We start from the raw sequence: 230686 nt of genomic DNA, 5'->3' as shown, positions 1-230686 counted from the left end.
CGGCACAGATCGCCGCCGCCCAGAAAGAACTCGGCCAACTGTTGCCCTGGGTCGACCTCAGCACCGCGCAATGGGCCACGCTACGGGTTGACCGCGCCGAACCGCTGCAATCAGGCCTGACCCGCCCGGATAACGCCTTCCTCGCCGAGCAGGAGCGCCTGCTGGTGGGCTGGCCGACCAAACTGGCCCTGGCCCCGGACTTCGCCGATCGGGTGTTCAACGCGCTGCAACGCGATGGCATCCAACCCAGTCACCCGACCCCGCTGCCGGACCTGCCGAAGCCGCCCATGGGCGTACCCGCCTGGGAGCAACTGCTGCCATGATCCAAGCGACCCTGCATGACCTCTATCGCCCCCTCGGCCATAACGGCCCGCGGGTTTCCCCCCTGGGCCTGGGCACCGTCAAGCTGGGCCGCGACCAGGGCGTCAAATACCCCAACGGTTTTCAGATTCCCGATGACAACGAAGCGCGCATGCTGCTCAAGCTGGCGCGTGACCTGGGCATCAACCTGATCGACACCGCGCCGGCTTACGGCCGCAGTGAAGAACGCCTTGGCCCGCTGCTGCGTGGCCAACGCCAGGACTGGGTGATTGTGAGCAAGGTCGGCGAAGAATTCAGTGACGGCCAGTCGCGCCACGACTTCAGCGCCGCCCATACCCGACTCTCGGTGGAGCGCAGCCTCAAGCGCCTGGAAACCGACTATATCGACCTGATCCTGGTGCATTCCGACGGCAACGACCTGGCGATCCTCAACGACAGCGAGGTCTACCCGACGCTGGCGGCGCTCAAGCGCGAGGGCAAGATCGGCGGCTTCGGTTTTTCCGGCAAGACCGTCGACGGCGGCCTCAAAGCCTTGGAGCAAGGCGATTGCGCGATGGTCACCTACAATCTGAACGAACGAAACGAAAAGGCTGTCATTGACTACGCCAGCAAACACGGCAAAGCGATCCTGGTGAAAAAAGCCCTGGCCAGCGGCCACGTCTGCCTGAGCCCCGGGGTAGACCCGGTTCGCGCCAGTTTCGAACTGTTGTTTGAGCATCCTGGGGTCGCCAGTGCTATTGTCGGCACCATCAATCCGCTGCACCTCGCCCACAACGTCGCGACCGTCGCCACGGTCCTGCGTAAACACTGACGCCGCCCTACGCGGCCTGAAGGAAGGAGCCGACATGCCGCGTACGCTCATCAGAAAGAACCCAAGCAACTTCAAGACCCTGCCCCTGTTCGTCGAAGCGACCCCCGAAGGCCTGACTTACCAGAGTGTCGGGATGCCGCTGAATTTCGCCCAGACCTTGCAGCGCCGCCGCCCTGTCGCGGTGGCCGATGCCGAGCGTTTTTCCCTGGAGCTGGCCAACCTGGGCGTCTCGGTACGCCTGACGCTGCATTGGCAGAACCGCGATTATTGGGTGCTGGTGCGCCAGCGTCGGCAGGATCGCGGCGACGTGGTGCTCAAGCTGATTTCCGGCTATGTCCCGGCCCACGAACTGAACCTGCCGCTGCTCACCGCCATCAGCGAAATTGCCGAAGAGTGCCTGCTGGAAACCCCTGAAGGCTGGCTGGGTGGACGCTTCAACGACACCTGGCTGCCGGCCCCCTACGCTACGGCCCTGCATTACCGCGAAGCTTTGCCGTTTCGCCTGACGCCGCTGTCGGGCTCGGCCCGCCCGGTGCGCAGCGCCAACCTGCAACTGATCGAGCGGCCACGGGCCTACGTGCACCTGCCGACGGCATCGCTGCAATTGATTTATGACTTGCGCCTGGATGTGCCCAAGGAAGCCAAGTCCCTGAGCCTGTTTCACGTCGATGAACGCTTGGAAGGTGACCAACTGGTGGCCCGCCTGGACCGCAAGCGCCCGGACCTGTACCTGATGCCCCTGCAGGACGGGCAGCCCTTGCCCGAGCTGTACACCTTGAAAAAGGATCAACTGCACCCGGCCAGCACCCGTGGCCTGTACCTGGCGGAAAGTTTCGCCCGGCAGGACGGCTGGCTGGTGCGCGACGAGCGGATTCGCTGGAAGGATTGGCTGCGCCAGCAAGGGCTGACGCCACCGGGCAAGGAGTCGGGCCTGACCCGACTCAAGGGCAAGGCCCGGCAGTTGCTCAAGAAGATCGTGCCGCGCAAGGTGGCTCGTTAGAAACCACACGACTCAGAGCGCTTTTGTGGCGAGGGAGCTTGCTCCCGCTGGGTTGCGCAGCAATCCCATTTTTTATGGGCGCTTCGCACCCAAGCGGGAGCAAGCTCCCTCGCCACAAAAAGCAAGCTGGCTGCAGTACACAGGCTCAGTTATTGCGGATCTTTTCCACAATCGCCGTCGTCGAGCTGTTTTCCACCAGCCCCAACACTTTCACGGTACCGCCGTAGGCCGTGACGATGTCCGCGCCCACGACCTGATCGATCCCGTAGTCACCGCCCTTGACCAGCACATCCGGCTTGACCTGGCGCAGCAGGTTTTCCGGAGTGCCCTCGCTGAAACTGATCACCCAGTCCACCGCGCCCAGGCCAGCCAGGACCGCCATGCGCCGGTCGACGCTGTTGATCGGACGCCCGGGGCCTTTGAGACGGCTGACGGAGGCATCGTCATTGACCGCGACGATCAGGCGATCGCCCTGGGCCCGGGCCTGCTCGAGGTAGGTCACGTGGCCGGCGTGCAGGATGTCGAAGCAACCGTTGGTGAAGACAATGCTTTCGTTATGGGCGCGGGCGTCGTCCACCGCCAGCAGCAACTGCTCCAGGCCCAGCACGCCGCGCTCGGAGCCTTCCTCGCGCTGGATGGCGCGACGCAGCTCGGGGGCGCTGATGGCGGCCGTGCCAAGCTTGCCGACGACAATGCCTGCCGCCAGGTTCGCCAAGGCCACCGCGTGGGGCAATTCCTCGCCGGCAGCGATCGCCGCGGCCAGGGTAGAAATCACCGTGTCGCCAGCACCCGTCACGTCGAACACTTCACGGGCACGGGCCGGCAGGTGCAACGCCGGGTGGTCGGGGCGCAGCAAGGTCATGCCGTGTTCGCCACGGGTCACCAGCAAGGCACCGAGGTCGAGGTCTTGCATCAACTGCGCGCCTTTGCTCACCAATTCGTGTTCATCGACGCAACCGCCAACGATGGTTTCGAACTCGCTGAGGTTCGGCGTGATCAGGCTGGCGCCCCGATAGATGGAAAAATCCTTGCCCTTGGGATCGGCCAGGACCGGGATGCCACGGGCACGGGCGGCCTGGATCAGCGACTGGTGGTTTTTCAACGCGCCTTTGCCGTAGTCCGACAACACCAGGACCTTGACGCCTTCGAGCAGCTTGTCGACCTCGGCACCGAGGGCCAACGGATCGGTGGCGAACGGTTCTTCGAAATCGATACGCAGCAGTTGCTGGTGACGGCTCATGACCCGCAGCTTGACGATGGTCGGCTGGTGCGCAACGCGCTGGAATATCGCGCGTACGCCCGCCCCCTTGAGACTGTTGGTCAGGCTGTCGGCGGCCTCGTCGTCACCGGTCACGCCCACCAGGGACGCTGGCGCGCCGAGGGCAGCGATGTTCAAGGCCACGTTGGCGGCACCACCGGGGCGGTCCTCGATGTGTTCGACCTTGACCACCGGTACCGGCGCCTCAGGAGAGATCCGTGAGGTACCGCCATGCCAGTAGCGGTCGAGCATGACATCGCCGACCACCAATACAGGGGCTTGATCGAATCGCGGCATGGACAACTTCATGGAGCATCCCACATACAAAATGAACAGGGGCGCGATATTAGCACAGGGTTGAGGAAGGCTCTTGCACGGCTGCAACCGGATGCAATAGCCGCTTTCAGGGGCAACGCCGTACCAATGCCAACAAGCGCTCGCAGGCCTCGCTCAGCGCCAGGCCGTCCGTGTCGATATTGCCCTCGGGGGCCAGGGGAGCTTCATACGGGCTGTCGAGGCCAGTGAAATTCTTCAAGCGGCCGGCACGCGCTTCCCGATAAAGCCCCTTTGGATCCCGCTGGGCACAGACCTCAAAGGACGTGCTGACATAGATTTCCAGGAAGCTACCCTCGGGAAACAACTGGCGCGCCGCCTCACGGTCGGATCGAAAGGGTGAGATGGCCGCAACGATGACAATCAGCCCTGCGTCGACCATCAACCGCGCCACCTCGGCGATGCGTCGGATATTCTCATTGCGCGCTTCAGGCGTCATGCCCAGGTCGCTGCACAAACCCCGGCGCAGGTTGTCACCGTCAAGCAGGCAGGTGTGAAGCCCCTGCTCGTGCAGCCGCACTTCCAGCGCATTGGCCAGTGTCGACTTCCCCGCCCCGGAAAGCCCGGTCAGCCAGACGCATAGCGGTTGTTGACGTTTGATCGCGGCCCTGGCCTCGGGGGAAACCGTCGAGGCGTGAGGCGAATTCTGTTGATGTGTCGATACCTTTGACATCTTTTCCATGAATCAAGCATCTCCCAACTCTACCGGCTGCTCAAAAGTAAAGCACAGGCGGGCTCGGGCACGTCAACGAATCAGGAGCGGCTGGCCTGGCGATCATCCTGCAACGAGGTGTCCAAGTGCCGAACCCAGAAAAGCTCATGCCGCCGGACCGCCTTGCGGAAGAATTCGTCTTCTCCGGTGCGCGGCCAGCGGCGCCCGGCCAGCAGGCGCTGGATGGCGCGGCGCAAACGCCGCTTGAACGGAGGACGCCCCTGCAAGTCATGTTGCATGCCCAGGGCCATGGCCTTGTCCATAAGGGTGGAAGCGTCCAGTGACGGACTCCACAACCCATCGGCCGGCAAGGGTTCTATGGCCGGCGGCAGCGCAATGCCATGGCCTGCCGGCCCCATCGGCCAGCGGTCGTTGTCGTGCAGATGATTGGCATAGAGCAGCAAGGTCCGCGGCCGCCAGGCACTGAGCTCGATCGCCTCCATCAGCGCTCGGGTGCTGGCGACATGATCGCTGTGCGGGTCCAGCTCGGGATGCGGCGTCAACAACACCTCGGGCCGGTGATGTTCGAGCAGACGTGCCAGGTCGGCCACCAGGTTGCGCCACGTCGGCAAGCCATCACTGTCACCCGGCAGGCTCAAGGCATTGAACCTGCGGACCTGGCGGATATCGCTCTCGCCTGACTCCCGCGAGCCGAAGCCTTGGTCGGGTGCCTTCGCCATGGCTTCCAACTGCAGGCAGTAATAACCCAGCTGCACGCATTGCTGTTGCGCCACGCCCCCCCATAACGGCACGGCCAGGCTGTCCCAACTGCGCAAGCGCCCCTTGAGACGAGCGGCCTCGGCGGGGTCCAGGCCCATGTCGCGATAGCGCTCGGCTTCGATTTCCCCTTGGGTCAGCGTCACGATAGCCACATCGCTGGCACGGCTGTACAGCCCGAAGGCAGCCAGTTCGGCGTCATCGGCATGGGGCGCGACGATGAGCAGGCGCTGCTGGCCGAAATCCGGATTGCTCAGCACATGCAACGTAGCCTGCGGGGCAACGCTGCAAAAACGTCCGCGCAATGCCAGGGTGCCATCCGCGAGTGCCGAACCTTGTCCGGACAGGTTGAGAAAACGCTCGCCGAAAACGCCCCGTTCGAGATCCTGGCGATCATCTCCAATCCAGACTTGGGGGTCGAGGAAGCGTCCCAGCCAATGGCTTTTTACCCGTACCTGCAAGATCAGCGTCTGCCCGGCATCGAATTCACCCGTGAGTTGCAGCTTCCCCCCCATCAAACTGACGGGAAACCGAGGCGTACCTGGCGGGAAGTCATAGCGATAATCGTCCCCCGGGGCATAGAACAGATGGTCGGAGAACCAGGCTTCGTGGGCAACCCAGACCAGCAGGAGAAATACCGGCAACGACCACCACGAAACCGTAAAGCCGAGCACCAGCGCCGCCAGCAGCACGCCAGCGAGTACCAGGCGCTTGCGTTGACGATGGCGTTTGAGCAGTTGCTGCTTGCGTGCGCTCACGGTTCTCTTCTCTCTCTCATGGGCTGCGTGTGCTCCCTCAAACCTGATAGACCGGAACCCGGTTGCACCAGCGATCCTTGTATTCGCGATCGGCGCGGCCGAACGAGTAGCGCAGCGGCTTGCCCGCTGCCCGGGCGAGTTCCCACTCGGCCTGGGTGTTGACGAAGCTGAGCACGCTGCCCGGACTGAAGTCGCGGCTCTGCGGATCAACCCCGCCATTGATGTATTCCAGGCTGAACCAGCCGGGCGCCTCGACCCGATACAGAATCTGGATCGCCACCGGTTCGTCATTCAGATAAATCAGCGACCCGGTCATGAATTCGCGCATCAGGCTGAACACCTCGGCCAGATGCGTCTTGCCCGGGACTTCGAAATTCCAGCGACGCTGGAACAGGTCGGCATACACTGCGGCCTGTTCGCCGGGGGTCAGTTCGAGCATGGGCCGGATACTGCCCCCCGCGTCTTCCAGCAGCCGCTGTTCGCGGCGCTGGTTGTAGCGGAACTTCTTGCTGTAGTCCTCTGGCTCACGCGCCAGCGCCAGGCCTTCCGGTTGCTCGACGAGGCCAGTGACGTGCGGGGCATTGAGTTCGGACACATACCGCACACGGTGCCGCAGGCGAACCTGGGCGCCTTGGCTGACGGGCAGGATGACCTCGGAATTGCCCAGGTCGAGCATGCCACGCTTGCCCTCACGCTTGAGCACATCCTTGGCTAGCGCCACATGCCGCCCCCAGGTGGGCATGGCGGCGTGCAGTTGGCCATCGACGAGCCATCCCAGGTAGCGCACCGGAATACCCACCAGCCCGGCCAGGCGCTCGACCACATCGGGGTGTGTCGCCACGCTGCCGCCGAACTGATGCCAGGCTTGGGCATAAGTCGCTGCGTCTATCGGGGTCCACCCGCTTTCTCGCCAGGCCCGCCAGTAACTCAGGATCAAACGAAGGACTCCTTCGCCGGCTCGTCGGCGCCCTCGACGAAATCCTTTTCGTGCAGGCGTGCATAGAAGCCATTCAGCGCCAACAGCTCGGCGTGGGTGCCACGCTCGACGATACGCCCCTTGTCCATCAGCAGGATCAGGTCGGCTTTTTCAATCGTCGACAACCGGTGGGCAATGACGAGCGTGGTGCGTCCTTTCATCACCTGGTCCAGGGCGGCCTGGATGTGGCGCTCGGACTCCGTGTCCAGGGCCGATGTCGCCTCATCGAGGATCAACAGCGGAGCGTTCTTGAGCAACGCCCTGGCAATCGCCAGGCGCTGGCGCTGACCACCGGAAAGCAGCACGCCGTTCTCGCCCACCAGCGTGTCGTAGCCCTGCGGCATCTGCTCGATGAATTCGGCGGCATAGGCATCTTCGGCCGCCCTGCGGACATCTTCGAACGGTGCACCGGCGAGATCGCCATAGGCAATGTTGTTCGTCACGCTGTCGTTGAACAGCGTGACCTGCTGGTTCACCAAGGCAATGTGTCGACGCAGGTTGTTCAGCCGGTATTGCTCGACATCCACGCCATCGAGCAGGATCTGCCCCTTGTCGTGGTGATAGAAACGCGGGATGAGGTTGGCAAGGGTCGACTTGCCGCTGCCCGAGCGCCCTACCAGGGCGATCATCTGGCCCTCTTCGGCGGTAAAGGAGATATCGTCGAGCACGAGTTTTTCCGTGCCTGGGTACTGGAAGCTCAGGTTGCGCACTTCCAGTCGACCATTGACCCGGGCCATCTCCTGGGTACCCGTATCGACTTCAGGCTCTTCGTCGAGTTGCTCGAAAATGCTCTCCGCCGCGGCAAGCCCTTTCTGGATCGTGGCGCTGACTTCCGACAACTGGCGGATAGGCTTGGGAAGCAAGCCGGCGGCGGTGATATAGGCCACCAGCTCACCTGCCGAGGCATCGCCACGCAGGTAAAGCACCAGGTACATCAACACGGCCATGCCGATGTAGATCACCAGTTGCAGCATCGGCGTGTAGATCGACTGGGTGCGCGTCATGCCCAGGCTGCGGTTCATGTTATCGGCACTGGCCTTGTGAAAACGTTCGATCTCATAGCTTTCGCCACCGAAGCTGCGCACCACGCGGTAACCCTGGATGGTTTCCGACGCCACATGGGTCACATCGCCCATCGCCACTTGGATTTTCTTGCTTTGCTTGCGGAATTTCTTGCTCGCGCTGCTCACCAGCAGGGCAATGACCGGCAGGATCGCCAGCAACACCAGGGTCATTTTCCAGTTGCTGTAGAGCAGGTAGCCAAACAGGAACACCACGGTCAACCCCTCCCGGATGACGACCTTGATGGCATCGGTGGCGGCGCCGGTGACCATGGTCACGTTGTAGGTAATGCGGGAAATCAGGTGACCGGAGTTGTGGTTGTCGAAGTAGCGGTTAGGCAAGGTCAGCAGGTTATCGAACAACGCGCAACGCAGGTCATGGACCACACCCCGGGCGACCTTGGCCAGGTAGTAGTTGCCCAGGAAAGAACCGATACCCTGGTAGACCGCGATCAGCACGATCAGCAGCGGCACCCCCAGTACCAGCGACACACCCATGAACTGGGTGTCATTGGGCTTTTGCAGTGCGTCGAGAAAATGCTTGAGCATGTCCGCCAGCATCGGCTGGCTGGATGCGAACAACACGAAGCCAACGATACTGACGGCGAAAGCGCCCCAATACGGGAGTACGTACTTTAGCAATCGCACGTAAATCTTCATGCTCGATTGCTGGTCGGAATTGGCCATTCGGTGCGCCTCGCACGTTTGAAAAGACAGACAAGCTGCAGATTGTAACAGCGAACCAATTGCAACATTGGCCCAGCCAGGATGAAGGAGTGGGAGTGCCGTCAGGAGGGCTCCTCACGGCACGGCCGCATGGTCAGGAGGCAGGAACACTCCCATTGGAAACCTTGATGTCGGGGTTACCCCGAGCCGCCAATACTATGCTCAGCGCAATGGGCAGCCAAGTAATCAGCCAGTCCGCGTTGGGCTTGAGCCATAGGCCAATGCCATCTGTCAGTAATGACACGCCGGAGAAGACCCACAGTATCAGCAGCACCTGACCCAGCGGTTGCGCACGCGAAATCCAACCACGCCAGCCCGCAGCCAGCCATAGCAAGCCATACAACATCAGGCCAGGCACACCGAGACGTACACCGGTATCCAGGAAAAGGTTATGGGGATGCTTGAATGGTCGCCGGATTTCGGCGACAGGAATGAGATATTCATGGAAACCCAGCCCTGTTGCCCAATGCTCCAACATCAATCGAATGCCAGCGCCCCATAGCTCTGGACGATAGGACACACCACGCTGCAGAAAGATTTCCGGCGCGAATACGGCGATCAATGCGATCCCGGCAATCACCGGAGCGATCAATGCCGCGGCCAGTCGCGACGGTCGCGCCACGCCCGCCATCAACAGACCGGCCAGCAGGCCGATCCATACACCACGGGTCTGGTTGAAGCCCAAAAATACCGCGTACCCCAAGGCAGGAATGATCAGAAGCATCATCACCCAAGGGCTGAAACGTTTGGTCTGCAACATGAGTGTGCCGATGATCGCAAGGGCTCCCACCGCATGCGCGGCAGGGATGGCGGTGTCCCACAAACCGATCGCAAGTACTCGCGCGCTGAAAGGCCGGGCGCTGAACGGGTAGAAATAGACCCAAGAGGCCAACGCAAAAACACCGCCCACGATTGATGCATACAGCAACATCGACTCGAACCGCCATGCACGGTTCTGTGCCGCCAGCAATATGCCAGACAGCGTCAGTGTCACATAGATCGTGACCTTGACCTTGCCAAGGACGTTCTCTCCTCCCTCGATCCAAAGCACCAGCAATGTCCAGGCCATGAACAATGCGTAGAACACGCACTCGGGCTGCTTGAACAACAACCGGAAATCCCGACGGAACAACGCCAGCAAGGCAGGCAGCCACAGCAGGAAAATCAACAACTGGTGATAAAGCTTGTTTTCCGGCAGTACCCAAGCACCACATAGAAGAACCAGAAAGCCAATGGATGCCCATGCCACCAGGACATCCTGGTCGATAAGTCTTTTTATATTGTTCAACATTCAGGTTCTGCTCAGAATCCGATCGGCGACCCGTTGCAATTGAGCCTGATCGGCATTTTTCCAGCTGCCCTTGATGCAGTAGCTCTCGGAAAGATAATGAAGGAAGTTGCGCCTCAAGCGCTCATCGAGCGGCCATTGCGGGAATCCACGGGCCAGCGCCATGACCTGGTCGGCATTTTCGGCATGCATCACCAGCCCTTCAATATTGAAAAAGGCTTGGCCAAGCGTGAGCACGGGCTTGCCCAGCAGCAGGCTTTCCAGCCCCACGGTCGAATTGACCGTGATCACGAACTGACTGGCCTCGATCAACTGTTGCGTGGCATTGCCGTTGGCGAAGAGCAGGCGTTCATGGGTGCGCTCGTGCAGCTCGGGGTAGGTCTCGCGGCTGGACGGGTGCTCCTTGAACACCACAGTCATGCCCGTCTCCTCGGCGAGTCGCTCGCCTAAGGCAAACATATCGCGCATGTTCCTGATCCAGGGGGAAAACAGGCGGACCTGACTGTCGCGATCATCCTGGAACGGAATGAAGACGAACTGCGCGGGCAGCATGATCGGGGCCGGTCCGGCGCTGCGTGGCGCACGAGGAATCAGCACCGGCGCAGCTTGGCTTTCCGGCACTGGATGCGGGTAATCGAGGTAGAAACTTGCCTCGCGCGGAACCGCGTTCAGGTAGTTCACGCCGCGCGGATCCACCGTAGTGGTGTCGGGCAACAGGCCGTTTTCGAAGAAGAAGGTCTTGCAACCGGCCGGCGCCAGTGCCGCCAGCAACCGGCAGTAACGATGGGCGCCGTTCCAGAACGCCAACGCATCGGGGCGCTCCCGGTCAAGCAAGGCCTGGGCGCGCAGCGCCATCCACAGGAGTTCGAGGCGTAGCAACAGGCGATACAGCGTGCCATTGTTTTTTTTCTTGACCCGACGCTCCTCGCATTTCTCTTCGATCAGGCTCGGCCAATCGATGCGCGAAACAATCCTGGAGATTCGCAGAGACCTTGGCCAGGGCATGTGTTGAGGAGAAACGACTTTACCTTGCAGCTCGGTTTCGTTGAGCAAGCGATTGAAATAAAGACCCTGGTGCTTGGCCAGGGAAATGAACAGCGTTTTCGTCATGGAATATCCAGAAAGACGGCGCCAGGCGAGCCGTGAACAAGGCGAACGCCCCGGTGAAAATTGACGCGACTATACCACAGCGGTTTTTGCCGCCTGCACACTGCGCTAACATACCCGGCTGCCCCTCCCATCGGGCCAAGCCTTGGAGCCTTGATGCAAACGCTCGACCCTACTGTTTACCTCGACCTGCGCGAAGGTGCCGATGTCCTCGAAGCCGATCGCCAAGGGGATAAAGTGCTGCGCCTGGTCGATGGCTCGATACTCAAGCTGTTCCGGCGCAAGCGTCTGCTGACCTCCGCGCTATGGTCGCCGTATGCCAGGCGCTTTGCCGACAACTGCCAGGCCTTGCACGAGCGCGGCATTGAGTGTCCGCGGGTTCGCCAGGTCTTTCGCATTCCCTCCATCGAGCGTGACGCGGTCCATTACGACCCGCTGCCTGGTCGCACCCTTCGTCAATTGCTGGACGGGGATGCCCCTGCCGACCTTCAGGCACGACTCGGTGAGTTCATGGCTGGCCTCCACCAGAAGGGCATCTATTTTCGCTCCGCGCACCTGGGCAACGTCGTGCTGACACCTGAAGACACCCTGGGGCTGATCGACGTCGCCGACCTGAGGGTCTATGGCAAGCCGCTGCGCAAAGGGCTGCGCCTGCGCAACTTCAAACACATGTTGCGCTACCGCCAGGATCGCGAATGGCTGCTCAGGGACAATCGGTTCCTGGAGCACTACCTCAGCCATCAGCAGACCTGCAACGAACGGGAGCTGAGGCTCGCGCTCGGTACCTGAATCGCCAGTCAGCCGGCGGCAGGCAGCCTGGATAATTCGAAGTCCTGCGCGGGATCCCTGTCGCGCAACAAGTCATCGACCAGCTCGACGGTCTTTGCCAACCCCTTGGAGCCGTGTACCAAGTGATAATCGGCGAAGCCGCGGGCCTTGACCACGCAATCCGTATAATCGCGCTCTAGCGCCTGCAACTGCTGGGAAAAAGCCTGCTCGTCGCGCACTTGCGGCCCGAAGAACAACGCGTGGGAAAAAATATCCACATCGTTGCCAGCATTCACATGTATCACCGGCCGGCCTGCCAGCCCCGCCTCGATGCCGGCATTGGACATGATATTGACGACTACGCTGGCCTGGGCAAGTGCCTGTGCCAGCGAGCAGTCGATATCCAGCAGCTCAATGTTGGCGAATCGCGTCGCCGCGTCGATCCAGAATTGCGCCTTGCTGCGCGGGTGGCGCTTGAACAGCAGGCGATAATGCGGATTGCGCCCGGCCCAATCGCGCAGCAGCCGATAGGTATCCTCATAACCGGACTCTTTTTCTCGATCGGGCCCTACCCCCAAGACCAACAATGTCTTGATGCAGGGATCAGCGATGGGCAGGTCATAGCTTTCATCGACAAGGTAGGAACCGACCAGCACCACTGTCGACTCACCGAACCGCAGTCGACGCTCTTGCAAGGCTTCCAGCGAACTGCGCCCGAAGACGCCGTAATAATCGTAGTCGTTCATGCCCAGCCGGCGGGATGACTCCAACGTCGTGGCATGGGCCAGGTGCAGCAACCGGGCACCCCGCGCGGCCAACGCCAGGCGCAGGAACGGCGCGTGGAGGCTGCCATTGCGTTCGTTGATCAATACTTTGGGTTGATAGGTTTCCACCAGCCATTGAGCGTGGGCGGCATAGACCAGGTAACGCAGGGGTACGACCTGTGGCGGCGCCACGAGCATGCGCTGGGCGCACGCGTCGGCGGGAGCGCGCAGCGCGGCCTCCGTCAGTTGATGGCCGCGCTTGCGCAGGGCATCGATCAGCACGTTCTTGCGCTGCAGTGCCATGGACTTCGGTGCCGAATGCAACAGCAGCACTTGGCAGGGTGCCGCGCCTGTCGAACGCTTCAGGCACGCCTTGGCGCGCAGTCCAGTCGCGACATCCACCAGCACATCACGAGCCAGTCGCAACAGGCTGCCAAGGCGACCGTGACGCTCGCGCAGCACTTTCCAGCGATAGCGGTCCAGTTCACGCGCCTTTCGGGCCCAGCTTCCGTCGGCCTGGAACCTATTGTCGTCAGACCTCGAGGCGCTCACTTGAACAACAACCGGATGGCCTTGCGCGTGTAGGACCAGCGCGTGATAGACCGAAGATCGGTACGAATGGCCTGGGCATAAAAAACCTTGGCATTGGCATAGTCGCCGGCACTGTAGCAATCGCGGAACAACGACAGGCATCGCTGGGCCATGAAGGCTTGGCGCAGGTCCTGCAGTTCCTGCGGCATGCGTGCCGGGGAAAACACTTCGTCCACCATGCCCACGCCCGCCGCCAGGCTCTGCCTGAGGTCATGGCGCATGCTGTCGCCATGCTTGTGGATCAGCGCCAGCGGCTTTGGGAGTACGGTGCACGGAAAACGCGCCAGCACCTGGGCAAACACCGGGATATCTTCGACGTTGCGCAGATGCTCTGGGTAGTTGCCCGGCCCGAATACTTCGCGATGCATTGCACAGGCACCGTTGGACAGCGTCACCGTCTTGTCCAGCAGATAACCCCGAACACGCCCACGCGGTGTGGTCGGTAGTGGCTTTACTTCATGCTCGACACGACGTCCGTCCGCAAACACCGACCAGTGGCCGCCGATGACCAGGCGAGTCTCGGGATGACTGGTTATATGCTGGGTCACCGCGGCAAGGGCACCGGGTGCCATCTCATCATCGGCGTCGAGGAAGATCAGGTATTGCCCCCGAGCCTCCTCAATCCCGCGGTTGCGGACCGATGACAGACCGCCGTTGGGCTTGCGCAAGGCTCGGAAGCCCCCGGCATGTTCGGCCTGCAATTGCTCCAGGACCTGGGGCGTTGCATCGGTGGAACCATCGTCGATCACCAACAACTCAGCCTGGGCTTGGCTCAACTGCGCAATGACTGAATTCACCGCGCGAGGCAAGGTCTCGGCGTAGTTGTAGGCCGGAATGATGACACTGACCAGCACTTCAGTCATAAGCGTCCACACCGTCCTTGACCACCAGAATGTCTTCCATGATCAGGTACTGCAGGTCGGAACCGAAGAACATGTTCAGCGCGTCGGTCGGCGAGCAGATCATCGGCTCGCCACGACGGTTGAGCGAGGTGTTCAGCGACACGCCATTGCCAGTCAGGACTTCCAGGGCCTTCATCATGTCGTAGTAGCGCGGGTTGTATTCGCGCTTGAGCACCTGGGCCCGGGAGGTGCCGTCTTCATGGACGACTTCCGGCACGCGGGTTTTCCATTCCTCGGCCACTTCGAAGGTGAAGGTCATGAACGGTGCCGGATGGTCGACCTTGATCATCTGCGGTGCAACGGTGTCGAGCATCGACGGGCAGAAAGGCCTCCAGCGCTCGCGAAACTTGATCTGTTCGTTGATGCGATCGGCCACGCCACTGGCGCTTGGGCACCCGATGATCGAGCGACCGCCCAAGGCACGCGGGCCAAACTCCATGCGGCCCTGGAACCAGGCCACGGGGTTGCCGTCGACCATGATCTTGGCGATGCGCTCTGGGGTGTTGTCGATTTTGCGCCACTCAGGCTTGCTCGGATGACGGGCGCACGCGGCGATCACATCTTCGTTGCTGTAGGCGGGGCCGAGGTAGACGTGTTCCATCTTCTCCACCGGCACGCCACGGGCGTGGGACACATAAGCCGCCGCCCCCACTGCCGTGCCGGCGTCGCCGGAAGCCGGTTGCACGAACAGCTCCTTGACGTCGTCACGGGCGATGATCTTCTGGTTCAGCTTGACGTTCAGCGCACAGCCACCGGCGAAGGCCAGCTTGCCGGTTTCCTTGAGCACGTCACCCAGGTAGTGGTCGATCATTTGCAGTGCGAGCTTCTCGAACAGCGCCTGCATGCTCGCCGCATAGTGGATGTACGGTTCGTCGGCAATGTCGCCTTCACGTTTCGGACCGAGCCACTCGATCAGTTTCGGCGAGAAGTAGAAGCCCTTGCCCTTCTCTTTATAACGACGCAGGCCGATTACGTTGGCGTAGTCGGTGTTGATCACCAATTCGCCGTTTTCGAACGAGGCCAGGCGCGAGAAATCGTACTTGCTGGCATCGCCGTAGGGCGCCATGCCCATGACCTTGAATTCGCCATCGAGCATTTCAAAACCGAGGAACTCGGTAATCGCGCCGTACAGGCCACCCAGGGAGTCCGGGTCGAAGAATTCCTTGATCTTGTGGATCTTGCCGTTTTCGCCATAGCCGAAGAAGGTCGTGGCGTACTCACCCTTGCCGTCGATGCCCAGGATCGCGGTTTTTTCCTGGAAACCCGAGCAGTGGTAGGCGCTGGAAGCGTGGGCCAAGTGGTGCTCGACCGGTTCGATCTTGATCTTTTTCGGATCGAAGCCCAGTTGTTCCAGGCACCAGACAATCTTGCGGCGATAACGCTTGTAGCGACGGTTGCCCATCAGGATCGCGTCGAGGGCGCGGTCCGGGGCGTACCAGTAACGCTTGGCGTAGTGCCAGCGCGCTTCGCCGAACAGGCTGATGGGGGCGAAGGGGATCGCCACCACATCGACGTCGGAAGGCTTGATGCCGGCCTGCTCCAGGCAGAACTTCGCCGACTCGTAGGGCATGCGGTTCTTTGCATGTTTATCGCGTACGAAGCGCTCTTCCTCGGCCGCCGCGATCAGCTTGCCGTCAATGTAAAGCGCTGCGGAAGGATCATGGCTAAGGGCGCCGGACAGGCCAAGAATCGTCAATGCCACAGGGTCTAGCCTCTTATGTCTGCATACGGGCGACAAGCGCCGCAAAAAATGGATGTGCCGCGCATCAGGGGTGCGGGGCAGCTAAAGGGCGGGATTATAGCGTAAAAGCGGCCTTAAGCCTCTAGCGGTGAGTGGGGCCTGCGAGGCGTTGCCAATAGACCAATGGAAAACCTGCCCACCGGATAGGCGGCTCGCTGCGATGATGTTATTTAAAAAGCCATTTATGGGCATTCATAGTCATGGTGGCCGAGACCAGTAGTCATGACATGGATTGCTTCATAACCATCGGCGGTGGGCAATCTCACGGTCATACGCCACACATCCGCAGCCCCCACATTCCACGCATGAAGTTTTTCATTACTTTGTAAGGCTGGTACTGAGTGGTTGATGATCCGCGCAAACCGTACGACGTAAAAAACGCGAAGATGTCCGATACAGCAAAAGCACAGCTCTTAAAAAGGGAGCCATACGGCTCCCTCTTCCAAGAATACAGCGAAGAGAAAAGCTTTATGGGAAAGGCTTCTTAAATGCGCAAGCCTCGACCGATCCGTCTTCAAAAGTCACCTCGCCATACAACCTGCTAAATGTTCTATCGTCTGCTTTCAAAATAAACTTTGCAGTATCAACCGTAAACCACACGGTTGAGCCTTCTGAAGGGACATCGTAATGGAACCCAGCGTCATGTATCGCGCCGCCCCCCAATTTCGATGCGAGATTAAAGGAGTCCAATCGACCCTCCATCTTTCCTGAACCTGAGTCTGCCGAAGTGATAATCAGGTCTCGATAAACGCCCGCTATAGCCTGCTCACTATTTCGCCGGCATATAAGTGCTTGCTCCTGTGACATATGAATTTCCTCAGTAAATTCTTCACCCTGTCAATTCAATATTGACAGTCACCCAAAGATAAAAAAAACAATTAAAAATCAAACTGTCAAGACTGACAGTTTTTTATTGTTTTTTGTTATCAACCACATCACCAAAAATCATAAAGCGCTCTTTTTGCCCTCTAAACTAAGCCGCTGTGCTGCGGAACAGTGCTGCGCTAACTCGCCGGCGTCTTGTCACTTCGCAGCGCCAGAAGTCTGACCTAACACAGTAGGCTGCTCACGACAGCTGAATATATAGGTCATGGATCGCTTACGTTTGATCGACCCAAATACCGGCAGCGCAACATTATCGAATGCATGAGCGGTTGCTGAAAGAAAGCCACCGCATCGTCACACGTCTCGACAAGCTCGAGAAAAGCACGCAGCCATGGTCTCACTGGCTTGTTCCATGCGTTGTCTGGGACATCTCTTTACGTACAGAGCCTAAAAAATCACATCAATAGCGCAACTGATTATTAAAAACTGTCGTAGTTGACAGGCCCCAATGGAAGCAACGCCATCTAACATCTCATTGCAAACAGAATTTATGGATGTTTGCACTAAACAGCAAAACTTTGGAGAGAAACAACATGAGAACGTTATTGCTCACGACTGCGGCGGTTAGCTTTCTATGCTTCAACATGAGTGCGCACGCACTTAATGAAACTTGCTACTATCCTACACACAACCCTAACACTGGCCAGATGGAAGACGGGGCACAAAAACCTATCCACATCGATATCCAGCGTCCAGACAGCGGAAAAATGTCGGAATCTGCGACTTACAATGCCAGCGGGTCGAGAACTCCTAGCGGGCAAATTGGATATGAATGGAAAGAGGGAACGGGGGGATTACAATACACATCATTTTCGGATGCAATTATAACGGTCACTCCTATACCCAAAAATCCAGGCGAAGGAGGTGGCCGTAACGTTTTCACTAAACTAACAATTCATGATCCTGTTTGCGGCTTTTCCCAATCGACCGAATTCAACGTAAATTTTTATGAATAACACGAGAATATCGGTATAAAAAATAGATATATTAAAGCCTCGCCTTTTAACGTCCAACGCTTTGCGTTGGACGATATTTACAGGAAGCGGGAATACAGCCATGAAAAAAAATCCCACATAGTCAACCTTCCTTACCCAGGCTGCAAAAAACAGTTGAAAAACTCCCTTTGCCAGGTCGCTCATCACATCAGACCGAACGCTCAACCGCTTTCGGCAACCGCCCCCTCAATGACCCGATACACCGCACTGTTCTGCGGCCAGGCGCCACTGGGCCAACGTGTCTAATAGGACGCAAGATCCAAAGCAAAGCAAGAGCGGGGTAAGTAGGCCTCTATGGAGCTGAACCACCGCTAGCGCGAGCAAGCTCGCTCCCACATGGTTTTGCGGATGCTCACAATGTTTGCAGACGATACAAAAAACTGTGGGAGCGAGCTTGCTCGCAATAGCCGATAGCGGCAGTCCATTTCAAACCCGAGTCCGCCCCTTTCTCAGCCTAAAGGTGTACGCGGTCCGTGGCGAGGGAGCTTGCTCCCGCTCGGCCCTGTAGGAGCTGGCGAAGCCTGCGATCTTTTGATTTTTCGCTTGAGACTCAAGTGCCTGGGGAAAGATCGCAGCCTCGCTTCGCTCGACAACTCCTACAGGCGCAGCCCAGCGGGAGCAAGCTCCCTCGCCACGGTGCCCGGTTACAAGACAGATGGCGCGCTATCGACGCCCTTCGGCATCCGCTGATCGATCACCCGATACAACGCACTGCCCTGCGGCCAATTGCGCATGAACCGCGCCCGATCCCGGGCGTAGGCCGGGGCGAAGCTGGCCTGGCTACGGTGCTGGCACATGGAGTCGAGGTCGATGAGCGCCCAGCGATCGTCTTGCCAGAACAGGTTATGCCCTTTGAAATCACCGTGACTGATGCGCTCGCGAATAAGGTCGGCGAACAAACGATCCAGCGCCAGCAGCTCAGTCTCGGGGGCTTCGCCGCTCTCCACGTAAGGGGCGAAGCGCTCGATGATATCTGGGCCAGGCAGGTGCTCAGTGACCAGATAGGCACCACGACGCAGCCACAGGAAACGCTTTTCCAGCAGCGCCAGCGGCTTGGGCGTGGCAATGCCGAGGAAGGCCAGGCGATGGCCTTCGCGCCAGGCATGCCAGGCACGGCTCGGACGCCAGAAGCGCTTGAGCCAATGGGCGAACCCCTTGATGTTGTAGCGCTTGATGATCAGTGTGCGGCCGTTCGCAACCACTTTTCCGACACTCGCCGCGCCGCCGGTCTTGTACAGGTGGCCTTGGTCGAGCAAGGCATCGGCCTGCTCGAGCACGGGCGTCATCGCGGCCTCTTCTTCGCGGCGGATCGCCCGCAGCCCGAACGGCCCGCGCTGCACACTGAAAAGGCTGCACTCGCGCCCGACTTTTTCAAGAAAGTCCTTCAGTCGCCAGGCGTGGACCTTGTCGATCTGCTTTTGCAGCGCTTCCATGGGCAGCGCGTGTTCAGCGTTGCCCAGCAGGTAGTGCACCAGCAGTTCTTCGGTGAACGGCTCGATGGATTTGGGAAGCTGGGCAAAGAATACGCCCAGGTTTTCCAAGACTTTTTGCCGCGACAATGGCTGGCCGGGGGTTTCGACGCGAATGCCAGCGCCATCGATAAGATAAAGCTTGCCGCCGTGGCGCAACAAATTGTCCAGGTGCAGGTCTTCCTGCCACAGGCCTTTGCTGTGCAGCCGCGCAATCGCGTCCAAGGCCTCGGCCAGCACCGCCGTTTGCTCATCCGCCAGTATCGGCAGATGTTCGACCTGCTTCCAGGCGTCACCAAGACTCTCGGCATCTTCCAGAAGCTCGAACAGCAACCAGCCACCTTCGCCTTCCTTCAAGCCATCGGCCAGTAGCAACGGCGTCGTCAGCCCCTGCTCCGCCAGCAGGCGAACGCCTTGAAGCTCACGCTGGAAATGTCGGGGTGCCTTGCTGCCCACCAGCAACTTGGCCAACACCGGGCGGCCTCGCCATATGCCGGCGCCCACGTAGCGCTGTCCTGGCAAAACCCGCAGCAGCGTCAACAACTGCAACTGCGCCGGGCCGGCGGCGTCCGCCAGCTCCAGGCTCAGGGGCAGGCCAGGATTGCGACCGGCATTTTTCAGTTCGGACAAAAGCATCAACGAGCCTCCTTGTCGCTACGTCGGGCGGCCAGCCGGGTCATCCAGCTGTCGACGAGAGCGCTGTCGAGCGGCTGCTCCAGATAAACAGACAGCAATTGACGCACATCGTCGCTCTTCCAGGCGCCTGCCCGTCGCAACAGCGGCTCGAGGTCCTTGACCCGGTCACGTTGGCCGAACAACAGCGGCCGGGTTTTCTCCAGGTCAATCAGCTGTGCCTGGTAGTGACCGTCGGTGGCTTGCAGGAAAATATGCTTGGGATAGAAGCAGCCATGCATTTGATGGGCATTGTGCAGGCGACGCGCCAAGTGACCACAGGCTTGAAGGATGCCTGTACGTTGTCCGGCACTCAGCGTCGACCAGCGCTGCAGCAGTGAATCAAGGTCATCCCAGCCGTCCAGCGCACGCGTCAGCAGGACCGCCCGTGCCTCGCCGTTCACTTTGCGCTGGCCGTAGAACACCGCTTGCAGCGCGGGAATGTGCAACTGCCGATAACGGCTGATATTGCGAAACTCCCGGGAAAAGCTCGGTTCGCCAAACGGGTGGGACCAGGTCCGGGTCAGGTAATTGCTCTGGCGCTTGAGGTAATAACCCTGCCCTTCCAGCTCCAGCCGGAACACGCTGCTCCAGCCATCGCCCGAGGTGTTGGGTTCGTCCACCGCTTCCAGTTGCCGCGCCCACAACGCCTCGAAGCTGTCCAGGCCATGACGTTGCAACAACGCCCGATCTTCAGCGGCCAAAAAATCAGTCATTCACGCCCCTCGAAAAATCTCACCACGTGGCGGATGCGCTTCTTGTCGCACGCATCGAGCCGGTCGCGCTGGCGATATTGCAGGTAAAAACGCAGGCGCTGCGTGGCCGACAAATGGTATTTGGCCACTTTATCCAGGCACGCCAAGTCCTTGGTGATACGGTACTTGAGCCAGAAACCGCGCCAGAAATCGCCGTTCGGGCAGTCGATCAGAAACAGCTGCGAACGGTCGTCGATGAGCAGGTTGCGCCACTTGAGATCGTTATGGGTGAAGCGGTGGTCGTGCATCGTTCGCGTATAACCGGCCAGTTGCCGGCTGACGCTATCGACCCAGGCACGGTCCGCCAGCCTCGGATCGTGGCGCTCGGCGAGGGCCGAGAGGTCTTCGGTATGCGGCAATTCGCGGGTGATCAGCGCGCCACGGGCATAGGTCGCGCCGTTTCGCTCCAAGCCCCAGCCCACGACTTCAGCGGTGGGGATGCCCCATTTGGCGAAGCGCTTGAGGTTCTGCCATTCGGACTTGACCCGTGGCTTGCCCAGGTAGCGCCGCAAGCCTTTGCCGGCCCCGACGTAGCGCTTGACGTAATAATTCACGCCGTTGCGCTGTACCCGGATCACCTCGGACAACGGGTCGCGGGTCAAGCGCTCCCCTTGCAACGCGAACACCGCTTCGAGGCTGCCAAAATCCCCTGCCAACTCGGCATATGCCGGTTCCAGATTCCAACCCGACATCAGAGCGCGTCCCCGTACCGCTGCTTGCGGGCATAGAGCTTGTTGGCCTTGCCTTCGAGCCAGGCCAGCAGCGAAGCCTCTTCAGCGAGGATTCGACGCAGCGGCTGTTGGAAATAGCCTTTGAGAAAACGCAGTTTGTCGCGGCGGGTCAGACCGATGTCCAGTGCCGAAAAATACAGCGCCGCCAGGTCCTTGTTGCGCCAGCGAGTGGTGATGGCTGGACGGGTCTGGGCGCGGTGCAGGTCGATCACCGAGAGCTTGAAATCCCCAGGTGTCACCGGTTTGTCGGTGTGCAGGAGGAAGTGGCAGATGTAGCAGTCACGATGATTGACCCCGGCGCGGTGCATCATGCCGGTCATGCGCGCCACTTCGGCGATCAGCGCACGCTTGAGCGTCGGCTGCGGCGGCTGCTTGACCCAGTCGATGCTGAAGTCTTCGAGGCTGACGGTCGGTGCCAGCTCTTCGGTGACGATGAACGAGTGCTGGTCCGCCGGGTTGCTGCCCTTCTCGCCGTAGGCGACCGCCGTCATGGTCGGCACACCCGCTTCCTGCAAGCGCTGGATCGCCTTCCACTCCTGCCCTGCGCCGAGTACCGGCAGCTTGGCGGTGAACAGGTTCTTGAAGATCTCGCCCCAACCGATTCCGCGGTGGATCTTCACGAAAAAACCGCGACCGTCCACCTCCGTGCGCAAGGTGCGCCGGGCCTCCAGTTCGCGATAGACCTCGCCCTTGAGCGCTTCGACTTCGGCGAACGCATCGCGCCCGGCCCAAAGGCTCTTGAACGGTTCGGCCAGCATCAACTTCATTGCGCGTGCTCCGCCAATATCACATCCGCCGCGTGCTGCGGCATGCTGTAGAGGTCGGCCGTCTCGGCGAAGGCCAGACCGTTGCGGCTCCAGGCCGCCCGTGCCTGGGCGTCGTTCAACATGCGCCCCAGGTAGTCGGTGAGCTGGGCTTGTTCGAACGGCTCATCCAGCACCAGGCCACTGTCGGCCTCGGCGATGTAATGGGCGTACCCACACACCGCACTGACAAGCACCGGCAACCCCGCCACCAGTGCTTCGAGCAATACGGTGCCGGTGTTCTCGTTGTACGCCGGGTGGATCAACAGGTCGGCGCCCAGCAGGAAACGCGGGATATCGCTGCGGCCCTTGAGGAATCGCACGTTGTCGCCCAGACCCAGCGCGGCGCTTTGCAGTTGGAATACTTTGGGGTCGTCCTGGCCAATTACAAACAGCCGGGTGCGTTTTCTCAGCTCGGCTGGCAACGCGGCCAGGGCCTTGAGGCTGCGATCCACGCCCTTGGTCTTGAACCCGGAGCCGATCTGCACCAGCAGCAGGTCGTCGTCGGCCAGCTCGAATTCGGCCCGGAACGCGGCGCGAATCTCGTCGGCGTGGGCGGGCCGGCGACGGTCCTGGGCGATGCCCGGCGGCAGCAGGTGAAAACGTTCCAGCGGCGTGCCGTAGTGCTTGATGAACAACGGCTGCTGGACTTCGGAGATCATCAGGACTTCGGTCTTGGCATCCTTGGCGAACACGGCCCGCTCATACTCGGCGAAATGCCGGTAGCGGCCCCAGCGCCGGTACAGCGAATTGCGCAGGTTCTGCGCCTTGTCTTCGAAGCAGCCGTCGGCGGCGTAGTACACGTCCAGGCCGGGCATTTTGTTGAAGCCGATCAACCGGTCTACCGGGCGCTTGGCCAGGTCGGCCTCCATCCACGCAGTGAGCTTCTCGTTGCGACGATGATTGAACAGCGCCTTGACCGGCGCCACCAGCACCTCGAAGCCTGGCGGCACGTCACCCTCCCAGATCAGCGTGTAGACGCGGATCTGGTGGCCGCGTCGCTGGCACTCCAGGGCGATGCGCATGAAGTCACGCTGCAGGCCACCGAAGGGGAAATACTTGTAAAGGACAAAAGCCAATTGCATCAGCGCGACTCCTCAGCCAATAACGTGCTCAGGTGGCTGGCAACACGCTCGGGGTTCAGACGCGTGAAGCACAGGGGCTGCTCGCGTTTCAGGTCAAACCGCCGGGCATCCTCGGCGGTTGGCGGATAAGTGCAGTGTTTCTGCATGCACGGCGCGCAAGGGAAATCACTGGCGAGGTGAATCTGGCCCCTGCCATAGGCGCCGGTCAGCACCGGATTGGTCGGGCCGAGCAAGGAAATGGTCGGCACGTCCAGGGCCGCGGCCAGATGGCCGAGGCCCGTGTCCACGGCCACGCAAGCCTGGGCCCCGGCAAGCACCTTGCCCATGCCGCCGAGGTTCAGCTTCGGCAGTACCAGGGCGTTGCGCAGCCCGTTGGCGATGCGTTCGGCCCGGGCCTTCTCGGCAGGGTTGCCCCACGGCAGTTTGACGACCACGCCGAACTGGGCCATGCGCTCGGTGAGCTGGCGCCAGTAAAGCTCGGGCCAATGCTTGGATTCCCAGGTCGTGCCATGCAGGAACACCACATAAGGGTAAGGACGCGGCAATTCCACCAATCGGTCGATGTCGAGGCCATAGCTGCCTTGGGTTTTCGGTAAGTCATAGCCCAGCGCCAAGGCGAACAATTGACGCACCCGCTCGACCGCATGTTGACCACGGGCCACGGCCAGGCGACGCGAATAGAAGCGCGCCGCGAGGGGCTCACGCGCAGAATCCTTATCCAGGCCAGCCACCGGCGCCTTGACGTAGCGGGTCAGCCAGGCACTTTTCAACAGGCCTTGGGCATCGATCACCAGGTCGTACTTTTCGGCGCGCACGTTCTGCTTGAAGCGTCGCCATTCGCCACTCTTGATGGTTTGCCAAAGGTTCTTGCGCCAGCGACGGATCGCCACGGGAATGACCTTGCCCACGGCCGGGTGCCAGGTGGGGATTTCGGCAAAGCCTTCTTCCACCACCCAGTCGAACTTGATGCCGGGAATCGCCCGCGCCGCGTCGGTCAGCGCCGGCAACGTGTGGACCACATCCCCCAGCGAAGAGGTCTTGATCAGCAATACCCGCAAGTTACCGGACCTCCACGGGGGTGCCCTGCAAACGCTCCAGGGCCTCGTTCACCGACGGCGGCATGAGCTGACGCAGGCAGTTGTAATGACCAAAACGGCAGGTGCGGTCGAAACACGGGCTGCACTCGATGCCCAGGCGCACGACCTCGACCTGGTCGGCCAACGGCGGCGTGAAGCCTGGCGAGGTGGAACCGTAGACCGCCACCAATGGACGATTCAGGGCCGCGGCCACATGCATCAGGCCCGAGTCGTTGGAGACCACCGAGTCGGCGCAGGACAGCAGGTCGATGGCCTCGGCCAGGGAGGTGTCGCCACTGAGGTTCACCGACTCTTCCCGAAGACCCGGGATCAGCCGCGAGCGGATGTCCTCGCCTACCGGGTGATCTTTTTTCGAACCGAACAGCCAGACTTGCCAGCCTTCGCGAATTTTCGCCTCGGCCACCTGGGCGTAGTGCTCCGCCGGCCAGCGCTTGGATTCGCCGAACTCTGCACCTGGACACAGGGCGAGCACTGGACGATCCAGGCTCAGGCCGAACTTGGCCAGCGCCGCGTCACGGGTCACCGGGTCGATCCGCAGGCTCGGCCGCGGATACGGCTTGGGCAACTCGGAGCCAGGTTCGTAGGCCAGGGCCATGAAGCGCTCGATCATCAACGGATAACGTTCTTTGTCCAGCTTGCGCACGTCGTTGAGCAGGCCGTAGCGAAACTCGCCACGCCAGCCGGTGCGCTTGGGGATGCCGGCGAAGAACGGCACCAGCGCCGACTTCAACGAGTTGGGCAACAGGATCGCCTGGTCGTACTGACCGACCAGGGATTTGCCGATGCGCCGACGGGTCGCCAGCTCCAGCGCGCCGTGGCCGAGCGGGAAGCTCAAGGCCTTGCGCACTTCGGGCATACGTTCCAGGATCGGCCGGCTCCATTCAGGGGCCAGGACGTCGATTTCGCACTGCGGATGACGCTGTTTCAAACACTGGAACAGTGTCTGCGCCATCACCATGTCACCGACCCAACTGGGCCCAACGATCAAAATATTCATGTGCTTTCCAAAAACGATACGGGGAGGCCTACGCCTCCCCGCCTCGAGAATCACTGTGGCTTAGGTCGTTGCCTGTTGCCCTAATCTACAACACACCGCCAATCAACTGTGGGAGCGAGCTTGCTCGCGAAGAGGCCAGCCCATCCAACATCATTGTCGCCTGACACTCCGCCTTCGCGAGCAAGCTCGCTCCCACAGGGGGCCTGCATACGTTTCCAGCACCGTGCAGCACCGCCAATCAACTGTGGGAGCGAGCTTGCTCGCGATGAGGCCAGCCCATCCAACATCAATGTCGCCTGACACTCCGCCTTCGCGAGCAAGCTCGCCCCCACATTTAAAGCTTCAGCTCAGTCCCAGCTCCCGCCAGATCCGCACTACCTGCCGGCGCTCATCCACGAACTGGTCGCCTGCGATCACCCCGGCATCTTTCTGCAAGGCTTGGCGGTGAGCGGCGGAGCGGTAGGCTTTGTAGGCCTCGCGCAACAGCGTCGCGTCTTCGGCCGGCATCAACCCGACTTCCTGCAACCCGTCCAGGATGCGGATGTTATCGGTGTAGCGCACCAGCGATGGATGCTCTTCGGACCACGCCAGGGCCGCGTATTGCACCATAAATTCAATATCGACGATACCTCCGGCATCCTGCTTGAGGTCGAAGGGTGCCGCGGCCTCGAAGGCATTCGGCGCGGTCCCGGCGGCGGTGGTCTTGCTGCCAAGGTTGTCACGCATCTTGGCGCGCATCTCACTGACTTCCTGGCGCAGCGTCGGCAAGTCACGCTTGCGTCCCAACACCTGGACGCGGACCTTTTCGAACGCCTGGCCCACGTCCTGGCTGCCCACCAGCACACGGGCTCGCACCAGCGCCTGATGCTCCCAGGTCCAGGCTTCGTTCTCCTGGTAGCGGGCAAACGCCCCGAGGGAACTGACCAGCAACCCCGACGCCCCGGACGGTCGCAGGCGCATATCCACTTCATACAACTGCCCGGAGTTGGTCTGGGCGGTCAGCAGGTGAATGATCCGCTGGCCAAGCCGGGTGAAGAATTGCGCGCCGTCGATGGGTTTCGGGCCATCGGTTTCCGCCTGCGGGTCGCCATCGTGGATGAACACCAGGTCCAGGTCAGAACCATGCCCCAATTCCAGGCCGCCGACTTTCCCATAACCGACAATAATGAAGCCCGGATCACACAGGCTGCCGTCGGTGCGCAACGGCACGCCGTGCTTGGCGGCCGTCTGGCGCCAGGCCAGGGCCAGCACTTGTTCGAGAATCGCCTCGGCCAGCCAGGTCAGGTAATCGCTGACCTTCATCAACGGCAGGCTGCCGGCGATTTCCGACGCCGCCACCCGCAGACGGTGCGCCAGCTTGAAATGCCGCAACGCCTCCATTTGCTGCTCCAGATCATCCTCGGGAATGCGCGTCAGGCGCTCACGCAACTCCGCCGCCAATTCCGGCGCCAGGGGCGGCTTGAACAGCCGGCCCTCGTTGAGCAATTCATCGAGCAGCAGCGGGAAACGGGTGATTTGCTCGGCAATCCACGGGCTCGCTGCGCACAGCGTCAGCAAGCGCCGCAGGGCCCCGGGGTTTTCTGTCAACAACACAAGATAGGCCGAACGGCGGGCCACAGCTTCTACCAAGGGCAGCACCCGCTCCAACACCAGGTCCGGATCGGCATGCTCCACAGCCTGGGCCAGCAGGCGTGGAATGAATGCATCCAGGCGCTCGCGCCCCAAGCGCTGCATGGCACGCAATTGCGGGCTGCCACGCAGGACGGCCAGGGCCTTGAGGGCTTTGGGCGCATCGACGAAACCGCCCTCTTCCAACTGACGGCACGCCACTTCTTCATTCTGGCTGTCTTCCCACAACGGCAACCATTCGCCGCCGACCACCACTTCGCTTTCACCGCCCTCTTCTTCATCCGGGTCGGCGATGACCTGGCCGAAATGCCAGGCCACGCGCCCGCGCCAGTACATCAGTCGCTCATGAAAGGCCGACCAGTCGGCAAAACCCAGCATGGACGCAATGCGCGCCTGATCCTGCGGGCTGTCCGGCAGCATCTGGGTCTGGCGATCGGCAATGGCCTGGATCGCATGCTCGGTATAACGCAGGAATTCGTAGCCCTGGCGCAGCTCATCGATCACCTTGGCCGGCAGGTAACCCTGGCCCTCCAGGGTGTTCAACACCTTGAGCAGCGGCCGCTGCTGCAAGCTCAAGTCGCGTCCACCGTGGATCAGCTGGAACGCCTGGGCAATGAACTCGACCTCGCGAATGCCGCCCGAGCCCAGCTTGATGTTGTCGGCCATGCCTTTGCGCCGCACCTCCTGCTGGATCAGTTGCTTCATGGTGCGCAGCGCTTCGATGGCGGAGAAATCCAGGTAACGGCGATAGACGAACGGACGCAGCATGTCGAGCAGTTGCGCGCCGGCCACCTGGTCGCCGGCCACCACCCGCGCCTTGATCATGGCGTAGCGTTCCCAGTCGCGGCCCTGGTCCTGGTAATACTGCTCCAGGGCATTGAAGCTCAGCACCAGCGCACCGGCCGAGCCATAGGGGCGCAGGCGCATGTCGACGCGGAACACGAAACCGTCGACGGTCATCGGGTCGAGGGCCTTGATCAGGCGCTGGCCGACGCGGATGAAAAATTCCTGGTTATCCAGCGGCCGCTTGACGCCCACGGTTTCACCGCCCTCGGGGTACGCGAAGATCAGGTCGATGTCCGACGACAGGTTCAGCTCCACCGCCCCCAGCTTGCCCATGCCGAGAATGACCATCTGCTGCGGCTCGCCGCTGCGTCGTCCGGTGGGCGTGCCGAACTGCTGGATGAGGCGCTGGTACAACCATCGGTAAGCCTGGTCGATGCAGGTGTCGGCCATGTCCGAGAGGTCGCGACAGGTCTGGACCAGATCGGCCTGGCGGGTCAGGTCGCGCCAGATGATCCGTACCTGCTGGCGGGTACGTTGGCGACGCAGGACGCGGCCCAGTTCGTCTTCGGTTTCGGCGGCCTGGACGGCCGCGCCGATCTGCGTACACATTTCGCCGGGTGCCAGGCTACGGTCCAGTTCACCGCTGCGCACCAGCTCCAGGAGCATCACCGGGTCACGGACACTCTGCTCGATGACAAAGTCGCTGGCGGCGGCAATGCGGCTGAACGCCTCCCAGCGTTGCGGGGTCCAGGCCGACAGCCCATGATCGTCGTCGAGGCAGGCGACCGCCGCACGGAACGACTGCTCGGCACGACTGACCAATGACTGGAGAATCGCAGGTACTTCGACAAGCGAGGGCAGGCTCATGGTCTATCCTTGATCGGCGCGGGAAAGGCTGGATGTAGTGTTTTTTCAAAAGACACTACCTGATCGACTGTCGAACAAAGATGATAAATAGCTGAAAATCTGATTTTATTGGCAGCCGGCATCAAGTTTTTACCTGTTCGAGTTGGCTAAAGACCAACAGTAACGATTATTCTCACAACGAAACGAGGGGCCACGAGCCGCTCAGGTGTAGTTTTACTACTCGTCTATACATTCGAAAGGCTGAAACGGCCGACGATTTGTAGTAAAACTACACGCCGCCGAAACAACCTTCGGCAATCCAAGAATTTATATCGTCTGCCCACAAGGCCAGTCGCAAACTCAGGCAACCGATTCTGGTAGCCTTTCCGCCCTGGAGCAAGCCATGCAAGACCTCGATCCCGTCGAAACCCAGGAATGGCTGGACGCCCTGGAATCGGTTCTCGACAAAGAAGGCGAAGACCGTGCTCATTATCTGATGACCCGTATGGGCGAACTCGCGACCCGCAGCGGTTCGCAACTGCCCTACGCCATCACCACGCCGTACCGCAACACGATCCCCGTTACCCACGAAGCACGCATGCCTGGCGACCTGTTCATGGAACGCCGCATTCGCTCGCTGGTACGCTGGAACGCGTTGGCCATGGTCATGCGTACCAACCTGAAAGATTCTGACCTGGGCGGTCACATCTCCAGCTTCGCCTCCAGCGCGACGCTGTATGACATCGGCTTCAACTACTTCTTCCAGGCCCCGACCGACGAACACGGCGGCGACCTGATCTACTTCCAGGGTCACGCATCGCCAGGCGTCTACGCCCGTGCGTTCATGGAAGGCCGCATTACCGAAGACCAGATGAACAACTTCCGCCAGGAAGTGGACGGCAACGGCCTGTCCTCGTACCCGCACCCTTGGCTGATGCCGGACTTCTGGCAGTTCCCGACCGTTTCCATGGGCCTGGGCCCGATCCAGGCGATCTACCAGGCACGCTTCATGAAGTACCTGGAAGCCCGTGGCTTCATCCAGCCAGGCAAGCAGAAGGTCTGGTGCTTCATGGGCGACGGCGAGTGCGACGAGCCGGAATCCCTGGGCGCGATCTCCCTGGCCGGCCGCGAGAAGCTGGACAACCTGATCTTTGTCATCAACTGCAACCTGCAGCGCCTCGACGGCCCGGTTCGCGGCAACGCCAAGATCATCCAGGAACTCGAAGGCGTGTTCCGTGGCGCCCAGTGGAACGTCAACAAAGTCATCTGGGGCCGCTTCTGGGACCCACTGCTGGCCAAAGACGTCGACGGCATCCTGCAACGTCGCATGGACGAAGTCATCGACGGCGAATACCAGAACTACAAGGCCAAGGACGGCGCGTTCGTCCGCGAGCACTTCTTCAACTCGCCTGAACTCAAGGCCATGGTCGCCGACCTGTCCGACGACGAGATCTGGAAGCTCAACCGTGGCGGCCACGACCCGTACAAGGTCTACGCGGCGTACCACCAGGCGGTCAACCACAAAGAACAGCCGACCGTCATCCTGGCCAAGACCATCAAGGGTTATGGCACCGGTGCCGGCGAAGCGAAGAACACCGCGCACAACACCAAGAAAGTCGATGTCGACAGCCTGAAGTTGTTCCGCGACCGCTTCGACATTCCGGTCAAGGACAGCGAGCTGGAAAACCTGCCGTTCTTCAAGCCTGAAGAAGGCAGCGCCGAAGCCCGTTACCTGGCCGAGCGCCGTGCCGCACTGGGCGGTTTCGTGCCACAGCGTCGCGCCAAGAGCTTCAGCATCCCGACCCCGCCACTGGAAACCCTCAAGGCGATCCTGGACGGCTCGGGCGACCGTGAAATCTCCACCACCATGGCCTTCGTGCGGATCCTCGCGCAATTGGTCAAGGACAAGGAAATCGGCTCGCGCATCGTCCCGATCATCCCGGACGAAGCCCGTACCTTCGGTATGGAAGGCATGTTCCGCCAGTTGGGCATCTACTCGTCCGTCGGCCAGCTCTACGAGCCAGTCGATAAAGACCAGGTGATGTTCTACCGCGAAGACAAGAAAGGCCAGATCCTCGAGGAAGGCATCAACGAAGCGGGCGCCATGAGCTCCTTCATTGCCGCCGGTACTTCGTACTCCAGCCACAACCAGCCGATGCTGCCGTTCTACATCTTCTACTCGATGTTCGGCTTCCAGCGTATCGGCGACCTGGCCTGGGCCGCTGGCGACAGCCGTACCCGTGGCTTCCTGATCGGCGGCACCGCCGGCCGCACCACGCTCAACGGTGAAGGCCTGCAGCACGAAGACGGCCACAGCCACATGCTGGCCGGGACCATCCCGAACTGCCGCACCTATGATCCGACCTACGGCTACGAGCTGGCGGTGATCATCCAGGACGGCATGAAGAAGATGACCGAAGAGCAACAGGACGTCTTCTACTACATCACCGTGATGAACGAGTCCTACCAGCAGCCAGCCATGCCGGCCGGCGTGGAAGCAGGCATCGTCAAGGGCATGTACCTGCTCGAGGAAGACACCCGCGAAGCGGCGCATCACGTCCAGTTGATGGGCTCCGGCACCATCCTGCGCGAAGTGCGTGAAGCGGCGAAGATCCTGCGTGAAGAGTTCAACGTCGGCGCCGACGTCTGGAGCGTCACCAGCTTCAACGAACTGCGTCGCGACGGCCTGGCCGTGGAACGCAGCAACCGCCTGCATCCTGGCCAGAAGCCAAAGCTTAGCTACGTCGAAGAGTGCCTGAACGGTCGCAAAGGTCCGGTCATCGCCTCCACCGACTACATGAAGCTGTTCGCCGAGCAGATCCGCCAGTGGGTGCCTTCCAAGGAATTCAAAGTGCTGGGCACCGACGGTTTCGGCCGTAGCGACAGCCGCAAGAAGCTGCGTCACTTCTTCGAAGTCGACCGTAAGTTCGTTGTGTTGGCAGCCCTGGAAGCCCTGGCTGACCGTGGCGATATCGAACCTAAAGTGGTGGCCGAAGCCATCGCCAAGTTCGGCATCGATCCGGAAAAACGCAACCCACTGGACTGCTGAGGAGAATTTTCGTGAGCGAACTCATTCGCGTACCTGACATCGGCAGCGGTGAAGGTGAAGTAATTGAACTGTTTGTGAAGGTCGGCGACCGTATCGAAGCCGACCAGAGCATCCTGACGCTTGAATCGGACAAGGCCAGCATGGAAGTGCCTGCGCCGAAGGCCGGTGTCATCAAGAGCCTGAAAGTGAAGCTGGGCGACCGCTTGAAGGAAGGCGACGAACTGCTGGAGCTGGAAATCGAGGGCGCCGCTGCGGCGCCTGAAGCGGCCGCCCCTGCGGCTGCCCCGGCAGCGGCTGAAAAGCCTGCCGCCGCGCCGGCTGCCGAAGCGGCTCCCGCGCCCGCTGCGGCGCCTGCCGCTGCCAGCGTCCAGGACATTCATGTCCCGGACATCGGTTCGTCGGGCAAGGCCAAGATCATCGAAGTGTTGGTCAAGGCTGGCGACACCGTCGAAGCCGACCAGTCGCTGATCACCCTGGAATCCGACAAGGCCAGCATGGAAATCCCATCGCCGGCCGCCGGCGTGGTGGAAAGCGTCGAGGTCAAGCTGGACGACGAAGTCGGCACCGGTGACCTGATCCTGAAGCTGAAAGTAGCCGGCGCCTCGGCACCTGCCGCGCCTGCCCCGGCCGCTGCGCCAGCCGCCAAGGCTGAGGCCGCTCCAGCACCAGCCGCCGCGCCTGTGGCCAAGGCTGAAGCAGCCCCTGCTCCGGTCGCCACTGCGCCTAGCGGTGCCAAGGTGCATGCTGGCCCTGCAGTGCGTCAGCTGGCCCGTGAATTCGGTGTCGAGCTGTCCGCCGTAGGCCCGAGCGGCCCTCACGGTCGCGTGCTCAAGGAAGACGTGCAAGCCTACGTCAAGGCCATGATGCAAAAGGCCAAGAACGCACCGGCCGAAGGCGCCACCGGCGGCGCGGGCATCCCGCCGATTCCGGCGGTGGACTTCAGCCGCTTCGGCGAAACCGAAGAAGTGGCCATGACTCGCCTGATGCAGATCGGCGCGTCGAGCCTGCACCGCAGTTGGCTGAACATCCCCCACGTGACGCAGTTCGACCAGGCCGACATCACCGAGCTGGAAGCTTTCCGCGTCGCGCAGAAAGCCGTGGCGGAAAAGGCCGGCGTGAAGCTGACCGTGCTGCCACTGCTGCTCAAGGCTTGCGCGCACCTGCTCAAGGAACTGCCGGACTTCAACAGCTCCCTGGCCCCAAGCGGCAAGGCTGTGATCCGCAAGAAATACGTGCACATCGGCTTTGCCGTCGACACCCCGGAAGGCCTGCTGGTACCGGTCATCCGCAACGTCGACCAGAAGAGCCTGCTGCAACTGGCTGGCGAAGCCGCTGCCCTGGCCGAAAAAGCCCGGAACAAGAAGCTCACCGCTGACGACATGCAGGGCGCCTGCTTCACCATCTCCAGCCTCGGCCACATTGGCGGCACCGGCTTCACGCCGATCGTCAACGCGCCGGAAGTGGCGATCCTGGGTGTTTCCAAGGCCACCATCCAGCCAGTCTGGGACGGTAAAGCCTTCCAGCCGAAGCTGATGCTGCCACTGTCGCTGTCCTACGATCACCGTGTGATCAACGGCGCCGCCGCCGCACGCTTCACCAAGCGCCTGAGCGACTTGCTGGGCGACATCCGCACCATCCTGCTGTAACACCGGGCGGCCCTCCCTTGGGAGGGCCATTCGGAGCACCGTTTCCGAGCGCCACGCTCGTACCTCAACCCCGTCCGTTTGGCGGGGCTTTTTTTTGCCTGGAAATCAAGCCAGGTACAGGGATGCTGGATGGGCCGGCCTCATCGCGAGCAAGCTCGCTCCCACAAGGGTCTTGTGGTGCCGCACTGCACCTGAAACTGATGAGCCCCTCCTGTGGGAGCGAGCTTGCTCGCGATAGCGGTATGTCAGACAGCCCGGCAATTTTCCTACCCCGCCAGTTTTAAATGACTACGACCCCTGTAGTCATTCCCCACACCCCGCGCCCCCTTCCCTATCGATATTTATCGCCCGCCGAGCTTTAGCATCGAACCGCCAAGGCACCTTGATGGGCGCCCCACTAAAACTTCGAATGGATTCGAATATGTTCAAACCTACCGTCGGCCCGATTGTCGGGCACACGACCACGGACCATGCCCGGATATTCCTGCGCGGCGATCATGGCAACAGCCAGGTATTTGCCGGCATCCGCCACCGACGCCGAGGGGATACAAGCTGGTCGATGGGGCAATTTGTCCAACTGAAGGCCTACCGCGACATGTCCGATGTCATCGTGTTGAAAGGCCTTCAACCCGACACCGCCTACGAATACCAGGCCGGCTGGTTCAGCCCCCTGAGCCCGACCCATACCGTGGAAACTATCCAGGAGCTGCCCTTGCAATGGCCCAGGAACACCTATTGCTTGCGCACGCCGACCGATAAAACCGATGCGCCGCGGGCTTATATCGTGGGCTCGTGTCGCTACTTGCGGATCGTCGCCAACACCCCGCTGCTACCCGCCCTTGGGGATCGCACCTTCGCCGGCATCAATCGCGTCGTCGAACAAGCCGACCCGCCGATCAGCGCGGTATTGATGACCGGCGACCAGGTTTACCTCGATGACTTGAATGTCATCGGCCCGGACCGAGCCTATAAAAACATCCTCTTCAGATACCGAACGGTATTTGCGCAGCCGCAGATCAGCAAGCTGATGGCTGGCACCCCGACCTACATGATCCTCGACGACCATGAAATCGAAGACAACTGGCCCGCCAGGAGAACCGCCCAGGACGACCTCCTGTATGCCAATGCCATGAGCGCTTATCGGCTTTACCAGGCCAGCCACGGGCCCGTCCATGAACTGTCGGGCGACGGAACATTGAACAAGGCGTTGACCCGCTACTGGTACACCTTTGCCCACGGGGATATCCATTGGTTCGTTACCGACAGCCGGACGCAACGCAACCTGTCGGCGGACGACCGGCGCATCCTCGACCATGAACAGGAACAGGCCCTGCTTGAATGGCTCGTCAACAGCCCCGCCCGGGTCAAGCTCGTCGTCACCAGTGTGATGTTTTTCCCAGACAGCAAGCGCAATGACGGCGATGCCTGGCAGGCGTTTCCGGCACAACGGCTGCGACTGCTGGACAGCATCCGCCGTCAGCGGATCAAAAACGTAGTGTTCATTTCGGGTGACGTCCACGGTTCCATGACCAGCCGGCTGCGGCACAGCGAGGATCCTGATTTCGAGGTCAACACCGTCGTTTCCTCGCCGTTCTACAACAGCAAACTGCTGCCTTTTGCAAAAGCCGCGGATTTTATTTTCCACCGGCCCATGGCCCGCACGGACAGCGGTGAGTACCGCTATGAACTGACCAGCGAAGTAGTGAGCCAAGACAACTTCGCCCGCCTGCAGGTCACGGCGCAGAGCCTCCAGGTCACCTTCCACGACCGTGACGCAAGGCCCTTGCAGGCAGTCGATATCCCGCTGCGATGAACTTCCATGCCCTCTGATCGGCTGGCGACTGGAGAAATCCCGTTGTCGGCCGATAAAAGGTTTATAGCACTTGGCCTTCATCTCTCTTGTCAGCCAGTGCCGCAATGATGCAACCTTGCGCCAATCCGTAATAACGAGGGCGTCAGCCCGGCGCGATCAGCATTTTCGAAGCGAGTTTCCCCATGAAAAGCCAACCCGATGCCGCCAGCCGTATGGCGGCCGAGGTAGTGACGCAGTTACCGGTGCCCGCGCGGCTCGGTATGCTGCGTTTCGAACGGCTGAATGAAGCTAGCTGGGCGCTGTTGTTCCTCGACCCCAATTGCGAGCGACACTTCGGCCTGCCGGCGGTAGAGCTGTGCTCGCTGGTCAGTTCGCCCTACGCCAGCCTGATGGAACCCGAAGCGCGCTATCAACTGCACGACGCCATCCAGCAGCAACTGGCCCAGGCCGCGCATTACCAGATTCGCTACACGCTCCACACCGCCAAGGGACCGATGAACGTGCTGGAAACGGGCGAAGCCTATAAACAGCACAATCGCCACCTGCTGCGCGGCTACCTGCTGGTAGTGGACAATTTGCTGCAAAGCGAACCCTCCATGCCGGCCCTGGACCTGGAAACCCAGAACTCGCGCCTGCAGATCGCCCTGGAACTGAACCAGCGCGCCCAGCAAGAGCAGCTCCAGCATCTGGACCGCGTACGTGCCCAACAGGACCTGATCCTGCTACTGACCCGCCAACGCTACAGCGCCAACAATTCCCTGCTCGAAGCGGCCGAACTCATCACCCGCAGCGCCTGCGACATCTACCAGATCGATTGCGCCAGTATCTGGAACCTCGACGATGGCAAGCTGGTGCCGATTTCCGCCTATAACCGCGCGTCCCAGGAATATTTCCTGCCCGCGGTGATCGACGCCAACGAGTTTCCCGACTACATGGAGGCGCTGCAGACCTGCCGCGCCATCGACGCCCACAATGCGATGCGCGACCCGCGTACCCGGGAAATGGCCGGGAACCTGCGCGCTCGCGACGTCAACGCCATTCTCGACGCCAGCGTGCGTATCGACGGCCAAGTGGTGGGCGTGCTGTGCCTGGAACAAGTGGGCGCCACCCGCGCCTGGCAGTCGGATGAGATCGCCTTTGCCGGCGAGCTGGCGGACCAGTTCGCCCAAGTCATCAACAACCACAACCGACGCACCGCCACCAGCGCCCTGCACCTGTTCCAGCGGGCCGTGGAGCAGAGCGCCAACGCGTTCCTGCTGGTCAATTGCGACGGCGTGGTGGAGTACGTCAACCCAAGCTTCACCGCGATCACCCAGTACACCACCGAGGAAGTCCACGGCCAGCGCCTCTCGGAACTGCCGGCCCTGGAAAACCTCAGCGAACTGCTGTTCGATGCGCCCTCGGCGCTGGCCCAGAGCAATAGCTGGCAGGGCGAGTTCAAGAGCCGTCGCAAGAACCTGGAACCCTACTGGGGCCAGTTGTCGATTTCCAAGGTCTACGGCGACAACCGCGAGTTGACCCACTATATCGGCATCTACGAAGACATCACCCAGACCAAGCTGGCCCAGCAGCGCATCGAGCGCCTGGCCTACACCGACAACCTGACCAACCTGGGCAACCGCCCAGCGTTCATCCGCAACCTCGATGAACGCTTCGCCCGGGACAGTGACTCGCCCATCAGCCTGCTGCTGGTGGACATCGACAACTTCAAGCGCATCAACGACAGTCTCGGCCACCAGACCGGCGACAAACTGTTGATCAGCCTGGCCCGGCGCCTGCGCAACAGCTTGAGCCCCAGTGGCAGCCTGGCGCGCTTCGCCAGTAACGAATTCGCGGTGCTGCTGGACGACACCGATCTGGAGGCCGGGCAGCAGATCGCCAGCCAGTTGCTGATGACCCTCGACAAACCGATGTTCGTCGACAACCAGTTGATCAGCGTGACCGGCTCCGTGGGCCTCGCCTGCGCGCCGCTGCACGGTCGCGACCCGCAGACGCTGATGCGCAACGCCGGCCTCGCCCTGCACAAGGCCAAGGCCAACGGCAAGCACCAGGTCCAAGTGTTCACCGAAGCACTGAATGCCGAGGCCAGCTACAAGCTGTTCGTGGAAAACAACCTGCGACGTGCCTTGACCCAGAACGAACTGGACGTGTTCTACCAGCCCAAGCTGTGCCTGCGCAGCGGCCGCCTGCTGGGCATGGAAGCGCTGCTGCGCTGGAATCATCCGGAAAAGGGCATGATCCGCCCGGACCAGTTCATCAGCGTGGCCGAAGAAACCGGCCTGATCATCCCCATTGGCAAATGGATCGCCCGCCAGGCCTGCCGGATGAGCAAACAGCTGACCGCCGCCGGCCTGGGTAACCTGCAAGTGGCGATCAACTTGTCACCCAAGCAGTTCTCCGACCCGGACCTGGTCGCCTCCATCGCCAGCATCCTCAAGGAGGAACAACTGCCGGCGCGGCTGCTGGAACTGGAGCTGACCGAAGGCCTGCTGCTGGAAGCCACCGAAGACACCCACTTGCAGCTCGACCAGCTCAAGCGCCTGGGCCTGACCCTGGCCATGGACGACTTCGGCACCGGTTATTCGTCCCTCAGCTACCTGAAGAAATTCCCGATCGACATCATCAAGATCGATCGCAGCTTCATCCATGAGATCCCCGACAACCAGGACGACATGGAAATCACCTCGGCGGTGATCGCCATGGCCCACAACCTGAAACTCAAGGTCGTGGCCGAAGGCATCGAAACCGCCCAGCAACTGAAGTTCCTGCGGCGTCATCGTTGCGACGTCGGCCAGGGCTACCTGTTCGACCGGCCAATCCCTGGCGCGGAGCTGATCGAAAAGCTCAAGCGCTACCCGCGCGGGCCTCTGGTCTGACAGCTGCGTATAGCTTGCGGCGGCTTTTCTGAGGCACACTGACGGTCTATTTCGCTCAACTCCATCTGACTGAGAGGACTGATCATGGTCTTGCGCTCGGAAATCCTGGTGAATAAAAACGTGCTTCCTACTCCTGATCAAGCTCTGCCTGGCCGTGAAACCCCGATGACCGTGCCGGAAAAACACTTCGTCCACGACGCGCCCCTGCTGGGCCCGTTTGCCATGGACGTGGACTTCGCGATCTTCGGCCTCGGTTGCTTCTGGGGCGCAGAGCGCAAGTTCTGGCAGCGTGAAGGCGTGGTCAGTACCGCGGTGGGTTACGCCGGCGGTTTCACGCCGAACCCGACGTATGAAGAGGTCTGCTCGGGCCTTACCGGCCACAGCGAAGTGGTCCTGGTGGTCTACGAGCCAGCGAAAGTCAGCTACGAAGAGCTGCTGAAGATGTTCTGGGAACTGCACAACCCGACCCAGGGCATGCGCCAGGGGAACGACATCGGCACCCAGTACCGTTCGGTGATCTATGCCACGAACCCGGCTCAACTGGCAGCGGCCAGACACAGCGAGCAAGTCTTCCAGGCTGAGCTGACCAAGGCCGGCAAAGGCACCATCACCACCGAAATCGAAGAAGCGCCGACGTTCTACTTCGCCGAGGCCTATCACCAGCAGTACCTGGCGAAGAACCCTGAAGGCTATTGCGGGATCGGCGGCACCGGCGTGACCTGCCCGATCTGACTACAAGCTTCGCGAGCAGGCTCGCTCCCACAGGTCCAGCGGCATACCCAAAGGTTGCATGCACACCAGGGCCAATGTGGGAGCGAGCCTGCTCGCGATAGCGGTGGGTCTGGAGCGGTAATGCTGAATGTGCCGCCGCCATCGCGAGCAAGCTCGCTCCCACAGGGTTCGGGGCGAACAGAAATACTGGGCACACCTCAGAACCCGTGTGTGGGAGCGAGCTTGCTCGCGATAGCGGTGGGTCTGGAGCGGTGATGTTGAATGTGCCGCCGCCATCGCGAGCAAGCTCGTTCCCACAGGGTTCGGGGCGAGCAGAAATATTGGGCACACCTCAGAACCCGTGTGGGAGCGAGCTTGCTCGCGATGGCGTCCTTCCAGACACCATCAAACCATCAGCTCTCAGCGATCAACCAATCCATCTGCCATCCACCTTGGGTCTGCCCGAGCTTTTTCGACAGCCACGGCAGCAGCTCACGCAACTCTTCTTCCAGTCCCCACGGCGGGTTGGCAATCGCCAGGCCGGAACCGTTCAGGCTGTTGGGCGTCGCCAGCGGGTGCACCAACAGTTCCACCCGCAACAGCTTCGGTGCGCCCGTGCCAGCCAGGTCTTGGTAGAAACGACGCAACATCCGCTGGTCCTTCACCGGGTACCAGATGGCCGCCACCGTCTGGCGCATCCGGCCAATCGCCTCCTTGAGCGAGGCGGCACAGCGTTGCATTTCGTCAAGCTGTTCGAAGGGCGGATCGATCAGCATCAGCGCACGTTTTTCCGCCACCGGCAGCAACGCCCGCGGCACATGCCAGCCTTCACCCAGGTGCACCGCCACGCGACGGTCGCCTTTCATGTTGTCCTTGAGCAACACGCCGTCTTCCGGGTGTTTCTCATTAAGCAGCACACGGTCCTGCGGACGGGTCAGGCGCCGCGCCAGTTCCGGCGAGCCCGGGTAGTAGCGCAATTGCCCGTCCGGGTTCATCTCGTGCAGCACTTGCATGTAGTCGGCAGTCAACGGCGGCAGGTCGCCCTCGCCCCACAACCGCGCGATGCCTTCCAAGTACTCACCGGTACGATTGGCCTGGTCGCCCTGCAAGTCATACAGCCCGATGCCCGCGTGGGTATCGAGGTAGGCGAAGGGCTGTTCCTTGCGCGACATCAGCGCGATGAGGCGGGTCAAGGTCAGGTGTTTGAACACGTCGGCGTGATTGCCGGCGTGGAAGGCGTGGCGATAGTTCATGGCGGCTCCTGCGAAGGGCGACGAGTTTACCTTGAAGCGCGTCGAACGTCAGGGGTTGGCAGCCCGGCGGACACGCCACGATCAGCAAGCTCGCGCAGCAAGTACGCCTGCAAAGGCGCCTTGGGCGCGGCAAGCGGCTTCGATCGCTCAAGAAAGTGGGCAATCTTGCACCGCAGGATGCGCTGGTCGACCCGCTCACACAGAGACGGATGCTCTTCGCCCAGCCATGTAAGCAAGTTATCCACCAGGCAATCCATCGGCCCCTCGGCCATGGTCTCCAGCAGCGCCACCGGTACTTCCCACCAAGGAAAAATCCGGGCCGGCCGCTGGACATCTCCCACGAACTCAAGGGACTGACCGTTGATCAAGCAACGATTGATCACCGGCAAGAGCTGCCCGGCGTCCACCGCCGTCGATTGCAGGATCGGCCCCATGAAGCGCCCATCCCAAAAGCGCAGGAAAACCGCCTTGCCACCCGGCAGCAACACCTGGGTGAGCCCACGTAGATGCTCGGCAAGGTCTTCTTGGCCGGCACGCGACACCGCCAGCCACCCCCAATCGAGTGAGTCGGTGGCTGCTATCCAATCAAGGAACTCACTGTCTGCGCGAACAAGCCCCACATAAGGCATGACCGCTTCCCACCCGGCGTACGGCGTGTCGGCCCAGATCGGCGTGGGCGTCGTGGCCATCGAGCGCCGCCAGGCCGATAACGCCCCGGCGCTGCTGGCGTTGCTGAAAATGGCGAACAGTTGCTCGGACGCCTGCAACGGATGGTGCTCAAGCCATGCTCGGGGAGATGGGTCGCCGTTCATGCACGCCTCCGGCCATTGACAGGTTTATGAATAACCGGCGGCACTGCGCAGACGCCGTTTCTACAACGTTCACATTCCTCACAGAATGGCGCCGAGCCTTGGAAACTGAGGACTTGCGCCACGGAAAGCCGAGGCGCCGCCGCTGGGACCGGTTTCCCGGCGCCGCCCGGCGAACCCGCTGCCGCGTCCATCACCGCCATCGGCGCCCCACCGACCTCGATCGGCACACTGCTGAAAATCCCACCGGCACCGATGTTGATCCAATGGCCGCCAGCCTGGAGGGTCACACTAGCGCCACCGTCCAAAACCACTTGCTGGCCGGCGCTGACATGAAACTGCTGACCGGCATTCAAGACCTGGCTGGTCACACGAATATGCCGCTCGCCACTCACCACCAAGTGATCGTCCTGGCGGACTTCAGCGTGGCGCCTACCGTGGGTGACGCGCTGCTCATCGGCCTTGAGCTCGTGCCGCGCCGTGCCGGTGACAACGATGCTACGCTCGTGATCGACCTGCACGTGCTGGTCGTGCAACACATGCTGGGTCCAGTTTCGCTGGGCCCGCAGGTAGATCTCCTCGGCCCCCTTGCGGTCCTCGATGCGCAGTTCGTTATAGCCTTCGCCACCAGGGCTGCTCTGGCTGCGCCAGATACTGCGGGTCTTGTCCGCCGGCAGTTCCAGCGGCACCGGGTTGGCGCCATTGGGCAGGCAACCGACCACCAACGGCTTGTCCACGTCGCCATCGATGAACCCCACCAGCACTTCCATGCCGACCCGGGGAATCATCACCGCACCGTAGCGATCGTGGGCCCAACCCGCGGCCACTCGCAGCCAGCAACTGGAATGCTCATCGCGCTGGCCGTGACGATCCCAGACCAGTTGCACCTTGACCCGCCCAAATTCATCGCAATGGATCTCGCTGCCCTGCGGCCCGGTCACCACCGCTGATTGATAGCCGTGGGCATGGGGCTTTTCGTGCTGCAAGGACGGCCGAAAGAACACGTCCCATGGCGTGGCGAGGAAGGTATTTCTATAACCCTGGAATTCATCCGGACTGGAGGAGACTGTTTCTTCCAGCACCTGGGGTTGACGGCCATGATGGTTGATCTGGGTCAGGAGCCACAGATCGTTCCACTGTTCCCGGGGATGGTCCTTGATGCGCATGAAATGCCCACTGACGAAGGCGCTGTCATCGCTGTCGCCCTGTGCCACGCGATAATCGGCGCCGTGACGCTCAAGGGCGCGTCGGGTCAGGTGCTTGCCATCGTCACGGTCGCAGAACCCACCGGGGTAGCGATAGTCCTCAAGGACAGGACGTTGCCGATTGTAGAGCTCGGCTTGCAATGTCACGCCAGGCTTGCGGAAGTCGTAGTCGCGCAACGTCACGGCCGTGGTATGGGTCTGGATTCGCACCGCCAAGCGCTTGATGGCCGGCGCGTCGGCAGCCATGCCGCTGTCGGGAAGGTACAGCGTCGATTCGGGCAGGCAAGGAAACACGGTCTGGTCATCACCGAACACCAGCAGATGACCGTCAGGGCGATGGCGAAAATGGTAGTGGATACCGACTTCAGCGCAGATCCGCTCAATGAACGCCAGGTCGCTTTCACCGTACTGCACACAGTATTCACGCTCGGGGTATTGCCCTGCGAGGGTGAATTCGTAGGCACCCGCCAGGATCCCGTGATCCTTCAAGACCTGGGCGACGATAGCGGGCACGCTCAAGTGCTGGAAGATCCGCTGGTTGATACGATGGCGCAAGTAGGCCAGGCGTGGCACCAAGGTGACCTGGTAGCGAGTCAGGCGCTTGCCCGAGTCGCCTTGGGCGACGCTATAGAGCTGACCGTGTATGCCACCGTCCCGGTCGTCGAACCCCAGGAATGCCTGACGATGCAGAAGCTCTTCCAGTGCCAGGTCGGACCGTTCGCTGACCAGTTCCAGGTCAAAGCGATAGGGCTGGCTGATGGCTTCCGTGCCCTTGAATTCGAGCACCTTGAGCGCGCTCGGCGGGTTGTCGAGCGTCAGCGTGAATCGCGGCGGGAACATCCTATGTGCCTCTGCTGAATGGAGGCGGATGATTCTGCACGAGCACCAGGGACGTGTATTGGAGGCGCAAAAAAACAGATTTGCCCTACATCCAAGAAGCTAAAAGCTGCTAAGCGTGATGCATTTTTCCGATAGACATTCGAAGCATCACGACCAACCGCTACCGTCCTACAAACGAATCAGCAGTTTCTTGCAACGTGCTCGATCTCTGGCCAACAGTGGGCGTGATAACGTGCGCCGGTCGCAAAAAAGCAAAGGACGCAGGACATGACGACACGCTACGCAAAAATCGCAATGACCCTGGCACTCGCCGCATTCGCCTTCCTGACGGTGTTCAACAACCTCACGGACTACCGCTCCAATTTCAATTTCGTCCAGCATGTACTGAGCATGGACACCACCTTCCCCGACAATGCCGCCCGGTATCGCGCCCTCGATAAACCGTGGATGTGGCACGGCGCCTATTGGCTGATCATCTTCGGCGAGGCATTGACGGCGGGGCTGCTGGGCTACGGCGCAGTGAAACTGTGGCAGGCACGCCGGGCCGAGGCCGAGGTATTTGCCCGCGCCAAACGATGGGCAGTGGCCGGCTTGACGGTCGGTTTCTTCGTCTGGTTCTTTGGTTTCATGGTGGTCGGCGGCGAATGGTTCCTGATGTGGCAATCAGAAATCTGGAATGGCCAGGACGCTGCGTTCAGGTTCTACATGGCGATCCTGGGCGTGTTGATCTTTCTCAACCAGCCTGATGCCGAGATGAAGTGATATCCGTGGCGAGGGAGCTTGCTCCCGCTGGACTGCGTAGCAGTCCCTTTTTGTGAGCGCTTCGCACTCAAGCGGGAGCAAGCTCCCTCGCCACATTGGATCACCTGCGGGCTCAAGGCCGCGCAGAAAGTCTTACTGGTTCAGGCGGAAATCTTTCTCGGCTGCTTCGAAGCGCTGCACCATACCGGTGGTAGGCGCGCCCATCTTGCTGACGAAATAGATAGCCAGGCTGGCGAAGATGAAGCCTGGGATGATTTCGTACAGACCCAGCAGCTCGAAATGCTTCCAGACAACGACGGTGATCGCGCCGACCAGGATACCGGCCAGGGCGCCGTTGCGAGTCATGTTCTTCCAGATCACGGAGATGAGGACCACCGGACCGAAGGCGGCACCGAAGCCGGCCCAGGCGTAGCTCACCAGGCCCAGTACACGGTTTTCCGGGTTGGCGGCCAGGGCAATGGCAACCAAGGCCACCAGCAGCACCATGGCGCGACCGACCCAGACCAGTTCCAGCTGGGAAGCGCTCTTGCGCAGGAAGGTCTTGTAGAAGTCTTCGGTCAGGGCACTGGAGCACACCAGCAACTGGCAGCTCAGGGTACTCATCACCGCCGCCAGAATCGCCGACAGCAACACGCCGGCAACCCAAGGGTTGAACAGCAACTTCGCCAGCTCGATGAACACGCGCTCAGGGTTTTCGGTCACGGGACCGGCCACTTCAGGGTGCGCCGAGAAGTAGGCGATACCGAAGAAGCCGACCGCCACGGTGCCGCCCAGGCACAGGATCATCCAGGTCATGGAGATGCGACGGGCATTGGCGATCGACTTGACCGAATCCGCAGCCATGAAGCGCGCCAGGATGTGCGGTTGGCCGAAGTAACCCAGGCCCCAGCCCATCAGCGAGATGATGCCGATGAAGGTGGTGTTCTTCAGCATGTCGAAGGACGAAGGATCTTTCGCTTCGATCGCCAGGAACGTGGTGTCCACGCCACCGGTGGCCAACAGTACGATAATCGGCGTGAGGATCAGCGCGAAGATCATCAGGGTGGCTTGTACGGTGTCGGTCCAGCTCACCGCCAGGAAACCACCGACGAAGGTGTAGGCGATGGTCGCGGCAGCACCGGCCCACAGCGCGGTCTCGTAGGACATGCCGAAGGTGCTTTCGAACAGACGGGCGCCGGCCACGATGCCGGAAGCGCAGTAGATGGTGAAGAACACCAGGATCACCACCGCCGAGATGATCCGCAGCAGGCCGCTCGTGTCTTCGAAACGGCTGGAGAAGTAATCCGGCAGCGTCAGGGCGTCACCGTTGTGCTCGGTCTGCACCCGCAGGCGGCCGGCTACGAACAACCAGTTCAGGTAGGCACCGACGATCAGGCCGATGGCGATCCAGCTTTCCGACAGGCCGGACATGTAGATGGCACCCGGCAAACCCATCAACAGCCAGCCGCTCATGTCGGAGGCACCGGCGGACAACGCCGTGACCACGCTGCCGAGGCTGCGACCGCCCAGAATGTAATCGGAAAGGTTATTGGTGGAGCGGTAAGCCATCAGACCGATCAGGACCATGGCTGCGATGTAGATCACGAAAGTGATCAAGGTGGGATTACTAACACTCATGAGTTACGCCCTGGCTTTGTTTTTATGATGCGGTGGCAGTTGAAAGCGTCGACAACGCTGAAGTTGTAGCAACGATTTGCAGTCCCGCGAATTTATGACTGATGTTTCCCCAGGAAAGCCATCAGCCGATGCCCCTCGGCTTGGAACCGGTTGCACCTTGGCCGCGAATGCTATTCAACAAATCAAATAAGGTGCAACCAGTTTCGCTCGAATAAGTTGCACCTGATCGGTTTTGTTGCAAAATCGCTGTTTTTTGCTCCCTTTTAGTGCAGTAAACGGCCCTTCTCTAGAAGCCAAAGCACTAAGGCGGTGCAGGAATGGCGGGGCAGTATTTACTTCCAGATGAGCTGCCGGTCATTTCGAGAAAAAAAGGGTTGCACCCGGTTGCACCTCAATCAGCGCGCAGCTAATCTTGCCGCCAGCTGATGCCACGCCACACGTGGTAAACATGAGGATAAAAATATGGCTACCACCACCCTTGGGGTCAAACTCGACGACCCGACCCGCGAACGCCTCAAGGCGGCCGCAACCTCGATTGATCGCACGCCGCACTGGCTGATCAAGCAGGCAATTTTCAATTACCTGGAAAAACTCGAGGGTGGTGCAACCCTGACCGAGCTGAACGGTTCCCCTCGTGCCGACAGCGACGACGCTGGCGATGTACAGGTCGACCACGCTCACCAATGCTTCCTCGAGTTTGCCGAGAGCATCCTGCCGCAGTCGGTCCTGCGCGCCTCCATCACCGCCGCTTACCGCCGCCCGGAGCCGGAAGTGGTGCCGATGCTGATGGAGCAGGCCCGACTGCCGGCCGAAATGGCCGAAGCCACCAATAAGCTGGCGGCGTCGATTGCTGAAAAACTGCGTAACCAGAAGAGTGCCGGCGGCCGTGCCGGTATCGTTCAGGGCCTGCTGCAGGAATTTTCCCTGTCTTCCCAGGAAGGCGTGGCGCTGATGTGCCTGGCCGAGGCGCTGCTGCGCATCCCGGACAAAGGTACCCGCGATGCCCTGATCCGCGACAAGATCAGCACCGGCAACTGGCACCCACACCTGGGCAACAGCCCGTCGCTGTTCGTCAACGCCGCCACCTGGGGCTTGTTGCTGACCGGCAAGCTGGTCGCCACCCACAATGAAGCAGGCCTGACTTCGTCCCTGAGCCGCATCATCGGCAAGAGCGGCGAGCCGATGATCCGCAAGGGCGTCGACATGGCCATGCGCTTGATGGGCGAGCAATTCGTCACCGGCGAAACCATCGCCGAAGCCCTGGCCAACGCCAGCAAGTTCGAATCCAAGGGTTTCCGCTATTCCTACGACATGCTGGGTGAAGCCGCGCTCACCGAACATGACGCTCAGAAATACCTGGCCTCGTACGAACAAGCCATTCACTCGATCGGCAAAGCCTCCCATGGTCGTGGGATTTATGAAGGCCCGGGCATTTCCATCAAGCTCTCGGCCCTGCACCCGCGCTACAGCCGCGCCCAGTACGAGCGCGTCATGGACGAGCTGTACCCGCGCCTGCTGTCGCTGACCCTGCTGGCCAAGCAATACGACATCGGCCTGAACATCGACGCCGAAGAAGCCGACCGCCTCGAACTGTCCCTGGACCTGCTGGAGCGCCTGTGCTTCGAGCCGCAACTGACCGGCTGGAACGGCATCGGCTTCGTGATCCAGGCGTACCAGAAGCGTTGCCCATACGTGATCGACTACGTCATCGACCTGGCCCGCCGCAGCCGCCACCGCTTGATGATTCGCCTGGTAAAAGGCGCGTACTGGGACAGCGAGATCAAGCGCGCCCAGGTCGAGGGCCTGGAAGGCTATCCGGTCTATACCCGCAAGGTGTACACCGACGTGTCCTACATCGCTTGCGCGCGCAAGCTGCTGTCGGTGCCGGAAGTCATCTACCCGCAGTTCGCCACGCACAACGCCCATACCCTGTCGGCCATTTACCACATCGCCGGTCAGAACTATTACCCGGGCCAGTATGAATTCCAGTGCCTGCACGGCATGGGTGAACCGCTGTACGAACAGGTTGTAGGCAAGGTCTCCGAAGGCAAGCTGAACCGTCCGTGCCGTGTGTACGCGCCGGTCGGCACCCACGAAACACTGCTGGCCTACCTCGTACGCCGCTTGCTGGAAAACGGCGCGAACACTTCGTTCGTCAACCGCATCGCCGACCAGTCGATTTCCATCCAGGAACTGGTCGCCGATCCAGTGGCCAGCATCGAGCAGATGGCAACCCTGGAAGGCGGTTTCGGCCTGCCGCACCCGCGCATCCCACTGCCACGCGACCTGTACGGCAGCGACCGCGCCAACTCCAGCGGCATCGACCTGGCCAACGAACATCGCCTGGCATCGCTGTCTTGCGCCCTGCTGGCTACCGCCCATAACGACTGGAAAGCGGTGCCGATGCTCGGTTGCGCCGCTAGCGAAGAAAGCCCGGCAGCGGTGCTGAACCCGTCCGATCACCGCGATGTGGTTGGCCATGTGCAGGAAGCCACGGTTGCCGACGTCGACAACGCCATTCAGTGCGCCCTCAACGCCGCACCGATCTGGCAGGCCACGCCACCGGCCGAGCGCGCTGCGATCCTCGAGCGCGCCGCCGACCTGATGGAAGGCGAAATCCAGCCGCTGATGGGCCTGCTGGCCCGCGAAGCCGGCAAGACCTTCGCCAACGCGATTGCCGAAGTACGTGAAGCCGTGGACTTCCTGCGCTACTACGCAGTGCAGGCGCGCAACGATTTCACCAACGACGCCCACCGCCCATTGGGCCCAGTGGTCTGCATCAGCCCGTGGAACTTCCCGCTGGCGATTTTCAGCGGCCAGGTCGCTGCCGCTCTGGCCGCCGGCAACCCGGTTCTGGCCAAGCCCGCCGAACAGACGCCACTGGTGGCAGCCCAGGCGGTGCGCCTGATGCTCGAAGCCGGTATTCCGGAAGGCGTCCTGCAACTGCTGCCGGGTCGCGGCGAAACCGTCGGTGCCCGCCTGGTGGGTGACGAGCGCGTCAAGGGCGTGATGTTCACCGGTTCCACCGAAGTTGCCCGCCTGCTGCAACGCAACATCGCCGGTCGCCTGGACAACCAGGGCCGGCCGATCCCGCTGATCGCCGAGACCGGTGGCCAGAACGCGATGATCGTCGACTCCTCGGCCCTGACCGAACAAGTGGTTATCGATGTGGTGTCGTCGGCCTTCGACAGCGCTGGCCAGCGTTGCTCGGCCCTGCGGGTCCTGTGCTTGCAGGAAGATTCCGCCGACCGCGTCATCGAAATGCTCAAGGGTGCCATGGCCGAATCGCGCCTCGGTAATCCTGAGCGCCTGTCCGTGGACATCGGCCCGGTGATCGACGCCGAAGCCAAGGCCGGCATCGAGAAACACATCCAGGCCATGCGCGACAAGGGTCGCGCCGTGTACCAGATGGCAATCGCCGACAGTGACGAGTGCAAGCGCGGCACCTTCGTGATGCCGACCTTGATCGAACTGGAAAGCTTCGACGAGTTGCAGCGTGAAATCTTCGGCCCGGTGCTGCACGTGGTGCGTTACAAGCGCAAGGAGCTGGATCAGTTGATCAACCAGATCAACGCTTCCGGCTATGGCCTGACCCTGGGCGTGCATACCCGCATCGACGAGACCATCGCCAAGGTCATCGACAATGTGCATGCGGGCAACGTGTACGTGAACCGCAACATTGTCGGCGCCGTGGTCGGTGTCCAGCCGTTTGGTGGCGAAGGCCTGTCGGGCACCGGCCCCAAGGCCGGTGGTCCGCTGTATCTGTACCGCCTGCTGTCGATGCGTCCTACCGATGCGATCCAGCAATCCTTCGTCCGTGGCGATGCGCTGGCGGCACCGGACCTGCGTTTGCGCGAGGCCATGGGCAAACCGCTGGCGGCGCTGCAAGCCTGGGCTGACAGCCAGAAGCTCGCCGAACTGAGCGCCCTGTGCGTGCAGTTCGCGGCTCAGTCGCAAAGCGGTATTACCCGTCAGTTGACTGGCCCGACCGGTGAACGCAACAGCTACGCCATCCTGCCGCGCGAGCACGTGCTGTGCCTGGCCGACGTGGAAGGCGACCTGCTGACGCAACTGGCGGCCGTACTGGCCGTGGGCGGCTCGGCCGTGTGGCCGGAAACCGACACCAGCAAGGCTGTGTTCGCACGTTTGCCGAAGGATATTCAGGCGCGCATCCAGCGAGTGGCCGACTGGACCAAGGACGATGTGCTGTTCGACGCGGTCCTGCATCACGGCGACTCGGATCAATTGCGCGGTGTTTGCCAGCAAGTGGCCAAGCGCGCTGGCGCCATCGTCGGTGTGCACGGGTTGTCCCAGGGCGAAACCAATATTGCCTTGGAACGCTTGGTTATCGAACGTGCGCTGAGCGTCAACACCGCTGCGGCGGGTGGCAACGCCAGCCTGATGACCATCGGCTAAATGCTGTAAGCCAGGCACCTGCAATAGGTGCTTGGCAATAGCAATCCCTGTGGGAGCGAGCTTGCTCGCGATAGCGGTGCTTCAGTCAGGAATGTTGTCGACTGGAACACTGCTATCGCGAGCAAGCTCGCTCCCACACTTTTTTGATTAGCGTCACCCTCGCTCCTCCATCACCCAAATCAATCATCCTGTTCAGCCTCCATCCCCACGCCTAGACTCGGCCCATTCCAAAAAAAGGTAGGCCGCCATGTCCGAGACGTTGCTCAGTTCCCGCAATCTGGCTTTCGAGCTGTACGAAGTCCTCGATGCCGAGGGCCTGACTCAGCGCGAGCGGTTTGCCGAGCACAATCGCGAAACCTTCGACGCAGCCCTCGGCACGGCCCGCAGCATCGCCGAGAAATTTTTCGCGCCTCACAACCGCAAGAATGATGAAAACGAACCGCGCTACGAGAACGGCCAGGCGATCCTGATTCCCGAGGTGAAACCGGCGGTGGATGCCTTCCTGGAGGCCGGGTTCCTCAATGCCGCGCGCAGTTTCGAGGCCGGTGGCATGCAACTGCCGACGTTGCTGTCCCAGGCCTGTTTCGCGCACTTCCAGTCGGCCAATGCCGCATCGACCTCTTACCCGTTCCTGACCATGGGCGCGGCGAACCTGATCGAAAGCTTCGGCAGCGACGAGCAGAAGCAACGCTTCCTGCAACCGATGATCGACGGCCGCTTCTTCGGCACCATGGCCCTGACCGAGCCCCATGCCGGTTCCTCGCTGTCGGATATTCGCACACGCGCAGAGCCGGCGCCTGACGGCACCTATCGACTCAAAGGCAACAAGATCTTCATCTCCGGTGGCGATCATCCGCTGTCGGAAAACATCGTGCACATGGTCCTGGCGAAATTGCCGGATGCACCGCCGGGCGTGAAAGGCATTTCGTTGTTTATCGTGCCCAAGTTCCTGGTCAACGACGACGGCAGCCTCGGCCCGCGTAACGACGTGCTGCTGGCCGGGTTGTTCCACAAGATGGGCTGGCGCGGCACCACGTCCACGGCGCTGAACTTCGGCGACAACGGCGAATGTGTTGGTTACCTCGTCGGCAAACCGCACCACGGCCTGAGCTACATGTTCCAGATGATGAACGAGGCGCGGATCGGCGTCGGCATGGGCGCGGTGATGTTGGGTTACGCCGGCTATCTCTACTCCCTCGACTATGCCCGAGAACGCCCGCAGGGCCGCGTGCCCGACAGCAAGGACCCGACCACCGCCCCGGTGGCGATCATCCAGCACGCCGACGTGCGACGCATGCTGCTGACCCAGAAGGCCTACGTCGAGGGTTCGTTTGACCTGGGCCTTTATGCAGCCCGGCTGTTCGACGACACCACCACCCTGGACAGCGAAGCCGAGCGACGGCGTGCCCATGAATTGCTCGACCTGCTGACCCCCATCGTCAAATCCTGGCCCTCGGAGTTCTGCCTGAAAGCCAACGAGCTGGCGATCCAGATTCTCGGCGGCCACGGCTACACCCGCGAATACCCGGTGGAGCAGTACTACCGCGACAACCGCTTGAACCCGATCCATGAAGGCACCCACGGCATCCAATCCCTGGACCTGCTGGGACGCAAGCTGGCGCAGAACGGCGGTGCCGGTCTCAAGCAGTTGATTCGTCTGGTAGCCGACACCACGGAACGGGCCCAGGCGCACCCATCGCTGACGCCGCTGCGCCAGCCGCTGGAAGCGTTGGTGGCGCGCCTGCAAACCGTCACCCTCGGTTTGCTGACGGACCTGGCCCAGGGCAAGGTCAACGGCAGCCTCGCCAACTCGGCGCTGTACCTGAAGGTGTTCGGACACATGGTGATTGGCTGGCGCTGGCTGGAACAGGCGATTCGTGCCGAGGAAGGCCTGGCCAAGGGCAACGCGGCGGACAGCGACTTCTATAAAGGCAAGCTGCAAGCGGCGCGCTATTTCCTGACCTGGGAAGTGCCGGGGTGCCACCATGAGCTGGCGATTCTTGAGGCGCGGGATGATACGTGCCTGGGGATGCGGGATGAGTGGTTCTGAGCCAGATTTTGCTGCGCTGCTGAATTCATTCGCGAGCAGGCTCGCTCCACAGGGGCAGGTGTGAATACAGATTTTGTGTTCACCAATATCTACTGTGGGAGCGGGCTTGCTCGCGAAGGCGGTGGATCAGGCAAATCAATTGCAACTGACATACCGCCTTCGCGAGCAAGCCCGCTCCCACAATTAGCTCACTGCCAGCCCTTGGTCAGACCTGCTGAATCGTCTTGGCAATCACCTCGACCGTGGCGCTGACTTGCTCTTGGTAACGGTCGAGTTCCGCTTGATGCTGCTTCTGCATTTCCATCTGCTGCGAACACAGGTTCATGGCCGCCAATACCAGCAGGCGATCACCGATCAGTGTCGGGTATTTCCTTTTGGTATCGGCCAGTGCGGCCTTGAGCATCGAAGCGGCGTCCAGCAGGGCCTGTTCCTGCCCGGCCGGCGCTTTGATCGAATAGTCTTCTCCCAGGATCGAGATGACCGTCACCCCATCGGCGCCGTGCTTCATGCGCTGACAGGACCGGCGCTGGCGCGCTCGATCAGGGCCTGGATGCGGGCCGCGGTGGCGCCGTGCAGTTCTTCCTGTTCCATCAGGCTCAGTTGCAGGCTTTCGTTTTCATCCTTGGCCTTGGCAAGTTCGGCGCTCAGGGTTTCGTTCAGGCCGGTGAGTTGCAGATTCTGTTGCACCAGGTCGTTGACCAGTTGCTCCAGTTGGCTGAGGGATGCTTCCAACATATTGATTTCCAGGCTTTTCCAAGGGGCGCGTACGATAAAGAAAAGTCACCGCCGATGCCACGCTTTACGCAGTGGCGGCGCTTCGCTCGCGAGCTGTAGAGACTGCGATTCAAGCATCTGGTTCCTACCCTTCGTCGCACAGCGACTGCTGCACTGCGACAAAAGCACGCACGGCACTCAAGACTTCGGTCGCTAGACCGATAAGTCAGTGAAACCAGTCACAGCCCCGCACGGACGCGCTTCTTCACGGTAACTTCCATGTCCCTACGTAATATGAACATCGCGCCGCGGGCGTTCCTGGGGTTTGCCCTGATCGGCGCCCTGATGCTGGCCCTTGGGGTGTTTGCCCTGAGCCAGATGAGCAAGATTCGCGTATCTGGCGACAACATCGCCCAGAACAGCGTCCCCAGTATCAAGGCCCTGAACGAGTTCACCCAGCTCACCCTGCGTTTGCGCGTGTTGTCCTATCGCCTGCTGACCAACCGCGAAGCGGATACCCAGCAAAAAACCCTGGATCTGTTCGAGCAACGCAACCAGCAGGTCCGCGCCGCACAGACGGCCTATGAAAAACTCATCAGCGCGCCTGAAGAACGGGCCGCGTATGAGCAGTACGTGCAGCTGCTCAATCAGTACCGCCAGCTCGAAGAGCGGATGAAAACCCTGTCGCGCAACAATCAGGTCAACGAACTGCAAGCGCTGCTCAACACCGAGCTGATGAGCAATTCCGACGCCGTCAACGCCGTGCTGGCTCGCTTGACGGACATCAACAACCAGCAAGCGGAAGCATTCAATAAAAACGCGGCGCAACAATATTCCACCGCGTTCAACTGGGTCGTCACCCTGCTGGTCATCGCCACTGGCCTGACCGTGCTGTTCGCCTGGCTGCTGACCAACAGCATCACCAAGCCGATCGCCAACGCATTGGATGCCGCCGAGGAAATCGCCAAGGGCAACCTGACCCGGCCGATCACCGTTGACGGCAGCGACGAAGCCGGCCGCCTGCTGCGGGCGATGTCGACCATGCAGGAAAAACTGCGCGACACCCTGCAACGAATCTCCGGCTCGGCCACACAGTTGGCGTCCGCCGCTGAAGAACTCAACAGCGTCACCGACGAAAGCGCCCGTGGCCTGACCCAGCAGAACAACGAAATCGAACAGGCCGCTACGGCGGTCAACGAAATGACCAGCGCCGTGGAAGAAGTCGCCCGCAATGCGGTCAGCACGTCGGAAGCGTCCAGGAACGCCACTACGTCCGCTGGCGACGGCCGCGACCTGGTGCAGGAAACCGTCGGCGCCATTGAACGCATGAGTGCCGACGTACAAAGCACTGCCTCGTTGATCGGCAACCTGGCCAACGAGTCCCGGGATATCGGCAAGGTTCTGGATGTGATCCGCGGCCTGGCCGACCAGACCAACCTGCTGGCCCTGAACGCCGCCATCGAAGCCGCCCGCGCCGGTGAGGCCGGACGAGGCTTTGCCGTGGTCGCCGACGAAGTCCGTGCCCTGGCCCATCGCACCCAGCAGTCGACCAGCGAAATCGAACGCATGATCGGCAGCATCCAGAGCGGCACCGAACAGGCCGTGGATTCGATGCGCAACAGCACCGAACGCGCCGAATCGACGCTGAACATCGCCCGCGGCGCCGGCATGTCCCTGGACACGATCAACAGCGCCATCGTCGAGATCAACGAACGCAACCTGGTGATCGCCAGCGCCGCCGAGGAACAGGCCCAGGTGGCCCGTGAAGTGGACCGCAACCTGGTGAACATCCGCGACCTGTCGGTGCAATCGGCCACCGGCGCCAACCAGACCAGTGCCGCCAGCGCCGAACTGTCGCGCCTGGCCGTGGACCTGAACAGCATGGTTGGGCGGTTCAGCCTTTAACCGCAAACCCATTGATCGCTCACACTCCGCGAGCGATCAATGCTGTTGTGGCGAGGGAGCTTGCTCCCGCTGGGCTGCGAAGCGGCCCCAAAACCTCAAAAGCGACGACTGCTTCGCAGTCGAGCGGGAGCAAGCTCCCTCGCCACAAGGGCTGCACCCAGAACCCGATCTCCCAACCTTTTTTGACAGCATCACATTTCAACAGGTTAGAATCGCTGGCACGCAGACTGCATGGTCAGTTTGCGCCCGTCCTTCAGTTCTTCCGGAGTAACGCCTTTGACTGCAACGACCATCAACAGCCTGTTCTTGATCGGCGCGTTGCTGGTAGGTGCGAGCATCCTGGTGAGTTCTCTTTCGTCCCGCCTGGGCATCCCGATCCTGGTGATCATCCTGGCCGTGGGCATGGTGGCCGGTGTCGACGGCGCCGGTATTCTTTTCGATAACTACGCCACGGCCTATCTGGTCGGCAACCTCGCATTGGCGGTCATCCTGCTCGATGGCGGCTTGCGCACGCGGGTGTCGAGCTTTCGCGTGGCGCTGTGGCCGGCGTTGTCGCTGGCGACGGTCGGGGTGTTGATTACCACCGGACTGACCGGCCTGGCGGCGGCATGGCTGTTCAACCTCAACCTGATCCAAGGCCTGCTGATCGGCGCCATCGTCGGCTCCACCGACGCCGCGGCGGTGTTCTCGCTGCTGGGCGGCAAAGGCCTGAACGAACGGGTCAGCGCCACCCTGGAAATCGAGTCCGGCAGCAACGACCCCATGGCGGTGTTCCTCACCGTCACCTTGATCGGCATGCTGGCCAGCGGTGAAACCGGCCTGCACTGGAGCCTGTTGGGGCATCTGGTGCAAGAGTTCGGGATTGGCGCCGTGATCGGCCTGGGCGGTGGCTGGCTCATGCTGCAGATGGTCAACCGCATCAACCTGGCCAACGGGCTCTACCCGATCCTGGTCATCAGCGGCGGCCTGGCCGTGTTCGCCCTGACCAACGCCCTGCACGGCAGTGGTTTCCTGGCGGTGTACCTGTGTGGCCTGGTGCTGGGCAACCGTCCGGTGCGCAGCCGCCATGGCATCCTGCACATGCTCGATGGCATGGCGTGGCTGGCGCAGATCGGCATGTTCCTGGTGCTGGGGCTGCTGGTCACGCCCCACGACCTGTTGCCGATCGCCCTGCCGGCCCTGGGGCTGGCGTTGTGGATGATCCTGTTTGCCCGTCCGCTGTCAGTCATGGTCGGCCTGCTGCCGTTCAAGGCGTTCCATGGTCGTGAAAAAGCGTTTATCTCCTGGGTCGGGCTGCGCGGCGCGGTGCCGATCATCCTGGCCGTGTTCCCGCTGATGGCCGGCCTGCCCCAGGCGCAGCTCTATTTCAACCTGGCATTTTTTATCGTGCTGGTCTCGCTGCTGGTGCAGGGCACGAGCTTGCCGTGGGTCGCCAAGTTGTTGCATGTGACCGTCCCGCCCGAGCCACTGCCGATTTCCCGGGCCGCGCTGGAAGTGCACGTCACCAGCGAATGGGAGCTGTTCATCTATCGCCTGGGCAAGGAAAAATGGTGCATCGGTTCGCCCCTGCGGGACCTGAAAATGCCCGATGGAACCCGCATCGCGGCCCTGTTCCGTGGCCAGCAATTGCTCCATCCGTCGGGTAGTACGGTGCTGGAAGTCGATGATTTGCTGTGTGTTATCGGCCATGAACACGATTTGCCAGCCCTTGGAAAACTGTTCAGCCAGGCACCGCAACGAGGCTTGGATTTGCGCTTCTTCGGCGACTTCGTACTCGAAGGAGACGCCCAGCTGGCCGCGGTTGCCGCACTCTACGGGTTGAAGCTGGACGGCATCGATCCAGACATGACCCTGGGCCGCTTCATTGCCCAGAAAGTGGGCGGTGCGCCAGTAGTCGGCGACCAAGTGGACTGGAACAATACCCTGTGGACCGTCGCGGCCATGGACGGGAACAAGATCGGCAAAGTGGGCGTCAGATTCCCCGAAGGAAGTCGCCCGGGTCCCGGCTTGTTCCTCTAAACTGCTCCCACTCTCACTTGCTTGACCGGTCTCTATGCCTACCCTGCGCTCCTTTTTCGCCATTGCCCTGCTCGGCCTGAGTCTTTCCATCTGCACGGTGCACGCCGCCGAGCCGCCCACCAGTGCCTCGGTACAGGCCAGCCTGGACAAGATCGGCGACCGCAAACTGCCGGAGGCTGACCAGAAAGCCCTGCAGGCCGTCTTGCAGAACACGCTGACCCAGCTCAACAACAAGGCTGATTACGAACAGAAGCTGCAGGCGCTCAAACAGCAACTGGCCACGGCGCCCAAGCAGAACATCGAGAACCAGCGCGAACTGGCGCGGCTCAAGGGCACCACGGTGGTGCCAGTGGCGCAACGCTATGCCAACCTGCCGATTCCCCAGCTCGAACAAATGCTCACGGATCGCTCCACCCAGCAGAGCGACCTGCAAAAAGCCCTGGCCGATGCCAACAGCCTGGTCATCACCGCCCAGACCCGCCCCGAGCGCGCCCAGGCGGAAATCTCCACCAGCCAGACCCGCATCCAGCAGATCAACACGATTCTCAAGGCCGGTCGAGATGCCGGCAAGGCCCTCAGCGCCGAGCAGCGCGACCAGCTCAACGCCGAGTTGGCGGCACTCAATGCGCTGATCCCTCTGCGCCGCCAGGAACTGGCCGGCAACAGCCAACTGCAGGACCTGGGCAACGGCCAGCACGACCTGCTGATGGAAAAAATCGCCCGCATGGAGCAGGAAATCCAGGACCTGCAGAACCTGATCAACCAGAAGCGCCTGGCCCAATCCCAGGAGACAGTGACCCAGCAATCCATCGAAGCCCAGAAGGCCGGTGGCAGCAGCTTGCTGGCGACCGAAAGCTCAGCCAACCTGAAGCTCTCCGACTACCTGCTCAAGAGCACCGACCGCCTCAACGAGGTCACCCAGCAGAACCTGCAGACCAAGCAATTGCTGGACAGCGTGACCCAGACCGACGCCGCCCTGGACGAACAGATCAGCGTGCTCAAGGGCAGCCTGCTGCTCTCCAAGATTCTTTACAAGCAGCGCCAGACCCTGCCGCGCCTGAAGCTGGACCAGACCCTGGCCGACCAGATCGCCGACATCCGCCTGTACCAGTTCGAAGTCAGCCAACAACGTGAGCTGTTGAACAACCCCAGTGCCTATGTCGACAACCTGCTGGCCTCGCAACCCTCGGAACAAGCCACGCCGCAACTGCGCAAGACCTTGCTGGAGCTGGCACTGACCCGCGTCGACCTGCTGGAGCGCCTGAACCGGGAGTTGAGCGCGGTACTCAACGAATCCATCACCTTGCAGCTCAACCAGAAGCAACTGCTCAGCACCGCCCAGAACCTGCGGGCGACGCTTGAAGAGCAGATGTTCTGGATTCCCAGCAACAAGCCGCTGGATTTCGAATGGATGCGTGCCGTGCCGACGCGCCTGGAGAAACAGATCGACTCGCTGCCTTGGGCGTCGAGCCTCAGTGAGCTGGCCGATGGCCTGACCCAGCGGCCCTTGCTGTTCCTGCCCCTGGTGCTGCTGATCGGCGTGCTGCTGTGGCGGCGCAAGAACCTCTACGCCCGCTTGAACAAGGTTCACCAGGACGTTGGCCACTTCAAGCGCGACAGCCAGTGGCACACCCCCCAGGCGATCCTGATCAACATCCTGCTGGCAATGCCGGTCGCCCTGGCGCTGACCCTCTGCGGCTATGCCTTGCAGATCGATGCTCGCGGCCAGAACGCCAACCTCGGCGCGGCGCTGCTGCAGATCGGCCAGGCCTGGCTGGTGTTCTACACCGCCTATCGGGTGCTGGCGCCAGGCGGCGTGGCCGAGTTGCATTTCCGCTGGGAGAAACCCCAGGTCGAATTCCTCCAAGGCTGGATTCGCCGGCTCGGGCTGGTGGTACTGGCGCTGGTGGCCGTGGTGGCCGTGGCCGAGTTGCAACCTTCGACCCTGGCCGATGACGTGCTCGGCATGCCGGTAGTGCTGACCTGCTATGCGCTGATGGCGTGGCTGCTCAGTCGCCTGTTGCTGAGCAGCCCGACGCACAAGAACACTTCACTGTTCCGCAAGGCCGTCGGGGTGCTGTTCACCGCACTGCCGATCGCGCTATTCGTGGCGGTGTGCTTCGGCTACTACTACACCGCACTGAAGCTCAGCGACCGACTGATCAATACCTTGTACCTGCTGATGTTCTGGCTGGTGATCGAAGCCACCTTCGTGCGCGGCCTGTCGGTCGCGGCGCGGCGCCTGGCCTACCAGCGCGCCCTGGCCAAGCGCCAGGCGGCCAAGGAAGCCGGCGACGGCGAAGCGGTGGTCGAAGAGCCGACCCTGGATATCGAGAAGGTCAACGAGCAATCCCTGCGCCTGATCCGCCTCGCCCTGCTCGGCGGCTTCATGGCCGCGCTGTATTGGGTCTGGTCGGACCTGATCAGCGTGTTCTCGTACCTGGACAACATCACCCTCTACGAGTACACCAGCGGCACCGGCGTCAACATGAGCATGGTGCCCATCAGCATTGGTGACATGCTCGGCGCGCTGATCATCATCGGCATTACCTTTGCCCTGGCACGCAACCTGCCGGGCCTGCTGGAAGTGTTCGTGCTGTCAAAGCTCAACCTTGCCCAAGGCAGCGCTTACGCGACCACCACGCTGTTGTCCTACGTCATCGCCGGCGTCGGTTTCGTCACTACGCTCTCTACCCTGGGCGTGAGCTGGGACAAGCTGCAATGGCTGGTGGCGGCACTGTCGGTAGGCCTGGGTTTCGGCATGCAGGAGATCTTCGCCAACTTCATCTCCGGCATCATGATCCTGTTCGAACGCCCGGTGCGCATCGGCGACACCATCACCATCGGCAACCTGTCGGGCACGGTCAGCAAGATCCGCATTCGCGCGACCACCATCACCGACTTCGATCGCAAGGACATCATTGTCCCGAACAAGACCTTCATCACCGGGCAACTGATCAACTGGTCGCTGACCGACACCGTGACCCGCGTGACCCTGAAACTGGGCGTGGACTATGGTTCGGACCTGGATCGGGTGCGCGAGCTGCTGCTCAAGGCGGCCCGCGACAACCCGCGCGTGCTGAAGGAGCCAGAGCCCATCGTGTACTTTCTGAACTTCGGTGAAAGCACACTGGACCATGAACTGCGCATGCACGTACGTGACCTGGGCGACCGCAACCCGGTGCTGGACGAGATCAACCGCTTCATCAACCGGGAATTCAAGAAGGAACATATCAATATTTCGTTCCGTCAGATGGAGATCTATCTGAAGAACATGCAAGGCCAGGAATACAAACTGGTGCCTGCAGAGCCCGACAAAAAGACCATTCCGCCCGTGCCTTCGGCGGTCGCCAGCATCAAACCGGTGTCCGAACCTCCGCAGGGTAAACTCGACTGACTTGGGTTGCCTACGGGCGGTCCCGCTGGAGACGGCCATGAAATCGCTGGAAACGCTGACCTTCGATAACCGTTTCGCCCGCCTGGGCGACGGTTTCTCGGCCCACGTGCTGCCCGAGCCCATCGACAATCCCCGGTTGGTGGTCGCCAGCCCGGCGGCCATGGCGCTGCTGGACCTGGATCCTGCAGAAGCCGAGACAGCGCTGTTCGCCGAGATCTTCGGCGGCCACAAGCTCTGGGCTGAAACCGAGCCCCGGGCGATGATCTATTCAGGTCATCAGTTTGGCCACTACAACCCACAACTGGGCGATGGCCGCGGGTTGCTGCTGGGCGAGGTGTACAACGAGGCCGGCGAGCACTGGGACATGCACCTCAAGGGCGCCGGCCAGACGCCGTTCTCACGCATGGGCGACGGGCGCGCGGTGCTGCGCTCCTCGATCCGCGAATTCCTCGCCTCCGAGGCCTTGCACGCCCTCGGCATCCCCACCACCCGCGCCTTGTGCGTGATCGGCTCGGACACCCCGGTGTGGCGCGAAAAACAGGAACGCGCCGCCATGGTGCTGCGCCTGGCGCCGAGCCATGTGCGTTTCGGCCATTTCGAATATTTCTACTACACCAAGAAACCCGAACTGCACGCGACCCTCGCCGAGCACGTCTTGAACCTGCATTTTGCCGAGTGCCGTGAGCAGCCGGAGCCGTACCTGGCGATGTACCGCGAAATCGTCGAGCGCAACGCCGAGCTGATTGCCAAATGGCAGGCCTACGGTTTCTGCCACGGCGTGATGAACACCGACAACATGTCGATCCTGGGCATCACCTTCGACTTCGGGCCGTTCGCCTTCCTCGATGACTTCGACGCCAACTTCATCTGCAACCACTCCGATGACCAGGGCCGCTATTCGTTCAGCAACCAGGTGCCCATCGGCCAGTGGAACCTCAGCGCCCTGGCCCAGGCCCTGACGCCCTTCATCAGCGTCGAGGCGCTGCGTGAGACCCTCGGGCTATACTTGCCGCTGTACCAGGCTCACTACCTGGACTTGATGCGCCGCCGCCTCGGTTTGACCGTCGCCGAAGAGGATGACCAGAAACTGGTGGAGCGCCTGCTGCAACTGATGCAGAACAGCGGCGTCGACTACAGCCTGTTCTTCCGTCGACTCGGCGACCAGGCGCCCGAGCACGCCATCGCCACCCTGCGCGACGACTTCGTCGACCTCAAGGGCCTCGACGCCTGGGGCGAACTCTATATCGCCCGCGTCAACCGCGAAGGCCCCGTCGATCAAGACCAACGGCGCGCCCGCATGCACGCCGTCAACCCGCTGTACGTGCTGCGCAATTACCTGGCACAGAAAGCCATCGAAGCCGCCGAATCAGGCGACTACGACGAAGTCCGCCGCTTGCACACTGTGTTGAGCAAGCCATTCGAAGAACAATCGGGCATGGACAGCTACGCCGAGCGTCCGCCGGAGTGGGGCAAGCATCTGGAGATCAGTTGCTCGTCGTAGCGCAGGCCCTGGCTAAAACAGACCTCCCACCAAACACATAACCCGGTGGCGAGGGAGCTTGCTCCCGCTGAGCCGTAGGAGCGTGTAGGAGCTGTTTAGGAGCTGTCGAGTGCAAACGAGGCTGCGATCTTTCCCCAAACACTTGAGTCTCAAGCGAAAGGTCAAAAGATCGCAGCCTTCGGCAACTCCTACAGAACCGAGCGGGAGCAAGCTCCCTCGCCACAGTTAGTGCGCCAAGCCATCAAATAAAGGTCTCAACCGATACGCCGAAGCGCTCCGCCAGCCAGCGGATCTGCCTTAAATTGAGCTGACGCTTGCCGCTCAATATCTCCGATACCACCGACTGGGTACCGACACCCGGCAAGTCGCTCTGGCTCTTCCCATGCTCGCGCATCAGATAACGAAGCGCCTCAACGCCAGTGGCCTTGGGCATCGGCCGGTGTTGATGATCCCAGGCCTCGATCCATTCACCGATAATGTCCACCAGGCTCATCAGCGGATGGGCTTCTTCTTCGCCAACCAACTCCAACAATTCATCGAGCGCTGCGACCAACCGGTCGTAATCCTCTTCGCTCCTGGGCTTACGCAGCAAGGGAGACACAAACTCCCAATGGGCGGCGACTTGTTCGATCAGTGCACTCATCCCTTTTCCTCCTTCCACTTGCCTCTGTCGTATTCCCGATGGTCAAGCACGCATTTGATATACAGACGCTGCGCTCGGTATCGAATCACCGCAATCAGCCGCAACTTGTTTCCACCGATGTCAAACACATGCAGCGGACCGACCTTATCAGTTGCCGGAAATATGGATTTCATCGCTGCAAAATCAGCCGGGCTATTGCGCTTGATCAGCCGATACCATTGATCCAACGCATTCGCTGAATGTGGCCATTTCTCCTTGGCCTCCCAAATGCGTTTCTCGGTGATCACATGCATGCAACGTCCTTATCGCATTTTGCTATGGGAAAGTTAAACACAAATCTGGCACATCGCAAATTGCGATATAGCCAGATAGACAAATGGTTAGCTCTTGCTGGTTTCCAGCCTAGTCGCCAAGAGCTTTAGGTCTCGGTAAGAAATGTGAGCAGATATGAGTCCTGCTCACCCAACCTTATCGTTCCCCTGCTCAGGCGTCTCGATCCCCGGCTCTGCCTCTTCAACCCCCTTCTCCCTGGGTTTTGCCGGCGGCTTTTCCTCGGGATAACCGGGCATGCCGCGGGCGTCTTCCGGGGTCAATTCGTCCCGATCATGGCGACGGTCGGTGGCGTAGGCCGGGGCGGCGTTGGGGTCCTCGTCGCGGCCGGCGGTGCCGAGGACGAAGCCGTCATCGTTGGGATTGTCCACTGCCTGGGGAGTGGCTGGGTCTTGAGGATGGCTCATGGGACCTCCTGAGTCTGCAAACAGGTACGTGGTGTCTTTTTTGAGGCCGTGACAGCGTTTCAGTGCGGCGCACCTGATGAATGGCCCCCTTGATAAATGTCCTTGGAAAAGCCTGGAGTGTGAGTTCCTGTGGGAGCGGGCTTGCTCGCGAAGGCGGCGTATCAGACACATAGATGTTGACTGACACACCGTCTTCGCGAGCAAGCCCGCTCCCACAAGGAGAATCCGGTGGCATTACTGTCTCCGTCCTATGCCATATCACTGTGGCTGAATTCTTCGGCCAGAAAGTCGATCAGCGTACGCACCGACGGCAGCAACCCGCGGCGTGAGGCAAAGATCGCATGGACGATCCCGCATTTCGGCGTCCAGCCCGGCACCAGTTCCACCAGCCGGCCGGCCGCGATGTCTTCGCGCACCACCACGGTGGGCAGGTGGGCGATGCCGATGCCTGCCAGCACCGCATGACGCAGGGCCAGCAGGTCGTCGGTGACCATGCGTGGCGCGTGACGGATCAGCGCGCGGGTGCCATCCGGGCCGAACAACTCCCACTGGTATTCCCGCTGCGCCGCGCCCCAGTGCACGCTGGGCAAGCCGTTGAGGTCCGCCGGGGAGGCCGGTGAAGACAAGCGCTCAAGGAACGCCGGGCTGCCCACCAGGCACTGGGTGCTGTTGCTCAGCACCTTCATGACCATGTCGGTGTTTTCCAGCGGCGGAAAGCGCACCCGCAAGGCGATATCGAACCCTTCATGGATCAAGTCGACCCGGCGGTTGGTGCTCTCGATGAACAACTCCACCCGCGGGTACTTGAGCATGTAGCGGGTCAACATCGGCCCGACCCAACTGTTGAGCAGCGCCGTCGGGCAACTGATGCGCACCAGCCCCTGGGGTTCGGAGCGGTTGCGCTCGATCACTTCCGCCGCGCTCTCGGCCTCGACCCGCATCGCCAGGCAACGCTGGTAATAAGCCTGGCCGATCTCCGTTAGCGTGCAATGGCGGCTGGTGCGATGGAGCAAGCGCACCCCGAGCCGCTCTTCCAACTGGGCGATACGCCGGCTGAGCTTTGACTTCGGCATGTCCAGCGCCCGGCCGGCCGCGGCGAACCCACGGTGCTCGACCACCTGGGTGAAATAGTAAAGCGTGTTGAGGTCTTCGATGATCGTTCTCCAAATAGAACGCTAAGGCTGATTTCCGCAGTCTAGCGCTTCAAAGGTGCCAGTTTTAATCTACACCCATCGAAACGCAACACGGATTCAAACCGGCGCTTCGGCCAGATGAGTCACCCAATAATCGCTGCACCGAATTCAAAACCTTAACCACGCCGAAACCTTCGGCAAACAAAACTTAATGAGGGCTACGCCATGACTGCTTCCTACAACCGTCTCGACAAAGATAACGCCGCCGTTCTGCTGGTCGATCACCAAGCCGGTCTGCTGTCGCTGGTACGCGACATCGACCCGGACCGTTTCAAGAACAACGTACTGGCCCTGGCTGATCTGGCGAAGTACTTCCAGCTGCCGACCATCCTCACCACCAGCTTCGAAACCGGCCCCAACGGCCCGTTGATGCCAGAACTCAAGACGCTGTTCCCGGATGCGCCGTACATCGCTCGCCCTGGTCAGATCAACGCCTGGGACAACGAAGACTTCGTCAAGGCGATCAAGGCCACCGGCAAGAAACAACTGATCATCGCCGGCGTCGTCACCGAAGTCTGCGTAGCCTTCCCGGCCCTGTCGGCCCTGGCTGAAGGTTTCGAAGTGTTCGTGGTCACCGATGCATCCGGCACATTCAACGAACTGACCCGTCAATCGGCCTGGGACCGCATGTCTTCCTCCGGTGCGCAATTGATGACCTGGTTCGGCCTGGCCTGTGAACTGCACCGCGACTGGCGCAACGACGTGGAAGGCCTGGCGACCCTGTTCTCCAACCACATCCCGGACTACCGCAACCTGATGACCAGCTACAACACGCTGACCAACGGCAAATAACAGCCACACCGATACACCCCTGTGGGAGCGAGCTTGCTCGCGATAGCGGTCTGACAGTCAAGGCAATATTGACTGATACACCGCCATCGCGAGCAAGCTCGCTCCCACAGGTTTTTGTGGTGGTTTCTATATAGTGTTCAATCTGTGCCAATGATTCTCTGGAGACTGATCTGATGCTGATCCCCTGCCCCCATTGCAACGGGCTCAATCGCATACCCGCCGAACGCCTGGGCGACCAGCCCAAGTGCGGACGCTGCAAGGCCCAGGTGTTATTGAGCAAGCCGTTCGAACTCAAGCAAGGCGACTACGCCAGCCAGATCAAAGGCGACCTGCCGTTGCTGGTGGATGTGTGGGCCGATTGGTGTGGGCCATGCAAGTCCTTCGCGCCCGTGTTCGAACAGGCCGCCGCGCAACTGGCGGGCAAATGCCGGCTGGCCAAGCTCGACAGCGAGGCCAACCAGCAGTTGTCGGCACAGTTGGGGATCCGCTCGATTCCCAGCCTGATTCTGTTCAAGGATGGCCGGGAGGTGGCTCGCCAGAGTGGGGCGTTTCCCTTGCCTCAATTGATGAGCTGGTTGCGCAGCCAGGGGATTTGAAGCCATGAGATTAATGTGGGAGCGAGCTTGCTCGCGATAGCGGTGTACCCGTCAATACTGTATCGCCTGACAGGCAGCTATCGCGAGCAAGCTCGCTCCCACAGTGATTCTTTCACAGTGGATTCCAATCAGGCACTTTCCAGCAGGCTATGCAACTCCATGAACTGTTGGGTCAGTTTGTGCCGCGGGTCGAGGTGGATCAGCGGCAGGCTGGCCTGGTGGGATTCGCGCATGCGCACCGAGCTGCTCAGGTACACCGGCAACACCGGCAGGCCTTCGGCGATCAGTTCGTCGAGGATCTGCTGCGGCAGGCTGGCGCGGGCCTGGAACTGGTTGACCACGATACCTTCGACTTCCAGGCCTTCGTTATGGTCGTCCTTGAGCTCTTCGATTTCCGCCAGCAGGCCGTACAGGGCCTGACGGGAAAAACTGTCGCAGTCAAAAGGGATCAACACCCGATCAGCGGCGATCAGCGCCGAAACCGCATAAAAATTCAAGGCTGGCGGGGTGTCCAGGTAAATCCGGTCGTAATCCTCCTCCAGCTCTTCGAGCAATTTGCGCAGCTTGTTGATCTTGTGCTTGGCCTCGAGCTTGGGCTGCAGGTCCGTCAGCTCCGCCGTGGCGGTGATGACATGCAGGTTGTCGAAGGGCGTTTCGTAGATATCCACCTTGTTCTTTTTCGAGAAAGGCCCGGACGACAGGGTCTGCTTGAAGAAATCGGCAATGCCCATGGGGATGTCATCGCCGGTCAGGCCAGTCAGGTATTGAGTGGAGTTGGCCTGGGCATCCAGGTCTATCAATAGCGTGCGATAGCCTTCGCTGGCGCTGACCGCCGCCAGATTGCAGGCGATGCTGGACTTGCCCACGCCACCTTTCTGATTGAACACCACACGCCGCATGTCAAAACCTCCGTGTATCAAAGATTCCCGAGTGTAGTAGGGCGCGACACCGCTTAGCTACCTTCTGCGTAGAAGGACTACAGCGACGGTGGCTTTTCCAACGATTCAAGCGTCAATTAAGGCCAGTCAATGACAGGAACAACCGACAGACAAACTCGCGATGAGCGCGACAATGGTCTTGCCTGGCATTGAGCGGACCAACCCGTATATTTTGCTGGGCAAAATGTAACCAGTATTTGCTACAAGCCAACCGCACCGGGATAATGCGCGCCACTTGGGTCGCAAGGCCATGCAGGGTTGGACGCGGGTCAAACCACTGAACCGTGACAATAAAAGCCCGCAGGGGTGGGGTGAAGTTTGTGATCAATTTCAATATCGCCCAATGGCGCGCATGGGCCCCTGGGCTCGAAAGCGTGGATGATTGGCAGGCATGGAGCCGACAGCCGGTCGTATTGCCAGCCAGCGATGCCGCCCCTGACGTCTCGTTCCTGCCCGCCATGCAACGCCGGCGCCTCAGTCGCCTGGCGCGGATGGCCTTCAGCGTCGGCTGGCCACTGGCCGAGGGCCGTCCGGCCCTACCGTTGGTCTTTATTTCCCGTCACGGTGAAACCCCGCGCACTTTCGAGATTCTGAAGGACCTGGCGGCCGACCTGCCCTTGTCGCCGACACAATTCAGCCTGTCGGTCCATAACGCGGTGATCGGCCTGTGGTCGATCATGCGCGGCGAAACCAGCGAAATGACCGCCCTGGCCGCCACGGGCGATGGGTTGGAGCACGGCGTGCTGGAAGCCGCAGCGCTGTTGAACGAAGGCTCGCCGGCGGTGTTGCTGGTCATCACCGAGGAACAACCGCCGCAGGTCTACGCTCCGTGGGTCGATGACGTGCCTTTTCCCTATGCCGTGGGCCTGCTGTTGACCCCGGGCGACGATTGGCAACTGGACCTGTCCGCAGAGGCCGACCACTCGCCTGGCAGCGACTGGCCCCATGCCCTGGATCTGTTGCGTACCCTGCTGAACAACGAAACCACCTGCCAACATGTCTGGAAGAATCGTGTATGGACCTGGCAACGCAACCGGTGACCGGCAAACATCGCGACGCCTATTACTGGCGCCTGGTCGCGACCGCCGCCAGCTTCGCCCTGTTCGGGCTGGGCGGGCTGTGCCTGCGTTTGCTGGTGTTCCCGTTGCTGGCCTGGTTGCCCGGGGATGCCAAGGCCCACCGACAAAGGGCCCGTCGCACCGTCGGGCGGTTGTTCTGGTTCTTTATCCGATTCATGGCCCGCACCGGGGTGCTTACCTACCAGATCGATGGCGCCGAACGGCTCGGGCGTCCCGGGCAGATGATCATTGCCAATCACCCGTCGCTGATCGACGTGGTGTTCCTGATCGGGCTGGTGCGCGACGCCAACTGCGTGGTCAAGCAAAGCCTGTGGGCGAATCCTTTCACTCGGGGCCCATTGCGTTCTACCCAATACATCAGCAACGACGGCAGCATGGACATGCTCGATGCCGCCAGCGATGCCTTGCAAAATGGCCAGACGCTGATCGTTTTTCCCGAAGGGACGCGCACCCAGCCAGGCCAGGCGCCGGCCTTTCATCGGGGGGCCGCGGCCATTGCCCTGCGGGGTGCGAAAATCCTCACGCCCGTCACGATCAAGGTCAACCCCACGACCCTGACCAAGGCCGAACCCTGGTATCGCATCCCTCGGTGTCGCGTGCACTTCAGTTTTCACGTCGGGGCCGATATAGACCCACAGGCGTTCGCTGCGCTCGGCCCGCCACCCCAGGCTTCGCGCAGGCTCAACGATTTCTTGCATCACTATTACATCAAGGAGCTCGCCGAAGATGAGCGATCTGCACCGTGACATCAAACAGCTGATCATCGAAGCCCTTGGCCTGGAAGACATCGGCATCGACGACATCGGCGACGATCAGACCCTGTTCGGCGAAGGCCTGGGCCTGGACTCGGTGGATGCCCTGGAGCTTGGCCTGGCGATCCAGAAAAAATATGGCATCAAGATCGACGCCGACGCCAAGGACACCCGTAACCATTTCAGCAATGTGGCAAGCCTTGCGGCCTTCGTCACTGCAAAAAGCGCCTGAGACCGACCATGCAAACTCGTGACGACATTTTCAACACCCTGCGTGATGCCCTGGTCGAACTCTTCGAACTGGACCCAGCACGCGTGACGCTGGAATCGAACCTGTACCAGGACCTGGAAATCGACAGCATCGATGCGGTCGACCTGATCGATCACATCAAGCGCCAGACCGGCAAGAAAATCGCAGCCGAAGAATTCAAGTCGGTGCGCACCGTCAATGACGTGGTCGAGGCGGTCTATCGACTGGTCCAACCGGCCGCATGACCCGGCTGATTGGCCTCGGCCTGCTACTGGCAGGCCTGCTGTACCCCTTTGCGGTGTATTTCGGCATGGAGCATTTCGCCCCGTGGCAGTTCGGGCTGCTGCTGGGGAGCCTGTGGCTGGCCCGGGCGTTGCTTGGCAAGGGCGGCGCCGGCAGCCGTTGGATGGCTGTCACGGCGATCGGTTTTTGTGTGTTGCTCGCGCTGTTCGACAGCCCGCTCCTGCTGCGCTGGTACCCGGTGCTGATCAGCGGGTTCATGCTCGGGCTGTTCGCCCTGAGCCTGAAATACGGCCCGCCGATGATTGAACGCCTGGCCCGCCTGCGCGAACCGCAGCTGCCGGCCAAGGCCGTGGTGTATACCCGCCAGGTCACGGTGGCCTGGTGTGTGTTTTTCCTGTGTAACGGTTTGCTCGCCGCCGCCCTGACCCTCTGGGCGCCGCTGAGCTGGTGGATGTTGTACACCGGCCTGATTTCCTACGGATTGATGGGGCTGCTGTTTGCCATTGAATGGCTCATACGACAACGGGTAAGAGGCCGCCCATGAATTGGATAACACTTGAGCAGATGTTGCTCAGGGCTCAACCGGAACGCACCGTTACGGTCGCTCCGGCGCTGGATCACTCGCAACTGCGGGAGGCGGCGTTGTGCCTGGCGGCGGGCCTGCAAGCCCGGGGCGCGCGGCATGTGGCGGTGCACCTGGACGATGCCGCCGACCTGGCCATCGCCCTGCTCGGCGCTTGGCGTGCCGGAGCGCGGGTCCTGCTGCCCGCCGACCTGCAAGCGCAGACACGCCAGCGCTGGGCGGCGGACGTGGACCTGTGGTTGACCGACCAGCCCGGGGACACCCATCCCGGCGATGTGCGACACGCGCCGATGGATGGCGCCGAACTGAACCTCGATCACTGTTGGCTGAGCCTGTGCACCTCCGGCTCCAGCGGCGAGCCCAAGCGCATCGAGAAAACCCTGCGGCAGTTGAGTAACGAAGTCCAGGCCCTGGAACAACTGTGGGGCGCCGACCTCGGCCCGGCCTGCATGATCGGCAGCGTGGCCGCCCAGCACATCTACGGACTACTGTTCCGGATGCTTTGGCCGCTGTGCGCCGGGCGTCCATTCATGCGTCGGCAACTGGCATTTCCCGAAGACCTGCAACGGGCCAGCCGCGAACAACCGGCGTTCGCCTGGGTTGCCAGCCCGGCATTGCTCAAGCGCATGGGCGACAACCTCGATTGGCCGGCCCTGAGCAGCGTGCGCCGAGTGTTTTCCTCTGGCGGCGCCTTGCCCTCCGAGGCTGCACAAAGCTTGCAGCGACGCCTGGGACAATGGCCGACGGAAATTTTCGGCAGTTCGGAAACCGGCGGCATCGCCTGGCGCCAGGGCGGCGGATTGTGGCAACCCTTTGCCGGCGTCGAGTTGAGCCAGGACAGCGACGGCGCCTTGCTGATTGCTTCGCCCTATCTGCCGGCCGGGCATGTGGAACATACCGCTGACGCAGCGCGGATCGCCGACGACGGGCGCTTCGAGCTGCTCGGGCGATTGGACCGTATCGTCAAGCTTGAAGAAAAACGCATCTCCCTGCCGATGCTGGAACAAGCACTGGTGGCCCACGACTGGGTCAGCGAAGCGCGATTGGGCGTGGTGCAGGAGAATCGCGCCTCCCTTGGCGCGCTGGTGGTGCTGAGTGATGCCGGCCTGCATGCCTTGCGCAACCAGGGCAGACGCGCCGTTACCGAGGGCCTGCGCCGGCACCTGAGCGCCCACTGCGAACCCCTCGCCCTGCCACGGCGCTGGCGCTGGCTGCGGCAGTTGCCGCTCAACGCCCAGGGCAAGTTGTCCCAGGCCGAGGTCGAAGCGCTGCTGCTGGCGCCACGTCCAAAAGGCCCCGAAGTCCTGGAGCGAGTCGAAACCGATGGGGAATGGAGCCTGCAATTGATCGTGCCGCCAGACCTGGCGTACTTCAGCGGTCATTTTCCCACCGCGCCGGTGTTGCCGGGCGTGGTGCAGGTCGACTGGGCCTTGAGCCTCGGCCGACAACTGCTGGACCTGCCGCCCCGATTTGTCGGCATGGAAGTGCTGAAATTCCAGCAACTGGTGCGCCCCGGCGATGAAATCCAACTGCACCTGCGTTTCGACCGCGAGCGCGGCAAGCTGTACTTTGCCTTCCGCAATGACACGGCGGCGTGCTCCAGTGGGCGGATTGTGTTGGGGGAAAACAATGCCTAGGCAACTGCACAGATCACTGTGGCGAGGGAGCTTGCTCCCGCTGGGCTGCGAAGCAGCCCCTGGTTTTGCAAGAGCGAGCGCTTCGCACTCGAGCGGGAGCAAGATCCCTCGCCACAATGGATTTGTGGAGGGCAGAAAACATGCATAACCCCTGCGCCGTCATCCCGGTCTACAACCACGCAACCGCCATCTCGGCGGTGGTCACGGCGTTGCTCGCCAACGGCTTGCCCTGTGTGCTGGTGGATGACGCCAGCAGCCCGGCGTGTGCCGCGGTGCTGGAACGGCTGGCCGAAGGCGAGCAGGTGCATCTGCTCAGGCTGGCCGTCAACCAGGGCAAGGGCGGTGCAGTGATGGCCGGCCTGCGCGAAGCCTCGCGCCTGGGTTTCAGCCATGCGCTGCAGGTGGACGCCGACGGACAGCACGATCTTGGCGATGTGAAGACGTTCATCGAGCAATCCCGGGCCCACCCGGACGCGGTGATCTGCGGGTATCCGCACTACGACGCCAGCGTGCCGAAAGGCCGCCTGTATGCGCGCTACCTCACCCACGTCATGGTCTGGATCAACAGCCTGTCCCTGCAAATCCGCGACTCGATGTGCGGCTTTCGGGTCTATCCCTTGGCACCGACCCTGGCCGTGATCGACTCGGCCAACATCGGCAAGCGCATGGATTTCGACTCGGACATCCTCGTGCGCCTGGCCTGGCGCAATCAGCCGATGCACTGGCTGCACACCCGGGTCCATTACCCCCAGGATGGGGTTTCGCACTTTCGCCTGTTCCACGACAACGTGCTGATTTCCAGCATGCACACCCGGTTGTTCTTCGGCATGCTGGTGCGCTTTCCCCTGATTCTCTGGCGACGGTGGCGGGCATGAGTCTTCAGGCAGACAAACAGCATTGGGCCGACCGCCAGGAGCGCGGCAGTTACTGGCTGATGAAACTCACCGCCCTCGCCGCCAAGGTGCTCGGCCGGCGCTTGCTGACCCCGGTGCTGTACGGCATCGTCCTGTACTTCTTCATTTTCGGCCGTAGCGCCCGGCAGGCAGCCTGGCAATACCAGCAACGCCTGGCCGACTGGAGCGCACGTCCCGAATTGCGCCCGACCCGCTGGCGGGTGTTCGGGCAGTTCATGGCCTTTGCCGACTCCCTGCTCGATAAACTCGACGTCTGGAACGGCAAGCTGAGCATCGACCAGATCGAGATCGTCGACCCGGCGCTGTTGCGCAATCACCTGCGCGATGCCCGCGGACAAATGCTGGTGGGCGCGCACCTGGGCAACCTGGAGATGTGCCGGGCCCTGGCCGAGCTGGGCGAGAAAGTCACCATGAACGTGCTGGTGCACACCAAGCACGCCGAGCAGTTCAACCGCTTGCTGGGCGAGGCCGGCGCCACGCACCTGCGGCTGATCCAGGTCAGCGAACTGGACCCGGTGATCATGTTGCAGCTGAGCGAACGCCTGGAGCGCGGCGAATGGCTGGCGATTGCCGGCGACCGCGTGCCGCTGCACGGCGGGCGCAGCGTGACCGTGGATTTCATGGGCCACCCGGCGGCATTCCCGCAAGGCCCGTGGTTGCTGGCCGGCCTGCTCAAATGCCCGGTCAACCTGCTGATGTGCCTCAAGCACGAGGGGCGCTATCGCGTCACCCTCGAACCCTTCGCCGATGCCGTGACGTGGAAGCGCAACGAGCGTGAGCAAGTGATCGCCCACTGGGCCGCCCGCTACGCCGAGCGCCTGGCGCAGTACTGCCTCCAGGGCCCGCAACAGTGGTTCAACTTTTACCCTTTCTGGAAGACCGATGACGATGCCCACTCTTGAGCCGGTAACCTTCGGCGAACGCCCCATGCGCATTGAAGACGTGCTGGCCCTGGCCAACCGTCAGGCGCCGACGCAGTTGCAAGATGACCCGGCGTTCCGCCTGCGCATCGCCAAGGGTGCGCAATTCCTCGATTCCCTGCTGGACAAGGAAGGCGTGATCTACGGCGTGACCACCGGTTACGGCGACTCTTGCGTGGTGGCCGTGCCGCTGCACCACGTCGAGGCCCTGCCCCGTCACCTGTACACGTTCCACGGCTGCGGCTTGGGCAAGCTGCTCGACGCCCAGGCCACTCGCGCCGTGCTCGCGGCGCGTTTGCAGTCGCTGTGCCACGGCGTGTCGGGGGTGCGGGTGGAACTGCTGGAACGCCTCCAGGCCTTTCTCGAACACGACATCCTGCCGCTGATTCCGGAAGAGGGTTCGGTGGGCGCCAGCGGCGATTTGACGCCGCTGTCCTACGTCGCCGCCACGCTTTCCGGCGAACGGGAGGTCATGTTCCGTGGCGAGCGCCGCCTGGCCGCCGACGTGCACCGTGAACTGGGCTGGACGCCGCTGGTGCTGCGGCCCAAGGAAGCCCTGGCGCTGATGAACGGCACCGCGGTGATGACCGGCCTGGCCTGCCTGGCCTTCGCCCGCGCCGACTACCTGCTGCAATTGGCGACCCGCATCACCGCGCTGAACGTGGTCGCCCTGCAAGGCAACCCGGAACACTTCGATGAACGCCTGTTCGCCGCCAAACCACATCCGGGGCAGATGCAAGTCGCCGCGTGGCTGCGCAAGGACCTGGCAATCGACGCGCCGACCGCGCCACTGCATCGCCTGCAAGATCGCTATTCCCTGCGCTGCGCGCCCCATGTGCTCGGGGTATTGGCCGACAGCCTGGGCTGGCTGCGCGGGTTCATCGAAACCGAACTCAACAGCGCCAACGACAACCCGATCATCGACGCCGAAGCCGAGCGCGTGCTCCATGGCGGGCATTTCTACGGCGGGCATATCGCCTTCGCCATGGACAGCCTGAAGAACCTGGTGGCCAACGTCGCCGACCTGCTGGACCGGCAACTCGCGCTGCTGGTGGACGAGCGCTACAACCATGGCCTGCCCAGCAACCTTTCCGGCGCCAGTGCCGAGCGAGCGATGCTCAACCACGGTTTCAAGGCCGTGCAGATCGGCACCAGCGCCTGGACCGCCGAAGCCCTGAAAAATACGATGCCGGCCAGCGTGTTCTCGCGCTCCACCGAGTGCCACAACCAGGACAAGGTGAGCATGGGCACCATCGCAGCCCGGGACGCGATCCGCGTGCTGGAACTGACCGAACAAGTGGCCGCCGCGACCTTGCTCGCCGCCAACCAGGGCGTCTGGCTGCGCAGCCGTGCCGAAGACGCACGTCCACTGCCACCGGCCCTGGCCGCCATGCACCAGCAACTGGCCGAGGATTTCCCGCCGGTCATCGAAGACCGCGCCCTGGAAGGCGAACTGCGCCTGTGCCTGCAACGCATCGCCGAGCAACACTGGAGGCTGCATGCGTAGCCAAGGTGTTTTGCACGTCGACACGCAGATCGTGGTGCCATTTTTCGACGTCGATTCGATGAACGTGGTCTGGCACGGCCATTACGTCAAATACCTGGAAGTGGCCCGCTGTGCCCTGCTCGACCTGATCGGCCACAACTACAACGACATGCTCGAATCCGGCCATGCGTGGCCGGTGATCGACCTGCAGTTGCGCTACGTACGCGGTGCCGTGTTCGGCCAGGCCCTGACCGTGCGCGCCAGCCTGGTGGAGTGGGAAAACCGGCTGAAGATCAACTACCTGATCAGTGACGCCGCGACAGGCGAACGCTTCACCCGGGCCAGTTCAGTGCAAGTGGCCGTGGACATGGCCACTCGCGAGATGCTGCTGGCCTCGCCACGGGTCTTTGTCGAAGCCGTCGAGAGGAAACTGTCATGAAACGCCTCTTCATCTGGCTGCTGCTGTGCAGCCTGTCGCCACTGGCCCAGGCGTTCGATCTAGAGCAATTAAGTGACCAACTGGCCCGCCCGGAGGTGATCCACGGCCAGTTCATCCAGGAAAAACACCTGCGCGCCCTGCCCCAGCCCCTCACCAGCAAGGGCCGCTTCGTGCTGGCGAAAAACCAAGGGCTGCTGTGGTTGCTGCAAACCCCGCTGCAACAGGACTACCGCATCACCGCCCAGGGCATCGCCCGGCGGGACGGCAATGCCTGGCAAATGCTGCCGAACAAGAGCGCCGGCGCCGAGCAGAACCGGCTGTTCCTGGCAGTATTGCAGGGCGACAGCAGTGGCCTGCAACGGGATTTCGAGCTGAGCCTGTCGGGCGAGCCGCAGCAGTGGAAGCTCACCTTGACCCCGCGCTCGGTGCTGCTCAAGCAGGTCTTCAACCAGATCAACATTGACGGCGGCGAACTGGTGCAGCGCATCGAACTGCTGGAAACCCAGGGCGACAGCACCGTGCTGCGCATGCTGGACGCTACCCCCGCGCAACCTTTGAGCGAAGCGGAGCAACATGACTTTGCCGAGTGAACGCAGGCTCCCATGGCTGTTCCTGATCCTGCTGCTGGCGGTGCTGGTGCTCGCCGGCTGGCAATGGCGCAACGGCGCGCCGCTGTCGGCCAACCTCATGGAGCTGGTACCGGGCACATCGCCCGACGCCCTGGAGCTGATCGCCGAGCAGCGCATGCAAGAGCCGCTCAACCGCGAGGTGCTGGTGCTGGTCGGCCATACCGATCGCCAGCACGCCATCGCCCTGGCGCAAACCCTGGGCGAGCAATGGCAGGCCAGCGGCCTGTTCGACAAGGTGCAGTGGACGCTGCAGGCCGACTTGCCGGCGCTGCGCGCGCAACTGCTCAACGGCCGGCTGGCGATGCTCTCGGCGGCGGACCGGGCGCAATTGATCGAGCAGCCCCAGGCGTTCATCCAACAGCGGGTGCAAGCCCTGTTCGATCCGTTCAGCGGCTTCAGCCTGGTGCCGAACCAGGACGATTGGCTGGGCCTGACCGGGCGTATCCAGAACAGCCAGCCACAACGCGGCGCAATCAAATTCGACATCGGCAGCGGTGCATTGATCGCCGATGCCGACGGTAAAAGCTGGGTGATGCTGCGGGCTCGCGCCCAGGGTAACGCCTTCGACATGAACCTGCCGCTGCAAGTGGCCGAACTGCTGCAACTCAGCCGCGACCAGGCTAGCCAGGCCCAAGGGCAACTGCTGGCCGCCAGCGGCCTGCTGTACGCCGCCAGCGGCCAGCAACAGGCATCGCGGGAAATCACCTGGGTCGGCGGTGGTGCAACCATCGGCATCTTGCTGCTGCTGTTGCTCGCCTTCCGGCGCCTGCGTGTGTGGCTGGCGTTCGTGCCGGTGCTGGTGGGCATGCTGTTCGGCGCGGTGGCGTGCGTGGCGTTGTTCGGACGCATGCATGTGATGACGTTGGTACTGGGTTCGAGCCTGATCGGTGTCGCGGTGGATTACCCCCTGCACTACCTGTCCAAGAGCTGGAGCCTCAAGCCGTGGCGCAGTTGGCCGGCCTTGCGCCTGACGCTGCCGGGGCTGAGCCTGAGCCTGACGACCACCTGCATCGGCTACCTGGCCCTGGCCTGGACGCCGTTCCCGGCCCTGACCCAGATCGCGATATTTTCCGCCGCCGGGCTGGTGGGCGCCTACTTGACCGCGGTCTGCCTGTTGCCGGCGCTGCTCAAAGGCGCAGACCTGCGTCCGGCCCAGTGGCCGCTGCGGCTGTGCGAATGCCTGCTCCAGATCCGCCAAGCGTTATTGGCGAGAGTCCCCACGCCGGTGCTGCTGGTGCTGTTGCTGAGCTTCTGCGCGGGCGGCCTCTGGCACCTGACCACGAAAAACGACATCCGCCAATGGATCGGCACGCCCCAGCACCTCACCGACGAAGCCCGCGACATCGCGCGCATCACCGGCTTCCAGCCCACCAGCCAGTTCTTCCTGATTCGTGCCGATGATCAACCCCAACTGCTGGAGCGCCAGACCGCCCTCAACGAACGACTGGACCAGTTGATCGCCCTGGAAAAACTCCAGGGCTACCTGTCGCTGAACCAACTGGTAAGCCCGCCCGCCGACCAGCAGAAAGTGCGCGAAGCACTGGCCCGATTGCCGGACTTCTGGCAACCGCTGCTCGACCTGGGCGTGCCGCTCGCCGCACTGCAAGGGGAGCTGGCGCAATTGCAGGCCTTGCCGGTGACAGACATCAATGCCGCGCTGGCCGGCCCCCTGGCCGAGCCGTACCGCACACTCTGGCTCGGCCCCACGGGGCAAGGCGTGGCCGCCATGATCAGCCTGCAAGGCTTGAACGATGCCGCGCTGCTGCGCGTGCAAGCCTTGGACCTGCCGGGCGTGCAACTGGTGGATCGCCTGGGTGACCTGAACCGGGTCTTCGCCGCCACGCAGGTCAGCGCCGCCGAGTTGAAACTGGCCTCCTGCGTGCTGATTGTGCTGCTGCTGATCTGGCCTTTCGGGGTCAGCGCAGCCTTGCGCATCGTTGCCCTGCCGTTGCTGGCCGCGCTGTGCAGCCTGGCGAGCCTCGGCTGGCTGGGACAACCACTGACGTTGTTCAGCCTGTTCGGCCTGTTGCTGGTGACGGCCATCGGCGTCGATTACGCGATCCTGATGCGCGAACAGATCGGCGGTGCCGCCGTGAGCCTGCTGGGCACCCTGCTGGCAGCGGTCACCACCTGGCTGTCGTTCGGCCTGCTGGCATTGTCCAGCACACCGGCGGTGAGTAACTTCGGCCTGGCGGTGAGCCTGGGGCTGGCCTTCAGTTTCATGCTGGCGCCATGGGCCGGGCGCCAGGAACACCCTATACCTGCTCAAGAAGATCAACGATGACCCAGGATATTCAAGGAATCCCCATGCCTGTCACTGAAACGGAATATCGCCAGGTCGTCATCATCGGTGCCGGCCCCTCCGGTGCCATCGCCGCCGCCCTGCTCAAGCGCAAGGGCCACGATGTGCTGGTCATCGAGCGCCAGCATTTCCCACGGTTCTCCATCGGTGAGAGCCTGTTGTCCCATTGCCTGGATTTCGTTGAAGAAGCCGGCATGCTCGATGCGGTGAATGCCGCCGGGTTCCAGCGCAAGAACGGCGCCGCGTTTGCCTGGGGCGAACGCTACAGCGCCTTCGATTTTGGCGAGACCTTCAGCAACGGCAAGCCCACGACTTTCCAGGTGCAACGCGCCGACTTCGACAAGTTGCTGGCCGACCAGGCCGCCCTGCAAGGCGTGGAAATCCGTTACGGCCAAGCGATCACCAGCGCCGACTTCAGCCTCGCCAAGCCACGCCTGGGCGTGCAGCGCGAAGACGGCAGCGAGTACCTTGTCGAAGCCGACTTCGTGCTCGATGCCAGCGGCTATGGCCGCGTCCTGCCGCGCCTGCTGGACCTCGAGGCGCCGTCGAACTTCCCGGTGCGCCAGGCCGTGTTCACCCACATCGAGGATCGCATCGACGCCCCGGCGTTCGACCGGGAAAAAATCCTCATCACCACCCACCCGAGCAAACGCGACGTGTGGTTCTGGACCATTCCGTTCAGCGGCGGACGCTGCTCGGTGGGCGTGGTCGCGGCGGCGGAACATTTCGCCGGCCGCACCGACGACCTCGATGCCTGCCTGCGCGGTTTCATCGACGAAACCCCGAGCCTGGCCGGCGTGCTGCAGAACGCGGTGTGGGACACTCCGGCAAGGACCATCGGCGGCTATTCGGCCAACGTCAAGACCCTGCACGGCCCGGGCTTTGCCCTGTTGGGCAACGCCGCGGAATTCCTCGACCCGGTGTTCTCCTCCGGCGTGACCATTGCCATGCGGTCGGCGAGCATGGCCGCCGACGTGCTCCACCGTCAGCTGCAAGGTGAAAGCGTGGATTGGCAAAGCGAGTTCGCCGAGCCGCTCAAGCGCGGCGTCGATACCTTCCGCTGCTACGTCGAAGGCTGGTACGCCGGCACCTTCCAGGACGTGATTTTCTACACTGAAGGCTCTGACGACATCCGCCGCATGATCAGTTCGATCCTGGCCGGCTACGCCTGGGATCAGCGCAACCCGTTCGTCAGTGAACCCAAGCGGCGCCTGCGCATGCTCTCGGAAATCTGCGCGAGCCCGGCGCCGAGCCAGCAACCATGAGCTACCTGAGCGACAACTACGTCGAAGAAACCCGCTTCGGCTTCTGGTTCCTGCGCAGCCACACCTGGCAGCACCATGTGTTGCGCGTGGCGATCAACGATCTGCGCAGCCTGTTCAGCACCGCGCTGCCGGCCAACCCGGTACTGCTGGACGCCGGCTGCGGCCAGGGCAAATCGTTCCAGTACCTGCGCCAGGCGTTCGCACCACAACGCCTGATCGGCGTGGATGCCGACCCCCACAGCCTCGACCTGAGCCGGGAGGAAGCCGCGCGCCAGGGCATGGCCGTGGAGCTGATCGGCAGCGACTGCGCGACCTTGGCAGTGCCCGACGCCAGCGTCGACCTGCTGTTCTGCCACCAGACGTTCCATCATTTGGTGGAACAGGAAAAAGCCCTCGCCGAGTTCTACCGCGTCCTCAAGCCCGGCGGCTATTTGCTGTTCGCCGAATCCACCGAAGCCTACATCGACACCTGGGTGATCCGCTGGCTGTTCCGCCACCCGATGCACGTGCAGAAAAGTGCTGCGCAGTACCTGCAGATGATCCGCGATCAAGGGTTCCAGTTCGAAGAACGCAACGTGTCCTACCCGTACCTGTGGTGGAGCCGTGCCAAGGATTTCGGCCTGCTGGAGCGCTTCGGCCTACGCCGGCCCAAGCCGTTTGGCGAGCGTGAGGAAACCTTGGTCAACGTGGTGGCGCGCAAGCCTCGCGAAGGGGCTGCGGGATGATCCGTGGCCTGCTGATCGCCTGCGTGTTGCTGCTCAGTGCCTGCGCCAGCCAGGCACCGCTGCCCGCCCGCACGCCAACCCTGGCATTGCCGATGCAACTGCACATCGAGCGGACAATGGCCGGCCAACGTCAGGACTGGTTGCTGGTGGTCCAGCGCGAAGGCACCGGCATCCGTTGGTCGATGATGGACCCGTTGGGCATTCCCCTGGCCCGCCAGCGCCTGGTCGATGGCCAGTGGCAGGCCGACGGTCTGCTGCCCCCCAATGCCGAGGCCCGGGAGTTGTTCGCCGCGTTGTTGTTCGCGCTGACGCCTGAGGTCGAGCTGCCCGGCAACTACCCGGCGGCGCGACAACAGGCGTCGCAACGGACCCTCGAGCGTCGTTGGCAGGTGCGCTATACACAACCGCTGGATTTTGAAATGAGCCTGCCCCAAGGCCTGCGCTACCGCATCACACCGTTGACCGAGAACGCCCCATGACCGCCTATTTGAATGCCCTCGGGGTGATCTGTGCCTTGGGTCGCGACAAACACACCGTCGCGCGCAACCTGTTTGCCGGTGACTGCTCGGGCGTGCGCAGCGAGACTGGCTGGGTGGCCGAACGGGCCTTGCCGGTCGCCGCGGTGCCCGGTGAACTCGCGTCCATCCCCCCGGCCCTGGCAGCGCAACGCAGCCGCAACAATCAACTGCTGCTGGAGGCGGGGCTGCAAATCCGCGCCGAGATCGACCAGGCCATCCAGGCCTACGGTCGCGCCCGCATCGGCATCGTCCTGGGCACCAGCACGTCGGGTATCGACGAGGCCAGCCAGGGCATCGCCCATTACCTGCGCGAGCAACGCTTCCCGGACGGCTATGACTATCAGCAACAGGAGCTCAGCGCGCCGGCCAACTTTCTTTCCGACTGGCTCGGCCTCAGTGGCCCGTCCTACGTGATTTCCACGGCCTGCACCTCCAGCGCCCGCGCCTTGATGAGCGCCCGGCGCCTGCTGGACCTGGGCCTGTGCGATGCCGTGCTGTGCGGTGGCGTGGACAGCTTGTGCAAATTGACCCTCAACGGTTTTTCCGCACTGGAGGCGGTGTCGAACGAGCGCTGCAATCCGTTCTCGGTGAACCGCAGCGGCATCAACATCGGCGAAGCAGCGGTGCTGTTTCTCATGAGCAAGACGCCAGGCGAGGGAGTACCGATTGCCTTGCTCGGCGACGGCGCCAGTTCCGATGCCCACCATATTTCCGCGCCTGAACCCAGCGGTCGCGGCGCGCGCCAGGCCATGGAAAAAGCCCTGCGCTGCGCCGGCCTCGACGCCAGCCAGATCGATTACCTGAACCTGCACGGCACGGCCACCCAACACAATGACGCCATGGAAAGCCAGGCCGTGGCTGGGCTGTTTCCGGCGGGCGTGCCCTGCTCGTCCACCAAGCCCATGACCGGCCATACCCTCGGTGCGGCGGGGGCGTTGGAAGCGGCGTTCTGCTGGCTGGCCCTGAGCACCGAAAACACCGCCCAGGCCCTGCCGCCGCATGTCTGGGACGGCCAGGCCGACCCTGCCCTGCCGGCGCTGGACTGGGTCACCACCCACACCCGCCTGGACCCGGCCACCCCGCGCCGCCTGATGAGCAACTCATTTGCCTTCGGCGGCAACAACGTCAGCCTGATTATCGGAGACGCCCCATGATTGACTGGCCGCTCGCCGAACTGCTGCCCCATGCCGGTGACATGATCCTCATCGACCGGATCCTGTCGTTCGATGACGAACAGATCCACACCCACGCCACCGTCACGTCCGGCGGCTTGTTCAACCGTGACGACGGTGCGCTGCCGGCCTGGGTCGGCATCGAGTTGATGGCCCAGAGCGTCGCGGCGTTTGCCGGTTGCCACGCACGCCAACGCGGCGATGCCGTGGCGCTGGGTTTTCTGCTCGGCACCCGCAAGTTCGAATGCAACGTCGACTGTTTTCCCCTTGGCACCGAGCTGAGCATCCATGGTGTGCGCTCCCTGGAAGACGACAACGGCATGGGCGTGTTCGAATGCCACATCCACGCGCCAGGCATCCATGCCATGGCCCGGCTCAATGTCTTCCGTCCACCCCAGGCCGCCCATTACCTTCATGAACCGTCCGCAACAGGAAACCCGTCATGACTGAATCCGTACTGGTCACCGGCTCCAGCCGTGGCATCGGCCGCGCCATCGCCCTGCGCCTGGCCCAGGCCGGGCATGACATCGTGCTGCACTGCCGCAGCGGCCGCGCCGAGGCCGAAACGGTCCAGGCCCAAATCCAGGCCTTGGGCCGCAACGCCCGGGTGCTGCAATTCGACGTGGCCGACCGCGCCGCCTGCAAGGCCATTCTCGAAGCCGACGTGGAAACCCACGGCGCCTATTACGGCGTGGTGCTCAATGCCGGCCTGACCCGCGATGGCGCCTTCCCGGCCCTGAGCGAGGACGATTGGGATGTGGTGATGCGCACCAACCTCGACGGTTTCTACAACGTGCTGCATCCGGTGATGATGCCGATGATCCGTCGCCGCGCCGCCGGACGGATCGTCTGCATCACCTCGGTTTCCGGGCTGATCGGCAATCGCGGCCAGGTCAACTACAGCGCCTCGAAGGCCGGTTTGATCGGCGCGGCCAAGGCATTGGCAATCGAGTTGGGCAAGCGCAAGATCACCGTCAACTGCGTCGCGCCGGGGTTGATCGACACTGCCATGCTCGATGAAAACGTACCTGTGGAAGAACTGATGAAAATGATCCCCGCCCAGCGCATGGGCACCCCGGAAGAAGTGGCGGGCGCGGTGAACTTCCTGATGTCCGCCGAAGCCGGCTACATCACCCGGCAGGTCCTGGCCGTCAACGGAGGCTTGTGCTGATGAAGCGCGTCGTCGTCACCGGCATGGCCGGCATCACGTCCATAGGCAGCGACTGGGAGACCATCGCCGCCAACTTCGCCGCCAACCGCAGCGGCATCCGGCGCATGGATGAGTGGGACCGTTTCACCGAACTGAACACCCGCCTGGCCGGGCCCATCGACGACTTCCAGGTTCCGGCCCACTGGACCCGCAAGCAACTACGCAGCATGGGCCGGGTCTCGCGCCTGGCGGTGGGCGCGGCGGAACAGGCCCTGGCCGATGCCGGCCTGCTGGGCGACGAATCGATCAAGGACGGGCGCATGGGCGTGTCCTGCGGTTCGTCCACCGGCAGCACCGACGAGATCAAGGCGTTCGGCAACATGCTGCTCAACAGCGTGGCCGAAGGGTTGAACGCCAACTCCTACGTGCGAATGATGCCCCACACCACGGCGGCCAACATCAGCATCTTTTTCGGGCTGACCGGACGGCTGATCCCGACGTCCAGTGCCTGCACCAGCGGCAGTCACGGCATCGGCTATGCCTACGAAGCCATCAAGTTCGGCCGCTTGCCGCTGATGCTCGCCGGCGGTGCGGAAGAACTGTGCCCGACCGAAGCGATGGTCTTCGATGCCCTATACGCCACCAGCCTGAAAAACGATGCGCCGCAAACCAGCCCGCGGCCCTACGACAAGGGTCGCGATGGCCTGGTGATCGGCGAAGGCGCCGGCATGCTCGTGCTGGAAGAACTGGAGCACGCCCTGGCCCGGGGCGCACGGATTCACGCCGAGATCGTCGGCTTTGGCAGCAACGCCGACGGCCAGCACGCCACCCGCCCCGAACTGATCACCATGCGCCGGGCCATGGAACTGGCCTTGGAAGACGCCGGCCTCGAACCCTCGGCCATCGGCTACGTCAATGGCCATGGCACCGCCACCGAACAGGGCGACATTGCCGAAACCCAGGCCACCAGCAGCCTGTTTGGCGAACACATGCCCATCAGCTCGCAGAAGAGTTTCCTCGGCCACACCCTGGGCGCCTGCGGAGCGCTGGAGTCCTGGTTCAGCATCGAAATGATGAACCGCGACCTCTACGTGCACACGTTCAACCTCGATGAAGTCGACCCCCAGTGCGGCAAGCTCGATTACCTGCGCAACGAATTCCGGCCGATGAGCCATGAATACGTGATGAACAACAACTTCGCCTTTGGTGGGGTCAACACCTCGCTGATTTTCCGCCGCTGGCACTGATAACCGCTATCCCTGGTCAAGGAGACTGATGATGTCATTGAAGAAAATCGCTGTTACCGCCGCCCTGTTGCTCAGCGCCATGCCGACCCTCAGCCAGGCCCGTGATACCACGCTTTACCTGCCTTTCGACAAAGTCGTCAACGAAGCCATCCGCACCGGCAAGATCGACCGCAGCGTGAAGTTCTACCTGGCGGGCGACGAGCCACAGGGCAAAGTCAGCGTGCTCAGCGCGGGCGAGGTCACCAATAAAAAAACCAACGCCTTCAACAAATCCGACGTAGAAGCCTGCGAATGGGTGGTGCAATCGGCGCTGATCAGCCTGCACCAAGCCGCCAAGGCCGCGGGCGCCAACGCCGTCATCAACATCGTCAGCTTCTACAAGCGCAACGAACGCCGGGATGCCACCACCTATGAATGCCACGCCGGCGCGATCATGGCCGGCGTTGCGTTGAAAGGGGATCTGGCGAAGGTGCAATAAAAAAAGCACCTCGGCCATGCCCTTGCGATCTTCGCTGGAATGTAGGAGCTGTCGAGTGCAACGAGGCTGCGATCTTTCCCCAAACACTTGAGTCCCAAGTGAAAGATCAAAAAATCAAAAGATCGCAGCCTTCGGCAGCTCCTACAGGGTCCGATAGCGGTGGGTCAGCGATGGTGATGTTGGCTATGCTGCCGTCATCGCGAGCAAGCTTGCTCCCACAGGGCTTGGTGGCGTGCCCAGATACTCCGAACACCCAAAATCCACTGTGGGAGCGAGCTTGCTCGCGATAGCGGTGGGTCAGCACCGGTGATGTTGGCTATACAGCCGTCATCGCGAGCAAGCTCAGCTCCCACAGGGTTTGGGCTTGACGCCTCGGTGCTCTTCAACCTGTTTGGAGAATCCCAGCAGTCCGTGTAACAGCCATGAATCTTGCTCCCGCTGGGCTGCGCAGCAACCCCTGTTTTATTAGCCGTTCTCCTTCATCGCATTCGGGTGCAGGTAATGAACCTCCGCCAACCTGAGCGCAGGCAAAAAGTCCTCCGCCATCGGCACCCCCTCCCGCACGATGATCATGAAACGTTTCTGCAGCGTATTGATGATCTCATCGCCATTGCTCAAGCGACTGCCAACCAGCGCAATGTTGCTATTGTTTTTCCCGGCGCCGGTGATGATCCGTGCCGTGCTGCCATCGGCGTACACCACCTCATCGCCTTTCTGCGCGGCGCGTACTTTCCAGCCATTATCCAAGGTGAACGTCAACGACGACGACACCTGCTGGATCGTTCCGCCGTCACGCGTCTGGCTGCCCTCGGTGGCCACTCGGTAGATGGCGATGGGCGGATGAGCTTCGACGAAAGCTTTTTGTCGATTCATGAATGCCGCGACTTCTTCGCCGTAACCCTCCAGTTGGCGGGGCTCCAAGAACAAGTCATCCAAATGACGAAGTGATTCATGGGAGATTTCGTTGGTGTAAGGGGCATCCAAAGATGAGTGCATTTCCAAGGGCCTTATTCATGGGCTTCAGGCTGCGTTCCTTTGCGCCGGGAATGCGCACTGAGCCGGACGATTCGGAATGATGAATAAGACGTTGCAGGGCAGGTGAGTCGCAATCCCAACGGCGTGGCATCTGGGACAAATAGGAAGTGTCGTAACCGGAAATGCGCACTTTCCTACAATCTCGATGCAACGCGACCATTCCCGGGGACGGACGCTGGCCGAGCAGGCTACTTTTATCGCCGCGCAACCGCACTCACTGACATTGATAAACACCGGGCACTGGTTGCTTGAAGAGCAACCACAAGCCACCCGCGACGCGATCCTGGCGTTCCTGCGGTACAAAGAATATCCGCGATCCCTGAAACTCGTGATTCCACACTGACAACTGCACTGCCGCCCTTCCTTCGTGCGGTATCTATTTACCGCTCCTGCGTCGGTTTTCCCCAATAGCTTGTCTTTTCCGAAACTTTCCCAGGAAGAGACTATGTTGGATCACGACTTATCGGGCCAGATCAACGCCTCGCAGCAACGAATGATAAACCTGAGCAAAGCTGCGCCACGGCCTTCTGAGGTCACCCGGCAGCACCTGGACCATTGGCTCAAACGAAGCTTCCCCATCCTGCCGGTCGACATGGCAGTGGACAAGCTGTCCGTGCGCGTATCGCAAAAAACTCCGATCCCTCAATCGGGGCATGAACCCGACGGGTCGAGCTCCGGGCCAACGGATAAAAACATCACCGGCCTTGAGCTTCTTTTCTGGCGCGCCATCACCGGCCAGGTCGATATCAGCGACAGCTTGGCGGATCTGGATAACCTTGAAATAGTCCAGGAATTGGACAGTTCCAAGCGAGTGCCCACCCTTCTGAACAGTCGCCGGGCGAAAGAAAAATTCCGTCAACTGCTCAATACCACGCCAGTCGCTTATGAACAGCTGCTCATGACGTCGCTGGATAGCTTCTGGGATAGGCCCGCCGCGTTCAGCCAGGGACGAAGCATCAACGGCTGGTTGGCGGACGAACTCGCTATGCAACTCAAGGCACTGGCGGACCTTCATCTACACGACAAGACGCTGAGCCGGCAGATGCACAAGGCGATAATGGACTCGCTGTCGGCGCCGGACGCGGCGTCTCGAAACAAGCTGGCGGAACGTTACAGGCCCTGGGTGTACAGCCTGAGCGCCATCTACCTTGATTGGGGATTGTCCGTTCCGGTGACCAGCGCCGTTGCCCTGTCCCGGCACAACGCAGATACGGATTGGGGCGGAGCCGTACTGTACCGTCCCGGTAAGCCGTTGGAGATCTACGAGAATTTGCAGCAACTGAAGACCTCGTTCATAGGCGACAGCGCCGCCGATGAGGTGGAGCTCGTGCCGTTGGCGCAAAACTTCCTGACGCGTTTGGCCACGGACGTGCGTACGGCGCAAAAAGCCGCCATTCGCGATGCTTTGTCGGATGACATTGTCGAAGGGGAAAACATCTCCAGTTGGGTGCATCGGCTGGACGCCGCAGCGGACCTGGGTATTCGACTGGATCTGGCTGGCGTCCTGGACGAACGTGAGTTTCGGCTGAAACTGGCAAGCCTCGATCATTGGCTCCACGCCAACCCGCACATCATCGGCAACGATCGCCTGGCATGGTGGAAAGCGACGCAGGCCCTGCAGAACACCATCGCCGATACGCCAGCACCGCCGGACCCAGTGTCGATGGCCACTCCAGAGGCCATTCGAGACCAGGCCCGCACGCTACTCGCCGGCTACATCAAGGAAAAATACCCACCTGCCGACCCTGAAGACATCACCCTGAGCATTCGAAAAGAGGCGCTTGATCCGCACGCACCGACGGGCCATTCACCGTTCGGGTCCGGGGTCTCCATGGGCAGTGCGCAAGCGTTCCATGACGACAGGCGCTCCCTGACGGACTGGGCGATGTCCAACCTGACAGATGATGAACGCCAGGCAGCTCACCACACCGTGGTCGGCCCGTTGAGCTTCCCGCAGATTGTCGAGGTCATCGAGCGGGCAGACGTGGGTGCGCGCCTTCCGGTGGTGCTGCAACGCATGGCACGGGAGCGACAGACTCAATGGATGAGTGTGAAAGCAACGCAAATGCGGGCCGAGGTGTGGGCGGCCCACATCTCGGGAGACTTGCGACACGACAAGGACAACACCGGCTTGAAGCTGGTCTTGGCGGCGCTGGATTGCCCTGGGTCGGCGGGACGTGACAAGGTCAACGGGCACGAAGTGGTCGTCCGGCAATTGCATTGGGGCGACAGCGTGCTGAAGGACCTGCTTGCGTTCGGAGTGAAGTCATTCGCCAGCCGCCCTTCGTTGACCTTGTACACGCCAGGTGCGCCGGATGGAAAGACCTTCAGGGACGTGGATGCATCAGGCAGCGGTCGAGCGCTGCAGACGGCGTTGGCGCAGACCCTCACGGCCACACCGCAAATGACCCGCTGGCTGATCTCCCAACTTCCGCTGCTGGAGCAAGCCGCACAGCTCGCAAGCCTGTTGCCGGCAGAGGACAACCTGACCATCCCAGAGAAAATCAAGAAGGTCACGCAATCTGTTTTCACTTGGTCGAAGGACAGGACGCGAAGCGATTTCGCCTTGAAAGTCACTTCACCCGTGGTCGAGGGAGACCTGTTCAAGGCACTGCATGAAACGCAAATAACCCATGCCCTCAAAACGGTACAGGCCCTGACAGTGACCAACGCCGAACGCGACAGCGCGGCGGCTCGGGAAGGGCGTCGCAACGGTGTAGCCCTGTTGACGGGGGCTATGTCGATGGTCCCGGCAGGGCGCTTGGCTGGGATAGTGGGACGCGCGATTCTACCGACCATGGCAGGCGGTGCGGCCGTCTCGGCGATACAGGATGAAGGCGGTAGCGTCAGCCAGTGGGCAAGCGATTTCATCCGCGGACTGGGTGAGGTGCTGGCCGAGGGCGGCCAAGACTTGATCATGGCCCGCGCGACGCGGCCCAGAGGCAACGCCTACCCGGCCTTGGCATCGCTGCCTCGCATGCCGGACCCGCGGTTGGAGGCATTCCAACTGAAAGGCTTCGAGGGCAAGGGCCTGGTGCCGGAGGGGCGCAACCGCTATAGGGATTTGCACGGGCAGGGTTATCTGAAGCTAGGCAAAGATTATTTCAAGACGGCTTTCCAGGACGGCGAGCAAGTCATCTACGCGCCGAACAACCGCACGGACCAGCGCACAGTGACGTGGGAAAACGGCCAATGGACCGTTCAGGAGCGCCGGCGTTTGCTCGGCGGTGGTGTGTATTGGAGTCGACCCCAAGAACGTCCGGAAGACAAGAAACACAACGCCTTGGTGGAAGGGGTCCTGCCCAACGGGCATGACCTCCCCAGTGAGGCAGTCGATGTGATGAAACGTGTGATTCACTCAATGCCGGAAACATTGCTGGACCGCGTACTTCAAGAAAGCATGAACGATATAGGCGCCCCCAATATCGAAAGCTACCGCTTGCACTTGAAACAGATCAATCGGCAGAACGCTAAAGATTACGACCCCAAACGTAAACATCTACTTCATAAGCTTGGCATTTGGGATCTGGTCGAACAAACGAGTGGTACGCTTCAAAAAGAAAAAAACCTCTCCCTGAGCCTTCCGCAAAAATATCGACTTTATGACACGCTCATCCTGCACAAGGAGGAATTCATCCTCGAAGGACGCCTGAAGGCCAGTGCAACTATCCTGCCGGATAACGTAACCGGTGCGAAATACATTGTGATCACTCCAAGAAACGGGCGAAAAAAAGACGCCGTCGACAAAATATCGAAAGACATCAGCGACACAGTCCAAGTTGTCGAGAAACGGCTGGAATCCAAACTTGACACCTTGTTCCCTGGAGACGAACCCTCCGTGGTTGCTGCAAGAGAGGCCTATATCGAATCACCGGAATATCGAATCGACAATATTGATGAGTTTCGAAAAGAGCGACTGCGCCGACACAAGCCCGGGCTGCTCACGGAGATCAGGAACTACAAAATTCGCCATATCATCATTAACCGGGGCAAGACACAGCGAAGTGCGCTTCTCACCACCGAAAATGACATCGATACCTTCACCCGCTCCCTCAAAAACTACAGCCCATTCGATATCGAGCTGGTCACCCAAGCCGCCTCCCACAAGGTGACCGGACAAGCAGCCTCTTCGGTTCCTGCCCCTGCCGCGGCGAAGCCCTCGACGGTTATCCCTGAGTACACGGTGACAGTCAGTCCCCTGGCTGACGCGCAGATGTCATATGACAATTTCCCGGCCCCCGCCCGGGCGAAAGTCAGCGAAATCATGGATGACCTCCGAGCCGGCAGAATCACCACTAAAAAAATCAACCGCTATTACTGGTACGACATGGCACAGTTGGCTCCCGGCGGCGGACGGGGCGCATGGCGCGCCGCATTCGAACGTCAAGGCAATACCTGGATTCTCCAAGGCTTCTACGACTATCACGCCACCAGACACGCCACGTTTTGGGGGGACTAAGCCAAGCGCAAGGCCAGCCCCGGGAGTTGGGCAAACAGGCGCGGCCTGCGTCGAATGCCATCGTTAGGCACTGGATGATTGCGCTCCGTCGGTCAACAGCCCTATGAATGCTTGTGCCATCGGCGAACGCTGGTCCTTGCGCTGGACCAGCCACACCGCCGAAACCGCCGCCGGGTCGAGCAGCGGCCGATAGACCACGCCGTCGATACGCATGCGTTGGTAAGATGCCGGCAGCACCGAGACCCCGAGGCCAGCCGCCACCAGGCCGATGATGGTCATGGCCTCCCCGGCTTCCTGGGCGAAGTGCGGGCTGAAACCGGCGTCGCGGGCCAACGTTAAAAGCTGGGCGTAAAGACCGCTGCCGTAGCTTCGTGGGAAAAATACGAAAGGCTCGTGGGCCAGCGCCGACAAGTACAAGCCTTCGTCGCTGCCCTGGGCGAGCGGATGCTTGGCGCTGAGCACGGCTACCAAGGGTTCGCGGCTGAGCTCGATGGCTACCAGTGAATCCGGTAGCGGCAACGGCCGCATGATGCCCACCTCGATGGTTTCGTCCACCAACGCATCCGAGACCTGGGTGCTGCTCATTTCCCGCAGGTTAAGGTGAACGGCCGGGAAGCGTTGACGGAAGGCGAAGATGGCTTGGGGAATGGTCGAGTTGAACGGTGCCGAGGACGTGAAGCCGATCTTGAGTTCGCCTAACTCCCCCAGTTGCGCACGGCGGGCCACGTCGGCGGCCTTGTCGACCTGGGCCAATACCCGTCGCGCTTCTTCAAGGAACAACCGTCCGGCCTCGCTCAATTCGACCCGACGATTGGTACGCTCGAACAGCCGCGCGCCAATCTCCTGCTCCAGTGCCTGGATCTGCTGGCTCAACGGCGGCTGGGAGATCCCCAGGGCCAGCGCGGCGCGGCCGAAATGCAGTTCTTCGGCAACGGCGATGAAATAACGCAGGTGACGCAGTTCCATGGGCCCCCCAATAGGTCGTTTAACGTCTTAAACAGGTCGAACAATATATTGGATAGAAACATTAGCCGGCTATATGCTTTTTTCATCGCCTGCCTGATCGTGTCCTTGCGAGGTCCACCGTGAAAACTGCTGTCGCTCCACTGGCCCATGAAATCCCGCCGCGTGCGCAGGACGTCGCCGTCGAACTCAAGGACATCTATATCGAGAAAGGCACGCCGTTGTTCATGCGCACGGTGCTGGCGCTTTTCTGCGGTGGCTTTGCGACCTTCGCCCTGTTGTATTGCGTGCAACCGATGATGCCGCTGCTGTCCAAGGAGTTTTCCATAAACGCGGCGCAGAGCAGCCTGGTCTTGTCGGTGGCGACCGGCCTGCTCGCCATCGGCCTGTTGATCACCGGTCCGATTTCCGACCGCATCGGCCGCAAATCGGTGATGGTCACGGCGTTGTTCGCCGCGTCGCTGTGCACGATTGCCAGCGCGATGATGCCGACTTGGGAAGGTGTACTGCTGCTACGCGCCTTCGTCGGGCTGTCGTTGAGCGGGTTGGCGGCGGTGGCGATGACTTACCTGAGCGAGGAAATCCACCCCAAGCACATTGGCTTGGCGATGGGGCTGTACATCGCCGGCAACGCCATCGGCGGCATGTGCGGACGCCTGATCGCCGGGGTCTTGATCGACTTCGTCAGCTGGCACACCGCGATGCTGGTGGTAGGTGGCCTGGCGCTGATTGCGGCGGCGGTGTTCTGGCGGATTCTTCCCGAGTCACGCAACTTCCGTCCCCGTTCCCTGCATCCGCGCAGTCTGTTGGACGGTTTCACCCTGCACTTTCGCGATGCCGGGTTGCCGCTGTTGTTTCTCGAAGCGTTCGTGCTGATGGGCGCATTCGTGACGCTGTTCAACTACATCGGCTATCGCCTGCTGGCCGCGCCTTATCATTTGGATCAGGCCTTCGTCGGGTTGCTGTCGGTGGTGTACCTGTCGGGCATCTACAGCTCGGCAAAAGTCGGCGCACTGGCGGACCAGCTCGGTCGGCGCAAAATGCTCTGGGCGACCATCGCGCTGATGCTCGCGGGCCTCTTGCTGACCATGGCCACGCCGCTGTGGCTGGTGATCCTGGGCATGCTGGTGTTCACCTTCGGTTTCTTCGGCGCCCATTCGGTGGCCAGCAGTTGGATCGGCCGCCGCGCCCTCAAGGCCAAGGGCCAGGCCTCGTCGCTTTATCTGTTCAGCTATTACGCTGGATCCAGCGTTGCAGGGACGGCGGGCGGCGTGGCCTGGCACCTGGGCGGCTGGAACGGGATCGGTTTGTTCATTGGTGGCTTGCTGGTGATTGCGTTGTGGGTGGCGGTGAAGCTGGCGAAATTGCCGTTGTTGCCGGGGAATGTGCAGGTCTAGCCCTCACTTCCACCTCCGGGACAGCGTGGCTACTTTGTGGCGAGGGAGCTTGCTCCCGCTGGGTGGCGCAGCCGCCCCAAAAACAGAGACCGCGGTGCAACAGGTACGCCCTGCAAACCGGTCTACGGCTGCTGCGCAGCCGAGCGGGAGCAAGCTCCCTCGCCACAAAAGCTCATATTCCTGATCAACGTTGTTGTGCGTTCGGTGAGTCATTGACGCAACACCACCCGAGCACTCAGCACACCCTCTTCCACTTCCAGCGTCAGCGATCGCAGCACCGCCCCCTCCCGCTCTTGTTGATCCAACCACTGCAGCAACGCACTCGCATCGCCACTGACAGCGAGTCGCAACGAGTCGCCGTCGGCCTCCATTTCCGCCATGTCCAACCCCGCTGCCGTCGCGCTTGCATTGACGCGCACCGACAAGGGTCGGGTGGCGGCAGTCCTATGCCGGGAGGGTTCGGCGCGCTGGATCCGGGCGTTCAGTTCGGCTTGTTGGCGATGCTGTCGTTCGGCAACCTCCAGTCGTTGCCGGGTCGGTTGCCAAATCGCGGTGTAGGCCAGCGCCACCGACAACAATCCGGCAAGCCCCAGCAACAAGCCTTGCTCTCGGCGCGAGAGGTTTCCCCAGGCCTGTTTCAAGAGCCGCCATCCATCGATGTTCATCAACGGCTCTCCAGTGTGAGGATGGCCTGCACGCGGTTGTTTTGCTTGCTGGCGCTGCCCAGGGTGACGGGCAATCCGTTTTGCTGTCCGCGTTCACGCAGTTGTTCAAGCTCGACAAAACTGTTCGCCGTCAGCTGGATTTTCCAGCCTTCGCCTTCGCGGAAATCGATGCGCTGCACCTCAACGTTGCTGGCACCGATCACCTGCTCGGTCAGCCGGGTCAGACGCGCAACCTGAGTGTCCGGACCTGGCCCACGACGGCTCTGCAATGCCTGGAACTGCGCCGCCAGGTCGACGATCCGTTCCTGCTCCGGATACAACGACCTGAATCGCTGTTCGCTTTGGACGTACAGACGCCGGGTTTCACTTTCAAGAAAGCCTATGCGCGTTTCACTGAAGACCCAGGTGAGCATCAGCGCGCCGAGCGCAGCCACCGAGGTGCCCCGCCACGGCAGCGGTTGGCGGCGCCGACGGAACTCGCCCTGCAACAGGTCAATGGGATGTCCGCCCGTGCTCAACAGCCACTCATCGATGCCTTGGCGATCACGCTCCTCGTCCAGCCAGTGCATCTCCTCAGGCAAGCCAGGCTTGAGCGTTGCCAAGCCTTTTACTGACAACGACATCCGCGCCGAAAGCCCTCCACCCAACAGCCAGCGCCCGAACCAGCGCACCCCAAACGCCTGGTCATCGGCAATCAGATCAGCATCGACATGCACCGCACGGGTATCGATGCCTTGTTCGGCGAGCAGCGCCAACAGCGCCTGGAACCGGCCCCGCGCCGTCACCATCAGCGGATAGCGGTGCTGACGGTCCCGCGGGCCGATGCTGATGTGCAGCGCCTCCAGGTTTTCACTCAGTTGCTCTTCGATGGCGAATGCGAGGGCCTGGGGCCGGGGCTGGCGTCGAGACGGCCACGGATCGCTGCGCAACCAACTGCACATTTCCATTGGCAACAGCACATCGACGGGCCGGCCGTTCAACTCGCCGGCCGCCTCGTGCAACGGCAGGCGACGACGCTCGCCGGTTGGCGACCACACGCAGCATGGCCAGTTGGCGCAAGGCGCGTCCAGGCCTTCAGCGGTCAGGTAAAGCCAGGCTTTCATCAAGGAAACTCGCTGGGGCTGAAGGGTAAGAAACGACGCTGACGAACCGTCCAGCGCCCACTGACAGAATCGCGCTCGATATCCGAGGCCAGGCGCAGACGGCTGTCGCCATGGATCACGCTCACCGTGATTCGAATCCAGCGGCTGCCCACGCCCAACCCATGGCTGTTGAGGCCGACTCCGGACAGCAACGGGTCGTTGGTAAACGCCTGCACGCTGGCGTATGGCGCGTGACGACGCTGGTTGACCAATGCCTGGGTGGGCCCGGCTTTCATCCCATCGAGGGTCATCAGCACACGCTGCGAGGCGGTATTGATGTTCAGCCGCGCGTCCTTGGGCAGCAACACCACCCAGGGTTCCAGGCGCTGCAGCGTCTGGCCGTCGACGCCTGGCAGCAGACGCAGTTGACTCAACTCCTGCACCGGCCCGACCTGGGGCAACGTCAGTGGCGGCAGATCCAGCAAGGCCAGCAGGCGACTCCAGCGACCGAAGCTGACCTGATCGATTTGCCCCAGGGCCAGCAGCGTGTTGAGATTCAGGCGCCCGGACAAATCCTCGATAGCGATGCGCAGCTCGGCGCCGTCCACCTCCAACACGGGCTCGAGCCGAGCCCAATCCTGGCTCAGGTCAACGGGCCCGGACGAGGTGATCCCGCTGCCTTCCAACACCACCCGCGCCCAGTCTTCCCCCGCCAATCCCAATTGCCGCAACTGGACCTGTTGCAGTTGCTGCGCGCTGCTGTGCAACAACAGGCGATGACTGCGCAACAGGCTACCGACCAGCAGCAAGGCCAGGCTCAGCACCAGCAGCACGCTGATCAGCGCCACGCCGCGTTGGCGCCTCATGGCAGCGCCTCTGGCAACAGCAACACTCGACGGATCTGCTCGAAACGCCCCGCCGACACGATCAATTCCAGCGCCAGCGGCGCGCTGCCCCTCGCGGTTTCGCGGTGCCAGCCCTGCTGGCGGTCGAACACCCGCCAGCTCAGGCTGTGGACGTCGTCGAGCAATTTCTGCCGCTGCGCAAGCGTCGTGCCTTCACCGACTGTCTCGCGCCATAACGCGCCGCCCTGGAGCTGATAGCTCACCGCTTGCCGTTCGCTGCGCGGCTGGTCCAACGGGTTGCGCCAATGGCTGCGCTGCAAGCGCAAGTGCCCCGGCGCGAGCACGACCGAGTCGACAACCGCCTGCCACACATCCCGTTCGATCACGCCGACAGCGCGCTGCAAGGCCCGGATGTCGCGCTCATGCTGACCGGCTCCCTGTTGGGTCCGCACGACGCCATCGAACAACCGCCAACTGGCCAGGCCGAGCAAGGCAAAAATGCCGATGGCGATAACCAGCTCCAACAAGGTGAAACCCGACTGCTTATTCATGATGGCTTCGGATCCACCCGATGGTGCGGTACGCGACGGTCGCGCTGTCGCCGCGGCGAACCTGGATCTCGACCTGCAACAGCCGCCCATCACGAGCCGGGGCGATCCGCTGTTGCAAGACCCAATCGCGGCGATCAAGGTGCCGGCTCAGTCGCTGTTGTCCGGGCGGTGTGACGGCTTGCAGGCGCAGTTCGCTCAACTGATTGTCCGCCAGCCAGGCGCCGAACAGACGGTCCTCCAGGCCAGCGCTTTGCTTGAGCACGAACTGGCTGGCCGAAAGCACGGCCGCCGCCAGCGTCGCGAAAATCGCCAGGGCGATCATGACTTCCAACAGCGTGAACCCCCGGCAATCGGCGGCCTGCCCGCGCGCATTACTCATCGATCAGCAGCTCCGCCAGGCCATCGCTCGAGACCCGGGCAATCGCCTGCCCCGCGACTTTGATCAGCAGCCTGAACGGGCTGATCTCGTCACTGCTGAGCATCAGCAATTGCGGCGGGCCTTGAACGTCGTCGAGGCGCAGGACATGACCCTCCTGCTCCAGCCCGAGCGTCAGGCCCTCGGGCAATCGATGCAACGCCGATACCGCCGTCCAGTCCTGGGCTTGGAGTCGCAACGCCTGATAACCGCCAGGCTGCACACGCACACCGTATTCCTGCCCGTCCAACACCGCCCGCTCGCGCAATTGCTGCACCACCGCGACGAAGTCCCGGGCCTGCTGCCGGGCTTCACGCGCCGGGCTCGGTCCCGTGGCGAAGCGGACCATGCCCGCCAGGACGCCGATCAAGACGATGACGACCATCAGCTCCAGCAAGGTGAAACCCCGGCAACGATGCTGCATGTTCACTCGGCCCAATTGCCGATGTCGGCCGCCATCCCTTCACCGCCCAGTACGCCATCGGCGCCCAGGGAGTAGAGGTCATAGCTGCCATCGACAGATTTGTGCCCAGGGTTGAGGTACTGGTAGGGCGTGCCCCAGGGGTCGATCGGCAGGCTTTTCAGATATCCCTGGGGGTTCCAGTTCCTGGCTACGGGCGTGCCGGACGGGCGTTTGCTCAAGGCCTCCAGGCCTTGTTGGGTCGAGGGGTACTGGAGGTTGTCGAGACGGTACATTTCCAGGGCCGTGGCGATCGCCTGGAGATCGGTGCGGGCGGCCGTGACCTTGGCTTGGTCGGGTCGGCTCATGAACTGCGGCACCACGATGGCGCCCAGCACGCCAATGATGACCACCACCACCATGATTTCGATCAGGGTGAAGCCGCGTTGTGGATAACGTGCGGATCGGTTGCTTTGGAGTTTCATCGTTCAATTCACCAATTGGTTGAGACTCAGGATCGGTAGGAGGATGGCCATGACGATCAGCAGCACGACGCCGCCCATCAACACCAACATGGCCGGCTCGAATAGGCTCACCACCAGCGCGATACGCGCCGCGAGGCTGGCCTCCTGTTGTTCGGCGGCCCGGGCGAGCATGTTGTCGAGTTCGCCGGCCCGTTCACCGCTGGCGATCATGTGCAGCATCAACGGCGGAATATCGCCGCCCTGCTCCAGGCCATGCGTAAGCGTTCCGCCTTCGCGGACCGAACGGGCGACGTCGGCCATGCGGGCGCGGATCGTCAGGTTGCCGATCACCTGCGCGGCGATGTGCAAGGCATCCACCAACGGCACCGCGCTTTTGCTCAGGATCGCCAAGGTGCTGGCAAATCGCGCCGCCTCCATCGCCCGCAGCACTTCGCTCAACACCGGCAGCCGCAACAGCAAACGATGCCAGCGCAGGCGCCACGCCGGCTGGCGCAGGCTCCAGCGCCACAGCCCGAACAGCCCGGCCAGCGCACCGAGCATCAACAGGCCATAGCGGCGCAAGCCATCGCTCACGGCGATCAGCGCCTGGGTCAGCCAAGGCAACGGCTGGCCGCTGTCGATGAAAATCTTCACCACGTCCGGCACCACGTAGCCCAGCAGGAAGCCAACAATCGCGACACAGGCCAACATAAGGATCAGTGGATACACCAACGCCAGTTGAATGCGCTGGCGCGATGCCTGCCGCGCTTGGGTGTAGCTCGCCAACTGCTCCAACACTTGCCCCAGGTGCCCGGATTGCTCGCCCGCCGCGACCGTGGCGCAGAACAGCTCGGGGAGCGCCCGGGGAAAGGCCCTCAGGGCCGTCGCCAATGCGTGGCCTTCCATCACCCGGCTGCGCACCGCCGCCAGCAGGTGGGCGACGCAGCGCTTCTGGCTCTGTTGCGCCACCGCTCCCAGGGATTCTTCGAGGGGCAGGCCGGCCTGGATCAAGGTGGACAACTGCAACGTCAGCAATGCCAGATCTGCCGGGCTCAAACGCGCTCCGGCATGCCGCCCGCCCAAGGTTCGCGGTTCCTTGGCTTCAGCCAGTTCGCTGGGCAGCAAGCCGCGCTCGCGCAGCAACTGGCGAGCATGGCGCGGGCTGTCGGCTTCCACACGGCCCTTGCAGCGGCGGCCCTGGGCGTCTTCGGCCCGATAGTCGAAGGTCGGCATGGTGCTAATCCTCCTGGGTGATGCGCAGCAGCTCGTCGACGCTGGTCAGGCCTTTCAGCACCCGCTGGCGACCGTCCTGGAACAGGCTGCGGGAGGTCTTGCGCGCCTCGGCGGCCAGCGCCTGCTCGGTGGCGCCCTCGTGGATCAGTTGCGACAGGACGGCGCTGACATTCACCAGCTCATAGATCCCGAAGCGCCCGCGATAGCCTTTCTGGCATTGCTCGCAGCCCTGGGCCTTGAACAACCGGGGCGCGGCAGTGGCGTCGAGGCCCAGGCGCCGGCAGGTGGCGGCGTCAGCCACGTACGGCGTCTTGCAGGACGGGCACAGACGACGCAGTAAGCGCTGGGCGACGATGCCAGCCAGGGACGACGCCAGCAGATAGGCATCCACGCCCATGTCCACCAGCCGCGTGACCGCGCCGACGGCGGTGTTGGTGTGCAGGGTCGAGAGCACCAAGTGCCCGGTCAGCGACGCCTGGACGGCGATTTCGGCGGTCTCGCGGTCGCGTATTTCACCGACCATCACCACGTCCGGGTCCTGGCGCAAAATGGCCCGCAAACCGCGGGCGAAGGTCATGTCGACTTTCGGGTTGACCGGCATCTGGCCGATGCCCGGCAGGTGATATTCGATGGGGTCTTCGACGGTGAGAATGTTGCGGCTCTGGTCATTGATGCTGCTCAGCGCCGCGTACAGGCTGGTGGTCTTCCCCGAGCCCGTGGGCCCGGTGACCAACACGATGCCGTGGGGCTTGCCGAGCAACTGGCGCAGACTCGCCAGGGTGTCGTCGGGCAGGCCCAGGCGCTGCAGCTCCAGGCGCCCGGCCTGCTTGTCGAGCAGGCGCAACACCACCCGCTCGCCATGGGCCGAAGGCAGGGTCGAGACCCGCACATCAACCTCGTGCCCGGCCAGGCGCAAGGCCATTCGCCCATCCTGGGGCACGCGTTTTTCGGCGATGTCCAGGCGCGCCATGACCTTGATCCGCGACACCAGCAGGCTCGCCAGTTCCCGGCGCGGCCGGAGCATTTCCTGCAACTGACCGTCGATGCGCATGCGCACCGACAGGTACTGTTCGAACGTTTCCAGGTGCACGTCCGAGGCGTGCTCGCGGACGGCCTCGCTGAGCAAGGCATTGATCAGCCGGATGATCGGCGCATCGCCCTGCTGCTCCAGCAGGTCGGTGGTCTGCGGCATCTGGTCGGCCAGGCTGAGCAGGTCCAGTTCCTCGTCCAGGCCCTGGGCGACCTGTTCGGCGGCGCTCTGGCCCTGGCGATAGACGCTGGCCAGGCGCGCAGCGAACTGTGCCGGTTCCAGTATCTGGATCGGCAAGTCCCGCCCACACAGACGCCGCACTTCGGCCACGGCGGTGAGCGGTGTATCGCGGCGCATGACCAGGCTCAACGTCGGCCCCGCGCCTTCCAGCATCACGCCCAGGCGCCTGGCGAAACCAAAGGGCAATGGGGCTCGCGGGTCAGTCACAGGGCACCCGAGCGCTGTTGCGGATCGATCGCCAGTGCATCGGTCGATGACTCGAACAGCTGGTGGGCATCCCGAGGCAGCAGCAGCGAATTGTTTTTTCGCGAGCCGGGTTTGCTCAGCTCCCGGAGCGCGTCGTAGCGCTGGCGACTGACCTCGGCCAGGTCTGCGTTGCTGCGCACGATGGTCGGGCGCAGGAACACCATCAGGTTGCTCTTGGTCTGGGTGTCGCGGTTCCAGCGAAACAACGCACCCAAATACGGAATGCTGCGCAACAGCGGCACACCGCTTTGCTGGGTGCGGACACTGTCGCGGATCAGGCCGCCGATCACGATGATCTCGCCATCGTCCGCCAGGATCGTGCTCTTCAAGGCGCGCTTGTTGGTGATCAGGTCGGAGGAGTCCACGCCGGAAACAGACGGCGCGATGTCCGAAACCTCCTGCTCCACTTCCAGGCGCAAGGTCGAGCCTTCGTTGATGTAGGGCTTGACCTTGAGGCTGATGCCGACGTCCTTGCGCTCCACGGTGGTGAACGGGTTGTCCGCGCCGTTGCCACTGGTGGCGTAGGAGCCCGTCTTGAACGGGACATTCTGGCCCACGATGATTTCCGCTTCCTGGTTATCCAGGGTCAGCAGGCTGGGGGTGGACAGCAGGTTGCTGTGAGTGTTGCTCGCCAGCGCCGAGATCAGCGCACTGAAGCGGTCGCCGCCCAGCCGCAGGATCGCACCTTCCGGTCCTTTATCCAGCTCACTGAGGTTCAGGTTGCCGATGATCGGGATGTCGGTACCCGGAAAGTTGATAAACCCGGTCGCGCTGCCTCTGTCGAGGCCCCACTGCACGCCCAAGGCTTCGGTAATGTCCCCGGAAACCTCCACGATGGCTGCGTGGATAAGCACTTGGGCCCGAGGTTGATCCAGTTCACGGACGATGTTTTCGATGATACGAATCTGGGCCGGGTCGGCGATCAGCACCAGGGCATTCTGGCTTTCATCGGCCTTGATCATGAACGGGCGGGTGGCGGCAATGTCTCGCTGGCCAGCGAGTGCCGGTGTGGTTTTTTTATCCTGCCCGACGCCTTCCAGCACGTCGGCCAATTGCTTGGCATCGCTGTGGCGCAGGCGGATGACCCGGGCGTTGTCCTGGGATGCCGCAGCCGGGACATCCAGGCTCCGGGCCAGGTCGACCAGGCGCTGGCGCACCGTCGGCGGGCCGATGATCACCAGTCGATTGCTGCGGGCATCAGCGATCACCACGCCCGCCATGTCACCCTCGCGCTTGCCGACGGAGGCTTCCATCAGCGGCGCGATGTCCCCGGCCTGGGCATGCCGCAACCGCACCGCCACATGATTGCGGTTGCGCCCTGAGTCCAACTGCCGAACCACGTCGGCGAGGCGCTGGACATTGGCAGCGGTGTCGGTGACCACCAGGGCGTTGGACGATACCGAAGGGCCGACGTAACCATTGGCCGACACCAAGGGCCGGATCAACCCGGCGACGTCGGCGGCGATGCTTGATTGCAGGTCCAGGACCCGGGTGACGAACTGCGACGGCGTGGCGCTTTTTGCATCCGCGATTGCGGCGCGCGTCTTCGCATCGCTGACCGGCATGATCAGGATGCGCTCGCCCTCGTCGATCACCGTGAAGTTATGCGCATCGAGGACCGAATAGAACAACCGACGCACGCCTTCGCGGTCCAGCGCCTCGCGGGACATGACGGTAATGCGTCCTGAGACTCTGGGATCGAGCACCACGGTCTTGCCGAGGATCGCTGAGAACTCCTCGACCACGTCGCGCAGTTCCGCGTTGTTCATCGCCAATTGCCAATGAGTCTCTTCGGCTTGCAGTGCACTGGCGAACGCCAATGGACAGGACACGGCAAGACAGAACAGGACGCGCGATACACGATCCCGGATAAAGCTATTCATGATTCGATCACTCTGATTGCCCCGCCACCGGGCGTAGGTATTGCGAGGAATGCAGCGCAGCATGGCGCCCGTCTTCGAGGCCCAACCGACGCAGCAAGGGCTTGGCCGCTGGTTGCAGGGCCAACCGCTCTTCCCGGCCATTGCGCCACAACGTCACATGGCTGGCCTCGACCCGGCGCAGCACGCTGCCACCGGGCAAGCGCTCTCCGACCTGGTACACACGCGGGCCGGCGGCGTCCGCCAGCAAGGCCCGGGACAATCCCTGGTCGGCAACAAAACTGGCTTGTAAGGTAATGGGCTCGGCGCTCGGCGCCTGGGCACCTTCAGGCGCCAGGCCGAGCACGGTCGCCACCGCTTGCACGTTGGGCAAGTCACGGGCCGGCGCCACCGGCGAGTCGGCGATTACCGGCACGTTACGGTCCAATGCCTGGCGAAAACGCCACTCTTGCCCCGCCAGGAATACGCCGTAGAGCAGCGGCACCAGCACCAGTGCCAACTTCGGCAAACGGTTGCCGGCCCACAAAGACAGGCTCACCTTTGCGCTCGCTGGAACGTGCCCGCAGGCTTGGCGAAGAACATTCGCCGCACCACCCTGCGTCCGGAAAGCTCATGCCAGAGCACGGCGCACAGATGCAGCGCGACCAGCAGCGAAAGCGTCGTCAGCGACACGTTGAGTGACCCGACCCAATGCTCGATCGAAGCCGAGACCGGGTTGAACGCCACATAAAAACCGGACACCAACGCCCATAAAATAATGGCCGCCGACAACCAGTGCAGCAGCACCCGCCGCCTGGAGTAATGGATAGACATCACTGCGTCCTCATGTGAAAGCCCCAGGCAACCCGTACGGATCGGCTGGGGCCATGCTTGTCAGGACTTACAGCTTGTCCCAGGCGCTCTGCCAGGACGCACCGACACCAGGCTCAAAGCCGTTCGATGTCGGGGAGTACTGTTTGCAGTAGCCGGAATATGGGAATGGCTTGCATTCGAAGACTTCGTCAGTCTTGGGCTGCAGCACTTTCGTACCGACGGTGTAGTCGCTGATGCCTTCAGGGAACACGAAGTCGTATTCGATACCCGCGCCTTCACCGGTCAGAGTGACCGACTTGGTACCCTGGCGAGTAGTACGCCCGTCTTCGGTGGTACCCACCAGCGTCAGGGTATGAACCCCCGGGGCGCTGCGCACGTCCAGGCTCAGCCCGGTGCTGCCTTCACCCACCTTGCTCACGACACCCACTTGCTTGTTCTTCTCATCGAACAATGTGGCTTCGAGGTTCATCCGGCGGTTTGTCTGCGCGGTGAACGCCATGCTGACCCGACCCTTGTCGAGTACGTACTCCGGCTGCAGGGAGGAAATCCCCATGCTGGCGCCGGCGTCTTCCTGCATTTCCAGTTGCACTTCATAGCGGGTCACACCGCTTTCTTTCTGGGCATAGAGGCTGTTGGTGCCCTTGATCGGCGTGATATTGCCGTCTTCGTCACGAATGCCGGCACGAATGAGTGGATAGGCACTGTTAAGGGCCTCGGCCAATTTGAACGACCAGTTTTCAGCCTTGCCTTCCTCAGCGTTGTCGATGCTGATCTCCAGGCTGTACTCGGCATTTTCGCCGGTGGCGGAAAATGCCCGGGCCTTGACCTTGTCACCCACCAGGAGTTGGGTCGATGGCGCAATACTGCCCACCGGCGACCAGCCACCCGGCAACGCGGCTTCGGCGAGGATGTTCACATCCACCGGGTTGTAGAAGGCGGCATCGGTATCACCCACTGTCCAGACACCCAGGATGACGTGATGACCCGATTTACTGTCCGGAATGACGCAGTTGTGCGGGGCTCCGCTCACCGGGAGTTGATTACCGCCATCCACCGTACAGAACGGCGTGCTATCGAACGAGGCACGCTTGAGCGCTTCGTTCGGGCTCCAACCGTCGCGGGTAATGAAGTATTCATGCTTGGTCGCCGGATGCACCGCGCTATAGCGCCATTGGAAGGCAATGTTGCGGTCCTTGATTTCGGTCAGGTGCCAGCGCGAAGACGATTGCGCATCGAGTGCAGAAAAGTTGGCCTTGCCGCCGCTGGCGATTTTACCGTCGATAGGGCCCTGCAACGGCCCGCCGCCTGCACCATTCGGGAAACCCTTGAAGGTTTCGCCGGTACTCTGCGGTTCGTATTGCGCCCCGCCACAGTTCAGATTGACACCTTGCTGGCACAACAGTGCACGGGAAGGCGGTACTTCGACGAAACCATGGGCCAGTACACTTTGCGATGCAGCCATGGCCGACAACAGAACTAATGAAGACGCACACCCCGTTAATACATTGCCCTTGTTGAAGTTATTTTTCATATAAATCCCAGACTAGTCATCAAAATGAAAGACGTGTCACCGCCTGCTCGAAAGGCGCGCCAGACGGCTCAGCGCCCGCCCTTACAAGTGCCCGGAACCTTATAGAAACTTGAGGATTCTCTATGTAGGATAAATCTCTCAACATAGAAGGAATGATCTCTGATTCGATTTCCCCTACATAATTAGAGAAACATCTTACGAACAAAAATCCCCAACAAACAAAAGCAAACAAATACACCAAAAATAATCGACTGGTTATAGGTCCAACGGTTAACCGCGGACAAAAAAAAGCCTGTCCGGCGCGGGGCCGGACAGGCTGGGTGACGGGAAATCAAACGTGGTATTGCGCCGACAACTCATGCACCGCCCGCAGGAAAGCACCGGCGTGTTCCGGGTCGACTTCCGGGGTGATGCCGTGGCCGAGGTTGAACACATGGCCGCTGCCACTGCCGTAGCTGGCCAGGATCCGCCCGACTTCAGCGCGGATCGCTTCAGGCTTGGCGTAGAGCACGGTCGGGTCCATGTTGCCTTGCAGCGCAACCTTATGGCCAACGCGCTCACGAGCGTTGCCGATGTCGCAGGTCCAGTCCAGGCCCAGGGCGTCGGCGCCGCTATCGGCGATGCTTTCCAGCCACAGGCCACCGTTCTTGGTGAACAGGATCACTGGGACTTTGCGGCCTTCGTGCTCGCGGATCAGGCCGCTGACGATCTTGCGCATGTAGGCCAAGGAGAACTCCTGGTACGCCGCCGCCGACAGGTTGCCGCCCCAGGTATCGAAAATCTGCACCGCTTGCGCACCGGCCATGATCTGGCCGTTGAGGTAGGACGTGACCGACTGCGCCAGCTTGTCCAGCAACAAGTGCATGGCTTGCGGGTTGTCGTAGAGCATCGCCTTGGTCTTGCGGAAGTCCTTCGACGAGCCGCCTTCGACCATGTAGGTCGCGAGGGTCCACGGGCTGCCGGAGAAGCCGATCAGCGGCACACGGCCGTTGAGTTCACGGCGAATGGTGCTGACCGCATCCATGACATAGCCCAGGTCCTTCTGCGGATCGGGAATCGGCAGGGCTTCGATGTCGGCCAGGGTGCTGACGACTTTCTTGAAGCGCGGGCCTTCGCCGGTCTCGAAGTACAGGCCTTGGCCCATGGCATCGGGAATGGTGAGGATGTCGGAGAACAGGATCGCCGCGTCCAGTTGCGGGTAACGGTCCAGTGGCTGCATCGTGACCTCGCAGGCGAACTGCGGGTTCATGCACAGGCTCATGAAGTCGCCCGCCTTGGCGCGGCTGGCGCGGTATTCCGGCAGATAGCGACCGGCCTGGCGCATCATCCACACCGGGGTGACGTCTACGGGTTGCTTGAGCAGGGCGCGAAGGAAACGGTCGTTCTTCAGGGCAGTCATGTCGGCATCCGGAAAAAAAGTGCGGGCATTTTCTCAGAGCGCGACGCAAAAGGCACGGCAAGAGCCGTGCCTTTTATCTATCGGGGCAATTTGTCGCGGTGCCACGCAGTCTCCTAACACCACAAAACAACTGTGGGAGCGAGCTTGCTCGCGATAGCGGCTTGTCAGCCAATACATCTGGCGACTGATCTACCGCTATCGCGAGCAAGCTCGCTCCCACAGGGTTGGGTGTCGTTCGGTCAAACTTGCAGGTAATCCAGGATCCCTTCCGCCGCATTGCGGCCTTCGAAGATCGCCGTCACCACCAGGTCGGAACCCCGGACCATGTCGCCACCGGCGAAGATCTTCGGGTTGCTGGTCTGGTGTTTGTACTGGCCCTGTTCCGGAGCCACGACACGGCCTTGGCTGTCGGTCTGGATGCTGAACTGCTCGAACCACGGCGCCGGGCTTGGGCGGAAGCCGAAAGCGATGACCACGGCGTCGGCCGGGATGATCTCTTCGGAGCCCGGGATCGGCTCGGGGCTACGGCGACCACGGGCGTCCGGCTCGCCGAGACGGGTCTCGACCACCTTCACGCCTTCGACCTTGTCTTCACCGACAATGGCGATCGGCTGGCGGTTGTAGAGGAACTTCACGCCTTCTTCCTTGGCGTTCTTCACCTCTTTGCGCGAGCCGGGCATGTTCGCTTCGTCACGACGATAGGCACAGGTCACCGACTTGGCGCCCTGGCGAATCGACGTGCGATTGCAGTCCATTGCCGTGTCGCCACCGCCGAGCACCACGACCTTCTTGCCCTTCATGTCGACGAAATCTTCCGGCGACTTTTCGAAGCCCAGGTTGCGGTTGACGTTGGCGATCAGGAAGTCCAGCGCGTCGTAGACGCCCGGCAGGTCCTCACCGGCAAAGCCGCCCTTCATGTAGGTGTAGGTGCCCATGCCCATGAAGACCGCATCGTATTCTTCGAGCAGTTGCTCCATGGTCACGTCCTTGCCCACCTCGGTGTTCAGGCGGAACTCGATGCCCATGCCGGTGAAGACTTCGCGGCGATTGCTCAGCACGGTCTTTTCCAGCTTGAACTCGGGAATGCCGAAGGTCAGCAGACCGCCGATTTCCGGGTTCTTGTCGAACACCACCGGGGTCACGCCACCGCGTACCAGTACGTCGGCACAGCCCAGGCCCGCCGGGCCCGCGCCGATGATCGCCACGCGCTTGCCAGTCGGCTTGACCTTGGACATGTCCGGGCGCCAGCCCATGGCGAACGCGGTGTCGGTGATGTATTTCTCCACCGAACCGATGGTCACCGCGCCAAAACCGTCGTTGAGGGTGCAAGCACCTTCACATAGACGATCCTGGGGGCATACCCGGCCGCAGACTTCCGGCAGGGTGTTGGTCTGGTGGGACAATTCGGCGGCCTGGAGGATGTTGCCCTCGGCCACCAGTTTCAACCAGTTGGGAATGAAGTTGTGCACCGGGCACTTCCATTCGCAGTACGGGTTACCGCAACCCAGGCAGCGGTGAGCCTGGTCGGCCGACTGCTGGGGTTTGAAAGGCTCGTAGATTTCCACGAACTCTTTCTTGCGTTGACGCAACAGTTTCTTCTTCGGATCCTTGCGCCCGACATCGATGAACTGGAAGTCGTTATTCAGACGTTCAGCCATTGTTAAAACCTCATCAAACTCTTCAGGCGCATATCACTGCGGGTTGGCACGAGTGCTGGAAAGCAACGACTTCAGGTTGGCAGCCTTGGGCTTGACCAGCCAGAAACGGCGCAAGTAGTCATCGAGGTTCTCGGCGAGCTCACGACCCCACTCGCTGTCGGTTTCCGCGACGTACTCGTTCAGCACGTTTTGCAGATGGCTGCGGTAGGCCTCCATCGCCTCGCCGCTGATCCGCTGGATTTCCACCAGTTCGTGGTTGACCCGGTCAACAAAGGTGTTGTCCTGGTCAAGCACGTAGGCGAAACCGCCGGTCATGCCAGAGCCGAAGTTATAACCGGTCTTGCCCAGCACGCAGACAAAACCACCGGTCATGTACTCGCAGCAGTGATCGCCGGTGCCTTCCACCACGGTGTGGGCGCCGGAGTTACGCACGGCAAAACGCTCGCCCGCGGTGCCGGCGGCGAACAGCTTGCCGCCCGTGGCACCGTAGAGGCAGGTGTTGCCGATGATGGCACTGTCCTGGGTCTTGTAGACGCTGCCCTTGGGCGGAACGATAACCAGCTTGCCGCCGGTCATGCCCTTGCCCACGTAGTCGTTGGCATCGCCTTCCAGGTACATGTTCAGGCCACCGGCGTTCCAGACGCCGAAGCTCTGGCCCGCGGTGCCCTTGAAGCGGAAGGTCACCGGTGCCTTGGCCATGCCCTGGTTGCCGTGCTTGCGCGCGATTTCGCCGGAGATCCGCGCACCGATGGAACGGTCGCAGTTGCAGATGTCCAGTTCGAACTCGGCACCGCTCAGGTCGTTGATCGCCGCAGCGGCCATGTCGACCATTTTCTCGGCCAGCTCACCCTTGTCGAATGGCGGGTTGCGATCAACCTGGCAGAACTGAGGCTTGTCTGCCGGAATCAGATCGCTGCCCAGCAAAGGGGTCAGGTCCAGGTGCTGTTGCTTGGCGGTCTGCCCCTCGATGATGTCCAGCAGATCGGTACGGCCGATCAGCTCTTCAAGGGAGCGCACGCCCAGCTTCGCCAACCACTCGCGGGTTTCCTCGGCCACGTAGGTGAAGAAATTCACCACCATGTCGACGGTGCCGATGTAGTGGTCCTTGCGCAGCTTGTCGTTCTGGGTCGCCACGCCGGTGGCGCAGTTGTTCAGGTGGCAGATGCGCAGGTATTTGCAGCCCAGGGCGATCATCGGCGCGGTGCCGAAGCCGAAGCTCTCGGCGCCGAGGATGGCGGCCTTGATCACGTCCAGGCCAGTCTTCAGGCCACCGTCGGTCTGCACCCGGACCTTGCCGCGCAAGTCGTTGCCGCGCAGGGTCTGGTGGGTTTCGGCCAGGCCCAATTCCCACGGCGCACCGGCGTACTTGATCGAGGTCAGCGGTGATGCACCGGTGCCGCCGTCGTAGCCGGAGATGGTGATCAGGTCGGCATAGGCCTTGGCCACGCCTGCGGCGATGGTACCAACGCCCGCTTCCGCCACCAGTTTCACCGAGACCAGCGCCTTGGGGTTCACCTGCTTGAGGTCGAAGATCAGTTGCGACAAGTCTTCGATCGAGTAGATGTCGTGGTGCGGTGGTGGCGAGATCAGGGTCACGCCGGGAACCGCATAGCGCAGCTTGGCAATCAGGCCGTTGACCTTGCCACCGGGCAGTTGGCCGCCTTCGCCGGGCTTGGCACCCTGGGCGACCTTGATCTGCAGCACTTCAGCGTTGACCAGGTATTCCGGAGTCACACCGAAGCGGCCGGTGGCCACCTGCTTGATTTTCGAACTCTTGATGGTGCCGTAGCGCGCCGGGTCTTCGCCGCCTTCACCGGAGTTGGAACGCGCACCGAGGCGGTTCATGGCTTCGGCCAGGGCTTCGTGGGCTTCCGGGGACAACGCACCGAGGGAAATACCGGCCGAATCGAAGCGCTTGAGCACCGATTCCAGCGGCTCCACTTCACTGATATCCAGCGGCGTGTCGAGGGTCTTGACCTTGAGCAGATCGCGGATCATCGACACCGGACGGTTGTCCACCAGCGAGGTGTATTCCTTGAACTTGCTGTAGTCGCCCTGTTGCACGGCGGCTTGCAAGGTGTTGACCACATCCGGGTTGTAGGCGTGGTATTCGCCACCGTGAACGAACTTCAGCAGGCCGCCTTGCTGGATCGGCTTGCGCGGGCTCCAGGCTTCGGCGGCCAGGGCTTTCTGTTCGGCTTCGATGTCGACGAAGCGCGCGCCCTTGATACGGCTCGGCACGCCACGGAAGCTCAGCTCGCAGACTTCCTCGGACAGGCCGATGGCCTCGAACAGTTGCGCGCCACGGTACGAGGCGATGGTCGAGATCCCCATTTTCGACAGGATCTTGAGCAAGCCCTTGGTGATGCCCTTGCGGTAGTTCTTGAACACCTCGTAGAGGTCGCCCAGCACTTCACCGGTGCGGATCAGGTCGCCCAGCACTTCGTAGGCCAGGAACGGGTAGACCGCCGAAGCGCCGAAGCCAATCAGCACCGCGAAGTGATGCGGATCACGTGCGGTAGCCGTTTCCACCAGGATGTTGGAATCGCAGCGCAGGCCTTTTTCGGTCAGGCGATGGTGCACCGCACCCGTGGCCAGCGAGGCGTGGATCGGCAGTTTGCCCGGGGCGATGTGACGGTCGGTCAGCACGATCTGGGTACGCCCGGCGCGCGCCGCTTCTTCAGCCTGGTCCGCGACGTTGCGGATCGCCGCTTCGAGGCCGATGTTCTCGTCGTAGTTCAGATCGATGACCTGACGCTCGAAGCCGGGACGGTCAAGGTTGGTCAGCGAGCGCCACTTGGCCGGGGAAATGACCGGCGAACTGAGGATCACCCGCGAGGCGTGTTCCGGCGACTCTTGGAAAATGTTGCGCTCGGCACCGAGGCAGATTTCCAGGGACATCACGATCGCCTCACGCAGCGGGTCGATCGGTGGGTTGGTCACCTGGGCGAACTGCTGGCGGAAATAGTCGTACGGTGTGCGCACGCGTTGCGACAACACGGCCATCGGCGTGTCGTCGCCCATGGAGCCGACCGCTTCGTAGCCCTGCTCGCCCAACGGACGCAGCACCTGGTCACGCTCTTCGAACGTCACCTGGTACATCTTCATGTACTGCTTGAGCTGGTCGACGTCATAGAAAGCCGAACCGTGGTCGTTGTCTTCCATGGTCGCCTGGATGCGCAGGGCGTTCTTGCGCAGCCATTGCTTGTACGGATGACGGGACTTGAGGCGGTTGTCGATGGCATCAGTGTCGAGGATCTGGCCGGTCTCGGTGTCCACGGCAAAGATCTGGCCCGGACCTACGCGGCCCTTGGCGATGACGTCCTGGGGCTGGTAGTTCCAGACGCCGATTTCCGAGGCCAGGGTGATGAACCCGTTGGTGGTGGTGACCCAGCGCGCCGGACGCAGACCGTTACGGTCGAGCAGGCAGACGGCGTAGCGACCGTCGGTCATGACGATACCGGCCGGGCCGTCCCACGGCTCCATGTGCATGGAGTTGTATTCGTAGAAGGCGCGCAGGTCCGGGTCCATGGTCTCGACGTTCTGCCAGGCTGGCGGCACGAGCATGCGCACGCCACGGAACAGATCGATGCCACCGGTCACCATCAGCTCGAGCATGTTGTCCATGCTCGAGGAGTCCGAACCCACGCGGTTGACCAGCGGGCCGAGCTCTTCGAGGTCCGGCATCAGGTCGTTGGCGAACTTGGTGCGACGGGCCACGGCCCAGTTGCGGTTGCCGGTGATGGTGTTGATCTCGCCGTTGTGGGCGAGGAAGCGGAACGGCTGGGCCAGCGGCCATTTCGGCAGGGTGTTGGTGGAGAAGCGCTGGTGGAACACGCAGATCGCGGTTTTCAGGCGCTCATCGCTGAGGTCTGGATAGAAGGCGGTGAGGTCCGCCGGCATCATCAGGCCTTTATAAATGATGGTCTTGTGGGAAAAGCTGCAGATGTAGTGATCGGTGTCGGCGGCATTGGCCACGGACGAACGACGACGGGAGCTGAACAGTTTGATCGACATGTCCTGGTCGCTCAGGCCTTCGCCCGCGATGAACACCTGCTCAATCTGCGGCAGGCGCTCGAGCGCCAAGCGGCCGAGGACGCTGGTGTCGATCGGCACTTTGCGCCAGCCAACCAGTTGCAGGCCGGCGGCCAGGATCTCGCGATTCATGTTTTCGCGAGCCGTCTCGGCCTTCACCGGGTCCTGGTTGAAGAACACCATGCCCACGGCGTACTGCTTGGGCAGGGTTACCCCAAACGTTTCCTGGGCTACGGCACGCAGGAACTCGTCGGGTTTTTGAATCAGCAAGCCACAACCGTCACCGGTCTTGCCGTCGGCGTTGATCCCACCGCGGTGGGTCATGCAGGTCAGGGCCTCAATGGCCGTTTGCAAAAGGGTATGACTGGGCTCGCCCTGCATATGGGCTATCAGGCCAAAACCGCAGTTATCCTTGAATTCATCTGGTTGGTACAGACCTGCTTTCATAGACACTTTCTCACCAGGCTGCCTCTTATCGAGACAAATTTCTTTTCAATTCAACCAGTTGCATGCCGCGCCGAACGTACGCCAGCTTTGCGGGGGCAAAAGGGAGGTCATTGTACACACCGACACAGGGGCTCACAAATTTGACGACGAACTGTCGCAAATCCATGTCGCATTTGTGAAAGGTTTAAAGCTATATGCTGTGCTAGTCAAAACTTTTTTGGGTTCGACCGCTACGACTCAAACGCTACTGTGACGCAGACACCACAAGGCGCGCGGCCTGAAAGGCCGCCCGCCCTTGCGGAAATTTTGAGGTTGCCGGGAGAGGCGGCCTGGGTAAGGCCGCCGAATCATCAGCGAGTTGCTGCCAGTTCCTGTTGGACGCTGGCGACAGTGCGAGGCCAAGGTTTACCAGCCTGAACCTTCGCTGGCAAGGCCTTGATGGCGGAAACGGCTGCATCACGGTTGGCAAAGCTGCCGTAGGTGATGACATAGAGCGGCTTGCCATTGAGCACTTTCTTGAAATAACGGTACTCGCCGCCCTGCTCCTTGACGAAGTTCTGCGCCGCGGTTTCGGAGCTTGTGCCGAGGATCTGCACCACGTAGTTGCCCGGTGCCTGGCCGGCGTACCAACTACCGCCCGCGGCCTTGGCCGGGGCAGCGGCAGGCTTGGCCGCAGGCGCTGGAACCGGTGCAGGCTTGGCGGTGGCGACCTGAGTGGGCGCTGGGGTCGGCTTGGCGGCTGGAGTCGGTGCAGGCGTCGTCGGCGCAGGACCGGCCGGTACGCCCGCAGGCGGCGCGGTGGTGGTCACGGTAGGTGGCACGTCGCTGGTGTCTTCGACCGGAGGCGGCGCACCGTCGTCACCCTCGGTGATTCCACCTGCGGCTTCCGCGAGGGGCCCGCGCATGACCGGTTGCGAGTTGCCGACCAGCGGCAGCGGCATCGGCTGGGTATTGCCGGCGAATTCCACCGCCGGTGCACCGCCGTTGGGTTGCGGTGTACCTTGGCCAAGGGGCAGTTGCGCCTGTTTGTTGGCAGGTGCGCCGGTGGTTGGCGCCTTGCTGCGACCCGGCATCAGCCAGGCGGCGGCAACCGCAACCACGACGACGGCGGAAATTGCCAATACGTGTTTCTTCGGCATGTTGAACCCCATACTTGGACGCTTCACCGCTGAGCGGCTGGCAATCATGACTTCGATGAGAGCATCGCGGGCAACCTGGTTGATGTTGCCAGGCCAACCGTCGGAGCTTTCGTGAATCTCAGAGATCTGATCGGCAGTGAAAAGTTCGATGCCCCGCCCCGCACCTTCAAGACGCTGGGCCAGGTATTCACGCGTTTCTTCCTCGGTGTAGGGCGCCAGTTCGATGACGTGGAAGCGCTCTTCCTCGAGGTTCAACTGGTCCAGGTCGGCGATCAGCGACGACTCGCCGAACAGGAACACATGAGGGCGACCCTCCGGCGCACCGGCCGCCAGGGCCAGCAGGGCTTCGAGGGCCGACTCGTCGAGTTGCTCGGCATCGTCCACCAGCAGATAGACTTCCTGCCCGGTCAGCGCCAGTTGCACGATCTGATCGAGAATGGCACCGACTTCAGCCTGGGCGACGTTCAGCGCCTGGGCCACCTGGCGCAACACGCCGGCGGCATCGCCAGCGCCACGGGCCGATACCACCACGCTTTGCACCGACTGTTTGTTGGTGCTGGCCACCAGGGCCTGGCGCAACAAGGTCTTGCCGCTGCCCTGGGGACCGGTGACCACCAGGAGCAACTGGCTGTAGCGCGCCAGGTGATGCAACTGGCCCAGCACCGGCTTGCGCTGGGCGGGGAAGAACTTGAAGCCCGGGACCCGTGGGGCAAAAGGGTCATGACTCAATTGGAAATGGCCGAGGAAAGCCTCGTCGGCATGCAAACTAGTCATCGCAGTCTTATTAACCTTTAAGCTGAGCCAGGGCGCGGTAGTCCGCTCCCAGCGTGGCCTGTAGAACTTCTTTCGGATAATCGTCGGTCACCACCGCTTCGCCCATGTGGCGCAGCAGCACCAGGCGCAGACGACCGTCGATCACTTTTTTGTCGATTGCCATGTGTTGAAGAAAATCCGCCTCGCTCATTTCCTCGGGCGGAACCACCGGCAGCCCGGCGCGCTGGAACAGACGAATACCGCGATCGCGCTCCTGCTCGCTGATCCAACCCAGGCGCGCGGACATCTCCAGGGCCATGACCGTACCGGCCGCAACCGCTTCACCGTGCAGCCAGACACCATAGCCCATGTGGGTTTCGATGGCATGGCCAAAGGTGTGCCCCAGGTTGAGCGTGGCGCGCACCCCGGACTCACGCTCGTCGGCACCGACCACGGCGGCCTTGGCGGCGCAGGAGCGCTCGATGGCGTAGGTCAGCGCCGACTGGTCCAACGCACGCAGGCGGTCGACGTTCTCTTCGAGCCAGCCCAGGAACGGTTCGTCGCAGATCAGCCCGTACTTGATGACTTCCGCCAGCCCCGCAGACAGCTCGCGAGCCGGCAAGGTATTGAGTGTGGCGGTGTCGATCAGCACCACGTTGGGCTGATAGAACGCACCAACCATGTTCTTGCCCAGCGGATGATTGATCCCGGTCTTGCCGCCCACCGACGAGTCGACCTGCGATAGCAGCGTAGTGGGGATCTGGATGAAATCGACACCACGCTGGTAGCAGGCGGCGGCAAAACCGGCCATGTCGCCGATCACGCCGCCACCCAGGGCAACCACCGTGGTGCGGCGATCGTGACGTGCGGTCAGCAGGCCGTCGAAAATCAGTTGCAGGGTTTCCCAATTCTTGAAGGCTTCGCCGTCGGGCAATACCACGGAAATCACCGAGAAGGTCGACAGGCTGCGGGTCAGACGTTCCAGATACAGGGGCGCGACGGTTTCATTGGAAATGATCGCCACTTGCCGCCCGGCGATATGCGGCGCCAGCAGTTCGGGCTGGTCCAACAAGCCTTCGCCAATATGAATCGGGTAGCTGCGCTCGCCCAGGTCGACCTTAAGTGTCTGCATGTGTCCCCACAGTGAAGATGGAATCAGGCGTCCTGCCTGCAATTAACGAAAGTCCACGGTGCCTGCCCTGACGCCAGTTAATGGCCATACGCCACGCCCCAGACGGACCAAAACGGGACGTCGAGGATAGCGCATTTCGCCAGGCGCATTAACGGGGCGGCAGTTGCTGAAGGCGATCGAGAATGTCCAGCACCACCATCCGCGGCGGCCGCTCGTCGGTTTCCACTACCAGGTCGGCGATCTCCCGATACAGCGGATCACGCAACTCCAGCAGGTCGCGCAGGGTCTTGGCCGGGTCAGCGGTGCGCAACAGCGGCCGGTTGCGGTCCCGGGCGGTGCGGCCGACCTGCTGCTCGACAGAGGCGTGCAGATAGACCACTCGTCCGCCGGCATGCAGCGCCCGACGATTGGCTTCGCGCATTACCGCACCACCGCCGGTGGCCAACACCACGCCCTCGAACGCGCACAGCTCGGCAATCATCGCCTGCTCACGGTCGCGAAAGCCCGGCTCGCCTTCCTTATCGAAGATCCATGGGATATTGGCACCCGTGCGCAATTCAATTTCCTTGTCGGAATCTTTGAACGGCAGGCGCAGCTCTTTGGCCAGCAAACGGCCGATGGTGCTTTTTCCAGCGCCCATCGGCCCAACAAGAATCAAATTTCGCACAGAATCAACGACTCACAGCAATCGCCTGGTTATTCATGATACGCGGAGTGAGGAACACCAGCAGCTCGGATTTTTTCTCCGAAACCACATCACGCCGGAAAAGGCGGCCAAGATACGGCACATCGCCAAGAAATGGCACCTTATCTACGACCTTGCTCTGAGTATTTGAGAAAACCCCGCCAATCACAATGGTCTCGCCATCATTGACCAAGACCTTGGCGTTGACTTCGTTTTTCTTGATCGGCGGCACATCCTGCACCTTGTTCAGGTAGTCCGGCTCATCCTTGGTGACCTTGACCTCCATGATGATGCGGTTGTCCGGGGTGATTTGCGGGGTCACCTCCAGGGACAGCGAGGCCTCCTTGAACGACACCGAGGTGGCGCCGCTGGAGCTGGCTTCCTGATAAGGAATCTCCGTGCCCTTGAGGATCTTGGCCGTCTCCTTGTCGGATGTCACCACCTTGGGCTGGGAGACGATTTCCCCGTTACCGGTTTTCTCCATGGCCGTCAGTTCAAGGTCCAGCAATACGTTGTCGGTGATGAACGCAATGCCGATCCCCGAGGTATTGCCCGAGGCACCCAGGTCCACGAACGGCTGATTGGTGCCGGTACTGCCCGGCGTGCCGATGGTGGTGGAGGTGCCGGTGGTCACCCCCGAGGAGTTCCAGTTGCCCTTGTTCTGGATCGAACCGCCCCAGCGCACGCCCAGGCTTTTGTCGTAGTCGACGTTGGCCTCGACAATTCGCGCCTCGATCATCACCTGGCGTACCGGAATATCCAACTGCGCCACGATCCGGCGCAGTTCGTCGAGCCGGTCCTGGGTCTGGTAGGCAATGATGTTGTTGGTTCGCTCATCCACCGTGATCGTGCCGCGCTCGTCGGCTTTCGCCTCGGCGCTGGTTACCGATTGGAACAGCTTGGCGATGTCCGCAGCCTTCGCATAGTTGACCTGCAGCAGCTCACGCCGCAGTGGCGCCAGGTCGGCAATCTGCTTTTGCGACTCCAGCTCCTGGCGTTCCCGCGCTGCGATTTCATCGGCCGGGGCCACCAGCAGCACGTTGCCGACCTTGCGCTTGTCCAACCCCTTGGTCTTGAGCACCAAGTCCAGCGCCTGGTCCCAAGGCACATTCTGCAAGCGCAGGGTGATACCGCCCTGCACCGTGTCGCTGGCCACCAGGTTCAGGTTGGTAAAGTCGGCAATCAATTGCAGGACCGAACGCACCTCGATGTCCTGGAAGTTGAGCGAGAGTTTTTCGCCGCTGTAGGCGGCGCGGTCGGCATTGCGTTTTTGCAGGTCGTCGACGGTCATGGGCCGGACGCTGACGGTGAGCTTGTTGTCGGTCTGGTAGGTCGAGTAGTCGAAGGTGCCGCTGGGCTCGATGCTGATGGTCGCCCGGTCGCTACCGGCGCTGGCATTGACGAATTGCACCGGGGTGGCGAAGTCCTTGACGTCCAGGCGCACCCGCAGCGGCTCGGGCAATTGGGTCCTGGCGAAATTGAGAATGATCTTGCCGTCGCGCTCCTGGATGTCCGGGGCGATGGACGGATCGGACAAATCGATCACCACGTTGCCTTCGCCCTGGGTCCCGCGCTGGAAATCCACCCCACGGATCGCCTTGCCCACCGGCGCACTGCTCCTGGCAGGCGCCGCGCTGGCCACCGCCGGGCGTGGAGCCTGGGCGGTGCTGTTGCGGGCAGTGCTCTTCGGGGCGGCGCCCTTGCCGACCACCACGAACAGGTTATTGCCTTCGATCCGGGTGTCATACGGCGCCAGTTGAGTCAGGCCGATGATCAACCGGGTGCGATCCCCCGCCTCGACCACGGTGGCGCTACGCGCGTTGCCCCCTCCCAGGTCGCGGCTTCTACTGGCCAGTTGATTGGTCACACCCGGCAGGTCCAGCGCAATCCGGGCCGGTTGTTCGGTGGTGTAGCCCCGCGGTGTCGGCGGCGGTCCGTCGAAGGTAAGTTTCAACTCGACACGGTCCCCCGGCAACGCCGCCACATCCAGCGTTTTCAGGCCGGCCCCAAGAACCATCGGCGACAACAGCGCTGTCCATAGCGAAATACCGAGGGCTGAAAAAAACCTGTTCATTGTTCGACTTCCACTATGAATGCTCTTTCAAAGGAATGGTCCGGGGTCGCTCCAGCCAGGCACCCTCGCCATCGGGAACGATTTCGACCACATCGACCTGGGTGGCGCTGATGGCGACGATTCGTCCGTCGTTGCGTCCCAGATAGTCACCGACCTTGAGCCGGTGCACCCCGCCCGCGCCCCGCAGGAGCGCGAAGGAGCCAGCGGCGTTGGAGATCGTACCGACCATTTCGAACTGCTCGATGTTGAAGCCTTCCAGGTACTGCTTGACCCGGTTGGGGTCTGGCCGGACGTTGCGCGAGCCGCGCTGCCGGTCAGCCTGGTCCACACGGACCTGCCGGGAAAACGGGCTGCGCAGGTTGGCAGCGCTGTAGGTAAAGGTCTCCTGGGGCCTGAACGTCGGCGTCGGCTCGATCTTGCCGGGCGGGCGCAGGCGCACTTCGTTCATGTAGGCGTCCAGGTCGCTGAACCCGCTGTCATTGTTGCAGCCCGCCAACACGACCAGGCCCGCCAGCAGACAGAGACGGCACACCATCAGCCTCATGGCTGCGCCTCCTGCTCGTTGTAGCGGTAGGTCTTGGCCTGGATGCTCATGCGCAGTTTCGTGCCTGCCTCGGGCTCCATCGGGGCGATCTCGAAATCATGCAGCGTGACGATCCGGGGCAGCCCCGCCACCCCACTGACGAACGTCGCCAGGTCGTGGTAGCCGCCGGTCACGGTGATCTGGATCGGCAGCTCGATATAGAAAGGCTGGGTGACTTCCGGCAGCAGCTTGATTTCCTCGAACTCCAGGCCGCTGCCCAACCCGGTGCGGGTAATGTCTTCCAGCAGGCCCGGCACCTCGGTATCGCTGGGCAATTGCCGCAACAGCACACCAAAAGACGTTTCCATCTGTTTCATCTGCTCGGTGTAGCGTTCCAGGTTCGCGGCCATGTGGGCCTTGCCCGCGAATTGCGCCTTGAGCGTGTTCTCTTCCTCGCGCACCTGCTGCAATTGGTTTTCCAGGTCACTCAAGGCAAAGTTGTAGCCCAGCCCCAGCACCAGGGCCACCAGCAGGATGCCGGCCAACCACTTGATCGGTGCCGGCCAGGAGCCAATGTTGTTGGTGTCCAGGTCACTGATGTCGATCTTGCGCAGCGCGTCGAACCACTCCCCCGGCTTCATTCGGCGTCCTCCACTTCGACCGGGCGGGTCTGGCGAACCGTCAGTTGGAAAACGTTGGCCTGGTCGAGCTGGCCAGCGGTGGTCGCCTTGACCTCCGTCAAACTGGGCGCATCGAACAGGTCCGATGAGTCCAGGTTGCGCATCAGGTCCGAGACCCGGTTGTTCGATTCCGCAGCGCCCTTGATGAAGAGCGTCCGGTCTTCCATTTTCACTTCGGTGAAGTACACGCCATCCGGCAAGGTCCGCACCAACTGGTCGAAGATGCGCCCGCTGACCGGTCGATTTCCTTGCAAGTCCTGGATAATGCGCATGCGCTCCAGCAATTGCTGGCGACGGGCTTTCAATTCGCTGATCTGCTTGATGCGCTCATCGAGCACGGCGATCTGGCCGGAGAGATGGCTGTTGCGAGCGACCTGATGGTCGATGGCGTTGTCGATGTAGCGGACGGCGACCAGAATCACCCCGACCGCTCCGACGAGCGCACCCACCAAGGCCAGCAGAAAGCGTTTGCGCCGCTCTTCGCGCAGCTCTTCGCGCCAGGGAAGCAGGTTGATCCGCGCCATCAGTCGAAACTCCTGAGGGCCAGCCCGCAAGCGATCATCAGCGCCGGCGCATCACTGGCCAGGGCACCGGCATTGACCTTGCTGCTCAGGGCCATGTTGGTGAACGGGTTGGCCACCTGCGTCGGCGTGCCCAGGCGTTGCTCGATCAGCCGGTCCAGGCCAGCGACGGAAGCCGTGCCCCCGGCCAACAGAATGTGATCCACCGCGCTGTACTGGCCCGAGGCGAAGAAAAATTGCAGGGAGCGCGAAACCTGCTGCACCAGGGCCTCGCGAAAAGGTTGCAACACTTCGCCGAGATAATCGTCCGGCAGCCCACCCTGCTTCTTCGCCAGGCCCGCCTGCTCGGGTGTCAGGCCGTAGCGGCGCTGAATTTCCTCGGTCAACTGGCGGCCGCCGAACAGTTGTTCGCGGGTATAGATGATGCGCCCGTTGTGCAGCACGCTGAGGGTGGTCATGGTGGCGCCGATGTCGATGACCGCCACTGTCAGCCGCTCCTGGGACGCGGCCAGTTGCGTGGCGAGCAGGCCAAACGCCCGTTCCAGCGCATATGCCTCCACATCCACCACCCGGGCCGTCAGCCCGGCGAGCGCCAACGCCGCCTCGCGGACCTCGACGTTTTCCTTGCGACAGGCCGCCAGCAGTACTTCGACGCGTTCGGCGCTGCGGGGCGAAACGCCCATCACTTCGAAATCGATGGCCACCTCATCCAGCGGATAAGGGATGTATTGATCGGCCTCGATCTTGAGCTGGTTCTCCATCTCGTCGTCGGACAGGCCGGCGTCCATCTCGATGGTCTTGGTGATCACCGCCGAGCCCGCCACGGCCACCGCCACGCTGCGCAGGGGTGTCCTGGCCTTGGCCAGCAGCCGCGACAACGCCTGCCCCACCCCTTCGAGTTCGGCGATGTTCTTCTCGATCACGGCGTTGGCCGGCAACGGTTCGACCGCGTAGGACTCGACGCGGTATCGCTCGCCCTGGCGACTCAACTCGAGCAGCTTCACCGACGTCGAACTGATGTCGATCCCCAGAAGCGCATGGGCTTTTTTATTGAAGAGTCGTAGCACTACCAATTCCCTATGACTATCCGTGAGTTACGGACTCTCTAATATGCATTGCGTTCAATCACGGCCGTCCGACGGACGTGCGTATGGCATGCCTGACGAAAAAAAATGCTTATAATGCCCAGCGTTTTTTTCGCTTTGTTGCAAGCACGGGTCCATCCCTGCACCTGGCGCCTTTTTCATTCTTTGCCTGGATATCCAAAAGCCTTGATTCGTCTGCTGAAATTTTTCGGATGGTCCATCGTCGCCGTTTTCTGCGGACTGCTCTTGGGCCTGAGCGGTGCTTTTCTTTACCTTAGTCCGGGTTTGCCGTCCGTGGAGGCGCTGAGAAGTATTCAGTTGCAGATTCCTTTGCGGGTATACAGCAGCGACGACAAGTTGATCGCCGAATTTGGCGAAATGCGCCGCACACCGATCCGTTTCGCCGACATTCCCCCCAATTTCATCAATGCGTTACTAAGTGCTGAAGACGATAACTTCGCCAACCACTATGGCGTCGATCCTGGCAGCCTGATGCGCGCGGCCAGCCAGTTGGTCAAGAGCGGGCACATCCAGTCCGGCGGCAGCACCATCACCATGCAAGTGGCCAAGAACTTCTTCCTGACCAGCGAGCGCAGCTTTTCGCGCAAGACCACCGAGATCCTCCTGGCCCTGCAGATCGAACGGCAACTGACCAAGGATGAAATCCTCGAGCTGTACGTGAACAAGATTTACCTGGGCAACCGCGCCTACGGCATCGAGGCGGCGGCGCAGGTGTATTACGGCAAGTCGATCCGCGATGTGAGCCTGGCGCAGATGGCGATGATCGCCGGCCTGCCCAAGGCCCCGTCGCGCTTCAACCCGCTGGCCAACCCGACGCGCAGCAAGGAGCGACGCGACTGGATCCTGGGGCGTATGTACAAGCTCGGCAAAATAACCGAGGCCGACTACACCGCCGCGATCAACGAGCCGCTGAACGCCAGCTATCACGTGCCGACGCCGGAAGTGAATGCCCCGTACATTGCCGAGATGGCCCGCGCTGAGATGGTCGGGCGTTATGGCAGCGACGCCTACACTGAAGGTTTTCGCGTGACCACCACGGTGCCGAGCAACTTGCAGGAAATGGCCAACACCGCGCTGCACGAGGGCCTGATGACCTACGACCAGCGCCACGGCTACCGTGGCCCTGAATCGCGCCTGCCGGGCAAGACCAAGGAAGCCTGGGCCCTGGAACTGACCAAGCAACGCACCATCAGCAGCCTGGAGCCGGCGATCGTCACCTCGGTGGACAAGGACGGCATCAAGGTGCTGACCCGCAATGGCGAGCAGGAAGAACACGTAGCCTGGGACACCATGAAATGGGCCCGCCCATTCCTCAACACCAACAGCATGGGCGCCAACCCACGGCAACCGTCGGATGTGGCCCAGGTCGGCGACCTGATCCGCGTCCAGCGCCAGGCGGACAATACGCTCAAGTTCAGCCAGATTCCGGCCGCCCAGGGCGCGCTGGTGTCCCTCGACCCACAGAACGGCGCGATCCGCTCGCTGGTGGGTGGCTTCGCCTTCGAGCAAAGCAATTACAACCGCGCCTTGCAGGCCAAGCGCCAGCCAGGCTCGAGCTTCAAGCCGTTTGTCTACAGCGCCGCCCTGGATAACGGCTACACCGCCGCCAGCCTGGTGAACGATGCGCCGATCGTGTTCGTCGATGAGTACCTGGACAAGGTCTGGCGACCGAAGAACGACACCAATACCTTCCTCGGCCCGATTCGCCTGCGCGAGGCGCTGTACAAATCCCGCAACCTGGTCTCGATCCGCTTGCTGCAAGCGCTGGGCGTGGACCGCACCATCGACTACATCAGCAAGTTCGGCTTCAACAAGCAGGACCTGCCGCGCAACCTGTCCCTGGCCTTGGGCACCGCGACCTTGACGCCGATGGAAATCGCCATGGGCTGGAGCACGTTCGCCAACGGCGGCTACAAGATCACCCCGTACATCATCGACAAGATCGAAAGTCGCAATGGCGAGACACTGTTTGTTGCCAACCCGCCACGGGTTCCCACGGGCGAGCAGGCCAGCGATGGCGTCGCCGCACCGTCCACCGAGACGTTCACGGTCAATGCGACACCAGGTGAAGCCGCGACGGCCCCAGGCCTGCCGCAAGCGCCCGCCATCGCGGAGCGCATTGTCGATGGCCGCACCACCTACATTCTCAACAGCATGCTGCAGGACGTGATCAAGCTCGGCACCGGCCGTCGCGCCCTGGCCCTGGGCCGCACTGACCTGGCGGGCAAGACCGGCACCACCAATGAATCCAAGGACGCCTGGTTCTCCGGCTACAACGCCGACTACGTGACCACCGTCTGGACCGGTTTCGACCAGCCTGAAAGCCTGGGTCGCCGCGAGTTCGGCGGCACCGTGGCGCTGCCGATCTGGATGAACTACATGGGCGCCGCCCTCAAGGACAAACCGCCACACACCCAGCCGGAGCCGGAAGGTATCCTCAGCCTGCGGGTCGACCCGGTCAGCGGCCGCGCGGCCACGCCAGGTACCCCGGGTGCGTACTTCGAACTGTTCAAGAGCGAAGACACGCCGCCGTCGGCCAACGAGCTGGGCAACGGCGTCGCACCGGGTAGCCCGCTGCCGGCGGACGAAGCGGCGCCGATCGATCTGTTCTGACCCATCCACATCCCTGTGGGAGCCAAGCTTGCTCGCGATGGCGCCAGCCCAGGCAACCCAAAACCCGTGGCGAGGGAGCTTGCTCCCGCTGGCCTGCGCAGCAGGCCCCTGCATGCCTATAGACCGACCGCATTGCCCGGTTTGCGACTGCTGCGCAGCCGAGCGGGAGCAAGCTCCCTCGCCACAGGGTTGGATTGAGGCTCGAGCGTTGGGCTGAGAGGCCTGGGGTGAATTGAAGATCGTCATCGCGAGCAAGCTCGCTCCCACAGGGGGATTTGTGGCGGTCGCACAATCAACGTCCACCACCGAACCAATGTGTGCGAGCTAGCTCGCGATGGCGTCAGCCCAGGCAACCCAAAACCCGTGGCGAGGGAGCTTGCTCCCGCTGGCCTGCGCAGCAGGCCCCTGCATGCCTATAGACCGACCGCATTGCCCGATTTGCGACTGCTGCGCAGCCGAGCGGGAGCAAGCTCGGCTCCCACAGGGATCTGCGACGGTCGTACAAAATCGGCAGGCATTAAAAAGCCCCGACTCACAGAGCCGGGGCTTTTTGTTGAAGCGCTACAACGGCTTAGCCGTTGAACACGTCATCCACGCTTTTGAGCGGGTAGTTCTTTGGATATGGCAGGGTCGCCACGCCCGTCTCGATGGCGGCCTTGGCCACGGCATCGGAGATCAGGGTGATCAGGCGGGCGTCCATTGGTTTCGGGATGATGTACTCACGACCGAATTCCAGCTTGATGCCGCCGTAGGCGTCGCACACTTCCTGAGGCACCGGCAACTTAGCCAGTTCGCGCAGGGCGTTGGCGGCCGCGACTTTCATTTCTTCGTTGATGCGCTTGGCGCGAACGTCCAGGGCACCACGGAAGATGAACGGGAAGCCCAGTACGTTGTTGACCTGGTTCGGGTAGTCCGAACGGCCAGTGGCCATGATCACGTCGTTGCGGGTCGCGTGAGCCAGTTCCGGGGAGATTTCCGGGTCCGGGTTCGAGCAGGCGAACACGATTGGGTTCGGTGCCATGCGCAGCAGGTTTTCCGGGCTCAGCAGGTTCGGGCCCGACAGGCCGACGAACACATCGGCACCGTCCAGCGCGTCCGCCAGGGAGCGCTTGTCGGTCGCGTGGGCGAACACGGCTTTGTACTGGTTCAGGTCGTCACGGCCGGAGTGGATCACGCCGGTACGGTCGACCATGAAGATGTTTTCGATCTTGGCGCCCATGCTCACCAGCAACTTCATGCAGGAGATGGCCGCAGCGCCGGCACCCAGGCAGACGATCTTGGCTTCCGGCAGGGTCTTGCCGGCGATTTCCAGGGCGTTGATCATGCCGGCCGCGGTAACGATCGCGGTGCCGTGCTGGTCATCGTGGAATACCGGGATGTCGCACTGTTCGATCAGGGCGCGCTCGATCTCGAAGCACTCAGGTGCCTTGATGTCTTCCAGGTTGATGCCACCGAAGGTGATGGAGATGCGCTTGACGGTGTCGATGAAGGCTTGCGGGCTCTCGGAATCGACTTCGATATCGAATACGTCGATACCGGCAAAACGCTTGAACAGCACGCCCTTGCCTTCCATGACTGGCTTGGACGCCAATGGGCCGAGGTTACCCAGGCCGAGGATCGCGGTGCCATCGGAAATGACTGCAACCAGGTTGCCTTTACCGGTGTATTTGTAGGCCAGTTCAGGGTCGCGAGCGATTTCGCGGACTGGTTCGGCTACGCCGGGGCTGTAGGCCAGCGACAAGTCGCGAGCAGTAGCGGTGGCCTTGGTGAGCTCGACACTCAGCTTTCCTGGACGAGGATGAGCGTGATATTCGAGAGCGGCAGTTTTCAGATCAGACATGTGGGCATTCCGCTTTTTACTGTGTTGGACAGACGGACCGCCGAGGATACGCGCCTCGCAAAGTCCCCACAAGACTGACCAGTCACTGCTGTCAAGCGCCCTGCCCTACGACTTTGGGCCAAGAGCCGCGAAACACAAGGGCTACATGCATACAATATAGCGACGAAATGTCTACAATTTTTTCCTACAGGATTGCTTCCAGCATGGCCGGATCAGTCAACGGCAACATCCATCGCGCTTGACCGGCTTTATTTCCGCCACGCCGGGCGCGGTCGATAACCCAGCCACGCGCCTCGATTGTCCGCCCCTTGAGCCGCTCCAGGACCGAGGCATCAAAACGTCTGTGCAAATTGGGCGCAATATGCAGGACAACCGCCCCCTGCAATTCAATCCAGACACCACCGCGATTGCGTTGCACGCTTTCTACTCGTCCACGGGTCAGCACGAAGCCGGGGGCATTGATCTGCTCCGCTCGCACCACCGGGGATTTTTTCCAAATACCTGATCCGGCTTGGCGCGCATGACGCTCGGCCATTTGCTGGCAACCGACCAGGTCGACGTTCGGCGCGACTGCCACCAGAAACCCCAACCCTTCGGCAATCAGGCGCTCTTCGAGATTATCGCCCTGGGCGTTGTAGACATGGGCCAGGGTGCGACCGTAATCATCCCGGTCGTCCTTGCCAGGCAATACGCCCACTCGGCCACCGCTGGCAGCCACCAGGGCCTCGAGTCGCTGGCGCGCCGCCACGGCAAACGGCTCGTCGGCGCGGCCGCGCTTGCCCAGCTCAGGGCTGTTGAGGCCGATCATCCGAATGCGGCGGCCATCCGCCAGGTACAAGGTGTCGCCATCCACCACGCGCTGCACCGCCACTTGTGGCAGGTCGCCCGGCGAAGGGCAGGCCGCCTGGGCACCGCAGAGCCAAATCGCAGACACAAAAAAGGCGCCCGCGAGGGACGCCTTCTTTATCAGTCTGGAGCAGTCGAGACGACCATCCAAAATGATCAGCCTCAGGCTTTTGGAGTAACTTTGCCGAAAGCACCGAAACGATCGGCGAACTTCTGAACGCGGCCGCCGGTATCCAGAGTCTTTTGCTTACCGGTGTAGAACGGGTGGCATTCGTTGCAAACGTCGATCGCCAGGGCTTTGCCGTAGGTCGAACGCGTTTCGAACTTGTTGCCGCAGCTGCAGGTTACGGCAATTTCTGGGTATTCCGGATGGATATCGGTTTTCATGCTGTTTTCCTCAGGCTAGCGTGCCGCCACCCAACACTATTGTTGAATACCGCACGTAATTAGGCCGCGGATTCTACCAGACATCGTCATTCGCGCAAGCTATGCCTTGTACCAACCGTCTGCTAGGCTCCCGGCCTCATGCGCGATCCTTCTTGTGGGACTTGTGGGAGCGGGCTTGCTCGCGAAGGCGGTGTGTCAGGCACATCATTTCTGCCAGATAATCCGCCTTCGCGAGCAAGCCCGCTCCCACATCCAGCGCCAGCCTCACCCAATGTCTGTTTATTGAGATTGCCCCGCGTGCCCGACGCCATCCTGCGCCTCGCCCTGCCTTCGCCCCTGCGCCGCCTGTTCGACTACCGCGCCCCGGCCGGGGTCCTGCGCGCCCAGTTGCAGCCGGGCATGCGCCTGCGGGTGCCGTTCGGCCGCCGGGAAATGATCGGCATCCTGGTGGAAGTCACCGACCACAGCGAAGTCCCGGCCGACAAGCTCAAACCGGCCCTGGCGCTGCTCGATGCCACGCCGCCGCTGCCCGCCTCGCTGTTCAAGTTGTGCCTGTGGACGTCCCAGTATTACCAGCACAGCTTCGGCGATACCCTGAGCTGGGCGCTGCCGGTGCTACTGCGCCAGGGCGAGCTGGCCGAGGCGCGCCAGGAGCGGTTCTGGTCGGTGGCCCCGGGGGCCTCGCTGGACGATCCGCGCATCGCTCGAGCCCCGCGCCAGCGCGAAGCCTTGGCGACCCTGGCCCAACACCCCCATGGCGTGGCCCATCAACTGCTAAGCAAACTGATGCTCAGCAAGGACAGCCTGGACCTGTTGCTGGCCAAGGACCTGGTCCAGGTGGAAATCCGCCGGCACGCCCCCGGCGCCCGCCATGAACATTGGCTGGCCCAGCCGGAACTGCCGCTCAATGCCGAGCAGCGGGCCGCTTGCGAAGCGATTCGCGCAGGTTTCGACAGTTATCACGCCTTTCTGTTGGCAGGCGTCACCGGCAGCGGCAAGACCGAAGTCTACCTGCAACTGATCCGCCAGACCCTGGAGGCCGGCAAGCAGGCCCTGGTGCTGATTCCGGAAATCAACCTCGGCCCGCAAACCCTGGCGCGCTTCGAGCAACGCTTCAATGCGCGGATCGCCCTGGTGCACTCGGCAGTCAACGACCGTGAACGCCTGGAAGCCTGGCTCGCTGCCCGCGATGGCGAGGCCGACATCATCATCGGCACCCGTTCGGCCCTGTTTACGCCGATGAAGAACCCTGGCCTGATCATCATCGACGAAGAGCACGATGGCTCTTATAAACAGCAGGAAGGCCTGCGCTATCACGCCCGCGACCTGGCATTGGTGCGCGCCCGCCAGGAAAACATCCCGATCGTGCTCGGCTCGGCCACGCCCTCGCTGGAAAGCCTGCACAACGCCTACACCGGCCGCTACGGCCTGTTGCGCCTGAACGAACGGGCCGGCGGTGCCAAGCAACCGCGTTTCCTGCGCCTGGACGTGAAAAGTCGCCCGCTGGACAGCGGTATTTCCGGACCGATGCAGCAAGCCATCGGCCAAACACTGGCCGCCGGGCAACAGGTCCTGGTGTTCCTCAATCGTCGCGGTTTTGCCCCGACCCTGCTGTGCCACGACTGCGGCTGGATGTCTGGCTGCGAACGCTGCGACGCGCGGATGACCGTGCATCAACGCCATGGCGAGCTGCGTTGCCACCATTGCGGCCACGTCGAGCGCGTGCCAAGGCATTGCCCACAGTGCGGCAAAGTGGACTTGCGCCCGGTCGGCGCCGGCACCGAACGCGCCGAAGAGCGGCTGGGCATCCTGTTTCCGGACTACCCGGTGTTGCGGGTCGACCGTGACAGCACCTCGCGCAAGGACGCGATGAACCAACTGTTCGCGACGATCCAGAAGGGTCAGCCGTGCATATTGGTGGGCACGCAGATGCTCGCCAAGGGGCATCACTTCCCACGGGTCACCCTGGTGTCGATCCTCGACGCCGATGGCGGGCTATTCTCCGGCGACTTCCGCGCCAGCGAGCGCATGGCGCAGTTGATCGTCCAGGTCGCGGGCCGGGCCGGGCGGGCCGAGGAACCGGGCAAAGTGATCATCCAGACGCACCTGGCCGATCACCCGCTGCTGATCCAACTGACCGAGCAGGGCTACTTCGCCTTCGCCGAGCAAGCCTTGAGCGAACGCCGCAGCGCCGGCCTGCCGCCCTTTGCCCACCTGGCGCTGTTGCGGGCCGAAGCCCACAAGCCGGGGCAGGCCGAAGGTTTCCTCGATGAGGCTTGCAGCGAGGCGGAGCGTCTGCTGGCAGAGCAGAGCCTCACCGGCATCGAACTCCTGGGGCCGGTGCCGGCGCCGATGGAGCGGCGAGCCGGGCGCTATCGCGCGCAACTTTTATTGCAGGCCAATGCCCGGGCGCCGCTGCATCGACTGCTGAGCGCCTGGCTACTGGTACTGGAACAGATACCCAGCGGGCGGGCGGTGCGCTGGTCGCTGGATGTGGATCCGGTGGATTTGTATTGAAAGGGTCGCAAAGCCTGGCACCTGTGGGAGCGAGCTTGCTCGCGATAGCGGCCTGGCATTCAACATCACGCAAGCTGACCCGCCGCCATCGCGAGCAAGCTCGCTCCCACAGAGGATTGCGTACATCCAGGCCAGCAAGAATAGTCACCACACATCCCCAACCAACCCGCTACAGTTGGCAAGCTCGCCCGCGCCACGGATAATGCCCAGTTTTTCCACCAGCGCATCGAAGCGCCGCCGCGCCTGCGGTTGAAAGAGAAGACCATGAAAGACACCATTCGCCAGCTCATCCAGCAAGCCATCACCCAACTCGTCGCTGAAGGTGTGCTGCCAGAAGGCCTGTCGCCGGCGATTCAGGTCGAGAACACCCGCGACAAGACCCACGGCGACTTCGCCAGCAACATCGCGATGATGCTCGCCAAGCCGGCCGGCATGAAACCTCGCGACCTGGCGGAAAAAATCATCGCCGCGCTGCCCGCCGACGAGAACGTCAGCAAGGCCGACATCGCCGGCCCCGGGTTCATCAATTTCTTCCAGAATACCCAAGCCCTGGCTTCGCGCCTGGACGCAGCCCTGGCCGACGAACGCATCGGCGTGCGCAAGGCCGGCCCGTTGCAGCGCACCGTCGTCGACCTCTCGGCCCCCAACCTGGCCAAGGAAATGCACGTCGGCCACCTGCGCTCGACCATCATCGGCGACGGGGTGGCCCGGGTCCTGGAGTTTCTTGGCGACACCGTGATCCGCCAGAACCACGTCGGGGACTGGGGCACCCAGTTCGGCATGCTGATGGCCTATCTTCAGGAAAACCCGATCACCAGCGACGAGCTGTCGGACCTGGAGAACTTCTACCGCGCCGCCAAGCAACGCTTCGACGAGTCGCCGGAGTTCGCCGACCGCGCCCGTGGCCTGGTGGTCAAGTTGCAGGCCGGCGATGCCGAGTGCCTGGCACTGTGGACCAAGTTCAAAGACATCTCCCTGTCCCATTGCCAGAAAATCTACGAGCTGCTGAACGTCAAATTGACCATGGCCGACGTGATGGGCGAAAGCGCCTACAACGACGACCTGGTCAACGTGGTCAACGACCTCCGGGCCAAAGGCATGCTGGTGGAAAGCAACGGCGCCCAGTGCGTGTTCCTCGACCAGTTCAAGACCGCCGATGGCGAGCCGCTGCCGGTGATCATCGTCAAGGCCGACGGCGGCTACCTCTACGCCACCACCGACCTGGCGGCCGTGCGCTACCGCAACCGCGTGCTCAAGGCCGATCGGGTGCTGTATTTCGTCGACCAGCGCCAGGCCCTGCACTTCCAGCAAGTGTTCGAAGTGGCACGCCTGGCTGGTTTCGTGACCCATCCGATGGAGATGGAGCACATGGGCTTCGGCACCATGAATGGCGCCGACGGTCGTCCGTTCAAGACCCGCGACGGCGGCACGGTGAAGCTGATCGACCTGCTGACCGAAGCCCAGGACCGCGCCTACAGCCTGGTCAAGGGCAAGAACCCGGACCTGGCCGAAGACGAGCTGCGCAACATCGCCAAGGTCGTCGGTATCGACGCGGTGAAGTACGCCGACTTGTCGAAGCACCGCACCAGCGACTACAGCTTCAACTTCGACCTGATGCTCAACTTCGAAGGCAACACCGCGCCGTACCTGCTGTACGCCTATACCCGCGTGGCGGGCGTGTTCCGCAAACTCGGCAAAGGCTTCAATGAAATAGACGGCCAGATTGTGCTCGAAGCGCCGCAGGAGCAGGAGCTGGCGGCGAAACTGGCGCAGTTCGGCGAAGTGCTGAACAACGTCGCCGACAAAGGCACGCCGCACACGCTATGCGCCTACCTGTACGATGTCGCCGGCCTGTTCTCCAGCTTCTACGAGAACTGCCCGATCCTCAACGCGCAAACCCCGGAGCAAATGCAGAGCCGCCTGCGCCTCGCCGCACTGACCGGGCGCACGCTCAAGCAAGGCCTGGAACTGCTCGGCCTGGAAACCCTGGAGCGCATGTAAGTTGGCCGCCAAGAAAAAACCTGCACCCAAGCGCGGCGCCAGTCGTTACCAGCCTCCGGCCAAACAGCCGATTCCGGGCTGGTTGTGGATGGCCATCGGCCTGACCGTCGGCGCGTTCATTGTGTTTTTGATGAAGCTGGAGCCGGGCCAGGGCGATGACGTCAAGCGCGTCCGCCAAGAGCAGCAGAAAGCCACGCGCATCGCCGAGGCCAACAAGACCCCGCCGAGCCCGACGCAGCCGGTGAAGCCGAAGTACGACTTCTACACCCTGCTGCCGGAATCGGAAGTCATCGTGCCGCCCGATGCCGTGCCGGAGAAAACCCTGCCGACGCCGCAAGTGCCCCAGGTGCCCACCACACCGGTGACCCCGGCCGAAGCGGCGAAAATCGACACCGCCCGCGCCCAGGCGGCCCTGGCCGGCATCACGCCGCCACCAGCCCCGCCGGTGCAGAAAGCTGCGCCGGTGACGAAGTTCTTCCTGCAAGCCGGTTCGTTCCGCAAGGAAGCCGACGCCGACAAGGTCCGGGCGCAGATCATTCTGCTGGGCCAGTCGGTGTCGGTGGAGTCCGGTACGGTGAAGGACGAGACCTGGTACCGGGTACTGGTCGGCCCGTTCAGTAACCGCGAGGAACTGACCAAGGCCCAGAAACAATTGGCGGGCAGTGGTTTCAGCAACCTGTTGTTACAACAACGCCAGAGCCGCTGATTTTCGCTGAGCCCCCTGTGGCCGGGGGCTTTTGTGGCGAGGGAGCTTGCTCCCGCTGGGCTGCGTAGCAGCCCTAAAAGCTTGGGACCGCTGCGCGGTCCAGCGGGAGCAAGCCCCCTCGCCACAAAGAAGTCCTCTGCCAAAAACAGCGAGGGACCACTCATCCCCTCCGCACCCTTGCAGTTGAAAAACCCCACGCCACCCCCATATGAGTTCCATCCGGGCATTTTCGCCCCGCTGCGTGGAGACTCTTCCCTTGACCACCATCGTTTCAGTCCGCCGTCATGGCAAAGTCGTCATGGGCGGCGACGGCCAGGTTTCATTGGGCAACACCGTGATGAAAGGCAACGCGAAGAAAGTTCGTCGCCTGTATCACGGCGAGGTCATCGCCGGTTTCGCCGGGGCCACTGCCGACGCCTTCACGTTGTTCGAACGTTTCGAAGGCCAGCTTGAGAAACACCAGGGCCACTTGGTCCGCGCCGCCGTGGAGTTGGCCAAGGAATGGCGCACCGACCGCTCCCTGAGCCGCCTCGAAGCCATGCTCGCGGTCGCCAACAAGGACGCCTCGTTGATCATCACCGGCAACGGCGACGTCGTTGAGCCCGAGGATGGCCTGATCGCCATGGGTTCCGGCGGTGCCTACGCGCAGGCCGCGGCCAGCGCCCTGCTGAAAAAGACCGACCTGTCGGCCCGCGAGATCGTCGAGACTGCCTTGGGCATCGCCGGCGACATCTGTGTCTTCACCAATCACACCCAGACCATTGAGGAGCAGGACCTCGCGGAGTAAGCCCTTCCAGGCCCAGACTTCTGCTTGAGGACCGCCAAATACTATGTCCATGACTCCCCGCGAAATCGTCCACGAACTCAACCGCCACATCATCGGCCAGGACGATGCCAAGCGCGCCGTCGCCATCGCCCTGCGTAACCGCTGGCGCCGGATGCAGCTGCCCGAAGAGCTGCGCGTCGAAGTGACCCCCAAGAACATCCTGATGATTGGCCCGACCGGTGTCGGCAAGACCGAAATCGCCCGACGCCTGGCCAAGCTCGCCAACGCGCCGTTCATCAAGGTCGAAGCCACCAAGTTCACCGAAGTCGGTTATGTCGGCCGCGACGTCGAATCGATCATCCGTGACTTGGCCGACGCGGCGATCAAGTTGCTGCGCGAACAGGAAATCACCAAGGTTCGCCATCGCGCCGAAGACGCTGCCGAAGAACGCATTCTCGATGCGCTCCTGCCGCCAGCGCGCATGGGCTTCAACGCCGACTCCGCCGCGACACAGGATTCCAACACCCGCCAGTTGTTCCGCAAGCGCCTGCGCGAAGGCCAACTGGATGACAAGGAAATCGAGATCGAAGTGGCCGAAATGGCTGGCGTCGACATTTCCGCGCCACCGGGCATGGAAGAAATGACCAACCAGTTGCAGAGCCTGTTTGCCAACATGGGCAAGGGCAAGAAGAAGAGCCGCAAGCTCAAGGTTAAAGAAGCGCTGAAACTGGTGCGCGACGAAGAAGCCGGTCGCCTGGTCAACGAAGAAGAATTGAAGGCCAAGGCACTGGAAGCGGTCGAGCAGCATGGCATCGTGTTTATCGATGAAATCGACAAGGTTGCCAAGCGCGGCAATGTCGGCGGCGCCGATGTGTCCCGCGAAGGTGTGCAACGCGACCTGCTGCCGCTGATCGAAGGCTGCACGGTCAACACCAAGCTGGGCATGGTCAAGACCGACCACATCCTGTTCATTGCGTCCGGTGCGTTCCACCTGAGCAAACCGAGCGACCTGGTGCCGGAGCTGCAGGGTCGCCTGCCGATCCGTGTCGAACTCAAGGCGCTGACGCCGGAAGACTTCGAGCGCATCCTCAGCGAGCCCCATGCGTCCCTGACCGAACAGTACTGCGCGCTGCTCAAGACCGAAGGCCTGAACATCGAGTTCACGCCAGAAGGCATCAAGCGCCTGGCCCAGATCGCCTGGCAGGTCAACGAGAAGACCGAGAACATCGGCGCCCGTCGCCTGCACACGCTGCTCGAACGCTTGCTCGAGGAAGTGTCGTTCAGCGCCGGCGACCTGGCCAGCGCCCACAACGAAGCGCCGATTCTCATCGACGCCGAGTACGTCAACAGCCACCTGGGTGAACTGGCGCAGAACGAAGACCTGTCGCGGTATATCCTGTAAGCCACCGACAGGTTCCCCGGACCTGTGGGAGCGAGCTTGCTCGCGATGGCGGCATAACAGTCAGCCCATGTGTTGACTGTCAAACCGCTATCGCGAGCAAGCTCGCTCCCACATGGCCCGCGTCGTTTCGCAGATCAACGCGTCCTTCAGAGACGGATCACAGCCCATGACCAAACTCCCCACCGCCATCAACCTGCACAAAGCCTCCAAGACCCTGACGCTCAAATACGCGCCGGACGAGGAGTACCATCTGCCCGCCGAGTTCCTGCGGGTTCACTCGCCTTCCGCCGAGGTCCAGGGCCACGGCAAACCCATCCTGCAATACGGCAAGCTCAACGTTGCCCTGACCAAGGTCGAACCCGCCGGCCAGTACGCACTGAAACTGACCTTCGACGACGGCCACGACAGCGGTTTGTTCACCTGGGACTACCTCTACCAGTTGGCGGTGCGCCAGCAAGACTTGTGGAACGATTATCTTGACGAACTCAAGGCCGCCGGAAAAACCCGCGATCCGAACGAGTCCGTCGTCAAGCTGATGCTCTAACTCAAGGGCTGGCGCTTTAGGGCGAATTTTCTAGACTCATCTGCTTGAATGCCCGCGCAGCAACGTCAATGACTGGCCTGCTTGCGAAAAAAATTAAACTCGGGTAACCAATGGAGCTGGCAAGTTCCCTGCAAAGGAACCGGCGAGTTCCTGGCACACGTTTCCTCATTGCCCTCGATGCGGAATTTATGGTCACCCCGAGCAGCGTACCTGGTATTGGCCTTGCGGCTTCATGGCACGATCCCGGTACTCGTCTGAAGGACAATGGAGCGTCGTAGATGAGCAACAAGAACAACGATGAGTTGAAGTACCAAGCCTCGGAAAACACCCTGGGCTTGAATCCCGTCGTCGGCTTGCGCAGGAAAGACCTGCTGGCCTCTGCCCGGATGGTGCTGACCCAGGCCATCAAGCAACCACTGCACAGCGTCAAGCACGTCGCCCATTTCGGCGTCGAGCTCAAGAACGTCCTGTTCGGCAAGTCCGGGCTGCAACCGGCCGGCGACGATCGTCGCTTCGCCGACCCGGCGTGGAGCCAGAACCCACTCTACAAACGTTACCTGCAAACCTACCTGGCGTGGCGCAAGGAGCTGCACGCCTGGATCGACGACAGCAACCTCCCGCCCGCGGACATCAGCCGCGGGCATTTCGTGATCAACCTGATGACCGAAGCCATGGCCCCGACCAACTCGGCGGCCAACCCGGCGGCGGTCAAGCGCTTCTTCGAAACCGGCGGCAAGAGCCTGCTCGACGGGCTGTCCCACCTGGCCAAGGATATCGTGCACAACGGTGGGATGCCGAGCCAGGTGAACATGGGCGCGTTCGAGGTCGGCAAGAGCCTGGGCGTGACCGAAGGCGCCGTGGTGTTTCGCAACGACGTGCTGGAGCTGATCCAGTACCGGCCCATCACCGAGCAGGTCCACGAGCGACCGCTGCTGGTGGTGCCACCACAGATCAACAAGTTCTACGTCTTCGACCTGAGCCCGGACAAGAGCCTGGCGCGCTTCTGCCTGCGCAGCAACGTACAAACGTTCATTGTCAGCTGGCGCAACCCCACCAAGGCGCAGCGCGAGTGGGGCCTGTCGACCTACATCGAGGCGCTCAAGGAAGCGGTGGACGTGGTCACGGCCATCACCGGCAGCAAGGACGTGAACATGCTCGGCGCCTGCTCCGGCGGCATCACCTGCACCGCGCTGCTGGGCCATTACGCCGCCCTCGGCGAGAAAAAGGTCAATGCCCTGACCTTGCTGGTGAGTGTGCTCGACACCACCCTGGACACCGACGTGGCGCTGTTCGTCGATGAGCAGACCCTGGAAGCGGCCAAGCGCCACTCCTACCAGGCCGGCGTACTCGAGGGCCGCGACATGGCCAAGGTCTTTGCCTGGATGCGCCCCAACGACCTGATCTGGAACTACTGGGTCAACAATTACCTGTTGGGCAACGAACCGCCTGTGTTCGACATCCTGTTCTGGAACAACGACACCACACGGCTGCCGGCGGCGTTCCACGGCGACCTCATCGAAATGTTCAAGAACAATCCACTGATCCGCCCCAACGCATTGGAAGTGTGCGGCACGCCCATCGACCTCAAGCAGGTCACCGCCGACATCTTCTCCCTGGCCGGCACCAACGACCACATCACGCCATGGAAGTCCTGCTACAAGTCCGCGCAATTGTTCGGTGGCAAGGTGGAGTTCGTGTTGTCCAGCAGCGGTCATATCCAGAGCATTCTCAACCCGCCCGGCAACCCCAAGTCGCGCTACATGACCGGCGAGGACATGCCGGCCAAGGCCGAGGACTGGCAGGAAAACTCCACCAAGCACACCGACTCCTGGTGGCTGCACTGGCAAGCCTGGCAGGCCGAGCGCTCGGGCAAACTGAAAAAGGCCCCGACCGTGCTGGGCAACAAGGCCTACCCGGCCGGTGAAGCGGCGCCCGGCACCTATGTGCATGAGCGGTAATGGATGCAACTCGTCTGCTGGGGCGTGGGCTTGCTCACGAATGCACTCCGGCAGCCGACATGGACATGTAAGGCCCACAGCGCTGGCGAACGCAAACTCATGTTCACAGCAGATCCAATGTGGGAGCGAGCTTGCTCGCGATGACGGTGTGTCAGCACATATGGATGCTGGATGTACCGCTGCCATCGCGAGCAAGCTCGCTCCCACAGGGATCGGGGGAAAAATGAAAGACAGCGACCCAACCCACAGGGCTTGAAGCATGCCGCAACCGTACATCTTCCGTACCGTCGATCTGGATGGCCAGACCTTGCGCACCGCGGTACGTCCCGGCAAGCCTCACTTGACGCCATTGCTGATTTTCAACGGCATCGGCGCCAACCTGGAGCTGGTGTTCCCGTTCATCCAGGCCCTGGACCCGGACCTGGAAGTCATCGCCTTTGACGTGCCTGGCGTCGGCGGCTCATCGACGCCCAACCGGCCGTATCGCTTTCCGGGCCTGGCCAAACTCACCGCGCGGATGCTCGATTACCTCGATTACGGGCAGGTCAACGTGATCGGCGTGTCCTGGGGGGGCGCCCTGGCCCAGCAGTTCGCCTACGACTACCCGGAGCGCTGCAAGAAGCTGGTATTGGCGGCCACGGCGGCCGGGGCGGTGATGGTGCCGGGCAAACCGAAGGTGCTGTGGATGATGGCCAGCCCCCGGCGCTATGTTCAACCGTCCCACGTGATGCGTATCGCGCCACTGATCTATGGTGGTTCGTTCCGCCGCGACCCGAGCCTGGCGGCCAGCCACGCAGCCAAGGTGCGTTCGGCGGGCAAGCTCGGTTATTACTGGCAACTGTTCGCCGGCCTGGGCTGGACCAGCATCCACTGGCTGCACAAGATCCACCAGCCGACCCTGGTGCTGGCCGGCGATGACGACCCGCTGATTCCATTGATCAACATGCGCATGCTGGCCTGGCGCATTCCCAACGCCCAATTGCACATCATCGATGACGGTCATCTGTTCCTGATCACCCGGGCCGAGGCGGTGGCGCCGATCATCATGAAATTCCTGGAGGAAGAACGTCAGCGCGCGGTGATGCATCCGCATCCCTCGCCGCTGGGCGGTGGCTGAAACCGCCCATTAGCGCCTGGCAGGACGCCGGATTGCGCAGCAACCCGAAACAGCGACTATGTTGTCTGGTTCGGTGTGTTTGTTTTTAGCCTGATGACGAAGGAGTTGACTCATGCGCGACAAACCGGCGAAGGGTTCCATGCCCGCACCTGCCAGTTTCATCAACGCACAAAGTGCGGTCACCGGACTGCGTGGCAGGGACCTGCTGTCCACCTTGCGCAGCGTGGCCGTACACGGCTTGCGCAACCCGGTGCACAGTGCCCGGCATGCGTTGAAACTGGGCAGTCAGTTGGGCCGTGTGCTGCTGGGCGAGACCCTTCACCCCACCAACCCCAACGACCCGCGTTTCGCCGATCCCACCTGGCAGCTCAACCCCTTCTATCGCCGTAGTTTGCAGGCCTACCTGAGTTGGCAAAAACAGGTCAAGAGCTGGATCGACGAAAGCGACATGAACGAGGACGACCGCGCCCGCGCCCACTTCGCCTTTGCCCTGCTCAACGACGCCGTAGCGCCGTCCAATACCTTGCTCAACCCGCTGGCGGTCAAGGAGCTGTTCAACTCCGGTGGCTCCAGCCTGGTCCGCGGCATCAGCCACCTGGTGGACGACCTGCTGCACAACGACGGCTTGCCGCGCCAAACCACGCCCCACGCCTTTGAGGTCGGCAAGACCCTGGCGACCACACCCGGCGCGGTGGTGTTTCGCAACGAACTGCTCGAACTGATCCAGTACCGGCCCATGAGCGAAAAGCAGTACGCCAAGCCATTGCTGATCGTCCCGCCGCAGATCAACAAGTTCTACATCTTCGACCTCAGCCCCTCCAACAGCTTTGTCCAGTACGCCCTGAAAAACGGTTTGCAGGTCTTCATCATCAGTTGGCGCAACCCGGACGTACGCCACCGCGAATGGGGCCTGTCCAGCTATGTCGAGGCCACCGAAGAGGCGATGAATGTGTGCCGGGCGATCACTGGCGCTCGCGAGGTCAACCTGATGGGCGCCTGCGCCGGTGGCATGACCATCGCCGCCCTGCAAGGCCACCTGCAAGCCAAGCGCCAGCTACGCCGGGTCGCCAGCGCCACGTACCTGGTGAGCCTGCTGGACAGCCAGATCGACAGCCCGGCCACGCTGTTCATCGACGAGCAGACCCTCGAAGCCGCCAAGCGCCGCTCCTACCAGAAGGGCATCCTCGATGGTCGCGACATGGCCCGCGTGTTCGCCTGGATGCGCCCCAACGACCTGATCTGGACCTACTTCATCAACAACTACCTGCTGGGCAAGGAGCCGCCAGCCTTCGACATCCTCTACTGGAACAACGACTGCACGCGGCTGCCGGCGGCCTACCACGGCGACCTGCTGGACTTCTTCAAGCACAACCCACTGACCCATCCCGGCGGCCTGGAAGTGTGCGGCACGCCCATCGACCTGCAAAAAGTGACGGTGGACAGCTTCAGCGTGGGCGGTATCAACGACCACATCACGCCTTGGGACGCGGTGTATCGCTCGACCCTCCTGCTGGGGGGCGAAAAACGCTTCGTGCTCTCCAACAGCGGCCATGTCCAGAGCATCCTCAACCCGCCAGGCAACCCCAAGGCCAACTACATCGAAAGCGCGAAACTGAGCAGCGACCCGCGAGCCTGGTACTACGACGCCACGCACGTCGAAGGCAGCTGGTGGACGCAATGGCTGGGCTGGATCCAGGCACGCTCCGGCGCCCAGCACGAAACCCAGATGACCTTGGGCAACGTTAATTACCCGCCGCTGGACGCCGCCCCTGGAACCTATGTTCGCGTGCGCTGAAGGCCTCACGCCACGGCCAGGCGCTTGGCCGTGGCACGACTTGACCATTAAGAAGACCGGATGAAAACCCGCGACCGCATCCTTGAATGTGCCCTGCAATTATTCAACGAAAAGGGCGAGCCGAACGTATCGACCATGGAAGTTGCCAACGAAATTGGCATCAGCCCAGGCAACCTCTACTACCACTTCCATGGCAAGGAACCGCTGATCCTGGGGCTGTTCGAGCGCTTCCAGAGCGAGCTGGCGCCGCTGCTGGACCCTCCGGCGGACGCGCAATTGGCGCCGGAAGACTACTGGCTGTTCCTGCACTTGATCGTCGAGCGCCTGGCCCAGTACCGGTTTCTGTTCCAGGACCTGTCCAACCTGGCCGGACGCCTGCCAAAGCTGGCCAAGGGCATCCGCCAGTTGCTCAACGCCCTGAAGCGAACCCTCGCCTCACTGCTGGCGCAACTCAAGGCGCAGGAGCTGCTGGTCAGCGATACCCAGGCCCTGGGGCAGTTGGTGGAGCAGATCACCATGACCCTGCTGTTCTCCCTGGACTATCAGCGGATCCTGGATCGTGAGGGCGAGGTTCGATTGGTGGTCTACCAGATCATGATGCTGGTGGCCCCGCACCTGCCGCCTGCGACCAAAGTGGCGACCGAACGATTGGCGCTGCGATACCTGGAAGAGCACGACTAACCACGGGCAGGGGCAGGGGCAGGGGCAGGTCCATTGTGGGAGCGAGCTTGCTCCGGGCGGCGATCCGACGATGACTGCGGCACCTCCAACATCAATGTGGCTGACCCACCGCTATCGCGAGCAAGCTCGCTCCCACAGGTTGACCTGCGTACAAATAAAAAAGCCCGGCCTACATAGACCGGGCATTTTTGTCAGCCCTGGATATCAGGACTGGGTAGATGGCGGCGTTGGAGCCTGCGCCGGTGCTGGAGTGGCGACCGGGGTCGGAGCCGCGGCGGAGTTCGTCGTGGTCGCGGTTGCCGGTTTGGCGGCCGCGGTGGGTGCCTTGGGTGCGGCAGCTTTTGGCGCGGCCGGTTTTTTCACGGCAGGCTTTTTCGCCGCAGCTGGTTTGGCCGCCGCTTTTGCCGCAGGCTTGGCAGCGGGTTTAGCCGCTGGTTTAGCCGCAGCAGGTTTAGCTGCTGCCGTCTTGGCCGCCGGTTTGGCTGCAGGTTTTGCAGCGGGCTTGGCAGCCGCTTTCGCCGCTACCGGTTTGGCTGCCGCCTTGGCAGCGGGTTTGGCCGCTGCGGTTTTAGCCGCTGGCTTGGCCGCTGCTTTCACCGCAGGTTTGGCAGCGGGTTTTGCCGCTGCCTTGGCCAGTGGCTTGGCTGCCGTTTTAGCGGCCGGCTTGGCCGCCGCCGTCTTGGTCGCCACCGGTGCGACTTTGGCGCCGGTGAGTTTTTCGATCTGCTTGGTCAGTGTGTCGACCTTGCTGTGCAGCGCCTTGACTTCATTACGGCTCGGCACGCCCAGGCGGGAGATCGCACTGTTCAGGCGCTTGTCGAAAGCCCCCTCCAGTTCGTCCCATTTGCCCAGCGCACGATCTTTCACGCCGCCGATTCGCGACTTGGCGGACTCGGCAGAGTCCTTGGCTGCATCGACTTGTTTGCCGACCGCCGTCTTGGTGAGTTTTTCGGCCTTTTCGCCGTCCTTAACCAGAGACTCGAAGAGCTTGCTGCCGTCAGTGTCGATCTTCGAGTACACGCCTAAACCAGCCAGCCAGATTTTGCGGGAATACTTTTCAATCTTCCCGGCCCACGAGCTGCCTTCTTTTTCTGTGATTTTTTTACCAGCCATCCCGTTCTCCTTAATGTTTACGCGCGACACGTTCGAGCAATGCTGTCAGCTCATCGAGCTTAGCAGAGAGTGCCTCAACGTCATGTTTAGACGGAATGCCGATACGATTCAAGGCACTTGCAACACGGGCATCGAATACCTTCTCGACTTTATCGAGTTGTACTTCAACCCGGGCCTTGAAAGTATTGACGTCGGTCTTGGCTTCAATCAATTCGCTGTTGGCCGCTTCAAGTTTCCCGGCAATTTTCTTTTTGCCTTTGGTTTCAATAACTTCGCCAGCTTTTACCAACTCTTGAAAATACTCGCCGCCTTCCTGGCCGACCTTCGTGTAGGCGCCCAGACCCGCCAGCCAGATCTTGCGCGCGTACGTTTTCACGTCGCCGAGCGTGGAAGATTCAACGTCGGTTTTTTTCTTCAGGATAACTTTGGCCATGGTGCACCTCACTCGAAAAAGGTTTGAGGAACTGCCCGCACAGGGACGGGCTCAGGCACAAAGTAGTGACAATAATTAGAAACGGCACCCTAACAACTGACACATATTCCGAAGGCGATGACTGCCATTGTGGGAGCGAGCTTGCTCGCGATGGCGGAGTGTCAGCCAAGCTTGATGTGACTGAACCAATGCAATCGCGAGCAAGCTCGCTCCCACAGGGTTGGGTGGTGAACCTTAATTTGCATTCGCCACCCTTCGGTCAATCAAGCCAACGCCTTATCCAGCGCCTTTTCGATTTCGCCTTTGATCGTGCCGCTCATGGCCGACATCAACATGCCCAGCTCCACGTCGACGCGGATCGAATCCTCGCCCACGTGCACTTCGCCCTTGACCCCGGAACGCTTGAGTTTCAGGGTATCGCCCACCCACTGCGGCTCCAGGCCATAGCTGTCGGACAACTTCTGCGCCAGCTTGTCGGCCTTCTCTCGCGCCGCTTCCTTGCCCAGGCCATGGGCACGTTCAACCGTTATACGGGCCATCGGATGACTCCTGTTTTATCGGGACTTGCCTGAACGTTTCAAACCCTGGCTGCGTCAAAACGTCCCGGCGGTTGCCCATCTTACCTTCAGCCTTGCCAAGACAAAGCCCTCCACCGGGATTAGAATGTCCCGCATTCTTTTTTGGTGACCGCGATATGACTGATCAGCGCAAAGGCAGCGATGCCGAACCCACCACTCACTTCGGCTTCAAGAACGTGCCGGAAAGCCAGAAGGCGGAAAAAGTCGCCGAGGTTTTTCACTCCGTAGCCGCCAAGTACGACTTGATGAACGACCTGCTCTCGGGCGGCATGCACCGCCTCTGGAAGCGTTTCGCGATCGAGCTGTCGGGCGTGCGCAGCGGTAACCGCGTGCTGGACATCGCCGGCGGCACGGGCGACCTGACGAAGAAGTTCTCCCACATCGTCGGGCCGACCGGCCAGGTGGTCCTGGCCGATATCAACGAATCCATGCTCAAGGTCGGTCGCGACCGCCTGCTGGACCTGGGTGTGGCCGGCAATGTTGAATTCGTCCAGGCCGACGCTGAAAAGCTGCCGTTCCCCGACAACCATTTCGACTGCGTGACCATCGCTTTCGGCCTGCGCAACGTCACCCACAAGGAAGACGCCCTGCGTTCGATGCTGCGCGTGCTCAAGCCCGGCGGTCGCCTGCTGGTGCTGGAGTTCTCCAAGCCAACCAACGCGCTGATGTCCAAGGCCTATGACGCCTACTCGTTCGCCTTCATGCCGCTGATGGGCAAGCTGATCACCAATGACTCGGAAAGCTACCGCTACCTGGCCGAATCGATCCGCATGCACCCGAACCAGGAAACCCTGAAGTCGATGATGGTCGAGGCCGGTTTCGACCGCGTGACCTACCACAACATGACCGCAGGCATCGTCGCCCTGCATCGCGGTATCAAGCCCTGATGTTGCTCACCGGCCTGCTCGCCAGCGTCGAACTCGGCCTCAACCGGGTGCTGCGCCTGGACAGCACGGCGCTCCCGCGCCTGGCGCACTTGAGCGGCAAAGTCATCGCCGTCGACTGCCGTAGCCCGGCGTTGCGGTTGTTCATCCTGCCCAGCGACGAAGGCCTGATGCTCGCCGCCCACTGGGAAGCCGAAGTGGACTGCACGCTGCGCGCCCCGGCGTCGAGCCTGCTGAACCTGGCCCTGGGCAAGGACAAGAGCGCGGTGCTGCACAGCCCCGACGTCGAGCTCGACGGCGACAGCGGCGTACTGCTGGAACTGGCGGCGATTCTCCAGGACCTGGAGCTGGACTGGGAATACGAAGTGTCCCGTTGGATCGGCCCGGTGGCGACCCAGCTGCTCAGCGGCCATTTGAACAGCCGCCGCCGCTGGTATCGCCAGGGCTTCGCCAGCCTGGGACAGAATCTGAGTGAATACCTGGCCGAAGAATCGCGTACCCTCGTAGGCCAACGCGAGGCCCAGGCCCGTTTTGATGAACTGGACCAGGTCAAGCTTGACCTGGAACGCCTCGAGGCGCGTTTCGAGCGCCTTTCCCGATCCCTTGAAACCAAGCGATAACGCATGAAGCTGCTTGCCGTCCGCCGTTTGTTGCGCATCCAGCGCGTCGTGATCCGCTACCGCCTCGATGACCTGCTGTTCGCCTTGCCGTTGCCCTGGTTTCTCCTGGCGCTGCGCTTCGTGCTGCCGTGGCGCTGGTTTCCCCGGCGAACCCTGGACCTGACGCGCGGCGCGCGCTTGCGCCTGGCTCTGCAGGACCTGGGACCGATCTTCATCAAGTTCGGGCAGATCCTCTCGACCCGTCGCGACCTGTTGCCCGAAGACATCGCCGACGAGCTGATGTTGCTGCAAGACCGCGTGCCGCCGTTCGATTCCAAGCTGTCGGTGGCGCTGATCGAGGAACAGCTGGGCAAGAAGATCAGCGAAGTCTTCAGCCGTTTCGATGTCGAGCCCCTGGCCTCGGCTTCCGTGGCCCAGGTTCACGCCGCGCAACTCAAGAGCGGCGAAGAAGTGGTGGTCAAGGTCATTCGCCCGGGCCTCAAGCCGATCATCGCCCAGGACCTGGCGTGGCTGTTCATTCTCGCCCGTGCCGCCGAGCGGCTGTCGGCCGATGCCCGCCTGCTGCACCCGGTGGACGTGGTCCAGGATTACGAAAAAACCATCTACGACGAACTCGACCTGCTGCGCGAGGCCGCCAACGCCAGCCAGTTGCGCCGCAACTTCGAGGGCTCGCCGCTGCTCTATGTGCCGCAAGTCTATTGGGACTGGTGCCGGCCGAAAGTATTGGTGATGGAGCGCATCTACGGCATCCAGGTGACTGACCTGGCGACCTTGGCCGACCAGCGCACTGACATGAAATTGCTGGCCGAGCGCGGCGTGGAAATTTTCTTCACCCAGGTGTTTCGCGACAGTTTCTTCCACGCCGACATGCACCCGGGCAACATCTTCGTCAGCACCGTGCAGCCATGGAGCCCGCAATACATTGCCATCGACTGCGGCATCGTCGGCAGCCTGACCCCTGAGGACCAGGACTACCTGGCACGCAACCTGTTCGCCTTCTTCAAGCGTGACTACCGTCGCGTCGCCCAACTGCACATCGATTCAGGCTGGGTGCCGGCCGAGACCAAGCTCAACGAATTCGAAGCGGCGATCCGTACCGTGTGCGAACCGATCTTCGAAAAACCGTTAAAAGATATTTCCTTCGGCCAGGTACTGATGCGCCTGTTCCAGACTGCACGTCGCTTCAACATGGAGGTCCAGCCGCAGTTGGTGCTGTTGCAGAAAACCCTGCTGAACATTGAGGGTCTGGGCCGTCAGCTGTACCCGGACCTCGACCTGTGGAACACCGCCCAACCGTTCCTCGAACGCTGGATGCGCGAGCGCGTCAGCCCGCGAACCTTGCTGGGCAACGTGCAGAGCCAGTTCGAGCAGATCCCGCACCTGGCCAACATGACCCGCGACCTGCTCGAACGCATGTCCCAGCCCCACGCCCACGACCCGGCGCCCCCGTGGCACCGACGCAAGGACGACTGGCTGTTGCGCCTGCTTGGCGCGGCTCACCTGGGTGGCGGCGCGGTGCTGGCGACCGGCGGGCCGCTGAGCCAACTGGGCCACTGGCCGGCCGGTATCATGGTGGTGGTCGGTCTGTATCTGGTCGTTCGTCGATAGCCAGCACCGGTTCACGCTGGCACACTGTTTCAACGCTGGGCCCGCCGATTCCAGGTGCGCGGCCCATGGTCGGAGTCAACGATGAAAAACTGGCAGGACGAGATCAAGTGGGACGCTGACGGCCTGGTGCCGGCCATCGCCCAGGACCACAAGACCGGGCGCGTATTGATGATGGCCTGGATGAACCGCGAAGCACTGGCCCTGACCGCTGCCGAGAACCGCGCCATCTATTGGTCACGTTCCCGTGGCAAGCTGTGGCGCAAGGGAGAAGAGTCCGGCCACGTGCAGCACCTGCATGAGATGCGCCTGGACTGCGACGGCGACGTCATCATCCTGATGGTCGAACAGGTCGGCGAGATTGCCTGCCACACCGGCCGTCAAAGCTGCTTTTATCGCGTCTTCGAGAACGGCGACTGGAAAACCGTCGACCCGGTGCTCAAGGACCCGCATGCCATTTATTCAGGACATACCCATGAGTGACACCCTGACCCGCCTGGCCCAGGTGCTGGAAGAGCGCAAGGGCGCCGCGGCTGACAGTTCCTATGTCGCCAGCCTTTACCACAAGGGCTTGAACAAGATTCTGGAGAAAGTCGGCGAAGAGTCGATCGAGACTATCCTCGCCGCCAAGGACGCCGCTGTCAGCGGCGATTGCAGCGACGTGATCTACGAGACCGCCGACCTGTGGTTCCACAGCCTGGTCATGCTGGCCCAACTGGGGCAGCATCCGCAGGCCGTACTGGATGAACTGGACCGTCGTTTCGGTCTGTCCGGGCACGTCGAGAAAGCCTCGCGCCCGTCCGCCTGATCAATTTTTGAGAGGAGTAGCCACATGGGTATCTTTGACTGGAAACACTGGGTCGTCATCCTGGTCGTCGTGGTGCTGGTGTTCGGTACCAAGAAACTGAAAAACCTCGGCACCGATGTCGGCGAGTCGATCAAGGGCTTTCGCAAAGCCATGAACGATGATGAAAAACCGACCGATCCGACGACCACCCAAGCCCAGCCCGGCCAACCGGCCCAACCGGTACACCCGCAGGCCACTCAGCCTGTGAATGCACCGAATACCATCGATGTGCAGGCCCAGAAAGTCGAAGAGCCCATCCGCAAAGACTCGTGAGCACTGACTAATGTTTGGGATCAGCTTCACTGAACTGCTGCTCGTCGGCCTCGTCGCCCTGTTGGTATTGGGCCCCGAGCGCCTGCCGGGCGCTGCGCGCACTGCCGGTCTGTGGATCGGGCGCCTGAAGCGCAGCTTCAATGCGATCAAACAGGAAGTTGAACGTGAAATCGGTGCCGACGATATCCGTCGGCAACTGCACAACGAACATATTCTGTCCCTGGAGCAGGAAGCGCGGAAAATCTTCACGCCGACCCAACAGGAACCGACGCCGGTCCAGCCCGTGGTCGAGCCGACGATGGCTTCCCAAACGCCAGAAAGCGGCGTGCCGGTGGCAGAACCGGCGCCAGCGACACCGACGGTAGCGGACACAGCCTCCACCGCTGCGCCTGCGCCTAACGACCCTACTTTGCCGCCGCGAGCCCCATGAGCGATATCCCCGAAAACGACCAGCCGATGCCGCTGGTATCGCACCTCACCGAGTTGCGCACCCGCCTGCTGCGTTGCGTCGCGGCGGTTTTCATCATCTTCGCCGGGCTGTTTTCCTTCACCCAGCAGATCTACACCTTCGTCTCCACGCCGCTGCGCCAGTACTTGCCGGTAGGGGCGACGATGATCGCCACCGACGTGTCGTCGCCGTTCCTGACGCCACTGAAGCTGACGATGATGGTCTCGCTGTTCCTGGCGATCCCGGTGATCCTGCACCAGATCTGGGGCTTCATCGCACCTGGCCTGTACAAGCATGAAAAACGCATCGCCGTGCCGCTGCTGGTGTCCAGCATCCTGCTGTTCTACACCGGCATGGCCTTCGCCTATTACCTGGTGTTCCCGCTGATCTTCAAGTTCTTCGCCGCCGCCACCCCGGCGGGCGTGGAAATGATGACGGACATCAGCAGCTACCTGGATTTCGTCATGACGCTGTTCTTCGCCTTCGGCGTGGCGTTCGAAATCCCGGTGGCGGTGGTGCTGCTGGTGTGGATCGGCGTGGTCGACGTCGCCTACCTGAAGAAGATCCGCCCCTACGTGATCATCGGCTGCTTCGTGGTCGGCATGATCCTGACCCCGCCGGACATTTTCTCCCAGACCCTGTTGGCCGTGCCGATGTGGCTACTGTTCGAGATCGGCATCCTGTTCGGTGGCCTGGTGCGCAAACGTCGGAAGGAAGACCCCGAGGACCAACCGGTCGATGACCATAACGATCAGCCCCCAGCGACCCAAGCGTGAACCTGCTGCTGCTCGAAGAGGCCGACTTCATCGGGCCTGACCGCGTCATCCTGAGCGATCGCCGGTTGACCCACATGCAGGAAGTCCACCGCAGCGCGGTCGGCGACAGCCTGCGTGTCGGGCGCATTGGCGGGTTGATGGGCTCGGCCCAGGTGCTGCGCCTGGAAGCTCGGGAAGCCGAACTGCAAGTGATCCTCGACCAGCCTCCACCGGCCAAGTTGCCCTTGACCCTGGTGTTGGCGCTGCCGCGTCCGAAAATGCTCCGGCGAGTGTTCCAGACCATCGCCACCATGGGCGTGCCGAGGGTGGTGCTGGTCAACAGCTATCGCGTGGAAAAGAGCTTTTGGCAGACGCCGTTCCTGGAGCCCGAGGCAATTCGGGAGCAACTGATCCTGGGGCTGGAGCAAGCCCGGGACAGCGTCCTGCCTGAAATCATCATTGAAAAGCGCTTCAAGCCCTTCGTTGAAGACCGCCTGCCGGCCCTTGTGGACGGGACCCTCGGGCTGGTCGGCCACCCGGGCAACCACCCGCCCTGCCCCCGGGCCCTGACGGAACCCGTCACCCTGGCAATTGGCCCCGAAGGCGGCTGGATCCCCTACGAGATCGATCTGCTGGGCAAGGCCGGCTTGCAACCGGTGCAGCTTGGGGAACGGATCCTGCGGGTGGAAACTGCCGTTACGGCCCTGCTCGCACGACTGTTCTGATCCCTTTGGTTTGCCACGCTATTCCAAAGGCATCTAACTCATTGCTCCTGCTCTCCTTTTCTGAGCCGATAGCGTTTTATACAACGCAATTCCGCCCTTCAAGGGAGTACCAGCATGATCCGATGGCTAGGTAACGTAGGCGTCAATCGCAAACTTGGCTTCGGTTTCGGCCTGGTGCTGTTCTTGACCGTGATGATCGCTTTCACCGGCTGGACCGGCCTGGGTAAAGTGATTGCCCACGGCGACACGCTGGGGCTCATCGCCAGCCTGAACGACCTGACCAAGGACCTGCGCTCCGCGCGTATGGATTACGACGCGACCCGCGGCGAGAAAGGCCCAGGTGACCTCAACGATCTCCTCGGTAAATTGGAACCTGGACTACAGGCTGCTCGCCAATCGATCAAGCAATCGGCCGATGTGGCGCTCATCGACAAACAACTGGCGGTTATTGCCGAGTACAGGACTGTCGTTGCCGAATTGGTCCGCGCCACAGTCAGTCGTGAGAATGCGCGCAGCAAGCTGGGCGCCAGCGCCGATAACACCGTGGCCCGAGTCGCCAGCGTTGAAAGCGCCATACGGCAAAGCGAGAACGCGGCTCAACTCGACAGCGTGGTGAGTCTGAGCAAGGCCATCCAGCAAGCCCGCTATCAGGTTCGCGGCTACACCTACAGCGGCCAGGCCGATGCCGAGCAGCCGGCCTTGGATGCCATCGATAACGCGCTGAAAGCGCTTGGCAGCCTGCCGGCCCAACTGCCCGCTGAACACGCCGCCAGCCTGCAACAGGCCAGCGAGTCGTTCAAGGCCTATCGTGCCGCCGTCAGCCAGTTCCATGAAGCCCAGGCCGCCAGCGCTGCCGCCATCAAGCGCATGTCCGACTTGGGGGTTGTGCTACGCGGGGCCAGTAGGGACATCACGTTGTCCCAAACGGACGTGCGCGACCATGAGGCCGCCAGAGCCAACCTCTTCCTGATCTCGGCCGCTGCGTTGGCCCTGCTGTTCGGGGTGATCGCAGCCATGGTGATCACCCGGCAGATCGTCACTCCACTGGAGCAGACCCTCAAGGTCGCCGAACGCGTGGCGGCAGGCGACCTGACCCACAACCTAAGTTCCGAGCGCCGCGACGAACTGGGCCAACTGCAACGTGCCATGCAGAGCATGACCGTGGGCCTGCGGCAATTGATCGGTGGCATTTGCGACGGCGTCACGCAAATCGCCAGCGCCGCCGAACAGCTTTCGGCCGTCACCGAGCAGACCAGCGCCGGGGTCAATAGCCAGAAAGTGGAAACCGACCAGGTCGCCACCGCCATGCACGAAATGACCGCCACGGTGCAGGAAGTGGCGCGCAATGCCGAACAAGCGAGCGAAGCGACCGTCGCCGCGGACCAGCAGGCTCGCGAAGGCGAAAAGGTGGTTGGCGAAGCCATCGCCCAGATCGAGCGCCTGTCCAACGCTGTGGGCAATTCCACCGAAGCCATGGGCCACCTCAAACGCGAGAGCGACAAGATCGGCAGCGTCCTGGACGTGATCAAGTCCGTGGCCCAGCAAACCAACCTGCTGGCCCTCAACGCGGCCATCGAGGCGGCCCGGGCCGGTGAAGCCGGGCGTGGGTTCGCGGTGGTGGCCGACGAGGTACGCAGCCTGGCCCAGCGCACCCAGAAGTCCACCGAAGAGATCGAGCAACTGGTCCTAGGCCTGCAGACCGGAACCGAACAAGTCGCGTCCAGCCTGGACAACAGTCGCAACCTGACCGACAGCAGCGTCGAATTGACTCGCCGTGCCGGTAGCTCACTGGAAAACATCACCCGCACCGTTTCCGCGATCCAGTCGATGAACCAACAGATCGCCGCCGCGGCCGAGCAACAGAGCGCCGTGGCCGAGGAGATCAACCGCAGCGTCGTGAATGTTCGCGATGTCTCCGAACAGACGGCCGCTTCCAGTGAAGAAACCGCCGCTTCCAGCGCCGAACTGGCGCGGTTGGGGGCTCATTTGCAGACGCTGGTGGGGCGCTTCAAGGTCTGACCCAAGGGCAGGCACAAACCCTGTGTGGCGAGGGAGCTTGCTCCCGCTTGGCCGCGAAGCGGCCACCAACACTCTCCAGATTTACGACTGCTTCGCAGCCGAGCGGGAGCAAACTCCCTCGCCACGAAATCTTGGCAAATCCCTACAGATCCCACCGAAGCCGCCGATACAGTCCCCATAAAACCAAATCAGCGCTCCAAGGGAGTATCAGCATGTTCGGGTGGCTTGCCCAGGGTCTGGGAAATGTAAGCGTTAACCGCAAACTCGGCGCAGGCTTCGGCCTGGTGCTGCTCCTCACCTTGATGATTGCGTTCACCGGCTGGTCCGGCCTGGGCAATGTCATCAGCCGGGGCGACAAGCTGGGGTTCATTGCCAGTCTCAATGACTTGAGCAAGGACTTGAGCCTGGCCAGCATCGACTACAACACCACGCGGGGCGAGAAAGGGCCGCAACAGGTCAATGACCTGCTTGGCAAACTCGAAGCCGGGCTGAAAACCGCTCGCGAGCTGATCGAACAGCCAGCCGATGTTGCATTGATCGACCAGCAACTGGCCGCCGTCGCCGAATACAAAAGCGCCTTCGCCCAGATGACCAGCGCCACCGTCAGCCGCGAAGATGCCCGCAGCAAGCTGGGCGCCAGCGCCGACAACACCGTGGCCCGTGTCGCCGAAGTGGAAAAAGCGCTGCTGCAAGGTGGCGACATCACCCAGTTCAACAGCATCGTGACCTTGAGCAAGGCCATCCAACAAGCGCGTTATCAGGTTCGCGGCTACACCTACAGCGGTAAAAGCGAGGCCCAACAACCGGCCATCGATGCAATCACCGATGTCTTGAAACTCTTGGCACGCTTGCCAGCGCAGTTGCCCGAAGAGCACGCCGACAAGCTCCAACAGGCCAGCGACTCGATGAACATCTATCGAGCGGCGGTCAGCCAGTTCCGCGATTCCCAACTTGATAACGGCGCCGCATTGCAGCGCATGAGTCAGCAGGGCCAGGTACTGATCGATTCCAGCCAGAAGCTCACCGTCTCCCAGACCGCCGTGCGTGACCACGACACCGCCCAGGCCAAGAGCGTCCTGATCGCAGCCGCTGCACTGGCGCTGCTGTTTGGCGTGATCGCCGCCCTGCTCATTACTCGGCAAATCGTCGGCCCGCTGGATGAGACCCTGAAGGTGGCAGAACGTGTCGCCGCAGGCGACCTGACCCACAACCTTACCTCCGAACGCCGCGACGAACTCGGCCAACTGCAACGCGCCATGCAACGCATGACCGTCGGCCTGCGGCAATTGATCGGTGGCATCGGTGAAGGGGTTACCCAGATCGCCAGCGCCGCTGAACAACTCTCAAGCGTGACCGAACAGACCAGCGCCGGGGTCAACAGCCAAAAAGTGGAAACCGATCAGGTCGCCACCGCCATGCACGAAATGACCGCCACGGTGCAGGAAGTGGCGCGCAACGCCGAGGAAGCTTCCGAAGCGGCCTTCGCCGCCGACCAGCAAGCCCGTGAAGGCGACAAGGTCGTTGGCGAAGCCATCGCCCAGATCGAGCGCCTGGCCAAGGAAGTAGGCAATTCCACCGCCGCCATGGGCGATTTGAAGCGTGAGAGCGACAAGATCGGCAGCGTCCTGGACGTGATCAAGTCCGTGGCCCAGCAGACCAACCTGCTGGCCCTCAACGCGGCCATCGAGGCAGCCCGTGCCGGTGAGGCCGGACGAGGCTTCGCCGTGGTGGCCGACGAGGTCCGTAGCCTGGCCCAGCGCACCCAGAAATCCACCGAAGAGATTGAAGAACTGATCGTGGGCCTGCAGACCGGTACCGAACAGGTCGCGACCATCATGGACAACAGCCGTAGCCTGACCGACAGCAGCGTCGAATTGACCCGTCGTGCGGGGAGCTCGCTGGAGAACATCACTCGGACGGTTTCGGCGATCCAGTCGATGAATCAGCAAATTGCCGCAGCGGCCGAGCAGCAGAGTGCGGTGGCTGAGGAGATCAACCGTAGTGTGCTGAATGTGCGTGATGTGTCGGAGCAGACGGCGTCGTCCAGTGAGGAGACGGCCGCTTCAAGTGCGGAATTGGCTCGGTTGGGCGTTCACTTGCAGACGCTGGTGGGGCGGTTCAAAGTTTAGAGACATTGGGGCTTTTGTAACGAATGGCCGCTTAGCTGGTTTTCCAAACACATAGGCATGAAGCAGTGCATCAGTCCCTATTGGGGCTGAGAGCACTGCTCTACCGACAGTGATATTCGACATGCGCCGCAGCAGGTTTAATGTTTTTAAACATCCCGCCTACTTTAACTTTCAGACATAATTTATAACTGCCACATATCGTCAAATGATTGCAACCATCATAAAAATGACGAAAGCATCAGAAAAATCTATTGGACTTTTCTAGAGTTCACGACAGAATGGCACCTCCATTAACTATATGAAACATTCTTCACGGAAGAGGAATTATGGTCGCCTTTAACAAGCTTATACCTGAACTGATTGTGTCCGACATCAAGGCAAGCTCAAGTTTTTATTGCAAGCTCATTGGCTTCAGCGTTGAGTATGAAAGACCGAACGACGGTTTTATATTCATTTCCTATCACGGCAGCCAGTTAATGCTGGAGCAAGACGATCACAAAGAGTCGCCATGGCGTGTGGGCCCGCTACAAAAACCTTATGGACGCGGAATGAACCTCTCCATTGATTGTCCTGATGTCAGAGCGTTAGCGAAATCATTGATGGCTTCGGGATACAAGCTGCATAAACCGATAGAAGAATGCTGGTACAAAGAAAATGATTTGCTTCAAGGTCAAAGCAATTTTCTCATATTAGACCCAGATGGCTATTTACTTAGGTTTGCTCAAAACCTAGGCTCCAAATCCAGCCGCAACGAACTAATGTAAGCAAATGCTGGACTGGACACTCACTTTCTTGGAGAAAGTGAGTGTCCAGCCACCGGAATACCTCATATTGGGGCAATAAATCATCACGCCGCATGCGAACGTTTTAAAGCCATTCAAATGAAAGGCCATTGAACTTAACGCCCGCTGATACAATGAAGGGTTTTCACAGCCTGAAGAAAAATATTTTCAACAGTCACTTGCTCCTGTGCCGCCAGATGCGAAGTGACCATTATTTTTTTTGAGGGCAATGAGAGCAAACCATAGGGATCATCATGCTGGCCCTTGTTAGCCGCCCATTCGTTGTAGTAGCCATCGATAAAACAAAATGCATCCGCATTGCGATTGAGGTAGGTCTTGAGCGCACGCGGGCAGATAATTTTTGGATTGGACAAATTCAATATCATCAGTCCCGTTGACGCGCAGGCCAATACCGATTCATCGATAAGATTAAAGGTTTCGGCACAACCACTCAGATGAATACATAAAACGTCAACGGTGCTGACCAGATCACCGAGGGAGGTATGTTGCAGGCCCAATGACTTTTCCAGCGACTCCTTCCGTGTCCGGGACCAATAGCGCATATTTGCAGTTCCACGCATATGAAGCTGATATGCCACCTCACTTGCAATCGATCCCATGCCAACAAAGCCAACTTTAAGATTCAACAATGATCGCCTGGGCGTCTGTATCCAAGCGTTGCCCGCCTTCACACTTTCAGCGCTTTCAAAAGCCCTTGCCGAACAGAGGACAATCATTGCCAATGTAAATTCAGCCACCGCTTGCACGTTTAGGTTGGGTGTATTGGCTAATTTTATGCCTTTATCGGAAACATACTTCACGTCCACGAAGCTGGAGGTGCCTGTTCCCATTACAACGATATTCTCTAACCGAGTGGCGGCGTCAATCAGCTCCGCAGACAGGTATTCCGGTCCACCTAAAATATAGTCGTGCACATCGGGCAACACCTCTAGAATTTGCCGCTCATCAATAGGACGTCTTATATGGGTGAGTTCAATACCGTCTGAAAATACCGTTTTATCAATATCAAAATCCCCCGTTACCAGAACCTTTCTCATTCCGAAATCTTCTCTACACAATCATTGTAGTCTTTGGCCGATTCAAGCTCGAGCAGGGCTTGTCTCAAGCGCGAGAGCGAAAACTTGAATTGGTCATCAGGCTTCAAAAGCGCAATTCTTATACGGTCGTGCCCTGCGACCTCATGACTGTTCCAATAGAAATACCTCCCCGGCAACACGGCCACGTCATAAGTTGCAAGGTAGTCAGTTAATTCCAGGTCCGAGAGCCCAGTTCGTTTTATGTTAAGCCACATAACCGTCATGCCCGAATACGAATGCGGCGAATCAACGCTGACCCGTGTTCCTGCAAGCTGGGAACGTACTATTTCTGCATTCTTGGTAATAATCGAGTGCACATAAGAGAGCCCTCCTCTTTTTAGCGTCGCCTCGATAAATGCAATGATCAGTCTCAGTACAAAATTGGAACAGCAAAGATAAATTTCTTCGTAGATGGCTCTGATTTCCTGGGCCAGATTCTTGCTATATGACAGCAGGCTGGCCTTGGCATCCAATGTTGGCCATTGCTTACCGGTATCCTCCAGAATGATAAATGACGCGCCCTTTTCAACCAGGAGTGCATATTCGTCGATAGCGGTTTTGTGGCAGAACCGAAAAGAGGTATCGAGGATCAAAATTATATTGAGCCGATGGCACAGTTCCACAATATTTTTCATCATGACTGCATCGATGACGAAACCTGTCGGGTTATTGGGATTAACCATAAACAAGGCGTCAAGTTTTTTGTTTTGAACAAACCTCTCCAGCAAGCCCAAGTCTGAAAACAAGCTTTCTGGAACAGCTTCAAGCTCGACTTCCCTACGCCTAAGCAACTGGGCGAGGTTGTCAAAAGTGGGTTCGACAAGGCCTATTTTTAACTGCTTTGATCGCGCCCATGCTCCCACTATGTCTATGCTGTTTGACGCGGTAGGGCAGATCGAAAAATATTGGTGATTTTTTAACCCAGGCAGCGCAAAATAATCTGCAAAAATATCTTTGAACGCCATCTCCATTTGCGGAACAGGCGTCTCGACCGCCGAACCCCATAAGTCAGGCAACTCAGGTAACACGCTGCTAAAATGCGTTTTCGCAGAAATGTAGCTATGACCATCGGCAAGATTATATTGTGCCGACAACCCAAAAACTTCATGTTCAGTAAGGCTCTGGTTTTTGTAATCAGACATAAGGCTCATCGGGCTTCCTATCGGATAATTTGAATATCTAGTTCGACCTTGATCTAGGACTGCCTTCCTTGACGAACCGAACCTTAATAACCAAGCGCCCACATGTAAAGTTGACACACCCGCAACTAGCTATCTAAATATTTCCCGTTCTTAACAGACGGACAAAGCCGACACTGATGACGGGATTCTTTTGTAACGTAGATATTCGAATAATTATCGAGCTTTTAGGCTGAAGCATTGTTGCCGCAACTCGCCCTCTAGCGCGCCCACTCGAAAAACATCCAACAACCCAATCCACTTTTCAAAATATCTCACAGCAATAATCTGTATGCCTTTACCCAGCAGAAGATAAACCATCAAACAAGTTACAACCTGTCACCCTTCAGTGACGGCGCTTGACACTTATCCTCGTACACGCCGAGCACTCTCAAAACCTATCAGTTCTGATAGTAGACAACATTCTCATTCCGGCCGAGACTGAATGAACGGTCTGTTTCCTGGAAAAATATTGATGTCGAACACTGCTGACAGACTATTAGTCCAGTATCTATACGATGCTCTCGATCGTCTGGTTTGCTGCGTGCCTGCCGACCAACTCCGTCGTGACCGGTTCTATCTATTAGATCGGCTCGCTACAGAAATCCAAGGATCCATTCAGTATCAGGTTTTTCAGACCTTGGATGTCTTGCTGGCGGAAAACCACGGAGGGAACACCCCACGTACGTCAATCCTGCTGACCGACAAGCATCGCTCGGTGCTGCAGAGCAGCGACGGCACTTCGACCTATACGCCTTACGGTCATCGCCCCGCTCAAGGGGGCCTGAGCAGCCTTCTGGCTTTCAACGGTGAACGGAACGATACGATTACGGGTTGCTACTTGCTGGGAAACGGGCACCGTGCGTTCAATCCTGTCCTGATGCGCTTTAACAGCCCTGACAGCCTGAGTCCCTTTGGAGACGGAGGACTGAACTGTTATGCCTATTGTCAGGGAGACCCGATAAATCGCACAGATCCCACGGGACGGATTCCACACGGGCTGTTGTGGTTCGTAAATGGGCTGATGGAATTCGGCGGAAACTATGTACTTCCGTTCCTTGCTCCTAAAGTGCTGGTACGACGGCTTCCATTTGTCGCTGACGCCACGTTCGGGCGCGTTGCCAAAGTAGTGTCAAGCGGCAGCGCCTTCGTAGGGACCGTCGCCTATCTAGTCCTGAACCGAATGGAGCATCATCATCCTGAATCACCCGTCAATGACCCGCTCCTGATCGCCCTGGTGGCGCTGGGGGCGATTGGCATGGTGAGTGGTTTTGGTGTTTTGCTGCATAAACGAGCTCAACTGCCCCCGCTTCGGGACTCATTGACCCGAGAATCTCTAGTCTCCTCACCTACTTCCTGGACGTCTCCACGAAATCAAAGGTTTATCAAACGAAGGAGAATGTTTGATCTTGACGAATACACGGCGACGCTAAGTGCTTCCGCTATCCGAAGAAATACCCGCTACCCATGAACCTATGACTCACCGCGCACAAACAAAAAGCCCCGCTGGTTAGCGGGGCTCTTTGTCATGCCAGTTGAGGCTGTACGCTCACCGGCTGTAGCGGCAGCAACGGTGCATGAGGGTCCGCCTTGACCGATTCACGCCACGCCGCCAGCCACTCGGGATGCGCCTCGCTCCAGACCTGCTCATGCAAGCGGGACAGGGCCACCGGGTCGCTCAGCAGGGCCAGCCGCTCAGCGTTATTGAGACCGGCAGGGCCGACCTTCAGGGCGTGACGAACGCGTTCGACCCGCAGCCATTCAATCGGCTCGGCCTGGCCGTGACGCGAGGTCGCCAATGCATACGCCAAGGCGTTCTGTTGTGGATCGACCACCGCCCGGATGAAACCGTCGTTCAGCGCGTGCCAACGGTTCTCATGGGTGTACTGGTCCGTCGACAGCAGTTCCTGGGGCGGTGCGTATTCCTCGGGAATCAGGAATAAGCTCTCATCACGGGATTTCAAGCCCAGGCCCACGCGACTGGAGATCACCGACACCGGGATCGACAGGATCAGCGACCCGACGATCGGCACCAGCCACCAGAGGAAGCTTGGGTTCAGCCAGATCACCAGCAAGGCCCAGAAGAAGCCCAGCAAGGTTTGCGGACCGTGACGCTTGACCGCTTCGCTCCATGGCGTGGAGTCGTCGTCACGTTTCGGCGAGTTCCAGGTCGCGGCCCAGCCGAGGAACGCGGCGAGCACGAAACGGGTGTGGAAGATCATCCGCACCGGCGCCAGCAGCATGGAGAAGAGCATCTCCAGCAGCATCGACATGGTCACCTTGAACTTGCCACCGAACTCCTTGGCACCCTTGGCCCAGATCAGCACGATGCTCAGCAGTTTGGGTAGGAACAGCAGCACGATGGTGGTCGAGAACAGGGCGATGGCTTTTTCCGGATGCCATTGCGGCCACAGCGGATAAAGCTGGCGTGGTTCAAGGAAGTACTGCGGCTCCATCAGCGTGTTCACCGCCAGCAGCGCGGTGGACAGCACCAGGAAGAAGAACCACAGCGGCGCCGACAGATAAGACATCACGCCGGTCAGGAACACCGCACGGTGCACCGGGTGCATGCCCTTGACCAGGAACAGCCGGAAGTTCATCAGGTTGCCGTGGCACCAGCGACGGTCACGCTTGAGTTCGTCCAGCAGGTTTGGCGGCAGCTCTTCGTAGCTGCCCGGCAGGTCATAGGCAATCCACACGCCCCAGCCGGCACGGCGCATCAGCGCGGCTTCGACGAAGTCGTGGGACAGGATCGCGCCCGAGAACGCACCTTTACCCGGCAACGGCGCCAAGGCGCAGTGATCGATGAACGGTTTCATGCGGATGATCGCGTTGTGACCCCAGTAATGGGATTCACCCAACTGCCAGAAGTGCAGACCGGCGGTGAACAGCGGACCGTACACTCGCGTGGCGAACTGCTGCATGCGCGCATACAACGTGTCCATGCCCGAAGCCCGTGGCGCGGTCTGGATGATGCCGGCGTCCGGCGTGGCTTCCATCAGGCGCACCAGGCTGGTCAGGCATTCGCCGCTCATCACCGAGTCCGCGTCGAGCACGACCATGTACTTGTAGTCGCTGCCCCAACGACGGCAGAAGTCGTCGAGGTTGCCGCTCTTGCGTTTCACGCGACGGCGACGACGACGGTAGAAGATCTTGCCGAAGCCCCCGGCTTCACGGCAGACGTCCAGCCAGGCTTGCTGTTCGGCCACGCAGATATCAGTCTCGTTACTGTCGCTGAGCACGAAGAAGTCGAAGCGATCCAGGTCACCGGTGGCAGCCACCGACTCGAAGGTGGCGCGCAAACCGGCGAATACCCGCGGCACGTCTTCGTTGCAGATCGGCATCACCAGCGCGGTGCGGGCATCCTTGGGAATCGGCTCATTGCCGGCGCTGGCGCCAGAGATGCGGTATTTGTCGTGGCCGGTGAGCAATTCGAGAAAGCCCATCAGCGCTGTCCAGAAACCTGCCGACACCCAGCAGAACAGGATCCCGAACAGAATCAGGATGCTGGTTTGCAACGCATACGGCAGCACTTGCGTGGCCGTCTGCAACAGCGGTTGGTGCAGGACTTCTTCCAGGTCGACGAACGACCAGCCCTGGTAGGGCATGATGCCCTTCATGTACCAACCGGCGACGATGGTCTGGCCGAGCATCAGGATCAGCAGGATGTAGCGGCGGATCGAACCCACGGTACGCCAGCGTGCATGGGGCAGCACGCGCTCATCCTTGGGCGGCTTCGGCGGGTTGGTGCGACCGGTCAGGCGCCGCCAGGCGCGCACCAGGATATTGGTGCGCCACGGCTCCGGCACGACCTTGGTCCGACGGATCGGCGGCGTCGCTTTCAGGCACACCCGGCCACTGGCGTCGAGCCCCAGCATTTCCGCTTCTTCAAGCTCTTCGGCGGTGCTCAGGGTCAGCCGGCGACCCACCGAGGCTTGCACAGCCTCGGTGGGCGCGTCGAACGTCGGCGACGACAGGCGTTCGTGCAATTCGCTGAAGGACTTGCAGCCCGCCAGTTCGGCGCGCTGCTCGTCGGTCATGGGCAAATGGGCCAGGTACTCACTGAGCGTCTCTGGCTGTACTGGAGTATTACTCATCGGCTGGCAACTGATAGCTCCAGGTCTCGGTCAGGACTTGCTCAGTCGGTTCCGGTTCCTGCTGGGTTGGGGTCGGTTCGACCGCGGCGGTGTCCGCCTGGACAGCCTTGGCTTCGTCTTGCGCTTTTTCTTTCGCGAGCTCTTTTTCAGTCTGCTGGCGGGCGATCTTGTCAGCCTTGGCCAGGGTCGTGGTCGCGGAATGCGAGGCGGCCGGGGCTTCGACAGGCGTCAGCGGACGAACCAGTGCCGCACGCATCTCGGTGGCCTGTTTCGGGTCCTTGATCTTCAGTCGCAGCGTCAGGCGCCAGCCCTTGGTTTCAGGGTTGTAGCGCACGCTGTTCTCGACGATCTCGCCGTTGTCGCCAACGCTCACCTGGCTACGCACTTCGGCGTCTTCAGGCAATGCTTGCAGGGACGGCCCTTCGAAATCCACCAGGTAGGCCACGCTGCCGTCCGGTTGACGGATCAGGTTGGACTGCTTCACATCACCAGTGGAACGCAGGGTCTGCTTGACCCAGGCACTGTCTGGCGAGTGCAGGTTGGCTTCGTCGAGGGTCCAGTGCAGACGGTAGGCGAAGTCCAGCGGCTGGCCTGGTTCAGGCAGTTTCTCCGGGCTCCAGAACGCAACGATGTTGTCGTTGGTTTCGTCGGCGGTCGGGATCTCGACCAGATCGACGGTACCCTTGCCCCAATCGCCTTTCGGTTCGATCCAGGCGCTTGGGCGTTTTTCGTAACGGTCATCCAGGTCTTCATAGTGGCTGAAGTCACGACCACGTTGCAGCAGGCCGAAACCACGCGGGTTTTCTACCGAGAAGTTGCTCACGGCCAAGTGTTTCGGGTTGTTCAGCGGACGCCAGATCCACTCGCCGTTGCCGGCATGGATGGACAGGCCGCTGGAATCGTGGAGTTCACGACGGTAGTTGAGCACCTTGGACGGCTGGTTGGCGCCGAACAGGAACATGCTGGTCAACGGGGCGATACCCAGTTTGTTGACGCGATCGCGCAGGAACACGCGGGATTTCACGTCGACAACGGTGTCGGTGCCCGGACGCACGGTCAGGCGATAAGCGCCAGTGGCCCGCGGCGAATCCAGCAGGGCGAAGATCACCAGGTGCTTGTCGGTGGGTTTCGGACGCTGGATCCAGAACTCGCGAAAGCGTGGGAACTCTTCACCGGATGGCAACGCGGTGTCGATGGCCATGCCACGCGCGGACAAGCCGTAGACCTGGCCCTTGCCGATGACGCGGAAATAACTCGCGCCCAGCATGGTCATGATTTCGTCTTGCTTGTCGGCCTTGTTGATCGGGTACAACACGCGGAAACCGGCGTAGCCCAGCTGTTCGGTGGCCTTGGGATCGAACTTCACGTCGCCGAAATCGAACCGTGTCGGGTCGTACTTGATCTCGTCGACGGTGGTCGCGGTGATTTCGTTGATCTTCACCGGGGTGTCGAAATGCATGCCCTGGTGATAGAAGGACAGCCGGAACGGGGTCTTCTGGTCGGCCCACTCCGCTTTTTCGGTGCGGAAACGGATTTTCTGATAATCGGCGAACTTCATTTCGCGGAATTCGTTCGGCAAATTGCTGCGCGGGGCTTCGAATTTCTGCCCGGCCAGTTCTTGTGCCTTCGCCGATACATCATCCAGGCTGAATGCCCACAGTTGGCCCGCGCCGAACAGGCACAGCAGGGCCGAGCCCGCTACCAAGGCGCTTCTAAACCGTTTGGCAGTCATTTTTGGTGCATTACAGGGACTAACAATCACGAGCAACCCTCGCCGAAAACTGATCAAAAAACCAACGGCCAGATAAAGTATCTACACGGTAACGGCGCTGAAAAACCGTTCCTGCGGACCACTCTTGCCAAGTTGGCGAGCATTGTTCCGACTCCGACGGGGCAAAATGATTCCCCAAACGGTTCAGGACAAGTCTCTACCTAAGTCAAATGGACCAGCGAACGCTGATCCCCCGTAGCGCGCGATTATCTAGTAGCCCGCGTGACAACGCATCAGGGGTAGCAAAGTATTTATCGAGAAAACTCCCTGTTTAGCCTCGAAACAGAACGGAAAAGATGTTTCAAACGCTTTCAGGACTGTAACAGGAAGGTTACCGGGCCATCATTGACCAGATGCACCTGCATGTCGGCGCCGAATCTACCTGATGCCACTGTGCCATGCACCTGTTTCGCCTGGGCCAGCAAATAGTTGAACAACTCTTCGCCCAAGGCCGGAGGCGCGGCCGTGGAAAAACTTGGACGCAGGCCGCTTTTGGTGTCCGCCGCCAAGGTGAACTGCGACACCAGCAGCAGCCCACCACCGACATCCACCACGGACAGGTTCATCTTGCCCTCGGCGTCGCTGAACACGCGATAGTTAAGCAGCTTGTGCAGGAGTTTGTCGGCGCTGGCCCGGGTATCCCCGGGCTCGACGGCCACCAGCACCAGCAAGCCTTGGTCTACAGCCCCGATGATCTCACCGGCTACTTCGACCCGTGCGCAGCGCACACGTTGCAACAGCCCCTTCATGCTTCCTCGGGCGGCAGGTCGAGCAGGCGCCGGGCCATTTGCGCAGCGGCGCGTACCAGCGCATCGGTAATTCCCGGCTCCGAAGCGGCGTGACCGGCGTCGCGGATCACCTGCAGTTCGCTGTTGGGCCAGTTCTGATGCAGCTCCCAGGCGTTGTCCAAGGGGCAGATGACGTCGTAGCGGCCGTGCACAATGACGCCCGGCAAATGGGCGATCTTGCCCATGTCGCGAATCAGCTGGTTGGGTTCGAGGAACGCATTGTTGGTGAAGTAGTGGCATTCGATCCGGGCAATCGAAAGCGCCCGCTGCGGCTCGGAGAAGCGATCGACCACCAGCGGGTTCGGACGCAGGGTCGCGGTACGACCTTCCCAGGTGGACCAGGCCTTGGCCGCATGCATCTGGGCAATCTGGTCGTTACCGGTCAGGCGCTTGTGGAAAGCGCTGAGCAAGTCGTCGCGCTCATCCAGGGGAATCGGCGCGATGTAGTCTTGCCAATAGTCGGGAAACAGGCGACTGGCGCCAGCCTGGTAGAACCACTCGATTTCCTGCGGACGGCAGAGGAAGATCCCACGCAGGATCAGGCCATGCACCCGCTCTGGATGGGTCTGGGCGTAGGCCAGGGCCAGGGTCGAGCCCCAGGAACCGCCGAACAGCACCCATTTTTCGATGCCCAGGTGCTTGCGGATGCGCTCCAGGTCTTCGACCAGATCCCAGGTGGTGTTGTTTTCCAGGCTGGCGTGGGGGGTGGAGCGACCGCAACCGCGCTGGTCGAAGGTGACGATACGGTAAAGGTTCGGATCGAAGTAGCGACGACTCTGCGCGTCGCAGCCAGCACCCGGGCCACCGTGAATGAACACCACTGGCAGACCTTCCGGGGAACCGCTTTCATCGACATAGAGCGTGTGGGTGTCATCGACAGCCAGATCGTGCCGGGCATGGGGTTTGATCTGCGGGTACAAAGTCTGCATTGCGCGCTCCGTAAGGGGTCGAGTCATCCCTGTGGGGACGTCTATTTAATCTGCCGTCCGGCATCATAAACCCGAATCACCTGAATGAGCATGCCCCTGCGCAGTCAAAGCATGTCAGCCAGGAACGCCAGCAGCGTGCGATACAACTGATCGACCTCTGGCACCTGGCCCCGGCCACGCAGGCAACCGTGGACCAGCCCTTCGCCGATATACAGCACGGAGTCCACCCCTGCGGCTTTCAGCCGCTCGCTGTAACGGACACCATCGTCGCGCAGCGGGTCCCATTGCGCGACCGCAACCAGCGCCGGCGGCACGCCGCTCAGGTCGTCGGCGAATAGCGGCATGGCATAAGGCGTGGGTTGGGCGCCACACAGGTACAGCGCCTCATAGCGCTCCAGGTCGCGGCCACTCAAGAGCGGGGCATCTTCGCACGCTTGGCGTGAGGGCAAATCCGCCGGGCCACCAAGCGCCGGGTAGATCAACACCTGGACCCGGGGCAACGGCTGCCCGGCATCGCGCAAGGCCAAGCACAACGCAGCGGCGAGGTTGCCGCCGGCACTGTCACCGGCCACCGCCCGGCGACGCGGGTCGATGGCAAACGGGGTGTCCGCCAAGTGGTGCCACACCGCGAGGCAATCTTCGAACGCGGCCGGAAACGGATGCTCGGGGGCCAGCCGGTAATCCACCGCCACTACCAACGCGCCAAGCTCAGCCGCCAGTTCCATGCAGATGAAGTCATGAGAATCCAGGTCCCCCACCACCCAACCGCCACCGTGCAGGTAGAGAATGCACGGCCAGCCGGCGAGCGGCGGCGCAATGCGCGGGTGATAGGCCCGGATAGGCACGCCGGCCAACGGCAAATCCTCCACCACGAGCGTTGGCGGACGCGACGGGGTAAACGCCCGGCACATCTGGCTGTAAGCCTGGCGCGAACCGTCGAGGCTGTCGTCCGGGGCGGTGAAGCTCAGGGTTTTGTCGATGAAGGCGGACATTGCCTGGGAAAGTGGGTAGGCCATCTCGGGTTGCCATGCGTCGAAAGAGGATGTGGCTCAGCCGTTTTTAGCTTTTGTGGCTTCTGTGGCTTCTGTGGCTTCTGTGGCGAGGGAGCTTGCTCCCGCTCGGGTGCGCAGCGCCCGCTTTTTTTCTAGGGCTGCTTCGCAACCCAGCGGGAGCAAGCTCCCTCGCCACAGGGGTATCAGTGTCCATAAGGTTGTGTCAGTGCTTGAGGCTGGCCTGCACCGCCGCTACGCCATCCTTGCCATCGAAGCTGGTCACGCCAGCGAGCCAGCGCTGCAGATCCTCGGGATGCTCGCGCAGCCATTGCCGGGCGACGTCCTGGGGTGTCTTGCGCTCCATGATCGGCACCATCATCTGGCTTTCCTGGGCGGCGGTGAACGTGAGATTTTCCAGCAGCCGCTGAACGTTGGGGCAACGCTGGGCGTAGTCCGGCGCGGTCACCGTGGACACGGTCGCGGCGCCTTCGTTCGGACCATAGACGTCTTCGCTGCCCGTCAGGTAGGCGATGTTCATGTTGATGTTCATCGGGTGCGGGGTCCAGCCGACGAACACCACGAATTCCTTGCGATTCACCGCCCGCTGCACCGCCGCCAGCATCCCCGCCTCACCGGATTCGATCAGCTTGAAATCCTTGAGGCCAAAGTGATTGGTTTCGATCATGGTCTTGATGGTGGTGTTGGCGCCACTGCCTGGCTCAATCCCATAGATCTTGCCACCAAGCTGATCCTTGAACCGGGCGATGTCGGCAAAGGTCTTGAGCCCCGCCGCAGCCACGTAGTCCGGGACGGCCAAGGTGGCCTGGGCATCGGCCAGGCTGGGTTTATCCAGGACCTTCACCTGGTTGGCCGCCAGGAACGGGGCGATGTTCTTGTCCATTGCCGGTTTCCAATAACCCAGGAAGATATCGAGCCGCTTGTCGCGGATGCCGGCGAAGATGATCTGCTGCACGGCGCTGGTCTGCTTGCTTTCGTAGCCCAGCCCGGTGAGCAACACGTCGGCCATGCCGCTGGTAGCGATCACGTCGGTCCAGTTGACCACGCCCATGCGTACGGTCTGGCAGGATGCAGGCTCGGCGGCCATCGCGCCGGAGCTTAGTAGAACGGTACCGCAGAGGAACGACAGACAGCGCTTGGACAGTCTTTTCATCGCGAGGGGTCTCGTGCGGCAGTGGATTGTTGTAGGTCGGTGTCTAGGTGCACCGTGCCTGGAACATTACGCAGCGTCGAGGAGGTAAAGGTGAACTGTGGCGACTTGGTTTTGCACGGTGGCGACAGGGAGAGCGGCTTGAAATGCTTTTGTGGCGAGGGAGCTTGCTCCCGCTCGGTTGCGTAGCAACCAAAAAAGCGAGGGCGGCTTCGCCACCCAGCGGGAGCAAGCTTCCTCGCCACAGAACCCCATGTTCACAAGAAGTCCTTCACAAAGACTGCTTGGTCACAGATTAATGTTTGTAGGCCTTTTGCCCCCACGCCAGGAAGCCTTCCAACAACTCCCTGAGCACCACCTGGGTCGGCGCCGCCAGATCGGAGCGATAGTTGAACGGTTCGAACTCTTCCATGTAGGTGCTTTGGCACAGCTCCAGTTGCACCGCGTGGATGTCCTCGGCCGGGTTGCCGTAATACCGGGTGATGTGCCCGCCCTTGAAACGCCCGTTGAGCACATGGGTGAACTGGCCATGGCGAGCGCAGATGGCTTCGAGCTGGCTGGCCAGGGTCGGGTCGCAGCTGGCGCCGTTGAACGTGCCCAGGTTGAAGTCCGGCAGCTTGCCGTCGAACAAGTGCGGGATCACCGAACGGATCGAGTGGGCATCGAACAGCAAGGCATAGCCGAACTCGGCCTTGAGCCGCGCCAGCTCCTGCTGCAGCGCCTGGTGGTACGGCATCCAGACTTGTCGCAGATACGTCGCCCGCTCCTCGGCCGAAGGTTCCAGTCCTTCGCGAAACAACGGCACGCCATCGAACAGCGTCGCCGGGTAAAGACCGGTGGTGGCGCCGACGTACATCGGTTTGTCATCGGCGGGGCGATTCAGGTCGACGACGAACCGCGAGTATTCCGCGGCCAGGGTGCTGGCGCCCAACTCATTGGCGAACTCATAGAGCTTGGGAATGTGCCAGTCGGTGTCCGGCAGGCTCTGGGCCTCGGGGATCAACCCGGCCTGTACCGCCGGGGTCAGGCGCAGGCCGGCGTGGGGCATGCTGATCAACAGCGGCACGCGCCCTTGCTTGAAATTCAGGACCTTCTCCACAACCGTTCTCCTCAATCGATTTCCACGCCGTGACGCACGACGCGTTTTTCCAGATCGCCACCGAGCCAGTACGCCAGGTCAGCGGGGCGGTCGATGTGCCAGGCGACAAAATCCGCGACCTTGCCGGCTTCCAGCGAACCGTGGGTCTGCGCCATGCCCAAGGCTTGGGCCGCATGAATCGTCGCCCCCGCCAAGGCTTCTTCCGGGGTCATGCGGAAACAGGTGCAGGCCATGTTCAACATCAAGCGCAACGACAACGCCGGCGAAGTGCCGGGGTTGAGGTCGCTGGCCACGGCGATTTTCACGCCGTGCTTGCGCAGGGCATCCATGGGCGGCAGCTGGGTTTCGCGCAGGAAATAAAACGCCCCCGGCAGCAACACCGCCACGGTGCCGGACGCGGCCATGGCCATGGCATCGTCTTCGGTCATGAACTCCAGGTGATCGGCCGACAGCGCCTGGTAGCGTGCCGCAAGGCTGGAACCCTGCAGCGATGACAACTGTTCGGCGTGCAGCTTCACCGGCAGGCCCAATTGCTGCGCGGTGATGAACACCCGCTCGACCTGCGCCGGGGAAAAGGCCAGGTATTCGCAAAAGGCGTCCACCGCATCCACCAGCCCCTCTGCCGCCAGGGCCGGCAGCATCTCGGTGCAGATGTGCTCGATGTAATCATCAGCGCGGTCCTTGTATTCCGGCGGCAAGGCGTGGGCCGCCAGGCAGGTGCTGCGTACGCTGACCGGAAGTTCGGCAGCGAGGCGGCGAATGACCCGCAAGATCTTGCGTTCGCTGGCCAGGTCCAAGCCATAGCCGGACTTGATTTCCACCGTGGTCACGCCGTCATGCATCAGGCTTTTCAGGCGTTTGGCCGCGCTGGCGAACAGCTCGTCTTCACTGGCGGCGCGGGTGGCGCGCACGGTACTGGCGATGCCACCGCCGGCCGCGGCGATTTCGGCGTAGCTGACACCTTGCAGGCGCTGTTCGAACTCACCGCTGCGGTTGCCGCCAAACACCGTGTGGGTGTGGCAGTCGATCAGCCCCGGCGTGACCCAGGCGCCCTTGAGGTCGTTGACCGCCGGGTAATCGCCTGCTGGCAACTCGGCGCACGGGCCGATCCATTGAATGTGCTCGTCCTGGGTGACGATGGCGGCGTCTTCGATGATCGAGTAGACGCCTTGGGCCATGGTGGCGGCGTGGCAGTTTTGCCAGAGGGTTTTCATCCCGGTTTCCTCGTCTCATTCAAAATCGAATCGCGAGCAGGCTCGCTCCCACAGGGATCAGGGGTGTACCCCAAATGAAGGGCTCGACACCGATCCCCTGTGGGAGCGAGCTTGCTCGCGAAGGGGCCCTTACAGGCTCGGCAACAGCTGCGCCGTAACCAATTCGTTCAGGCACCGACTCGCCAGCAATTCACTCGCTGCATTGATGTCCGGCGCAAAGAACCGGTCCTTCTCATAGAACGGCACTTCTGCACGCAACAGGCCCCGGGCCTGTTCCAGTTTGGCGGAAGTCTTCAAGCCGCCGCGCAGGTCCAGGCCCTGGCATGCCGCAAGCCATTCCACCGCCAAAATCCCACGGGTGTTCTCGGCCATCTCCCACAGGCGCTTGCCAGCGGCCGGGGCCATGGAGACGTGGTCTTCCTGGTTGGCCGAGGTCGGCAGGCTGTCCACCGAATGGGGATGGGACAGCGCCTTGTTTTCACTGGCCAGGGCGGCCGCAGTCACTTGGGCGATCATGAAGCCGGAGTTCACCCCGCCATTGGCCACCAGGAACGGCGGCAGTTGCGACATGTGCTTGTCCATCATCAGCGAAATGCGCCGCTCACTCAGGGAGCCGATTTCGGCAATCGCCAGGGCCATGTTGTCAGCGGCCATCGCCACCGGTTCAGCGTGGAAGTTGCCACCGGAAATCACGTCGCCCTCGGCAGCGAACACCAGCGGGTTGTCCGACACCGCGTTGGCCTCGATCACCAGCACTTCGGCAGCCTGGCGGAACTGGGTCAGGCAGGCACCCATCACTTGCGGCTGGCAGCGCAGGGAGTACGGGTCCTGGACCTTGTCGCAGTTCTGGTGCGAATCGGAGACTTCGCTGCGCTCGCCCAGCAGGTCGCGGTAGGCCGCGGCGGCATCGATCTGGCCTTTCTGGCCGCGAGCCGCATGGATACGTGCATCGAATGGCGAACGCGAACCGAGCACCGCTTCCACCGTGAGGCTGCCCAGGGCCAGGGCACCGGCGAACAGGTCTTCGCCTTCGAACAGGCCGCGCAGGGCAAACGCGGTGGAGACCTGGGTGCCGTTGAGCAGCGCCAGGCCTTCCTTGGCGGCCAGGGTCAGCGGCGCGAGGCCGGCCATTTTCAGGGCGTCGACGGCCGGCAGCCATTCGCCCTTGTAGCGGGCCTTGCCTTCGCCCAGCAGCACCAGGGACATATGGGCCAGTGGCGCCAGGTCACCGGACGCACCGACCGACCCCTTGAGCGGGATGTGCGGGTAGACCTCGGCATTGATCAGCGCAATCAGCGCATCGATCACCTGCCGACGGATGCCGGAAAAACCCCGGCTCAGGCTGTTGACCTTGAGCACCATGACCAACCGCACCAGCGCATCGCTGATCGGCTCGCCCACGCCAGCGGCATGGGACAGCACCAGGGAGCGCTGCAGGTTCTCCAGGTCTTCGCTGGCGATACGGGTCGAGGCCAACAGGCCGAAGCCGGTGTTGATGCCGTAGGCGGTACGGTTCTCGGCGAGGATCTGTTCCACGCACGCAACACTGGCCTCGATCTGCGCCGACGCGCTGGCGTCCAGGCTCAGGGTCACCGGATGCTGATAGATGTCACGCAATTGAGCCAGGCTCAATTGGCCGGGAATCAGGTTTAAGGCAGTCATGTATTGCTCCTTTTGAGAGTTTTGTTTTTCACCCGCCAGTCGCTCCGGAATGTTCCGTTATCCGTCACCTTCGCTTTTTGGGCGATGCCTTGTGGGCTATAGGTGCCTTGGCACGCTGGCGCTATTTTTGATCAGTTCAAATGGGGTAGTACGTTGTGCAGCACGTTCGGATCTTTTAGCAGCCCGGCGGCGCTGGCGATGTCCGGCGCCAGCCAACGATCCTGGTCGTAGGCCGGAACACGCTCGCGCAGCAACTTCCAGGCGATGTCCGTCCCGGCGCCGAAGCGCTGCGTCTTGAGAAATTCAAAGGCCTGGGCCGCCAGCAGGTATTCGATGGCGAGGATCTGCGTGCAATTTTCCAGCGCCCGGTGCAGCTTCAGGGCGGCGTTGGTGCCCATACTCAAATGGTCTTCCTGCAACCCGGAGGTGACGAAATTGTCCAGCACCGCCGGTTGCGCCAATTGCTTGTTTTCCGCGCACAGCGATGCGGCGACGTATTGCACGATCATCATCCCCGAGTTCACGCCGGGGTTGGCCACCAGGAAGGCTGGCAGGCCGCTGACGTGCGGGTTGATCAGCCGGTCGAGGCGGCGCTCGGCGATGGAGCCGATCTCTGCCATGGCAATCGCCAGCAGGTCTGCCGCCAACGCCACCGATTGGCCGTGGGGATTGGCCTGGGACATGACCCGGAAGTTCTCCGGTGTCCCCAGCAGCAGCGGGTTATCGGTCACCGAGTTGAGTTCGGTTTCGATCTGTTGCTGGGCATGGGCCAATTGGTCGCGGGCCGCGCCGTGCACCTGGGGAATCGAACGGATACTCAAGGCGTCCTGGGTGCGAATGCCCAGGCTACCGACGATGACTTCGCTGCCGTCGAGCAATGCCCGCAGATTGACGCCGACCTGCCGCATGCCCGGATGCGGCTTCAACGCCATGACGTCGGCGTCGAACGCGGCGATCTGGCCGCGCTGGGCCTCGAAACTCATGGCGCCGATCACGTCGGCCCATTGCACCAGTCGCGTGGCATCGGCCAGGGCCAGGCAACTGAGGCCGGTCATGCATGGCGTGCCGTTGACCAGGCACAAACCGTCCTTGGCCCCCAGTTGCACCGGTTGCAAATTCTCGGCGGCCAGGGCCTGTTGCGCCGGGACGATTTGCCCGCGATAGCTGACCTGGCCAACGCCCAGCAATGCAATGCCGATGTGGGCCATGTGGGTCAGGTAACCCACCGAACCCTGGGACGGCACTTGCGGGGTGATGCCGCGATTGAGCAGGGCCAGCAGCGCCTCGACCACGCGCCGATGGATGCCGGACTTGCCCTGGCTGTAGTTGTGGATGGCCGCGCAGAGAATCGCCCGGGTCTGCTCGTCGCAGAGCGCCGGGCCGACGCCACAGGCATGGCTGAGCAGGGTATTGCGCGACAGTTGGCTGAGTTGTTCGTCCTTGAGCGAGACATTGCACAAGGCGCCCAGGCCGGTGTTGACGCCATAGGCGCGTTCGCCGCTTTCGACGATGCGCTGGACGATGGCCTGGGCATTGTCGATCCGTGCCCAGGTCTGGGTCGACAGCTCTAGCACCGCGCCGAAGCGAGCGACGGCGACCACGTCCTGCCAGCGCAACGGAGCGCCGGTGATGATGATTTTTTCAGCCTGGGACATCTTCAACCTCATGAAAAAATTATTTCAGCATCACATCTGGCTAAAAGCACAGCCTTTGTGGCGAGGGAGCTTGCTCCCGCTGGACTGCGCAGCAGGCCCAAAAGAAGCGGCCGCTACGCGCCCGAGCGGGAGCAAGCTCCCTCGCCACAAAAGCGCGCCAGCCACCACAACCTCAAACCACCGCAGCCCTGCGCTGCACAAACCGATCGACATACTCATCCGCCGGCGAGTGCAGGATCTCCCGCGGCGTGCCGACCTGGATCAGCTTGCCGTCCTTGAGAATCGCAATGCGATTGCCGATGCGCACGGCCTCGTCGAGGTCGTGGGTGATGAAGACGATGGTCTTGTGCAGGGTCTTTTGCAGTTCCAGCAACTGGTCCTGCATTTCCGCGCGGATCAGCGGGTCGAGGGCGCTGAAGGCTTCGTCCATCAGGATGATGTCCGTGTCCGCCGCCAAGGCCCGGGCCAAACCGACGCGCTGGCGCATGCCACCGGAGAGCTGGTGCGGGTATTTGTTCTCATAGCCTTTCAGGCCCACGGTGTTGATCCAGTGCAGCGCCCGCTCGGCGCACACCTGCTTGCTCTCGCCGCGCACTTTCAAGCCGTAGGCGACGTTGTCCAGCACGCTCTTGTGGGGCAGCAGGCCGAAGCTCTGGAACACCATGCTGATTTTGTGCCGGCGAAATTCGCGCAAGGCGTCCATGTCCAGTTGCAGGATGTCTTCGCCGTCCACCAGGATCGCGCCGCTAGTGGGATCGATCAGCCGGTTGAAATGGCGCACCAACGTGGATTTGCCGGAGCCGGACAGGCCCATGATCACGAAGATCTCACCGGTGCCGATGCTCAGCGACAGGTCGTTCACGCCGACCACGCAGCCGGTTTCGGCCAGCACCTGGTCCTTGGTCTTGTTCTGGCGGATCAGCTCCAGGGCTTCCTTGGAGCGGTTGCCGAAAATCTTGAAGACGTTTTTGACTTCGATCTTGCTGATGGCTGCGTTGCTCATTTGCTCACCTCATGCCGAGGACGACCATAGGCCTGGGTAATGCGGTCGATGACCACGGCGAGAATCACAATGGCCAGGCCCGCTTCCAGGCCACGCCCGACGTTGAGGGTCTGGATGCCCACCAACACGTCTTCACCCAAGCCACGGGCGCCGATCATCGAGGCGATGACGACCATCGACAGGGCCATCATGGTGGTCTGGTTGATCCCGGCCATGATGCTCGGCAGGGCCAGGGGCAGTTGCACGCCGAACAGCTGCTGCCAGCGGTTGGCGCCGAAGGCGTTGATCGCCTCCATCACTTCGCCGTCCACCTGGCGGATGCCCAGGTCAGTCAGGCGAATCAACGGCGGCGCGGCGTAGATCACCGTGGCGAAGATCGCCGGGACCTTGCCCAGGCCAAACAACATCAACACCGGAATCAGGTACACGAAGCTCGGCATGGTCTGCATGATGTCCAGCAACGGCATCAACACCGAACGCAGGCGATTGCTGCGCGCCGAGAGAATGCCCAGGGGAATGCCGATCATCACCGAGATCAGCGTCGCCACCAGCATCAGGGCGAGGGTCTGCATCAATTTGTCCCACAGGCCCACCGCACCCACCAGGAACAACAGGCCGACGATCACCGCCGTAGCGACGACCTTGCGGGTGGCGTGCCAGGCAACGCCGCCGACGATGGCCAGCATCAACCACCACGGCGCCATGCGCAGCAGGCCTTCGAGGTTGACGATGGCCCACAGCAGGGTGTCGGAGATGTGCCGGAACACATCGCCATAATTGGTCACCAAGGAATCGACCCAACCGTTGACCCAGTCGGCGATGGAGAAGGTAAAGCTTTCGGGAAACATAAGAGACTCTCGATCAGGTGGATGCGGTGAATGTCCCGGCCAGCCCCACGGTTGGCCGGGAAATATTCGACCTACAGAGCCGCGTCGATTTTCTTGGCAGCGTCTTCACTGACCCAGGCGTGCCAGACTTCAGGATGTTCCTTCAGGAAGATCTTCGCCAGTTTCGGCGACTCGATCCGCTCTTTGGCCATGCGCCCGAGGTTCTGGTTCAGGATATCGATCGGCAGGTTGACCTTTTCCAGCACCGCCACCAGTTCCGGGGCTTCGTCGTGGAAGGTCTTGGACAGGCCGACCTTGATGCTCACACTTTTATCCACGCCGGGTTTTTCTTCGAGTTTGACCAAGTCCACCTGGCCCATCAGCGGCGTTGGCGACCAGTAGTAGAACAGGATCGGCTCGCCACGCTTGTAGCTCGACAGCACCGCCGCATCCAGGGCCGGGCCGGTGCCTGGACGGAAGTTGGTGTAGGTTTTTTCCAGGCCGTAGCTCTTCAGCATTTCGCTGTTGTCCAGCTCGCAGGTCCAGCCGGCCGGGCAGTTGTAGAAGCGGCCCTTGGATGGCTCTTCCTGATCCTTGAACACGGCGGCGTACTGGCCCAGGTCGGCGATGTTCTTCAGGCCCGGGGCCTTGGCTTCGAGCTTGCGCTTGGCATCGCCTTCGATCACGTAGCGCGGCACGTACCAGCCTTCGATGGCGCCCACCACCGGGGCCCCGACGCCGACCACCTTGCCGGCCTTCTCGGCCTTGTTCCAGACTTCACTGCGGCCGACCCACTCTTCGGCAAATACCTGGATGTCGTTGCTGCTCAGGGCGTTTTCCATGGTGATGGAGTTGCCGGGCAGGCTGTCGGTCTTGCAGTCGTAGCCTTTTTCCAGCACCACTTGCAGGACGTCGGTCAGCAGCATGCCGCTTTCCCAGTTCAGGCCGGCGAATTTCACCGGTTTACCCGACTCGCACCAACCGGCCGCTTGCGTGGCGCCGGCGCTGGCCAGCAGTCCCATGGAAAGCAATGTGGTCAGCAGGGTCTTGTTCGACTTCATTATGTGACGCTCCTAATCAGTTGGATTGGCTTACGGCAGTCAAGAGGCATCCAGCCCTGTCAACGTCCCATCAGACCGCTTGGATGCGGCCCGCCCTGCTCGGTTGTGCGTCAACCGCGTCCTGCTCGACCGGCAGGATCAATTGATCGGGTACTGCGCTGTGCCACTTCCTGGCGACGACGTAATACAGCGCCGCCGGGACCACCAGGCCGATGATCCAGGAGATGTCCACACCGCCCATGGCTTTCACCAACGGACCGGTATAGAACTTGGTGGCAATGAACGGCAACTGAACCAGTACACCAAAGACGTAGACGCTGATGCCGAGGGCATTCCAGCGACCGTAGCGACCCTTCGGATCGTTCAATGCCGGCACGTCATAGCGCTCGCGCGTGATGCAGTAGTAGTCCACCAGGTTGATCGCGCTCCACGGCGTGAAGAACGCCAGCAAGAACAAGATGAAAGACTTGAACGCACCGAGGAACGAGTGCTGGCCGAGCAGCGCGATCAAGGTCGCCGCGCCGACAATGAACAGCACGAACACCAGACGCTGCACACGCGTTACGTTCAGGTGTCCCCGGAACCCGCTGATGATGGTCGCGATGCACATGAAGCTACCGTAGGAGTTCAGCGTGGAGATGGTGACCTTGCCGAACGCGATGCTGAAGTACAGCAACGCAGCCGTGGCACCGGTACCGCCCAGGCCAACGATGTAGGCCACTTCGTGACCGGCGAACTGCCCGTTGGCCGAGGCGGCGGCAAACACGCCGAGGATCATCGCCACCTGTGCGCCGATGACTGAACCGGCACCTGCGGCAAAAAAGGTTTTCACCGAAGAGGTCTTGCTCGGCAGGTAACGCGAATAGTCCGCCACGTAGGGGCCGAAGGCGATCTGCCAGGAGGCCGCGAGCGACACCGCCAGCAGGAAACTGCTCCAGCTGAAATGGCGGATTTGCAGGAGTGCGCCCACGTCGGTCTGGCTGATCAGGCGAGCAAACAGGTAAACAAAGGCAATCACACCAATCACGCTGGCGACACGGCCAATGAAGTGAATCACCCGATACCCGAGCACCGTGACCAGCACAATGACACTGGCGAAAATGAGGATGCCGACACTGTCGCTGACACCAAACAACTGGCCCAGCGCCTGGCCGGAAAGCACGGTCCCCGTCGCGGTGAAACCCAGGTACATCAGGCACACCAGCACGATCGGGATGGCCGCGCCATACACACCAAACTGCACACGACTGGAGATCATCTGCGGCAGGCCAAGCTTTGGCCCTTGGGCGGCATGCAAGGCCATGACGCCACCGCCGAGCACTTGGCCGATCAGCAAACCGATCAACGACCAGAACACATCACCGCCCAGCACCACCGCCAATGCACCGGTGACGATTGCAGTGATTTGCAGGTTGGCCCCCATCCAGAGGGTGAACTGGCTCAACAGCCGACCGTGTCGCTCCGCTTCCGGGATGTAGTCGATCGAACGTTTCTCGATCAACGGCTTGCTGCTTACGCGTGTGCTGGTGACAGCCATGGTTCAACCTCTGTGGATTGTTCTGGAATTGGTTTGCGCCGCGTCCCTGTGGGAGCGAGCTTGCTCGCGATGGCGGTCTATCAGCCAACACATGAGCTGAATGTGCCGGCCTCATCGCGAGCAAGAGGGATCCGGGATTACTTGCCGGTAATCATCGGCAGGTTCAGCCCCTGCTCCTTCGCGCAATCAATGGCGATCTGGTAACCGGCATCGGCATGGCGCATCACGCCGGTCGCCGGATCGTTGTGCAGCACGCGGGCAATCCGCTCGGCCGCTTCATCGGTACCATCGCAGACGATCACCATGCCCGAGTGCTGGGAGAAGCCCATGCCGACGCCGCCACCGTGGTGCAGCGATACCCAAGTCGCGCCACTGGCGGTGTTGAGCAAGGCATTGAGCAGCGGCCAGTCGGAAACGGCGTCGGAGCCGTCCTGCATGGATTCTGTTTCACGGTTCGGGCTGGCCACGGAACCGGAGTCGAGGTGGTCACGGCCGATGACGATCGGCGCCGACAGCTCACCGCTGCGCACCATCTCGTTGAACGCCAGGCCCAACTTGGCGCGCTGGCCCAGGCCAACCCAGCAGATCCGTGCCGGCAAGCCCTGGAAACTGATGCGCTCGCGAGCCATGTCCAACCAGTTATGCAGGTGAGCGTCGTCGGGGATCAGTTCCTTGACCTTGGCGTCGGTCTTGTAGATGTCCTGCGGGTCACCCGACAGCGCCGCCCAGCGGAACGGGCCGATGCCGCGGCAAAACAGCGGACGGATGTAGGCCGGGACGAAACCCGGGAAGTCGAAGGCATTTTCGACGCCCTCTTCCTGGGCCATCTGGCGGATGTTGTTGCCGTAATCGAAGGTCGGCACGCCCATTTTCTGGAAGGCCAGCATGGCTCTGACGTGGACGGCCATCGATTGCTTGGCGGCCTTCACCACGGCGGCGGGCTCGGTCTTGGCGCGGGCACGGTATTCGTCCCAGGTCCAGCCGGCCGGCAGATAGCCGTTGAGGGGATCGTGGGCGCTGGTCTGGTCGGTGACCATGTCCGGACGCACACCACGACGGACCATTTCCGGCAGGATTTCCGCCGCGTTCCCACACAGTGCAATGGAAATCGCCTTGCCTTCGGCGGTGTATTTCTCGATGCGCGCCAGGGCGTCGTCGAGGTCTTTGGCCTGCTCGTCGACGTAGCGGGTTTTCAGGCGGAAATCGATGCTCACCTGCTGGCACTCGATGTTCAGCGAGCATGCACCGGCCAAGGTCGCGGCCAGCGGCTGTGCGCCGCCCATGCCGCCCAGGCCGGCGGTCAGCACCCAACGGCCCTTGAGGTTGGAATCGTAATGCTGGCGACCAGCCTCGACGAAGGTTTCATAGGTGCCTTGCACGATGCCCTGGCTGCCGATGTAGATCCAGCTGCCGGCGGTCATCTGGCCGTACATGGCCAGGCCCTTGGCGTCGAGTTCGTTGAAATGTTCCCAACTGGCCCAGTGCGGCACCAGGTTGGAGTTGGCGATCAGTACGCGAGGGGCGTTGCTGTGGGTCTTGAACACGCCCACCGGCTTGCCGGATTGCACCAGCAGGGTTTCGTCGTCATTCAGGTGGGTGAGGCTTTCGACGATCTTGTCGTAGCACTCCCAGTTGCGTGCCGCGCGGCCGATGCCACCGTAGACCACCAGCTCCTTGGGGTTCTCGGCCACTTCCGGGTCGAGGTTGTTCATCAGCATGCGCAGCGGCGCTTCGGTCAGCCAGCTCTTGGCGGTCAGCGTGTTACCGCGAGGGGCGCGGATTTCAACGTCACGGTATTTTTCGGGTTTGCGGGTAGCGTCGGTCACAGCAAAAACTCCTCAGCGATCAATCCAGACCAGCCCGGGCAGTGGGCAGCGATTTCTACGAACGTTGCGTTGAATATCGGTGACTCATACGCATACGTCTTTACTTGTATGTACAAGCATATGCAATCAAGCGGCCAACTTGTTAGAGGTAGTGTTCAGAAACGGTTGGGGAATTGCTGAAAGCCTTGTGATTCAAGGGCTGCTGAGCGGCATGAAATTTTTGACGGGGGGTTTCAAAGGGAGGAATCGGGGGGACACAAAAGCGTGATATTGCGCCACGCTGGGGCATTCAGTAACAAGTTGGTGCGTGCGGAAGGAACAATAAACACGCTTTTTGTGGCGAGGGAGCTTGCTCCCGCTGGGCTGCGAAGCAGACCCCAAAAAACAGGGCCGCTGCGCGCTGGAGCGCCAGCCCGGCCCAGCGGGAGCAAGCTCCCTCGCCACAAAAGCTCTGTCGCAGGATTTCTTTAGTGGGCCGTCAGCTCGATCACGCAGCATTGGCCGTGGGTGGTGATTTCCAGCAGCCCGGTGTTGCCGCTCAGTTGCAGGCAGTCATAAAGCCCCAGCGCCTCGACAGCCTCATCCATCTTGATCCTCAGCGTCGGCGCGGCACTGAACACCAACACCGTTGCCGCCTCGCTGAAAAACCGCTGCTGGCCGCCCAACCATTGCAATCGCGCGCGGTAACGCTGCGGTGCGTAGATCAGGTTGAAGTCACGAATCGGTCCGCCCAGCAGCGTGCAATGCACATGGCTCTCGCCGCTGAACGCAAAAGCGTCCAGCGGATAAAGCGCCCGCGTAGCCTGACCATCGACATTCAACGTCATGCCATCTCCCTGCAAGACACTGATGATCCGCTCGTAACCGGCGAAGGTGGAAAAACCACCCGACTCACCGATATCGGCAATCGACAGTCTCCAGCCGAAACCTTCCAGGCCGGTGCCGGCATCGCGAGTGATTTCCTCGGTACTGCCGCCACCGTTCTTCCAAGGCATGCGCGGGTAATCCGCGGCACGTAACACTTTCAATTGGCTCATTTATGAAAACGCCCTTCCAGACTGTGACGTGAGCCCGGATGGATCAGGCGAGCGGCGGTGACCGGTTGGCGCCCGGACCAGGTGCGGCGACGGATCAACAGGCACGGCTCGCCCCTTTCGATCTGCAACAGCTTGCATTCGCTCGGCTCGGCTAGGATCGCCTCCACTACGTGCTCGCCTTCGGTCAGCGGCGCAACCTGGTTCAGGTAGGCGTAGGGGGTTTGCACGGTAAAGTCCTGCTTGAGGTATTCAGGTGCCACCAGTGCGTTGACGAAACGGTCCTCGATTTGCACGGGGATGTCGTTCTCGAAATGCACGATCAGTGAATGGAATACCTTCTGGCCTTCACGCATGTCCAAGGCCAGGGCCCGCTCGGAACCGGCCGCCTCTTCTTCCAGGGTGATGACCTTGCAGCTGTGACGATGACCACGGGAGGCGATTTCATCCGCGATGTTATGCACTTCGAACAACGCGGACTGGCTCTTGGGCTCGGCCACGAAGGTGCCGACACCCTGCATGCGCACCAACAGGCCGTCGGCGGTCATTTCCCGCAGGGCACGGTTGATGGTCATGCGGCTGAAACCCAGCTGGCTGACCAGCTCGCTTTCCGATGGCACACGGTAATGCGGCGGCCAGTTTCCACTGTCGATCTGCTGGGTAATCATTTGTTTAACGCGGGCGTACAAGGGCGCCGGACTGTCACCCATGTTTGCGGCCAGCGGCGGTTTGGCAGGCGGAGTCGGCACGGCGGTTCCCTGTTCTGCGAATAAGGTTGCTAGCTTGCCGGAGTTTACCGGCCAGGCAAACGTCTGTATATGTATATACAAATTACGCACGATGAGGTTGAACCATGTCCGCCTTCTTTGCCGAACGCGCGCTGCTGCCTAGTGGATGGGCCTATGATGTACGTCTTGAGGTGGATGCCGCAGGCGTCCTGACCCATATCCAGGCCGGCTCCCACGCAGATGGCGCCGAACGGCTGGGCGGTCCGCTGTTGCCGGGCATGCCGAACCTGCACTCCCACGCCTTCCAACGGGCGATGGCCGGGCTGGCGGAAGTGGCGGGCAATCCCAACGACAGTTTCTGGACCTGGCGCGACTTGATGTACCGCCTCGTCGGAAAAATCAGCCCCGACCAACTCGGCATCATCGCCCGCCAGCTGTACATCGAAATGCTCAAGGCCGGCTATACTTCGGTCGCTGAATTCCACTATGTCCACCATGACACCGACGGCGCGCCCTACGCCGACCCGGCGGAGCTGGCCCTGCGTATCAGCCACGCCGCCAGCGCCGCCGGCATTGGCCTGACGCTGCTGCCGGTGCTCTACAGCCATTCCGGCTTTGGCGGCCAGGCACCCAACGACGGGCAGCGCCGGTTCATCAACAGCACCGAAAACTACTTGAAACTTCAGTCGCGCTTGCAGCCGATCCTGGCCGGGCAAGCGTCCCAGGCGCTGGGCCTGTGCTTCCACTCGCTGCGCGCCGTGACGCCCGGGCAGATCCAGGACGTGCTGGCCGCCAGCGACCATGATTGCCCGGTGCACATCCATATTGCCGAGCAGCAAAAGGAAGTCGACGACTGCCTGGGCTGGAGCGGCGCGCGTCCGCTGCAATGGCTGTATGACAACACCGAGGTCGATCAGCGCTGGTGCCTGGTCCACGCCACCCACGCCAACGCCCAGGAAGTCAGCCTCATGGCCAAGAGCCGGGCGATTGCCGGCCTGTGCCTGACCACCGAAGCCAATTTGGGGGACGGGATTTTCCCGGCCGTGGATTTCCTCGCCCAGGGCGGACGCCTCGGTATTGGCTCCGACAGCCATGTGTCATTGAGCGTGGTCGAAGAATTGCGCTGGCTGGAATATGGCCAGCGCCTGCGGGATCAACGGCGCAACCGCTTGTATCGGGCGGATCAGCCGATGGTTGGCCGCACCTTGTTTGACGCGGCATTGGAAGGCGGCGCCCAGGCCCTGGGGCAGCCGATCGGCGCTCTCGAAATCGGCAAGCGCGCCGACTGGCTGGTGCTCGATGGCAACGACCCATACCTGGCCACGGCCCAGGGCGACGGGATCCTCAATCGCTGGCTGTTCGCCGGCGGCGATCGCCAGGTGCGCGATGTGATGGTCGGCGGACAGTGGGTGGTGCGTGAGGGGCGTCATGCCGGCGAAGCGGAAAGCGCCCGGGCGTTTACCCAGGTATTGCGCGAACTGCTGGGCTGACCCCAAGAATCGATGTGACAGATACCAAATGTGGGAGCGAGCTTGCTCGCGATGAGACCTTTACCTTCAAGTCCGCTATCGCGAGCAAGCTCGCTCCCACATTGGTTTTCGGGTGACTGTCAGTCCGAAGTCTTGGCCATCTGCCGGTCCGACGCGCGCCAGACCAGGCGTGTCGTGTCGTAGCCCTGCTGGCGCGCCTTGCTCAGCAGTTCTTCGCGCACGACGCTGTTGACGGTCGGTGTGCGGGACAGCAGCCACATGTAGCGACGGCTCGGGTCGCCGACGATGGCGGTCTTGTAATCATCGCTGACGTAGAGCACCCAGTATTGCCCTTTCGCCACGCCCGGCACGATCCGGGAAAACCAGTTATCGAATTCGACCCAGAGCTTGTCGGTCTTGCCCGGCACCTGCGGCGTCGCGGTGCCCCTGGCTTCTTCCCACTGCCAGTCCGAGGTCAGGCAGCGATTGAGCACGCCCACGTTGCCGTCTGGCTTGAGGGTGTAGTGAGCTTCCGATTGCGCGCAGTTGCGCTGGAAATACATGGGCAGGCGGGCCAACTCATACCAGGTCCCCTGGTAACGCTTGAGATTGACGCTGTTGACCGTCTTGGGTGCCAACGGATCTTCGCCAGAAGTGGCACAGCCAGCCAATACCAGGCCAGCCAAAAGCACAAACACTAACCGCATCATTATTTTTCTCCCGCAGGCCACTGGCCTCGGTTTACTTCAGGCCTTGGCCGGAAAACATCAACACTTTGTCACCGGCGTACTGCACGCTGATAAAGCTTTTCTGGTCGCCCCAGGTGCAGCTGGACATGCCGAGGGCGCCTGAGCAATCGGTCGGTTTCCCCAGCAACGTTTCGACTTCGGCCTTGGGCATGCCAGCCGACAGCTTCGAATAGTTTTCCTGGTTGACCTTGCTGCATGCGGTCAGCACGACGCACATAAACAGCAGAGCGATAGAACGCAGCGACATGGTGTAACTCCTGGAACGGAAGGGAGGTGGCAGGGTGCCAACCTGATCCTTAGAAGAGAAAACCCCTATCTGGTTCCCTCGCGCCGCCAGTATTTATTGGCCGTGCAGAGGTGTTTCATCGGTGAGTCACTCGGTTTGTGACGCCGTCGTACCTTTCGTCGGGATTGGACCCTGGACGCCTGATGAGCCGGGCTTCTACGCCGATAAAAAGTCACAGCGCAAAATCCTGCGTTATGGCAAATTGACAGCCCGTCCTGACCCGTCCCTCCGCGGTAGTGTTCTTAATGACCAGAAACATGAAATTCAGCCATAAAATCCTGCTGGCTGCCGCCCTCGTGGTGGCCGTTGCATTCGCCTGTTTCATCCTGTTCAACGACTACCGTCAACGCCAAAGCCTGCACGCCAGCACCGAGACTTCCATGCAGGAACTCGGCAGCCTGACCAGCCGTAACATCCAGACATGGGTCGACGGCCGTATCCAATTGCTGCAATCGCTGGCCCAACAGATCGCCGTGGACGGCAGCAGTGCCGACAGCCTCAAGCGCGCCGTGGGCCTGCCGGCCTATACCGGCAATTTCCAGCTCAGCTATTTCGGCGGCACCGACGGCCTGATGTTCTCGGTACCGGCCGGCAATCGCGCCGCCGACTACGACCCTCGCGCCCGTGGCTGGTACAAGGCTGCCAACAGCGCACAGCAAACCATCGTCACTGAACCCTACATCGCCGCCTCGTCGGGCAAGCTGGTGATCACCGTCGCCACTCCGGTACAACGCCAGAACCAGATGATCGGCGTGGCCGGTGCGGACATCGACCTGTCCAGCGTCAGCGCCATCATCAACTCGCTGAACTTCGGCGGCCACGGCCACGCGTTCATCGTCAGCGCCGACGGCAAGATCCTGATCCACCCCGACAGCAAGCGCGTGCTCAAGACCCTGGCCGAGGCCTACCCCAACGGCGCGCCGCAAATCAGCCCGGGTGTGAAGGAAGTCGACCTCGACGGCAAGTCCCAATTCATCTCCTTCACCCGGGTCAATGGTGTGCCGGGCACCGATTGGTACGTGGCGCTGGTGCTCGACAAGGACACCGCCCTGGCGATGCTCAGTGAGTTCCGCACTTCGGCACTGATCGCCATGGTCATCGCCGTGGTGTTCATCATCGCCTTGCTGGGCATGTTGATCCGCGTGTTGATGCAACCGCTGCTGACCATGGGCCGCGCCATGCATGACATCGCCGAAGGCGAAGGCGACCTGACTCGGCGCCTGGTGATCCACGGCCAGGACGAATTCGGCGCCCTGGGCACGTCGTTCAACCGTTTTGTCGAGCGCATTCACACCTCGATCCGCGAAGTGGCCTCGGCCACCGGTCAGGTCAACGAAGTCGCCCTGCGCGTGGTCAGTGCCTCCAACTCGTCGATGTTCAACTCCGACCAGCAGGCGTCGCGAACCAGCAGCGTGGCCGCGGCCATCAACCAGCTCGGCGCCGCCGCCCAGGAAATCGCCCAGAATGCCGCCCTCGCCTCGCAACATTCCAGCGAGGCCCGCAGCCTGGCCGAAGATGGCCAGCAAGTAGTGGATAAAACCATCGCGGCCATGCAGCAGTTGTCAGCCAAGATCAGCGATTCGTGCGGCAACATCGAAACCCTGAACAGCAACACGGTGAACATCGGCCAGATCCTCGAGGTGATCACCAGCATCTCCCAGCAAACCAACCTGCTCGCCCTCAACGCCGCCATCGAAGCGGCCCGGGCCGGTGAGGCCGGGCGCGGCTTCGCGGTGGTGGCCGATGAAGTGCGCAACCTGGCCCACCGCACCCAGGACTCGGCGCAGCAAGTGCAGAAGATGATCGAAGAGCTGCAAGTCGGCGCACGGGAAGCGGTACTGACCATGACCGACAGCCAGCGCCAGAGCGAAGGCAGCGTCAGCATCGCCAACCAGGCCGGCGAACGGCTGGGCAGCGTGACCCAACGCATCGGTGAAATCGACGGCATGAATCAATCCGTGGCGACCGCCACCGAAGAACAGACCGCCGTGGTGGAATCGATCAACGTCGACATCACCGAGATCAATACGCTTAACCAGGAAGGCGTGGAAAACCTGCAAGCCACCTTGCGGGCCTGTGCCGACCTCGAGCAGCAGGCGGCGCGGTTGAAGCAGTTGGTGGGCAGTTTCCGGATCTAGTGCTATCGAAGGCCCCATCGCGAGCAAGCTCGCTCCCACAGTTGACCGCACTCTACTGTGGGAGCGAGCCTGCTCGCGATGGCGATAGCGGCCACAACACAATTTAGAACCTGGACCCAGGCCTGCTCAAGAACTCCACTTCTTCAGCCGTGGACTTACGCCCCAACACCGCATTGCGATGGGGAAAGCGGCCAAACCGCGCAATGATCTTCTGATGCCGCTCGGCATAATCCAGGTTGTCCTCAAACACCGCACGCTGCGCCTCGGGCTGTTCTCGAACCAACTCGATGAACCGCGACACGGCTTCGTTCTGCACCGCGAGGTTTTCGCAGTGTTCGAGTACGAGGTAGATGAATACGCGCTGGATGGGTTTGAGTTGCTGATCGAAGCCCGCCGCCAGTCCTTGAGCCACCAGCGCTTGGGCACGCAGGTCGCCGGAAAAACCTTCGGGGGTGTTGCGATAGATCATCCGGGGAAGTTGATCTAGTAGCAGCACCAAGGCCAGCCAACCTTCCGGGCGTTGCGCCCAATCGGTCAATCCGCCGGCCAGTGCCTGCTCGACCTGATCACCGAAGCGCTCTTGCGCCTGGCGATCATGGCCTTTGCCAAACCATAGCTTGCCCTTGTCAGCCGCGATCTCATCTGGTTTTTCGGCTGTGCCAAACCACCAATCGAGCAACGGCTGCCAGGGCTCGGCCATGATTTACTCCTTGTGGTAAGCCGTGGCGCGGGCCACTTCTTCCTTCGAGCCGAGGAACACGGCCACACGCTGGTGCAGGCCTTCAGGCTTGATATCAAGGATGCGCTGGTGGCCATCGGTGGAAGCGCCACCGGCCTGCTCCACCAGGAACGACATCGGGTTGGCTTCGTACATCAGGCGCAGCTTGCCTGGCTTGGAGGGCTCGCGGCTGTCGCGCGGGTACATGAACAGGCCACCACGGGTCAGGATCCGGTGCACATCGGCAACCATCGCGGCGACCCAGCGCATGTTGTAGTTCTTCTTCAGCGGGCCTTCTTCACCGGCCAGCAACTCACTGACGTAGCGTTGTACCGGAGCTTCCCAGTGACGCTGGTTGGACATGTTGATGGCGAATTCCTGGGTGGTTTCAGGAATGGTGATGTCTTCGTGGGTCAGGACGAAGCTGCCCATCTCGCGGTCCAGGGTGAAGCCCTTGACGCCGTCGCCCAAGGTCAGCACCAGCATGGTCTGCGGACCATAGATGGCATAACCGGCGGCAACCTGCTCGGTGCCTGGCTGCAAGAAGGCCTTTTCATTCAGGGCTTCGTTCTGGCTCAGGTACTCGTTCGGGCAACGCAGTACCGAGAAGATGGTGCCGACCGGCGCGTTGATGTCGATGTTCGACGAACCGTCCAGTGGGTCGAATACCAGCAGGTAGGCACCCTTGGGGTATTTGCCCGGGATCTGGTAGGCATTGTCCATTTCCTCGGATGCCATGCCCGCCAGGTGACCGCCCCATTCGTTGGCTTCGAGCAGGATTTCGTTGGACAGCACGTCCAGCTTCTTCTGCACTTCGCCCTGCACGTTTTCGGTGCCCATGCTGCCCAGGACACCACCCAAGGCGCCTTTGGAGACGGCGTGGCTGATCTCCTTGCACGCACGCGCCACCACTTCGATCAAAAAGCGCAGATCGGCAGGGGTATTGTTGCTGCGGGTCTGCTCAATCAAATAGCGACTCAAGGTAACGCGGGACATGGACGGCTCCGAAAAATAGGGGGCGGAAAACCCGCGCAGTTTAGCGCGAGTCGGGACTTAATTCCTCCTATGAGACGGGATATGGAGGATTGAGTTCACGGCGCAGCGGTTCGCCTGGGTATTTCTGTTGAATGACAGGGCGCCATCGCGAGCAAGCTCGCTCCCACAGTTGACCGAGTTCTTCCGAGGAACACGGTCCAGTGTGGGAGCGAGCTTGCTCGCGATGAACACACCTCAGCTCTTGACCGGCGGCTTGCGCAGCAGGCTGAAAGCCATCGCCGCGAGGAACAGCACGCTCAGCAGCAGCACCGCCCACAAGCCGATTTTCTTCCAGTTGGTATCGACCGTCGCCGGCACAGCGGCAGCGGCCGTAACCGGCGTCGAAGTGGCCGAGCCGTTCACCGTCGCCGTCCCCAACGCCGCCAGGCGCGACGGTTTGTAATCGGGCACCAACGTGGTCAATGGCAAGCTGGCCGCCTTGGCTGTCGCGCTGCCCAGCGCCAGGCGGTAGGGGCCTTCGCCCCGCGCCAGGAACACCACTTGGGTCGGACGCACGGCAAAGCGCAACGCCGGGGCTTCGGTTCCCAGGCCACCGCCGCGCTCGTCCACGGTCAATTTCAGTTGCTGCACGGTCTGGCCGGACAGTTGCAGACGGTTTTGCAGCACGTCCTGGCCGTTCTGGGTCAGGCGATAAAGCAAACCAGCGCCCAGCGGCTGCCACGGATGGCTGCTTTCGCGGCGGCCAGCCAGGGTCACCGGCGCCAGGCTGTTGGCTTGGCTCAGTTCGACCTCCACCTGTTCGATGTTCAGCCCCATGGGCAGCTGCCAGGTGTATTCACCGGTCTTCGTCGTGCTGCCGGCCAACGGCTGCGACCAGGCCAGTGGCAACGGCAGGTTTTCGCGGCTGGCGCTTTGCAACTGGGCCGAGGTCAGCACCGGCGCCGAGGACGGCGAATCCCACAGCAGCCGCAGATAGCGCGCCGGCTGCCCCGGCAGATTCACTTCATGCTGTTCGACCTGCTCGTCGGCAAAGGTCAGGCGCGCCACCTGGCCTTCGCCCCATGACTGCCAGTGCTGCAAATCGTCGCTGGCTTCGATGGTGAATCGCTGGAAACCGTCGCGCTCACTGGTCCAGTCGAGGATCAACTGCTGCAGCGGTGCCTTGATCGCACTGGCATCCAACAACCAGCCACGCAACGCCTCTTCCCCGGCTTCGAGCCGGCTGGCGGGTTGGACTTCAACCAGGGTGCCGTTGGCGTTCGATTGCACCCGCACGCTGGGCGCGCGCTCGTTGTCATCGGCGGCGTTGTACAGCGGGAACCACTTCACGTCGGTGAAGGTGCGGTTTTCCCGACTCTGAGCCGACTCGCGCACCAAGGCGTAGGCCTGGGCCTGGCCGGCGGCGTTGAAGACTCGCAAGTCGCTCAGGTCGGTCTGCCGCGCTTGCAATTGAACGTCCAATGGCAATGGCAGGCGATACCACGGCCCTTCGCCGCTCAAGGCCAACGGCACCTGATGGGCGAAATCCGCCGGTTGCTCCTGGGCCGTAGCCGACAAGGCCACCCACAATCCGACCACCCCCAGCCCGATCCGATTCAACGTGCGACTCAAGATGACACTCCCTCACTGACAGGCATCGGCGGCTCGACCGGTGAGGCCGTTTCCGGGCGTTTTGGCGGCAGCGGCGCGAAGTAGCCCACCACCAGCAACAACACGCCCACGCCGATAAACGACACGATCCGCGCCAGACCGCCACGGTTACTCAATTCGACAAAGAACAGCTTCGCCACGACCACGGCGATCAACGCCGCGCCCACCAGCCACACTTCTCGACGATGGCGCAGGTGACCACCGATCATCAGGCCCAGGGCGATCAGGGTCCAGACAATGGACAAGCCGGCCTGCACGAACATTGACTCGAGCAGCGCATCCAGCTCGTACGGGACCCCCATCCACTGGTGAGCCGTACGCATCACCAGGGCAGTGAAGAACGCGAACAGCGACACACCGGCGATCAACTGGGCGATGTACCCGACGCGACTCCAGCGGTTCGTCGATTGCGCCACGGCGTTGCGGGCCCACACATAGATACCGAACAAGGCGAACAGCAGGCCCAGTTCCAGGGGATTGAGCAACGGCACATAAGGCAGTGGCTCTGAGTTGCCATCGCTGAAGGTGTTGGTCAGCCAGAACCAACCGAGCATCAACAGCGCCATGGGCGCCGCCGCGTAGACCCGGTATTCGCGCGGCTGGGCCGAGACCGGCCATGGCAAGGTACGCGGCGTGGCCATCAGCACCAGGTACAAGCCCGGCAGGATCGCCCAGGCCAGCCAGCGCCAGGCATTGTACTGCTCGGACAGCAATAGCAGGCCGTAACGCAACTCCAGCATCAACACCGCCATCAGCAACCAGCAACCCAGGACGTGGGCCGTACTGCGCGCCTGCGCCGGCAGCGTCTCGGCCAGGCGCTTGAGCGAGAGGAAATGCACGGCGAATACCGCCAGCCAGGCCAGCCAGCCAACGTTCGCCGCCGGGTGGTAATGGCTGTGCCCCGTTGCCACCAGCACACAACCCGCCGCCGGGATCAACAAGGTGCACAGCAGCCCCAGCGCCGGCCATTTCAAGCGCAGCGACAACACGCTCCACACCGCCACGCTGAGCGCCGCGACCGTCAACAGCAAGCTGCCTTGCAGGTTCGCCGGGGCGAAGCGCAGCACTTCGCTGACCCACGCCAGCGCCCACCAACCGGCGCCCCAGATCAGCAACAGCTCGGACAGGCGCTGCAAGCTCAAGGCATCGAGTTCCTGCGCGGCATGCGCCCGTTGCAGGCGCCATGCCCCCACCAGCGCTGCCAGCCCCAGCACCAACGGCGTCCAGAAGCCGCTATGGGCCAGGGGCCGCAGGTCCTCGGCATTGAGCGGCCCCAACAGCGCCGGCCCCGCCGTCAGGAACGCCGCACCGCCCAGCAGTTGCAACAGCAGGCCGAAGACAAAACTCACCCGTTGTTTCAGGTACAGGCTCAGCCAGATGATCAACAGGCCGCTGGCCGCCCATACGCCGCTCGCCGTTTGCCACGGCAGGACGAACAGCACCGCGAGATTGATCAGCACCAGCCCCGCCAGCAATACCACCGACAAGCCGCGCAGCAACCGGACATCGTTGCGCACCATGTCGTCGCGCGCCGCCAGCAACATGCCGCCGATCAACGCCAGGCCGATCAGCGAGGCACTGAGCAAACCGCTCCAACCCGCGCTGAACACCGCTGAGGCATCGCCCTCGGCACCTTGCAAGCGCAACAGGAACAGCGCGCCGCCGAGCAATTGCACCGCAAACGCCGTGAACAGGAAGCTACGCGATTGCAGGCGCAGGCCGACAAACAGCGTCGCCAAACCGGCGAGGGCCCAGGCAATGGCGGTGCCGTGGGTGAGGAAGAACAGCGGTGCCAGCAGATAGAGGAAACTCAGCCCCAGCACCGCCAGCATCGGCCGGCCTTGGCGTTCCCAATGCGAACAGTGTCCGGGCTCAGCCTTGAGCAACTGGTAGAAGGTGAACAGCAAGGCGCCGCCGAGCATCAATGCTCCCAGCGGTGAACCATCGAGCAGGCTGCCGTCGCCAGTGCGCAACTCGCTGAGGAACGCCAGTGCCGAGCCCACTTGCAGCAACAAGGCAAAAGCCCGGGCCAATGGACGTTGCTGGCGCAGGCCCAGCCAGAAGATTCCCGCGCCTTCCACGGCCCACGCCGCCGCGGTCCAACGGGCATCGAGCCCCAACGGGATCGCCAGGCTGGCAAAAATCACCCCCAGGGCCAGGCAGGTTTCCGCCAACAGCAGGGCGCGCCCACCCATCAATAGCCGAGCCAGGCCCATGTAGATCATGCCCAGGGCCAGGGCGCTGAAGGCGGCGGCGAATTCCAGGTGCTGCACCAACGCGAACTGCAAGCCGAAGCCCACCAGCGGCGGGCCGAACAGCATGCTCCCGTCCACGTAATCGCCCTTGCGCGCCGACCAGCGCAGCAACGCCTCGCGGCTAGCGTCTTCGGGAGCGTCGCTCATTTCCAACAATTTGCGCCGCGTGAACAGCAAGCCAATCGCCAGGTAGATGAGGAAGAACAGGATCAGGAACGGCTCGGTGCTCCACAGCAGTTCCGGTGTGTAGGAACGCAGGCCCCAGGCGAAACCGATGCCGAAGGTGCCGACAAAACCGATCAGGTTGAGCAGGCGCCAGGCCTTGAACCAGGCGATCGCGAGGATGCCGGCATTGAGCAGGATGAAATAGCTGAACAGGGCAACGTGGTTGCCGCTGCCGGTGGAGGTCAGGATCGGGGCGGCAAACCCGCCCAGCGCCGCCGCAGCAGCCAAGCCCATGGCGTTCTGGGTAACCGCGAGGATCGCCGAGAACACCGTGACCGCCACCAGCAAACCCAGGGCCGCCTTGGCGTCGAGCAACGGATGCAGGCGCATGGCGGCGAACACCGTCAGGTACAGCACGGCGATCCCCGTCCCCTGGAGCATCAGCGCATAACTGCTGTTGCGTTGGCGCAACCACCAGCCCAGGCCCAGCAGGCCCAACGCACTGGCCGCGACACCGGCGTAACGCACTTCGATCGGCACCACCATGCCTTCGGTGGCGTAGCGCAGCAGGAACGCCAGGCCGAGGAACAACAGCAGCACACCGACTCGCAGCACGGTATTGCCGCCAAACAGCCAGTTGCGCGCGCCCGTCACGGCGCGGTCGAACAGATTCGGGCCGCGCGGGGCCGCCGGCTCCGCAGCGATCGGCTCCAGGGGCAAAGGGGCAAAGTCGCGGTTGGCACGTCGACTGGACGTCTCTGGCGCGGGTTTCCAAATGTTCTCGGGCAACGGCTGGCTGGCCTGGCTGGCCATCGCGGAAACGGGTTCGAGGTCTGGCGGCAACTCCCAGACGAGCTGCGGCTCGCTACGCGTCGCGGGCTGCGCGGCCTGGGGCACGGCAACCTCGGGCGCTGGCGTCGGATCAGGTGGCTCGGCCACCTTGCCGCGTTCGAGAACCGCCAGGCGGGCTTCCAGCGTGAGCACGCTCTGCTGGGCTTCCTGCAACAAGATCTGTTGCTTGGCGGCCTGGACTCCCAGGCGCCCCAGTCGAAACGCCTGGGCGATGCCAAGCCCCACCAGTGCGCCTATCAGCGCATCGGCGAACGACTCGTCCACCACCCAGCCGAGTGCCAGGCCCAACAACGTCAAGATCCATTGCATGGTCGATATCCCTAAGCGGCCCGTTGCGGGCGTAACCGGGGTGATGCGGTGCCTGGATCAGTCTAGTGGAAAACCCCCAAGCCCTGTGGGAGCGAGCTTGCTCGCGATGCGGTGTGTCAGGTGACATTAATGTTGCCTGACAGGCTGCTATCGCGAGCAAGCTCGCTCCCACATTGGATGGTTGGCATTTCCAGTACCGAGTCCGGCTGCACAGCCCGGCGAAACTGGCGCCTAGTATATCGACGAAGCCCAACCGCCGTTGGGCTTCGCTCACATTTCTTGCAGTAAAGGCTACTCCAGGGCTTTCCAGATGTCGGTGGCGTATTCCCGAATGGTCCGGTCCGAGGAGAACCAGCCCATGCGCGCGGTGTTGAGCACCGCAGAACGCCACCATTGCTTGGAATCGTGCCACTTCTCTTCGACCTTGGCCTGGGCGTTCCAGTAGGCGTCGAAATCGGCGCAAACCAAGAAGCGGTCGTAATCCACCAACGAGTCCACCAGCCCGGTGTAGCGCATCGGATCGTCCGGCGAGAACACCCCGCCACGAATCGCCTGCAGCACATCGTTGAGCCGATGGGACGCAGCGATGTCCGGCGCGGCGCTGAATTCGCCGTTGCGCTTGCGCGCCTCGACCTGCTCGGCGGTCAGGCCGAAGATGAACATGTGCTCGCCACCGACGCGGTCATGCATTTCCACGTTGGCGCCGTCCATGGTGCCGATGGTCAGCGCACCGTTGAGGCCGAACTTCATGTTGCTGGTGCCCGAAGCTTCGAAACCGGCGGTAGAAATCTGCTCCGACAAATCCGCCGCCGGGATGATGCTTTCGGCCAGGCTGACGTTGTAGTTGGGCAGGAACACCACCTTGAGCAAGCCGCGCACGGTCGGGTCGTTGTTCACCACCCGGGCGATGTCGTTGGTCAGCTTGATGATCAGCTTGGCCTGGTGATAACTGGCGGCGGCCTTGCCGGCGAAGATCTTCACCCGCGGCACCCAGTCCACTTCCGGCTCGGCACGAATCGCCTGGTACAGCGCCACGGTGTGCATCAGGTTGAGCAACTGGCGCTTGTACTCGTGGATCCGCTTGACCTGCACGTCGAACATCGCCGCCGGGTTGACGGCGATGCCCAGTCGCTCGTGAATCAGGTACGCCAGGGCCTTCTTGCTGTGCAGGCGCTGCTCGGCGAACTGCTTGCGAAACGCCGGCTTGTCGGCAAACGGTTCCAGTTCGATCAAGCGCTCCTCGGGGTTGTCGAGCACGCTCGGGCCGAGGGCGTCGACCATCATCGAAGTCAATTCAGCGTTGGCCTGGAACAGCCAGCGGCGGAAGGTGATGCCGTTGGTCTTGTTGTTGATCCGCTCCGGATAGAGTTTGTGCAGCTCGGAGAACACCGTGCTGCGCATCAACTGGGTATGCAGCCCGGACACGCCATTGACGCTGTGGGAACCGAGGAACGCCAGGTTGCCCATGCGCACCCGGCGACCGTTGTCCTCCTCGATCAGCGACACCGCGCGCAGCACGTCGAAATCGTGCACACCCTTGGCCCGCAGCGAATCGATGTGCTGGGCGTTGATCAGGTAGATGATCTGCATGTGCCGGGGCAACATGCGCTCCATCAGCCCCACCGGCCAGGTTTCCAGGGCTTCGGGCAACAGCGTGTGATTGGTATAGGACAGCGTGTCCTGGGTGACCTGCCAGGCCGCGTCCCAGGCCACGTCGTAGACGTCCACCAACTGCCGCATCAACTCGGCCACGGCAATGGACGGGTGCGTGTCGTTGAGCTGGATGGCCGCGTGATCGCCCAGGGTCAGCACCGAGGTGTGCATGTTGCGATGGCGGCGCAGCAAGTCCTGCAACGAGGCGGCGACGAAGAAATATTCCTGGCGCAGGCGCAGTTCCTGCCCGGCTTCGGTGCTGTCGGCTGGGTACAGCACGCGGGAAATACTTTCGGCCCGGGCCACTTCGGCTACGGCGCCGAGGTGGTCGCCGGCATTGAAGCGTTCCAGGTGCAGGTCTTCTACCGCCCGGGCGCGCCACAGGCGCAGGGTGTTGACACTGGCGCCGCGCCAGCCCACCACTGGCGTGTCATAGGCAATGGCCCGCACGGTTTCGGCCGGGGACCAGACCTGGCGGGTCTTGCCGGTGTCATCGGTCACGGTCTCGACGCTGCCGCCAAAGCCGATGGGGTAGACCACTTCCGGACGTTCGAACTCCCACGGGTTGCCGAAATCCAGCCAGTGCTCGGTCTGCTCCTGCTGCCAACCATCGACAATCGCCTGGCGGAACAAGCCGTGTTCGTAACGAATACCGTAGCCATGGCCGGCGATACCCAGTGTGGACATGCTCTCCATGAAGCACGCCGCCAGGCGGCCAAGGCCACCGTTGCCCAACGCCGCGTCGGGCTCGAGCAGCCGGATACGCTCCAGGTCCACGCCCAACTCAGTCAAGGCCTCACGGGCGGTGTCCAGCAGGCCGAGGTTGCTCAGGCTGTCGTAGAGCAAGCGACCGATGAGAAATTCCAGGGAGAGGTAATAGACCCGCTTCTGGCCCTTGCGGTAGATCTGCCGCGTGTGGTCCATCCAGTGTTCGACCATGTGGTCGCGGGCGGCGAGGGCAATGGCTTCGAACCAATCGTGATCAAACGCATGATCGGGGTCCTTGCCGACGGCATAAGTGAGTTTGGTCAACACGGCGTCGCGAAATGCCGCAACTTCAGCTTCGCGAACAAGTGGTTCTTGAGTCATTGATAAGACCTCGAACGAGCATGGAATTGTCTGAGCCTAGACGGTCTGACAGACGGTACAGGCTCTTGGTTCGGTGGATTTCCCCGAGTGTCGGAGAATCGCCGCCATGGAATTGCCGGATGGTCGAATGAATGCAGGGGCCGTGCCGGTCCGGACAGGTTTTGCCGGGATGCAAAAAAAACCGGCAGATGGTCGTTCAAAATTTCACCAGTCCCGGTATGATCGCGCGCCCTGATGCATGCTGGTAAACCGTGATGATGAAGTCCAACCTGATCGCCGCCGCGGAGATCGACCGACTCGATACCTGGGCCAAGTACTCCGCCCCGATGTGCGGTTCCTGCGTGTCGAGCTGCTGCACGCTGCCGGTGGAGGTCAAGATCAAGGACCTGATCCGCATTGGCATCGTCGATGAGTTCGAACTGGGCGACCCACCGAAGAACATCGCCAAGCGCCTGCAGAAGGAAGGGATCGTCGAGCGCTACAACCAGAAGTCGGAAATCTTCACGCTCCAGCGCATGAGCAACAACGATTGCCTTTATCTGGACCGCAAGAGCCGGCTGTGCACCATTTACGAGAAGCGCCCGGACACCTGCCGCAACCATCCTCGGGTCGGACCACGGCCAGGCTATTGCGCCTACAAGCCCAAGGAAGTGGAGCGCGAGCGCAACCCGCGGACGTTGGATCGATTCTGATCAGCCGTTGGTTATCTAGCGCCTGAACCATCGCCATCGCGAGCAAGCTCGCTCCCACAGGGGATTCATGTCGGACACAGAATCTGTATCCGCTGAAGATCTACTGTGGGAGCGAGCTTGCTCGCGATAGCGCCCTGAAAGCCACTACTAACTTCCAGGCATAAAAAAACGCCCCCGATCTCACGACCGGGGGCGTTTTTTTTCAGCCGCTAACTAAGTCGAGACTCAGTTGCCGCTTTTCTTGGCAGCGCGGGTACGCTCGCTTTCGCCAAGGATTTTCTTACGCAGGCGAATCGACTTAGGCGTCACTTCGCACAGTTCGTCTTCCTGCACGAACTCCAGCGCTTGTTCCAGGGTGAACTTGACCGGCGGAACCAGGGCGATGGTTTCGTCCTTGCCCGAAGCACGCATGTTGTCGAGCTTCTTGCCTTTGGTCGGGTTCACGCCCAGGTCGTTGTCGCGGCTGTTCAGGCCGACGATTTGACCTTCGTAGATATCCTGGCCGTGCTCGACGAACAGCTTGCCGCGCGCTTGTAAGGTTTCCAGCGAGTAGGTCAGGGCCTTGCCGGTGGCAACCGATACCAGCACGCCGTTCTGACGGCCGGACATGTCGCCGGACTTCATCACGTCGTAACGATCGAAGATCGAGGTCAGGATGCCGCCACCGGAGGTCAGGGTCAGGAACTCGTTACGGAAACCGATCAGGCCACGGGCCGGGATGTTGTACTCAAGGCGCACACGGCCCTTGCCATCCGGAACCATGTTGGTCAGGTCGCCTTTACGCAGGCCCATTTGTTCCATGATCGCGCCCTGGGATTCTTCCGGCAGGTCGATGGTCACGTTTTCGTACGGTTCGTGCTTGACGCCATCGACCATGCGGATGATCACTTCAGGACGACCCACGCCCATTTCGAAGCCTTCGCGACGCATGGTTTCGATCAGTACCGAGAGGTGCAGCTCACCACGGCCGGAGACTTTGAACTTGTCGGCCGAGTCGCCTTCTTCAACGCGCAGGGCAACGTTGTAGAGCAGCTCTTTGTCCAGGCGTTCCTTGATGTTACGGCTAGTCACGAACTTGCCTTCGCGGCCGCAGAACGGCGAGTCGTTGACCTGGAAGGTCATCGAAACGGTAGGTTCGTCAACGGTCAGCGGCTTCATCGCTTCGACGTTCAGTGGGTCGCACAGGGTGTCGGAGATGAACAGCTGGTCGAAGCCGCTGATGCAGACGATGTCGCCGGCCGCTGCCTCTTCAACGTCGATGCGGTGCAGGCCGTGGTGACCCATCAGCTTGAGGATACGACCGTTGCGCTTCTTGCCTTCAGCGTCGATGGCAACCACCGGGGTGTTCGGCTTGATGCGACCACGGGCGATACGGCCAACACCGATCACACCCAGGAAGCTGTTGTAGTCCAGTGCCGAGATCTGCATCTGGAACGGACCGTCACGGTCGACTTTCGGTGCCGGTACGTCGTCGACGATCGACTGGTACAGCGGGGTCATGTCTTCCGCCATGGCGGTGTGGTCCAGGCCGGCAATGCCGTTCAGGGCCGAGGCGTAGACGACTTTGAAGTCCAGCTGTTCTTCGGTGGCACCCAGGTTGTCGAACAGGTCGAAGATCTGGTCCAGAACCCAGTCCGGACGCGCGCCTGGACGGTCAACCTTGTTGATGACCACGATCGGACGCAGGCCGGCTTCGAACGCCTTCTTGGTCACGAAACGGGTTTGCGGCATAGGGCCGTCTTGAGCGTCAACCAGCAGCAGTACGGAGTCGACCATCGACATCACGCGCTCTACTTCACCACCGAAGTCGGCGTGGCCCGGGGTGTCCACGATGTTGATGTGGTAGCCGTTCCAGTTGATGGCGGTGTTTTTCGCCAGGATGGTAATACCGCGCTCTTTTTCCTGGTCGTTGGAGTCCATCACGCGCTCGTCGTTGAGCTCGTTGCGCTCCAGGGTGCCGGATTGACGCAAGAGTTTGTCTACCAGGGTGGTCTTACCATGGTCAACGTGAGCAATGATGGCGATGTTGCGTAGATTTTCGATCACTTGTGTATCTCGATCAGAGGATTCGGTGTGCTGACAGGTCGTGGCAGCGATTTACGTTGAGTCCGACAGTTACAGCGTGTCGGCGGCGTCGGGGGGCCGGTGACGCAGGCCACAGGCAAACAGCCCCGGGCACTTAGCTCGGTCGATAAACGCGCACATTGGCATGCCCCTCACTGAGCAAATGGTGGGCATGCAGGCGACTCATCACGCCTTTGTCGCAATACAGCAGGTACTGGCGAGTAGGGTCCAGTTCCTTGAAACGCGCGTTCACTGCATAGAACGGCATCGTTTTTACCTCGATGCCGGCGACACTCAGCGGGTCGTCTTCAGCGTCATCCGGATGGCGGATGTCGATGATGATCTGACCGGCCAACGCTTCGCCGACTTCTTCAATTTGAACATCCTGGCCCAATTCATCGATCACCCGATCGATCGGCACCAGCCTGGCGTTTTCGAGCGCTCGCTCGAGCACCGCCATGTCGAATTCTTTCTCTTCGTGCTCTACCCGCCCGCGCTTGGCCGCCGTCTTCGGATTGACCGAGATGACGCCGCAATACTCCGGCATGTGCCGGGCAAACTCGGCGGTGCCGATTTCATTGGCCTGGTCGATGATGTCCTGCTTGTGGCTGGCGATCAGTGGACGCAGGACCAGCTTCTCGGTCACGCAGTCGATCACCGACAGGTTCGGCAACGTCTGGCTCGACACCTGGGAGATCGCCTCGCCGGTCACCAGCGCGTCGATTTGCAGGCGGTCGGCAATTCGTGAAGCGGCGCGCAACATCATACGCTTCAAAATGACGCCCATATGACTGTTATCGACTTTGCCGAGAATCTCGCCCAGGACTTCCTCGAACGGCACACTCACAAATAACACGCGTTGGGAGCTGCCGTACTTCTTCCAGATGAAGTGCGCCACTTCCATCACGCCCAATTCATGGGCGCGCCCGCCCAGGTTGAAAAAGCAGAAATGGCTCATCAACCCGCGACGCATGATCTGGTAGGCGGCTACCGTGGAGTCGAAGCCACCGGACATCAGCACCAGGGTCTGCTCCAGCGAACCCAGCGGATAACCGCCGATGCTGTTGTGCTGGCTGTGGATCACGAATAGCCGCTGGTCGCGAATTTCGATGCGGACTTCGACTTCCGGATCTTTCAACGAAATACCGGCCGCGCCGCATTGCCGGCGCAATTGGCTGCCGACGTACTTCTCCACATCCATCGAGCTGAACGCGTGCTTGCCCGCACGCTTGCAACGCACCGAAAAGATCTTGCCGGCCAGTGCGTCACCATAATGAAGCATGCACTTGGCAAGGATGTCGTCGAAATCACCCAACGGATATTCGTCGACTTGCAGAAAATGCGCGATGCCCGGCATGCAGCTCAGGCGCTCGGTCATTTCCTTCAGGACCTTGGGTTCGCTGACACGGGTTTCCAGCTCGAGGTTGTCCCACACGCCATTCACCACCACAGCCGGGTCCAGGTCTCGGAGCACAGCACGGATGTTCTTGGCCAACTGGCGGATGAAACGCATCCGTACCGGGCGGCTCTTGATGGTGATCTCGGGGAAGACTTTTACGATTAGTTTCATGAAAACAGCGCGCGAACGGCCAGCCGAAAAAGGGGGGCGCGGATTATAGCGGAAATTGCTCAAGGTTTAACCAGTTTATGTGCAGATGGTTTTACATGCACCAAAACAGGTCATTATCGATTGGCGGCGCCACATTGCAGTGCGTTATTGTCTGACAATCTGTGATTTACGCCTTTAAAAGCGTGGATTTGGTGCAAAAAACCCATGCTGGGGCACTGGCATGCAATTTGCTCCCTTGTGAGGCAGGTTGCCTTGGCAGAGTATTCGCGCCGGCATCACCCATATCTAAGGGCACTCCACTACCCGCCCGAAGCCACCCGGAGGACATATGTCGAAGTCGGTTCAACTCATCAAAGATCATGACGTCAAGTGGATTGATCTGCGCTTCACTGACACCAAAGGCACTCAACATCACGTGACCATGCCGGCCCGTGATGCGCTGGACGACGAATTCTTCGAAATCGGCAAGATGTTCGACGGTTCCTCCATCTCCGGCTGGAAAGGCATCGAAGCCTCCGACATGATCCTGATGCCGGACGACGAAACCGCCGTCCTGGACCCGTTCACCGAAGAGCCGACCCTGATCCTGGTCTGCGACATCATCGAACCTTCGACCATGCAAGGCTATGACCGCGACCCACGCGCCATCGCCCACCGTGCCGAGGAATACCTGAAGTCCACCGGTATCGGCGACACCGCTTTCTTCGGCCCTGAGCCTGAGTTCTTCATCTTCGACTCGGTCAAGTTCAAGTCCGACATCTCCGGCTCCATGTTCAAGATCTTCTCCGAACAAGGTTCGTGGATGTCCGACCAGGACGTGGAAGGCGGCAACAAAGGCCACCGTCCAGGTATCAAGGGCGGTTACTTCCCGGTTCCACCGTTCGACTTCGACCACGAAATCCGTACCTCCATGTGCAACGCACTGGAAGAAATGGGCCAGACCGTCGAAGTTCACCACCACGAAGTGGCGACTGCCGGCCAGAACGAAATCGGCGTGAAATTCAACACGCTGGTCAAGAAGGCTGACGAAGTACAGACCCTCAAGTACTGCGTACACAACGTGGCTGACGCCTTCGGCCGCACCGCGACCTTCATGCCGAAGCCTCTGTACGGCGACAACGGTTCGGGCATGCACGTTCACATGTCGATCTCCAAGGACGGCAAGAACACCTTCGCAGGCGAAGGCTATGCCGGCCTGTCGGACACCGCCCTGTACTTCATCGGCGGTATCATCAAGCACGGTAAGGCCCTGAACGGCTTCACCAACCCGTCGACCAACTCCTACAAGCGTCTGGTCCCAGGCTTCGAGGCTCCGGTCATGCTGGCCTACTCGGCTCGCAACCGTTCCGCCTCGATCCGTATTCCTTACGTGAACAGCCCTAAAGCCCGCCGTATCGAAGCACGCTTCCCGGATCCGGCTGCCAACCCGTACCTGGCCTTCGCTGCACTGATGATGGCCGGCCTGGATGGTATCCAGAACAAGATCCACCCTGGCGATGCCGCTGACAAAAACCTGTATGACCTGCCGCCTGAAGAGGCCAAGGAAATCCCACAGGTCTGTGGCAGCCTGAAAGAAGCCCTGGAAGAGCTGGACAAGGGCCGTGCGTTCCTGACCAAGGGCGGCGTATTCAGCGATGACTTCATCGACGCTTACATCGCACTGAAAAGCGAAGAAGAAATCAAGGTTCGCACCTTCGTACACCCACTGGAATATGAGCTGTACTACAGCTGCTGATCCAGTAAGCGCCGCCACGCACGGCGTGAACTAAAGAGAGGCCTCCTTCGGGAGGCCTTTTTTATGGGGGCAGGTTAAGTGCATGATGCCTCGTCGCTCCCCCACAGAAGACGAGACTGACCATGACGTTGCGCTTCAAGCTCTGCCTTGCCCTGTCTGCCGCGCTGCTGGCTACCACCGCCGAAGCCGCCTCGACCCGCGCCCCTGACGACCTCACCCCGCTGCTCAACGCCATTGGCGAACGCCTGGCCATCGCCGACCAGGTAGCGTTGAGCAAATGGGACAGTGGCAAACCTGTGGAGGACCGTCAGCGCGAGCGTGAAGTCATTGCCGCCGCCGTTGCCCAGGCGCCGGCCTACAAGTTGAGTGGCGAAACCGTGGAAGCGTTTTTCGCCGCCCAGATAGAAGCCAACAAAATGGTGCAATACATCAACTTGTCCGACTGGGCCCTGGACGGCAAGGCCCCGGACCTGCCACGCCCGGACTTGGTAGGCGAGATCCGCCCACAACTTGATCGACTACAAAAACGCCTATTGCAGCAACTGGCCGATTTCGCCCCCTACCGCACCGACCCGCACTGCCCGCAATGGCTGGCCCGAGCCACCCACCACAACAAACAGCACCCGATACACAGGCTCGCCTTGATCCGGGCAACCGGCGGACTGTGCGTTTCCCCGAAATCCTGAGCCCCCCTCCCACAGTGGTTTTGCATCGAGCCCAAGATGTGTGCTCACAACCGATCCCCTGTGGGAGCGAGCTTGCTCGCGATGAGGCCGGCACATCCAACACCCCAATGACTGACACGCCGCTATCGCGAGCAAGCTCGCTCCCACAATGGTTTTGCATCGGGCTCAAGATGTGTGCTCACAGCAAATCCCCTGTGGGAGCAACACAACAACTGGGCCAACCATCCGCCCTGGCCTATGCTGCATCCATCACTCTGGTTTTCGGTTGATTTCCCATGGGTCGCGGTTTTTTAATCATCCTGTTGTTGCTGCTGGCGCTGCCTGCCGCCGCGCATATCTACAAGTACACCGACGCCGAGGGCAACACCGCCTACAGCAACCAGCCGCCCCAAGGCGTACCGGCGCAGACAGTGGAGTTGCCACCGCTCAACAGCATCGAACGTCAATCCCCAACCAGCCCGGACACCCCACCAGCCCCCGCGAACAGCGACGAACCGCGCAATGCCTATGAGATCCTGGAACTGATCGACATCCCCACCGAGGAGGCCCTGCGTGCCAACAACGGCACCTTCACCGTGGGCGTGCGTGCCCAACCGCGCCTGCGCAGCCCCCATCTGTTCCGTTTGCTGCTGGACGGACAGCCCTACGGCCAGCCGAGCAACGTGCCGCGCCTGCAATTGATGAATATCGATCGGGGCGAACACAGCCTGGCGGTTCAGGTCATCGACGGAGAGAACCTTGTGCAGCAAAGCGAAACCGTCACGTTCACCGTGCAACGGGTGCACCGACCATGATCCGCTGGTGGCTCGCCCTTGGCCTGGCATTGGCGGCGCTGCCCGGGGTGGCGCAGGTCTACACCTACATCGATGCCCAGGGTAATCGTGTGTTCACCGATCAGCCGCGCCCTGGCAACGCAAAGAAAGTCCAAGTGTCACCCGGCAACCGGATGCCGACGCCGCCGGCGAGCACACCCTCGGCGCCTGCGGCCGAAGCCCGGCCCGAGCCGCTGTTCCATTACGAAATGCTCCGGCTGTTGATACCCGAGCCGGACGCGACAATACGCAGCACCGCAGGCGAACTGATCGTCAGCGTCACCAGCGAGCCCGGCCTTAAAAAAGGCCACCGCTACCGGCTGTTGCTCGACGGCCAGCCGACGGGCGCGCCGGGGCCGAGCCCGGTATTCGCCTTGAGTAACATCGACCGGGGCAGCCATCATCTGGCGGTGGAAATCCTTGACGAGCAGGACCGCATCGTCGAGCGCACCGCCAACCAGCCCTTCCACATGCAGCGCATGTCCCTGGCGCAAAAGCGCCGCATCAAGCCCTGCGCCACGGCCGACTACGGTCAACGGCCCGAGTGCCCTCTCGCCGAAAAACCTGAAGAAGAAAAAAGCAGCATCTTGCCGTTCTTCTAACACCACCCAGACCGACGCACTATATTGGTGCAATAGCTTGCACGATACCCAGATCCAAAACCCATTTTGGTTCGAAAGTACCCGAAAAAGCTGGCAGAACGCCACGCAACCGACCGAAAAACACCCTTTTGAGGCTCTAAACGCTTCTTTTCGGAGCCTTGGTTTGGTTTTTGCATTTTCCTCGCAACAGCGCATTAATCGCGCGCGCAATTTGGGATCGGTCCCCAGTTGCTACGCTCCAAAAGAGGTCCTGATGACCATTAGCGACGCACTACACCGCTTGCTGCTCGACAACCTCACCACCGCGACCATCCTGCTCGACGCAGAATTGCGCCTCGAGTATATGAACCCGGCGGCGGAGATGCTCCTGGCCGTCAGCGGCCAGCGCAGTCACGGGCAGTTCATCAGCGAGCTGTTCACCGAATCCGCCGAAGCGCTCAACTCCCTGCGCCAAGCGGTGGAGCAGGCCCACCCGTTCACCAAGCGTGAGGCGATGCTCACCGCCCTGACCGGCCAGACCCTGACCGTGGATTACGCAGTCACGCCGATCCTGAACAACGGTGCCACTTTGCTGCTGCTGGAAGTCCATCCCCGTGATCGGCTGCTGCGCATCACCAAGGAAGAGGCGCAATTGTCCAAGCAGGAAACCAGCAAGATGCTGGTGCGCGGCCTCGCCCATGAGATCAAGAATCCCCTCGGCGGGATACGTGGCGCGGCGCAGTTGCTCGCCCGCGAACTGCCGGAAGAAAGCCTCAAGGACTACACCAACGTCATCATCGAAGAAGCCGACCGCCTGCGGAACCTGGTGGACCGCATGCTTGGCTCGAACAAGCTGCCATCCCTGGCGATGTGCAACGTCCATGAAGTGCTGGAACGTGTCGGCAGCCTGGTGGAAGCCGAAAGCCAGGGCTGCATCACCTTGGTGCGCGACTATGACCCGAGCATTCCCGATGTCTTGATCGACCGCGAACAAATGATCCAGGCCGTACTGAACATCGTGCGCAACGCCATGCAGGCCATCAGCAGCCAGAACGAACTGCGCCTGGGCCGCATCAGCCTGCGGACCCGCGCCATGCGCCAATTCACCATCGGCCATGTGCGCCATCGCCTGGTGACCAAGATCGAAATCATCGACAACGGCCCGGGCATCCCAGCCGAGCTGCAGGAAACCATCTTTTTCCCCATGGTCAGCGGCCGTCCGGACGGTACCGGGCTGGGCCTGGCCATTACCCAGAACATCATCAGTCAGCATCAGGGCTTGATCGAATGTGAGAGCCACCCCGGCCACACCACCTTCTCGATCTTCCTGCCACTGGAACAAGGAGCCACATCGACATGAGCCGTAGTGAAACCGTGTGGATCGTCGATGACGACCGTTCTATCCGTTGGGTCCTGGAAAAAGCCTTGCAACAGGAAGGCATGACCACCCAGAGCTTCGACAGCGCCGACGGGGTGATGAGTCGCCTGGCGCGTCAGCAACCGGACGTCATCATCTCCGACATCCGCATGCCGGGCGCCAGCGGCCTGGATCTGTTGGCGCGAATTCGCGAACAGCATCCGCGCCTGCCGGTGATCATCATGACCGCCCATTCCGACCTGGACAGCGCCGTGGCGTCTTACCAGGGCGGCGCTTTTGAATACCTGCCCAAGCCATTCGACGTCGACGAAGCGGTGTCGCTAGTCAAGCGCGCCAACCAGCACGCCCAGGAGCAGCAGGGCCTGGAAGAAGTGCCGGCCCTGGCCCGCACCCCGGAAATCATCGGCGAAGCTCCGGCGATGCAGGAAGTGTTTCGCGCCATCGGGCGCTTGAGCCACTCCAACATCACCGTGCTGATCAACGGCGAGTCGGGCACCGGCAAGGAACTGGTGGCCCACGCCCTGCATCGCCACAGTCCACGGGCGGCGTCGCCGTTCATCGCGCTGAACATGGCGGCGATTCCCAAGGACTTGATGGAGTCCGAACTGTTCGGCCACGAGAAAGGCGCGTTCACCGGCGCGGCCAACCTGCGCCGTGGGCGTTTCGAGCAAGCCGACGGCGGCACGCTGTTCCTCGATGAAATCGGAGACATGCCGGCTGACACCCAGACCCGCCTGTTGCGCGTATTGGCCGATGGCGAGTTCTATCGGGTCGGCGGCCATACGCCGGTCAAGGTCGATGTGCGCATCATCGCCGCGACCCACCAGAACCTGGAAACCCTGGTGCACGCCGGCAAATTCCGTGAGGACTTGTTCCATCGCCTGAACGTGATCCGCATCCATATCCCGCGCCTGGCGGACCGTCGTGAAGACATCCCGACCCTGGCCCGGCACTTCCTCAGCCGCGCGGCCCAGGAACTGGCGGTCGAGCCCAAGCTGCTCAAGAGCGAAACCGAGGAATACCTCAAGAACCTGCCATGGCCGGGCAACGTGCGCCAGTTGGAGAACACCTGCCGCTGGATCACGGTGATGGCTTCGGGTCGCGAGGTGCACATCAGCGACCTGCCGCCGGAGCTGTTGAGCCTGCCGCAGGATTCGGCCCCGGTGACCAACTGGGAACAAGCCCTGCGCCAGTGGGCCGACCAGGCCCTGGCCCGTGGCCAGTCGAGCCTGTTGGACAGTGCCGTGCCCAGCTTCGAGCGGATCATGATCGAAACCGCCCTCAAGCACACCGCCGGCCGCCGCCGCGACGCCGCCGTGCTACTGGGCTGGGGCCGCAATACCTTGACCCGCAAGATCAAGGAATTGGGGATGAAGGTCGATGGTGGGGATGATGATGACGGGGATGAGGGCTGATCAGCCTTTGACCCTTCGCTGAATTTGGAGGCCCCATCGCGAGCAAACTCGCTCCCACAGGTTTTGTGAACGACACAGAGCTACCGTGGGAGCGAGCTTGCTCCGGGCGGCGATCCGACGATGCTTTTAAAGGCTTCATGCACCGCATCAATGCACTGCGAACCGCAATTGCACATGCACCACAAGCCAAACCCCATCGGCACAGCTCGAAAAAAAACGCACAAACAAAAGCAAAAGCCCCGGAATACGGGGCTTTTCACATCACCAGCGGTCTTTTTGTGACAAACCATTTAAAACTGGCACGCCCCCTGCAATAGCTAGATCACTACCCAGTTTAGGGGACCTTGGTACAGGCAGGCCGGGGATTCCCATTTTATACGGGCTCAGCGAGCCCACTGTTTTGGGGGCCTTGATACAGGCAGGTCAAGGTTTCCCTTCTTTACACCCAGGGCCACGCGCTCAGCGCGAGCCCTCCCGTTTTGGGGACCTTGGTACAGGCAGGCCGGGGATTCCCTCTTTTATTGCTCCTGGAGACGGATCTCCAACCGCCAGCGGTCATCGACTTCGCTGCCGGTCCACTCCCCTCGCAACGGACGCGCCGCCACCAGCGTCAGCAACAACCCCTTGTCACTCAAGCGCACCCGCCAGTTCACGTCCTTGCCGTTGACTTTCAACTGGCCCTTCTGCGGCCGGCCTTCTGCCTGGAGCAGCAGCGCCACCGAGCCGTCGACGATTTCCCCATGGAGCTTGGGTTCATTGTTGAACCAGGCCACCAGCGCCCCGTCTGTCACTTCGACCTGTTGCAACGCGCTCGGGTCGGGCGTGGTCAGGCGCCCGATCATCAGCCCCACCATCATGCCGACGATCGCCAACGACCCCATCACCCGAGGCAATAGCTTCGAACGTCGGTCGGTTTGCGGCGTAGAATGCCGCTCATCTTTATCTGCGGAGCCGTGCATGTTTCACGTCATCCTTTTTCAACCGGAAATACCGCCCAATACCGGCAACGTCATCAGGCTGTGCGCCAACAGCGGCTGCCACCTGCATTTGATCGAACCGCTGGGCTTCGACATGGACGACAAGCGCTTGCGCCGGGCCGGCCTCGACTATCACGAGTATGCCACCTTGCAGCGTCACGCCGACCTCGCCAGTTGCCTGGAGAGCCTCGGGCATCCGCGCCTGTTCGCCTTTACCACCAAGGGTTCGCGGCCGTTCCATGACGCCAGCTTCGTCGCTGGTGATGCGTTCCTGTTCGGCCCGGAAAGCCGTGGCCTGCCGGCTGACGTGCTGGACGCCCTGCCCGCCGAGCAGCGCCTGCGCCTGCCAATGCGCGAAGGCTGCCGCAGCCTGAACCTGTCCAACACCGTGGCGGTGGCGGTTTATGAGGCGTGGCGGCAGAACGGCTTCGCCTGAGCCCTGGCTGCCAGCCAGAAACACCTGTGGGAGCGAGCTTGCTCGCGATAGCATTGGGTCAGTCAGCTTTGATGTCGACTGATACACCGCCATCGCGAGCAAGCTCGCTCCCACAGGTTTTGTATTCAGGCGTTGGAGCGCCGTTTACTGAACGGTCGCGCCGCCTTCCTGTTGCATGCGCTGCAGTTCTTGCGCGTACAGGGCATCGAAGTTCACCGGAGCCAGCATCAGGGCCGGGAACGAACCGCGGGTCACCAGGCTGTCCAGGGTTTCGCGGGCGTAAGGGAACAGGATGTTCGGGCAGAACGCGCCCAGGGTGTGGCTCATCGAAGCGGCGTCCAGGTTCTTGATCAGGAAGATACCGGCCTGTTGCACTTCGGCGATGAACGCCACTTCGTCACCGTTCTTCACGGTCACCGACAGGGTCAGCACCACTTCGTGGAAGTCATCTTCCAGGGCTTTCTGACGGGTGTTCAGGTCCAGGCCTACGCTCGGCTCCCACTGCTGGCGAAAGATCGCCGGGCTTTTCGGGGCTTCAAAAGACAGGTCGCGAACGTAAATGCGCTGCAAGGAGAATTGCGGTGCGGCTTCTTCTTCAGTGGCAGCTGTGTTCTGTTGGTCAGTCATCGCAGATCCTTCTTACTTTCAGGTTCTATTAATTGGGAATTCAGGCCTTGAGCAGCGCGTCGAGCTTGCCGGCGCGCTCCAGGGCGAACAGGTCATCGCAACCGCCCACGTGGGTGTCGCCGATCCAGATCTGCGGCACGGAGGTGCGCCGGGCCTTCTGGGTCATTTCGGCGCGCAGTTGCGGCTTGCCGTCGACCTTGATCTCTTCGAAAGCCACGCCTTTGTTCTGGAGCAGGTGCTTGGCTCGGGAGCAATAAGGGCAGTAATCGCTGGAATAGACAACTACGTGGGGCATGTCACTTCACCAGGGGCAGATTGTCGGCTTTCCAGCTCGCAACGCCACCGGACAGTTTGGCGGCGGTGAAGCCGGACTTCATCAGTTCGCGGGCAAGGGTACCGGCCTGCTGGCCCTGGGCGTCCACCAGAATCAGCGTCTTGGCCTTGTGTTTTTCCAGTTCGGCCGCACGAGCGATCAGTTTGTCCTGAGGAATGTTCAGCGCGCCGACAATGTGACCGGCGGCGTAGTCCTTGCTCGGGCGGATATCGACCACGACGCCGGCGTCCTTGTTGACCAGCGCGGTCAGCTCGCCGGTGCTCAGGCTGCGTCCGCCGCCCTGCATCGTGTGGGCAACCAGCAACGCCAGCAGTACGACGAAGATACCGACGAGAATGTAGTGGTTAGTGGCAAATTCAATCAGGTGAGCAACCATCGAAGGAGGTTCCAGGGCGTTAAAATGTCGGCCAGTATACACAGCACGCAAGGCCGGCCAAACCCCGCCCGGCGGTGACGCCGTCGGAACTTACCTTTAAACTGCCCGTCCCTTTTCCATCGTCTTCTTTTAACCCGCCACGAGTGGATTCCATGACTACCACGCCTAAACCTTTGGTCCTGATGATTCTCGACGGCTTCGGTCACAGTGACAGCCACGAATCCAACGCCGTGTATTCGGCCAACAAGCCGGTGCTGGACCGTTTGTGGGCCACCGTACCCAACGGCCTGATCTCCGGCAGCGGCATGGATGTCGGCCTGCCGGACGGGCAGATGGGCAACTCCGAAGTCGGCCACATGAACCTCGGCGCAGGCCGTGTGGTGTACCAGGACTTCACCCGCGTGACCAAATCGATCCGCGACGGCGAATTTTTCGAAAACCCGACCATCTGCGCCGCCGTGGATAAAGCCGTGGCCGCCGGCAAGGCCGTACACTTCATGGGCCTGTTGTCCGACGGCGGCGTGCACAGCCACCAGGACCACCTGGTCGCCATGGCCGAACTCGCTGCCAAGCGCGGTGCTGAAAATATTTATCTGCACGCCTTTCTCGATGGCCGCGATACGCCACCGAAGAGCGCCGAGTCGTCGATCAAAGTATTGGACGACGCGTTCAAGGCGCTGGGCAAAGGCCGGATCGCCAGCCTGATCGGTCGCTACTTCGCCATGGACCGGGATAACCGCTGGGACCGAGTCGCCCAGGCTTACAACCTGATCGTCGATGGCAATGCCGAGTTTCACGCCGCCACCGCGCAAGAAGGCCTGCAAGCCGCCTACGAGCGCGGCGAAAGCGACGAATTCGTCAAGGCCACCACCCTCGGCGCGCCGGTTAAAGTCGAAGACGGCGATGCCGTGGTGTTCATGAACTTCCGCGCCGACCGCGCCCGCGAACTGACCCGCGTATTTGTCGAAGACGATTTCAAGGAATTCGAACGCGCCCGCCAGCCGAAACTGGCCGGTTTCGTGATGCTGACTCAATACGCCGCCAGCATTCCCGCGCCATCGGCCTTCGCCGCCGGCAGCCTGGAAAATGTGCTCGGCGACTACCTGGCGAAAAACGGCAAGACCCAGCTGCGCATCGCCGAGACCGAAAAGTACGCCCACGTGACGTTCTTTTTCTCCGGTGGCCGTGAAGAACCTTTCCCGGGTGAGGAACGCATCCTGATCCCGTCGCCAAAAGTCGCCACCTACGACCTGCAACCGGAAATGAGCGCGCCGGAAGTGACCGACCGCATCGTCGATGCCATCGAGAACCAGCGCTACGACGTCATCGTTGTCAACTATGCCAACGGCGACATGGTGGGCCATAGCGGCGTGTTCGAGGCGGCAGTCAAGGCCGTGGAATGCCTGGACACCTGCGTGGGTCGCATCGTCGAGGCTTTGGAAAAAGTCGGCGGGGAAGCGTTGATCACGGCCGACCACGGCAACGTCGAGCAGATGTCCGACGAATCCACCGGCCAGGCCCACACCGCCCACACCACCGAGCCGGTGCCGTTCATCTATGTCGGCAAGCGTGACTTCAAGGTTCGCGACGGCGGCGTGCTGGCTGACGTAGCGCCGACCATGCTGATGTTGCTGGGCATGGAGAAGCCGGCGGAGATGACCGGGACTTCGATCCTGGTCTGACCCAACACATACCAATGTGGGAGCGACCTTGCTCGCGATAGCGGTATTACAGTCAACATCTATGTTGGATGTCATGGCCTCATCGCGAGCAAGCTCGCTCCCACAGGGTTCAAGGTGTTTTTTCGGCCAGTTATCACACAGCCCCAAATGGGCGTTTTTTTTGCAGCGTGGGGCGGGCATACTAGGCCGTCCCTTTCCCTGGTGTCGCCCGCCTCTATGCTTCGCGTCCTGATAGCCCTCGCTCTGACCTGCCTGCTTCAACCGGCCTTTGCCGACGAGCGCGCGCAAACCCAACAGCAGTTGGAAGCCACGCGCCAGGACATTGCCGAGCTGAAAAAGCTGCTGGGCAAGTTGCAGGAAGAAAAATCCAGCGTGCAGAAAGACCTGCGCGGCACCGAAACCGAGATGGGCAAGCTGGAGAAGCAGGTCGACGCCCTGCAAAAAGAGCTGAAGAAAAGCGAATCCGAGCTGCAGCGGCTCGATGGAGAGAAAAAAAAACTCCAGGGCGCGCGCACTGAGCAGCAAAAGCTGATCGCCATCCAGGCCCGGGCCGCCTACCAGAACGGTCGCCAGGAATACCTCAAGCTGCTGCTCAACCAACAGAACCCCGAGAAATTCGCCCGCACCCTCACTTATTACGACTACCTGAGCCAGGCCCGCCTGGAGCAACTCAAGAATTTCAACGAAACCCTGCGCCAACTGGCCAATGTCGAAAAAGACATCGAGCTGCAACAAGCCCAGTTGCTGGTGCAGAAAAGCAGCCTCGACACCCAGCGTGAAGAACTCGAGAAGGTTCGCAAGGAGCGCCAGGTGGCCCTGGCCAAGCTCAATGACGACGTGAAGGCCCGCGACAGCAAGCTCAAGGCTCGCGAGCAGGACCAGGCCGAACTGGCCAATGTGTTGAAAACCATCGAGGAAACCCTGGCCCGCCAGGCTCGAGAGGCAGAAGAAGCGCGTCAGAAAGCGCTGATCGCCCAGCAGGAAGCCGAAAAAAAGCGCTTACGTGAAGCCCAGGCCGACGCAGACGCCGGCGACGCCCCGCGCAAACCGGCAAAAACCAGCCCCGGCGCGCTGGTTTCCAGTGATGGCGAAACCTTCGGCGGTGCTTTTGCTTCAGCCCGAGGCAAACTTCCATGGCCGGTCAATGGTCGATTGCTTGCGCGCTTCGGTGAAACCCGCGGCGACGACACCCGCACCAAGTGGGACGGGGTCATGATCAGCGCTTCCGCCGGCAGCCAGGTGCATGCCGTGCATGGCGGGCGCGTGGTATTCGCCGACTGGTTGCGTGGCGCCGGCCTGTTGGTGATCCTCGATCACGGCAACGGTTACTTGAGCCTGTACGGCCACAACCAGACGCTGCTCAAGGCGGCGGGCGATGTGGTCAAGGCCGGTGAGTCCATCTCCACGGTCGGCAACAGTGGCGGGCAGGATACGCCAGCGCTGTATTTCGCTATTCGTCAGCAGGGTCGCCCCAGTGACCCGGCCCAATGGTGTCGTGCGCAAGGATAGCGCGCCCATCCTATTAAGGAGTTCGTTCGACATGCTGCATTTGTCCCGCCTCACCTCGCTGGCCCTGACGATCGCCCTCGTGATCGGTGCGCCCCTGGCTTTTGCCGCCGAACCGGCCCCATCGGCACCCGCCGCCACCGCCGCGACCACCAAGGCGCCGCTGCCGCTGGACGAACTGCGCACCTTTGCCGAGGTCATGGACCGGATCAAGGCCGCCTATGTCGAGCCCGTGGATGACAAGATGCTGCTGGAGAACGCCATCAAAGGCATGCTCAGCAATCTTGACCCGCACTCGGCCTACCTGGGGCCGGAGGATTTTGCCGAGTTGCAGGAAAGCACCAGCGGCGAGTTCGGCGGTCTGGGCATCGAAGTCGGCAGCGAAGACGGTTTCGTCAAGGTCGTCTCGCCGATCGACGACACGCCAGCCTCGAAGGCTGGCATCCAGGCTGGTGACTTCATCGTCAAGATCAACGGCCAACCGACCCGCGGCCAGAGCATGACCGAAGCCGTGGACAAGATGCGCGGCAAGATCGGCCAGAAGATCACCCTGACCCTGGTACGCGACGGCGGCACGCCGTTCGATGTGACACTCACCCGGGCGGTCATCCAGGTCAAGAGCGTGAAGAGCCAGTTGTTGGAATCGGGCTACGGCTATATCCGCATCACCCAATTCCAGGTCAAGACCGGCGAAGAAGTCGCCAAGTCCCTGGCCAAGCTGCGCAAGGACAACGGCAAGAAACTCAACGGCCTGGTCCTGGACCTGCGCAACAACCCCGGCGGCGTGCTGCAATCGGCCGTGGAAGTGGTGGACCACTTCATCACCAAGGGCCTGATCGTCTACACCAAGGGGCGCATCGCCAATTCCGAACTGCGTTTCTCGGCCACTGGCAACGATTTGAGCGAAGCCGTGCCACTGGTAGTGCTGATCAACGGCGGCAGTGCCTCGGCCTCGGAAATCGTCGCCGGCGCCCTGCAGGACCAGAAACGCGGCGTGGTCATGGGCACCACCAGCTTCGGCAAGGGCTCGGTGCAGACCGTGTTGCCACTGAACAACGAGCGCGCCCTGAAGATCACCACCGCGCTGTACTTCACGCCTAACGGCCGCTCCATCCAGGCCCAGGGCATCGTCCCGGACATCGAAGTGCGCAAGGCCAAGATCACTAGCGAGGCGGATAGCGAATACTTCAAGGAAGCCGACCTGCAGGGTCACTTGGGCAATGGCAACGGCGGCGCCGACAAACCGACCGGCTCCGGCGCCAAGGCCAAGCCAATGCCGCAGGACGACGACTATCAATTGGCCCAGGCCTTGAGCTTGCTCAAGGGGTTGAATATCACGTCCGGCCGCTGAGATGGTCCTGCGGTTTACCTTCGTCCTGCTGTGCCTGCTGGCGGGGGCCGTTAACGCGGCCCCCGCCACACCTTCTTCGCCGCACAAGGCGTACCTGAGCCTGATCATCGACGACCTGGGGCAAAACCTGCCTCGGGATCGCCGGGTATTGGCCCTCCCCGGTCCGGTCACCGCCGCAATCATGCCCGACACGCCCCATGCCGCCGAATTCGCCCGCGAAGCCCATCGCGCCGGCAAGCTGGTCATGCTCCACATGCCCATGGACCCGGCCACCGGGCCATTCGCCTGGCATCCGGAACTGCCCATCGAAGAACTGGGCAAACGCCTGGACGCCGCGTTCGCCGCCGTGCCCTATACCAGCGGGATCAACAACCACATGGGCAGCCGCATGACCGCCCAACCCCAGGCCATGGCCTGGCTGATGGCGAATTTGCAGCAGCGTCACAAGTTTTTCGTCGACAGCCGCACCAGCGCCCAGACCGTCGCCGCCGCCGAAGCGCAGAAGATCGGCCTCGCCAGTGTGTCGCGGGATGTGTTCCTGGATGACGAGCGCACCGAAGCGGCCATAGCCGGCCAGCTCCAGATCGCCATTGACCTGGCCCGCCGGCAAGGCTCGGCCGTGATGATCGGCCATCCCTACCCGCAGACCCTGGCCGTGCTCGAACGCGAACTGCCCAAGCTCAAGGCCCAGGGCATCGAATGGATCGACATCAAGTCGATGATCAGCCTGCGCAGCAACCGGGCGATGGTTGGGCATGGGAAAGATGGGGTTTATCGGTAGCAGCCCATCGCGAGCAAGCTCGCTCCCACAGGGGATCTGCTGCGAACACAAATATTGTGTCCGGTGCAAAACCATTGTGGGAGCGAGCTTGCTCCGGGCGGCGATCCGACGATGGCGGTCGCACGGCGAGTAAAACCCTTAGAGATACCGCGCCATGATCGCGTCCACTTCACCTTCCTTGCGCAGCTCATCCAAGGCCTTTTGCAGCCGGGCCACCACGTCGTCAGGCACTTCCTTGTTCAACGCCAAGTACAACTCGGCACTGTTGAAACGCAGCACGGTCTTGAGGTCGTCCACCCCTTCCTGTCGCGCCAGGTACCGCCCGGCCGGGTCACCGGTGGCCCATAGGTCGATCTGGCCATTGACCAGCTTTCGGGCATTGTCCTGATCGCGCAGCACGACCATCGGCTTCAGCCCTTGCTTGGCCAACGTCTCGGCGATCGCGTCGCCCTTGTAGGCACCGATCTTGTATTGGCGCGCCTGCTCCAGCGAGTCGAGGGTGATCTTGCTGTCGGCCTTGGCGAGCAAGATCCAGTCGTCCGGACCGATGGGGCCGACCCATTTGAACAGCTTTTCACGCTCCGGCAACCGCGCCATGACAAACACTCCGTAGCCCGGATTTTCCAGGGCGAGTTTGTAGATGCGCTCCCAAGGGAAACGCAGCGTCAGGCTATAGGAGATATCGGCGCGCTTGAATATTTCGCGGACGATGTCCACGGCGATGCCCTGGATATTTTCGTCCTGAGCGAAGTTCTTGCCGTTCTTGGCCATGTTGTACGGGGGGAAGTTTTCCGTCAGCAACACCAGCGATGTATCAGCCGCACGGACGGTGCCTGCGAGCAGCAACGTGGCACCGGCAAAGGCAAGAACGAGGCGTTTGAGCATGTCGGGCTACCGCAATCCATGGTGTGCCCAAGAGTGCCTTGGGCCCGCCATGGTGTCCAGCGATCAGCGAATGCAGATACCGCGATGAGCCATGTAGGCCTTGGCTTCCGGCACGGTGTATTCACCGAAGTGGAAAATACTCGCCGCCAATACCGCACTGGCGTGACCTTCAAGAATGCCGTCGGCCAGGTGCTGCAGGTTGCCAACACCGCCGGAAGCGATGACTGGAATGCCCAGCGCATCGCTGATGGCGCGGGTCACGCCCAGGTCGAAGCCGTTTTTCATGCCGTCCTGGTCCATGCTGGTCAGCAGGATTTCACCGGCCCCGAGGCCTTCCATCTTCTTCGCCCACTCGACGGCGTCAAGGCCCGTGGGTTTGCGCCCGCCGTGAGTGAAGATTTCCCAGCGCGGGGTTTCGCCCGGGCCGGAGACCTTCTTCGCGTCGATGGCCACGACGATGCACTGCGAGCCGAAGTGCTGGGCCGCTTCGCCGACAAATTCCGGATTGAACACCGCGGCAGTGTTGATGGACACCTTGTCCGCCCCGGCATTGAGCAGGTTGCGGATGTCCTGCACGGTGCGCACGCCACCGCCCACGGTCAGCGGGATGAACACCTGGCTGGCCATGCGCTCGACGGTATGCAGCGTGGTGTCGCGGCCATCGACGCTGGCCGTGATGTCGAGGAAGGTAATCTCGTCCGCACCCTGCTCATCGTAGCGACGGGCGATTTCCACCGGGTCGCCGGCATCACGGATGTTCTCGAACTTGACGCCCTTGACCACCCGGCCGTTGTCCACGTCCAGGCAAGGGATGATGCGTTTGGCCAGCGCCATGGTCAGTCCTCAGCCTTTGTACGAATCGCAGAAAGCTTGTGCTTCAGCGACGTCGAGGGTGCCTTCATAGATCGCACGGCCGGTGATTGCGCCGATGATGCCCGGCGCCTTGGCGTCGAGCAGCGACTTGATGTCACCCAGGTTATGGATACCGCCGGAAGCGATCACCGGGATCTTGGTGGCAGCGGCCAGCGCCGCAGTGAACGGCACGTTGCAGCCCTGCATCATGCCGTCTTTGGCGATGTCGGTATAAACGATCGAGGACACGCCGTCGGCTTCGAACTGCTTGGCCAGATCGATGACCTGCACGGTGCTGATTTCAGCCCAGCCATCGGTGGCAACGAAACCGTCCTTGGCATCCAGGCCAACGATGATTTTGCCAGGGAACGCGCGACAGGCTTCGGCGACGAAAGCCGGGTCTTTCACGGCCTTGGTGCCGATGATCACGTAGCTCACGCCAGCCTTGACGTAGTGCTCGATGGTTTCCAGCGAGCGAATGCCGCCGCCGATCTGGATCGGCAGGTTCGGATAGCGCTTGGCGATGGCCGTGACCACTTCGCCATTGACCGGCTGCCCTTCGAAGGCGCCGTTGAGGTCGACCAGATGCAGGCGACGGCAGCCGCCTTCCACCCACTTGGCGGCCATGCTCACCGGGTCATCGGAAAACACCGTGGAGTCTTCCATGCGGCCCTGGCGCAGACGTACGCAAGCGCCGTCCTTGAGATCGATAGCGGGGATAATCAGCATCTGGCAAACCCTTAAATACGAGTATTCAGCTTGGCTCGGGAATCAGTTTTTCTCGAGCGCCCACAAGTCGCTTTCAATGCTTTCGAACCTTTCTTTAAGGTGCGCCTGCACATCGAAAATCGCCCTGTTGTAATAGTGCGGAGCAATTTCGCGGGTAAACAGGTCAAGAATTTCCGCCGCCTCGAACGAGCCCAGGTCCAGCTCGAAACGTTTCTCCATGAACCGCTGGATCTTGCGGTTCGCTTCACTCTCCTGCTCGGGCGTGAGGGTGAGGATCGGCGGTTTCTTGCGGGCCATTACCAGCGCCCATCCCACGCCGCGAAGTTCTGCAACAGTTGCAGGCCATGGGTATGGCTCTTCTCCGGGTGGAATTGCACGGCGAAGCGCGAACCGTCGGCCAGGGCCGCGGCGAAATCGACGCCATAGTGACCGCTGCCCACCACCTGCCGCGCATTACCGGCGGCGATGTAGTAGCTGTGCACGAAGTAGAAACGCGCCAGGTCCGGAATGTTGTGCCACAGCGGGTGATCCACCGCCTGCTTCACTTCGTTCCAGCCCATGTGCGGGACCTTCAAGTGCTCGCCGTCTTCATGCAGGCCCTTGCCAAAGAACTTCACCTGGCCTGGGAACAGCGAAATGCAATCGACACCGTCGTTCTCTTCACTGTGATCGAGCAAGGCCTGCATGCCCACGCAGATACCGAGGAACGGACGGTCCTGGCTGACTTCGTGCACCAGCTTGTCGAAGCCCAGGCGACGAATCTCGGCCATGCAATCACGAATCGCCCCGACGCCGGGGAACACCACCCGGTCGGCTTCGCGAATCACGTCGGCATCGCTGGTGATCAGCACCTTGCCGGCGCCCACGTGCTCGAGGGCCTTGGCCACCGAGTGCAGGTTGCCCATGCCGTAGTCGATAACCGCGACCGTCTGCATTACAGGACGCCTTTGGTGGAAGGCATCTGGCCGGCCATGCGGTCGTCGAGCTCCACAGCCATGCGCAGCGCGCGGCCGAACGCCTTGAACACGGTTTCGATCTGGTGGTGGGTGTTGTGCCCGCGCAGGTTGTCGATGTGCAGGGTCACGTTGGCGTGGTTGACGAAGCCCTGGAAGAATTCCTGGAACAGGTCAACGTCGAAGCCGCCGACGGTGGCACGGGTATAGGGCACATGCATTTGCAGGCCAGGGCGGCCGGAGAAGTCGATGACCACGCGCGACAGCGCTTCATCGAGCGGCACGTAGGCATGGCCGTAGCGGCGGATGCCCTTCTTGTCGCCGATGGCCTTGGTAAAGGCCTGGCCCAAGGTGATACCGACGTCTTCCACCGTGTGGTGGTCGTCGATATGCAGGTCGCCCTTGCTGACGATGTCCAGGTCGATCAGCCCGTGACGGGCGATCTGGTCCAGCATGTGCTCAAGAAAAGGCACACCGATATCAAACCGGGCCTTACCGGTGCCATCTAGGTTGATCGAGGCTTTGATCTGGGTTTCCAGAGTGTCGCGCTCGACAGACGCCTTACGTTCGGCCATCACCAGCTCCGCAAAATCATTGGGCGAAAAAGGCAGCCATTATAGGGGCGCGAGCGGCAAACAGAAACAAAAGAGGTGACATCACTGACGGGCTGAAGCCCGGGCTGTCGGTGCTAGACATGTGCGTACAAGTCTGTGCCATCACCCAAAACGACTGTGGGAGCGAGCTTGCTCGCGATAGCGGTGGGTCAGCAGACAATGATGTCGACTGACACGCCCCCATCGCGAGCAAGCTCGCTCCCACAAGGTTGGCCCGTCTCCAATGGATTCGGGCCTATCCATATTGTCGCTTAGCGGAACAACACCGCCGTCTTCTGCAGGGTCACCCACACACCCCACGCCAACGGAATGCCCACCACCAGCCAGGCGGCGATCGCCAGGGGCTTGGTGCCCGGTGCGGCTTTCCATTCCAGCGAAGTGGTACTGTCGGCGCCCTTGTCATGGCCCAGCGCCTGTTCGGCGGCCAGTTCGGCGTCGGTCATGAAGTACTTGTCGGCGACCGGACGGACCATCAGGTTGCACAGGAAGCCCAGCACCAGCAGGCCGGCAAGGATATACAAGGTGATGTCATAGGCCGCGGCACGTTCAACGCCGATGCTCAGCTGATATTCACGCAGGTAGTTCACCAGTACCGGACCCAGCACGCCTGCGGCAGCCCAGGCAGTCAGGAGACGACCATGGATTGCGCCAACCATTTGCGTACCGAACAGGTCCGCCAGGTAGGCTGGCACGGTGGCGAAACCGCCGCCGTACATCGACAGGATGATGCAGAACGCCGCCACGAACAGCGCGACGCTGCCCAGATGACCGAGGTTCGGGATCAGCGCGTACAGGGCAAAGCCCAGGGCGAAAAACACGAAATAGGTGTTTTTACGACCCAGGTAATCCGAGAACGAGGCCCAGAAGAACCGACCGCCGATGTTGAACAAGCTCAACAGACCGGTGAAGCCAGCCGCGATGGCGGCGATCTGGCCCAGTTGCACAGCGTCCAACTGACCGAACGGCAGGTCATTGCCCAGCAGCTTGCCGCCGAACACTTCCTGCAACAATGGCGAAGCCATGCCGAGGATGCCGATACCGGCGGATACGTTCAGGCACAGCACCAGCCATACCAGACGGAACTGCGGGGTTTTCCAGGCGACATTCACGTGAACGTGGCGATGGGTGATCATCGCGTTCGCGGCTTTCTTCGGTGCCGGGGTCCAGCCTTCAGGCTTCCAGCCAGTCGGCGGCACGCGGTACGACAAGGCGCCACCGATCATGAACACGAAGTAGATCGCGGCCATGACCAGGAAGCTCTGCCAGACGCCCACGCCCGTCGGCGAAGCGAAATGATTCATCAGCGCCGCAGCCAGCGGAGCACCGACCATCGCACCACCGCCGAAGCCCATGATCGCCATGCCGGTCGCCATGCCGCGCTTGTCCGGGAACCACTTGATCAGTGTCGACACTGGCGAGATGTAGCCCAGGCCCAGGCCGATACCGCCGATCACCCCGGAACCGACCCACATCAGCCAGATCTGATGGGTATAGATACCCAGCGCGGAAATCAGCAGGCCACCGCACCAGCACAAGGCCGATACAACGCCGGCCTTGCGTGGCCCGGCGTGTTCCAGCCAGCCGCCCCAGATCGCTGCCGAGCAGCCCAGGAAGATGAAGAACAGGGTGTAGATCCAGCCGAGCATCGAGATCGGCCAGTCACATTGGGACGAAAAGACTTGCGAGATGAAGCTCATATCCGGCGCACAGGCCACAGGCTTGGTAATTCCCAAGGCTTTGGACAGTGGCAACCAGAACACCGAGAAGCCATAGGCCATGCCTATGCACAGGTGAATGGCCAGTGCGGCCGGTGGAACCAGCCACCGGTTGAAACCCGGCTTGGCGATGATGCGTTCCTTGGAGAGGAACGCTGGCTGGTCGGCGACGCCGCCCGCCGTGATGCTCGTGCTCATTGTGTATCCCCCAGTTATTGGAATGGTTCGTCAGCCACGCATCACCCTCAGCCTTCATTGCACGCAGGCATGGCTGTATTTTCTGGTGAAGCTCCATAGTGTGCGACATCACGTCGCAGAAGGACGGACGAACGGGCAAAGGTTACCATTTGCTCGTGGCAGAAAAACCAAAGTGATATCACCTTTTTCGTGCCATCTGTCTTATCGCACGCTTGCCCGCTTTCTGTAGGGGACTAACGATTTATTTTTTCCGGGGCTGAAACCAGCCCCGTCCCCATGGGTCTTTGTTCGGCAGGCCTGCCGGAAGAACGATCACTCAACGCGCCACAACTCGGGGCGTTATACTCGCGGCTAAATTTTGAACTCAACCTACAAGGATTCGCCCATGAAAGCGTTCGGCAAAATCCTGGGTCTGGTACTTCTCGGGCTGTTGCTGATCATTGTGGCCCTGGGCTTTGCCCTGACCCACCTGTTCGATCCCAACGACTACAAAGAAGAGATCCGCCAGATAGCCCGCGACAAGGCCCACATCGAGTTGACCCTCAATGGCGATATCGGCTGGAGCCTGTTTCCATGGCTGGGCCTGGAGTTGCACGACGCCAGCGTCGCGACCTTGGCCAATCCAACCCAACCTTTCGCCGACCTGCAGATGCTCGGCCTTTCGGTCCGGGTGATCCCGCTGCTGCGCCGGGAAGTGCAGATGAGCGATGTGCGCGTCGAAGGCCTGAACCTGCGGCTCAATCGTGACAAGAACGGTCACGGAAACTGGGAAGACATCGGTAAAGCGCCGGCCTCCGCGACGACGGCGAACACCCCGGCACCGACGCCGGCCGAACAGCCAGCCCCGCCTGCCAGTACCCCGGCAGAAAAACCTGCCCAGCCGACCCGCCTGGACATCGACAGCCTGACCGTGAACAACGCCCGGGTCGAATACACCGACGAGCAGACCGGCAAGCTGTTCACCGCCGAAAGCATCCAACTGAGCACCGGCCCGGTCCACGACTCCACCAATATTCCGGTGACCCTGACTGCATTCCTGTCCAGCAACCAGCCGGCCGTGCGCGTACGCACCGAAGTGACCGGCGAACTGCGCTTCGAGCGCGCCTTGCAGCGCTACAAGTTCGAAGACCTGAAACTGTCCGGCGAGGCCACCGGCGACCCGTTGCAGGGCAAGACCCTGAACTTCGCCGCCCAAGGCCAACTGTTCCTGGACAAGGCGGCCAATGTTGCCGAATGGACCGGTATCAAGCTGTCGCTCAACCAACTGCGCGCCCTCGGTGAGCTGAAGGTCAACGACCTCGACAAGAGCCCGCAATTGAATGGTGGAATATCGATCGCCCAGTTCGACCTGGCGAAATTCGTCGACAGCGTCGGCCAGACACTCCCGGCCATGGCCGAAGGCAGCCTGAGCAAGGTCGAATTGGCCAGCCGCATTGCCGGCACGCCAAGCAGCGTCGAATTCAACGACATCAACCTGAAGGTCGACGACAGCCACTTCAGCGGCCGTATCGCCGTGGCAGACTTTGCCAAGCAGGCCCTGCGCGTGCAGCTCAAGGCCGACACCTTCAACGTCGACCGCTACCTGCCGCCAAAATCCGCCGAAGCCGACAGTTCCAAGGCGGCCCGTGAGGCTGAAGTCAGCAACACCGAAGCCAGCGCCATGGCCGGTGCCGGCAGCACACCGTTGCCGAGCGCTCCGACCCAGGGTGCCTGGAGTAACGATCGGCTGTTTCCGGTGGAGCGCCTGGGCAAGCTGGACCTCGATGCCGACCTGACCTTCGGGCAACTGACCCTCGATAAACTGCCGATCCAGAACGCCGCGCTCAAGGCCACCGGCCTGGGCGGCCTGCTGACCCTGGAGAACCTGCGGGGTGATCTGTACAGCGGCAACTTCGAAACCAAGGGCACCCTGGATGTGCGCCAGCCTACGCCACAGTTGAGCCTGCAGACTCGCATCAACCGGGTCCCCGCCGAGAAGATCATCGAAAGCCAGGGCAAGAATCCGCCGGTCAAAGGCCTGGTCACGCTCAACAGCGCGATCACCGCCACCGGCAATAGCCAGAAGGCCCTGATCGACAGCCTCAACGGCAACGCCGGGTTCGTCATCAACGATGGCATGCTGCTCAATGCCAATCTCGAACAGCAATTGTGCAAAGGCATCGCTACCCTCAATCGCAAGTCCCTCAGTGGCGAGCCCCGGGGCAAGGACACGCCGTTCCAGCAACTCAACGGCAATCTCACCTTCAACAATGGCGTTGCCCACAACCCGGACCTGAAAGTCCGTATTCCCGGCATGACCGTCAACGGCAACGGCGATATCGACCTGCGAGTGCTGGGCATGGACTACCGCGTCGGCGTCATCGTCGAAGGCGACAAGAGCGACATGCCCGACCCGGCCTGCCAGGTCAACGAGCGCTACGTCGATGTCGAATGGCCGTTGCGCTGCCGCGGTCCCCTGGAACTGGGCGCGAAGGCCTGCCGCCTGGACAACGACGGGCTGGGCAAGGTCGCGGCGAAGCTGGCCGGCGATCGGCTCGGCGACAAGATCGATGAGAAGCTCGGCGACAAGGTCAGCCCCGAACTGAAAGATGCGCTCAAGGGGCTGTTCAAGCGATGAGAGCCGAGCAGTTTTCCACCGCGGTACTGGATTGGTTCGACCGCCACGGGCGTCACGATTTGCCCTGGCAACAAGCCATCTCGCCCTATCGGGTGTGGGTCTCGGAAATCATGTTGCAACAGACCCAGGTCAGTACCGTGCTCAATTACTTTGACCGGTTCATGGCCTCGCTGCCCACCGTTCAAGCCTTGGCCGCCGCGCCGGAGGACGAAGTGCTGCACCTGTGGACCGGGCTGGGTTACTACACCCGTGCGCGCAACTTGCAGAAGACCGCGAAAATCGTCGTCGAGCAGTACGGCGGCGAATTCCCCCGGGACGTGGAAAAACTCACCGAGCTGCCGGGCATCGGCCTGTCCACCGCCGGCGCCATCGCCAGCATCAGCATGGGCCTGCGGGCGCCGATCCTCGATGGCAACGTCAAGCGGGTGCTGGCGCGCTTCACCGCCCAAGAGGGCTATCCGGGCGAACCCAAAGTGGCGAAACAGCTCTGGGCCACCGCCGAGCGTTTCACGCCACAGGACCGCGTCAACGCCTACACCCAGGCGATGATGGACCTGGGCGCCACGCTCTGCACCCGCAGCAAGCCCAGTTGCCTGCTCTGCCCGCTGAAGCAAGGCTGCGAGGCCCATATGCTGGGCCTGGAAACCCGCTATCCGATCCCCAAGCCGCGCAAGGAGGTGCCGAAAAAGCGCACCTTGATGCCCATGCTGGCCAACCACGAGGGCGCGATCCTGCTTTACCGTCGCCCTTCCACCGGGCTGTGGGGCGGGCTGTGGAGCCTGCCGGAACTCGACGACCTCGACGACCTGCAGCACCTGGCCCTGCAACACTCGCTGGAATTGGGCAGCCAACACGAAATGCCAGGCCTGGTGCACACCTTCAGCCACTTCCAGCTGGCGATCGAACCCTGGCTGGTCCGGGTCCGGGAAACCGGCCATCACGTGGCCGAGGCCGACTGGCTCTGGTATAACCTCGCCACCCCGCCGCGCCTGGGCCTTGCAGCCCCGGTCAAAACCTTGCTCGAACGCGCGGCCGCCGTAATGAACGCAGGAGAGTTGCAATGACCCGCACCATCATGTGCCGCAAGTACAAAGAAGAACTGCCCGCCCTGGAACGTGCTCCATTCCCGGGCGCCAAGGGCCAGGATATTTTTGACCACGTCTCGGCCAAGGCCTGGGCCGACTGGCAGAAACACCAGACCCTGCTGATCAATGAAAAACGCCTGAACATGATGAACGCCGAAGATCGCAAATACCTTCAGGGCGAGATGGACAAGTACTTTTCCGGCGAAGAATACGCCAAGGCCGAAGGCTACGTACCGCCGTCCGAATAAGCTGTTCAGCGCGGGGGCGAATCGTAAGCGACGGTAATAGTTAAATATTTTTTGAAAACTTGCTTGACGCCCCCCTGAAAAACCCGTTTAATGCGCCCCGTTGCCCAGATAGCTCAGTCGGTAGAGCAGGGGATTGAAAATCCCCGTGTCGGCGGTTCGATTCCGTCTCTGGGCACCAAATACCGAAAACCCCGATCAAGCAATTGATCGGGGTTTTTTATTGCCCGCGTTTCCTTGTGCCACCCGCCAGTCTTTTTTGGGCAGCCCTGATGGACCAGCCAGCATAAGTGTTGCTGCTCGTTTCTGTCTTTGATCGCCGCATCGTGAGCGATTAACCTCTTCCCTCACGCCGATCCTGATGGGCTCTACCATTCCGGAATCGAGTTTGCGTCAAACGCAGTGAAAATTTGCGTCACACGCAGAATCTGCGTAATACTGCCCCCAACAACTAACCCTCGTGACCGGTGTGGCCTGACCATCTGGTTGGAGGGGGAAAAAGCCGGCGCAAGCCGGTTTTTTCGTTTCTGGAGCATGAGATATGCAGGGATCGCCCGAGCTCGAACCTCTGCGCACCCGTATCTACATCGATGGCTACAACTTCTACTACGGTTGCCTGAGGGGAACCGCATATAAATGGCTCGATTTATTGCCACTGTTTGAAAAACACGTCCTGCCATCTGTGCTGATCAAGGACAATGACAACCTCGTCAGACAACCATCACTGCTTGCCGCCCCCTCGATAAAATTCTTCACAGCCAAAATCATCGAATCCGTGGCACGAGCACAGGACTCAGTTTCGTCTCAAGCTCGCTATCACACGGCCTTGCGCAAGCTGTACGGCGAACGCATCGACTTGGTGGAAGGCTACTATGCGGTCAATAGGATGAAGGTGAAAGTTGTCGATTCTCGCCATCCGGATCGCGCCCCTCGTGAATGCGAAGAAATCCAGGCCTGGAAAATCGAGGAAAAGCAGAGCGATGTGAACCTGTCTCTGCACGCGTATCACGACGCGATTACCGGGGCGATTGATCATGCTGTGTTTGTCACAAACGACACCGATATCGCCCCGGCCCTCCAGATGATTCGTACACACACGACTGTCAGGGTGGGTGTCGTTATTCCCACGACCAACCACGAACGAATTCCTAATACCGAGCTAGCCGACACGGCTCATTGGGTGCGTACTCATATCACTCACGCGGAGCTCGCTGCCTGTCAGCTACCTCGAGTAATCCCCGGACGAAAGGCGACGGTAAAACCAGAGTCCTGGTATGCACGTCCCGATTTATTACAACAGGTCCTTGAATTGGTTATTCCCATTCGAGGGAATCGAGGTAAGGCGTTCAAATGGATGGAACAACCTAACATCCACCTGAATGGCTATCGTCCTATCGAGTTGGTAGAAACCGAGGCAGGAACCCAGCAGATATTGAGTTATATCCATGGCTGGATGGCTCATCAAGCCAAACTCCAGGACAGCATGTAGGCGCCAGCGGCATCAGAAGGACATTTGCCAAAGTGCCTGTTGCCGACGATTCCTTTCTCCGCCACACAGACTCAGCTACATTCGTCCGCTCCCCTCCAGCAAGCGAGTCGACATGGACATCACCGGCATTCCCTTCGGCACCACCGATTGGTCAACCATCGAACCCACCGAGCACAAGGGCATCACCGGAACCGCTTACTGGCGCACGCGGCAATTCGGGCATATTCGGGTACGGATGGTGGAATATACAGCCGGTTACCTGGCCGACCATTGGTGCACCAAGGGCCATATCCTGTTTTGCCTCAAGGGCGAGCTCAATACTGAACTTGAAGACGGTCGGCAATTTTTGCTCAAGGCCGGCATGAGCTACCAGGTCGCCGACCAGGCCGAACCTCATCGATCCTCCACTTCATCGGGGGCTACGCTCTTCATCGTGGATTGAGATTCGAAGCGTCCGCGTTGAAGCTGTAGGATAGGTGGCCTTATTTTCCAGCAAGGAACCGACCCATGGCATCGGTCAACAAACAGCAGAAACGAAACCAGCGCGCCAAGGTGAAAGCCAAGCAGAACCGGGTTAAGCGCGCCACTGCGCCGAATGACTTCCTCGACCCGAACGATGAGCGCATCGATCTGGAAACCGTGGACCTATCGGACCTGTTCCAACTGATGGGTGCCGCCGAAAAGATCAGCCAACAGGCCATGTGCACGGCCTTCCTGGGCCATCCACTGCTGGAGTTGGTGCTGGAGCAGGAAGGTGAGGAAGAAGCCACTGACTTCATCATTACCGCCCTGATCGAATATCGCCGCCTGACCACGGGTGTCGATGAGCAGACGGCGCTGGACTGGGTGGAGAGCAAGCAATTCCAGGCTGATTATGTCGCCGCATCCCAGGCTCTGGCGCAAGGTAAGGTCTGAGCAGCGAAGGGACTCGCGCTTGACTACAGGCTGTAGGGATAGCTCCTACGCACCAAGGCCAACGGACATAGGACGGCGTCATCCCCGTCCTGCATAAATCAGTTATTTTTCCCTCCAAGCAATCAGCCCCGTCCGGCATCATCGAGACGTCGCCTGGAGCATCCTTGCGGTCCGCCCCCCCTCAATGGCTGGACACTGCGATGACGCCACTGCTGCCCCAGGATGACCCACAGCTTGCCCCCTTGATCAACGAACTCGGCGAGCTGATTCGTCAGGCTCGCCAGAAGGTCCTGCGAGCCATCGATACGCTCCAGGTACAAACCTGCTGGCAGATCGGCCGGCACATCATCGAGTTCGAGCAGGGCGGCGCCGAGCGGGCGGCTTACGGCGCAAGGTTGCTACCGTCGCTGGCGAAGGTGCTGACGTCGCGGTTTGGGAAGGGATTTGATGCTTCAAATTTGCGCTACATGCGCCTCTTTTATCAGGCGTTTCCAATCTGTGACGCACTGCGTCACGAATTGAGCTGGACTCACTATCGAACGCTGCTACGCATAGAAGATGCGAATGCACGTCGGTGGTACATGAACGAAGCCGTCACTCAAAACTGGTCCACCCGCGCGTTGGAACGCCAGATCGGCACGCTCTATTACGAACGTCTCCTGGCAAGTCGCGACCGACCTGCGGTAGAGCAGGAAGCGGCCATCAATCTTGAGAAACTGGATTTCGGTCCCAGGGACATCGTCAGGGATCCGGTGGTCCTTGAGTTCCTTGGGCTACCCAATACCGGCATGCTGCTGGAAACCGATCTCGAACAGGCCTTGATCGACCAGCTACAAGGCTTCCTTCTGGAACTGGGAAAAGGCTTCGCCTTCGTCGCACGCCAACAGCGCATCAGCACCGAAAGCACAGACTTCTACATCGACCTGGTCTTCTACAACTACCTGCTCAAGTGCTTTGTGATCGTCGATCTCAAGCGCGGCGAGCTCAGCCACCAGGACATCGGCCAGATGGATATGTATGTGCGTCTCTACGATGACCTCAAGCGCGGCCCCGACGACAAACCTACCGTGGGCATCATTCTCTGCGCTCAAAAGGATGAGTCGGTGGTGCGTTATTCCGTGTTGCAGGGCAATGAACAGCTATTCGCCAGCCAGTATCAATTGGTGCTCCCCACCGAAGAAGAGCTGCGCAACGCGCTGGATCGCGAACAGGCACGCCTTGAGGAAGGGGCAATCGGGCGCAGCGACTTCAAGGAATAAAAAGCCGATACCCAATGGTCGCGCACTCAAAAAACCCATGTAAGCTTGATGCGCTTTTTTTCCAGCAACGCGCCACTCAATGAGCTCCATCCCGCATGTCACCGGCCTCTTCCCCCCCTTCCCTGATCCAGACATTGCGGACCGAAACCGCGGAACTGCACGTCGCCCTGGAAAAACGCCTGCCGTTTTTCTCGCCAGATTTGGACCTGGACCTATACCGGCGCTTGATGGCGGCCTACTACGGTTTTTATCAGCCCCTGGAGCAGCGGCTTCACAGGCTGGCGCTGATTCCAACCGGGCTGGACCAATCCTTGCGCATCAAACTCCCGGTATTGCGGGCCGATCTCGCGGCTCTGGGCCTGGATGACGCCGCTATCGAGGCACTACCCACCTGCCAGGCACTGCCACGAATAGACTCCCGAGCCGCCGCCCTCGGCGTTTCCTATGTGTTGGAAGGCGCAACCCTCGGCGGCCAGATCCTGCGGCGCAGGGTGGCCGAGCAGCTCGGTCTTGATGCGTCCAGTGGCGCGGCCTTTCTCAATGTGTATGGCGAACTCACCGGCCGACGCTGGAAGGATTTCCTCCAATACCTGGACGACAGGAACCTTGGCGAGGCCCGGACGCTCGAAGTCACACGCGCCGCCAAGGCGACGTTCACTCATTTTGAACACTGGCTGGACAGCCAAAAGGTACTGTTATGACCCCGGAAAACCAGGAAGCCTTCGAAGAACTGCTGGCCAATTGCGCAGACGAACCGATTCGCTTCCCCGGGGCCATTCAGCCTCATGGTGTGTTGTTGATGCTGTCCGAGCCCGATTTCGTGATCCGTCAGGTCAGCGCCAACGTGTTGCAGTTGATGGCGCACGATCCCCACAGGCTGTTGGGCCAGACCCTCGACGCACTGTTGGGGCTGGAACAGGCCGAGGCGATCCTCGTCGCCTGTCGCGCCGCCCCGGATAGCGACAACGTGCCCGTGGCCATTGTCGTGAACCAGCAGCGCTTTGATGCCCTGGTGCATCGCCATCAGGGGGCCCTGATCGTCGAACTGGAACAGCACCTGAGCGACTATCGCCCCGAAGGCGTCAGCGGCGAGGCCAACCTGGGCCGCATGCTGCAACGCCTGCAAAGTGCAAAAACCCTCCAGGCCCTGTACGAAATCAGCGTGCGGGAAATCCAGGCCATGACCGGTTACGACCGGGTGCTGATCTATCGCTTCGAGGAAGAAGGCCACGGCCAGGTGATCGCCGAGGCCAGCGCACCTTCAATGGAACTCTACAAAGGGCTGTTTTTCCCAGCGTCGGATATTCCCGAACAGGCCCGTGAGCTGTATCGCACCAACTGGCTGCGTATCATTCCCAACGCCGACTACGCACCGGTACCGCTGGTCCCGGAGCTGCGGCCCGATACCCTGGCGCCCCTGGACCTGAGCTTTGCCACATTGCGCAGCGTCTCGCCGATCCACCGTCAGTACATGAAAAACATGGGCGTGCTGTCGTCCATGAGCATCTCGTTGATGGAAGGCGAGCGCTTGTGGGGGCTGATCAGTTGCGGCAATCGCCAGCCATTGCTGGTGCCCCATGAAATGCGCATGGCCTGCCAGACTATCGGCCAGGTGCTGTCGCTGCAGATCAGCGCCATGCAGGCCCTGGAACTCACCCGGCAACGGGACGCCAAGTTGGAAGACCTCAAGGTCCTCGCCACTGCCATGGCCGAGTCCAGCGACAATGTCTTCGATGGCTTGTCCCACGAGCCGCAACGCCTCATGGACCTGACAGGGGCCAGCGGTGTGGCGATTTTCGAGAACAACAAGCTGCATCGCCACGGCCAATGCCCAGAACCTGAGCAAATCCGCGAGCTGCACAAATGGATTCTGGAAACCGGCCAACCGGTGTTCGCCCACCACAACCTGGGCAGCGTCTTCGCACCTGCCAAGGCTTATCAGGATGTGGCGAGCGGCGTGTTGGCGATCCACCTGCCCAAACCGGTGGAAAACGGCGTGCTGTGGTTCCGTCCCGAAGTGAAGCAAACCCTCCAATGGAGCGGCGACCCGCAAAAACCCCTGGCCGTGGAAAACAGCGAGACCGGCCTGCGCCTGCGGCCCCGGACATCTTTCGAGATCTGGAAAGTCGAAATGGCCGGCATCAGCACCCAATGGACCCATGGCGATCTGTTCGCCGCCAACGACCTGCGGCGCTCGGCCCTGGAAAACGACCTGGCCCGCCAGGTGCAAAAGGAACGCCAGGCCGTGCAAGCCCGCGATGAGCTGGTGGCCGTGGTGTCCCATGACCTGCGCAGCCCGATGACGGTCATTTCCATGCTCTGCGGCATGATGCAAAAGGCCTTCAGCTCCGACGGCTCCCACAGTTCCAAACGAATCTCTTCCGCCATCGATACCATGCAGCAGGCCACCAGCCGCATGAACGCGCTGCTGGAAGACCTGCTCGACACCTCGCGCATCGATGCCGGGCGCTACACCATCAATCCCCAGCCGATGAATGTCAGCCAGATCTTCGAAGACGCCTGTTCGCTGCTGACACCGCTGGCCACCGCCAAGGCCATCGACATTTCCTTCCATGCCGAACCCAACCTGCGGATCAACGCCGACCCCGAGCGGCTGTTCCAGGTACTGTCCAACTTGATCGGCAATGCCATCAAGTTCACGCCGCAACAGGGCTCGGTGGGGATCAGTGCGATGTCCGTCGGTAACGAGATCGTGTTCAGTGTCCGCGACACCGGTGAAGGCATTGCGCCAGAGCAATTGCCTCATGTTTTCGAGCGCTACTGGACGACCAAGGAAGGCAACCCGAACGGCACCGGGCTGGGGCTGTACATTTCCAAGGGGATTGTCCAGGCCCATGGCGGTAAACTGCACGCCGAAAGCCGGCCAGGCCAGGGCAGCGAATTCCGCTTTACCGTGCCGAAAATCGACTGAGCCGGGCACCGTCCCCTAACGAATTGGAAACCGAAGCCCAATGGCCTCATTGAACAAACAGCAAAAACGCGCCAAGCGCGCCAAAGACAAAGCCAAGCAAATCCGCATGACCGGGCGCAAATCGATCCCGATGTATGGCGACCCGGCCCACGCCACCGCCCAGCCTCCGGTCTACGTGCTGGAATTGTTCGCCAAGTTGCGCGACGCCGAGGCCGTCAGCCGCAGTGAAATGCTTGATACGCTGCTGGCAAATGTTAGCGAAATGATCATCGAACGCCCGGGTCTGCTCGACCTGAAAAACGCCGAAAACGAAAGCATGGCGGCGACCAACCTGGCCGCCGACATGTTGGTGGACTACCGCATGTGGGTCGATGAGATGGACCGCGAGACCGCCCAGCGCTGGCTTAGCACACCGGAGTTCATCAAGGACTTCAGCGAGGCGCTGGACCGCTATCGCCAAGTCCTGGAAAAAGAATCCGCCGCCGAATAAGCCGGCCGGCTATTCGTCACTGTTCCAATGGAACACCAGTTTGCGCGCGGCCCCGCTGCCTACCTCAGCCGTGTCGCGCCGCGCTTCACCATTGCGCGTCGCCACCACGTTGTACTTGCCCGGTGGCAGTTGCACATAAACCATCGGCCCTGTATCGCTGAGGGTCAGCACTATTTCTCCCGATACCTTTTGCACGGTCACGTCCACGTCCGGGACGTATTTGTTTTCCGGGCCGATCGCAAAGGTCATGTGCAAGTTGTAACCCTGGGCCTGCTCGATGGCCCGGGCTTCGTCCTCGCCGATGCCGCCGGACAGGTAAGTGATGCCGTTCTGCTGCATGGGTTGGACTTGGACGCCTGTGTTGTCTACAGGAGCGAGGTTGGTGGCGTTGAGCATGACGGGAAAAAGCAGCGCGCCTAGCACGACGAGGCAAAATAGCGACTTCATGACAACAACTCCTGATATGGGACGCCTCTTCGTTTGATCGATTTATGAACACCGACGTTCAGACCGATTGGAAGTTGAGGCGAATGCCAATCGGAATAGGCACGCTCATCCGGTTAACCCTTCCAACCCCCGCCCAAAGCTGGCACCATCGCGCCTTTTTTTACGCGACTCCCCGGGGCTTTCACCGGTAAACAAGGTTAAAACGGCCGTTCGGTTGTTGATGGCGCGACAGTCTGCTGTGCCGATGCGACAACCTGCCGCACATCACCGGTTTACCGCCCGTCGCGCTGTTGGCGGCCATTCGGACGCATGCTAGCTTGGCCGCCTCGCCAAGGAAGGCTGCCAACAGCAAGGGAGCACATACCATGAGGACCGCACATGGCCCAGGCCACGCCCGCGCTTGAAATCCGCAATTTGCACAAACGCTACGGACAGCTGGAGGTGCTCAAAGGCGTCTCGCTGACCGCCCGCGACGGCGATGTGATCTCGATCCTCGGATCCTCCGGGTCCGGCAAGTCCACATTCCTGCGCTGCATTAACTTGCTGGAAAACCCCAACCAGGGCCAGATCCTGGTGGCTGGCGAAGAGCTCAAGCTAAAGGCCGCGAAAAACGGTGAACTGGTGGCCGCCGATGGCAAACAGATCAATCGCCTGCGCAGCGAGATCGGTTTTGTCTTCCAGAACTTCAACCTTTGGCCGCACATGAGCGTGCTCGATAACATCATCGAAGCCCCGCGCCGGGTGCTTGGCCAGAGCAAGGCCGAAGCCGTCGAAGTGGCCGAAGCGCTGCTGGCCAAGGTCGGTATCGCCGACAAACGCCACGCCTACCCGGCCGAGCTGTCCGGCGGCCAGCAGCAACGCGCCGCCATCGCCCGCACCCTGGCGATGCAGCCCAAGGTGATTCTGTTCGACGAACCCACCTCCGCCCTTGACCCGGAAATGGTCCAGGAAGTACTTAGTGTGATCCGCGCCCTGGCCGAAGAAGGACGCACCATGCTGCTGGTCACCCATGAAATGGGCTTCGCCCGTCAGGTTTCCAGCGAAATCGTGTTTCTTCATCAAGGCCTGGTCGAGGAGCAAGGATCGCCACAGCAGGTCTTCGAGAACCCGCTTTCGGCGCGCTGCAAACAATTCATGTCCAGCAACCGCTAACGGAGCAGTACACATGCAGACCTACAAGAAATTCCTCCTGGCCGCAGCGGCCAGCCTGGTCTTTTCGGCCAGCGCCATGGCGGCCGAAAAGCTGAAGATGGGCATCGAAGCGGCCTATCCGCCGTTCAACAACAAGGACGCCAGCGGCCAGGTCGTGGGGTTCGATAAAGACATCGGCGACGCCCTCTGCGCCAAGATGAAAGTCGAGTGCGAAGTGGTCACTTCCGACTGGGACGGAATCATCCCGGCCCTGAACGCCAAGAAGTTCGACTTCCTGGTCTCGTCGCTGTCGATCACTGAAGAACGCAAGCAGGCCGTGGACTTCACCGACCCGTATTACTCCAACAAACTGCAATTCATCGCGCCAAAAAATGTCGACTTCAAAACCGATAAAGCCTCACTCAACGGCAAGGTCATCGGGGCACAACGCTCCACCCTCGCCGGCACCTGGCTGGAAGATGAAATGGGCAGCGACATCACCACCAAGCTTTACGACACCCAGGATAACGCCTACCTGGACCTGACCTCCGGCCGCGTCGACGCGATCCTGGCGGACAAATACGTGAACTACGACTGGCTGAAAACCGATGCTGGCCGTGCTTACGAATTCAAGGGCGACCCGGTGGTGGAAAGCGACAAGATCGGTATCGCCGTGCGCAAGGGTGATCCGCTGCGCGACAAGCTGAACGCTGCCCTGAAAGAAATCGTGGCCGACGGCACCTATAAAAAGATCAACGACAAGTACTTCCCGTTCAATATCTATTGATATTGACGTGCCTGGCCGGCGCAGCTCTCTGGCAGCGCCGGCCCTTAGCAAAGCCTGCCGCGATATGAATTCCTACCCATGATGATCGATCTCTACGGATTCGGCCCGGCGCTTGCCGCCGGCGCGCTGATGACCGTCAAGTTGGCGCTCACGGCCCTCTGCCTGGGGCTGGTACTCGGCCTGCTCGGCGCCCTGGCCAAGACCTCGCCGCACAAGCCGCTGCAATGGCTGGGCGGCACCTATTCGACACTGGTTCGCGGCATCCCGGAATTACTCTGGGTACTGCTGATCTATTTCGGCACCGTCAACCTGATGCGTGCCCTGGGTGAGTATTTCGGCAACCCCGACCTCGCCCTCGATGCCTTCGCCGCCGGGGTCATTGCCCTGGGCCTGTGCTTTGGCGCCTACGCCACCGAAGTGTTTCGCGGCGCGATCCTGGCGATCCCCAAGGGCCACCGCGAGGCCGGCGTCGCCCTCGGCCTGTCGAAGTGGCGGATCTTCACCCGGTTGATCATGCCGCAAATGTGGCGCATCGCCCTGCCTGGCCTGGGCAACCTGTTCATGATCCTGATGAAGGACACCGCGCTGGTCTCGGTGATCGGCCTGGAAGAAATCATGCGCCATGCGCAAATCGGCGTGACCGTATCCAAGCAACCGTTCACCTTCTATATGGTCGCCGCCTTCATGTACCTGGGCCTGACGGTG

192 protein-coding genes, 1 tRNA gene and 2 pseudogenes (2 of these 195 only partly in view) are annotated in these 230686 nt (G+C 61.5%); 94 read left to right on the top strand and 101 right to left on the bottom strand.

Annotated features, from left to right (window positions below):
- The 3 genes in view from ACLH0I_RS03630 to ACLH0I_RS03620 are tightly spaced (at most 34 nt apart) and all read left to right on the top strand, a layout consistent with a single transcriptional unit that may run on beyond the window.
- On the top strand, positions 1–323 hold the final stretch of the coding sequence (locus ACLH0I_RS03630; RefSeq protein ID WP_411386325.1) for an NAD(P)/FAD-dependent oxidoreductase. Its footprint begins 853 nt before the window's first position; 323 of the gene's 1176 nt are visible here — the last part of the coding sequence; the start codon falls outside the window, past its left edge; the stop codon is at positions 321–323.
- The gene (locus tag ACLH0I_RS03625) at positions 320–1132 is read left to right on the top strand and encodes an aldo/keto reductase (RefSeq protein WP_411386324.1); all 813 of its coding nucleotides are present in this window, start codon (positions 320–322) and stop codon (positions 1130–1132) included. The genes ACLH0I_RS03630 and ACLH0I_RS03625 overlap by 4 nt, the downstream gene beginning before the upstream one ends.
- A gap of 34 nt (positions 1133–1166) precedes the next feature.
- Positions 1167–2132, top strand: a complete 966-nt coding sequence (locus ACLH0I_RS03620; protein ID WP_053117832.1) for a hypothetical protein — start codon at positions 1167–1169, stop codon at positions 2130–2132.
- A 145-nt stretch (positions 2133–2277) separates the two neighbouring features.
- Here ACLH0I_RS03620 and hldE read toward each other — a convergent pair whose 3' ends face one another.
- The 7 genes from hldE to ACLH0I_RS03585 all read right to left on the bottom strand — a co-directional run bounded on the left by hldE (position 2278) and on the right by ACLH0I_RS03585 (position 11071).
- Complete coding sequence (gene hldE / locus ACLH0I_RS03615) at positions 2278–3699, bottom strand: bifunctional D-glycero-beta-D-manno-heptose-7-phosphate kinase/D-glycero-beta-D-manno-heptose 1-phosphate adenylyltransferase HldE (RefSeq protein ID WP_186708047.1); 1422 nt, start codon at positions 3697–3699, stop codon at positions 2278–2280.
- Between the two features lie 94 nt (positions 3700–3793).
- Positions 3794–4396, bottom strand: coding sequence for an adenylyl-sulfate kinase (gene cysC, locus ACLH0I_RS03610; RefSeq protein WP_411387456.1), 603 nt, complete (start codon positions 4394–4396; stop codon positions 3794–3796).
- A gap of 80 nt (positions 4397–4476) precedes the next feature.
- Positions 4477–5910, bottom strand: coding sequence for a PIG-L deacetylase family protein (locus tag ACLH0I_RS03605; RefSeq protein ID WP_411386323.1), 1434 nt, complete (start codon positions 5908–5910; stop codon positions 4477–4479).
- Positions 5911–5947: 37 nt separating this feature from the next.
- Positions 5948–6844 carry a GNAT family N-acetyltransferase gene (locus ACLH0I_RS03600; RefSeq protein ID WP_411387455.1) on the bottom strand — a complete coding sequence of 299 codons (897 nt, stop codon included), beginning with the start codon at positions 6842–6844 and terminating at the stop codon, positions 5948–5950.
- Entirely contained in the window at positions 6844–8634 is a 1791-nt protein-coding gene (gene msbA, locus ACLH0I_RS03595) for a lipid A export permease/ATP-binding protein MsbA (protein WP_411386322.1), read from the bottom strand. Before msbA ends, ACLH0I_RS03600 begins: the two co-directional genes overlap by 1 nt.
- 133 nt (positions 8635–8767) lie before the next feature.
- The gene (locus tag ACLH0I_RS03590) at positions 8768–9964 is read right to left on the bottom strand and encodes an O-antigen ligase family protein (RefSeq protein WP_411386321.1); all 1197 of its coding nucleotides are present in this window, start codon (positions 9962–9964) and stop codon (positions 8768–8770) included.
- A complete protein-coding gene (locus tag ACLH0I_RS03585; RefSeq protein ID WP_411386320.1) occupies positions 9965–11071 on the bottom strand; it encodes a capsular biosynthesis protein in 1107 nt (368 codons plus the stop codon).
- 153 nt (positions 11072–11224) lie between these two features.
- Here ACLH0I_RS03585 and ACLH0I_RS03580 point away from each other — a divergent pair, with 153 nt between their 5' ends.
- Complete coding sequence (locus ACLH0I_RS03580) at positions 11225–11857, top strand: toluene tolerance protein (protein ID WP_411386319.1); 633 nt, start codon at positions 11225–11227, stop codon at positions 11855–11857.
- Between the two features lie 8 nt (positions 11858–11865).
- Here the strand turns inward: ACLH0I_RS03580 and ACLH0I_RS03575 are convergent, their stop codons facing one another.
- The 3 genes from ACLH0I_RS03575 to ACLH0I_RS03565 are packed head-to-tail and all read right to left on the bottom strand — an operon-like array spanning position 11866 to position 15795.
- Positions 11866–13152: a capsule biosynthesis protein gene (locus ACLH0I_RS03575; RefSeq protein WP_411386318.1), complete on the bottom strand. Its 1287-nt coding sequence runs from the start codon at positions 13150–13152 to the stop codon at positions 11866–11868.
- Complete coding sequence (locus tag ACLH0I_RS03570; RefSeq protein WP_411386317.1) at positions 13149–14054, bottom strand: glycosyltransferase family 2 protein; 906 nt, start codon at positions 14052–14054, stop codon at positions 13149–13151. Before ACLH0I_RS03570 ends, ACLH0I_RS03575 begins: the two co-directional genes overlap by 4 nt.
- Entirely contained in the window at positions 14047–15795 is a 1749-nt protein-coding gene (locus tag ACLH0I_RS03565) for a carbamoyltransferase C-terminal domain-containing protein (RefSeq protein ID WP_186708065.1), read from the bottom strand. The genes ACLH0I_RS03570 and ACLH0I_RS03565 overlap by 8 nt, the downstream gene beginning before the upstream one ends.
- Before the next feature lie 1457 nt (positions 15796–17252).
- On the opposite strand from ACLH0I_RS03565, the gene ACLH0I_RS03560 reads away from it, so the two are divergent.
- Positions 17253–17675: a hypothetical protein gene (locus tag ACLH0I_RS03560; RefSeq protein WP_250962798.1), complete on the top strand. Its 423-nt coding sequence runs from the start codon at positions 17253–17255 to the stop codon at positions 17673–17675.
- Positions 17676–18358: 683 nt separating this feature from the next.
- Here the strand turns inward: ACLH0I_RS03560 and ACLH0I_RS03555 are convergent.
- From ACLH0I_RS03555 to glnE, 8 genes are all read right to left on the bottom strand, one after another.
- Entirely contained in the window at positions 18359–19819 is a 1461-nt protein-coding gene (locus ACLH0I_RS03555) for a lipopolysaccharide kinase InaA family protein (RefSeq protein ID WP_411386316.1), read from the bottom strand.
- A complete protein-coding gene (locus ACLH0I_RS03550) occupies positions 19819–20571 on the bottom strand; it encodes a lipopolysaccharide kinase InaA family protein (RefSeq protein ID WP_411386315.1) in 753 nt (250 codons plus the stop codon). Before ACLH0I_RS03550 ends, ACLH0I_RS03555 begins: the two co-directional genes overlap by 1 nt.
- Positions 20568–21302 carry a lipopolysaccharide kinase InaA family protein gene (locus tag ACLH0I_RS03545; RefSeq protein WP_411386314.1) on the bottom strand — a complete coding sequence of 245 codons (735 nt, stop codon included), beginning with the start codon at positions 21300–21302 and terminating at the stop codon, positions 20568–20570. Before ACLH0I_RS03545 ends, ACLH0I_RS03550 begins: the two co-directional genes overlap by 4 nt.
- Positions 21302–22108, bottom strand: a complete 807-nt coding sequence (gene rfaP / locus ACLH0I_RS03540) for a lipopolysaccharide core heptose(I) kinase RfaP (RefSeq protein WP_186708074.1) — start codon at positions 22106–22108, stop codon at positions 21302–21304. The genes ACLH0I_RS03545 and rfaP overlap by 1 nt, the downstream gene beginning before the upstream one ends.
- Entirely contained in the window at positions 22105–23229 is a 1125-nt protein-coding gene (locus tag ACLH0I_RS03535; RefSeq protein WP_411386313.1) for a glycosyltransferase family 4 protein, read from the bottom strand. The genes rfaP and ACLH0I_RS03535 overlap by 4 nt, the downstream gene beginning before the upstream one ends.
- Positions 23229–24287, bottom strand: coding sequence for a lipopolysaccharide heptosyltransferase I (gene waaC, locus ACLH0I_RS03530; RefSeq protein ID WP_411386312.1), 1059 nt, complete (start codon positions 24285–24287; stop codon positions 23229–23231). The genes ACLH0I_RS03535 and waaC overlap by 1 nt, the downstream gene beginning before the upstream one ends.
- Before the next feature lies 1 nt (position 24288).
- Positions 24289–25323: a lipopolysaccharide heptosyltransferase II gene (waaF, locus tag ACLH0I_RS03525; RefSeq protein WP_250962792.1), complete on the bottom strand. Its 1035-nt coding sequence runs from the start codon at positions 25321–25323 to the stop codon at positions 24289–24291.
- A gap of 342 nt (positions 25324–25665) precedes the next feature.
- A complete protein-coding gene (glnE, locus tag ACLH0I_RS03520; protein ID WP_250962791.1) occupies positions 25666–28605 on the bottom strand; it encodes a bifunctional [glutamate--ammonia ligase]-adenylyl-L-tyrosine phosphorylase/[glutamate--ammonia-ligase] adenylyltransferase in 2940 nt (979 codons plus the stop codon).
- A 382-nt stretch (positions 28606–28987) separates the two neighbouring features.
- On the opposite strand from glnE, the gene aceE reads away from it, so the two are divergent.
- The 5 genes from aceE to msrA all read left to right on the top strand — a co-directional run bounded on the left by aceE (position 28988) and on the right by msrA (position 38700).
- The gene (gene aceE, locus ACLH0I_RS03515; RefSeq protein ID WP_411386311.1) at positions 28988–31633 is read left to right on the top strand and encodes a pyruvate dehydrogenase (acetyl-transferring), homodimeric type; all 2646 of its coding nucleotides are present in this window, start codon (positions 28988–28990) and stop codon (positions 31631–31633) included.
- A gap of 11 nt (positions 31634–31644) precedes the next feature.
- A complete protein-coding gene (gene aceF, locus ACLH0I_RS03510; protein ID WP_411386310.1) occupies positions 31645–33279 on the top strand; it encodes a dihydrolipoyllysine-residue acetyltransferase in 1635 nt (544 codons plus the stop codon).
- Positions 33280–33700: 421 nt separating this feature from the next.
- Complete coding sequence (locus ACLH0I_RS03505; RefSeq protein WP_411386309.1) at positions 33701–35092, top strand: alkaline phosphatase D family protein; 1392 nt, start codon at positions 33701–33703, stop codon at positions 35090–35092.
- A 182-nt stretch (positions 35093–35274) separates the two neighbouring features.
- Positions 35275–37968 (top strand): putative bifunctional diguanylate cyclase/phosphodiesterase, encoded by a 2694-nt coding sequence (locus ACLH0I_RS03500; protein WP_411386308.1) that lies wholly within the window; start codon positions 35275–35277, stop codon positions 37966–37968.
- Positions 37969–38052: 84 nt separating this feature from the next.
- Entirely contained in the window at positions 38053–38700 is a 648-nt protein-coding gene (msrA, locus tag ACLH0I_RS03495; protein WP_186706022.1) for a peptide-methionine (S)-S-oxide reductase MsrA, read from the top strand.
- A 392-nt stretch (positions 38701–39092) separates the two neighbouring features.
- Here the strand turns inward: msrA and ACLH0I_RS03490 are convergent, their stop codons facing one another.
- Genes ACLH0I_RS03490 through ACLH0I_RS03480 form a run of 3 tightly spaced genes read right to left on the bottom strand, consistent with a single transcriptional unit; the run spans position 39093 to position 42786 of the window.
- Positions 39093–39932: a 23S rRNA (adenine(2030)-N(6))-methyltransferase RlmJ gene (locus ACLH0I_RS03490; protein ID WP_250962245.1), complete on the bottom strand. Its 840-nt coding sequence runs from the start codon at positions 39930–39932 to the stop codon at positions 39093–39095.
- Between the two features lie 26 nt (positions 39933–39958).
- Positions 39959–40744: a DUF4123 domain-containing protein gene (locus ACLH0I_RS03485; protein WP_411386307.1), complete on the bottom strand. Its 786-nt coding sequence runs from the start codon at positions 40742–40744 to the stop codon at positions 39959–39961.
- The gene (locus ACLH0I_RS03480) at positions 40741–42786 is read right to left on the bottom strand and encodes a type VI secretion system tip protein VgrG (protein ID WP_411386306.1); all 2046 of its coding nucleotides are present in this window, start codon (positions 42784–42786) and stop codon (positions 40741–40743) included. Before ACLH0I_RS03480 ends, ACLH0I_RS03485 begins: the two co-directional genes overlap by 4 nt.
- A gap of 267 nt (positions 42787–43053) precedes the next feature.
- Between ACLH0I_RS03480 and ACLH0I_RS03475 the strand changes: the two genes are divergently transcribed.
- On the top strand, positions 43054–43548 hold the full coding sequence (locus ACLH0I_RS03475; protein ID WP_250962248.1) for a DUF2165 family protein: 495 nt from the start codon (positions 43054–43056) through the stop codon (positions 43546–43548).
- Positions 43549–43680: 132 nt separating this feature from the next.
- On the opposite strand, the gene putP is transcribed toward ACLH0I_RS03475, so the two are convergent.
- Entirely contained in the window at positions 43681–45165 is a 1485-nt protein-coding gene (putP, locus tag ACLH0I_RS03470; RefSeq protein WP_411386305.1) for a sodium/proline symporter PutP, read from the bottom strand.
- Between the two features lie 462 nt (positions 45166–45627).
- On the opposite strand from putP, the gene putA reads away from it, so the two are divergent.
- On the top strand, positions 45628–49581 hold the full coding sequence (putA, locus tag ACLH0I_RS03465; protein ID WP_411386304.1) for a trifunctional transcriptional regulator/proline dehydrogenase/L-glutamate gamma-semialdehyde dehydrogenase: 3954 nt from the start codon (positions 45628–45630) through the stop codon (positions 49579–49581).
- Positions 49582–49828: 247 nt separating this feature from the next.
- Positions 49829–51631, top strand: coding sequence for an acyl-CoA dehydrogenase (locus tag ACLH0I_RS03460; protein WP_411386303.1), 1803 nt, complete (start codon positions 49829–49831; stop codon positions 51629–51631).
- A gap of 205 nt (positions 51632–51836) precedes the next feature.
- Here ACLH0I_RS03460 and ACLH0I_RS03455 read toward each other — a convergent pair whose 3' ends face one another.
- Positions 51837–52139 carry a cell division protein ZapA gene (locus tag ACLH0I_RS03455; RefSeq protein WP_186706030.1) on the bottom strand — a complete coding sequence of 101 codons (303 nt, stop codon included), beginning with the start codon at positions 52137–52139 and terminating at the stop codon, positions 51837–51839.
- Positions 52136–52366, bottom strand: coding sequence for a hypothetical protein (locus ACLH0I_RS03450; RefSeq protein ID WP_250962252.1), 231 nt, complete (start codon positions 52364–52366; stop codon positions 52136–52138). The genes ACLH0I_RS03455 and ACLH0I_RS03450 overlap by 4 nt, the downstream gene beginning before the upstream one ends.
- A 258-nt stretch (positions 52367–52624) precedes the next feature.
- Here ACLH0I_RS03450 and ACLH0I_RS03445 point away from each other — a divergent pair, with 258 nt between their 5' ends.
- The 4 genes from ACLH0I_RS03445 to selO all read left to right on the top strand — a co-directional run bounded on the left by ACLH0I_RS03445 (position 52625) and on the right by selO (position 61167).
- Positions 52625–54250: a methyl-accepting chemotaxis protein gene (locus ACLH0I_RS03445; RefSeq protein ID WP_411386302.1), complete on the top strand. Its 1626-nt coding sequence runs from the start codon at positions 52625–52627 to the stop codon at positions 54248–54250.
- A 276-nt stretch (positions 54251–54526) separates the two neighbouring features.
- On the top strand, positions 54527–56269 hold the full coding sequence (locus tag ACLH0I_RS03440; protein ID WP_207962879.1) for a potassium/proton antiporter: 1743 nt from the start codon (positions 54527–54529) through the stop codon (positions 56267–56269).
- 34 nt (positions 56270–56303) lie between these two features.
- Positions 56304–59666 (top strand): mechanosensitive channel MscK, encoded by a 3363-nt coding sequence (gene mscK, locus ACLH0I_RS03435; RefSeq protein ID WP_411386301.1) that lies wholly within the window; start codon positions 56304–56306, stop codon positions 59664–59666.
- Between the two features lie 37 nt (positions 59667–59703).
- Positions 59704–61167, top strand: a complete 1464-nt coding sequence (selO, locus tag ACLH0I_RS03430; RefSeq protein ID WP_411386300.1) for a protein adenylyltransferase SelO — start codon at positions 59704–59706, stop codon at positions 61165–61167.
- Positions 61168–61408: 241 nt separating this feature from the next.
- Here selO and ACLH0I_RS03425 read toward each other — a convergent pair whose 3' ends face one another.
- The 4 genes from ACLH0I_RS03425 to ACLH0I_RS03410 all read right to left on the bottom strand — a co-directional run bounded on the left by ACLH0I_RS03425 (position 61409) and on the right by ACLH0I_RS03410 (position 63701).
- The gene (locus ACLH0I_RS03425; protein ID WP_186706037.1) at positions 61409–61810 is read right to left on the bottom strand and encodes a type II toxin-antitoxin system HigA family antitoxin; all 402 of its coding nucleotides are present in this window, start codon (positions 61808–61810) and stop codon (positions 61409–61411) included.
- A complete protein-coding gene (locus tag ACLH0I_RS03420; protein WP_053117759.1) occupies positions 61807–62103 on the bottom strand; it encodes a type II toxin-antitoxin system HigB family toxin in 297 nt (98 codons plus the stop codon). Before ACLH0I_RS03420 ends, ACLH0I_RS03425 begins: the two co-directional genes overlap by 4 nt.
- A 165-nt stretch (positions 62104–62268) precedes the next feature.
- Complete coding sequence (locus ACLH0I_RS03415) at positions 62269–62547, bottom strand: hypothetical protein (protein WP_411386299.1); 279 nt, start codon at positions 62545–62547, stop codon at positions 62269–62271.
- A 248-nt stretch (positions 62548–62795) separates the two neighbouring features.
- A complete protein-coding gene (locus ACLH0I_RS03410; RefSeq protein WP_217884362.1) occupies positions 62796–63701 on the bottom strand; it encodes a LysR family transcriptional regulator in 906 nt (301 codons plus the stop codon).
- A 204-nt stretch (positions 63702–63905) separates the two neighbouring features.
- Between ACLH0I_RS03410 and ycaC the strand changes: the two genes are divergently transcribed.
- Together ycaC and trxC are read left to right on the top strand one after the other, a co-directional pair.
- A complete protein-coding gene (gene ycaC / locus ACLH0I_RS03405; protein WP_250962260.1) occupies positions 63906–64532 on the top strand; it encodes an isochorismate family cysteine hydrolase YcaC in 627 nt (208 codons plus the stop codon).
- A gap of 173 nt (positions 64533–64705) precedes the next feature.
- On the top strand, positions 64706–65128 hold the full coding sequence (gene trxC / locus ACLH0I_RS03400; protein WP_186729478.1) for a thioredoxin TrxC: 423 nt from the start codon (positions 64706–64708) through the stop codon (positions 65126–65128).
- A 128-nt stretch (positions 65129–65256) separates the two neighbouring features.
- Here trxC and ACLH0I_RS03395 read toward each other — a convergent pair whose 3' ends face one another.
- Positions 65257–66027, bottom strand: coding sequence for a ParA family protein (locus ACLH0I_RS03395; RefSeq protein ID WP_186706040.1), 771 nt, complete (start codon positions 66025–66027; stop codon positions 65257–65259).
- A 359-nt stretch (positions 66028–66386) separates the two neighbouring features.
- Here ACLH0I_RS03395 and ACLH0I_RS03390 point away from each other — a divergent pair, with 359 nt between their 5' ends.
- The 20 genes from ACLH0I_RS03390 to ACLH0I_RS03295 all read left to right on the top strand — a co-directional run bounded on the left by ACLH0I_RS03390 (position 66387) and on the right by ACLH0I_RS03295 (position 83855).
- Positions 66387–67106 carry a beta-ketoacyl synthase chain length factor gene (locus tag ACLH0I_RS03390; protein WP_250962262.1) on the top strand — a complete coding sequence of 240 codons (720 nt, stop codon included), beginning with the start codon at positions 66387–66389 and terminating at the stop codon, positions 67104–67106.
- Positions 67082–67891: a lysophospholipid acyltransferase family protein gene (locus tag ACLH0I_RS03385; RefSeq protein ID WP_411386298.1), complete on the top strand. Its 810-nt coding sequence runs from the start codon at positions 67082–67084 to the stop codon at positions 67889–67891. The genes ACLH0I_RS03390 and ACLH0I_RS03385 overlap by 25 nt, the downstream gene beginning before the upstream one ends.
- A complete protein-coding gene (locus tag ACLH0I_RS03380) occupies positions 67872–68129 on the top strand; it encodes a phosphopantetheine-binding protein (RefSeq protein WP_411386297.1) in 258 nt (85 codons plus the stop codon). The genes ACLH0I_RS03385 and ACLH0I_RS03380 overlap by 20 nt, the downstream gene beginning before the upstream one ends.
- An 8-nt stretch (positions 68130–68137) precedes the next feature.
- Positions 68138–68392 (top strand): acyl carrier protein, encoded by a 255-nt coding sequence (locus tag ACLH0I_RS03375; RefSeq protein WP_186706044.1) that lies wholly within the window; start codon positions 68138–68140, stop codon positions 68390–68392.
- Entirely contained in the window at positions 68389–68934 is a 546-nt protein-coding gene (locus tag ACLH0I_RS03370; RefSeq protein ID WP_186729475.1) for a hypothetical protein, read from the top strand. The genes ACLH0I_RS03375 and ACLH0I_RS03370 overlap by 4 nt, the downstream gene beginning before the upstream one ends.
- On the top strand, positions 68931–70610 hold the full coding sequence (locus ACLH0I_RS03365; RefSeq protein WP_411386296.1) for an AMP-binding protein: 1680 nt from the start codon (positions 68931–68933) through the stop codon (positions 70608–70610). Before ACLH0I_RS03370 ends, ACLH0I_RS03365 begins: the two co-directional genes overlap by 4 nt.
- A gap of 140 nt (positions 70611–70750) precedes the next feature.
- Complete coding sequence (locus ACLH0I_RS03360) at positions 70751–71485, top strand: glycosyltransferase family 2 protein (protein WP_250962266.1); 735 nt, start codon at positions 70751–70753, stop codon at positions 71483–71485.
- Positions 71482–72426 (top strand): glycosyl transferase, encoded by a 945-nt coding sequence (locus ACLH0I_RS03355; protein WP_186706048.1) that lies wholly within the window; start codon positions 71482–71484, stop codon positions 72424–72426. The genes ACLH0I_RS03360 and ACLH0I_RS03355 overlap by 4 nt, the downstream gene beginning before the upstream one ends.
- Positions 72407–73951: an HAL/PAL/TAL family ammonia-lyase gene (gene hutH / locus ACLH0I_RS03350; protein ID WP_411386295.1), complete on the top strand. Its 1545-nt coding sequence runs from the start codon at positions 72407–72409 to the stop codon at positions 73949–73951. The genes ACLH0I_RS03355 and hutH (ACLH0I_RS03350) overlap by 20 nt, the downstream gene beginning before the upstream one ends.
- The gene (locus tag ACLH0I_RS03345) at positions 73944–74369 is read left to right on the top strand and encodes an acyl-CoA thioesterase (protein WP_186706050.1); all 426 of its coding nucleotides are present in this window, start codon (positions 73944–73946) and stop codon (positions 74367–74369) included. Before hutH (ACLH0I_RS03350) ends, ACLH0I_RS03345 begins: the two co-directional genes overlap by 8 nt.
- Positions 74366–74959 carry a LolA family protein gene (locus ACLH0I_RS03340; RefSeq protein WP_411386294.1) on the top strand — a complete coding sequence of 198 codons (594 nt, stop codon included), beginning with the start codon at positions 74366–74368 and terminating at the stop codon, positions 74957–74959. The genes ACLH0I_RS03345 and ACLH0I_RS03340 overlap by 4 nt, the downstream gene beginning before the upstream one ends.
- Complete coding sequence (locus ACLH0I_RS03335) at positions 74943–77282, top strand: MMPL family transporter (RefSeq protein WP_411386293.1); 2340 nt, start codon at positions 74943–74945, stop codon at positions 77280–77282. Before ACLH0I_RS03340 ends, ACLH0I_RS03335 begins: the two co-directional genes overlap by 17 nt.
- A gap of 23 nt (positions 77283–77305) precedes the next feature.
- Positions 77306–78565: an NAD(P)/FAD-dependent oxidoreductase gene (locus tag ACLH0I_RS03330; protein ID WP_186729470.1), complete on the top strand. Its 1260-nt coding sequence runs from the start codon at positions 77306–77308 to the stop codon at positions 78563–78565.
- Positions 78562–79290 carry a class I SAM-dependent methyltransferase gene (locus ACLH0I_RS03325; protein ID WP_411386292.1) on the top strand — a complete coding sequence of 243 codons (729 nt, stop codon included), beginning with the start codon at positions 78562–78564 and terminating at the stop codon, positions 79288–79290. Before ACLH0I_RS03330 ends, ACLH0I_RS03325 begins: the two co-directional genes overlap by 4 nt.
- Entirely contained in the window at positions 79287–79769 is a 483-nt protein-coding gene (locus ACLH0I_RS03320) for a DUF3261 domain-containing protein (protein ID WP_411386291.1), read from the top strand. Before ACLH0I_RS03325 ends, ACLH0I_RS03320 begins: the two co-directional genes overlap by 4 nt.
- Entirely contained in the window at positions 79766–80962 is a 1197-nt protein-coding gene (locus ACLH0I_RS03315) for a beta-ketoacyl-[acyl-carrier-protein] synthase family protein (RefSeq protein WP_411386290.1), read from the top strand. The genes ACLH0I_RS03320 and ACLH0I_RS03315 overlap by 4 nt, the downstream gene beginning before the upstream one ends.
- The gene (locus ACLH0I_RS03310) at positions 80959–81426 is read left to right on the top strand and encodes a hotdog family protein (protein ID WP_250962273.1); all 468 of its coding nucleotides are present in this window, start codon (positions 80959–80961) and stop codon (positions 81424–81426) included. The genes ACLH0I_RS03315 and ACLH0I_RS03310 overlap by 4 nt, the downstream gene beginning before the upstream one ends.
- A complete protein-coding gene (gene fabG, locus ACLH0I_RS03305; RefSeq protein ID WP_003197011.1) occupies positions 81423–82151 on the top strand; it encodes a 3-oxoacyl-ACP reductase FabG in 729 nt (242 codons plus the stop codon). The genes ACLH0I_RS03310 and fabG overlap by 4 nt, the downstream gene beginning before the upstream one ends.
- The gene (locus ACLH0I_RS03300) at positions 82151–83377 is read left to right on the top strand and encodes a beta-ketoacyl-ACP synthase (protein ID WP_411386289.1); all 1227 of its coding nucleotides are present in this window, start codon (positions 82151–82153) and stop codon (positions 83375–83377) included. Before fabG ends, ACLH0I_RS03300 begins: the two co-directional genes overlap by 1 nt.
- Before the next feature lie 31 nt (positions 83378–83408).
- Positions 83409–83855, top strand: a complete 447-nt coding sequence (locus tag ACLH0I_RS03295; protein ID WP_250962275.1) for an excinuclease — start codon at positions 83409–83411, stop codon at positions 83853–83855.
- Positions 83856–84320: 465 nt separating this feature from the next.
- Here the strand turns inward: ACLH0I_RS03295 and ACLH0I_RS03290 are convergent, their stop codons facing one another.
- A complete protein-coding gene (locus ACLH0I_RS03290; protein WP_411386288.1) occupies positions 84321–84851 on the bottom strand; it encodes a hypothetical protein in 531 nt (176 codons plus the stop codon).
- A gap of 484 nt (positions 84852–85335) precedes the next feature.
- On the opposite strand from ACLH0I_RS03290, the gene ACLH0I_RS03285 reads away from it, so the two are divergent.
- Complete coding sequence (locus tag ACLH0I_RS03285) at positions 85336–89349, top strand: dermonecrotic toxin domain-containing protein (RefSeq protein WP_411386287.1); 4014 nt, start codon at positions 85336–85338, stop codon at positions 89347–89349.
- Between the two features lie 63 nt (positions 89350–89412).
- On the opposite strand, the gene ACLH0I_RS03280 is transcribed toward ACLH0I_RS03285, so the two are convergent.
- Positions 89413–90315 (bottom strand): LysR family transcriptional regulator, encoded by a 903-nt coding sequence (locus ACLH0I_RS03280; RefSeq protein WP_411386286.1) that lies wholly within the window; start codon positions 90313–90315, stop codon positions 89413–89415.
- Between the two features lie 140 nt (positions 90316–90455).
- Here ACLH0I_RS03280 and ACLH0I_RS03275 point away from each other — a divergent pair, with 140 nt between their 5' ends.
- Positions 90456–91709 (top strand): MFS transporter, encoded by a 1254-nt coding sequence (locus tag ACLH0I_RS03275; RefSeq protein ID WP_411387454.1) that lies wholly within the window; start codon positions 90456–90458, stop codon positions 91707–91709.
- 209 nt (positions 91710–91918) lie between these two features.
- On the opposite strand, the gene gspM is transcribed toward ACLH0I_RS03275, so the two are convergent.
- From gspM to ACLH0I_RS03155, 24 genes are all read right to left on the bottom strand, one after another.
- Positions 91919–92374, bottom strand: coding sequence for a type II secretion system protein GspM (gene gspM / locus ACLH0I_RS03270; protein WP_411386285.1), 456 nt, complete (start codon positions 92372–92374; stop codon positions 91919–91921).
- Entirely contained in the window at positions 92374–93477 is a 1104-nt protein-coding gene (gspL, locus tag ACLH0I_RS03265; protein WP_411386284.1) for a type II secretion system protein GspL, read from the bottom strand. Before gspL ends, gspM begins: the two co-directional genes overlap by 1 nt.
- Entirely contained in the window at positions 93477–94322 is an 846-nt protein-coding gene (locus ACLH0I_RS03260) for a type II secretion system protein GspK (RefSeq protein ID WP_411386283.1), read from the bottom strand. Before ACLH0I_RS03260 ends, gspL begins: the two co-directional genes overlap by 1 nt.
- Entirely contained in the window at positions 94319–94852 is a 534-nt protein-coding gene (locus ACLH0I_RS03255; protein WP_250962283.1) for a type II secretion system protein GspJ, read from the bottom strand. Before ACLH0I_RS03255 ends, ACLH0I_RS03260 begins: the two co-directional genes overlap by 4 nt.
- Complete coding sequence (gene gspI / locus ACLH0I_RS03250; protein WP_250962284.1) at positions 94845–95231, bottom strand: type II secretion system minor pseudopilin GspI; 387 nt, start codon at positions 95229–95231, stop codon at positions 94845–94847. The genes ACLH0I_RS03255 and gspI overlap by 8 nt, the downstream gene beginning before the upstream one ends.
- Positions 95224–95691: a type II secretion system minor pseudopilin GspH gene (gspH, locus tag ACLH0I_RS03245; RefSeq protein WP_411386282.1), complete on the bottom strand. Its 468-nt coding sequence runs from the start codon at positions 95689–95691 to the stop codon at positions 95224–95226. The genes gspI and gspH overlap by 8 nt, the downstream gene beginning before the upstream one ends.
- A gap of 2 nt (positions 95692–95693) precedes the next feature.
- Positions 95694–96152 (bottom strand): type II secretion system major pseudopilin GspG, encoded by a 459-nt coding sequence (gspG, locus tag ACLH0I_RS03240; RefSeq protein WP_411386281.1) that lies wholly within the window; start codon positions 96150–96152, stop codon positions 95694–95696.
- A 3-nt stretch (positions 96153–96155) separates the two neighbouring features.
- Positions 96156–97364 (bottom strand): type II secretion system inner membrane protein GspF, encoded by a 1209-nt coding sequence (gene gspF, locus ACLH0I_RS03235; RefSeq protein ID WP_411386280.1) that lies wholly within the window; start codon positions 97362–97364, stop codon positions 96156–96158.
- Positions 97365–97368: 4 nt separating this feature from the next.
- Positions 97369–98841 (bottom strand): type II secretion system ATPase GspE, encoded by a 1473-nt coding sequence (gspE, locus tag ACLH0I_RS03230; protein WP_411386279.1) that lies wholly within the window; start codon positions 98839–98841, stop codon positions 97369–97371.
- Positions 98838–100763, bottom strand: coding sequence for a type II secretion system secretin GspD (gene gspD / locus ACLH0I_RS03225; RefSeq protein WP_411386278.1), 1926 nt, complete (start codon positions 100761–100763; stop codon positions 98838–98840). Before gspD ends, gspE begins: the two co-directional genes overlap by 4 nt.
- Positions 100764–100770: 7 nt before the next feature.
- Positions 100771–101298 (bottom strand): type II secretion system protein N, encoded by a 528-nt coding sequence (locus ACLH0I_RS03220; protein WP_411386277.1) that lies wholly within the window; start codon positions 101296–101298, stop codon positions 100771–100773.
- The gene (locus tag ACLH0I_RS03215; protein WP_411386276.1) at positions 101295–101573 is read right to left on the bottom strand and encodes a hypothetical protein; all 279 of its coding nucleotides are present in this window, start codon (positions 101571–101573) and stop codon (positions 101295–101297) included. Before ACLH0I_RS03215 ends, ACLH0I_RS03220 begins: the two co-directional genes overlap by 4 nt.
- Before the next feature lie 67 nt (positions 101574–101640).
- Positions 101641–103104, bottom strand: coding sequence for an N-acetylglucosamine-binding protein GbpA (gene gbpA / locus ACLH0I_RS03210; RefSeq protein ID WP_411386275.1), 1464 nt, complete (start codon positions 103102–103104; stop codon positions 101641–101643).
- Positions 103105–103435: 331 nt separating this feature from the next.
- Positions 103436–104503 (bottom strand): uroporphyrinogen decarboxylase, encoded by a 1068-nt coding sequence (gene hemE / locus ACLH0I_RS03205; RefSeq protein ID WP_411386274.1) that lies wholly within the window; start codon positions 104501–104503, stop codon positions 103436–103438.
- 239 nt (positions 104504–104742) lie between these two features.
- A complete protein-coding gene (locus ACLH0I_RS03200; protein WP_003196992.1) occupies positions 104743–106161 on the bottom strand; it encodes an FAD-dependent oxidoreductase in 1419 nt (472 codons plus the stop codon).
- Between the two features lie 33 nt (positions 106162–106194).
- On the bottom strand, positions 106195–110643 hold the full coding sequence (gene gltB, locus ACLH0I_RS03195; protein WP_411386273.1) for a glutamate synthase large subunit: 4449 nt from the start codon (positions 110641–110643) through the stop codon (positions 106195–106197).
- A 350-nt stretch (positions 110644–110993) separates the two neighbouring features.
- Positions 110994–112556, bottom strand: a complete 1563-nt coding sequence (locus ACLH0I_RS03190; RefSeq protein WP_411386272.1) for an AAA family ATPase — start codon at positions 112554–112556, stop codon at positions 110994–110996.
- A gap of 10 nt (positions 112557–112566) precedes the next feature.
- Positions 112567–113667, bottom strand: a complete 1101-nt coding sequence (aroB, locus tag ACLH0I_RS03185) for a 3-dehydroquinate synthase (protein WP_411386271.1) — start codon at positions 113665–113667, stop codon at positions 112567–112569.
- Positions 113668–113815: 148 nt separating this feature from the next.
- On the bottom strand, positions 113816–114334 hold the full coding sequence (gene aroK / locus ACLH0I_RS03180) for a shikimate kinase AroK (protein ID WP_060739556.1): 519 nt from the start codon (positions 114332–114334) through the stop codon (positions 113816–113818).
- Between the two features lie 4 nt (positions 114335–114338).
- Entirely contained in the window at positions 114339–116426 is a 2088-nt protein-coding gene (gene pilQ, locus ACLH0I_RS03175) for a type IV pilus secretin PilQ (protein ID WP_411386270.1), read from the bottom strand.
- Between the two features lie 13 nt (positions 116427–116439).
- Positions 116440–116961 (bottom strand): pilus assembly protein PilP, encoded by a 522-nt coding sequence (locus ACLH0I_RS03170; RefSeq protein WP_186706137.1) that lies wholly within the window; start codon positions 116959–116961, stop codon positions 116440–116442.
- Positions 116962–116966: 5 nt separating this feature from the next.
- Positions 116967–117590: a type 4a pilus biogenesis protein PilO gene (gene pilO / locus ACLH0I_RS03165; protein WP_053117658.1), complete on the bottom strand. Its 624-nt coding sequence runs from the start codon at positions 117588–117590 to the stop codon at positions 116967–116969.
- Positions 117587–118153 (bottom strand): PilN domain-containing protein, encoded by a 567-nt coding sequence (locus tag ACLH0I_RS03160; RefSeq protein WP_186706084.1) that lies wholly within the window; start codon positions 118151–118153, stop codon positions 117587–117589. Before ACLH0I_RS03160 ends, pilO begins: the two co-directional genes overlap by 4 nt.
- Positions 118153–119217 carry a type IV pilus assembly protein PilM gene (locus tag ACLH0I_RS03155; protein WP_186706085.1) on the bottom strand — a complete coding sequence of 355 codons (1065 nt, stop codon included), beginning with the start codon at positions 119215–119217 and terminating at the stop codon, positions 118153–118155. Before ACLH0I_RS03155 ends, ACLH0I_RS03160 begins: the two co-directional genes overlap by 1 nt.
- A gap of 207 nt (positions 119218–119424) precedes the next feature.
- Here ACLH0I_RS03155 and ACLH0I_RS03150 point away from each other — a divergent pair, with 207 nt between their 5' ends.
- Positions 119425–121869, top strand: a complete 2445-nt coding sequence (locus ACLH0I_RS03150) for a penicillin-binding protein 1A (protein ID WP_411387453.1) — start codon at positions 119425–119427, stop codon at positions 121867–121869.
- A gap of 571 nt (positions 121870–122440) precedes the next feature.
- On the opposite strand, the gene ACLH0I_RS03145 is transcribed toward ACLH0I_RS03150, so the two are convergent.
- From ACLH0I_RS03145 to rpmE, 3 genes are all read right to left on the bottom strand, one after another.
- Positions 122441–123709 carry a malic enzyme-like NAD(P)-binding protein gene (locus ACLH0I_RS03145; RefSeq protein WP_053117649.1) on the bottom strand — a complete coding sequence of 423 codons (1269 nt, stop codon included), beginning with the start codon at positions 123707–123709 and terminating at the stop codon, positions 122441–122443.
- 184 nt (positions 123710–123893) lie between these two features.
- Positions 123894–124706: a thermonuclease family protein gene (locus tag ACLH0I_RS03140; protein WP_411386269.1), complete on the bottom strand. Its 813-nt coding sequence runs from the start codon at positions 124704–124706 to the stop codon at positions 123894–123896.
- 11 nt (positions 124707–124717) lie between these two features.
- Entirely contained in the window at positions 124718–124942 is a 225-nt protein-coding gene (gene rpmE, locus ACLH0I_RS03135; protein ID WP_053117645.1) for a 50S ribosomal protein L31, read from the bottom strand.
- A 297-nt stretch (positions 124943–125239) separates the two neighbouring features.
- Here rpmE and ACLH0I_RS03130 point away from each other — a divergent pair, with 297 nt between their 5' ends.
- The 10 genes from ACLH0I_RS03130 to ACLH0I_RS03085 all read left to right on the top strand — a co-directional run bounded on the left by ACLH0I_RS03130 (position 125240) and on the right by ACLH0I_RS03085 (position 138429).
- Positions 125240–127459, top strand: coding sequence for a primosomal protein N' (locus ACLH0I_RS03130; protein ID WP_411386268.1), 2220 nt, complete (start codon positions 125240–125242; stop codon positions 127457–127459).
- A gap of 264 nt (positions 127460–127723) precedes the next feature.
- Complete coding sequence (argS, locus tag ACLH0I_RS03125; protein ID WP_411386267.1) at positions 127724–129460, top strand: arginine--tRNA ligase; 1737 nt, start codon at positions 127724–127726, stop codon at positions 129458–129460.
- A gap of 1 nt (position 129461) precedes the next feature.
- A complete protein-coding gene (locus ACLH0I_RS03120) occupies positions 129462–130166 on the top strand; it encodes an SPOR domain-containing protein (RefSeq protein WP_053117638.1) in 705 nt (234 codons plus the stop codon).
- Between the two features lie 256 nt (positions 130167–130422).
- A complete protein-coding gene (hslV, locus tag ACLH0I_RS03115) occupies positions 130423–130953 on the top strand; it encodes an ATP-dependent protease subunit HslV (protein ID WP_003196958.1) in 531 nt (176 codons plus the stop codon).
- Between the two features lie 43 nt (positions 130954–130996).
- Positions 130997–132334: an ATP-dependent protease ATPase subunit HslU gene (hslU, locus tag ACLH0I_RS03110; RefSeq protein ID WP_411386266.1), complete on the top strand. Its 1338-nt coding sequence runs from the start codon at positions 130997–130999 to the stop codon at positions 132332–132334.
- A gap of 166 nt (positions 132335–132500) precedes the next feature.
- On the top strand, positions 132501–132878 hold the full coding sequence (locus ACLH0I_RS03105; RefSeq protein WP_207962976.1) for a gamma-butyrobetaine hydroxylase-like domain-containing protein: 378 nt from the start codon (positions 132501–132503) through the stop codon (positions 132876–132878).
- Between the two features lie 278 nt (positions 132879–133156).
- Entirely contained in the window at positions 133157–134836 is a 1680-nt protein-coding gene (phaC, locus tag ACLH0I_RS03100; RefSeq protein WP_411386265.1) for a class II poly(R)-hydroxyalkanoic acid synthase, read from the top strand.
- Between the two features lie 259 nt (positions 134837–135095).
- Positions 135096–135953, top strand: coding sequence for a poly(3-hydroxyalkanoate) depolymerase (gene phaZ, locus ACLH0I_RS03095; RefSeq protein ID WP_003186648.1), 858 nt, complete (start codon positions 135096–135098; stop codon positions 135951–135953).
- A gap of 112 nt (positions 135954–136065) precedes the next feature.
- Complete coding sequence (phaC, locus tag ACLH0I_RS03090) at positions 136066–137748, top strand: class II poly(R)-hydroxyalkanoic acid synthase (RefSeq protein WP_411386264.1); 1683 nt, start codon at positions 136066–136068, stop codon at positions 137746–137748.
- A gap of 60 nt (positions 137749–137808) precedes the next feature.
- A complete protein-coding gene (locus ACLH0I_RS03085; RefSeq protein WP_411386263.1) occupies positions 137809–138429 on the top strand; it encodes a TetR/AcrR family transcriptional regulator in 621 nt (206 codons plus the stop codon).
- A 204-nt stretch (positions 138430–138633) separates the two neighbouring features.
- Here ACLH0I_RS03085 and ACLH0I_RS03080 read toward each other — a convergent pair whose 3' ends face one another.
- From ACLH0I_RS03080 to ACLH0I_RS03070, 3 genes are all read right to left on the bottom strand, one after another.
- Entirely contained in the window at positions 138634–139542 is a 909-nt protein-coding gene (locus tag ACLH0I_RS03080) for a phasin family protein (RefSeq protein WP_411386262.1), read from the bottom strand.
- A 10-nt stretch (positions 139543–139552) separates the two neighbouring features.
- A complete protein-coding gene (locus ACLH0I_RS03075; RefSeq protein ID WP_411386261.1) occupies positions 139553–139975 on the bottom strand; it encodes a phasin family protein in 423 nt (140 codons plus the stop codon).
- Positions 139976–140238: 263 nt separating this feature from the next.
- On the bottom strand, positions 140239–140514 hold the full coding sequence (locus tag ACLH0I_RS03070) for a polyhydroxyalkanoic acid system family protein (RefSeq protein WP_053117622.1): 276 nt from the start codon (positions 140512–140514) through the stop codon (positions 140239–140241).
- A gap of 155 nt (positions 140515–140669) precedes the next feature.
- Between ACLH0I_RS03070 and ubiE the strand changes: the two genes are divergently transcribed.
- From ubiE to ACLH0I_RS03005, 13 genes and pseudogenes are all read left to right on the top strand, one after another.
- The gene (gene ubiE, locus ACLH0I_RS03065; protein ID WP_003196937.1) at positions 140670–141440 is read left to right on the top strand and encodes a bifunctional demethylmenaquinone methyltransferase/2-methoxy-6-polyprenyl-1,4-benzoquinol methylase UbiE; all 771 of its coding nucleotides are present in this window, start codon (positions 140670–140672) and stop codon (positions 141438–141440) included.
- A pseudogene (locus ACLH0I_RS03060) lies at positions 141440–142064 on the top strand (SCP2 domain-containing protein). Before ubiE ends, ACLH0I_RS03060 begins: the two are co-directional and overlap by 1 nt.
- Positions 142061–143665, top strand: coding sequence for a ubiquinone biosynthesis regulatory protein kinase UbiB (gene ubiB / locus ACLH0I_RS03055; protein WP_411386260.1), 1605 nt, complete (start codon positions 142061–142063; stop codon positions 143663–143665). The pseudogene ACLH0I_RS03060 and the gene ubiB overlap by 4 nt, the downstream one beginning before the upstream one ends.
- Before the next feature lie 81 nt (positions 143666–143746).
- The gene (hisI, locus tag ACLH0I_RS03050) at positions 143747–144145 is read left to right on the top strand and encodes a phosphoribosyl-AMP cyclohydrolase (RefSeq protein WP_003196931.1); all 399 of its coding nucleotides are present in this window, start codon (positions 143747–143749) and stop codon (positions 144143–144145) included.
- A complete protein-coding gene (locus tag ACLH0I_RS03045; RefSeq protein ID WP_186706101.1) occupies positions 144138–144470 on the top strand; it encodes a phosphoribosyl-ATP diphosphatase in 333 nt (110 codons plus the stop codon). The genes hisI and ACLH0I_RS03045 overlap by 8 nt, the downstream gene beginning before the upstream one ends.
- A 24-nt stretch (positions 144471–144494) precedes the next feature.
- Entirely contained in the window at positions 144495–144782 is a 288-nt protein-coding gene (locus ACLH0I_RS03040) for a twin-arginine translocase TatA/TatE family subunit (protein WP_411386259.1), read from the top strand.
- 10 nt (positions 144783–144792) lie between these two features.
- A complete protein-coding gene (gene tatB, locus ACLH0I_RS03035) occupies positions 144793–145212 on the top strand; it encodes a Sec-independent protein translocase protein TatB (protein WP_186706103.1) in 420 nt (139 codons plus the stop codon).
- Positions 145209–146006 (top strand): twin-arginine translocase subunit TatC, encoded by a 798-nt coding sequence (gene tatC / locus ACLH0I_RS03030; RefSeq protein ID WP_411386258.1) that lies wholly within the window; start codon positions 145209–145211, stop codon positions 146004–146006. Before tatB ends, tatC begins: the two co-directional genes overlap by 4 nt.
- Complete coding sequence (locus ACLH0I_RS03025) at positions 146003–146710, top strand: 16S rRNA (uracil(1498)-N(3))-methyltransferase (RefSeq protein WP_250966020.1); 708 nt, start codon at positions 146003–146005, stop codon at positions 146708–146710. Before tatC ends, ACLH0I_RS03025 begins: the two co-directional genes overlap by 4 nt.
- A 114-nt stretch (positions 146711–146824) precedes the next feature.
- A complete protein-coding gene (locus ACLH0I_RS03020; protein ID WP_411386257.1) occupies positions 146825–148729 on the top strand; it encodes a methyl-accepting chemotaxis protein in 1905 nt (634 codons plus the stop codon).
- A 212-nt stretch (positions 148730–148941) separates the two neighbouring features.
- Positions 148942–150000 (top strand): annotated as a pseudogene (locus ACLH0I_RS03015) (methyl-accepting chemotaxis protein); the annotation flags it as partial.
- Positions 149986–150858: a methyl-accepting chemotaxis protein gene (locus ACLH0I_RS03010; protein ID WP_411387452.1), complete on the top strand. Its 873-nt coding sequence runs from the start codon at positions 149986–149988 to the stop codon at positions 150856–150858. The pseudogene ACLH0I_RS03015 and the gene ACLH0I_RS03010, both read left to right, overlap by 15 nt.
- 326 nt (positions 150859–151184) lie before the next feature.
- On the top strand, positions 151185–151622 hold the full coding sequence (locus ACLH0I_RS03005; RefSeq protein ID WP_250961924.1) for a bleomycin resistance protein: 438 nt from the start codon (positions 151185–151187) through the stop codon (positions 151620–151622).
- A gap of 134 nt (positions 151623–151756) precedes the next feature.
- Here ACLH0I_RS03005 and ACLH0I_RS03000 read toward each other — a convergent pair whose 3' ends face one another.
- Both ACLH0I_RS03000 and ACLH0I_RS02995 read right to left on the bottom strand, forming a co-directional pair.
- Positions 151757–152698, bottom strand: coding sequence for an NAD(P)-dependent oxidoreductase (locus ACLH0I_RS03000; RefSeq protein WP_411386256.1), 942 nt, complete (start codon positions 152696–152698; stop codon positions 151757–151759).
- Complete coding sequence (locus tag ACLH0I_RS02995) at positions 152695–153888, bottom strand: aminotransferase class I/II-fold pyridoxal phosphate-dependent enzyme (RefSeq protein WP_250961922.1); 1194 nt, start codon at positions 153886–153888, stop codon at positions 152695–152697. Before ACLH0I_RS02995 ends, ACLH0I_RS03000 begins: the two co-directional genes overlap by 4 nt.
- Before the next feature lie 472 nt (positions 153889–154360).
- On the opposite strand from ACLH0I_RS02995, the gene ACLH0I_RS02990 reads away from it, so the two are divergent.
- Complete coding sequence (locus ACLH0I_RS02990; protein ID WP_411386255.1) at positions 154361–155386, top strand: RHS repeat-associated core domain-containing protein; 1026 nt, start codon at positions 154361–154363, stop codon at positions 155384–155386.
- 55 nt (positions 155387–155441) lie between these two features.
- Here the strand turns inward: ACLH0I_RS02990 and mdoH are convergent, their stop codons facing one another.
- From mdoH to hutC, 17 genes are all read right to left on the bottom strand, one after another.
- Entirely contained in the window at positions 155442–158012 is a 2571-nt protein-coding gene (mdoH, locus tag ACLH0I_RS02985; protein WP_411386254.1) for a glucans biosynthesis glucosyltransferase MdoH, read from the bottom strand.
- The gene (locus ACLH0I_RS02980) at positions 158005–159744 is read right to left on the bottom strand and encodes a glucan biosynthesis protein G (RefSeq protein WP_189656173.1); all 1740 of its coding nucleotides are present in this window, start codon (positions 159742–159744) and stop codon (positions 158005–158007) included. The genes mdoH and ACLH0I_RS02980 overlap by 8 nt, the downstream gene beginning before the upstream one ends.
- Positions 159745–160094: 350 nt before the next feature.
- Entirely contained in the window at positions 160095–160532 is a 438-nt protein-coding gene (gene dtd, locus ACLH0I_RS02975) for a D-aminoacyl-tRNA deacylase (RefSeq protein ID WP_250961919.1), read from the bottom strand.
- On the bottom strand, positions 160529–161500 hold the full coding sequence (pip, locus tag ACLH0I_RS02970) for a prolyl aminopeptidase (RefSeq protein ID WP_003196909.1): 972 nt from the start codon (positions 161498–161500) through the stop codon (positions 160529–160531). Before pip ends, dtd begins: the two co-directional genes overlap by 4 nt.
- A 104-nt stretch (positions 161501–161604) precedes the next feature.
- On the bottom strand, positions 161605–162516 hold the full coding sequence (locus tag ACLH0I_RS02965; RefSeq protein ID WP_411386253.1) for an alpha/beta hydrolase: 912 nt from the start codon (positions 162514–162516) through the stop codon (positions 161605–161607).
- 199 nt (positions 162517–162715) lie between these two features.
- Complete coding sequence (locus ACLH0I_RS02960) at positions 162716–163663, bottom strand: choline ABC transporter substrate-binding protein (RefSeq protein ID WP_411386252.1); 948 nt, start codon at positions 163661–163663, stop codon at positions 162716–162718.
- Positions 163664–163955: 292 nt separating this feature from the next.
- Complete coding sequence (hutG, locus tag ACLH0I_RS02955) at positions 163956–164759, bottom strand: N-formylglutamate deformylase (RefSeq protein WP_411386251.1); 804 nt, start codon at positions 164757–164759, stop codon at positions 163956–163958.
- Between the two features lie 11 nt (positions 164760–164770).
- Positions 164771–165973, bottom strand: coding sequence for an imidazolonepropionase (gene hutI, locus ACLH0I_RS02950; RefSeq protein WP_411386250.1), 1203 nt, complete (start codon positions 165971–165973; stop codon positions 164771–164773).
- 129 nt (positions 165974–166102) lie between these two features.
- Complete coding sequence (gene hutH / locus ACLH0I_RS02945) at positions 166103–167635, bottom strand: histidine ammonia-lyase (protein WP_411386249.1); 1533 nt, start codon at positions 167633–167635, stop codon at positions 166103–166105.
- A 131-nt stretch (positions 167636–167766) separates the two neighbouring features.
- Positions 167767–169290 (bottom strand): histidine ammonia-lyase, encoded by a 1524-nt coding sequence (hutH, locus tag ACLH0I_RS02940; protein WP_411386248.1) that lies wholly within the window; start codon positions 169288–169290, stop codon positions 167767–167769.
- A gap of 172 nt (positions 169291–169462) precedes the next feature.
- On the bottom strand, positions 169463–170293 hold the full coding sequence (locus ACLH0I_RS02935) for a glycine betaine/L-proline ABC transporter ATP-binding protein (RefSeq protein WP_050586211.1): 831 nt from the start codon (positions 170291–170293) through the stop codon (positions 169463–169465).
- Positions 170290–171141 (bottom strand): ABC transporter permease, encoded by an 852-nt coding sequence (locus ACLH0I_RS02930; RefSeq protein WP_181290757.1) that lies wholly within the window; start codon positions 171139–171141, stop codon positions 170290–170292. Before ACLH0I_RS02930 ends, ACLH0I_RS02935 begins: the two co-directional genes overlap by 4 nt.
- Positions 171142–171212: 71 nt before the next feature.
- Positions 171213–172181, bottom strand: a complete 969-nt coding sequence (locus ACLH0I_RS02925; RefSeq protein WP_186706118.1) for an ABC transporter substrate-binding protein — start codon at positions 172179–172181, stop codon at positions 171213–171215.
- A gap of 70 nt (positions 172182–172251) precedes the next feature.
- Positions 172252–173718, bottom strand: a complete 1467-nt coding sequence (locus ACLH0I_RS02920; protein WP_250961909.1) for a purine-cytosine permease family protein — start codon at positions 173716–173718, stop codon at positions 172252–172254.
- 137 nt (positions 173719–173855) lie between these two features.
- Positions 173856–175544 carry a urocanate hydratase gene (hutU, locus tag ACLH0I_RS02915; protein ID WP_411386247.1) on the bottom strand — a complete coding sequence of 563 codons (1689 nt, stop codon included), beginning with the start codon at positions 175542–175544 and terminating at the stop codon, positions 173856–173858.
- Between the two features lie 467 nt (positions 175545–176011).
- Positions 176012–176581 (bottom strand): HutD family protein, encoded by a 570-nt coding sequence (locus ACLH0I_RS02910; protein WP_411386246.1) that lies wholly within the window; start codon positions 176579–176581, stop codon positions 176012–176014.
- On the bottom strand, positions 176578–177288 hold the full coding sequence (gene hutC / locus ACLH0I_RS02905; RefSeq protein WP_014336125.1) for a histidine utilization repressor: 711 nt from the start codon (positions 177286–177288) through the stop codon (positions 176578–176580). Before hutC ends, ACLH0I_RS02910 begins: the two co-directional genes overlap by 4 nt.
- A 143-nt stretch (positions 177289–177431) precedes the next feature.
- On the opposite strand from hutC, the gene ACLH0I_RS02900 reads away from it, so the two are divergent.
- Entirely contained in the window at positions 177432–178796 is a 1365-nt protein-coding gene (locus tag ACLH0I_RS02900; RefSeq protein WP_411386245.1) for a formimidoylglutamate deiminase, read from the top strand.
- Between the two features lie 119 nt (positions 178797–178915).
- On the opposite strand, the gene ACLH0I_RS02895 is transcribed toward ACLH0I_RS02900, so the two are convergent.
- Together ACLH0I_RS02895 and ACLH0I_RS02890 are read right to left on the bottom strand one after the other, a co-directional pair.
- Positions 178916–179485, bottom strand: coding sequence for a lipocalin family protein (locus ACLH0I_RS02895; protein WP_250961905.1), 570 nt, complete (start codon positions 179483–179485; stop codon positions 178916–178918).
- Between the two features lie 31 nt (positions 179486–179516).
- Entirely contained in the window at positions 179517–179771 is a 255-nt protein-coding gene (locus tag ACLH0I_RS02890) for a hypothetical protein (RefSeq protein ID WP_003186715.1), read from the bottom strand.
- Between the two features lie 284 nt (positions 179772–180055).
- Here ACLH0I_RS02890 and ACLH0I_RS02885 point away from each other — a divergent pair, with 284 nt between their 5' ends.
- Entirely contained in the window at positions 180056–181948 is a 1893-nt protein-coding gene (locus ACLH0I_RS02885) for a methyl-accepting chemotaxis protein (protein ID WP_411386244.1), read from the top strand.
- Between the two features lie 103 nt (positions 181949–182051).
- Here ACLH0I_RS02885 and ACLH0I_RS02880 read toward each other — a convergent pair whose 3' ends face one another.
- The 5 genes from ACLH0I_RS02880 to ACLH0I_RS02860 form a co-directional block, all read right to left on the bottom strand.
- Positions 182052–182648, bottom strand: coding sequence for a DUF924 family protein (locus tag ACLH0I_RS02880; protein WP_411386243.1), 597 nt, complete (start codon positions 182646–182648; stop codon positions 182052–182054).
- A 3-nt stretch (positions 182649–182651) separates the two neighbouring features.
- The gene (locus tag ACLH0I_RS02875; protein WP_030141457.1) at positions 182652–183662 is read right to left on the bottom strand and encodes a class 1 fructose-bisphosphatase; all 1011 of its coding nucleotides are present in this window, start codon (positions 183660–183662) and stop codon (positions 182652–182654) included.
- 234 nt (positions 183663–183896) lie between these two features.
- Complete coding sequence (locus ACLH0I_RS02870) at positions 183897–185273, bottom strand: DUF3999 domain-containing protein (RefSeq protein ID WP_411386242.1); 1377 nt, start codon at positions 185271–185273, stop codon at positions 183897–183899.
- Positions 185270–188893: a DUF2339 domain-containing protein gene (locus ACLH0I_RS02865; RefSeq protein ID WP_411386241.1), complete on the bottom strand. Its 3624-nt coding sequence runs from the start codon at positions 188891–188893 to the stop codon at positions 185270–185272. Before ACLH0I_RS02865 ends, ACLH0I_RS02870 begins: the two co-directional genes overlap by 4 nt.
- A 291-nt stretch (positions 188894–189184) precedes the next feature.
- Positions 189185–191635, bottom strand: a complete 2451-nt coding sequence (locus ACLH0I_RS02860) for a glycogen/starch/alpha-glucan phosphorylase (protein ID WP_411386240.1) — start codon at positions 191633–191635, stop codon at positions 189185–189187.
- 254 nt (positions 191636–191889) lie between these two features.
- On the opposite strand from ACLH0I_RS02860, the gene ACLH0I_RS02855 reads away from it, so the two are divergent.
- Positions 191890–192327 carry a YkgJ family cysteine cluster protein gene (locus ACLH0I_RS02855; RefSeq protein ID WP_134922476.1) on the top strand — a complete coding sequence of 146 codons (438 nt, stop codon included), beginning with the start codon at positions 191890–191892 and terminating at the stop codon, positions 192325–192327.
- A gap of 225 nt (positions 192328–192552) precedes the next feature.
- On the opposite strand, the gene typA is transcribed toward ACLH0I_RS02855, so the two are convergent.
- Together typA and thiI are read right to left on the bottom strand one after the other, a co-directional pair.
- Positions 192553–194373 (bottom strand): translational GTPase TypA, encoded by a 1821-nt coding sequence (gene typA, locus ACLH0I_RS02850; protein WP_250961897.1) that lies wholly within the window; start codon positions 194371–194373, stop codon positions 192553–192555.
- A 133-nt stretch (positions 194374–194506) separates the two neighbouring features.
- Entirely contained in the window at positions 194507–195961 is a 1455-nt protein-coding gene (thiI, locus tag ACLH0I_RS02845; protein WP_411386239.1) for a tRNA uracil 4-sulfurtransferase ThiI, read from the bottom strand.
- A 328-nt stretch (positions 195962–196289) separates the two neighbouring features.
- Between thiI and glnA the strand changes: the two genes are divergently transcribed.
- The 6 genes from glnA to ntrC all read left to right on the top strand — a co-directional run bounded on the left by glnA (position 196290) and on the right by ntrC (position 202568).
- The gene (glnA, locus tag ACLH0I_RS02840) at positions 196290–197696 is read left to right on the top strand and encodes a type I glutamate--ammonia ligase (protein WP_057449143.1); all 1407 of its coding nucleotides are present in this window, start codon (positions 196290–196292) and stop codon (positions 197694–197696) included.
- A 122-nt stretch (positions 197697–197818) separates the two neighbouring features.
- Entirely contained in the window at positions 197819–198382 is a 564-nt protein-coding gene (locus tag ACLH0I_RS02835) for a chorismate mutase (protein ID WP_411386238.1), read from the top strand.
- Positions 198383–198657: 275 nt separating this feature from the next.
- A complete protein-coding gene (locus tag ACLH0I_RS02830; RefSeq protein ID WP_250961894.1) occupies positions 198658–199176 on the top strand; it encodes a DUF4124 domain-containing protein in 519 nt (172 codons plus the stop codon).
- Entirely contained in the window at positions 199173–199796 is a 624-nt protein-coding gene (locus tag ACLH0I_RS02825; protein WP_250961893.1) for a DUF4124 domain-containing protein, read from the top strand. The genes ACLH0I_RS02830 and ACLH0I_RS02825 overlap by 4 nt, the downstream gene beginning before the upstream one ends.
- A 253-nt stretch (positions 199797–200049) precedes the next feature.
- Positions 200050–201135: a nitrogen regulation protein NR(II) gene (gene glnL, locus ACLH0I_RS02820; protein ID WP_003186732.1), complete on the top strand. Its 1086-nt coding sequence runs from the start codon at positions 200050–200052 to the stop codon at positions 201133–201135.
- Positions 201132–202568 (top strand): nitrogen regulation protein NR(I), encoded by a 1437-nt coding sequence (gene ntrC / locus ACLH0I_RS02815; protein WP_186706133.1) that lies wholly within the window; start codon positions 201132–201134, stop codon positions 202566–202568. The genes glnL and ntrC overlap by 4 nt, the downstream gene beginning before the upstream one ends.
- A gap of 518 nt (positions 202569–203086) precedes the next feature.
- On the opposite strand, the gene ACLH0I_RS02810 is transcribed toward ntrC, so the two are convergent.
- On the bottom strand, positions 203087–203527 hold the full coding sequence (locus tag ACLH0I_RS02810; protein WP_250961892.1) for a hypothetical protein: 441 nt from the start codon (positions 203525–203527) through the stop codon (positions 203087–203089).
- On the opposite strand from ACLH0I_RS02810, the gene trmL reads away from it, so the two are divergent.
- A complete protein-coding gene (gene trmL / locus ACLH0I_RS02805; protein ID WP_053117534.1) occupies positions 203526–203981 on the top strand; it encodes a tRNA (uridine(34)/cytosine(34)/5-carboxymethylaminomethyluridine(34)-2'-O)-methyltransferase TrmL in 456 nt (151 codons plus the stop codon). The genes ACLH0I_RS02810 and trmL overlap by 2 nt on opposite strands.
- 144 nt (positions 203982–204125) lie before the next feature.
- Here trmL and secB read toward each other — a convergent pair whose 3' ends face one another.
- Genes secB through ACLH0I_RS02790 form a run of 3 tightly spaced genes read right to left on the bottom strand, consistent with a single transcriptional unit; the run spans position 204126 to position 205318 of the window.
- Entirely contained in the window at positions 204126–204608 is a 483-nt protein-coding gene (gene secB, locus ACLH0I_RS02800) for a protein-export chaperone SecB (protein ID WP_058546235.1), read from the bottom strand.
- 40 nt (positions 204609–204648) lie between these two features.
- Positions 204649–204903, bottom strand: coding sequence for a glutaredoxin 3 (gene grxC / locus ACLH0I_RS02795; RefSeq protein ID WP_186710850.1), 255 nt, complete (start codon positions 204901–204903; stop codon positions 204649–204651).
- A gap of 1 nt (position 204904) precedes the next feature.
- Positions 204905–205318, bottom strand: a complete 414-nt coding sequence (locus ACLH0I_RS02790; RefSeq protein ID WP_186710851.1) for a rhodanese-like domain-containing protein — start codon at positions 205316–205318, stop codon at positions 204905–204907.
- Positions 205319–205470: 152 nt separating this feature from the next.
- Between ACLH0I_RS02790 and gpmI the strand changes: the two genes are divergently transcribed.
- The 4 genes from gpmI to ACLH0I_RS02770 all read left to right on the top strand — a co-directional run bounded on the left by gpmI (position 205471) and on the right by ACLH0I_RS02770 (position 210638).
- Positions 205471–207000 (top strand): 2,3-bisphosphoglycerate-independent phosphoglycerate mutase, encoded by a 1530-nt coding sequence (gene gpmI / locus ACLH0I_RS02785; RefSeq protein ID WP_411386237.1) that lies wholly within the window; start codon positions 205471–205473, stop codon positions 206998–207000.
- A 216-nt stretch (positions 207001–207216) separates the two neighbouring features.
- The gene (locus ACLH0I_RS02780) at positions 207217–208509 is read left to right on the top strand and encodes a murein hydrolase activator EnvC family protein (protein ID WP_186710853.1); all 1293 of its coding nucleotides are present in this window, start codon (positions 207217–207219) and stop codon (positions 208507–208509) included.
- 31 nt (positions 208510–208540) lie between these two features.
- Positions 208541–209857, top strand: coding sequence for a S41 family peptidase (locus ACLH0I_RS02775; protein WP_186710854.1), 1317 nt, complete (start codon positions 208541–208543; stop codon positions 209855–209857).
- Between the two features lies 1 nt (position 209858).
- On the top strand, positions 209859–210638 hold the full coding sequence (locus ACLH0I_RS02770) for a divergent polysaccharide deacetylase family protein (RefSeq protein WP_411386236.1): 780 nt from the start codon (positions 209859–209861) through the stop codon (positions 210636–210638).
- 138 nt (positions 210639–210776) lie between these two features.
- On the opposite strand, the gene ACLH0I_RS02765 is transcribed toward ACLH0I_RS02770, so the two are convergent.
- The 7 genes from ACLH0I_RS02765 to ACLH0I_RS02735 form a co-directional block, all read right to left on the bottom strand.
- Complete coding sequence (locus ACLH0I_RS02765) at positions 210777–211523, bottom strand: substrate-binding periplasmic protein (RefSeq protein WP_250961888.1); 747 nt, start codon at positions 211521–211523, stop codon at positions 210777–210779.
- A 63-nt stretch (positions 211524–211586) separates the two neighbouring features.
- Positions 211587–212357: an imidazole glycerol phosphate synthase subunit HisF gene (hisF, locus tag ACLH0I_RS02760; protein ID WP_003196830.1), complete on the bottom strand. Its 771-nt coding sequence runs from the start codon at positions 212355–212357 to the stop codon at positions 211587–211589.
- A gap of 9 nt (positions 212358–212366) precedes the next feature.
- On the bottom strand, positions 212367–213104 hold the full coding sequence (gene hisA / locus ACLH0I_RS02755) for a 1-(5-phosphoribosyl)-5-[(5-phosphoribosylamino)methylideneamino]imidazole-4-carboxamide isomerase (RefSeq protein WP_014336098.1): 738 nt from the start codon (positions 213102–213104) through the stop codon (positions 212367–212369).
- Positions 213105–213146: 42 nt separating this feature from the next.
- Positions 213147–213401, bottom strand: coding sequence for a DUF2164 domain-containing protein (locus ACLH0I_RS02750; RefSeq protein ID WP_411386235.1), 255 nt, complete (start codon positions 213399–213401; stop codon positions 213147–213149).
- The gene (gene hisH, locus ACLH0I_RS02745; RefSeq protein ID WP_411386234.1) at positions 213401–214039 is read right to left on the bottom strand and encodes an imidazole glycerol phosphate synthase subunit HisH; all 639 of its coding nucleotides are present in this window, start codon (positions 214037–214039) and stop codon (positions 213401–213403) included. The genes ACLH0I_RS02750 and hisH overlap by 1 nt, the downstream gene beginning before the upstream one ends.
- Complete coding sequence (gene hisB / locus ACLH0I_RS02740) at positions 214039–214632, bottom strand: imidazoleglycerol-phosphate dehydratase HisB (RefSeq protein WP_003186751.1); 594 nt, start codon at positions 214630–214632, stop codon at positions 214039–214041. Before hisB ends, hisH begins: the two co-directional genes overlap by 1 nt.
- 290 nt (positions 214633–214922) lie before the next feature.
- Positions 214923–216584 carry an OFA family MFS transporter gene (locus tag ACLH0I_RS02735; protein WP_411386233.1) on the bottom strand — a complete coding sequence of 554 codons (1662 nt, stop codon included), beginning with the start codon at positions 216582–216584 and terminating at the stop codon, positions 214923–214925.
- A gap of 385 nt (positions 216585–216969) precedes the next feature.
- On the opposite strand from ACLH0I_RS02735, the gene ACLH0I_RS02730 reads away from it, so the two are divergent.
- From ACLH0I_RS02730 to ACLH0I_RS02680, 11 genes are all read left to right on the top strand, one after another.
- Positions 216970–219201 (top strand): AsmA family protein, encoded by a 2232-nt coding sequence (locus ACLH0I_RS02730; protein WP_411386232.1) that lies wholly within the window; start codon positions 216970–216972, stop codon positions 219199–219201.
- Positions 219198–220265 (top strand): A/G-specific adenine glycosylase, encoded by a 1068-nt coding sequence (gene mutY, locus ACLH0I_RS02725; RefSeq protein ID WP_053117495.1) that lies wholly within the window; start codon positions 219198–219200, stop codon positions 220263–220265. The genes ACLH0I_RS02730 and mutY overlap by 4 nt, the downstream gene beginning before the upstream one ends.
- A complete protein-coding gene (locus ACLH0I_RS02720; RefSeq protein ID WP_175376539.1) occupies positions 220262–220534 on the top strand; it encodes an oxidative damage protection protein in 273 nt (90 codons plus the stop codon). The genes mutY and ACLH0I_RS02720 overlap by 4 nt, the downstream gene beginning before the upstream one ends.
- A gap of 102 nt (positions 220535–220636) precedes the next feature.
- Positions 220637–220712 (top strand) — tRNA-Phe (locus tag ACLH0I_RS02715).
- 360 nt (positions 220713–221072) lie between these two features.
- Positions 221073–222020: an antitoxin Xre/MbcA/ParS toxin-binding domain-containing protein gene (locus tag ACLH0I_RS02710; RefSeq protein ID WP_411386231.1), complete on the top strand. Its 948-nt coding sequence runs from the start codon at positions 221073–221075 to the stop codon at positions 222018–222020.
- Between the two features lie 112 nt (positions 222021–222132).
- Entirely contained in the window at positions 222133–222462 is a 330-nt protein-coding gene (locus ACLH0I_RS02705; protein WP_186707254.1) for a DHCW motif cupin fold protein, read from the top strand.
- A 65-nt stretch (positions 222463–222527) separates the two neighbouring features.
- Positions 222528–222935 carry a hypothetical protein gene (locus ACLH0I_RS02700; RefSeq protein WP_250961883.1) on the top strand — a complete coding sequence of 136 codons (408 nt, stop codon included), beginning with the start codon at positions 222528–222530 and terminating at the stop codon, positions 222933–222935.
- Between the two features lie 200 nt (positions 222936–223135).
- Positions 223136–224194, top strand: coding sequence for a PDDEXK nuclease domain-containing protein (locus tag ACLH0I_RS02695; RefSeq protein ID WP_411386230.1), 1059 nt, complete (start codon positions 223136–223138; stop codon positions 224192–224194).
- Between the two features lie 95 nt (positions 224195–224289).
- On the top strand, positions 224290–224895 hold the full coding sequence (locus ACLH0I_RS02690) for a biliverdin-producing heme oxygenase (RefSeq protein ID WP_250961881.1): 606 nt from the start codon (positions 224290–224292) through the stop codon (positions 224893–224895).
- A complete protein-coding gene (locus tag ACLH0I_RS02685; RefSeq protein WP_411386229.1) occupies positions 224892–227126 on the top strand; it encodes an ATP-binding protein in 2235 nt (744 codons plus the stop codon). Before ACLH0I_RS02690 ends, ACLH0I_RS02685 begins: the two co-directional genes overlap by 4 nt.
- 40 nt (positions 227127–227166) lie before the next feature.
- Positions 227167–227616: a hypothetical protein gene (locus tag ACLH0I_RS02680; protein ID WP_186707258.1), complete on the top strand. Its 450-nt coding sequence runs from the start codon at positions 227167–227169 to the stop codon at positions 227614–227616.
- A 9-nt stretch (positions 227617–227625) separates the two neighbouring features.
- Here the strand turns inward: ACLH0I_RS02680 and ACLH0I_RS02675 are convergent, their stop codons facing one another.
- Entirely contained in the window at positions 227626–228063 is a 438-nt protein-coding gene (locus ACLH0I_RS02675) for a carboxypeptidase regulatory-like domain-containing protein (protein ID WP_411386228.1), read from the bottom strand.
- Positions 228064–228441: 378 nt separating this feature from the next.
- On the opposite strand from ACLH0I_RS02675, the gene ACLH0I_RS02670 reads away from it, so the two are divergent.
- From ACLH0I_RS02670 to ACLH0I_RS02660, 3 genes are all read left to right on the top strand, one after another.
- The gene (locus ACLH0I_RS02670; protein WP_079301527.1) at positions 228442–229215 is read left to right on the top strand and encodes an ABC transporter ATP-binding protein; all 774 of its coding nucleotides are present in this window, start codon (positions 228442–228444) and stop codon (positions 229213–229215) included.
- Between the two features lie 13 nt (positions 229216–229228).
- Positions 229229–229981: an ABC transporter substrate-binding protein gene (locus ACLH0I_RS02665; protein ID WP_014336085.1), complete on the top strand. Its 753-nt coding sequence runs from the start codon at positions 229229–229231 to the stop codon at positions 229979–229981.
- 78 nt (positions 229982–230059) lie between these two features.
- Positions 230060–230686, top strand: the 5' portion of a protein-coding gene (locus ACLH0I_RS02660; RefSeq protein ID WP_250961876.1) for an ABC transporter permease. The gene runs 69 nt beyond the window's last position; the window shows 627 of its 696 coding nt (coding positions 1–627); its start codon is at positions 230060–230062; its stop codon lies beyond the right edge, outside the window.

This window comes from Pseudomonas sp. MPB03 (assembly GCF_046605385.1).
Taxonomy (GTDB): domain Bacteria; phylum Pseudomonadota; class Gammaproteobacteria; order Pseudomonadales; family Pseudomonadaceae; genus Aquipseudomonas; species Aquipseudomonas zanjanensis.
The sequence above is the reverse complement of the archived record's forward strand: the minus strand, read 5'-3'. Positions and strand labels throughout refer to the sequence as shown.

What these genes read in the sequence shown, in the direction of transcription:
- ACLH0I_RS03005 (WP_250961924.1), top strand. Translation starts at nt 151,185, where the DNA reads ATGGTCGCCTTTAACAAGCTTATACCTGAACTGATTGTGTCCGACATC.
- ACLH0I_RS03490 (WP_250962245.1), bottom strand. Translation starts at nt 39,932, where the DNA reads ATGAACTATCGCCACGCCTTCCACGCCGGCAATCACGCCGACGTGTTC.
- ACLH0I_RS02880 (WP_411386243.1), bottom strand. Translation starts at nt 182,648, where the DNA reads ATGGCCGAGCCCTGGCAGCCGTTGCTCGATTGGTGGTTTGGCACAGCC.
- ACLH0I_RS03020 (WP_411386257.1), top strand. Translation starts at nt 146,825, where the DNA reads ATGATCCGATGGCTAGGTAACGTAGGCGTCAATCGCAAACTTGGCTTC.
- ACLH0I_RS03290 (WP_411386288.1), bottom strand. Translation starts at nt 84,851, where the DNA reads ATGCACTCATCTTTGGATGCCCCTTACACCAACGAAATCTCCCATGAA.
- ubiB (WP_411386260.1), top strand. Translation starts at nt 142,061, where the DNA reads ATGAAGCTGCTTGCCGTCCGCCGTTTGTTGCGCATCCAGCGCGTCGTG.
- ACLH0I_RS03380 (WP_411386297.1), top strand. Translation starts at nt 67,872, where the DNA reads ATGAGCGATCTGCACCGTGACATCAAACAGCTGATCATCGAAGCCCTT.
- ACLH0I_RS02665 (WP_014336085.1), top strand. Translation starts at nt 229,229, where the DNA reads ATGCAGACCTACAAGAAATTCCTCCTGGCCGCAGCGGCCAGCCTGGTC.
- gltB (WP_411386273.1), bottom strand. Translation starts at nt 110,643, where the DNA reads ATGAAAGCAGGTCTGTACCAACCAGATGAATTCAAGGATAACTGCGGT.
- ACLH0I_RS03325 (WP_411386292.1), top strand. Translation starts at nt 78,562, where the DNA reads ATGAGCTACCTGAGCGACAACTACGTCGAAGAAACCCGCTTCGGCTTC.
- ACLH0I_RS02890 (WP_003186715.1), bottom strand. Translation starts at nt 179,771, where the DNA reads ATGTCGCTGCGTTCTATCGCTCTGCTGTTTATGTGCGTCGTGCTGACC.
- ACLH0I_RS03010 (WP_411387452.1), top strand. Translation starts at nt 149,986, where the DNA reads ATGCAACGCATGACCGTCGGCCTGCGGCAATTGATCGGTGGCATCGGT.
- ACLH0I_RS02980 (WP_189656173.1), bottom strand. Translation starts at nt 159,744, where the DNA reads ATGACTGCCAAACGGTTTAGAAGCGCCTTGGTAGCGGGCTCGGCCCTG.
- ACLH0I_RS02860 (WP_411386240.1), bottom strand. Translation starts at nt 191,635, where the DNA reads ATGACTCAAGAACCACTTGTTCGCGAAGCTGAAGTTGCGGCATTTCGC.
- pilQ (WP_411386270.1), bottom strand. Translation starts at nt 116,426, where the DNA reads ATGAACAGGTTTTTTTCAGCCCTCGGTATTTCGCTATGGACAGCGCTG.
- tatC (WP_411386258.1), top strand. Translation starts at nt 145,209, where the DNA reads ATGAGCGATATCCCCGAAAACGACCAGCCGATGCCGCTGGTATCGCAC.
- ACLH0I_RS02825 (WP_250961893.1), top strand. Translation starts at nt 199,173, where the DNA reads ATGATCCGCTGGTGGCTCGCCCTTGGCCTGGCATTGGCGGCGCTGCCC.
- ACLH0I_RS03170 (WP_186706137.1), bottom strand. Translation starts at nt 116,961, where the DNA reads ATGGTGTGCCGTCTCTGTCTGCTGGCGGGCCTGGTCGTGTTGGCGGGC.
- ACLH0I_RS03300 (WP_411386289.1), top strand. Translation starts at nt 82,151, where the DNA reads ATGAAGCGCGTCGTCGTCACCGGCATGGCCGGCATCACGTCCATAGGC.
- ACLH0I_RS02910 (WP_411386246.1), bottom strand. Translation starts at nt 176,581, where the DNA reads ATGAGCCAATTGAAAGTGTTACGTGCCGCGGATTACCCGCGCATGCCT.
- ACLH0I_RS03375 (WP_186706044.1), top strand. Translation starts at nt 68,138, where the DNA reads ATGCAAACTCGTGACGACATTTTCAACACCCTGCGTGATGCCCTGGTC.
- mutY (WP_053117495.1), top strand. Translation starts at nt 219,198, where the DNA reads ATGAGAGCCGAGCAGTTTTCCACCGCGGTACTGGATTGGTTCGACCGC.
- ACLH0I_RS02830 (WP_250961894.1), top strand. Translation starts at nt 198,658, where the DNA reads ATGGGTCGCGGTTTTTTAATCATCCTGTTGTTGCTGCTGGCGCTGCCT.
- ACLH0I_RS03585 (WP_411386320.1), bottom strand. Translation starts at nt 11,071, where the DNA reads ATGACGAAAACGCTGTTCATTTCCCTGGCCAAGCACCAGGGTCTTTAT.
- ACLH0I_RS03340 (WP_411386294.1), top strand. Translation starts at nt 74,366, where the DNA reads ATGAAACGCCTCTTCATCTGGCTGCTGCTGTGCAGCCTGTCGCCACTG.
- ACLH0I_RS02720 (WP_175376539.1), top strand. Translation starts at nt 220,262, where the DNA reads ATGACCCGCACCATCATGTGCCGCAAGTACAAAGAAGAACTGCCCGCC.
- aceE (WP_411386311.1), top strand. Translation starts at nt 28,988, where the DNA reads ATGCAAGACCTCGATCCCGTCGAAACCCAGGAATGGCTGGACGCCCTG.
- ACLH0I_RS03625 (WP_411386324.1), top strand. Translation starts at nt 320, where the DNA reads ATGATCCAAGCGACCCTGCATGACCTCTATCGCCCCCTCGGCCATAAC.
- putA (WP_411386304.1), top strand. Translation starts at nt 45,628, where the DNA reads ATGGCTACCACCACCCTTGGGGTCAAACTCGACGACCCGACCCGCGAA.
- rpmE (WP_053117645.1), bottom strand. Translation starts at nt 124,942, where the DNA reads ATGAAAACCGATATCCATCCGGAATACCCAGAAATTGCCGTAACCTGC.
- ACLH0I_RS03200 (WP_003196992.1), bottom strand. Translation starts at nt 106,161, where the DNA reads ATGGCTGAACGTCTGAATAACGACTTCCAGTTCATCGATGTCGGGCGC.
- ACLH0I_RS03485 (WP_411386307.1), bottom strand. Translation starts at nt 40,744, where the DNA reads ATGAACGGCGACCCATCTCCCCGAGCATGGCTTGAGCACCATCCGTTG.
- dtd (WP_250961919.1), bottom strand. Translation starts at nt 160,532, where the DNA reads ATGAAGGGGCTGTTGCAACGTGTGCGCTGCGCACGGGTCGAAGTAGCC.
- ACLH0I_RS03580 (WP_411386319.1), top strand. Translation starts at nt 11,225, where the DNA reads ATGCAAACGCTCGACCCTACTGTTTACCTCGACCTGCGCGAAGGTGCC.
- grxC (WP_186710850.1), bottom strand. Translation starts at nt 204,903, where the DNA reads ATGCCCCACGTAGTTGTCTATTCCAGCGATTACTGCCCTTATTGCTCC.
- ACLH0I_RS03320 (WP_411386291.1), top strand. Translation starts at nt 79,287, where the DNA reads ATGATCCGTGGCCTGCTGATCGCCTGCGTGTTGCTGCTCAGTGCCTGC.
- ACLH0I_RS03570 (WP_411386317.1), bottom strand. Translation starts at nt 14,054, where the DNA reads ATGACTGAAGTGCTGGTCAGTGTCATCATTCCGGCCTACAACTACGCC.
- cysC (WP_411387456.1), bottom strand. Translation starts at nt 4,396, where the DNA reads ATGTCAAAGGTATCGACACATCAACAGAATTCGCCTCACGCCTCGACG.
- ACLH0I_RS03395 (WP_186706040.1), bottom strand. Translation starts at nt 66,027, where the DNA reads ATGCGGCGTGTGGTGTTCAATCAGAAAGGTGGCGTGGGCAAGTCCAGC.
- ACLH0I_RS02670 (WP_079301527.1), top strand. Translation starts at nt 228,442, where the DNA reads ATGGCCCAGGCCACGCCCGCGCTTGAAATCCGCAATTTGCACAAACGC.
- hutH (WP_411386248.1), bottom strand. Translation starts at nt 169,290, where the DNA reads ATGTCCCAGGCTGAAAAAATCATCATCACCGGCGCTCCGTTGCGCTGG.
- ACLH0I_RS03455 (WP_186706030.1), bottom strand. Translation starts at nt 52,139, where the DNA reads ATGAAGCACGGCGCCGATGGGGTGACGGTCATCTCGATCCTGGGAGAA.
- hisF (WP_003196830.1), bottom strand. Translation starts at nt 212,357, where the DNA reads ATGGCGCTGGCCAAACGCATCATCCCTTGCCTGGACGTGGACAACGGC.
- ntrC (WP_186706133.1), top strand. Translation starts at nt 201,132, where the DNA reads ATGAGCCGTAGTGAAACCGTGTGGATCGTCGATGACGACCGTTCTATC.
- ubiE (WP_003196937.1), top strand. Translation starts at nt 140,670, where the DNA reads ATGACTGATCAGCGCAAAGGCAGCGATGCCGAACCCACCACTCACTTC.
- glnL (WP_003186732.1), top strand. Translation starts at nt 200,050, where the DNA reads ATGACCATTAGCGACGCACTACACCGCTTGCTGCTCGACAACCTCACC.
- aroB (WP_411386271.1), bottom strand. Translation starts at nt 113,667, where the DNA reads ATGCAGACACTTAAGGTCGACCTGGGCGAGCGCAGCTACCCGATTCAT.
- hldE (WP_186708047.1), bottom strand. Translation starts at nt 3,699, where the DNA reads ATGAAGTTGTCCATGCCGCGATTCGATCAAGCCCCTGTATTGGTGGTC.
- ACLH0I_RS03315 (WP_411386290.1), top strand. Translation starts at nt 79,766, where the DNA reads ATGACCGCCTATTTGAATGCCCTCGGGGTGATCTGTGCCTTGGGTCGC.
- ACLH0I_RS02765 (WP_250961888.1), bottom strand. Translation starts at nt 211,523, where the DNA reads ATGCTCAAACGCCTCGTTCTTGCCTTTGCCGGTGCCACGTTGCTGCTC.
- ACLH0I_RS03420 (WP_053117759.1), bottom strand. Translation starts at nt 62,103, where the DNA reads ATGCATGTGATCACCGAGAAACGCATTTGGGAGGCCAAGGAGAAATGG.
- argS (WP_411386267.1), top strand. Translation starts at nt 127,724, where the DNA reads ATGAAAGACACCATTCGCCAGCTCATCCAGCAAGCCATCACCCAACTC.
- ACLH0I_RS03310 (WP_250962273.1), top strand. Translation starts at nt 80,959, where the DNA reads ATGATTGACTGGCCGCTCGCCGAACTGCTGCCCCATGCCGGTGACATG.
- ACLH0I_RS02770 (WP_411386236.1), top strand. Translation starts at nt 209,859, where the DNA reads ATGGTCCTGCGGTTTACCTTCGTCCTGCTGTGCCTGCTGGCGGGGGCC.
- ACLH0I_RS03555 (WP_411386316.1), bottom strand. Translation starts at nt 19,819, where the DNA reads ATGCTTTTGTCCGAACTGAAAAATGCCGGTCGCAATCCTGGCCTGCCC.
- ACLH0I_RS02965 (WP_411386253.1), bottom strand. Translation starts at nt 162,516, where the DNA reads ATGGCCTACCCACTTTCCCAGGCAATGTCCGCCTTCATCGACAAAACC.
- ACLH0I_RS03295 (WP_250962275.1), top strand. Translation starts at nt 83,409, where the DNA reads ATGTCATTGAAGAAAATCGCTGTTACCGCCGCCCTGTTGCTCAGCGCC.
- glnE (WP_250962791.1), bottom strand. Translation starts at nt 28,605, where the DNA reads ATGAGCCTGCCCTCGCTTGTCGAAGTACCTGCGATTCTCCAGTCATTG.
- thiI (WP_411386239.1), bottom strand. Translation starts at nt 195,961, where the DNA reads ATGAAACTAATCGTAAAAGTCTTCCCCGAGATCACCATCAAGAGCCGC.
- ACLH0I_RS03085 (WP_411386263.1), top strand. Translation starts at nt 137,809, where the DNA reads ATGAAAACCCGCGACCGCATCCTTGAATGTGCCCTGCAATTATTCAAC.
- ACLH0I_RS02885 (WP_411386244.1), top strand. Translation starts at nt 180,056, where the DNA reads ATGACCAGAAACATGAAATTCAGCCATAAAATCCTGCTGGCTGCCGCC.
- ACLH0I_RS02990 (WP_411386255.1), top strand. Translation starts at nt 154,361, where the DNA reads ATGAACGGTCTGTTTCCTGGAAAAATATTGATGTCGAACACTGCTGAC.
- ACLH0I_RS03360 (WP_250962266.1), top strand. Translation starts at nt 70,751, where the DNA reads ATGCATAACCCCTGCGCCGTCATCCCGGTCTACAACCACGCAACCGCC.
- waaF (WP_250962792.1), bottom strand. Translation starts at nt 25,323, where the DNA reads ATGAATATTTTGATCGTTGGGCCCAGTTGGGTCGGTGACATGGTGATG.
- ACLH0I_RS03215 (WP_411386276.1), bottom strand. Translation starts at nt 101,573, where the DNA reads ATGTCTATCCATTACTCCAGGCGGCGGGTGCTGCTGCACTGGTTGTCG.
- ACLH0I_RS02710 (WP_411386231.1), top strand. Translation starts at nt 221,073, where the DNA reads ATGCAGGGATCGCCCGAGCTCGAACCTCTGCGCACCCGTATCTACATC.
- ACLH0I_RS03335 (WP_411386293.1), top strand. Translation starts at nt 74,943, where the DNA reads ATGACTTTGCCGAGTGAACGCAGGCTCCCATGGCTGTTCCTGATCCTG.
- gspM (WP_411386285.1), bottom strand. Translation starts at nt 92,374, where the DNA reads ATGAACATCGATGGATGGCGGCTCTTGAAACAGGCCTGGGGAAACCTC.
- ACLH0I_RS03370 (WP_186729475.1), top strand. Translation starts at nt 68,389, where the DNA reads ATGACCCGGCTGATTGGCCTCGGCCTGCTACTGGCAGGCCTGCTGTAC.
- ACLH0I_RS03260 (WP_411386283.1), bottom strand. Translation starts at nt 94,322, where the DNA reads ATGAGGCGCCAACGCGGCGTGGCGCTGATCAGCGTGCTGCTGGTGCTG.
- hisA (WP_014336098.1), bottom strand. Translation starts at nt 213,104, where the DNA reads ATGCTGATTATCCCCGCTATCGATCTCAAGGACGGCGCTTGCGTACGT.
- ACLH0I_RS02895 (WP_250961905.1), bottom strand. Translation starts at nt 179,485, where the DNA reads ATGATGCGGTTAGTGTTTGTGCTTTTGGCTGGCCTGGTATTGGCTGGC.
- ACLH0I_RS03080 (WP_411386262.1), bottom strand. Translation starts at nt 139,542, where the DNA reads ATGGCTGGTAAAAAAATCACAGAAAAAGAAGGCAGCTCGTGGGCCGGG.
- ACLH0I_RS02835 (WP_411386238.1), top strand. Translation starts at nt 197,819, where the DNA reads ATGACGTTGCGCTTCAAGCTCTGCCTTGCCCTGTCTGCCGCGCTGCTG.
- ACLH0I_RS02900 (WP_411386245.1), top strand. Translation starts at nt 177,432, where the DNA reads ATGTCCGCCTTCTTTGCCGAACGCGCGCTGCTGCCTAGTGGATGGGCC.
- gspG (WP_411386281.1), bottom strand. Translation starts at nt 96,152, where the DNA reads ATGAAACTCCAAAGCAACCGATCCGCACGTTATCCACAACGCGGCTTC.
- mscK (WP_411386301.1), top strand. Translation starts at nt 56,304, where the DNA reads ATGCCTACCCTGCGCTCCTTTTTCGCCATTGCCCTGCTCGGCCTGAGT.
- ACLH0I_RS03505 (WP_411386309.1), top strand. Translation starts at nt 33,701, where the DNA reads ATGTTCAAACCTACCGTCGGCCCGATTGTCGGGCACACGACCACGGAC.
- selO (WP_411386300.1), top strand. Translation starts at nt 59,704, where the DNA reads ATGAAATCGCTGGAAACGCTGACCTTCGATAACCGTTTCGCCCGCCTG.
- ACLH0I_RS03105 (WP_207962976.1), top strand. Translation starts at nt 132,501, where the DNA reads ATGACCAAACTCCCCACCGCCATCAACCTGCACAAAGCCTCCAAGACC.
- ACLH0I_RS02735 (WP_411386233.1), bottom strand. Translation starts at nt 216,584, where the DNA reads ATGAGCACGAGCATCACGGCGGGCGGCGTCGCCGACCAGCCAGCGTTC.
- ACLH0I_RS02920 (WP_250961909.1), bottom strand. Translation starts at nt 173,718, where the DNA reads ATGGCTGTCACCAGCACACGCGTAAGCAGCAAGCCGTTGATCGAGAAA.
- ACLH0I_RS03070 (WP_053117622.1), bottom strand. Translation starts at nt 140,514, where the DNA reads ATGGCCCGTATAACGGTTGAACGTGCCCATGGCCTGGGCAAGGAAGCG.
- ACLH0I_RS03545 (WP_411386314.1), bottom strand. Translation starts at nt 21,302, where the DNA reads ATGTCGGGTTGGAATCTGGAACCGGCATATGCCGAGTTGGCAGGGGAT.
- ACLH0I_RS03460 (WP_411386303.1), top strand. Translation starts at nt 49,829, where the DNA reads ATGTCCGAGACGTTGCTCAGTTCCCGCAATCTGGCTTTCGAGCTGTAC.
- ycaC (WP_250962260.1), top strand. Translation starts at nt 63,906, where the DNA reads ATGACTGCTTCCTACAACCGTCTCGACAAAGATAACGCCGCCGTTCTG.
- ACLH0I_RS03190 (WP_411386272.1), bottom strand. Translation starts at nt 112,556, where the DNA reads ATGACTAGTTTGCATGCCGACGAGGCTTTCCTCGGCCATTTCCAATTG.
- ACLH0I_RS02690 (WP_250961881.1), top strand. Translation starts at nt 224,290, where the DNA reads ATGTCACCGGCCTCTTCCCCCCCTTCCCTGATCCAGACATTGCGGACC.
- ACLH0I_RS02705 (WP_186707254.1), top strand. Translation starts at nt 222,133, where the DNA reads ATGGACATCACCGGCATTCCCTTCGGCACCACCGATTGGTCAACCATC.
- ACLH0I_RS02935 (WP_050586211.1), bottom strand. Translation starts at nt 170,293, where the DNA reads ATGAGCAACGCAGCCATCAGCAAGATCGAAGTCAAAAACGTCTTCAAG.
- ACLH0I_RS02750 (WP_411386235.1), bottom strand. Translation starts at nt 213,401, where the DNA reads ATGGCCCGCAAGAAACCGCCGATCCTCACCCTCACGCCCGAGCAGGAG.
- ACLH0I_RS03040 (WP_411386259.1), top strand. Translation starts at nt 144,495, where the DNA reads ATGGGTATCTTTGACTGGAAACACTGGGTCGTCATCCTGGTCGTCGTG.
- trmL (WP_053117534.1), top strand. Translation starts at nt 203,526, where the DNA reads ATGTTTCACGTCATCCTTTTTCAACCGGAAATACCGCCCAATACCGGC.
- ACLH0I_RS03075 (WP_411386261.1), bottom strand. Translation starts at nt 139,975, where the DNA reads ATGGCCAAAGTTATCCTGAAGAAAAAAACCGACGTTGAATCTTCCACG.
- ACLH0I_RS03500 (WP_411386308.1), top strand. Translation starts at nt 35,275, where the DNA reads ATGAAAAGCCAACCCGATGCCGCCAGCCGTATGGCGGCCGAGGTAGTG.
- ACLH0I_RS03045 (WP_186706101.1), top strand. Translation starts at nt 144,138, where the DNA reads ATGAGTGACACCCTGACCCGCCTGGCCCAGGTGCTGGAAGAGCGCAAG.
- hutH (WP_411386249.1), bottom strand. Translation starts at nt 167,635, where the DNA reads ATGACTGCCTTAAACCTGATTCCCGGCCAATTGAGCCTGGCTCAATTG.
- hutC (WP_014336125.1), bottom strand. Translation starts at nt 177,288, where the DNA reads ATGGGTGACAGTCCGGCGCCCTTGTACGCCCGCGTTAAACAAATGATT.
- ACLH0I_RS02730 (WP_411386232.1), top strand. Translation starts at nt 216,970, where the DNA reads ATGAAAGCGTTCGGCAAAATCCTGGGTCTGGTACTTCTCGGGCTGTTG.
- gspF (WP_411386280.1), bottom strand. Translation starts at nt 97,364, where the DNA reads ATGCCGACCTTCGACTATCGGGCCGAAGACGCCCAGGGCCGCCGCTGC.
- hslU (WP_411386266.1), top strand. Translation starts at nt 130,997, where the DNA reads ATGTCCATGACTCCCCGCGAAATCGTCCACGAACTCAACCGCCACATC.
- ACLH0I_RS03385 (WP_411386298.1), top strand. Translation starts at nt 67,082, where the DNA reads ATGGACCTGGCAACGCAACCGGTGACCGGCAAACATCGCGACGCCTAT.
- ACLH0I_RS02685 (WP_411386229.1), top strand. Translation starts at nt 224,892, where the DNA reads ATGACCCCGGAAAACCAGGAAGCCTTCGAAGAACTGCTGGCCAATTGC.
- secB (WP_058546235.1), bottom strand. Translation starts at nt 204,608, where the DNA reads ATGACTGACCAACAGAACACAGCTGCCACTGAAGAAGAAGCCGCACCG.
- gspI (WP_250962284.1), bottom strand. Translation starts at nt 95,231, where the DNA reads ATGAGTAATGCGCGCGGGCAGGCCGCCGATTGCCGGGGGTTCACGCTG.
- rfaP (WP_186708074.1), bottom strand. Translation starts at nt 22,108, where the DNA reads ATGAAGTTGATGCTGGCCGAACCGTTCAAGAGCCTTTGGGCCGGGCGC.
- ACLH0I_RS03355 (WP_186706048.1), top strand. Translation starts at nt 71,482, where the DNA reads ATGAGTCTTCAGGCAGACAAACAGCATTGGGCCGACCGCCAGGAGCGC.
- pip (WP_003196909.1), bottom strand. Translation starts at nt 161,500, where the DNA reads ATGCAGACTTTGTACCCGCAGATCAAACCCCATGCCCGGCACGATCTG.
- ACLH0I_RS03480 (WP_411386306.1), bottom strand. Translation starts at nt 42,786, where the DNA reads ATGTTCCCGCCGCGATTCACGCTGACGCTCGACAACCCGCCGAGCGCG.
- pilO (WP_053117658.1), bottom strand. Translation starts at nt 117,590, where the DNA reads ATGAAGCCGGGGGAGTGGTTCGACGCGCTGCGCAAGATCGACATCAGT.
- ACLH0I_RS02780 (WP_186710853.1), top strand. Translation starts at nt 207,217, where the DNA reads ATGCTTCGCGTCCTGATAGCCCTCGCTCTGACCTGCCTGCTTCAACCG.
- ACLH0I_RS03425 (WP_186706037.1), bottom strand. Translation starts at nt 61,810, where the DNA reads ATGAGTGCACTGATCGAACAAGTCGCCGCCCATTGGGAGTTTGTGTCT.
- gbpA (WP_411386275.1), bottom strand. Translation starts at nt 103,104, where the DNA reads ATGAAAAATAACTTCAACAAGGGCAATGTATTAACGGGGTGTGCGTCT.
- fabG (WP_003197011.1), top strand. Translation starts at nt 81,423, where the DNA reads ATGACTGAATCCGTACTGGTCACCGGCTCCAGCCGTGGCATCGGCCGC.
- hemE (WP_411386274.1), bottom strand. Translation starts at nt 104,503, where the DNA reads ATGACTGCCCTGAAGAACGACCGTTTCCTTCGCGCCCTGCTCAAGCAA.
- ACLH0I_RS02790 (WP_186710851.1), bottom strand. Translation starts at nt 205,318, where the DNA reads ATGGTTGCTCACCTGATTGAATTTGCCACTAACCACTACATTCTCGTC.
- ACLH0I_RS03285 (WP_411386287.1), top strand. Translation starts at nt 85,336, where the DNA reads ATGTTGGATCACGACTTATCGGGCCAGATCAACGCCTCGCAGCAACGA.
- hutH (WP_411386295.1), top strand. Translation starts at nt 72,407, where the DNA reads ATGACGATGCCCACTCTTGAGCCGGTAACCTTCGGCGAACGCCCCATG.
- glnA (WP_057449143.1), top strand. Translation starts at nt 196,290, where the DNA reads ATGTCGAAGTCGGTTCAACTCATCAAAGATCATGACGTCAAGTGGATT.
- msrA (WP_186706022.1), top strand. Translation starts at nt 38,053, where the DNA reads ATGGTCTTGCGCTCGGAAATCCTGGTGAATAAAAACGTGCTTCCTACT.
- ACLH0I_RS02700 (WP_250961883.1), top strand. Translation starts at nt 222,528, where the DNA reads ATGGCATCGGTCAACAAACAGCAGAAACGAAACCAGCGCGCCAAGGTG.
- gspH (WP_411386282.1), bottom strand. Translation starts at nt 95,691, where the DNA reads ATGCAGCATCGTTGCCGGGGTTTCACCTTGCTGGAGCTGATGGTCGTC.
- ACLH0I_RS02925 (WP_186706118.1), bottom strand. Translation starts at nt 172,181, where the DNA reads ATGAAGTCGAACAAGACCCTGCTGACCACATTGCTTTCCATGGGACTG.
- ACLH0I_RS02695 (WP_411386230.1), top strand. Translation starts at nt 223,136, where the DNA reads ATGACGCCACTGCTGCCCCAGGATGACCCACAGCTTGCCCCCTTGATC.
- ACLH0I_RS03255 (WP_250962283.1), bottom strand. Translation starts at nt 94,852, where the DNA reads ATGAATAAGCAGTCGGGTTTCACCTTGTTGGAGCTGGTTATCGCCATC.
- ACLH0I_RS03535 (WP_411386313.1), bottom strand. Translation starts at nt 23,229, where the DNA reads ATGCAATTGGCTTTTGTCCTTTACAAGTATTTCCCCTTCGGTGGCCTG.
- ACLH0I_RS03330 (WP_186729470.1), top strand. Translation starts at nt 77,306, where the DNA reads ATGCCTGTCACTGAAACGGAATATCGCCAGGTCGTCATCATCGGTGCC.
- gspD (WP_411386278.1), bottom strand. Translation starts at nt 100,763, where the DNA reads ATGAATAGCTTTATCCGGGATCGTGTATCGCGCGTCCTGTTCTGTCTT.
- ACLH0I_RS02995 (WP_250961922.1), bottom strand. Translation starts at nt 153,888, where the DNA reads ATGAGCCTTATGTCTGATTACAAAAACCAGAGCCTTACTGAACATGAA.
- ACLH0I_RS03475 (WP_250962248.1), top strand. Translation starts at nt 43,054, where the DNA reads ATGACGACACGCTACGCAAAAATCGCAATGACCCTGGCACTCGCCGCA.
- ACLH0I_RS02930 (WP_181290757.1), bottom strand. Translation starts at nt 171,141, where the DNA reads ATGTTTCCCGAAAGCTTTACCTTCTCCATCGCCGACTGGGTCAACGGT.
- hisI (WP_003196931.1), top strand. Translation starts at nt 143,747, where the DNA reads ATGAAAAACTGGCAGGACGAGATCAAGTGGGACGCTGACGGCCTGGTG.
- gpmI (WP_411386237.1), top strand. Translation starts at nt 205,471, where the DNA reads ATGACTACCACGCCTAAACCTTTGGTCCTGATGATTCTCGACGGCTTC.
- ACLH0I_RS02810 (WP_250961892.1), bottom strand. Translation starts at nt 203,527, where the DNA reads ATGCACGGCTCCGCAGATAAAGATGAGCGGCATTCTACGCCGCAAACC.
- ACLH0I_RS03450 (WP_250962252.1), bottom strand. Translation starts at nt 52,366, where the DNA reads ATGTTGGAAGCATCCCTCAGCCAACTGGAGCAACTGGTCAACGACCTG.
- ACLH0I_RS03345 (WP_186706050.1), top strand. Translation starts at nt 73,944, where the DNA reads ATGCGTAGCCAAGGTGTTTTGCACGTCGACACGCAGATCGTGGTGCCA.
- ACLH0I_RS03590 (WP_411386321.1), bottom strand. Translation starts at nt 9,964, where the DNA reads ATGTTGAACAATATAAAAAGACTTATCGACCAGGATGTCCTGGTGGCA.
- mdoH (WP_411386254.1), bottom strand. Translation starts at nt 158,012, where the DNA reads ATGAGTAATACTCCAGTACAGCCAGAGACGCTCAGTGAGTACCTGGCC.
- ACLH0I_RS02865 (WP_411386241.1), bottom strand. Translation starts at nt 188,893, where the DNA reads ATGCAATGGATCTTGACGTTGTTGGGCCTGGCACTCGGCTGGGTGGTG.
- hisH (WP_411386234.1), bottom strand. Translation starts at nt 214,039, where the DNA reads ATGCAGACGGTCGCGGTTATCGACTACGGCATGGGCAACCTGCACTCG.
- phaZ (WP_003186648.1), top strand. Translation starts at nt 135,096, where the DNA reads ATGCCGCAACCGTACATCTTCCGTACCGTCGATCTGGATGGCCAGACC.
- ACLH0I_RS03560 (WP_250962798.1), top strand. Translation starts at nt 17,253, where the DNA reads ATGAGAACGTTATTGCTCACGACTGCGGCGGTTAGCTTTCTATGCTTC.
- ACLH0I_RS03445 (WP_411386302.1), top strand. Translation starts at nt 52,625, where the DNA reads ATGTCCCTACGTAATATGAACATCGCGCCGCGGGCGTTCCTGGGGTTT.
- ACLH0I_RS02675 (WP_411386228.1), bottom strand. Translation starts at nt 228,063, where the DNA reads ATGAAGTCGCTATTTTGCCTCGTCGTGCTAGGCGCGCTGCTTTTTCCC.
- gspL (WP_411386284.1), bottom strand. Translation starts at nt 93,477, where the DNA reads ATGAAAGCCTGGCTTTACCTGACCGCTGAAGGCCTGGACGCGCCTTGC.
- putP (WP_411386305.1), bottom strand. Translation starts at nt 45,165, where the DNA reads ATGAGTGTTAGTAATCCCACCTTGATCACTTTCGTGATCTACATCGCA.
- ACLH0I_RS03000 (WP_411386256.1), bottom strand. Translation starts at nt 152,698, where the DNA reads ATGAGAAAGGTTCTGGTAACGGGGGATTTTGATATTGATAAAACGGTA.
- phaC (WP_411386265.1), top strand. Translation starts at nt 133,157, where the DNA reads ATGAGCAACAAGAACAACGATGAGTTGAAGTACCAAGCCTCGGAAAAC.
- ACLH0I_RS03160 (WP_186706084.1), bottom strand. Translation starts at nt 118,153, where the DNA reads ATGGCGCGGATCAACCTGCTTCCCTGGCGCGAAGAGCTGCGCGAAGAG.
- phaC (WP_411386264.1), top strand. Translation starts at nt 136,066, where the DNA reads ATGCGCGACAAACCGGCGAAGGGTTCCATGCCCGCACCTGCCAGTTTC.
- ACLH0I_RS02775 (WP_186710854.1), top strand. Translation starts at nt 208,541, where the DNA reads ATGCTGCATTTGTCCCGCCTCACCTCGCTGGCCCTGACGATCGCCCTC.
- ACLH0I_RS03620 (WP_053117832.1), top strand. Translation starts at nt 1,167, where the DNA reads ATGCCGCGTACGCTCATCAGAAAGAACCCAAGCAACTTCAAGACCCTG.
- ACLH0I_RS03550 (WP_411386315.1), bottom strand. Translation starts at nt 20,571, where the DNA reads ATGACTGATTTTTTGGCCGCTGAAGATCGGGCGTTGTTGCAACGTCAT.
- ACLH0I_RS03280 (WP_411386286.1), bottom strand. Translation starts at nt 90,315, where the DNA reads ATGGAACTGCGTCACCTGCGTTATTTCATCGCCGTTGCCGAAGAACTG.
- ACLH0I_RS03415 (WP_411386299.1), bottom strand. Translation starts at nt 62,547, where the DNA reads ATGAGCCATCCTCAAGACCCAGCCACTCCCCAGGCAGTGGACAATCCC.
- ACLH0I_RS02680 (WP_186707258.1), top strand. Translation starts at nt 227,167, where the DNA reads ATGGCCTCATTGAACAAACAGCAAAAACGCGCCAAGCGCGCCAAAGAC.
- ACLH0I_RS02960 (WP_411386252.1), bottom strand. Translation starts at nt 163,663, where the DNA reads ATGAAAAGACTGTCCAAGCGCTGTCTGTCGTTCCTCTGCGGTACCGTT.
- ACLH0I_RS03365 (WP_411386296.1), top strand. Translation starts at nt 68,931, where the DNA reads ATGAATTGGATAACACTTGAGCAGATGTTGCTCAGGGCTCAACCGGAA.
- hutI (WP_411386250.1), bottom strand. Translation starts at nt 165,973, where the DNA reads ATGAAAACCCTCTGGCAAAACTGCCACGCCGCCACCATGGCCCAAGGC.
- ACLH0I_RS03145 (WP_053117649.1), bottom strand. Translation starts at nt 123,709, where the DNA reads ATGTCTGATCTGAAAACTGCCGCTCTCGAATATCACGCTCATCCTCGT.
- hisB (WP_003186751.1), bottom strand. Translation starts at nt 214,632, where the DNA reads ATGGCCGAACGTAAGGCGTCTGTCGAGCGCGACACTCTGGAAACCCAG.
- ACLH0I_RS02855 (WP_134922476.1), top strand. Translation starts at nt 191,890, where the DNA reads ATGATGAAGTCCAACCTGATCGCCGCCGCGGAGATCGACCGACTCGAT.
- msbA (WP_411386322.1), bottom strand. Translation starts at nt 8,634, where the DNA reads ATGGCCAATTCCGACCAGCAATCGAGCATGAAGATTTACGTGCGATTG.
- tatB (WP_186706103.1), top strand. Translation starts at nt 144,793, where the DNA reads ATGTTTGGGATCAGCTTCACTGAACTGCTGCTCGTCGGCCTCGTCGCC.
- trxC (WP_186729478.1), top strand. Translation starts at nt 64,706, where the DNA reads ATGCTGATCCCCTGCCCCCATTGCAACGGGCTCAATCGCATACCCGCC.
- ACLH0I_RS02875 (WP_030141457.1), bottom strand. Translation starts at nt 183,662, where the DNA reads ATGTCCCGCGTTACCTTGAGTCGCTATTTGATTGAGCAGACCCGCAGC.